General features: G+C 61.5%; 230 protein-coding genes and 5 tRNA genes (2 of these 235 cut by a window edge). 131 read left to right on the forward strand and 104 right to left on the reverse strand.

Features of this window, described 5'->3' with window-relative positions; genetic code table 11:
* The 3 genes in view from ACERJA_RS09100 to ACERJA_RS09110 are tightly spaced (at most 6 nt apart) and all read right to left on the reverse strand, a layout consistent with a single transcriptional unit that may run on beyond the window.
* Positions 1-302: the 5' portion of a Mut7-C RNAse domain-containing protein gene (locus tag ACERJA_RS09100; protein ID WP_373607887.1), read on the reverse strand. Its footprint begins 163 nt before the window's first position; 302 of the gene's 465 nt are visible here — the first part of the coding sequence; the start codon lies at positions 300-302; its stop codon lies beyond the left edge, outside the window.
* 6 nt (positions 303-308) lie between these two features.
* Positions 309-2,060 carry a DNA polymerase/3'-5' exonuclease PolX gene (gene polX, locus ACERJA_RS09105; protein ID WP_373607888.1) on the reverse strand — a complete coding sequence of 584 codons (1,752 nt, stop codon included), beginning with the start codon at positions 2,058-2,060 and terminating at the stop codon, positions 309-311.
* Complete coding sequence (locus ACERJA_RS09110; RefSeq protein ID WP_373607889.1) at positions 2,060-2,500, reverse strand: DUF5788 family protein; 441 nt, start codon at positions 2,498-2,500, stop codon at positions 2,060-2,062. The genes polX and ACERJA_RS09110 overlap by 1 nt, the downstream gene beginning before the upstream one ends.
* Before the next feature lie 128 nt (positions 2,501-2,628).
* On the opposite strand from ACERJA_RS09110, the gene ACERJA_RS09115 reads away from it, so the two are divergent.
* The 4 genes from ACERJA_RS09115 to ACERJA_RS09130 all read left to right on the forward strand — a co-directional run bounded on the left by ACERJA_RS09115 (position 2,629) and on the right by ACERJA_RS09130 (position 6,200).
* Positions 2,629-3,570 carry a rhomboid family intramembrane serine protease gene (locus ACERJA_RS09115; protein ID WP_373607890.1) on the forward strand — a complete coding sequence of 314 codons (942 nt, stop codon included), beginning with the start codon at positions 2,629-2,631 and terminating at the stop codon, positions 3,568-3,570.
* Positions 3,571-3,626: 56 nt separating this feature from the next.
* Complete coding sequence (locus ACERJA_RS09120) at positions 3,627-4,418, forward strand: endonuclease V (RefSeq protein WP_373607891.1); 792 nt, start codon at positions 3,627-3,629, stop codon at positions 4,416-4,418.
* Between the two features lie 227 nt (positions 4,419-4,645).
* A complete protein-coding gene (locus ACERJA_RS09125; RefSeq protein ID WP_373607892.1) occupies positions 4,646-5,572 on the forward strand; it encodes an SDR family oxidoreductase in 927 nt (308 codons plus the stop codon).
* Positions 5,573-5,657: 85 nt separating this feature from the next.
* The gene (locus tag ACERJA_RS09130) at positions 5,658-6,200 is read left to right on the forward strand and encodes a hypothetical protein (protein WP_373607893.1); all 543 of its coding nucleotides are present in this window, start codon (positions 5,658-5,660) and stop codon (positions 6,198-6,200) included.
* Positions 6,201-6,223: 23 nt separating this feature from the next.
* On the opposite strand, the gene ACERJA_RS09135 is transcribed toward ACERJA_RS09130, so the two are convergent.
* The gene (locus tag ACERJA_RS09135; protein ID WP_373607894.1) at positions 6,224-6,460 is read right to left on the reverse strand and encodes a DeoR family transcriptional regulator; all 237 of its coding nucleotides are present in this window, start codon (positions 6,458-6,460) and stop codon (positions 6,224-6,226) included.
* Positions 6,461-6,759: 299 nt separating this feature from the next.
* The gene (locus ACERJA_RS09140) at positions 6,760-8,559 is read right to left on the reverse strand and encodes a DASS family sodium-coupled anion symporter (RefSeq protein ID WP_373607895.1); all 1,800 of its coding nucleotides are present in this window, start codon (positions 8,557-8,559) and stop codon (positions 6,760-6,762) included.
* A 223-nt stretch (positions 8,560-8,782) separates the two neighbouring features.
* On the opposite strand from ACERJA_RS09140, the gene ACERJA_RS09145 reads away from it, so the two are divergent.
* From ACERJA_RS09145 to ACERJA_RS09155, 3 genes are all read left to right on the forward strand, one after another.
* Positions 8,783-9,157, forward strand: coding sequence for a 4-oxalocrotonate tautomerase family protein (locus tag ACERJA_RS09145; protein ID WP_373607896.1), 375 nt, complete (start codon positions 8,783-8,785; stop codon positions 9,155-9,157).
* A gap of 91 nt (positions 9,158-9,248) precedes the next feature.
* Entirely contained in the window at positions 9,249-10,445 is a 1,197-nt protein-coding gene (locus tag ACERJA_RS09150; RefSeq protein ID WP_373607897.1) for an MFS transporter, read from the forward strand.
* 97 nt (positions 10,446-10,542) lie between these two features.
* Positions 10,543-11,004 (forward strand): universal stress protein, encoded by a 462-nt coding sequence (locus tag ACERJA_RS09155; protein ID WP_373607898.1) that lies wholly within the window; start codon positions 10,543-10,545, stop codon positions 11,002-11,004.
* Between the two features lie 35 nt (positions 11,005-11,039).
* On the opposite strand, the gene ACERJA_RS09160 is transcribed toward ACERJA_RS09155, so the two are convergent.
* A complete protein-coding gene (locus ACERJA_RS09160) occupies positions 11,040-12,206 on the reverse strand; it encodes an ArsA family ATPase (protein WP_373607899.1) in 1,167 nt (388 codons plus the stop codon).
* A 243-nt stretch (positions 12,207-12,449) separates the two neighbouring features.
* Between ACERJA_RS09160 and ACERJA_RS09165 the strand changes: the two genes are divergently transcribed.
* Positions 12,450-12,707 (forward strand): hypothetical protein, encoded by a 258-nt coding sequence (locus ACERJA_RS09165; RefSeq protein ID WP_373607900.1) that lies wholly within the window; start codon positions 12,450-12,452, stop codon positions 12,705-12,707.
* A 12-nt stretch (positions 12,708-12,719) separates the two neighbouring features.
* On the opposite strand, the gene ACERJA_RS09170 is transcribed toward ACERJA_RS09165, so the two are convergent.
* The gene (locus ACERJA_RS09170; protein ID WP_373607901.1) at positions 12,720-13,820 is read right to left on the reverse strand and encodes a pyridoxal phosphate-dependent aminotransferase; all 1,101 of its coding nucleotides are present in this window, start codon (positions 13,818-13,820) and stop codon (positions 12,720-12,722) included.
* Between the two features lie 106 nt (positions 13,821-13,926).
* Here ACERJA_RS09170 and ACERJA_RS09175 point away from each other — a divergent pair, with 106 nt between their 5' ends.
* Complete coding sequence (locus ACERJA_RS09175; RefSeq protein ID WP_373608472.1) at positions 13,927-14,439, forward strand: CinA family protein; 513 nt, start codon at positions 13,927-13,929, stop codon at positions 14,437-14,439.
* A 103-nt stretch (positions 14,440-14,542) separates the two neighbouring features.
* Entirely contained in the window at positions 14,543-15,028 is a 486-nt protein-coding gene (locus ACERJA_RS09180; RefSeq protein WP_373607902.1) for a metal-dependent hydrolase, read from the forward strand.
* 94 nt (positions 15,029-15,122) lie between these two features.
* Here ACERJA_RS09180 and ACERJA_RS09185 read toward each other — a convergent pair whose 3' ends face one another.
* The gene (locus ACERJA_RS09185; RefSeq protein ID WP_373607903.1) at positions 15,123-16,112 is read right to left on the reverse strand and encodes a hypothetical protein; all 990 of its coding nucleotides are present in this window, start codon (positions 16,110-16,112) and stop codon (positions 15,123-15,125) included.
* A gap of 119 nt (positions 16,113-16,231) precedes the next feature.
* Here ACERJA_RS09185 and ACERJA_RS09190 point away from each other — a divergent pair, with 119 nt between their 5' ends.
* The 4 genes from ACERJA_RS09190 (at position 16,232) to ACERJA_RS09205 (ending at position 19,031) form a co-directional block, all read left to right on the forward strand.
* The gene (locus ACERJA_RS09190) at positions 16,232-16,516 is read left to right on the forward strand and encodes a DUF5789 family protein (RefSeq protein ID WP_006067476.1); all 285 of its coding nucleotides are present in this window, start codon (positions 16,232-16,234) and stop codon (positions 16,514-16,516) included.
* Positions 16,517-16,522: 6 nt separating this feature from the next.
* Positions 16,523-17,221 carry a type II CAAX prenyl endopeptidase Rce1 family protein gene (locus ACERJA_RS09195; RefSeq protein ID WP_373607904.1) on the forward strand — a complete coding sequence of 233 codons (699 nt, stop codon included), beginning with the start codon at positions 16,523-16,525 and terminating at the stop codon, positions 17,219-17,221.
* A 132-nt stretch (positions 17,222-17,353) separates the two neighbouring features.
* Positions 17,354-17,818: a DUF302 domain-containing protein gene (locus tag ACERJA_RS09200; protein ID WP_373607905.1), complete on the forward strand. Its 465-nt coding sequence runs from the start codon at positions 17,354-17,356 to the stop codon at positions 17,816-17,818.
* 97 nt (positions 17,819-17,915) lie between these two features.
* Entirely contained in the window at positions 17,916-19,031 is a 1,116-nt protein-coding gene (locus ACERJA_RS09205) for an AI-2E family transporter (protein ID WP_373607906.1), read from the forward strand.
* Between the two features lie 9 nt (positions 19,032-19,040).
* Here the strand turns inward: ACERJA_RS09205 and ACERJA_RS09210 are convergent, their stop codons facing one another.
* Complete coding sequence (locus ACERJA_RS09210) at positions 19,041-19,220, reverse strand: hypothetical protein (RefSeq protein ID WP_006067472.1); 180 nt, start codon at positions 19,218-19,220, stop codon at positions 19,041-19,043.
* A 54-nt stretch (positions 19,221-19,274) separates the two neighbouring features.
* Entirely contained in the window at positions 19,275-20,576 is a 1,302-nt protein-coding gene (gene nreA, locus ACERJA_RS09215; RefSeq protein ID WP_373607907.1) for a DNA repair protein NreA, read from the reverse strand.
* A gap of 211 nt (positions 20,577-20,787) precedes the next feature.
* Here nreA and ACERJA_RS09220 point away from each other — a divergent pair, with 211 nt between their 5' ends.
* From ACERJA_RS09220 to ACERJA_RS09230, 3 genes are all read left to right on the forward strand, one after another.
* On the forward strand, positions 20,788-20,967 hold the full coding sequence (locus tag ACERJA_RS09220) for an HVO_2753 family zinc finger protein (RefSeq protein WP_006067470.1): 180 nt from the start codon (positions 20,788-20,790) through the stop codon (positions 20,965-20,967).
* Positions 20,968-20,979: 12 nt separating this feature from the next.
* Positions 20,980-21,246, forward strand: coding sequence for an elongation factor 1-beta (locus ACERJA_RS09225; RefSeq protein WP_006067469.1), 267 nt, complete (start codon positions 20,980-20,982; stop codon positions 21,244-21,246).
* A 138-nt stretch (positions 21,247-21,384) separates the two neighbouring features.
* Positions 21,385-22,701, forward strand: a complete 1,317-nt coding sequence (locus tag ACERJA_RS09230; RefSeq protein ID WP_373607908.1) for an MFS transporter — start codon at positions 21,385-21,387, stop codon at positions 22,699-22,701.
* A gap of 190 nt (positions 22,702-22,891) precedes the next feature.
* Here the strand turns inward: ACERJA_RS09230 and ACERJA_RS09235 are convergent, their stop codons facing one another.
* The 3 genes from ACERJA_RS09235 to ACERJA_RS09245 form a co-directional block, all read right to left on the reverse strand.
* Positions 22,892-23,878 carry a Bug family tripartite tricarboxylate transporter substrate binding protein gene (locus ACERJA_RS09235; RefSeq protein ID WP_373607909.1) on the reverse strand — a complete coding sequence of 329 codons (987 nt, stop codon included), beginning with the start codon at positions 23,876-23,878 and terminating at the stop codon, positions 22,892-22,894.
* 283 nt (positions 23,879-24,161) lie between these two features.
* The gene (locus ACERJA_RS09240; RefSeq protein WP_006067466.1) at positions 24,162-24,836 is read right to left on the reverse strand and encodes an RNA ligase partner protein; all 675 of its coding nucleotides are present in this window, start codon (positions 24,834-24,836) and stop codon (positions 24,162-24,164) included.
* Positions 24,837-24,891: 55 nt separating this feature from the next.
* Entirely contained in the window at positions 24,892-25,338 is a 447-nt protein-coding gene (locus ACERJA_RS09245; RefSeq protein WP_006067465.1) for a hypothetical protein, read from the reverse strand.
* Between the two features lie 170 nt (positions 25,339-25,508).
* Between ACERJA_RS09245 and ACERJA_RS09250 the strand changes: the two genes are divergently transcribed.
* Positions 25,509-26,639 (forward strand): RNA ligase, encoded by a 1,131-nt coding sequence (locus tag ACERJA_RS09250; protein ID WP_373607910.1) that lies wholly within the window; start codon positions 25,509-25,511, stop codon positions 26,637-26,639.
* Positions 26,640-26,662: 23 nt separating this feature from the next.
* Here the strand turns inward: ACERJA_RS09250 and ACERJA_RS09255 are convergent, their stop codons facing one another.
* Positions 26,663-27,352: an MBL fold metallo-hydrolase gene (locus ACERJA_RS09255; RefSeq protein ID WP_373607911.1), complete on the reverse strand. Its 690-nt coding sequence runs from the start codon at positions 27,350-27,352 to the stop codon at positions 26,663-26,665.
* A 176-nt stretch (positions 27,353-27,528) separates the two neighbouring features.
* Between ACERJA_RS09255 and ACERJA_RS09260 the strand changes: the two genes are divergently transcribed.
* The 11 genes from ACERJA_RS09260 to ACERJA_RS09310 all read left to right on the forward strand — a co-directional run bounded on the left by ACERJA_RS09260 (position 27,529) and on the right by ACERJA_RS09310 (position 37,057).
* Complete coding sequence (locus tag ACERJA_RS09260; RefSeq protein WP_373607912.1) at positions 27,529-27,837, forward strand: 50S ribosomal protein L21e; 309 nt, start codon at positions 27,529-27,531, stop codon at positions 27,835-27,837.
* Positions 27,838-27,844: 7 nt separating this feature from the next.
* Entirely contained in the window at positions 27,845-28,201 is a 357-nt protein-coding gene (locus ACERJA_RS09265; protein WP_373607913.1) for an RNA polymerase Rpb4 family protein, read from the forward strand.
* Positions 28,202-28,246: 45 nt separating this feature from the next.
* Entirely contained in the window at positions 28,247-28,837 is a 591-nt protein-coding gene (locus tag ACERJA_RS09270) for a DUF655 domain-containing protein (protein WP_373607914.1), read from the forward strand.
* 58 nt (positions 28,838-28,895) lie between these two features.
* Positions 28,896-29,738, forward strand: coding sequence for a 16S ribosomal RNA methyltransferase A (locus ACERJA_RS09275; protein ID WP_373607915.1), 843 nt, complete (start codon positions 28,896-28,898; stop codon positions 29,736-29,738).
* Positions 29,739-29,916: 178 nt separating this feature from the next.
* Entirely contained in the window at positions 29,917-31,092 is a 1,176-nt protein-coding gene (locus ACERJA_RS09280; RefSeq protein WP_373607916.1) for a mechanosensitive ion channel family protein, read from the forward strand.
* Complete coding sequence (locus tag ACERJA_RS09285; protein WP_373607917.1) at positions 31,092-31,670, forward strand: HemK2/MTQ2 family protein methyltransferase; 579 nt, start codon at positions 31,092-31,094, stop codon at positions 31,668-31,670. Before ACERJA_RS09280 ends, ACERJA_RS09285 begins: the two co-directional genes overlap by 1 nt.
* Before the next feature lie 86 nt (positions 31,671-31,756).
* The gene (locus tag ACERJA_RS09290; RefSeq protein ID WP_373607918.1) at positions 31,757-32,968 is read left to right on the forward strand and encodes a PQQ-binding-like beta-propeller repeat protein; all 1,212 of its coding nucleotides are present in this window, start codon (positions 31,757-31,759) and stop codon (positions 32,966-32,968) included.
* A 132-nt stretch (positions 32,969-33,100) separates the two neighbouring features.
* On the forward strand, positions 33,101-34,099 hold the full coding sequence (locus ACERJA_RS09295; RefSeq protein ID WP_373607919.1) for a 5-methyltetrahydropteroyltriglutamate--homocysteine methyltransferase: 999 nt from the start codon (positions 33,101-33,103) through the stop codon (positions 34,097-34,099).
* Positions 34,096-35,172, forward strand: coding sequence for a methionine synthase (locus ACERJA_RS09300; RefSeq protein ID WP_373607920.1), 1,077 nt, complete (start codon positions 34,096-34,098; stop codon positions 35,170-35,172). The genes ACERJA_RS09295 and ACERJA_RS09300 overlap by 4 nt, the downstream gene beginning before the upstream one ends.
* A gap of 235 nt (positions 35,173-35,407) precedes the next feature.
* Positions 35,408-36,022, forward strand: coding sequence for a nitroreductase family protein (locus tag ACERJA_RS09305; RefSeq protein WP_373607921.1), 615 nt, complete (start codon positions 35,408-35,410; stop codon positions 36,020-36,022).
* Between the two features lie 87 nt (positions 36,023-36,109).
* Positions 36,110-37,057 carry a carbohydrate kinase gene (locus ACERJA_RS09310; protein ID WP_373607922.1) on the forward strand — a complete coding sequence of 316 codons (948 nt, stop codon included), beginning with the start codon at positions 36,110-36,112 and terminating at the stop codon, positions 37,055-37,057.
* Between the two features lie 6 nt (positions 37,058-37,063).
* Here ACERJA_RS09310 and ACERJA_RS09315 read toward each other — a convergent pair whose 3' ends face one another.
* On the reverse strand, positions 37,064-37,915 hold the full coding sequence (locus ACERJA_RS09315; RefSeq protein ID WP_373607923.1) for a hypothetical protein: 852 nt from the start codon (positions 37,913-37,915) through the stop codon (positions 37,064-37,066).
* A 197-nt stretch (positions 37,916-38,112) separates the two neighbouring features.
* On the opposite strand from ACERJA_RS09315, the gene ACERJA_RS09320 reads away from it, so the two are divergent.
* The 9 genes from ACERJA_RS09320 (at position 38,113) to ACERJA_RS09360 (ending at position 47,830) form a co-directional block, all read left to right on the forward strand.
* Positions 38,113-39,189 carry a TrmB family transcriptional regulator gene (locus ACERJA_RS09320; protein ID WP_373607924.1) on the forward strand — a complete coding sequence of 359 codons (1,077 nt, stop codon included), beginning with the start codon at positions 38,113-38,115 and terminating at the stop codon, positions 39,187-39,189.
* A 179-nt stretch (positions 39,190-39,368) separates the two neighbouring features.
* Positions 39,369-40,832, forward strand: coding sequence for an extracellular solute-binding protein (locus tag ACERJA_RS09325; protein WP_373607925.1), 1,464 nt, complete (start codon positions 39,369-39,371; stop codon positions 40,830-40,832).
* 2 nt (positions 40,833-40,834) lie between these two features.
* Positions 40,835-41,848, forward strand: coding sequence for a carbohydrate ABC transporter permease (locus ACERJA_RS09330; protein WP_373607926.1), 1,014 nt, complete (start codon positions 40,835-40,837; stop codon positions 41,846-41,848).
* Position 41,849: 1 nt separating this feature from the next.
* Entirely contained in the window at positions 41,850-42,848 is a 999-nt protein-coding gene (locus ACERJA_RS09335; RefSeq protein WP_373607927.1) for a carbohydrate ABC transporter permease, read from the forward strand.
* Between the two features lie 2 nt (positions 42,849-42,850).
* Complete coding sequence (locus ACERJA_RS09340; RefSeq protein ID WP_373607928.1) at positions 42,851-44,053, forward strand: ABC transporter ATP-binding protein; 1,203 nt, start codon at positions 42,851-42,853, stop codon at positions 44,051-44,053.
* Positions 44,046-44,249: a hypothetical protein gene (locus tag ACERJA_RS09345; RefSeq protein WP_006067445.1), complete on the forward strand. Its 204-nt coding sequence runs from the start codon at positions 44,046-44,048 to the stop codon at positions 44,247-44,249. The genes ACERJA_RS09340 and ACERJA_RS09345 overlap by 8 nt, the downstream gene beginning before the upstream one ends.
* A 60-nt stretch (positions 44,250-44,309) precedes the next feature.
* Positions 44,310-45,392, forward strand: coding sequence for a Gfo/Idh/MocA family protein (locus ACERJA_RS09350; RefSeq protein ID WP_373607929.1), 1,083 nt, complete (start codon positions 44,310-44,312; stop codon positions 45,390-45,392).
* 154 nt (positions 45,393-45,546) lie between these two features.
* Complete coding sequence (locus ACERJA_RS09355; protein WP_373607930.1) at positions 45,547-46,509, forward strand: sugar phosphate isomerase/epimerase family protein; 963 nt, start codon at positions 45,547-45,549, stop codon at positions 46,507-46,509.
* Positions 46,510-46,612: 103 nt separating this feature from the next.
* Complete coding sequence (locus tag ACERJA_RS09360) at positions 46,613-47,830, forward strand: Gfo/Idh/MocA family protein (RefSeq protein WP_373607931.1); 1,218 nt, start codon at positions 46,613-46,615, stop codon at positions 47,828-47,830.
* Here the strand turns inward: ACERJA_RS09360 and ACERJA_RS09365 are convergent.
* The gene (locus ACERJA_RS09365; RefSeq protein WP_006067440.1) at positions 47,823-48,071 is read right to left on the reverse strand and encodes a hypothetical protein; all 249 of its coding nucleotides are present in this window, start codon (positions 48,069-48,071) and stop codon (positions 47,823-47,825) included. The two genes, ACERJA_RS09360 and ACERJA_RS09365, sit on opposite strands and share 8 nt — an antisense overlap.
* Before the next feature lie 148 nt (positions 48,072-48,219).
* Between ACERJA_RS09365 and ACERJA_RS09370 the strand changes: the two genes are divergently transcribed.
* The 4 genes from ACERJA_RS09370 to ACERJA_RS09385 all read left to right on the forward strand — a co-directional run bounded on the left by ACERJA_RS09370 (position 48,220) and on the right by ACERJA_RS09385 (position 51,883).
* Complete coding sequence (locus ACERJA_RS09370; RefSeq protein ID WP_373607932.1) at positions 48,220-49,452, forward strand: HD domain-containing protein; 1,233 nt, start codon at positions 48,220-48,222, stop codon at positions 49,450-49,452.
* Positions 49,453-49,542: 90 nt separating this feature from the next.
* A complete protein-coding gene (locus tag ACERJA_RS09375) occupies positions 49,543-50,556 on the forward strand; it encodes an alcohol dehydrogenase catalytic domain-containing protein (protein ID WP_373607933.1) in 1,014 nt (337 codons plus the stop codon).
* Between the two features lie 238 nt (positions 50,557-50,794).
* On the forward strand, positions 50,795-51,565 hold the full coding sequence (locus ACERJA_RS09380; RefSeq protein WP_373607934.1) for an NAD-dependent epimerase/dehydratase family protein: 771 nt from the start codon (positions 50,795-50,797) through the stop codon (positions 51,563-51,565).
* 96 nt (positions 51,566-51,661) lie between these two features.
* Complete coding sequence (locus ACERJA_RS09385) at positions 51,662-51,883, forward strand: hypothetical protein (protein WP_373607935.1); 222 nt, start codon at positions 51,662-51,664, stop codon at positions 51,881-51,883.
* A 16-nt stretch (positions 51,884-51,899) separates the two neighbouring features.
* Here ACERJA_RS09385 and ACERJA_RS09390 read toward each other — a convergent pair whose 3' ends face one another.
* The 3 genes from ACERJA_RS09390 to ACERJA_RS09400 all read right to left on the reverse strand — a co-directional run bounded on the left by ACERJA_RS09390 (position 51,900) and on the right by ACERJA_RS09400 (position 54,210).
* On the reverse strand, positions 51,900-52,982 hold the full coding sequence (locus ACERJA_RS09390; RefSeq protein WP_373607936.1) for a glutathione S-transferase family protein: 1,083 nt from the start codon (positions 52,980-52,982) through the stop codon (positions 51,900-51,902).
* A gap of 109 nt (positions 52,983-53,091) precedes the next feature.
* Complete coding sequence (locus tag ACERJA_RS09395; RefSeq protein ID WP_373607937.1) at positions 53,092-53,496, reverse strand: hypothetical protein; 405 nt, start codon at positions 53,494-53,496, stop codon at positions 53,092-53,094.
* 57 nt (positions 53,497-53,553) lie between these two features.
* On the reverse strand, positions 53,554-54,210 hold the full coding sequence (locus tag ACERJA_RS09400) for a helix-turn-helix domain-containing protein (RefSeq protein WP_373607938.1): 657 nt from the start codon (positions 54,208-54,210) through the stop codon (positions 53,554-53,556).
* 189 nt (positions 54,211-54,399) lie between these two features.
* Here ACERJA_RS09400 and ACERJA_RS09405 point away from each other — a divergent pair, with 189 nt between their 5' ends.
* From ACERJA_RS09405 to ACERJA_RS09425, 5 genes are all read left to right on the forward strand, one after another.
* Positions 54,400-55,047 carry a helix-turn-helix domain-containing protein gene (locus ACERJA_RS09405; protein WP_373607939.1) on the forward strand — a complete coding sequence of 216 codons (648 nt, stop codon included), beginning with the start codon at positions 54,400-54,402 and terminating at the stop codon, positions 55,045-55,047.
* An 88-nt stretch (positions 55,048-55,135) separates the two neighbouring features.
* Positions 55,136-55,489, forward strand: a complete 354-nt coding sequence (locus ACERJA_RS09410) for a HalOD1 output domain-containing protein (RefSeq protein WP_373607940.1) — start codon at positions 55,136-55,138, stop codon at positions 55,487-55,489.
* Positions 55,486-55,671 carry a hypothetical protein gene (locus ACERJA_RS09415; RefSeq protein WP_373607941.1) on the forward strand — a complete coding sequence of 62 codons (186 nt, stop codon included), beginning with the start codon at positions 55,486-55,488 and terminating at the stop codon, positions 55,669-55,671. Before ACERJA_RS09410 ends, ACERJA_RS09415 begins: the two co-directional genes overlap by 4 nt.
* 117 nt (positions 55,672-55,788) lie before the next feature.
* Entirely contained in the window at positions 55,789-56,172 is a 384-nt protein-coding gene (locus ACERJA_RS09420) for a hypothetical protein (protein WP_373607942.1), read from the forward strand.
* A gap of 131 nt (positions 56,173-56,303) precedes the next feature.
* Positions 56,304-57,356, forward strand: a complete 1,053-nt coding sequence (locus ACERJA_RS09425) for a DNA methyltransferase (RefSeq protein ID WP_373607943.1) — start codon at positions 56,304-56,306, stop codon at positions 57,354-57,356.
* A 168-nt stretch (positions 57,357-57,524) separates the two neighbouring features.
* On the opposite strand, the gene ACERJA_RS09430 is transcribed toward ACERJA_RS09425, so the two are convergent.
* Together ACERJA_RS09430 and ACERJA_RS09435 are read right to left on the reverse strand one after the other, a co-directional pair.
* On the reverse strand, positions 57,525-58,187 hold the full coding sequence (locus tag ACERJA_RS09430; RefSeq protein ID WP_373607944.1) for a TrkA family potassium uptake protein: 663 nt from the start codon (positions 58,185-58,187) through the stop codon (positions 57,525-57,527).
* A gap of 199 nt (positions 58,188-58,386) precedes the next feature.
* Positions 58,387-59,754, reverse strand: a complete 1,368-nt coding sequence (locus ACERJA_RS09435) for a glycerate kinase (RefSeq protein ID WP_373608474.1) — start codon at positions 59,752-59,754, stop codon at positions 58,387-58,389.
* A gap of 228 nt (positions 59,755-59,982) precedes the next feature.
* Here ACERJA_RS09435 and ACERJA_RS09440 point away from each other — a divergent pair, with 228 nt between their 5' ends.
* Complete coding sequence (locus tag ACERJA_RS09440; RefSeq protein ID WP_373607945.1) at positions 59,983-61,464, forward strand: NCS2 family permease; 1,482 nt, start codon at positions 59,983-59,985, stop codon at positions 61,462-61,464.
* Positions 61,465-61,644: 180 nt separating this feature from the next.
* Positions 61,645-61,902 (forward strand): glutaredoxin family protein, encoded by a 258-nt coding sequence (locus ACERJA_RS09445; protein ID WP_373607946.1) that lies wholly within the window; start codon positions 61,645-61,647, stop codon positions 61,900-61,902.
* 23 nt (positions 61,903-61,925) lie between these two features.
* Here ACERJA_RS09445 and ACERJA_RS09450 read toward each other — a convergent pair whose 3' ends face one another.
* On the reverse strand, positions 61,926-62,894 hold the full coding sequence (locus ACERJA_RS09450) for a transcriptional regulator (protein WP_373607947.1): 969 nt from the start codon (positions 62,892-62,894) through the stop codon (positions 61,926-61,928).
* Between the two features lie 181 nt (positions 62,895-63,075).
* Between ACERJA_RS09450 and ACERJA_RS09455 the strand changes: the two genes are divergently transcribed.
* From ACERJA_RS09455 to ACERJA_RS09465, 3 genes are all read left to right on the forward strand, one after another.
* Positions 63,076-64,368 carry a DUF1743 domain-containing protein gene (locus tag ACERJA_RS09455; RefSeq protein ID WP_373607948.1) on the forward strand — a complete coding sequence of 431 codons (1,293 nt, stop codon included), beginning with the start codon at positions 63,076-63,078 and terminating at the stop codon, positions 64,366-64,368.
* An 85-nt stretch (positions 64,369-64,453) separates the two neighbouring features.
* Positions 64,454-65,662, forward strand: a complete 1,209-nt coding sequence (locus ACERJA_RS09460) for a PQQ-binding-like beta-propeller repeat protein (protein WP_373607949.1) — start codon at positions 64,454-64,456, stop codon at positions 65,660-65,662.
* Positions 65,659-66,066 carry a hypothetical protein gene (locus ACERJA_RS09465; RefSeq protein WP_373607950.1) on the forward strand — a complete coding sequence of 136 codons (408 nt, stop codon included), beginning with the start codon at positions 65,659-65,661 and terminating at the stop codon, positions 66,064-66,066. The genes ACERJA_RS09460 and ACERJA_RS09465 overlap by 4 nt, the downstream gene beginning before the upstream one ends.
* Before the next feature lie 30 nt (positions 66,067-66,096).
* Here ACERJA_RS09465 and ACERJA_RS09470 read toward each other — a convergent pair whose 3' ends face one another.
* The gene (locus tag ACERJA_RS09470; protein ID WP_373607951.1) at positions 66,097-66,300 is read right to left on the reverse strand and encodes a hypothetical protein; all 204 of its coding nucleotides are present in this window, start codon (positions 66,298-66,300) and stop codon (positions 66,097-66,099) included.
* 150 nt (positions 66,301-66,450) lie between these two features.
* Here ACERJA_RS09470 and ACERJA_RS09475 point away from each other — a divergent pair, with 150 nt between their 5' ends.
* The 3 genes from ACERJA_RS09475 to ACERJA_RS09485 all read left to right on the forward strand — a co-directional run bounded on the left by ACERJA_RS09475 (position 66,451) and on the right by ACERJA_RS09485 (position 70,220).
* Entirely contained in the window at positions 66,451-67,560 is a 1,110-nt protein-coding gene (locus tag ACERJA_RS09475) for an OBG GTPase family GTP-binding protein (RefSeq protein ID WP_373607952.1), read from the forward strand.
* Positions 67,561-67,664: 104 nt separating this feature from the next.
* Positions 67,665-69,380, forward strand: coding sequence for a Na+/H+ antiporter NhaC family protein (locus ACERJA_RS09480; RefSeq protein WP_006067417.1), 1,716 nt, complete (start codon positions 67,665-67,667; stop codon positions 69,378-69,380).
* 48 nt (positions 69,381-69,428) lie between these two features.
* Positions 69,429-70,220, forward strand: coding sequence for a VOC family protein (locus tag ACERJA_RS09485; protein WP_373607953.1), 792 nt, complete (start codon positions 69,429-69,431; stop codon positions 70,218-70,220).
* A 97-nt stretch (positions 70,221-70,317) separates the two neighbouring features.
* On the opposite strand, the gene ACERJA_RS09490 is transcribed toward ACERJA_RS09485, so the two are convergent.
* The gene (locus ACERJA_RS09490) at positions 70,318-71,376 is read right to left on the reverse strand and encodes a hypothetical protein (protein ID WP_373607954.1); all 1,059 of its coding nucleotides are present in this window, start codon (positions 71,374-71,376) and stop codon (positions 70,318-70,320) included.
* A gap of 508 nt (positions 71,377-71,884) precedes the next feature.
* Here ACERJA_RS09490 and ACERJA_RS09495 point away from each other — a divergent pair.
* Positions 71,885-74,200, forward strand: a complete 2,316-nt coding sequence (locus ACERJA_RS09495; protein WP_373607955.1) for a BGTF surface domain-containing protein — start codon at positions 71,885-71,887, stop codon at positions 74,198-74,200.
* A 267-nt stretch (positions 74,201-74,467) separates the two neighbouring features.
* Complete coding sequence (locus tag ACERJA_RS09500) at positions 74,468-76,039, forward strand: HTTM domain-containing protein (protein WP_373607956.1); 1,572 nt, start codon at positions 74,468-74,470, stop codon at positions 76,037-76,039.
* A gap of 119 nt (positions 76,040-76,158) precedes the next feature.
* On the opposite strand, the gene grxC is transcribed toward ACERJA_RS09500, so the two are convergent.
* A complete protein-coding gene (grxC, locus tag ACERJA_RS09505) occupies positions 76,159-77,472 on the reverse strand; it encodes a glutaredoxin 3 (RefSeq protein ID WP_373607957.1) in 1,314 nt (437 codons plus the stop codon).
* A gap of 222 nt (positions 77,473-77,694) precedes the next feature.
* Here grxC and ACERJA_RS09510 point away from each other — a divergent pair, with 222 nt between their 5' ends.
* The 4 genes from ACERJA_RS09510 (at position 77,695) to ACERJA_RS09525 (ending at position 80,071) form a co-directional block, all read left to right on the forward strand.
* Positions 77,695-77,979, forward strand: a complete 285-nt coding sequence (locus ACERJA_RS09510) for a DUF357 domain-containing protein (protein ID WP_006064233.1) — start codon at positions 77,695-77,697, stop codon at positions 77,977-77,979.
* Positions 77,980-78,295: 316 nt separating this feature from the next.
* Positions 78,296-79,273: a transcription initiation factor IIB family protein gene (locus tag ACERJA_RS09515; protein WP_373607958.1), complete on the forward strand. Its 978-nt coding sequence runs from the start codon at positions 78,296-78,298 to the stop codon at positions 79,271-79,273.
* A 116-nt stretch (positions 79,274-79,389) separates the two neighbouring features.
* Entirely contained in the window at positions 79,390-79,569 is a 180-nt protein-coding gene (locus tag ACERJA_RS09520; RefSeq protein WP_373607959.1) for a hypothetical protein, read from the forward strand.
* Between the two features lie 265 nt (positions 79,570-79,834).
* Positions 79,835-80,071 carry a UPF0058 family protein gene (locus ACERJA_RS09525; RefSeq protein WP_373608475.1) on the forward strand — a complete coding sequence of 79 codons (237 nt, stop codon included), beginning with the start codon at positions 79,835-79,837 and terminating at the stop codon, positions 80,069-80,071.
* 154 nt (positions 80,072-80,225) lie between these two features.
* Here ACERJA_RS09525 and ACERJA_RS09530 read toward each other — a convergent pair whose 3' ends face one another.
* Entirely contained in the window at positions 80,226-80,723 is a 498-nt protein-coding gene (locus ACERJA_RS09530; protein ID WP_373607961.1) for a DUF555 domain-containing protein, read from the reverse strand.
* Between the two features lie 149 nt (positions 80,724-80,872).
* Here ACERJA_RS09530 and ACERJA_RS09535 point away from each other — a divergent pair, with 149 nt between their 5' ends.
* The 3 genes from ACERJA_RS09535 to ACERJA_RS09545 all read left to right on the forward strand — a co-directional run bounded on the left by ACERJA_RS09535 (position 80,873) and on the right by ACERJA_RS09545 (position 82,513).
* Positions 80,873-81,772, forward strand: a complete 900-nt coding sequence (locus ACERJA_RS09535; protein ID WP_373607963.1) for a DNA-3-methyladenine glycosylase — start codon at positions 80,873-80,875, stop codon at positions 81,770-81,772.
* Between the two features lie 51 nt (positions 81,773-81,823).
* Positions 81,824-82,141, forward strand: coding sequence for a DUF3784 domain-containing protein (locus ACERJA_RS09540; RefSeq protein WP_373607964.1), 318 nt, complete (start codon positions 81,824-81,826; stop codon positions 82,139-82,141).
* 93 nt (positions 82,142-82,234) lie between these two features.
* Entirely contained in the window at positions 82,235-82,513 is a 279-nt protein-coding gene (locus tag ACERJA_RS09545; RefSeq protein WP_049889584.1) for an acylphosphatase, read from the forward strand.
* Positions 82,514-82,556: 43 nt separating this feature from the next.
* Here the strand turns inward: ACERJA_RS09545 and ACERJA_RS09550 are convergent, their stop codons facing one another.
* Positions 82,557-83,063 (reverse strand): hypothetical protein, encoded by a 507-nt coding sequence (locus ACERJA_RS09550; protein ID WP_373607965.1) that lies wholly within the window; start codon positions 83,061-83,063, stop codon positions 82,557-82,559.
* 258 nt (positions 83,064-83,321) lie between these two features.
* Here ACERJA_RS09550 and ACERJA_RS09555 point away from each other — a divergent pair, with 258 nt between their 5' ends.
* Positions 83,322-83,756, forward strand: coding sequence for a hypothetical protein (locus ACERJA_RS09555; RefSeq protein WP_373607966.1), 435 nt, complete (start codon positions 83,322-83,324; stop codon positions 83,754-83,756).
* A 120-nt stretch (positions 83,757-83,876) separates the two neighbouring features.
* On the opposite strand, the gene ACERJA_RS09560 is transcribed toward ACERJA_RS09555, so the two are convergent.
* Positions 83,877-84,233 carry a hypothetical protein gene (locus tag ACERJA_RS09560; RefSeq protein WP_006064242.1) on the reverse strand — a complete coding sequence of 119 codons (357 nt, stop codon included), beginning with the start codon at positions 84,231-84,233 and terminating at the stop codon, positions 83,877-83,879.
* A gap of 143 nt (positions 84,234-84,376) precedes the next feature.
* On the opposite strand from ACERJA_RS09560, the gene ACERJA_RS09565 reads away from it, so the two are divergent.
* Together ACERJA_RS09565 and moaC are read left to right on the forward strand one after the other, a co-directional pair.
* Entirely contained in the window at positions 84,377-85,804 is a 1,428-nt protein-coding gene (locus ACERJA_RS09565; RefSeq protein ID WP_373607967.1) for an NAD(P)H-hydrate dehydratase, read from the forward strand.
* Entirely contained in the window at positions 85,797-86,297 is a 501-nt protein-coding gene (moaC, locus tag ACERJA_RS09570) for a cyclic pyranopterin monophosphate synthase MoaC (protein WP_373607968.1), read from the forward strand. The genes ACERJA_RS09565 and moaC overlap by 8 nt, the downstream gene beginning before the upstream one ends.
* Positions 86,298-86,389: 92 nt before the next feature.
* Here moaC and ACERJA_RS09575 read toward each other — a convergent pair whose 3' ends face one another.
* From ACERJA_RS09575 to ACERJA_RS09595, 5 genes are all read right to left on the reverse strand, one after another.
* Positions 86,390-87,133: a beta-ketoacyl-ACP reductase gene (locus ACERJA_RS09575; protein ID WP_373607969.1), complete on the reverse strand. Its 744-nt coding sequence runs from the start codon at positions 87,131-87,133 to the stop codon at positions 86,390-86,392.
* Positions 87,134-87,302: 169 nt separating this feature from the next.
* Positions 87,303-88,781 carry a class III poly(R)-hydroxyalkanoic acid synthase subunit PhaC gene (gene phaC, locus ACERJA_RS09580; RefSeq protein ID WP_373607970.1) on the reverse strand — a complete coding sequence of 493 codons (1,479 nt, stop codon included), beginning with the start codon at positions 88,779-88,781 and terminating at the stop codon, positions 87,303-87,305.
* A complete protein-coding gene (locus ACERJA_RS09585; RefSeq protein ID WP_373607971.1) occupies positions 88,778-89,326 on the reverse strand; it encodes a poly(R)-hydroxyalkanoic acid synthase subunit in 549 nt (182 codons plus the stop codon). Before ACERJA_RS09585 ends, phaC begins: the two co-directional genes overlap by 4 nt.
* Before the next feature lie 51 nt (positions 89,327-89,377).
* Positions 89,378-89,863 carry a hypothetical protein gene (locus tag ACERJA_RS09590; RefSeq protein WP_373607972.1) on the reverse strand — a complete coding sequence of 162 codons (486 nt, stop codon included), beginning with the start codon at positions 89,861-89,863 and terminating at the stop codon, positions 89,378-89,380.
* Positions 89,864-89,867: 4 nt separating this feature from the next.
* Positions 89,868-90,179 (reverse strand): AbrB/MazE/SpoVT family DNA-binding domain-containing protein, encoded by a 312-nt coding sequence (locus ACERJA_RS09595; protein WP_006064249.1) that lies wholly within the window; start codon positions 90,177-90,179, stop codon positions 89,868-89,870.
* 270 nt (positions 90,180-90,449) lie between these two features.
* Between ACERJA_RS09595 and ACERJA_RS09600 the strand changes: the two genes are divergently transcribed.
* The 3 genes from ACERJA_RS09600 to cdd all read left to right on the forward strand — a co-directional run bounded on the left by ACERJA_RS09600 (position 90,450) and on the right by cdd (position 93,087).
* Positions 90,450-91,085, forward strand: a complete 636-nt coding sequence (locus ACERJA_RS09600; protein ID WP_373607973.1) for a MaoC family dehydratase — start codon at positions 90,450-90,452, stop codon at positions 91,083-91,085.
* A 119-nt stretch (positions 91,086-91,204) separates the two neighbouring features.
* The gene (locus tag ACERJA_RS09605) at positions 91,205-92,650 is read left to right on the forward strand and encodes a phosphomannomutase (protein WP_373607975.1); all 1,446 of its coding nucleotides are present in this window, start codon (positions 91,205-91,207) and stop codon (positions 92,648-92,650) included.
* A 44-nt stretch (positions 92,651-92,694) separates the two neighbouring features.
* On the forward strand, positions 92,695-93,087 hold the full coding sequence (gene cdd / locus ACERJA_RS09610) for a cytidine deaminase (RefSeq protein WP_373607977.1): 393 nt from the start codon (positions 92,695-92,697) through the stop codon (positions 93,085-93,087).
* A gap of 32 nt (positions 93,088-93,119) precedes the next feature.
* Here the strand turns inward: cdd and ACERJA_RS09615 are convergent, their stop codons facing one another.
* Positions 93,120-95,582, reverse strand: a complete 2,463-nt coding sequence (locus ACERJA_RS09615) for a heavy metal translocating P-type ATPase (protein ID WP_373607978.1) — start codon at positions 95,580-95,582, stop codon at positions 93,120-93,122.
* A gap of 170 nt (positions 95,583-95,752) precedes the next feature.
* Positions 95,753-95,956: a cytochrome-ba3 oxidase subunit gene (locus ACERJA_RS09620; RefSeq protein WP_373607979.1), complete on the reverse strand. Its 204-nt coding sequence runs from the start codon at positions 95,954-95,956 to the stop codon at positions 95,753-95,755.
* Between the two features lie 99 nt (positions 95,957-96,055).
* On the opposite strand from ACERJA_RS09620, the gene ACERJA_RS09625 reads away from it, so the two are divergent.
* The 5 genes from ACERJA_RS09625 to ACERJA_RS09645 all read left to right on the forward strand — a co-directional run bounded on the left by ACERJA_RS09625 (position 96,056) and on the right by ACERJA_RS09645 (position 100,046).
* Positions 96,056-96,250: a hypothetical protein gene (locus ACERJA_RS09625; RefSeq protein WP_006064255.1), complete on the forward strand. Its 195-nt coding sequence runs from the start codon at positions 96,056-96,058 to the stop codon at positions 96,248-96,250.
* Entirely contained in the window at positions 96,250-97,047 is a 798-nt protein-coding gene (locus tag ACERJA_RS09630; RefSeq protein WP_373607980.1) for a cytochrome c oxidase subunit II, read from the forward strand. The genes ACERJA_RS09625 and ACERJA_RS09630 overlap by 1 nt, the downstream gene beginning before the upstream one ends.
* The gene (locus tag ACERJA_RS09635) at positions 97,040-98,827 is read left to right on the forward strand and encodes a b(o/a)3-type cytochrome-c oxidase subunit 1 (protein WP_373607981.1); all 1,788 of its coding nucleotides are present in this window, start codon (positions 97,040-97,042) and stop codon (positions 98,825-98,827) included. Before ACERJA_RS09630 ends, ACERJA_RS09635 begins: the two co-directional genes overlap by 8 nt.
* On the forward strand, positions 98,827-99,048 hold the full coding sequence (locus ACERJA_RS09640) for a CbaC protein (protein WP_373607982.1): 222 nt from the start codon (positions 98,827-98,829) through the stop codon (positions 99,046-99,048). The genes ACERJA_RS09635 and ACERJA_RS09640 overlap by 1 nt, the downstream gene beginning before the upstream one ends.
* A 173-nt stretch (positions 99,049-99,221) precedes the next feature.
* The gene (locus ACERJA_RS09645; RefSeq protein WP_373607983.1) at positions 99,222-100,046 is read left to right on the forward strand and encodes a nucleoside phosphorylase; all 825 of its coding nucleotides are present in this window, start codon (positions 99,222-99,224) and stop codon (positions 100,044-100,046) included.
* Positions 100,047-100,176: 130 nt separating this feature from the next.
* Here ACERJA_RS09645 and ACERJA_RS09650 read toward each other — a convergent pair whose 3' ends face one another.
* The 3 genes from ACERJA_RS09650 to ACERJA_RS09660 all read right to left on the reverse strand — a co-directional run bounded on the left by ACERJA_RS09650 (position 100,177) and on the right by ACERJA_RS09660 (position 102,173).
* The gene (locus tag ACERJA_RS09650) at positions 100,177-100,941 is read right to left on the reverse strand and encodes a mechanosensitive ion channel family protein (protein WP_373607984.1); all 765 of its coding nucleotides are present in this window, start codon (positions 100,939-100,941) and stop codon (positions 100,177-100,179) included.
* A gap of 1 nt (position 100,942) precedes the next feature.
* Complete coding sequence (gene dacZ, locus ACERJA_RS09655; protein WP_373607985.1) at positions 100,943-101,755, reverse strand: diadenylate cyclase DacZ; 813 nt, start codon at positions 101,753-101,755, stop codon at positions 100,943-100,945.
* 333 nt (positions 101,756-102,088) lie between these two features.
* Positions 102,089-102,173, reverse strand: a tRNA-Leu gene (locus ACERJA_RS09660).
* A gap of 480 nt (positions 102,174-102,653) precedes the next feature.
* Here ACERJA_RS09660 and ACERJA_RS09665 point away from each other — a divergent pair.
* Entirely contained in the window at positions 102,654-102,962 is a 309-nt protein-coding gene (locus tag ACERJA_RS09665) for a transcription initiation factor IIB family protein (protein WP_373607986.1), read from the forward strand.
* A 164-nt stretch (positions 102,963-103,126) separates the two neighbouring features.
* On the opposite strand, the gene ACERJA_RS09670 is transcribed toward ACERJA_RS09665, so the two are convergent.
* Positions 103,127-103,624 carry a phosphopantetheine adenylyltransferase gene (locus ACERJA_RS09670; RefSeq protein WP_373607987.1) on the reverse strand — a complete coding sequence of 166 codons (498 nt, stop codon included), beginning with the start codon at positions 103,622-103,624 and terminating at the stop codon, positions 103,127-103,129.
* A gap of 149 nt (positions 103,625-103,773) precedes the next feature.
* Between ACERJA_RS09670 and ACERJA_RS09675 the strand changes: the two genes are divergently transcribed.
* Positions 103,774-106,029, forward strand: coding sequence for an NADP-dependent malic enzyme (locus ACERJA_RS09675; protein WP_373607988.1), 2,256 nt, complete (start codon positions 103,774-103,776; stop codon positions 106,027-106,029).
* A 5-nt stretch (positions 106,030-106,034) separates the two neighbouring features.
* Here the strand turns inward: ACERJA_RS09675 and ACERJA_RS09680 are convergent, their stop codons facing one another.
* Both ACERJA_RS09680 and ACERJA_RS09685 read right to left on the reverse strand, forming a co-directional pair.
* The gene (locus tag ACERJA_RS09680) at positions 106,035-107,534 is read right to left on the reverse strand and encodes a glycosyl hydrolase family 28-related protein (protein WP_373607989.1); all 1,500 of its coding nucleotides are present in this window, start codon (positions 107,532-107,534) and stop codon (positions 106,035-106,037) included.
* A gap of 2 nt (positions 107,535-107,536) precedes the next feature.
* Positions 107,537-107,683, reverse strand: a complete 147-nt coding sequence (locus tag ACERJA_RS09685; protein ID WP_373607990.1) for a hypothetical protein — start codon at positions 107,681-107,683, stop codon at positions 107,537-107,539.
* A gap of 135 nt (positions 107,684-107,818) precedes the next feature.
* Between ACERJA_RS09685 and ACERJA_RS09690 the strand changes: the two genes are divergently transcribed.
* Both ACERJA_RS09690 and ACERJA_RS09695 read left to right on the forward strand, forming a co-directional pair.
* A complete protein-coding gene (locus ACERJA_RS09690) occupies positions 107,819-109,174 on the forward strand; it encodes a PQQ-binding-like beta-propeller repeat protein (RefSeq protein WP_373607992.1) in 1,356 nt (451 codons plus the stop codon).
* An 88-nt stretch (positions 109,175-109,262) separates the two neighbouring features.
* Positions 109,263-109,634, forward strand: coding sequence for a 30S ribosomal protein S8e (locus ACERJA_RS09695; protein ID WP_373607993.1), 372 nt, complete (start codon positions 109,263-109,265; stop codon positions 109,632-109,634).
* Between the two features lie 121 nt (positions 109,635-109,755).
* Here the strand turns inward: ACERJA_RS09695 and ACERJA_RS09700 are convergent, their stop codons facing one another.
* Entirely contained in the window at positions 109,756-110,751 is a 996-nt protein-coding gene (locus ACERJA_RS09700; RefSeq protein WP_373607994.1) for a PhoU domain-containing protein, read from the reverse strand.
* 204 nt (positions 110,752-110,955) lie between these two features.
* Between ACERJA_RS09700 and ACERJA_RS09705 the strand changes: the two genes are divergently transcribed.
* The 6 genes from ACERJA_RS09705 (at position 110,956) to phoU (ending at position 117,492) form a co-directional block, all read left to right on the forward strand.
* A complete protein-coding gene (locus ACERJA_RS09705; RefSeq protein WP_373607995.1) occupies positions 110,956-111,990 on the forward strand; it encodes a PstS family phosphate ABC transporter substrate-binding protein in 1,035 nt (344 codons plus the stop codon).
* A complete protein-coding gene (gene pstC / locus ACERJA_RS09710; RefSeq protein WP_373607996.1) occupies positions 111,987-112,907 on the forward strand; it encodes a phosphate ABC transporter permease subunit PstC in 921 nt (306 codons plus the stop codon). The genes ACERJA_RS09705 and pstC overlap by 4 nt, the downstream gene beginning before the upstream one ends.
* Positions 112,904-113,806, forward strand: coding sequence for a phosphate ABC transporter permease PstA (gene pstA / locus ACERJA_RS09715; RefSeq protein WP_373607997.1), 903 nt, complete (start codon positions 112,904-112,906; stop codon positions 113,804-113,806). Before pstC ends, pstA begins: the two co-directional genes overlap by 4 nt.
* Positions 113,807-113,989: 183 nt before the next feature.
* Positions 113,990-115,654: an ATP-binding protein gene (locus ACERJA_RS09720; protein WP_373607999.1), complete on the forward strand. Its 1,665-nt coding sequence runs from the start codon at positions 113,990-113,992 to the stop codon at positions 115,652-115,654.
* 200 nt (positions 115,655-115,854) lie between these two features.
* Entirely contained in the window at positions 115,855-116,718 is an 864-nt protein-coding gene (gene pstB, locus ACERJA_RS09725) for a phosphate ABC transporter ATP-binding protein PstB (RefSeq protein ID WP_006064274.1), read from the forward strand.
* 102 nt (positions 116,719-116,820) lie between these two features.
* Positions 116,821-117,492, forward strand: coding sequence for a phosphate signaling complex protein PhoU (phoU, locus tag ACERJA_RS09730; protein ID WP_373608000.1), 672 nt, complete (start codon positions 116,821-116,823; stop codon positions 117,490-117,492).
* A gap of 75 nt (positions 117,493-117,567) precedes the next feature.
* Here the strand turns inward: phoU and ACERJA_RS09735 are convergent, their stop codons facing one another.
* Entirely contained in the window at positions 117,568-118,422 is an 855-nt protein-coding gene (locus tag ACERJA_RS09735; protein WP_006064276.1) for a polymer-forming cytoskeletal protein, read from the reverse strand.
* A gap of 125 nt (positions 118,423-118,547) precedes the next feature.
* On the opposite strand from ACERJA_RS09735, the gene ACERJA_RS09740 reads away from it, so the two are divergent.
* The 3 genes from ACERJA_RS09740 to ACERJA_RS09750 all read left to right on the forward strand — a co-directional run bounded on the left by ACERJA_RS09740 (position 118,548) and on the right by ACERJA_RS09750 (position 119,339).
* Complete coding sequence (locus ACERJA_RS09740) at positions 118,548-118,745, forward strand: DUF5800 family protein (RefSeq protein WP_373608002.1); 198 nt, start codon at positions 118,548-118,550, stop codon at positions 118,743-118,745.
* Between the two features lie 203 nt (positions 118,746-118,948).
* Positions 118,949-119,033: transfer RNA gene (locus ACERJA_RS09745), tRNA-Ser, on the forward strand.
* Between the two features lie 108 nt (positions 119,034-119,141).
* Entirely contained in the window at positions 119,142-119,339 is a 198-nt protein-coding gene (locus ACERJA_RS09750; RefSeq protein WP_373608004.1) for a hypothetical protein, read from the forward strand.
* A 39-nt stretch (positions 119,340-119,378) separates the two neighbouring features.
* Here the strand turns inward: ACERJA_RS09750 and ACERJA_RS09755 are convergent, their stop codons facing one another.
* The gene (locus ACERJA_RS09755) at positions 119,379-120,911 is read right to left on the reverse strand and encodes a (R)-citramalate synthase (protein WP_373608005.1); all 1,533 of its coding nucleotides are present in this window, start codon (positions 120,909-120,911) and stop codon (positions 119,379-119,381) included.
* Between the two features lie 324 nt (positions 120,912-121,235).
* Here ACERJA_RS09755 and hpt point away from each other — a divergent pair, with 324 nt between their 5' ends.
* Entirely contained in the window at positions 121,236-121,796 is a 561-nt protein-coding gene (gene hpt / locus ACERJA_RS09760; protein WP_373608006.1) for a hypoxanthine/guanine phosphoribosyltransferase, read from the forward strand.
* Between the two features lie 7 nt (positions 121,797-121,803).
* Here the strand turns inward: hpt and ACERJA_RS09765 are convergent, their stop codons facing one another.
* Positions 121,804-122,196 (reverse strand): DUF192 domain-containing protein, encoded by a 393-nt coding sequence (locus tag ACERJA_RS09765; protein ID WP_373608007.1) that lies wholly within the window; start codon positions 122,194-122,196, stop codon positions 121,804-121,806.
* Between the two features lie 216 nt (positions 122,197-122,412).
* Positions 122,413-123,105 (reverse strand): type II CAAX prenyl endopeptidase Rce1 family protein, encoded by a 693-nt coding sequence (locus tag ACERJA_RS09770; protein ID WP_373608008.1) that lies wholly within the window; start codon positions 123,103-123,105, stop codon positions 122,413-122,415.
* Between the two features lie 323 nt (positions 123,106-123,428).
* Between ACERJA_RS09770 and ACERJA_RS09775 the strand changes: the two genes are divergently transcribed.
* Positions 123,429-123,968 carry a hypothetical protein gene (locus ACERJA_RS09775; protein WP_373608009.1) on the forward strand — a complete coding sequence of 180 codons (540 nt, stop codon included), beginning with the start codon at positions 123,429-123,431 and terminating at the stop codon, positions 123,966-123,968.
* A gap of 27 nt (positions 123,969-123,995) precedes the next feature.
* Here the strand turns inward: ACERJA_RS09775 and ppc are convergent, their stop codons facing one another.
* Together ppc and ACERJA_RS09785 are read right to left on the reverse strand one after the other, a co-directional pair.
* Positions 123,996-126,686, reverse strand: coding sequence for a phosphoenolpyruvate carboxylase (ppc, locus tag ACERJA_RS09780; RefSeq protein ID WP_373608010.1), 2,691 nt, complete (start codon positions 126,684-126,686; stop codon positions 123,996-123,998).
* 501 nt (positions 126,687-127,187) lie between these two features.
* Entirely contained in the window at positions 127,188-127,475 is a 288-nt protein-coding gene (locus ACERJA_RS09785) for a transcriptional regulator (RefSeq protein ID WP_373608011.1), read from the reverse strand.
* 273 nt (positions 127,476-127,748) lie between these two features.
* Between ACERJA_RS09785 and ACERJA_RS09790 the strand changes: the two genes are divergently transcribed.
* Positions 127,749-129,257: an amidase gene (locus ACERJA_RS09790; RefSeq protein WP_373608012.1), complete on the forward strand. Its 1,509-nt coding sequence runs from the start codon at positions 127,749-127,751 to the stop codon at positions 129,255-129,257.
* Positions 129,258-129,322: 65 nt separating this feature from the next.
* Here the strand turns inward: ACERJA_RS09790 and ACERJA_RS09795 are convergent.
* Both ACERJA_RS09795 and ACERJA_RS09800 read right to left on the reverse strand, forming a co-directional pair.
* Positions 129,323-129,397: transfer RNA gene (locus ACERJA_RS09795), tRNA-Glu, on the reverse strand.
* 178 nt (positions 129,398-129,575) lie between these two features.
* A complete protein-coding gene (locus ACERJA_RS09800) occupies positions 129,576-130,826 on the reverse strand; it encodes a helix-turn-helix transcriptional regulator (protein WP_373608013.1) in 1,251 nt (416 codons plus the stop codon).
* A gap of 148 nt (positions 130,827-130,974) precedes the next feature.
* Between ACERJA_RS09800 and ACERJA_RS09805 the strand changes: the two genes are divergently transcribed.
* The gene (locus ACERJA_RS09805) at positions 130,975-131,553 is read left to right on the forward strand and encodes an MBL fold metallo-hydrolase (RefSeq protein WP_373608014.1); all 579 of its coding nucleotides are present in this window, start codon (positions 130,975-130,977) and stop codon (positions 131,551-131,553) included.
* 275 nt (positions 131,554-131,828) lie between these two features.
* On the opposite strand, the gene ACERJA_RS09810 is transcribed toward ACERJA_RS09805, so the two are convergent.
* From ACERJA_RS09810 to rpl7ae, 8 genes are all read right to left on the reverse strand, one after another.
* A complete protein-coding gene (locus tag ACERJA_RS09810; protein WP_373608016.1) occupies positions 131,829-132,665 on the reverse strand; it encodes an ATPase in 837 nt (278 codons plus the stop codon).
* Complete coding sequence (locus ACERJA_RS09815) at positions 132,662-132,928, reverse strand: DUF5827 family protein (RefSeq protein ID WP_373608017.1); 267 nt, start codon at positions 132,926-132,928, stop codon at positions 132,662-132,664. Before ACERJA_RS09815 ends, ACERJA_RS09810 begins: the two co-directional genes overlap by 4 nt.
* A gap of 194 nt (positions 132,929-133,122) precedes the next feature.
* Complete coding sequence (gene sod, locus ACERJA_RS09820; protein WP_006064293.1) at positions 133,123-133,725, reverse strand: superoxide dismutase; 603 nt, start codon at positions 133,723-133,725, stop codon at positions 133,123-133,125.
* A 179-nt stretch (positions 133,726-133,904) separates the two neighbouring features.
* Positions 133,905-134,315 (reverse strand): hypothetical protein, encoded by a 411-nt coding sequence (locus ACERJA_RS09825; RefSeq protein WP_373608018.1) that lies wholly within the window; start codon positions 134,313-134,315, stop codon positions 133,905-133,907.
* Between the two features lie 379 nt (positions 134,316-134,694).
* Complete coding sequence (ndk, locus tag ACERJA_RS09830; protein WP_373608019.1) at positions 134,695-135,159, reverse strand: nucleoside-diphosphate kinase; 465 nt, start codon at positions 135,157-135,159, stop codon at positions 134,695-134,697.
* Complete coding sequence (locus tag ACERJA_RS09835; protein WP_373608020.1) at positions 135,156-135,476, reverse strand: 50S ribosomal protein L24e; 321 nt, start codon at positions 135,474-135,476, stop codon at positions 135,156-135,158. The genes ndk and ACERJA_RS09835 overlap by 4 nt, the downstream gene beginning before the upstream one ends.
* Entirely contained in the window at positions 135,476-135,700 is a 225-nt protein-coding gene (locus tag ACERJA_RS09840) for a 30S ribosomal protein S28e (protein WP_006064297.1), read from the reverse strand. The genes ACERJA_RS09835 and ACERJA_RS09840 overlap by 1 nt, the downstream gene beginning before the upstream one ends.
* A gap of 11 nt (positions 135,701-135,711) precedes the next feature.
* Positions 135,712-136,074 carry a 50S ribosomal protein L7Ae gene (rpl7ae, locus tag ACERJA_RS09845; RefSeq protein ID WP_006064298.1) on the reverse strand — a complete coding sequence of 121 codons (363 nt, stop codon included), beginning with the start codon at positions 136,072-136,074 and terminating at the stop codon, positions 135,712-135,714.
* Positions 136,075-136,508: 434 nt separating this feature from the next.
* Between rpl7ae and tmcA the strand changes: the two genes are divergently transcribed.
* A complete protein-coding gene (gene tmcA, locus ACERJA_RS09850; RefSeq protein ID WP_373608022.1) occupies positions 136,509-138,791 on the forward strand; it encodes a tRNA(Met) cytidine acetyltransferase TmcA in 2,283 nt (760 codons plus the stop codon).
* A gap of 20 nt (positions 138,792-138,811) precedes the next feature.
* Here the strand turns inward: tmcA and ACERJA_RS09855 are convergent, their stop codons facing one another.
* Positions 138,812-139,531 carry an SDR family NAD(P)-dependent oxidoreductase gene (locus ACERJA_RS09855; protein ID WP_006064300.1) on the reverse strand — a complete coding sequence of 240 codons (720 nt, stop codon included), beginning with the start codon at positions 139,529-139,531 and terminating at the stop codon, positions 138,812-138,814.
* A 318-nt stretch (positions 139,532-139,849) separates the two neighbouring features.
* Here ACERJA_RS09855 and ACERJA_RS09860 point away from each other — a divergent pair, with 318 nt between their 5' ends.
* Positions 139,850-140,335: a DUF456 domain-containing protein gene (locus tag ACERJA_RS09860; RefSeq protein WP_006064301.1), complete on the forward strand. Its 486-nt coding sequence runs from the start codon at positions 139,850-139,852 to the stop codon at positions 140,333-140,335.
* A gap of 92 nt (positions 140,336-140,427) precedes the next feature.
* Positions 140,428-140,595, forward strand: a complete 168-nt coding sequence (locus ACERJA_RS09865; RefSeq protein WP_006064302.1) for a zinc ribbon domain-containing protein — start codon at positions 140,428-140,430, stop codon at positions 140,593-140,595.
* A 184-nt stretch (positions 140,596-140,779) separates the two neighbouring features.
* On the opposite strand, the gene ACERJA_RS09870 is transcribed toward ACERJA_RS09865, so the two are convergent.
* Positions 140,780-142,510: a glutamate--tRNA ligase gene (locus ACERJA_RS09870; protein ID WP_373608023.1), complete on the reverse strand. Its 1,731-nt coding sequence runs from the start codon at positions 142,508-142,510 to the stop codon at positions 140,780-140,782.
* 640 nt (positions 142,511-143,150) lie between these two features.
* On the opposite strand from ACERJA_RS09870, the gene ACERJA_RS09875 reads away from it, so the two are divergent.
* Positions 143,151-144,347 (forward strand): Cdc6/Cdc18 family protein, encoded by a 1,197-nt coding sequence (locus ACERJA_RS09875; protein ID WP_006064304.1) that lies wholly within the window; start codon positions 143,151-143,153, stop codon positions 144,345-144,347.
* Between the two features lie 139 nt (positions 144,348-144,486).
* On the opposite strand, the gene idsA3 is transcribed toward ACERJA_RS09875, so the two are convergent.
* Positions 144,487-145,536, reverse strand: a complete 1,050-nt coding sequence (gene idsA3 / locus ACERJA_RS09880; RefSeq protein WP_373608024.1) for a geranylfarnesyl diphosphate synthase — start codon at positions 145,534-145,536, stop codon at positions 144,487-144,489.
* A gap of 1 nt (position 145,537) precedes the next feature.
* Positions 145,538-146,890 (reverse strand): RNase J family beta-CASP ribonuclease, encoded by a 1,353-nt coding sequence (locus tag ACERJA_RS09885; protein WP_373608025.1) that lies wholly within the window; start codon positions 146,888-146,890, stop codon positions 145,538-145,540.
* Positions 146,891-147,334: 444 nt separating this feature from the next.
* Between ACERJA_RS09885 and ACERJA_RS09890 the strand changes: the two genes are divergently transcribed.
* Positions 147,335-149,653 (forward strand): amino acid permease, encoded by a 2,319-nt coding sequence (locus ACERJA_RS09890; protein ID WP_373608026.1) that lies wholly within the window; start codon positions 147,335-147,337, stop codon positions 149,651-149,653.
* Positions 149,654-149,746: 93 nt separating this feature from the next.
* Here ACERJA_RS09890 and ACERJA_RS09895 read toward each other — a convergent pair whose 3' ends face one another.
* Together ACERJA_RS09895 and mvk are read right to left on the reverse strand one after the other, a co-directional pair.
* Entirely contained in the window at positions 149,747-150,487 is a 741-nt protein-coding gene (locus ACERJA_RS09895; protein WP_373608027.1) for an isopentenyl phosphate kinase, read from the reverse strand.
* Positions 150,484-151,470: a mevalonate kinase gene (gene mvk / locus ACERJA_RS09900; RefSeq protein ID WP_373608029.1), complete on the reverse strand. Its 987-nt coding sequence runs from the start codon at positions 151,468-151,470 to the stop codon at positions 150,484-150,486. The genes ACERJA_RS09895 and mvk overlap by 4 nt, the downstream gene beginning before the upstream one ends.
* Positions 151,471-151,667: 197 nt before the next feature.
* Here mvk and ACERJA_RS09905 point away from each other — a divergent pair, with 197 nt between their 5' ends.
* Positions 151,668-152,798 (forward strand): PQQ-binding-like beta-propeller repeat protein, encoded by a 1,131-nt coding sequence (locus tag ACERJA_RS09905; RefSeq protein ID WP_373608030.1) that lies wholly within the window; start codon positions 151,668-151,670, stop codon positions 152,796-152,798.
* Positions 152,799-152,874: 76 nt separating this feature from the next.
* Here ACERJA_RS09905 and ACERJA_RS09910 read toward each other — a convergent pair whose 3' ends face one another.
* The 19 genes from ACERJA_RS09910 to moaA all read right to left on the reverse strand — a co-directional run bounded on the left by ACERJA_RS09910 (position 152,875) and on the right by moaA (position 166,425).
* On the reverse strand, positions 152,875-155,910 hold the full coding sequence (locus ACERJA_RS09910; protein WP_373608031.1) for a hypothetical protein: 3,036 nt from the start codon (positions 155,908-155,910) through the stop codon (positions 152,875-152,877).
* Positions 155,907-157,070 (reverse strand): hypothetical protein, encoded by a 1,164-nt coding sequence (locus tag ACERJA_RS09915; RefSeq protein WP_373608032.1) that lies wholly within the window; start codon positions 157,068-157,070, stop codon positions 155,907-155,909. The genes ACERJA_RS09910 and ACERJA_RS09915 overlap by 4 nt, the downstream gene beginning before the upstream one ends.
* Before the next feature lie 2 nt (positions 157,071-157,072).
* Positions 157,073-157,558, reverse strand: coding sequence for a hypothetical protein (locus tag ACERJA_RS09920; RefSeq protein WP_373608033.1), 486 nt, complete (start codon positions 157,556-157,558; stop codon positions 157,073-157,075).
* A gap of 7 nt (positions 157,559-157,565) precedes the next feature.
* Positions 157,566-158,501 carry a hypothetical protein gene (locus ACERJA_RS09925; RefSeq protein ID WP_373608034.1) on the reverse strand — a complete coding sequence of 312 codons (936 nt, stop codon included), beginning with the start codon at positions 158,499-158,501 and terminating at the stop codon, positions 157,566-157,568.
* Positions 158,502-158,723: 222 nt separating this feature from the next.
* Positions 158,724-158,849: a hypothetical protein gene (locus ACERJA_RS09930; RefSeq protein ID WP_006064315.1), complete on the reverse strand. Its 126-nt coding sequence runs from the start codon at positions 158,847-158,849 to the stop codon at positions 158,724-158,726.
* A gap of 120 nt (positions 158,850-158,969) precedes the next feature.
* Positions 158,970-159,773 carry a 30S ribosomal protein S2 gene (rpsB, locus tag ACERJA_RS09935; RefSeq protein WP_006064316.1) on the reverse strand — a complete coding sequence of 268 codons (804 nt, stop codon included), beginning with the start codon at positions 159,771-159,773 and terminating at the stop codon, positions 158,970-158,972.
* Positions 159,770-160,981, reverse strand: coding sequence for a phosphopyruvate hydratase (eno, locus tag ACERJA_RS09940; RefSeq protein ID WP_373608035.1), 1,212 nt, complete (start codon positions 160,979-160,981; stop codon positions 159,770-159,772). Before eno ends, rpsB begins: the two co-directional genes overlap by 4 nt.
* Positions 160,978-161,157 carry a DNA-directed RNA polymerase subunit K gene (locus ACERJA_RS09945; protein WP_006064318.1) on the reverse strand — a complete coding sequence of 60 codons (180 nt, stop codon included), beginning with the start codon at positions 161,155-161,157 and terminating at the stop codon, positions 160,978-160,980. The genes eno and ACERJA_RS09945 overlap by 4 nt, the downstream gene beginning before the upstream one ends.
* A gap of 1 nt (position 161,158) precedes the next feature.
* A complete protein-coding gene (locus ACERJA_RS09950; protein WP_008159500.1) occupies positions 161,159-161,353 on the reverse strand; it encodes a DNA-directed RNA polymerase subunit N in 195 nt (64 codons plus the stop codon).
* 12 nt (positions 161,354-161,365) lie between these two features.
* On the reverse strand, positions 161,366-161,764 hold the full coding sequence (locus ACERJA_RS09955) for a 30S ribosomal protein S9 (protein ID WP_373608036.1): 399 nt from the start codon (positions 161,762-161,764) through the stop codon (positions 161,366-161,368).
* Positions 161,758-162,207, reverse strand: coding sequence for a 50S ribosomal protein L13 (locus ACERJA_RS09960; protein ID WP_373608037.1), 450 nt, complete (start codon positions 162,205-162,207; stop codon positions 161,758-161,760). Before ACERJA_RS09960 ends, ACERJA_RS09955 begins: the two co-directional genes overlap by 7 nt.
* Positions 162,204-162,557 (reverse strand): 50S ribosomal protein L18e, encoded by a 354-nt coding sequence (locus tag ACERJA_RS09965; protein ID WP_006064322.1) that lies wholly within the window; start codon positions 162,555-162,557, stop codon positions 162,204-162,206. The genes ACERJA_RS09960 and ACERJA_RS09965 overlap by 4 nt, the downstream gene beginning before the upstream one ends.
* A 144-nt stretch (positions 162,558-162,701) precedes the next feature.
* A tRNA-Leu gene (locus tag ACERJA_RS09970) sits at positions 162,702-162,786 on the reverse strand.
* Between the two features lie 133 nt (positions 162,787-162,919).
* Positions 162,920-163,669, reverse strand: coding sequence for a DNA-directed RNA polymerase subunit D (locus tag ACERJA_RS09975; RefSeq protein ID WP_006064323.1), 750 nt, complete (start codon positions 163,667-163,669; stop codon positions 162,920-162,922).
* A gap of 4 nt (positions 163,670-163,673) precedes the next feature.
* On the reverse strand, positions 163,674-164,063 hold the full coding sequence (locus ACERJA_RS09980) for a 30S ribosomal protein S11 (protein ID WP_006064324.1): 390 nt from the start codon (positions 164,061-164,063) through the stop codon (positions 163,674-163,676).
* Between the two features lies 1 nt (position 164,064).
* On the reverse strand, positions 164,065-164,586 hold the full coding sequence (locus tag ACERJA_RS09985) for a 30S ribosomal protein S4 (protein WP_006064325.1): 522 nt from the start codon (positions 164,584-164,586) through the stop codon (positions 164,065-164,067).
* On the reverse strand, positions 164,586-165,107 hold the full coding sequence (locus tag ACERJA_RS09990) for a 30S ribosomal protein S13 (RefSeq protein ID WP_006064326.1): 522 nt from the start codon (positions 165,105-165,107) through the stop codon (positions 164,586-164,588). The genes ACERJA_RS09985 and ACERJA_RS09990 overlap by 1 nt, the downstream gene beginning before the upstream one ends.
* 73 nt (positions 165,108-165,180) lie before the next feature.
* A tRNA-Ser gene (locus tag ACERJA_RS09995) sits at positions 165,181-165,263 on the reverse strand.
* Positions 165,264-165,438: 175 nt separating this feature from the next.
* Positions 165,439-166,425, reverse strand: coding sequence for a GTP 3',8-cyclase MoaA (moaA, locus tag ACERJA_RS10000; protein ID WP_373608038.1), 987 nt, complete (start codon positions 166,423-166,425; stop codon positions 165,439-165,441).
* A gap of 166 nt (positions 166,426-166,591) precedes the next feature.
* Between moaA and ACERJA_RS10005 the strand changes: the two genes are divergently transcribed.
* From ACERJA_RS10005 to ACERJA_RS10020, 4 genes are all read left to right on the forward strand, one after another.
* The gene (locus ACERJA_RS10005) at positions 166,592-166,813 is read left to right on the forward strand and encodes a hypothetical protein (RefSeq protein WP_006064328.1); all 222 of its coding nucleotides are present in this window, start codon (positions 166,592-166,594) and stop codon (positions 166,811-166,813) included.
* 165 nt (positions 166,814-166,978) lie between these two features.
* Positions 166,979-167,587: a flavin reductase family protein gene (locus ACERJA_RS10010; RefSeq protein WP_373608039.1), complete on the forward strand. Its 609-nt coding sequence runs from the start codon at positions 166,979-166,981 to the stop codon at positions 167,585-167,587.
* Entirely contained in the window at positions 167,584-168,774 is a 1,191-nt protein-coding gene (locus ACERJA_RS10015) for a M20 family metallopeptidase (RefSeq protein WP_373608041.1), read from the forward strand. Before ACERJA_RS10010 ends, ACERJA_RS10015 begins: the two co-directional genes overlap by 4 nt.
* Before the next feature lie 22 nt (positions 168,775-168,796).
* Positions 168,797-169,804: a hypothetical protein gene (locus ACERJA_RS10020; protein WP_373608042.1), complete on the forward strand. Its 1,008-nt coding sequence runs from the start codon at positions 168,797-168,799 to the stop codon at positions 169,802-169,804.
* Here the strand turns inward: ACERJA_RS10020 and ACERJA_RS10025 are convergent.
* Complete coding sequence (locus ACERJA_RS10025; RefSeq protein WP_373608043.1) at positions 169,801-171,267, reverse strand: RtcB family protein; 1,467 nt, start codon at positions 171,265-171,267, stop codon at positions 169,801-169,803. The genes ACERJA_RS10020 and ACERJA_RS10025 overlap by 4 nt on opposite strands.
* Positions 171,268-171,445: 178 nt before the next feature.
* Between ACERJA_RS10025 and ACERJA_RS10030 the strand changes: the two genes are divergently transcribed.
* On the forward strand, positions 171,446-171,889 hold the full coding sequence (locus ACERJA_RS10030) for a hypothetical protein (RefSeq protein ID WP_373608044.1): 444 nt from the start codon (positions 171,446-171,448) through the stop codon (positions 171,887-171,889).
* A 17-nt stretch (positions 171,890-171,906) separates the two neighbouring features.
* Here ACERJA_RS10030 and ACERJA_RS10035 read toward each other — a convergent pair whose 3' ends face one another.
* Complete coding sequence (locus ACERJA_RS10035; RefSeq protein ID WP_006064334.1) at positions 171,907-172,356, reverse strand: archease; 450 nt, start codon at positions 172,354-172,356, stop codon at positions 171,907-171,909.
* A 122-nt stretch (positions 172,357-172,478) separates the two neighbouring features.
* On the opposite strand from ACERJA_RS10035, the gene ACERJA_RS10040 reads away from it, so the two are divergent.
* From ACERJA_RS10040 to ACERJA_RS10060, 5 genes are all read left to right on the forward strand, one after another.
* On the forward strand, positions 172,479-172,955 hold the full coding sequence (locus tag ACERJA_RS10040; protein WP_006064335.1) for an N-acetyltransferase: 477 nt from the start codon (positions 172,479-172,481) through the stop codon (positions 172,953-172,955).
* A 100-nt stretch (positions 172,956-173,055) separates the two neighbouring features.
* The gene (gene priS / locus ACERJA_RS10045; protein WP_373608046.1) at positions 173,056-174,231 is read left to right on the forward strand and encodes a DNA primase small subunit PriS; all 1,176 of its coding nucleotides are present in this window, start codon (positions 173,056-173,058) and stop codon (positions 174,229-174,231) included.
* Positions 174,228-175,088: a hypothetical protein gene (locus ACERJA_RS10050; RefSeq protein ID WP_006064337.1), complete on the forward strand. Its 861-nt coding sequence runs from the start codon at positions 174,228-174,230 to the stop codon at positions 175,086-175,088. The genes priS and ACERJA_RS10050 overlap by 4 nt, the downstream gene beginning before the upstream one ends.
* 63 nt (positions 175,089-175,151) lie before the next feature.
* On the forward strand, positions 175,152-175,619 hold the full coding sequence (locus tag ACERJA_RS10055) for a peroxiredoxin (protein WP_373608047.1): 468 nt from the start codon (positions 175,152-175,154) through the stop codon (positions 175,617-175,619).
* Positions 175,620-175,732: 113 nt separating this feature from the next.
* Complete coding sequence (locus tag ACERJA_RS10060; RefSeq protein WP_373608048.1) at positions 175,733-178,114, forward strand: hypothetical protein; 2,382 nt, start codon at positions 175,733-175,735, stop codon at positions 178,112-178,114.
* Between the two features lie 226 nt (positions 178,115-178,340).
* Here ACERJA_RS10060 and ACERJA_RS10065 read toward each other — a convergent pair whose 3' ends face one another.
* Complete coding sequence (locus ACERJA_RS10065) at positions 178,341-180,605, reverse strand: CDC48 family AAA ATPase (protein ID WP_373608049.1); 2,265 nt, start codon at positions 180,603-180,605, stop codon at positions 178,341-178,343.
* Entirely contained in the window at positions 180,602-180,898 is a 297-nt protein-coding gene (locus ACERJA_RS10070) for an Hsp20/alpha crystallin family protein (protein ID WP_006064341.1), read from the reverse strand. Before ACERJA_RS10070 ends, ACERJA_RS10065 begins: the two co-directional genes overlap by 4 nt.
* Before the next feature lie 187 nt (positions 180,899-181,085).
* Between ACERJA_RS10070 and ACERJA_RS10075 the strand changes: the two genes are divergently transcribed.
* Positions 181,086-181,868, forward strand: a complete 783-nt coding sequence (locus ACERJA_RS10075; RefSeq protein WP_006064342.1) for an alpha/beta fold hydrolase — start codon at positions 181,086-181,088, stop codon at positions 181,866-181,868.
* A 100-nt stretch (positions 181,869-181,968) separates the two neighbouring features.
* Here ACERJA_RS10075 and ACERJA_RS10080 read toward each other — a convergent pair whose 3' ends face one another.
* Together ACERJA_RS10080 and panB are read right to left on the reverse strand one after the other, a co-directional pair.
* Complete coding sequence (locus ACERJA_RS10080; protein ID WP_006064343.1) at positions 181,969-182,193, reverse strand: hypothetical protein; 225 nt, start codon at positions 182,191-182,193, stop codon at positions 181,969-181,971.
* A gap of 240 nt (positions 182,194-182,433) precedes the next feature.
* Positions 182,434-183,246 (reverse strand): 3-methyl-2-oxobutanoate hydroxymethyltransferase, encoded by an 813-nt coding sequence (gene panB, locus ACERJA_RS10085; RefSeq protein ID WP_373608052.1) that lies wholly within the window; start codon positions 183,244-183,246, stop codon positions 182,434-182,436.
* A gap of 142 nt (positions 183,247-183,388) precedes the next feature.
* Here panB and ACERJA_RS10090 point away from each other — a divergent pair, with 142 nt between their 5' ends.
* Positions 183,389-183,622, forward strand: coding sequence for a DUF5822 domain-containing protein (locus tag ACERJA_RS10090; RefSeq protein ID WP_006064345.1), 234 nt, complete (start codon positions 183,389-183,391; stop codon positions 183,620-183,622).
* A gap of 41 nt (positions 183,623-183,663) precedes the next feature.
* Here ACERJA_RS10090 and ACERJA_RS10095 read toward each other — a convergent pair whose 3' ends face one another.
* Positions 183,664-184,203, reverse strand: a complete 540-nt coding sequence (locus ACERJA_RS10095) for an HAD family hydrolase (RefSeq protein ID WP_373608053.1) — start codon at positions 184,201-184,203, stop codon at positions 183,664-183,666.
* 160 nt (positions 184,204-184,363) lie between these two features.
* On the opposite strand from ACERJA_RS10095, the gene ACERJA_RS10100 reads away from it, so the two are divergent.
* Positions 184,364-185,515, forward strand: coding sequence for a hypothetical protein (locus ACERJA_RS10100; RefSeq protein WP_373608055.1), 1,152 nt, complete (start codon positions 184,364-184,366; stop codon positions 185,513-185,515).
* A gap of 35 nt (positions 185,516-185,550) precedes the next feature.
* Here the strand turns inward: ACERJA_RS10100 and ACERJA_RS10105 are convergent, their stop codons facing one another.
* On the reverse strand, positions 185,551-186,840 hold the full coding sequence (locus ACERJA_RS10105) for an HAD family hydrolase (protein WP_373608056.1): 1,290 nt from the start codon (positions 186,838-186,840) through the stop codon (positions 185,551-185,553).
* A 306-nt stretch (positions 186,841-187,146) separates the two neighbouring features.
* Here ACERJA_RS10105 and gfcR point away from each other — a divergent pair, with 306 nt between their 5' ends.
* From gfcR to ACERJA_RS10120, 3 genes are all read left to right on the forward strand, one after another.
* Positions 187,147-187,806 (forward strand): transcriptional regulator GfcR, encoded by a 660-nt coding sequence (gene gfcR / locus ACERJA_RS10110; RefSeq protein WP_373608057.1) that lies wholly within the window; start codon positions 187,147-187,149, stop codon positions 187,804-187,806.
* Positions 187,807-187,874: 68 nt separating this feature from the next.
* Entirely contained in the window at positions 187,875-188,879 is a 1,005-nt protein-coding gene (locus ACERJA_RS10115) for an aldo/keto reductase (protein WP_373608059.1), read from the forward strand.
* Positions 188,880-189,118: 239 nt separating this feature from the next.
* Positions 189,119-190,747 (forward strand): TrkA family potassium uptake protein, encoded by a 1,629-nt coding sequence (locus ACERJA_RS10120; RefSeq protein ID WP_373608060.1) that lies wholly within the window; start codon positions 189,119-189,121, stop codon positions 190,745-190,747.
* A 23-nt stretch (positions 190,748-190,770) separates the two neighbouring features.
* Here ACERJA_RS10120 and ACERJA_RS10125 read toward each other — a convergent pair whose 3' ends face one another.
* From ACERJA_RS10125 to ACERJA_RS10155, 7 genes are all read right to left on the reverse strand, one after another.
* The gene (locus ACERJA_RS10125) at positions 190,771-191,415 is read right to left on the reverse strand and encodes a DsbA family protein (RefSeq protein WP_373608061.1); all 645 of its coding nucleotides are present in this window, start codon (positions 191,413-191,415) and stop codon (positions 190,771-190,773) included.
* 83 nt (positions 191,416-191,498) lie between these two features.
* Complete coding sequence (locus ACERJA_RS10130; RefSeq protein ID WP_373608062.1) at positions 191,499-192,953, reverse strand: heme o synthase; 1,455 nt, start codon at positions 192,951-192,953, stop codon at positions 191,499-191,501.
* 325 nt (positions 192,954-193,278) lie between these two features.
* On the reverse strand, positions 193,279-193,476 hold the full coding sequence (locus tag ACERJA_RS10135) for a hypothetical protein (protein ID WP_373608064.1): 198 nt from the start codon (positions 193,474-193,476) through the stop codon (positions 193,279-193,281).
* Positions 193,477-193,706: 230 nt separating this feature from the next.
* Positions 193,707-194,372: a MaoC family dehydratase gene (locus tag ACERJA_RS10140; RefSeq protein ID WP_373608065.1), complete on the reverse strand. Its 666-nt coding sequence runs from the start codon at positions 194,370-194,372 to the stop codon at positions 193,707-193,709.
* 149 nt (positions 194,373-194,521) lie between these two features.
* Positions 194,522-195,346 carry an alpha/beta fold hydrolase gene (locus ACERJA_RS10145; RefSeq protein ID WP_373608067.1) on the reverse strand — a complete coding sequence of 275 codons (825 nt, stop codon included), beginning with the start codon at positions 195,344-195,346 and terminating at the stop codon, positions 194,522-194,524.
* Positions 195,347-195,429: 83 nt separating this feature from the next.
* On the reverse strand, positions 195,430-197,055 hold the full coding sequence (locus tag ACERJA_RS10150; protein ID WP_373608068.1) for a uracil-xanthine permease family protein: 1,626 nt from the start codon (positions 197,053-197,055) through the stop codon (positions 195,430-195,432).
* Between the two features lie 98 nt (positions 197,056-197,153).
* On the reverse strand, positions 197,154-199,349 hold the full coding sequence (locus ACERJA_RS10155; RefSeq protein WP_373608069.1) for a VWA domain-containing protein: 2,196 nt from the start codon (positions 199,347-199,349) through the stop codon (positions 197,154-197,156).
* A 34-nt stretch (positions 199,350-199,383) separates the two neighbouring features.
* Here ACERJA_RS10155 and cobN point away from each other — a divergent pair, with 34 nt between their 5' ends.
* The 3 genes from cobN to ACERJA_RS10170 are packed head-to-tail and all read left to right on the forward strand — an operon-like array spanning position 199,384 to position 204,918.
* Entirely contained in the window at positions 199,384-203,271 is a 3,888-nt protein-coding gene (cobN, locus tag ACERJA_RS10160; RefSeq protein ID WP_373608071.1) for a cobaltochelatase subunit CobN, read from the forward strand.
* Complete coding sequence (locus tag ACERJA_RS10165; protein ID WP_373608072.1) at positions 203,264-204,028, forward strand: precorrin-8X methylmutase; 765 nt, start codon at positions 203,264-203,266, stop codon at positions 204,026-204,028. The genes cobN and ACERJA_RS10165 overlap by 8 nt, the downstream gene beginning before the upstream one ends.
* Positions 204,025-204,918 carry a cobalt-precorrin-7 (C(5))-methyltransferase gene (locus ACERJA_RS10170; protein ID WP_373608074.1) on the forward strand — a complete coding sequence of 298 codons (894 nt, stop codon included), beginning with the start codon at positions 204,025-204,027 and terminating at the stop codon, positions 204,916-204,918. Before ACERJA_RS10165 ends, ACERJA_RS10170 begins: the two co-directional genes overlap by 4 nt.
* 54 nt (positions 204,919-204,972) lie before the next feature.
* Here the strand turns inward: ACERJA_RS10170 and ACERJA_RS10175 are convergent, their stop codons facing one another.
* Complete coding sequence (locus ACERJA_RS10175; RefSeq protein ID WP_006064361.1) at positions 204,973-205,935, reverse strand: transcription initiation factor IIB family protein; 963 nt, start codon at positions 205,933-205,935, stop codon at positions 204,973-204,975.
* 162 nt (positions 205,936-206,097) lie between these two features.
* On the opposite strand from ACERJA_RS10175, the gene rnhA reads away from it, so the two are divergent.
* Together rnhA and ACERJA_RS10185 are read left to right on the forward strand one after the other, a co-directional pair.
* Positions 206,098-206,691 (forward strand): ribonuclease HI, encoded by a 594-nt coding sequence (gene rnhA / locus ACERJA_RS10180; RefSeq protein WP_373608075.1) that lies wholly within the window; start codon positions 206,098-206,100, stop codon positions 206,689-206,691.
* An 85-nt stretch (positions 206,692-206,776) separates the two neighbouring features.
* Entirely contained in the window at positions 206,777-207,421 is a 645-nt protein-coding gene (locus ACERJA_RS10185; RefSeq protein WP_373608076.1) for a rnhA operon protein, read from the forward strand.
* 80 nt (positions 207,422-207,501) lie between these two features.
* Here ACERJA_RS10185 and ACERJA_RS10190 read toward each other — a convergent pair whose 3' ends face one another.
* Positions 207,502-207,861 (reverse strand): PadR family transcriptional regulator, encoded by a 360-nt coding sequence (locus tag ACERJA_RS10190; RefSeq protein WP_373608077.1) that lies wholly within the window; start codon positions 207,859-207,861, stop codon positions 207,502-207,504.
* Positions 207,862-208,277: 416 nt separating this feature from the next.
* Here ACERJA_RS10190 and ACERJA_RS10195 point away from each other — a divergent pair, with 416 nt between their 5' ends.
* From ACERJA_RS10195 to ACERJA_RS10205, 3 genes are all read left to right on the forward strand, one after another.
* Positions 208,278-208,409: a hypothetical protein gene (locus ACERJA_RS10195; RefSeq protein WP_006064365.1), complete on the forward strand. Its 132-nt coding sequence runs from the start codon at positions 208,278-208,280 to the stop codon at positions 208,407-208,409.
* 196 nt (positions 208,410-208,605) lie between these two features.
* Positions 208,606-209,949, forward strand: coding sequence for an alkaline phosphatase family protein (locus ACERJA_RS10200; protein ID WP_373608079.1), 1,344 nt, complete (start codon positions 208,606-208,608; stop codon positions 209,947-209,949).
* 126 nt (positions 209,950-210,075) lie between these two features.
* Positions 210,076-210,489 (forward strand): DUF371 domain-containing protein, encoded by a 414-nt coding sequence (locus tag ACERJA_RS10205; protein WP_373608080.1) that lies wholly within the window; start codon positions 210,076-210,078, stop codon positions 210,487-210,489.
* A 39-nt stretch (positions 210,490-210,528) separates the two neighbouring features.
* Here ACERJA_RS10205 and ACERJA_RS10210 read toward each other — a convergent pair whose 3' ends face one another.
* On the reverse strand, positions 210,529-211,233 hold the full coding sequence (locus ACERJA_RS10210) for a DUF2270 domain-containing protein (RefSeq protein ID WP_373608081.1): 705 nt from the start codon (positions 211,231-211,233) through the stop codon (positions 210,529-210,531).
* A gap of 98 nt (positions 211,234-211,331) precedes the next feature.
* On the opposite strand from ACERJA_RS10210, the gene nth reads away from it, so the two are divergent.
* From nth to ACERJA_RS10245, 7 genes are all read left to right on the forward strand, one after another.
* The gene (gene nth, locus ACERJA_RS10215) at positions 211,332-212,144 is read left to right on the forward strand and encodes an endonuclease III (protein WP_373608082.1); all 813 of its coding nucleotides are present in this window, start codon (positions 211,332-211,334) and stop codon (positions 212,142-212,144) included.
* A gap of 87 nt (positions 212,145-212,231) precedes the next feature.
* Entirely contained in the window at positions 212,232-212,912 is a 681-nt protein-coding gene (bluB, locus tag ACERJA_RS10220; RefSeq protein WP_373608083.1) for a 5,6-dimethylbenzimidazole synthase, read from the forward strand.
* A gap of 164 nt (positions 212,913-213,076) precedes the next feature.
* Positions 213,077-214,207, forward strand: coding sequence for a PotD/PotF family extracellular solute-binding protein (locus tag ACERJA_RS10225; protein WP_373608084.1), 1,131 nt, complete (start codon positions 213,077-213,079; stop codon positions 214,205-214,207).
* Positions 214,208-214,242: 35 nt separating this feature from the next.
* Positions 214,243-215,394 carry an ABC transporter ATP-binding protein gene (locus ACERJA_RS10230; protein WP_373608085.1) on the forward strand — a complete coding sequence of 384 codons (1,152 nt, stop codon included), beginning with the start codon at positions 214,243-214,245 and terminating at the stop codon, positions 215,392-215,394.
* On the forward strand, positions 215,391-216,269 hold the full coding sequence (locus tag ACERJA_RS10235; RefSeq protein WP_373608086.1) for an ABC transporter permease: 879 nt from the start codon (positions 215,391-215,393) through the stop codon (positions 216,267-216,269). The genes ACERJA_RS10230 and ACERJA_RS10235 overlap by 4 nt, the downstream gene beginning before the upstream one ends.
* Positions 216,262-217,065 carry an ABC transporter permease gene (locus tag ACERJA_RS10240; protein ID WP_373608087.1) on the forward strand — a complete coding sequence of 268 codons (804 nt, stop codon included), beginning with the start codon at positions 216,262-216,264 and terminating at the stop codon, positions 217,063-217,065. Before ACERJA_RS10235 ends, ACERJA_RS10240 begins: the two co-directional genes overlap by 8 nt.
* A 226-nt stretch (positions 217,066-217,291) precedes the next feature.
* A complete protein-coding gene (locus tag ACERJA_RS10245) occupies positions 217,292-217,705 on the forward strand; it encodes an EamA family transporter (protein ID WP_373608089.1) in 414 nt (137 codons plus the stop codon).
* Between the two features lie 163 nt (positions 217,706-217,868).
* Here the strand turns inward: ACERJA_RS10245 and ACERJA_RS10250 are convergent, their stop codons facing one another.
* Positions 217,869-219,806 (reverse strand): beta-CASP ribonuclease aCPSF1, encoded by a 1,938-nt coding sequence (locus ACERJA_RS10250; RefSeq protein WP_373608091.1) that lies wholly within the window; start codon positions 219,804-219,806, stop codon positions 217,869-217,871.
* 336 nt (positions 219,807-220,142) lie between these two features.
* Between ACERJA_RS10250 and ACERJA_RS10255 the strand changes: the two genes are divergently transcribed.
* Positions 220,143-220,646 (forward strand): hypothetical protein, encoded by a 504-nt coding sequence (locus ACERJA_RS10255; RefSeq protein WP_373608092.1) that lies wholly within the window; start codon positions 220,143-220,145, stop codon positions 220,644-220,646.
* A gap of 54 nt (positions 220,647-220,700) precedes the next feature.
* Here the strand turns inward: ACERJA_RS10255 and ACERJA_RS10260 are convergent, their stop codons facing one another.
* On the reverse strand, positions 220,701-221,276 hold the full coding sequence (locus ACERJA_RS10260) for a hypothetical protein (RefSeq protein WP_373608093.1): 576 nt from the start codon (positions 221,274-221,276) through the stop codon (positions 220,701-220,703).
* Between the two features lie 121 nt (positions 221,277-221,397).
* On the opposite strand from ACERJA_RS10260, the gene nucS reads away from it, so the two are divergent.
* Positions 221,398-222,177, forward strand: a complete 780-nt coding sequence (gene nucS, locus ACERJA_RS10265) for an endonuclease NucS (protein ID WP_373608094.1) — start codon at positions 221,398-221,400, stop codon at positions 222,175-222,177.
* A 127-nt stretch (positions 222,178-222,304) separates the two neighbouring features.
* Here the strand turns inward: nucS and mutS are convergent, their stop codons facing one another.
* Positions 222,305-224,226, reverse strand: the 3' portion of a protein-coding gene (gene mutS / locus ACERJA_RS10270; protein ID WP_373608095.1) for a DNA mismatch repair protein MutS. It continues 778 nt past the right edge of the window; the window shows 1,922 of its 2,700 coding nt (coding positions 779-2,700); the start codon falls outside the window, past its right edge; the stop codon is at positions 222,305-222,307.

The following is a 224,226-nucleotide window of genomic DNA, read 5'->3' on the forward strand; positions in this document are numbered from 1 at the left end:
TCGAGTCGCCCGTTACACCGGCCACAGAACGCTGGCTCGGCCGCGAGCGTCAGTTCCACGCCCGCGGCCGCGAGCTCGGCGAGCTGGTCCTCGACATCGCGTGACTCGAGGAGGATCGACTCGTCGGCACGAGAGGCGAGTTGGACGTCTCGAGTGACCAGCGTTCGATTTTCGTCTCGGGCCACGTCGAGGAGGGCGTCGTCGGCCTCGAGGGCACGGTCGCCGGCGTAGACGGTGTCGTGGTTGCACATCCGCAGATACGAGACCACGCCGCCGCACATGACGTCGAGCAGGAGCTTCATCGGGAGTCAGTGCAAGAACGCGCGCAGTTCCTCGAGCCCCCACGTGTTGATCACGTCCGCTGGTTCGGCCCAGCCGCGCCGGGCGGTGTGGACGCCCCAGCGCATGTACTCGAGGGTCGACGGCTGGTGGGCGTCAGTGTTGACTGCGATCGGGGCCCCCTTCTCGAGGGCCGCCTGAACGGCGCTGCCCCAGAGGTCGAGCCGTCGCGGATTGGCGTTGATCTCGAGAGCGGTGTCGTTGGCAGCGGCAGCTTCTCCGAGGGCAGTCGCGTCGAACTCGAGGCCGGAGCGTTCGTTGAGCAATCGGCCGCTCGGGTGGCCCAACACGTCCACTGCGGGGTTTTCGATGGCGCGGACGAGTCGGTCGGTCGCCGTCTGGGCGTCCTGATCGAGGCCGCTGTGTGGCGAGGCGACGACGACATCTAACGCGTCGATCACGTCCTCGGAGAGCCCGATCTCGCCGTCGGCGTCGACGTTGGCCTCGATACCTGCGAAGACGGCAATCTCGCTGTCGGCGTCGACTTCACGGACGATCTCGACTTGCTCCAGAATCTCGGCGTTCGAGAGCCCCATCCCGCCGACGATGCCGGGGCCTTCGGCGTGGTCGGCGACGCCGTAGTACTCATAGCCCAACTCCGTGGCGGCTTCGACCATTGCCTCGAGTGAGGTGTTGCCGTCGGACCACTCAGTGTGGGTGTGGAGATCTCCCTGAATGTCCGCGCGTGTGAGCAGGTCCGGCAACGCGTCGTTCTCGGCGGCGGCGATCTCCCCGCGATCTTCGCGCAGTTCCGGCGGGATCCACGGCAGGCCGAGCGCCTCGTACATTCCTGCCTCCGTGTCGCCCGCGACACGGTCGCCGACACGCAGCCCGGCATCGGGGTCGTCGATCTCACTCACATCGAACGCGCCGTACTCGTTGAGCTTCATCCCGCGGTCGATCGCGTAGTTGCGAAGCCGGACGTTGTGGTCCTTGCTGCCCGTAAAGTACTGCAGCGCAGAGCCGAACTCTTCGGGGACGACGACCCGCAGGTCGACGCGAATCTCGCCGACGCGGACGCTCGCCTTCTCGGGACCAGATTCGATCTCGCCGTCGACCGACTCCCAGTCGACGAACGCCCCGACGACGTCCTCGCCCGCATCCGTCGCCGCGAGCACGTCCACGTCGCCGATCGTCTCGCGCCAGCGGCGGATCGAGCCCGCCACCTCACAACGTTCGACGGCCTCGAGCCCCTCGAGAAACGCCAGCACGTCGTCGGCGAGGGGGCGGCCCTCGCCCAGCAGGTAGCGCTGGCCGATCTGGCGGGCGAACTCGAGGTTGTCCCGGATGTTCTGTTCGGTCTTCGGGCCGAAGCCCTTGATCTCCTGAACCTCGCCGGCCTCGGCGGCTGCCTCGAGGTCGTCTAACGTTTCGACACCCAACTCGCGATACAGTTTGCCCGCGGTTTTGGGGCCGACGCCTTCGATGCGGGTGATATCGGCGATGTCGATCGGTAACTCGGCGCGTAGTTCCTCGAGTTCCTCGATCGTCCCGGTCTCGACGTACTCGACGATTTTGGCCGAGATGGCGTCGCCGACGCCATCGATCTCCTCGAGGACGTCCTCGTTGCCGCTTGCGACAGGATCGGCGATCGGGACGGGGTGGGCGCGGATATTCTCGGCTGCCCGGCGATAGGCACGGGGTTTGTACTCGACGTCGTCGGCCTCGAGCAGGTCGGCGAACTCCTCGAACCGGCCGGCGATCTCTGCGTTGGTCGCCATCAGCGGCCCCTCCGTGACGCGCCGTTGTCCTCGCGGCCGAGCGCTTGCTGCAGGAACGACATCCAGCGTTTTGTATCAGCGGCCTGCTTAGCCTGCTGCTCGCGCTCTAAGTCCGTCGGGCCGAGGCTCTCTAAGGCGTTGAGTGCCCGATCGATGCCGATGATGCTGCCGGCGAGCTCCTCGCCTTCTTCGCGGGTGATGTCACCCTCCTCGATCAGTTCGATACGGTCGTTTCGCTCGCGTCGCAAGTTCCGTTTGGCCTGCTCGACACGGTCGCGTTCCCCGGCTGGCACCGTCTCGCGGCGTTTGATCTCGAAAACGAACGTTCGGAGATCGATATCTTCGCCCTGGACGGTGATCGTCTCGGGAATGTCCGCGCCGACGGTCGCACTCTCGCGTTCGACCCGCTCGAGCAGCTGTTTGCGCTCGTATGCTTGCACAGTTCGATATCCGGGTTGGGCGGGCAAAAATGTACAGTCCGGCGACTCGAGGCCGTTGCCGCGAGCGCAGACTCACGAGACGGCCTGAACCCCAAATCCCTTAGCGGTGCCACACATACCCCCCGCCAATGGCCACGTGCGACGTCTGTGGGAAGGAAGAAAGCATGCCCTACAACTGTCGGCACTGCGGGGGGACCTACTGTTCGGAACACCGGCTCCCCGAAAACCACAGCTGTGCGGGGCTGCAGAACTGGAACGATCCGCAGGGGGTGTTCGACAGCGGGTTCGACGACGGCATCGAGAGCAGTGGCAGTACGGCTCGGTCCTCGAGCATCACTGACAAACTGCCGATCGATACGGGTCCAGGTGGGCCACTCGCGTACTTCCGCGGGAACGCGACGTACACGTTCCTTGCGTTGATGTGGATCACGTTTCTCCTCCAGTTACTCGTCCAGACGACGTTCGGTTTCGGGGTTCATCGGGCGCTGTTCGTCCTGACACCACAGAATCCGGAGTACGTCTGGACGTGGGTGACATCGATCTTCGCTCACGGTGGCTTTCTGCACATCGTCTTCAACAGCATCGTGATATTCTTCTTCGGCCCGCTCGTCGAGCGCTACGTCGGATCGAAGAAGTTTGCGATCCTGTTCATCGTCAGCGGTGCGCTCGCTGGACTCGGCCAGATCGCGATTCAGTTCTTGCAGGGTCCAATCACGCCGATGACCCCCGGCGTGCTCGGCGCGAGCGGTGCTGCACTCGCGATCATGGGTGTGATCACGATTCTCAACCCGAACCTGACGGTCTACCTCTACTTCATCCTCCCCGTGCCGATCTGGGTGCTCGCAGCAGGGACGGCGCTCATCAGCGTCCTCTTTATCGGCACCGGCGGTGGCGGCAACATCGCCCATATGGCCCACCTCATCGGGCTGGTGATCGGACTCGGCTACGGAGAGTACATCAAGCGCACGCAGAACGTCCGCGCGCCGAGTCAGTTCCAACTCGGCGGTGGCCCAGGTGGTCCCGGCGGTCCCGGCGGTCCTGGTGGCCCGGGCGGCCGTCGTCGCTTCTGAGCCCTCGTTTGGAACCCCGCAACTGATTTTCACCCGCTGCCAACCCTCGAGCAGCTATGGCCCCACCCCGGCCCGACCTCGCACCAGATCCTGGACTCGAGCGCGCGGAGATGGAAACTCTCCAGCGCGAAATCGCGGACGCCGCTGTCTTCGAGGACGAGTTCGCGTTCGATCCGTCGACGCTCGGCGATCCGCTCGCGGCGGCCTCGAGCCCCGACGAGACCCCGATCGTCGCCGGCGTCGATCAGTCGTTTCTCACGAACGCCGACGGCGAGCAGGACCGCGCGCTTTCCGCCGTCGTCGCCATGCAAGGCGGCGAGGTGCTCGAACGCGTCCACGCGGTGACGCCACTCGAGATCCCCTACATCCCGGGCCTGCTCGCGTTCCGCGAGGGTGGGCCGATCCTCGAGGCGCTCGAGGCGCTCTCGGTCGAGCCCGATCTGTTTCTCTTCGACGGCAGCGGGCGCATCCACTTCCGACAGGCCGGCATCGCGACCCACATCGGCGTCGTCCGCGACGTGCCAGCTATCGGCGTCGCCAAGCGCTTACTCTGTGGCTCGCCTCGGGGCGACCTCGAGAACCTCGAAGCAGGGACTCGAGTGTCAATCGAGGCCAACCAGCGCGTCGACGCGCCCGCAGGCACGCTGCTCGGCTACGCCGTCCAGACGCGCCAGTACGAGTCGCCGAACCGGTCCATCAACCCGCTGTACGTCAGCCCCGGCCATCGCGTCGGGCCGGACACCGCGGCCGACATCGTCCTCGCGCTTGCCGACTCGTACAAGCTCCCCGAACCCGTCCGACTGGCCGACAGCTACGCTGGCGAGGCCAAACGCGGCCTCGAGGAGTGACGAGCAGCTGCATTCGAGAGTGTCCTGTCGATCCACGCCCACTAGCTGAGTGACTAGCCACCGACGACAGCGACCCAACCAGCCGCCCGCGGGGGTGGGACTTTCGGGCTGGTCGTTCCACTGCTGACTCGAGAACGCGCCGGGAGACAACTTTCAGTATGGCTGGAACGTACGGTCGGCGCGACAAACCGTCGATACTTAGGTATCGTCTCTCGAACCAGTCATGTATGGCCACCGCTGAGGACGTCGAGGAAACCGACGACGGGCCGGCTGGCACCGTCGTCGAGGACGATCACGAAGCAGACCAGAGAGACGACCGCTACACCCGCAAGAAATGCGTGCTGATCACCGGCTGTTCGTCGGGCATCGGCCGGGCGACGGCAATGGCGTTTCTCGAGAACGACTGGCAGGTGTTCGCAACGGCGCGAAACACCGACCATATCGAGGCACTCGAGGAAGCGGGCTGTACGACGCTCGAACTCGACGTCACCAACCCCGATCAGGTCGCACGGGTCGTCGAACGAACCGTCGAACGCGGCGGCTCGATCGACTGTCTGGTCAACAACGCCGGCTACGCCCAGATGGGGCCGATGGAAGACGTCTCGACGGTCGATCTCCACCGACAGTTCGATGTCAACGTCTACGGCCCTCACCGACTCGTCCGGGCCGCGCTTCCGCACATGCGCGCCCAGGGTAAGGGCCGAATCATCAACGTCTCGAGCGTCATCGGTCGGATCTCGATCCCTGGCTCGGGCGCGTACGCGGGCTCGAAACACGCCCTCGAGGCGATGAGCGACTCACTGCGAGCGGAAGTCGAAGAGTTCGGCATCGACGTCACTATCATCGAACCCGGGCCAGTCGAGACGAACTTCACCGAGCGCGTCGACGAGGAACTGCCCGGCGAGAAGCGAACGCCAGCCTACGAGACGCTGTACGAACTGTACGACGAGATGCAGCTCATCGGCGGCGGGTCGGGCGGCCCCTTCGCCTCCTCGCCCGAGGACGTCGCGGATGCGATTCTCGAGGCGAGCACCGTCTCCGAACCGCCGGCACGGTACCCAGTCGGCGCGCTCGCACAGTACGCTGTCTACGCCCGGTTCTTGCCCGACACGCTGCGTGATGCGGGCTATCGGCTGCTGCAGAAACTCGTCTGAGTCGATCGCTGTGGATGGCTCGCGGGTGCTGTTCGTGAGCATCGACAGAACACTCATAGTCGATCGCTGACAATATACGTTCGAAATGTCCGATTCGACGTCCAGTGTCGTCGCGCTTGCCGATTCCGTCTCCGACCTCCTGTACGGGATCGCCGGCTGGTCGCTCGTCGTGCTCGGACTCATGCTCGCCGGGGCTGGCGGGCGCGTCCTGCTCGAGTTCGGGCTCACCACGTCGGCCACAGTCGGCGCGACCATCCTGTTCGGACTCGCGTTCGTCACGACGGCGTTCGGCCTCTTTGTCAACCCACGGTTTCGTCGGCGACTCGAGCGTCGCCACGCGCCGTCGCAGTTCGGGTGGGTCCAGAGCGTCGACCAGCGAGTGATCCGGCCCGAAGAACAGTGTCGCGAACGCTGTGTCGCCTGTGGCGCACGAATCGAGCAAGGGATGGTTCGGCGCTACCGCGAGGAGTACGCCGTTGCGGGCATTCCCATCTATACGAGATCCGTCGGCTACAATCACTACTGTCTCGAGTGTGCAACGGCCGAACTCCAGGGCGGCGAGCCGGCCGCTGAGACAGCCCGCGAGGACCAGACAGCCAAAAGCGAGTTTTCCATCGAGCGACAGTAACCTCGAACGCGTCGAAAAAGCAGTTAGTCCGCGAGTCGCGTCGGCAGTCGCTCCGTACTAGTCTCGACGAGTGTGTACATCCCGCCCGTACAGCGACGAATGCAGCCGTCTCGCTGCAGTGTCTGACAGTGGCGTTCGACAGTCATTGGATGGGTATCGAGCGCGGTCGCCAGTTCAACGGTCGTCGCCGGACCCGAGCCATCGAGGGCCTCGAGGATTGCGTCTGTCTGTTGCTGTGCTGGGGTGTCCGAGTCTGGCATTCCGTCTCATTTGTGCCATGCTCCAACAGGGGTATCAACCTCGACGCCGGTTCTCAGCCGACTGGAATTACGTTACCGTTGGTTATTCAAGATCGGCGACAGCAGACCAGCGCTGTTGCAGTGTGTCGGTGGCAGTCACAACACCGTTTTCAGTGCTGTTCCCGGCGCACTCGGTGGGAGTCGACACACCCAGCACTCGGCCTCGAAGCTGGCGCTCGAGTTGAGCGACAGCGCCGGCACGATTGCAGGAGTCTGCGATCGAACCGAAAATAGTGAGCCGCGGAGTCAGGACACAGTCGCTACGAGTCCCACTGCTCGACGAACTCGGCTGGGATCGCAGTGATGTCGATTCCCCAGGCAAGTGGCAGCCAGACGACTGCGACGAGCGTGATCAGGATGATCCCGATAACGTTGAGACCAGCCCCGACGCGGGCCATCTGTGGCAGCGAGATGTAGCCGCTGCCGAAGACGATCGCGTTCGGCGGCGTCGCAACCGGCAGCATGAACGCAAAGGAGGCTGCAGTTGCGCCGGCGATCATCAGCCCGTATGGGTGGACGCTGATCCCGACCGCGACGCCGGCGAGAATCGGCATCAACATCGCCGTCGTCGCCGTGTTCGAGGTCACTTCGGTCAGGAAGATCGTCATCATCACGACGGCCAGCAGGATGAGGACCATCGAGACGCCCTCGAGCAGTTGGAGCTGTTCGCCGACCCAGACTGCGAGGCCAGTTTCACCGAAGCCGGCGGCGATCGCGAGGCCGCCACCGAACAGGAGGATAACCCCCCACGGGATGTCGACCGCGTTCGACCAGTCGAGCAGGAAGGTGTGGTCACCGTCCTCGGTCTTCGTCGGCAGGGTGAACAGAACCAACGCGCCGCCGATGGCGACGATGGTGTCGGCGTCATCGGGTGGGGTGATTCCAAGCACTGGCTCGAGCAGGCTCGCTCCGATCCAGGCGGCGGCCATCCCAATGAAGACGACGAGCACCCGTCGTTCCGGCGAACTCATCGAGCCGAGTTTCTCGAGTTCGGCGTCGATCGTATCGGCCCCCATCGGCAGCTGGTCGAACTGTGGAGACATCGCAACGCGGGTGACGTAGATGTAGACGGCCACGAGGCCGACGATCGAGATCGGAACGCCGTAGAGCATCCACTCGGCGAAGCCGATCGTCGTATCGAAGAGTTCGCCCGCCTGGCCCGCAAAGAGGATGTTCGGCGGCGTGCCGATGAGTGTCGCGACGCCGCCGACGGAGGCGCCGTAGGCGATACAGAGCATGAGCGCGATCCCGAACGAGAAGTTCCCTTCGCTGGTGTCGATGTCGAGTCCAGTCTCGTCGACCAGGTCAGCGGTCTGGTAGATGACAGCCAGCGCGATAGGGACCATCATCATCACGGTCGCGCTGTTGGAGACCCACATCGAGAGGAACGCCGTGGCGACCATAAAGCCGAGAATGAGCCGCGAAGGCTTCGTGCCGACGGCCTTGATTGTCCGCAGTGCAATACGCTTGTGGAGTCCCCACCGCTGCATCGCCATGGCGAGGAAAAAGCCACCCATAAAGAGGAAGATCAGCGGGTGCCCGTACGACGGCGTCGTCTCTGCAACTGGGAGCGCCCCGGTCAACGGGAACAGGACGATCGGGAGCAGCGACGTCGCGGGGATCGGAATCGCTTCCGACATCCACCAGACGGCGACCCACGCGGTGACGGCCGCGACGGCCTGACCCGCGGGCTCGAGGCCGGCTGGTGTCGGCGCGAGGAAGATCAGCGCGAATAGGATCGGACCGAGAACGAAGCCGATCTTCTGGCGCAGTCCGTACGAGCCGTCGACGTCGAAGGGCGATTTGTCGTTGCCACCTTGCCCGTCGCCGCCGCTTCCAGCGTTGGCAGCCGACCCGGGCCCCTCACCGGTCGTCTGGCCACCGTCACTGAGCGCTTTCTCTGCGAGGCGCTTTTCCTCGTCCGAAACGCCGTCCATATCTTTGACCATGGCCGGCCCATCGAGCGTGAGATACGCCTTCGTCTGTGCGTTGAGCCGCCACAGATAGATCCAGATGTTCTGAATGAACTTTTGAAGTGTTTTGTGAGAGTCGTACACCATTTTTCGAGTCTGTTTCGAATAGGCACTATAAATTGTGTCGATTCCATCCAAGAATTATCACTATTGTTCCGGTAGATAACCAAGAGTCAAGTAAACACGTCTCTAGTTGTCTTTTGACAGGTCGGGAAGACCACAGAGCGAGCGGCTCGAGTGAGGAACGCGAGTCGTAGCTGCATCGACTGGCCGTCGGAACCCACAAAACAGCGGCTGTCGAACTCGAGGTATGCCGCTGTTACAGTTTGATACGACGGTGTCGCTGTCAGCCGACGAGAAAACGGCGATCGCAGAGCGGGTGACGGAGCTGTATACGACTGAGATGGCGACGACGGCGGGTCACGTCGCGGTGACGATTCGTGAACACGACTCGGCCGCTCTCCACCTCGGGCGGGCTGTCGAGGGGCCGCTGGTGTTTCTCGACGCCGAGATCCGACAGGGCCGGTCGTTCGACCGCAAGCGTGCGTTCGCGGTCGCGACCATGACGTATCTCGGCGAGACGTTCGATATCCCCGACAAGAACATGAAGGTCGTGTTCACCGAACACCCTGGTGAGGCGATGATGGGTGTCGACCGTGTCGGCGGTGAGTGGAACGGCGAGTAACGTCGTTTCGGTCGATCCACATTCCGGCTGTGGTGTACGGCATCGAGATCAGCACAGTGAAGCACGTCCTCGCGCAAGCACGCGACGTTCAATGGATCGGTCGTACTGGCGGACTGTCTCGCTTGTGACACTGTGGCAGGTCTCAGCAAGTATCTGTTACTACGCTGTCTTTGCCGCGACACCGTTTTTCCGCGATGAGTTCGGGCTCTCTCGGTTTTCGGTAGGGCTCGTCGTCACCGCACTCACGCTCGGGTATGCGATCTGGCTGTTGCCGGTCGGTGCGCTGGTCGATCGCTTCGGAGAGGGGCGAACACTCACACTCGGCCTCGTCGGGTTGGCGGCCGGCGTCACGCTGGTCGCTGGTGCGCCGACGTACGCAGCTTTGCTCGCAGCGGTGTTTTTCCTCGGATCACTGTACGCGACGGCGATGCCGGGAACGAACAAGGCGATCTACGATAACGTCACTGCGGGCCGGCAGAATCTTGCGATCGGGATCAAACAGGTCGGCGTCACCGCCGGTAGCGGGATCAGCGCCCTGCTCGTGACCGGGCTTGCCGGTGTCCTGTTCTGGCAAGCCGGCTTCGTGATCGCCGCAGGTGTTGGCGTCGTCGTCGCCGGCTGTTTTGCGCTGTGGTACCCACAGCAAAGAGACGGTGGCCGTGCGTCGTATCCGGACTTTCGAGGCCTCTCACGCAATCGGCCGTATCGGACGCTCGTCGCGGCAGGGTTTTTCCTCGGCGCAGCACTGTTTACGACGACCGGTTACACCGTCCTCTACGTCGAAGAGTCGGTCGGCGTTTCAGTCGCCTTCGGTGGCGTCGTCCTCGCGCTCGTCCAGCTCTTTGGCAGCGGTGGCCGTCTCCTCACGGGCTGGCTGAGCGACACTCTTCCCGGCGACCCACAACACCGGATCGGCGCGATCCTGATCGTCCAGGCACTGGCCAGTGCCGTGTTGTTCGTCGTCGTCGCGATGACCTCGAGTCCGTGGGGCGCTGCCGTCGCGTTCTCTGCACTCGGTTTCTTCGTCCTCGGCAACACCGGCGTCTACTACTCGTATATGGCGACGCTAGTCTCAGCCGACGAGATGGGCGGGGCGACCGCCGGCGGCCAACTCTCGCTCGTCGCCGGCTCGGTCGTCGCCCCACCCGCCTTTGGCTATCTCGCCGACACCGTCGGCTACCGCGGCTCGTGGTGGCTGCTTGCCGTCGGCTCGGTCGTCGCCGCCGGCCTCCTGCTGGCTGCGGTTCGACTCGAGTCGCCGGTCGATGAGCCGGCGATGCGTGAGTGATGCGTGGGTTCATGGGAGAACATGTGAATTGATGACAACTATCGGACACAGCAGCGAGAAAGAGCTATTTTAGGCCCCCGGGGTTGAACGCCAGTACATGTACCGTATCTTACTTCCGGTCGATACGAACGAGTCACGAGCGCGTGCCCAGGTCGACGCCGTCCTCGAGCTGCCTGCCGCTGGCGAAGCGGTTCTCGTCGATGTGGTTCACGTCCACGACGAGACGACGCCGGACGCCGAGTGGGCGGCTGGCGGGTTTTCCGAGACCTATACGGAAGAGATGGCAGCGAACGTCAAAGAGAGCAGTCGCATTCCAGCGTCGGTTGAGGCCGTTATCGACGTTCTCGAGTCGGCCGACATCGAGTACGTGGTCCACGAGGCCTCCGGCGAGCCAGCCGACACGATCCTCGAGATTGCAACAGAACAGGACAGCGACGTGATCGTGCTCGGAAACGGCAACCAGTCGCCAGTCGGGAAGATGCTCTTTGGTAGCGTCGCTCAGGACGTCGTTCTCGAAAGCGACCGGCCGGTGACCGTCGTTCCAGCCGAGTCAGAGTAGCGCTCTCTGTTCCTGACAAACGCGGTGTGAGTGTCTTACCGTAGGCAGGCCCCGACGACCTCGAGCATCTCCTCGCCACGAACTTCGTGGGCAAACAGCGGGACGCGTCGCACGTCGGTCCCGCGGAAGAGATCCTGCGCTTCTGTGAGTGCGGACTGCTGGACATCCCAGCGCCGCTGACAGAACTCACAGTCGTCCAGATTGGGCTGGAGGAACTCACCCTCGACGTCGTCAGTCACGTCGGAGAGCGGTTCCATCACGCGGTTGACGACGACGGTGCCAACCGGAATGTCGAACTCGTCGAGTTGCTGGCGCAGGCGCTTGGATTCGAAGACACTCATCTCCTCGGGCACCATGACGATTCGGAAGTCCGTCCGGGCGGAGTCACGCAGCGCTGCCCGAAGCCGTTCGATTCGTTCGCGCAGTTCCTCTAAATCCTCGAGATCACCCTCCTGTTCCGGCGGCTCTTGGCCGCCGAACATCCCTTTCATCCCCTCGAACATCCCGCTGAGTCGCTGTCGGAACGTGAGGATGCGCCCCATCATCGAGTCCATCAGTTCGGGCAGCTGGAGCAGTCTCAGGGTGTGGCCTGTGGGCGCGGTGTCGACGACCACGCGCTCGAATCGGGGATCATCGAGATACTCGAGCAACAGCTGCATTGCGGCGGCCTCGTCGGCACCAGGCATCGCACCGCCGAAGAGGGCGTCCATCGGCGACTCCTCGCCGCCGAGCAGCTCGCCAAGCCCACCCATCGGACCGCCAGCACCAGCAGCCCCTGGACCGCCCTCGCCGCCGAGGAAAGCCGCCTGCCCGTTTTCCATGGCGTGTTCCGGATCGATCTCGGCCCCATAGAGCGGGATATCGTCGCGAATGCGACCGGGTTCGGCCGGAACGGTCGTTTCGAACGTGTCCGACAGCGAGTGTGCCGGGTCCGTCGAGACGACGAGCGTGCTGGTCCCATCGCGGGCGCTCTCGAGGGCCGTCGCGGCGGCCATCGTCGTCTTCCCGACACCGCCTTTCCCGCCGTAAAGCACGTAATCGGGGCCGTCGAAGGGCTCGTCGGACGGCGCGACGTCGATCGTCTCTCGCTCATCCTCTGTGACGGAGTCGGTTGGCGTCACTTCGATGCTGTGTGCGCCGTCATCGTCCGCTGTCGCGTCCTCGGCCGCCTCGTCGACTGGCTCGACGTCGATTCCACTCATACCAGCCGCTTGGACTCCCGACACGAGTAGTCGTCGGTCTCGAGCGAGCCGATGATCGACATCCTAGAGGTGTGCTATCCCAAGACACTTTTGAATGTCACCTAGGATCACCCTAATACATACTAGGAGTTCTCGAAGAATCTTCACATCATATAATTGTACCACCCCTAACATTAATTAGGAGAACGTTGGCGTTTCACTCAGACCAACGACGGTGAGACATCATCGCCGTTTCACGACCCCATGACATCCCAACTCATCCAGAACGCCGCCGACGCAACGACCGACCGCACCGATACCGAACGATTCCCCTACGAAGGTGACCGCTCCGGCTACTCACTGCCGACAGCCACTGCGCGAGGCGTCCTCCGGCCGACCGACACGTCCGAAGCGATCGGTGCCGCTGGCTCGCTCGACTGCCCGGCCTGTGACAGCGAGACGACCAACGGCGCCGGCCTGTTTGCGTGTACCGACTGTTCGTGGGAGGGGACGCTCCGATAGCGTTGGAGCCCGTTAGTTGAAGTACGTCGCCAGCCGCGCAGCGGCTTCTTCGACGCGCGGCGTAACGAGCGCAAACCGGAGCCAGTCGCGGCGTGAATCGCCGAAGGCCTCACCCGGCATCCCAGCGACACCAGCCTCGTCGATCAGGCGCTCGACGTTCTCGAGCGTGCCGGGATAGCCGTCGAAGCGCGCCAGCACGTAAAACGAGCCCTGTGGCGTACTGTATTCTGCACCCGCCGCATCCAGCGCATCGGTGAACGTCTCGACGCGCTCGCGGAGCAACTCACGGTTCTGTTCGTAGTACGCCGGCCCCGTCTCACGAAGCGCCTGCAACACGGCGTACTGGCTGGGGCGACTGCCGGCGACGTTGACCAGCATATGCCGACTCTTGGCGTTCTCGACGAGGTCCGGTGGGAAGATCGCGTAGCCGACGCGAAAGCCCGTAATCGCCATCGATTTCGAGAACGCGTTGGTGACGATCCGATGATCCGAGTCGACAGCAAGCGCACTCGAGAACGTCCCTGAGAGGTCGTAGTGGTCGTACACCTCGTCGCTGACGAGAATCGCGTCGTACTCCTCGGCGATCTCGACCAGCGCTTCGATCGTCTCCTTGGGGTAGACCGCGCCTGTCGGGTTGTTCGGCGAGTTAACGACGATTGCTGCGGTCTCCTCGCTTGCGTCAGCGCGGACATCGGCGGGATCGAGGTGGCCCGTCTCGTCCGTCGGGACGAACCGCTGTCGCCCGCCGAGCATCGTCGTCTTCCCGGGGTAGTAGGGATAGACCGGGTCTGCCAGGACGATCTCGTCACCGCGGTCGCGCTCGAGTGCGCGGGCCATCGCCAGGTAGTTCGCCTCGCCGGCCCCGTTCGTGATGACGACCTGCTCGGTGTCGACACCTCGGCGGGCAGCGATCTCCTCGCGCAACTCGCGCAAGCCGTGACTCGGCGGGTACTGGAACTGGTCGGGCTCGAGGTCGGCGTACTCGTGGAGCCCGTCGCGGAGCGCTTGCGGTGGCTCCCAGTCTGGGTTTCCGCTGACCATGTCGATCACGTCGCGGTCCGCCCGGTCTGCATACTCCATCACGTGAAAGAACAGCGGCGTCTCGTAGTTCATATCGGAAGCACGGAGGGGATGGACCGTCGTTCTTTCCGTTTTCTACCGACGCCGACCGTCGACCCTCGCTTTGACGGTCCGGGAACGCGTCGGCTCGCATATGAGTATGACCGACGACATCGATCACGACCTCTCGACGGCGGTCGGCGACGCGCTTCGAGCGCGCGGAGAGACCGTCGCCGTCGCTGAGTCCTGTACTGGCGGCCTGATTGGCGCGGCGATTACGGCCGTCCCGGGCGCAAGCGACTACTTCGATTCGGCGCTGGCGACCTACGCCTACGACGCCAAACGCCGCCACCTCGGCGTCAGTCGTGAAGCACTCGACGAACACGGTGCCGTCTCCGAACCCGTCGCCCGCCAGATGGCCCAGGGTGTCCGAGACGTCACCAACGCCACCTGGGGCGTCGCAACAACGGGAATCGCCGGCCCGACTGGTGGGACCGAGGACAACCCAGTCGGGACCGTCTATATCGGCGTCGCCTACGCCGGCCCGTGGGGTAGCGAGTCGTCGTTTGCATCCGTCTCCCGCTACGTCTTCGACGGCGACCGCGACGCCGTCCGCACAAAGACCGTCGAGCAGGCACTCGAGGACCTGCTCGCAGCGATCGACGCACAGTAGACACGACGGAACGACCGCTACTGGTCAGCGCGACGACTGATTCGGCACGACGACACTCTCCGAAAGAAAACTATTCGAGGCTTGCACCGCCAGTGGCGGGTAGATGAACAAGAAGGGACACGTTCTCAACGCCGTGCTCTTGAGTCTCGGTCTGGGGTATCTGCTCGAGCCAGCCGGAGACCTCGAGACGTTTCGAACGATCATCGCGATCGGGGTGCCGGTCACACTCGGCGCGATGGTGCCGGACATCGACACCGCGTTCGGGAAACACCGCAAGACGTTGCACAACCTGCCGCTTTTGGCCGGCTTTCTCGCCTTTCCGTACGTCTTTGGCAACCTCGAGTACGTCTGGATCGGTGTGTTGACCCACTACGTGCTCGATATGGCGGGCAGCAGGCGCGGTATCGCGCTGTTTTACCCGCTCACGAAAAAAGAGTACGGGCTCCCGACAGGCGTCACCGTCAGCAGCAATCGCGCGGATCTGGTAACGGTGATCATCACCGCACTCGAGTTGCTTGTCGTCGCCCTGATCGTCTATGAGGTCCCCCAGTGGGGCTTCGAGATGGGGCGACAGGCAGCCGGATTCTAGATCGGCACACGACCCGCTGTGACGGCTCGAGGATGTTGGATCGAAAACGAAAATAGAACGTGATCGACGGCTCTGTGGTCGCTTTTCGACGGCGTTATCGGTTGTTCGGCGTCCACTCCTCGCAGGCGTCCATATCGTCCATCGCCGTCTCGTGGTGGGCACAGTAGGGAACCATCCCATCCGACGAGCGAACGTACTCGAACTGGCTGCAGTTGCCACAGTAGCGGTCCGTGGGTTCTGCCGGCTGTTCTGTCGGTGCGTCGACGATCTCCGCATCGTGGCCGTCGCCAGCATCGATCGGCGAGCTGATATCGGAGGCAGCCGTGCCGCCGTCGCTGGTCGCTACGCCGGTGGTCTGGGCTCGAGTGCGGCCAGTGTTGGTCCCCGTTCCAGCGTTGGACCCCGACGTCGGTGCTGACTCCACCGACGCGTCGTCGTATGAGAGCGTCGTGCCGTCGGCGTCGGTCGCGTTGGTCTGGGTTTCGACCTCGCCGTCGGGCGTCCCACCGAAGAAGCCGACACCGCCGAGACCGCTCGAGTCGCCGTCTGATTCGTCGGTCTTGACGACGGTCGTGTTGTGGCGCGTAACGTTCATCTCGAGCATACCGCCCGGATCGTTGCGTCGTTTGAACGTTGCGACGGCGGCGAACAGACACCAGATCGCGGTGATGAGTCCGAGCAGATAGATTACCGAGACCTCGAGCGTGAGCTGATCGCCACCGTATCGCCAGTGTTCGGGGTAGGCATGCCAGAACAGGGCGACGCCGAACAGACAGAGACTTGCGCTGATCGCGGCGGTGGCCTGCACGCGGCGGCTGGCGGGCAACACGACGAAGACGCCGACGAGGACGATGGGAACACTGAGCCCGGCGAGTACGCCAGCAGCACGAACGGTCGCGAACTGGGGTGCCATCCCCTCCGAGAGCGCGATTGCGTACTCGCCAAAGAGGTCAGTCGTCGCCACGAGCACGGCGACGACGGCCAGAATCGCACCGAGCAAGACGAGCGCCGTCCCCGTATACAGTCGCCTGGGGCTCGCCACCTCCCGTGCGCTTCCGTCGTAGGCCTCCGTCAGACTTGTCATGCACGGTGATTGTACCTCCCGTCACAAAACGGTACGTCAGACACATTTCGAAGGATAGAGAGGTATCGACGACCCCCGGAAACGAAAGCTTGAATCGACGCGCTCGCAAACGAAGGCGTATGAGCGACGAGGACGACGAAGAGCCGGCTGTGACGCTCGGAGACCAGACCCCAATCGAGGGCGCACCCCTCGCCCGCGTCACGTCGCGACTGACGTGGCCGAAAGAAAAGAGCGAAGTCGACCGTCTCGAGGGCGACAGCGTCATTCGAACGCCCGATGGACCACAGTCGCTGTCGAGCATTCTCGAGGCAGTCGACGAGACGTACTTCCAGCGCCACCAGGAGTTCGAAACCCACGTTCGGGACGTTATCGGCACTGGACCGATTCCGACCGCAGACGAGTAACGACCTGTGGCGACAGAAGGAGCACGCAGCGCCGGCGGCTGGGTTCGTGATCAGTTCGATCGCCTGTCGTGGTTTCAGAAGTCGCTACTCACCGGTGCCGTCCTGACGCTTGTGTGGATGCAGTACGTCCCGCCCGAACTCGAGCGACGGGCCGTGTTCGACGGACTGGTGTTGATCGGAGGGCCGCTCGCACTGGGGCTGACCCACGGCAACCATATCGGCTGGAACATCAACCGCGTCGCCGTTCGCAACACCGTCTTACTCTCCCTGTTCGTACTGCCGTTTTACCTCATCGGATCGACGCTGCCGACGATCCGTGCGTACTATCCAATCTGGCCGACCTCGAGCGCGCTCGCAACGTTTCTCCCACACGCAGTGCAGCTGTTTCTGCTCGCAGTGGCTGCGGAGACCTACTACCGCGGCCTGCTCTGTGTCGGCGTCAAAGAGATCGGTTTCAAGGCGGTGCTCATCAGCCCTGTCGTCTACATGTTTCATCACGCTGGCAAACCGCCGATCGAGTTCCTGCTGTCGGGACCGACGGATATCCTCTTCGGTGCCGTCGACTACCAGTCGAACTCGATTCTCCCCTCCGTGGTCGCCCACGGAGCCGGGCTCGTCTTGCTCGACTGGCTCGTATTACACGAGCCACTGTTCGATCCGCTGCCAGTGTTGGCTCGGCTCGAGTGGTTGCCGGTCCCGCTGTGATACGGATTGCTGTACCGATGTCTCGCCGATCGCCAGCACGGATCGGCGATCGGCGGTCAGTGACTCCAGGAAACCGTATGACTGGCTGCTGGGACGGCGAGGCTTTAGTATGGTCCTGGCGTTGTCTCGAGTATGACGCTTCCAATCGACCCTGCCACGATCGATCCGGACGAGTACGGCGAGAAACAGGTCGTCCTCGAGATGGACCACGAGGAGGCCATCGAGCACGTCCGCGAGGTCTGTACGGATGCCGGCTTCGGCATCCCCGTCGAGTTCTCCCCGTCGGAACTGCTAAACGAGAAAGTCGACGCCGACCGCGACCCCTACTACGTCCTCGGCGCCTGCAACCCCGCCATCGCAAACAAGGCGCTCGAGCAGTCGCTGCAGATCGGCGGGCTCTTCCCCTGCAACATGGTCATCTGGGAAGAAGCCCCTGGCCGCCAGCGCGTCTATCACGTCTCGATCATGCGAATCGCCCGCTTGCTCGGGATGGCCCCGGACAACGACGCCTGGGACGAGATCCTCGAGGAGACCGGCGAACTCACCGAGCAAGCCTTCGCGAAACTCGAGGCAACCGAGGCTGCACAAACGGACTGAGGCCGTTGGCTGGAGGCTCGAGCGACGACGCTGACGTCGGATCGATGTCAAGCGTCGAGATGTCAAGGTTTACGTACGATACGCCTCACCGTCTCGTATGGACGTCCGAACCGCGTTTTTCGCCCTCCTCCTCGTCGTTCTCGGCGTGATCGCGACCCTGATGATCGCCCCGCTGTTGCAGTACGTGATGGCTGCTGCCCTCCTTGCGTTCGTACTCTACCCCGCTTACGAGCGCTTACGGCCTCGGCTTGGGCCTCGCCCCACAGCGCTGTTGTTGACGGGATTTGCCATTGCCGCCGTGCTCGTTCCCTTGCTCGTCATCTCCGTCATTGTTCTGCAGACGCTGCTCTCCTTTCTGAATACCGCCGATGAGACGATCGCCGTCGAGACCGTTCGCGACATCGCTCGAGACGAGTTCGGCCTCGAGCCAGACCAGCTCGAGGCCCTCGAGACAGCCGTCCTCGCGGAGATCGAATCGTCGGTGTCGGGAGCCGTCGAACTCGCCGTGCTCGAAGTGATCGGGCTGGTCAACACCAGCGTCGAGATGGGGCTCGGACTGATCGTCTTCGTCTTCCTGTTGTACTATCTGCTCGTCGACGGCCGCACGTTCGTCGAGTGGCTCGGCGAGGTTGCCCCGATCGACCCGCATATCCGTGATGAACTGTTTGAAGAGGTGAGCGTCGTCACGTGGGCCGTCATCAACAGCCACGTCCTCGTTGCCGTCGCCGAAGGCGTACTCGGCGGGCTCGGGTTCTACCTGCTCGGGCTGCCGAACGTTGCCTTCTGGATGGTCATCATGACCATCGTCTCCTTCCTTCCGGCAATCGGCGTCTGGCTCGTCTGGGGGCCCGCTGTGGGGTATCTCGTGATCGCAAACGATCCGTTCAGTGCCGTGTTGCTCCTGCTGTATGGGATCGCCGTGCTCTCGGTGGTCGACAACTATCTGCGAGCGATCTTCGTCGACCGCGGCTCCGGGCTCCATCCAGCGGTTGTCATCGTCGGCGTTATCGGCGGGATCTACCTGCTCGGAATCATGGGACTGTTCCTCGGTCCCGTCTTGCTCGCGGTGTTCAAGGCCGGCCTCAACGTCTTCAATCGCGTCTCGCTCGAGGACGATGAGAGCGACCCCACGTCCGAGCCCCAATCGACGGCGGCATCGACCGTCACTCCTGCTCCCGAGCAACGACTCTCGGAGTCCGACGACGCAAACTGACTGCGTAAGCTACTTTTCCTCTCGTGTCGGGGCATCGTTCTCGAGCTCGTCGAGATACTGCTCGGCGTCGTGTTGCAGATAGCCCGTGACGACGGCGATGATGGCGATGACGAACAGTGGAACGCCGATGAGCAGGATAATCATCGCGATCGCGGTGAGGAATTCGGCGCTGACGAGCGCGAGAGACATACAGCCACAGATGGGTTCGGATGGCTTAGCAGCCGTGGTTCGACGCCCGGACTGTTACGTTGAGCCCGAAAAGGCGCTCAGATTCGACTGCAAGCCGGCTGCAAGCTCCGATTTGCGCTGGAGACGCGCATACGAGATCGGGAGCTGCGTCGCGACCTCGTTTACTGCGTCGTGGAACGTCTCTGCTTCACCATACTGGCCCTCGAACGCGTTGCGAACGCTTTCACGAACTTGCCAGACGCCGACGGGTGCCCAGTAGTCATCCGAGACTTCGCGTAGGACGAGACATTTGGCCTGCCGACCGATCGACTCGAGGTGCTCGAGCACACCCAACCGGGCCGCGTAGTAGGCCCCCGCAGTTTCCTCGACGTAGCTCGAGCGTCCTTCGTACCCCTCGCTTGCGCTCTGGAGCCAGACGTCGTCGTGGGGGTTTGGATTCCAGATGCTGCCGGGAGCTTTCATCTCGACGAGTTCGAACTCCCAGGTGCCGGGCGCGAGGATGACCCAGTAGCGGTTGCCCATATACTCGTTGGCCCAGACTTGTACCTCGTCGATACTTGGCGCGTTTCGGATGCGCCCGCGCAGAAACTGCCCGACCGTGTCGTCGACGGCGGTGATCGACCACCGGGTCGGGACGAGTCGGCGCTGTTTCGTCTCCCCGAGTGCGCCCGCCGAGAGGATCGAGTTGATCTCGTAGACGTCGAAGTCGCGGCGATAGAGGTAGGTCATCGCGCCCTGTGCCTGCCAGTCATCGTCTTCTAAGGTCTTTTTGACCGGTTTCGGAACGTAGGGGTTCTCCCGCAACTCGGCGTTTCGGGCGTTCGCACGGGGGCCACGAGGTGTCGCGACATCCGTTCCAGCCTCGAGACCGAGCTCCGGCGTTCCGTCCAGCCCGATCTCGAGATCGACCGGCTGACCGGCGATGGCGACCTCACGCTGGATACCGACGAAGCCATCCCAGCTGTCGTGTACCGATGGGGCCAGCCGGCTCGCAATAGACGGCGAGTCGACGTTTGCGTGCTTGCTCGAGTTCAACAGCCCTGTCCGCCGCTGGAGGACGTCGGTGATCCCGTGGCCCTGCTGGTACCAGCTCCCGTCGGTGACGTACTCCTCGGCGGCGTCCTCGTCGCCGACGGGGGAGAGCAGCCCGACGGGAATATCGGGGTAGTTCGACCGCCCGACGAAAATCGAGGGGGCCGTCGAGCCCACGAGGGTATCGCCACTGAGCGCGTCGTCGAACCGCTGTTCGAACGTCTCGATGTGGTCCGTGATCGCGTAGGATTTCTCCTTTGCGAGGCGCCGTCGCTCGGCTTCCTCGTCGGGCTCGAGATCCTCGATGTAGTCGTCGAGACGCATTCATTCACAGTAGTATCCCGCTCTGTTTGAATGTTACAGTCCGCCAGCAGAATGTCAGAGGCAGAGGTTCGGAAGCGTTACGCCACCGAACCTCATGCATCTCTTGCGCGCGAACCCTCATGTATATAGACGCGCGTTCTCTGTCTGTGAAAACACACCCCGAGTCCCACAAAAGACAACGGTTAAAAACGGCGGGCGGGAAAGGACGGGTATGAGTACGACGGACGATCGAAACACGCGATCCTGCGTCTCCTGTGGGATCAACATCGCCGGCACGAACGCTGCTGCGTTCAAGTGTCCAGACTGTGGCGCCCAGATTTACCGCTGTGCCAAATGCCGCAAGCAGAGCAACCTCTATGAGTGCAACGACTGTGGTTTCACCGGACCATAAGGTGGTTTGAGCATGGGAAAAGTAGCTGCCAAAATCAAGGTCATGCCGGACAGCCCCGAAATCGACCTGGACGCACTCCAGGAGCGCCTCGAGAGCGCACTCCCTGAGGGCGCCAAAATCAACGGTGTCGAGCGCGAAAACGTCGCGTTCGGCCTCATCGCACTCTACCCAACCGTGATCGTCCCTGACGGCTCGGGTGGGACGGAGACTGTCGAAGAGAACTTCGCAGACGTCGAAGGCGTCGAAAGCGTCGGCGTCGAGAACGTCGGCCGCATCTGAAGCCGGACCGTTTTTCATCCCGGAACTGCGTCGCTGGTGAGCCGTTGGCCTTGAGGTCGGTCGTGCGACCGGTGTCAGCCCATGCACGCCTTGCCAGTCTCACAACGCTTACCACGCCACTCGAGAAACGTGTCCAGCGTGAACGTGCTGTCGGATCCCACCAAACGACGGTGGCTCGCGTGGGGTGCGTTGGCGACAGTCTTCCTGCTCGTCAATCTACACCGCCTCTCGACGGCCGTTCTGTCGGAACGGCTAACCACCGATTTCGGGACGACGGCGGCACAGCTCGGCACGCTTCACGCCTCGTTTTTCCTTATTTACGCCGCGATCCAGATTCCGACGGGCGTGCTTGCCGACCGGGTTGGGCCGCGCTACGTCGGCTCGATTGGCGGCCTCGCGTTGAGTCTCGGGGCTGTGGGCTTCGCGATGAGCGACAGCTATCTTACGGCGTTCGTCTCACGGGCGCTCATCGGTCTCGGCAGCGGCGTCATCTTCGTCTCGATTCTTCGCTTCTGTGCGAACTGGTATCGCGCTGACGAGTTCGCGACGATGACTGGCTTGACCGGCAGCATCGCTGGCCTTGGCGCAATCCTCGCGACGACGCCACTGGCAGTCACCGTCGAGCAGGTCGGTTGGCGGCCGACGATCTTCGCGCTGGGGCTCGTCGGAATCGTCGCTGCCGGTGCTGTCTTCGTCCTCGCGCGCCAGTCGCCGGCCGCTGCTGGCCTCGAGCCAATTGCAGGCGTCCCGGAACAGCCCGCAGTCACGTTAGCGGAACTGGGCGGTCACCTCCGGGCGCTCGCACGCGATATCGATCAGTGGCTGCTGTCGATCGTCTTCTTTGCGGGAAACGGCGCAATGTTGACGCTCGTGGGGATGTGGGGGGTGCCGTATATTGTCGTCGTCTACGAACTCGACGTGACGACGGCCTCCTACTTCACCCTCCTCGCCTCGGTCGGGGTCCTGTTCGGCCCGACGGCGATCGGCTGGCTCTCCGACCGACTCGAGCGACGTCTGGTGCCGATGACGGCTGGAATCGGACTGTTCGCAGTTGCACTTGCGACGATTCCCGTCTTCGGCCGCCCACCGCTTGCGGTCATCGCCGTCGCCTATCTGGCCTGTGGCTTCCTCTTCGGCGCGGCGATGCTCTCGCTGTCGATCGTCAAAGAGCGATATCCCGCTGGCGCCAGCGGCGTCGCCATGGCAACGGTGAACACGGCAGGGTTCGTCGGCGGCACGGTCCTCCCGATGGTGATGGGGCTGGCACTCGATGCGTATCAGACGGGCGAGACCGTCGGCGGCACCGTCGCCTACACCCAGTTCGGGTATCGGATCGCCTTCGGTATTCTGGCGGGAACCGTCGCTATCGGATTCCTATCCTCGTGCTGGCTGCTCGTCCGGGATCGGAACGGCTCGGCGGCGGCGAGCGCCCGCTCGAGCGAGGTCGATCCCTAACTGAACTCCTGGCGGTCGAAACGAGGCCGGCAGGGGACTGTTCCCGGCATCGCCGGCCATCGACTGTTGTGCGTCAGTTTTGGCCCAGTCTCAACCCGCCCTGTGGAGAAATGAACGGGTCACGGACGCGTGCCGCGGCGAGCGTCCGACGAGCAGGTGTGGACGTTTCAGACTCGAACCGCAGCTCGCTTCACTCCGCGTCCGCTTCGATCCGTTGTTCGAACGCCTCGAAATCGATGTTTTCCTCGAGTGCGTCGACGGCTCCCTCGAGATCCGCGGCAGCGTCATCCACGCCACCGTACTCGACGACGTTCCCGGTCTCTGCTTCCCATTCGGCGGTCTCTTCGTGCGTGGCTGCGTATTCGATTGCGTCGGCGAGTTCTCGGCGCTCGTCTTCGGGCGTTCCCGGCGGCGCGACCTGTGTCAGCCGGAACTCGGTGATGTAGGACAGGCTCTCACCGTAGTCGGTGATCTGGTCGATCTCGGGGAACGCCTCGAGGTCGGTGTCCATCAGGTTCACGACCGCGCTGGCGTTACCCGTCGCTTCCACGTCGGCTGCGGACGTGTTCGTCGCGATTCCGGCAGGAGCCTCCCCGGAGATCACCGCTTCGTTGACCTCGCCACCCCCATCGTACGGGACGATGTTGTCCCACTCGAGGTCGTACTCATCTCTGAGCAGGTAGGAGACGATGTGGCTGTCGTGGCCGGCACCCTGGAACGCGAAGTTCTCAAGGTCGCCGTCTGCGTAGGCGTCCCGAAGCGCACCGAAGTCGTCGATCTCGTGTTCGTCGTTGACGATGATCGTGTACCCGAACACGCCCGAGTAGGCGATCGGTTCGAAACTGGTCGGCTCCCAGTTGTCGGTGTCCTCGAGCCGCCAGGCGAACTGCCAGCTTGGGGTGTTGACCGTTCCGAAGGTGAAGCCGTCGTCGTCCTGATCGTGAAGCCATTCGATCCCGACGAGGCTTCCTGCGCCCGGCCGGTTGTCGATCATGACGGATTCGTCGAGTGACTCCTCCATCAGCGGTCCCAGTTGGCGAGCGTAGGTGTCGGTCCCGCCGCCTTCGGACCAGGGGATCATCCAGGTTCGCTCTCCGTCACCGAGACAGCCGGCGAGGCCAGCAAGTGAGACTGCAGACGCTGCACCGACGCCGCTCAAAAATTGTCGTCTATCCATGACCGTTGCTACCCGCTGGACTGTTGATAAGGGTGGCCACCTGTGCAATAGTTACAGCTATTGAGTACGTGCATGAAAAATAAGTAGGGAAATTAGGTGACAAATGTGTGAAAATGTGTGTTTGGGTGGCACGAATTTTGTTATCTGTTCTCAAGAGAGAGTCTGTCTCATGTGCCCACCTGCCGACCCGTGAGGAGAGGGTCATACGGTCTGCTGTCTCTGTTTCCCGACACGACCACAGGCGGCACGCGGTCGCGCCGGAACTGACCGACGGCAGTCCGTCTCAGTCGATCGTTCGCTTCGAGTCGGGTTCGACCGCAGTGAGATACTGCTCGAGTAGGTCGGGGAACTCCCGGCCACGGATGTAGCGCAGGCCGAAGTCTTCCGTCCAGCCGATGATCCCCTTATCCTCGGTGACGACGCCGGCCTCGAGTTCCCGGGCGAGAATCAACAGGTCGAAATCCTCACGGGAGTCGAGGACGCCGGTTCGCATCGCTGACCGGTATTTGTCGCGCAGGTTCGAGATGACGGCGTCGACTTCGGTCATGTGGTCGTGTTCCTCGAGCACTTCGTCTTCGGTCTGTTCAGCCTTCCGGACGGCCTGTTCGGAGACGCGCAGTCCGCGGTCGACGCGATTGCTCATCTCGTCGACGAAGCTGTAGACGACGTTGGCGGGGATCGACACCGCATACCGATCGGGGTGTTTGCGGATTACCCACGTGTTCAACTTCGAGTACACCTCGTCGTCGACATCGCGGGCCTCGAGCATCGTCGTGAGTTCGTCGTGGATCGTCGGCGGCATATAACAGGAGATGCCGAGGTTGAGTCGCGCGTTGGCGATCAACTCGAGCAAGCGGCAGACAGCGTCCTGGAGTGATTCCTCGGGCCGACGAATGTCCTCGGTGAGAAAGAGCGAGGTATCAAGGACGAACCGCTGTTTGAACGCCTCGGTGGACATACCAGTGTGTTCGACTCGAGCGGACAAATAAGTGGAGTGTGCTGAGAGAGCCGTCTCAGTTGGTCGGCTGGCGCTCGGGATCGGCACCGAGACCGGCCTCGGAGATGATCTCCGCGCCAGTTGGCGAGAGGTCGACAGTAACGTCTTCGTGGACGGCCTTGCTGATCTCGTCGACGTTGCCCGCAAGCACCGTCAGGATGTCGTCCGGGTTCGCATACAGCAACATGTTTCCATCCTGGCCCTCCGCGACGAGTTGGGTATCGTTCAGGACGATCTGGTTGTTCTGGATCGTCGCGGCGACGACCGGCAGTGCCTCCGGTTTCCCCTGCTCGTCGTCACGGACACGCCGGATGTGGACGGCCTCGAGGTCGAGGACGTCTTTGTGCTCTTGGATCTTCTCGGCACAGTTGACCATGTCCTGAAGAAGGAGCGATTTCTGCTCGCCGCCGTGGCCGTCGTCGCCCTCGAGACAGTGCTGACAGACGCGAAGTTCGAGTCGCATACGGGAAGGCTTGTGACCGGACACCGATGAGAATTCCGCTTCGAACCCTTCTTCGGAGACCGTCGCCGATCGCCTCGGGTCGGCTGTAGCGGCCCAACAGGGGTCCTTCTGTTCATATATGTGCCATTTTGGAGCGTGTTTCTTCCCGCTTCGTGGTGTACTGATACTGTATGAGCGATACCGAGTACCACAGATTGCTCGGGATGGGGAAATCGGCGTTCGAGGAACTCGAGAACCACCTCGAGGAGCGGACCTACGAAGGACGCCAGTACCAACACGTCCCGGACTACCGTCGCGGAGTCGAGCGCGGCACCACTCTGATCGACGGCACGGTCGTCCGTGGCTTCCCGAAGGTGCCACGAACCCTCGTCCTTTCAGCAGGGATTCCAGAATGGTTCGATGACCATCCTGGCGAACGAATTGCGGTCGAAGAGAAATTAAACGGGTACAACGTCCGGGTCGTTCGCCTCGACGGCGAGCGCCTCGCGTTCTCTCGAAGCGGGATGGTCTGCCCGTTTACGACCCGAATCCTCGAGCGACTGGTCGATCTCGAGGCGTTGTTCGAGCAGTATCCGGAGGCGATGGTCTGTGGCGAGATGATCGGGCCCGAAAACCCCTACACGGCCCACGACTACCCAGAGGTCGACTCGCTCGCGTTCCGAGCGTTCGACTGGCGCGACCGTCTGTCGGGCGAGCCGTTGCCCGTCGAGATTCGTCGCGAGCGCTACGAGACGTTCGACGTTCCACAGACGCGACTGTTCGGCCAGTTCGAGGTCGACGAGGCAGCGACCGAGATTCGACGTATCATCGAGGAGTTAGACGCCGACGGCCGCGAGGGCGTCATCATGAAATCGCCGGACGGCACGGCACAGTTAAAATATACGACGTCGGCCGCGAATCAGGGCGATCTCGCCTACGCGTTCTCGCTCCCGTTCGATTACGGCCAGCCGTTCATGTTCCGGCGACTCATTCGGGAAGGGTTCCAGAGCATCGAGTGGGACGAATCCGACGCCGTCGCCCGCGAACGCGCCCACGAACTCGGCGAGGCGATCCTCCTCTCGATGCGCGAGACGATCGACACCGTCGCCGACGGCGACGCTGTCGGCGAGCGCCACACCGTCCGGGCCAGTCCGGAGACCGTCGACGTCTTACTCGAGCATCTCGACGGCCAGGGCCTGACGATCGAGATCGAGGCCGATCGGCGCGAGGATGGCGATCGCGTCTGTACGTTTCTGAAGCGAACCCAGTCGACCACCGACAAAACCAGAAACTACCTCGATGGACACATCGTCAAAGAGTGAGCTGGCGCGGCGGCCGGTGTCACTCAGTCGGTTCGTCGCTCGGCGATCTCTCGAATTGCATCACTCCCTCGATCGACGTAGCCGCCGTGATAGCAGACAACGTGGTCGATCTCGAGCGTCGCGAGCGTGCCGACTGACTCGAGTGCGCGGTCCATGTCGGGCGTAAATTCTTCTTTCGGGCCCGACAGCGGCTCGTCGCCGTCTGCGACGAGTGCGTCGCCGGCGACCAGCAGGTTCCCCGCCGGGAAATACAGCGAGCAGTGTCCGGGCGCGTGGCCAGGCGTCTCGATGAGTTCAATCGGGCCCGCAAAGGTTGGGATGCGGACGCCGTCGACCAGTTCCAGATCGACCGCTGCTGGTGGGTACCGGTCGCCGTCGCCTTTGATCGGGTCGCGCTCGCCTGTCACGAACGGGGCTTCCTCGCGGTGGGTCGCGACGACCGCGTCGACGGCCTCGAGCAGTTCACTGAGGCCGCCAGCGTGGTCGCCGTCGTGGTGTGTCAGGACGACGAGCCAGATGTCCGCAAGTTCGTAGCCGAGCGATCGGAGATGGGTTCGAATGCCGTCGACAGCGCCAGCCGGGCCGACGTCGATCAGGACGAGGCCGCGGTCGGTCTCAACGGCGGTGGGTGTGATCGTCAACGTCTGCCCGCCGTAGTCGACTGTCAATGGGAGCGTGTGCACGCCTGCGCCGCGCTCTTCGTCGGTTTCCATACTCGAGGCGAGGACCGCCGGGCTCAAAGGGCTGTTCGTCCGGATTGAGCCCGAATTTTCGATCGGAATCGGACGTCGTCCGGACTCGAGACAGCCGGTGGTCCGAGGCAATCACAAAACGGTGAGCGCAAGACGTGCATTTTATAACCATCACCAAGTAAGAGGGGCGTACGACTATGCCGAACTCTAATGGCCCTCGTCAGGGATCCCGTAGAAAACTCGCGAACGCTCCTCGAGACCGTGGTTCCTCGCCGCCACAGCGAGCGATCCAGGAGTACGAGGAGGGTGAAAAAGTCCACCTGAAGATCGACCCGAGCGTTCCAAATGGACGCTACCACCCACGTTTCGACGGTCTAACCGGCGAAGTCGTCGGGAAACAGGGCGACGCGTTCAAAGTCCAGATTAACGACCGTGGCAAAGAGAAGACGCTGATCGTCACTGCCGCGCACATGCGCGCTCAGAACCAGGAAAAGAGCCGGATCTGAGCCAGGAATGACGATCTTCAAAGAGATCGTCGACGAGGAGTTCCTGACGATCTCGGAGACAAAGGAGCTACTCGCCGACATCGAAGCCGAACGCGCGATCGACGAGGACCGCGAACTGCGGTACGAACTCGCACGAGCGATCGAACACGTCAACCGGTTTACCGTCCTCGAGCCCGAGGAAGCCCAGCAGCTCGTCGACGACTTACAGGAGATCGAGAAAGTCGACGAAGCGACGGCGTATAAGATTGCCAACCTCCTGCCGCGTAACCGACCCGAACTCCGATCGGTGTACGCACAGCAGCGGTACTCGCTGTCAGGGGAGGAACTCGACGAGATTCTCAACGTCATCGCGAAGTACGCCTGACGGCGGGCCGACTCTTTAAGTACGCCGTCGCCGTACCATACCCCAATGAGTGAAGCCGACAGCGATGGGACAGACGTTCGACGCGCAGTCGTGTTGGATTATCTCGCGCACGGGCTCTCCGACGATGGTCGCCCCCAGTACGAGAAGTCGCCGGCTGGCTACGCCCTCGGCGTCGACGACTTCCAGCTCTATCAGGTAGCCTTCGACGAAGACGAGCGGCTCACCATCGGGAGCGAAGTCATCGTCGAACCGCGTGAAAAACGCGACATCGTCACCGAGTCCCACCGCGTCGAGTACGATGACCTCTCCTCGGGTGCCCAGTCAGAACTCGAGTACGTCGTCGCCGACTTAGTCGAGGAAAACGAACAGCGGTTCGTCGACTTCTACAACAACGCCCAGCCGATCACGCTGCGTCTCCACCAGCTGAATCTGCTGCCGGGGATCGGGAAGAAACTCCGGAACGGCATCCTCGATGAGCGCAAGCGTAAACCGTTCGAGAGCTTCGACGAGCTCGCCGAACGCGTTTCCGGGCTGCACGATCCAGACGAGATCCTGGTCGAACGCATTCTCGAGGAGTTGCGCGACGACGACCTCAAATATCAGACGTTCGTCGGCCGGGCCGAACAGGAACAGTAACCAGTTTTCCTGCCGCCAAGACAGTGCGTTTACACCGATCCCCACCATAGCGGCGGCAATGAGAGATCCAGACGGACTCATCGCCCGGGCGGGCGTCCGTGGCGATCCGGACCGCGACCAGCACTTTCTCGTCGACGATCGCGTGCTGGACCGACTACCGACATACCTTCCCGAGCTCGATGCCGACACCACGCATCTGCTTGAGATCGGCGGCGGGACGGGTGTGCTGACGGATCGACTGCTCGAGATCGCCGACGAACTGACTGTCGTCGAGCGCGACCGCACGCTGGCCGCGTTCCTCCGCGAGGAGTTCGCCGACGAGATCGCTGCAGGGCGGTTGACCGTGATCGAGGGCGACGCGCTCGAGGTGGAGCTGCCACCGTTTACCGCGTCGGTCTCGAACCTCCCCTACGGCGTCTCGAGTGAGATCACGTTCCGCTTGCTGCCGGAACAGCGCCCACTCGTTTTGATGTTCCAACAGGAGTTCGCCGAACGGATGGTGGCTGAACCGGGCACCCCCGAGTACGGCCGGCTTTCGGTGTCGACCCAGCACTATGCGGACGCCGAACTCGTCGAATCGATCCCCAAGGAGGCGTTCTCACCACCGCCAGCCGTCCAGAGCGCGGTCGTCAGACTCGAGCCACGCGATCCTGACTACGAAGTCGACGACGAGGAGTTTTTCCTCCGATTCGTCAAGGCGTTGTTCACCCAGCGACGGAAGACGATCCGAAACGCGATTCGGAACACGGCACACATTTCGGGACTCGAGGAGCCCGATGCAGTCGTCGAGGCGGCTGGCGAAGACGTCCTTCAAAAGCGGGCCGGTGCGATGGCCCCCGCTGAGTTTGCGGCATTGGCCCAACTCGCTGCCAATGTGAGCGAGATCGGCGACGGGCAGTGAGACGGTCTGTTGTCCCTGTCCCGGAGCGACCGCGGGAACACAGTCGCGCCGGAACGGACGGACAGCAGCTCGTATGAGTCGGTCGAACGACCGCTTGTGAACTGTTCGCAGCGTCGCATCCGACCGACGGATACTCGTAGCTGCACGGCTCATTCGCTCGAGAGACGAACACCAACCGATGTCCGTGATACTGACTGCACTCGACCGATTGGCGGACGCGTTCGGGCCGAATCTCCGGATCGCGGTGACGATCGCAGCGGTCGGCGTGTTGTTGCTCGTGTTGCTCTCCTATCGGCAGTTGCAAGACTGGCTTAACGAGCGGACCAAGCCGCTGTACAGCGATATTCTGTCGACAGCGGTTCTCATCGGGGCCTGTGCTGGGACACTTGCCGTCGTGCTCGGCGTGTGGGATCTGACCGGCGAGATCTATACGATCTATTCGGAGGAACTCGGGCTCGGTGAAGGGATTATGGTCCAGGCGGTCGTGACGTTTATTCTCCTCATTGGGACGTTCATCATCACGCGGTTTGTCAAACGAGTGTTGGATGAGTTCCTCGGCTCTGCGTCGGCTGTCACGGCCCACCAGCGCGAAGTCACCCATCGGATCTCACAGGTCATCATCTGGTCGGTGGCGCTCGTCATCATCCTCGGTGTCTGGGTCGAAGATCTCGGTGGCCTGCTCGTCGGGGCCGGATTTCTCGGGATCGTCGTCGGTATGGCCGCACGTCAGACGCTTGGCACGGTGATCGCCGGCTTCGTGTTGATGTTCGATCGCCCGTTCGAGATCGGCGACTGGATTGAGGTCGAAGACCACGAGGGGATCGTCACCGACATTTCGATCGTCAACACGCGCGTGCAGTCGTTCGACGGCGAGTACATCATGGTTCCTAACGACCTCATCTCCTCGAGTATGGTGATGAACCGCTCGAAACGCGGCCGACTCCGGATCGAGATCGACGTCGGTGTCGACTACACGACCGACGTCGAGCGAGCCGCCGAAATCGCGAAAGCGGAAGTCACTGCTCTCGAAGAGTCGTTGAACGGCCCGTCGCCACAGGTCGTCACCAAGGAGTTCGCCGATTCGGCGGTCATCCTCGGAGTGCGCTTTTGGATCGACAACCCGAGCGCCAGACGGCAGGCACAGGCACGAACAACCGCGATTCACGCCATCAAGACGGCGTTCGACGACGAAGGGATCAAGATCCCCTACCCACAGCGTGAACTGTCCGGTCGGGCCGAAACCGGTGGTTTTCAGGTCGCTGATGACAGGACGCGAGCGACGGACGAGCACTCATCCGACACCCACGAGAAGAACCGAGAACCACACCACGAGATGACACCAGAAGACGACTAATGACACTCAGAGAGCAGCGAGAGATCGAGACGGACGTGTATCAGCCAGCGGAGGACTCACAGCTACTCGCCGAGGCAGCCTGTGCGCGACTGCCCGCTGACGAAGATCAAGTCGTCCTCGAGGTCGGCACGGGCTCGGGCTACGTCGCGGGTCGAATCGCCGAGGAGACGCCAGTGCGCGTGATCGCCTCGGATCTGAACCCGCACGCGGTTCGGGAAGCCCGCGGTGAGGGCGTCGAGACGGTGCGTGCCGATCTGGTCGCGCCGTTTGCCGACGGGGCGTTCGACGCGGTCGTGTTCAACCCGCCGTATCTCCCGACGGATCCCGAAAACGAGTGGGACGACTGGATGGAACACGCGCTGTCGGGCGGCGAGGACGGCCGGGCCGTCATCGATCCGTTCCTCGAGAACGTCGGTCGCGTGCTCGCTCCCGACGGCGTCGTCTACCTGCTCGTTAGCAGTCTGACGGGGGTCGACGAGGTCGTCGAACGGGCCGGTGAGGAAGGGTTTAGCGCCGTTGCCGTCGCCGACGAGTCGTTTCCCTTCGAGACGCTGACGGTGCTCAAATTGTTCCGGTGAGGAGCTATCTCTCACGGTCACCGATCAAGGTGGATACAGCTCACTTTCCAAAACAATTTGTAATCTGACTATAATGGGATGACATAATGCCCTCCGATAGACGAACGTTTCTCTCGGCCGTTGGTGCCGGAAGCGCCGCACTCGCCGGCTGCTCGAGACTGGGCGGTGCTCCGTCGCCCGATGACCCGCCGCCGGCCGGCGTCGACGACCTGCCCGATCCCGGGCGACACATCCTCGGCGCGAACGGGAGGTGGTCGAGTTTCGGCTGCAATGCCGCCAACACTCGTGAAGTCGCGGACGGCGAGGCGCCAGTCGAAGCGGTATCCGAACGCTGGCGCGTCGAGACCGCACAGACGACCTACCACGAACCCGTCGTCGCCGACGGGACCGTCTACCTGCTTGAGGCCCAGTCGCGTCTCCGCGCGCTGGACGCCGACAGCGGCGACGAACTGTGGACGCTCGAGGACGCGAGAGCGGTGCCGCTGGTTCGGGGCGGAGTCGTCTACGTCTCGTCGGCCGATACCGTCCAGGCACTCGAGGCAGACACCGGCGATCCCCTGTGGGAACGAGAGTTCGAGGTGCCGGGGCGAGTGACCGGCCCGGCGACCTACGCCGGGGATCGACTGATTTGTGGCGCGGGCGAAACCGTCGTCGCACTCGAGGCCGAGACCGGCGAGGAGGAGTGGCGACGCGACGTCTTCGGACAGGTGCTCGACCACGCCGCGTTCGTTATGGGCTACTGGGTCGTCGTCGCCACCGAGGCGGGGATGGTCTACCTGCTCAGTGAGGGTAGTGGGATGGGGGGACGGCGATGGCAACTCCCGGCCGTCCCGATGGCACCACCGAGCGCGGACACGGACACGATCTACGTCAGCTGTCGGGACGGGATGACGTACGCGCTGACCGACGAGGACGGCTATGCGGACGAGGCGTACTGGTCGGCCGACACCGGCTGGACGGAACGTGGTATCTGTGTCGCGGACGGTCGGGTTTTCGTCCGGGGCGCCGAAACGCTCCACGCGCTCGGTACCGACGACGGAACCCGCTACTGGAGTCACGATGTCGGCGGCTGGCAACACACAGCCCCGGCGTACGGCCGCGAGACCGTTTTCGTGGGCGGTGATCGACTCCGAGCGTTCGATCCGGCACCTCGAGACGATCCAAGCAACGGGCCGGCGCTCCGGTTCGAGCGGACGTTCGCTGGTCGCGTCGGTCCTGGTCCAGTCATCGACAACGGCGTGCTCTACGTCGTCGCCGAAGTCGAAGACGGCGAGTACGCGCTCGTCGCCCTCGAGTAGAAACCCCATCTGCCCCGTGTTCACAGGAATCGCGAATGCGTAGCCAAACGCGAAGAAACCTGCAAAAATTACTGTAATGCATTACTATGGATGGAAAATATTAAGCGTCGGTATAGCCTAGCCGCTCCCACGATGACTGAGTACGTTTCGACCACGCCGGGGCTCTTTCCGCTCCCGGACTGGGCGAAAGACGATCTCTCGGACCTGAAGGGACACCAGAAACACGACCTCATCAGCGGCGATGAGGGTGAGGAGATTTCCTCGGCGTACGAACAAGCACGCGAGGAAGTGATCGCGACCCAGCAAGACGCCGGTCTCGACCGCGTCGTCGAAGGACAACTGCGCTGGGACGACATGCTCGCCCACCCACTGGCCGTCCACGACAACGTCGACACACAGGGAATCGTCCGCTACTACGACAACAACAACTTCTATCGCGACCCCGTCGTTCAGGGCGAACTCGACTTCTCCGGCGACGTTGCACGCGAACTCGAGGCCGCGTCGGAGCTGACCGACGACCTGCAGGCGGTTCTCCCCGGCCCGTACTCGCTGGCTGATCTCGCCACCGACGAACAGTACGGCGACGAAGCCGAGTTCCTCGGCGCGATCGCCGACTTCCTCGCGGGCGAAGTCGACGCCTTCCCGGACGTCGAGACGCTGTTCTTGCTCGAGCCCTCGCTCGTCGAAAACGCACCCGAAGACGGCGCAGACGAACGCGCAAGCGAGGCGATCGATCAGGTCGCTTCCGCGACGGACGCCGACGTCGTCGTCCAGCCCTACTGGGGCGCACTCGAGGAGAAGGTGTACGCCCACCTGCTCGATGCGGATATCGACGCGGTCGGCTTCGACTTCGTCTCGAATCAGGACGACAACATCTACAACATTCAGGAGTACGGCGCACCTGACAACGTCTCGCTGGGCCTCGCCGACGGCCAGAACACGCTGGTCGAAGACCCCGAAGCGATCCGTGACCGGGTCGACTGGGTCGAAGAGCAGTTGCAGGTCACCGAGTTCGAAACCGTCTACCTGACGACGAACACGGAGACGTTCTACCTGCCATACGCCAAATACGAGGAGAAACTCGAGGTGCTTGCCGAAGCTGCGGATCTCGCAGAGGTGACTGTCGCATGAGCGTAAACGAGAACAAAGACCAGTTCCGACCGGAGGATCACGAGAACGACCACTTTCTGCTGACGACTGTCGTCGGCTCCTACCCGAAGCCCAAGTGGCTCAACCGTGCCAAAGAGCTGTATCAGGACCCTGACCACGGCTTCGATGAGGACGACTACCAGGAAGCAAAAGACGACGCTGCCCGCCTCATCACGAACGAACACGAGCGCGCAGGGCTCGACGCCGTCGTCGACGGCGAGATGCGCAGAAACGAGATGGTCGAGTTCTTCGCCCACCGCATCGAGGGCTACGAGTTCAACGGCCCCGTCAAGGTGTGGGGACACAACTACTTCGACAAGCCCTCCGTCGTGAGCGAGGTCGAGTACACCGACTCCTGGCTCGTCGACGAGTACGAGTTCACTGCTGAGGCAACCGACCGACCGGTGAAGGTCCCGATCACGGGCCCTTACACGCTCGCCAACTGGTCGTTCAACGAGGCCTACGAGGACGACGACGAACTCACGCTCGCACTGGCAGACCTCGTCAACGAGGAGATCGAAAAGCTCGTCGACGCCGGCGCACGCTACATCCAGATCGACGAACCTGCCCTCGCGACGACGCCCGACGACCACGCCATCGTCGGCGAAGCGCTCGAGCAGATCGTCGCCGACATTCCCGAGGAGGTCCGCATCGGACTCCACGTCTGTTACGGCGACTACTCCCGGATCTACCCCGAAATTCTGGAGTTCCCCGTCGACGAGTTCGACCTCGAGCTCGCAAACGGCGACTACGACCAGCTCGACGTCTTCAAAGACCCCGAGTTCACCGCGGATCTCGCACTCGGCGTCACCGACGTCCACGTCGCCGAGGTCGAATCTGTCGAACAGATCGAGGAGAACATCAAGAAAGGTCTCGAGGTCGTTCCCCCAGAACAGCTCGTTGTCTCGCCGGACTGTGGTGTGAAGCTCCTGCCCCGTGAGGTCGCCTACGGCAAGATGGCGAACATGGTCGAAGCAGCCCGCAACGTCGAGGCCCAACTCGACGAGGGAACCATCGACATCGAACGCGACACCGCCGCACCTGCAGACGACTAACGACTCACAACTCGCGACACAGCACAACGCTGGGTCGTCCGGACTCGTTTTCACTCCGTTTCTGGCTGCGTTCGTCCGCTTGACTCGAGCACGCACATGCTTGTGTTGACATGTAAGATTGTAGGTTGAGTCGTTGTTTCATGGCCACTGTCGACATGTTTCGACGACATCGATGTCACCTGGTAACCCATATGTCCAAGAATGTACATATGTGTGGTCGCCGTACGAGTGTCTGATGCAAGAGACAGTTCCGACCCGACGCGAACTCGACGAGGACGTCGCCGACCACCGCAGCCCCGACTACGATATCGATCCACTCTTTGTCAACCGCTGGTCGCCACGTGCGATGACGGGCGAACCGCTCAAGGAAGACGACTTTCTCCCACTGTTCGAAGCCGCACGCTGGGCTCCCTCGGCGTACAACAATCAGCACTGGCGGTTCGTCTATGCGACACGTGAGGACGACGAGTGGGAGACGTTCGTCGATCTCCTGAGCGAAGGGAACGCGTGGGCGGCCAACGCTGGCGTTCTCGCCGTCATCCTCTCGAAAACGACGTTCGATCACAACGGCGAGCCAGCGCCGGTCCACTCTTTCGACACCGGCGCGGCGTGGGAGAACCTCGCCCTCGAGGGTGCCCGTCGCGGCCTCGCAGTCCACGGGCTGGCAGGCTTCGATTACGAACGCGCCGCCGCAGAACTGAACGTCCCCGAGGAGTTCGCGGTCGAAGCGATGTTCGCCGTCGGCGAGCGCGCACCGCCGGAGACCTTGCCCGAGGAACTGCAAGAGCGCGAACAGCCGAGTGGCCGCAAGCCCATATCGGAGATCGTCTTCCAGGGTCGCTTCGAGTAACGCGCTCGCGTTTTGGTCGTCTTCGTTCCCGTTCGTCGCTCGTATGCATTCGGAACACATTATCCGAGGGACAGCGAACGAAGCGGCGTGTCCCACGACGTACTGATCGCCGGCGAAACGCTGATCGACTTCCTCCCGGCTGCTTCAGGCCCGATCGACGCGGTCGAGGAGTTCGAACGACGACCCGGCGGCGCACCTGCAAACGTCGCCGTGGCCCTCGCTCGACTCGAGCACACGCCAACGTTCTGGACCCGGGTCGGCGACGATCCCTTCGGTCGGTACCTTCGTGATGCGCTCTGCGATCATGGCCTCTCGGATCGATACGTCGAACTGGATCCCGATGCGAAGACCTCACTCGCCTTCGTCACTCACGACGAAACCGGCGACCGTGAGTTCTCATTCTATCGCGACGGCACCGCCGACACGCGCCTCGAGCCAGGACGGATCGACGACGACGTTCTCGCGGACCACGAGTGGGTCCACGTCGGCGGCGTCACGCTCTCGAGTGGCCGGTCTCGAGCAGCGACCCTCGAGTTGCTCGAGCGGGCCACTGAACGAGGCTGTACCGTCTCGTTCGACCCCAACGAGCGCCCGGAGCTGTGGGCGGACGACGACACCTACCGACGCGTCGTCCGCGACGCACTCGCGACTGTCGACGTGCTGAAAGCCACTGCGGGCGAACTCGAGCGACTCGGCTTCGAGGGCGACACCGCCGAAGCGATCGCTCGAGACGCGATGACGGCCGGCCCGTCGGTCGTCTTCGTCACGCGCGGCAGTGAGGGGGCGATTGCTGTCGCCGACGACGGGACGCCGTGGGCGGGCACAGCGTCCCACCCCGGCTACGAGCCCGACGTCGTCGACACGACCGGCGCGGGGGACGCCTTCGTCGCCGGCGCTATTGCTGGGTTGCGCGAGGATCGTGATCTGGCTGAGACGCTCGCCTTCGCCAACGCCGTCGGTGCCGCCGCGACGACGGCTGCTGGCGCGATGACGGCGCTGCCGACTCGAGCGGCTGTGACGTCGTTCGAAGACTGAACACGCTCAGCGTTCCGCGTCGTCGAACGTGAAAAACCGCTCGTCACAGGCGGGACAGATCAGCTTTTCCGACGGCGTCTGACCAGCTGGCGTCGTTTCACCACAGCAACTCGACTGCGTGACAGTCAACGGACCGTCACAGAGCGGACAGTGCTCGAGCAGCGAGCGCATCGGTCGGCCGGCGGCGCGACGAACCGGGGCGGCATCGACGTGGGACTCGAGGGCGCACACGGCGGCGAGTTCGGTGACGGCGACGCTCCGCCGAAGCGTGACGGGAGCGCCCCCCTCACGCTCGAGGACGAGCACCGGCCGTCCCCAGTTACGGCTCGCACGGGCCTCGACCGACGACTTGGTTTGACTGTCGGCAACCTGTGCGAGCGTGGCCAGTTCCGCTTCTCGAAGCGTTTGCATCTCGCGTCGCCAGTCGTCGCGAACGTCGTCTGCGAGCCGAATGTCGTCTCCCTCGGGGACGAGAACACCGGCCTCGAGGAGTGTCCTGAGAACGTCTTCGCCGGTTGGCTCGGCTGCACTGGTCGTCCCGTCGGCTGTGTCGGCTGTGGTACTCGAGTCCGACAGCGACCCGCTGGCGGCGGCTGGCTGCCCGTGATCGAACGGAGCGATTGGGAGCGCGGCGACGAGCGCCGGCGCGAATCGCGGCGTGTACGGCACGACGTAGCCACGAAGGGCGATCGCTGCCGTGCCGACGACGGCAACTGCTCTGGCGATGGTCCGTCGACCCAAGAGGGAGAGTGTGCCGACGAGAGCGGCCAGCAGGACGCTGTTGGTGATCGTACACGGCCAGCATCGGTTCTCGCCGGTGTACTCGCGCCGTCGAAGGCGATCGAAGAGATCGGTCATGGGCCATGCGTTCCGAGTGAACTGTCTTGAGTGTAGCGCCAGCAGTAGCTTTTTTTGTAACAGGTCTAAGGTTCAGCCAGTGATGAACACGCGTTCGATAGTGACCCGACCAGCAACGCTGAGTGACCGCCAGCGTCACTCGTCAGCCTGCCGACGGCCGAGCGGTCTCCAAGCGCCACTGCAGGTGAGAGTTTCCCATGGACAGTGACGAACTCACCGAGACACTCGAGGACGCGGGCCTCTCGCCGTATCAGGCCGATGCGTTCGTAACCCTGCTGGGACTGGGTTCTGCCTCGGCGACCGACATCGCACAGGCCAGTTCGGTTCCCGACCCGCGTATCTACGACGTCCTACGTGACCTCGAGGACGCCGGCTACATCGAAACCTACGAACAGGACAGCTTGCACGCTCGAGCGCACGATCCGGCGGACGTACTCGCGGATCTCCGCTCGCGCGCCAACCGATTCGAGACTGCAGCCGAGGAGATCGAAGATCGCTGGAGTCGACCGGATCTCGAGGATCACAAAGTCAGTATTGTCAAACGACTCGATACCGTCTTGGCGCAGGCCGACGAGCTGATTCGGGCGGCGACGAACCAGGTTCAGATCGGCCTGACACCGTCGCAGTTTCGTGATCTCTCGGATGCGCTCGAGACCGCGACCGAAAACGGCGTCGACGTGAAGGTCTGTCTGTTCCCACAGACGGGGGCCGAGCCGGAGCTCCCGTCGACCGACGAGCTTTCCCGGGCGTGTACGGAGGCCCGCTACCGAGACATTCCGTCGCCGTTTCTGGCGTTGATCGACCGGTCGTGGACGTGTTTCTCACCGCACGGCGGGTCGACAAACGAGTACGGCGTCATCGTCGATGATCGGACCCACGCGTACGTTTTCAACTGGTACTTCCAGACCTGTCTCTGGGAGGTCCACGAGACGATCTACTCGGCACGCGACGACGAGTTGCCGATCACCTACGTCGATCTCCGGCAGTGTCTCCGGGATGTCGTCCCACTGCTCGAGGACGGCCGGCAGGTCGATGCGACGGTCCACGGCTTCGAGACGGATACAGGCCACGAGGTGACCCTGCACGGGACGATCACGGACAGCACCTACGCTGGAGTCTCGACGAGCGACGAGCGTGAGACGCCGCTCACACAGCTGGCAGGCGAAGCCTCGCTGACGCTTGCGACCGACGACGGAACGTACACTGTCGGTGGCTGGGGTGCGATGATCGAGGATTTCGAGGCGAGACGGATCACGATCGAGTCGATCGACTGACTAAGTTTCGTTCCGATTGCTGTACCGAGACCGAATCAACGGTGAGCTATCGGTACAGACGTTGTGTATCCAATTCTGGAACAGCTCTTGCACTCGCTTTCCTCCGAGTAGTTTGGTTAACTACACCTGTTGTACCTCACCAGTAATTATAAATAGCAGAGACTGTCATATTCTTTCCTATGAGTGATAGATACTCACAGGGGAATGAGAAAATCAACTCGAGCGTCTCACGGCGGACGTTCGTCAAGGCAGCGGGCGCAGGCGGGGCCGCAGTCGGTCTCGCGGGCTGTATCTACGGCGACTCGGCGTCAGAAGACGCCGTCGTCTGGGGCTTCGACCCGAACGCCGAGGACGCAGTCGGTGACGAGATCATCGAACTTCTCGAGGAGAACGGAGCCGACGGGATCGACATCCAGTTGCAACCCGGGGACGAGGACACGGACGACCGACGGGACTCGTACACGAACCTGCTGCAGGCTGAGGAAACCCAACCGGACCTGTTCTTGATGGACAACGGCTGGGTAAACGTCTTCATCCAGCGTGGCCACATCGCTAACCTGAGCGAGGAACTCGACGACGAGGACCTCTCGCTTGTCGAAGACGAGTACTTCGAGTCCTTTACCGAGACGGCTCGCGATCCAGAGACGGGTGATCTCTACGGCGTTCCGATCTTCCCGGATTACCCGACGATGCAGTACCGCAAGGACTACGCCCGGGAGGCCGGCTACGACGACGACGACTTCGAGGAGTGGGCCACCGAGCCGATGACCTGGCAGGAGTGGGCCGGGATCACCGAAGAGATCGTCGAGGCCTCCGACGCGGAGTACGGGCTCGCGACCCAGTGGGACCAGTACGAGGGAACCGCTTGCTGTACGTGGAACGAGGTCATGTCCTCGTTCGGTGGCGCGTACTTCGGCGGCTTCGACAACCTCTTCGGCCCGGTCGGCGAGCGCGACGTGACCGTCAACGAACCCGAGTTCATCGAGGGGCTGCAGATGATGCGGACGTTCGTCGCCGAGGAGGCAGACGAACACACGCTCGAGGACGAGTACCCGCTCGGTCTCGCCACCTCGGATATCACCTCCTGGACGGAAGAAGACGCCCGTGAGGCCATCCTCGAGGGCGAGGCAGTCATGCAGCGCAACTGGCCGTACACGATCAGCGAAAACCTTGGGAGCGAAGATCACGATCTCACAGTCGACGACTACGGTGCGATGCCAATGCCCTACGCTGTGACCGAAGACGAGGCCGCCCAGCCCGGAACCGGTGGCTCGACGTCCGCACTCGGCGGCTGGCACATCGTCCTCAACCCTAACTCCCAGAACAAAGAGGAGGCGCTCGAGGTCCTCCGTGCGGCGATGACCGACGAGTTCAACCTCGGCATGTTCGATCTCTACGGCTGGATCCCACCGAAGCCGGCGCTGTTCGACACCGAGGACGCCGAAGCGGTCGAGCCGATGGGACACTACATGGACACGCTTCGAGTCGCCGGAGAGAACGCGATGCCTCGTCCCGTGACGACGGTCTGGCCGGACCAGTCCAGTCTCATCTCCGAGGAGGTCAACCTCGCCGTTGCCGGGGACAAAAGTCCTGAAGATGCAGCGGCGGATCTGCAGGACGGACTCGAAGACACGGAAGAGTAAGGATGAGCACAGAAGACCGGACGACTGGTCCCACCCGGCAATCGAATCGGTCGGGGCCGGTCGTCGCGATCACGCGCTGGATGGAGAACCTCGGCGAAACAGGGTTCGCCTACCTGCTGCTGACGCCGGTAATGCTCCTGTTGAGCGCAATCGCGCTGTATCCGCTCTTGCGGACGTTCGAGCTGTCGCTGTATCAGAACGTGCTCTCGGACCCGGAGTTCGTCGGCCTCGAGAACTACGTCCAGCTGTTCACCGGCGGTGCGAGCGCGCGGCTCCCCGGCTCGACGACGTTCTTACCCGGCGTGAGCACGAGCGGGAGCTTCCCGTTCGTCCACGTCGAGGGACTGCTCCGAAGCGCACTCGCGGTGACGCTGATTTTCACCGTCGTGAGTGTCTTCTTCGAAACGATCATCGGCTTCGGACAGGCGCTGGTCCTCGACCAGGACTTCCGTGGCCGACGCTGGGTCCGCGCCGCGATCATCATCCCGTGGGCGATTCCGATCGTCATTCAGGGAATGATCTTCTACCTGATGTTCCACCCGAGCGCCGGCTTCCTGACGGGACCACTTTCGAACTTGGGGATCATCGCGCCGACGAATACGCTCAACGATCCGTTCAGCTCGCTGTTGATCATCACGGTCGCGGACATCTGGAAGACGACGGCGTTCATGGCGTTGCTCATCCTCGCCGGGCTCCAGAGCATCGATCGGAGCCTCTACGACGTGGCGAAAGTCGCCGGCGCGACCAAATGGCAACAGTTCAAGCTGATCACGTTCCCGCTGGTGTTGCCCGCCCTCGGGATCGCAGTGTTGTTCCGAACCATCGACGCGATGCGGATCTACGGCCTTATCGACTCGGTCTCGGGCTGTACGACCGTTCCATCGCTGTCGTGTATGGTCGTCGCGACGTTCAACACGAACCGTGGCCTCGCGGCCGCCGTCGCGTTCGTCACGGCCGGCCTCATCGCGATCGCCGTGATGGGCGTCATCTACCAGCAGTACAAGGAGGGGCTCTGAGATGGGGACCGCATCCGACTCCGCTCAGACAGCCGACGACGAGATGGGACCACTCGAGCGGTGGACTCACGGCGTCGTCAACGATCAGGAAAAGCGCAACCGACTGTACAAAGCGCTGTTCTACGTTGCAGCGGCGTTTTTCCTCGTCACGACGCTGTTCCCGTTCTACTGGCTGTTAGTGTTGGCACTGACACCCAGCGTTCGACAGGCGGATTGGAACGTCTCCATCCCGCTGCTTGGCGAGGTCCCGTTCCCGACGCCACAGGGGTTCAACGTCCACGCGTTCGTCGAGGTGTTCCAGCAGGTGCCGTTCCACCTCTACGTGTTCAACAGCTTCGTGCTTGCGACAGCGACGACGATCATCGTCTTGCTCCTCGCGAGTCTCGCTGGCTACGTCTTCGGCCGCCTCGAGTTCCCTGGCCGCGGCCTGATGATGCTTGCCATTCTGGCGGTGTCGTACTTCCCGCCGGCGGCGTTCTTGATCCCGCTGTTCGATGCGTTCCTCGGGAACGCAGTTGTCGTTCCGTTCCTCGGGATTGAACTGTTCGAGCCGCCGCGGCTCGTCAACACGCCGGGCTCGATGATCATGCCCTTTAGCGCGTTGTTCCTCCCGCTGTCGATTTTCATCCTCACCACGTTCTACGCACAGATTCCGGACGGACTCGAGGATGCGGCACGCGTCGAGGGAACGACCAGACTGGGCGCGCTGTTTCGCGTGATCATGCCGCTTTCGGCACCCGGTGTCGCCACGGCAGCTGTGTTGACGTTCATCGCCGTCTACAACGAGTACTTCTTCAGCTCGATTATGGCGCTGAACAACCAGCCCGAGCAGTGGTCGCCACTGGTGGGCGGGATCTTGAGCTATCAGACCCAGTACACGACGGACTTCAATCTGATGGCAGCCGCCAGCATCGTCGGCGTGTTGCCCATGCTGGTCATCGTCGTGGTCGCACAGGAAAAGATCGTGAGCGGACTGACCGAGGGCGCACTTAAAGAGTAACCATGGCACGAGTACACTTAGACGACGTAACGAAACGCTACGAAGACATCATTGCCGTCAATGAGATGAACCTCGAGATTCGGGACGGCGAGTTCGTCTGTCTCGTCGGCCCCTCCGGCTGTGGCAAGTCGACGACGATGGAAACCATCGCCGGGCTGACGAAACCGACGGAGGGAACGGTGACGATCGGTGAGACAGACGTCACCAACCTGCCGCCGAAAGACCGTGGGGTCTCGATGGTCTTCCAGAACATCGCCTTGTTCCCCCACATGGACGTCTACGACAACATCTCCTTTGGCCTCCGACTGCGGAAGTACGACAAAGACGAGATCGATCGTCGTGTCCAGGAGGCCTCCGATGTCGTCCAGCTCGAGGGAATGTTAGATCGGGAGCCAAACGAGCTTTCGGGCGGGCAACAACAGCGCGTTGCGATCGCACGCGCGATCGTCCGCAAACCCGACGTCTTCCTGATGGACGAACCGCTCGCCAATCTGGACGCGAAGCTGCGCGTCCACATGCGCACCGAACTCCAGCGACTCCACAAACAGCTGGATACGACGATCATCTACGTCACCCACGACCAGGCCGAGGCGATGACGATGTCCGACCGGATCGCGGTCATCAACGCCGGCGAACTCCAGCAGATCGATCCGCCGCTGGTCTGTTACAACGAGCCGGCAAACCGGTTCGTCGCCGGCTTCATCGGTTCGCCGTCGATGAATTTCGTCGAAGGCGACCTGACTGGCGACGGGCTCACGACTGATCATTTCGATCTCGCGTTCGATCCAGCCGATCTCGACACGGCTGCCGATGACGTCACGATGGGCGTTCGCCCGGAAGACATCTACCTCGAGCGCGAGGCCGACTCGGAGACGAGCGTGTCCGAGACGATCGAAGCGCGAACGGACGTCCTCGAGCCGATGGGTGATGAGATCTTCATCTATCTCTCACTCGACGGCGCGAGCAGCGAGATGATGACCAGTGACGAGGCCTCGACCGCGTCGAACCAACTCCTGATGAGCGTCGATCCGGACACGGAGATCGAGGCAGACGAATCCGTGTCGGTCGTTCTCGATCGATCGAAGATTCACCTGTTCGAGACGGCTTCGGGCGAGGCGATCACGCACGGGATCGCTGACCTCTCGGACGGGACACCGACGGCGAGCGTGGCTCCGGAGGCCGAATCGGGAGGCCAACATGAGTGAGGTCGTCGCGCTCATCTACTACGGCGGGCTGACGGTCCTGTTTTTCTTCTGGATCTACGGGATCGTCTCGTTCGCACTCGACGTCAAAAACAAGATCATCCCCGTACTGCTGCAGTATCGACGCGCAAGAACCGAACGCAGCCGACAACAGGAACATGACAATGAGAGACAGGAACGAGAAGAGCAGTTGTACTGAGCGCAGCGATGACGCCCGGTCGCAGCGAGCCCCCGACGCGACCGAACCAGTGGAGGAGCGATGACATCGGAGCCGCCAGCTGTCCGAACCGGCATCGTCGGCCTCGGCAACATCGGACAGTATCACGCCGATCGACTCGAGGAACTCGGTGTTCCGATCGTCGGCGGGATGGACGTCTCGGCCGAGGCCCGCGACCGGTTCGCCGAGCGCTACGACGTCGATGTCTACGACGATCATCACGACCTCTACGACGTCGCCGACGCCGTCGTGATCACGACCCCGAACAAGTTCCACGAGGCCTACGCCGTCGACGCCTTCGAGCGCGATCTCCATACGCTCCTCGAGAAGCCACTGGCACACTCGGTCGAGAGCGCCGAACGGATCGCTGCGGCGGCTGAAACGACCGACGGCACGTGCATGATCGGCTTCAACAACCGGTTTCGAAACACGGTTCGACTCCTCAAAGAGCGGATCGAGGGCGGCGAACTCGGCGAGATTACCCACGTCGAGGCCAACTACGTCCGCCGGCGTGGCATCCCCGGCCGCGGCTCGTGGTTCACCCGGCGTGAGATCTCCGGCGGCGGCGCGCTCATCGACCTCGGCGTCCACGCCATCGACCTCGCGCTGTACTTGCTCGGCGAACCGACCGTTGAGGAGGTCTCGGGTGTCACCCGATCGGAGTTCGGCTCCCGTGAGGAGTATACGTATCTCGAGATGTGGGGCGACGACAGCGGCCCCGACGCGTTCGACGTTGACGACTCTGCCAGCGGCTTCATCCGCTGTGCGGACAACCGAACGATCTCACTCGAGGTCGCGTGGGCCACGAATCGGCCACCGACCCACGACTTCGTCGTCCGAGGAACGGAGGCCGCGGCCCGATTCGACCTACTCGAGAACGAACTCACGATCCATTCGGCGAGTTCCAACGGCGCGGATCACTTCGTCGACACGACGATCGAACCGAAAGAGAACGACCCGCACGCAGACGAACAGCGGGCGTTCTACGAGGCGATCGAGACAGGCCGTAAGACCGGTGGCGGCGTCGAGCAGGCGCTGACCGTACAGCAGATCGTCGACGCCATCTATCGCTCGAGCGAGGACGGTCACACGGTCGCGGTGAAAGAGCCCCCACGAGCTCACTAACCAGACGCCGGACACACGCACGTATTTGGCGTGGTCCGGACCAGCGTGTCCGCGCTGCGAGAGAACGACATCGGCCTGTAGAGGTATGTTTACAATTAAATTTCAATATCTAGTTCGATGAATTTATACCAACAAAGCTCTTCGATGTCCATGTATGGATATCGGTGTTCACACCCCACCACTGGCAGATGAATCGCTCGAGGGTGCCCTCGACTACCTTTCGAAGATCGGCGTCGACGCGATCGAACCCGGTGTCGGCGGCTACCCCGGCGACGCCCACCTCGTCCGTCGAGACTATCTCGACAACGAGGACGCCCAAGCCGACCTGCAGGATCTCCTCGAGGAGTACGACATGCGCGTCAGCGCACTCGCGACGCACAACAATCCGCTCCATCCGGACGACGAGCAAGCCGAAACTGCAGACACCGAACTGCGCGAAGCGATCCGTCTCGCCGACCAGCTCGGTGTCGACACCGTCACCTGCTTCTCGGGACTCCCGGCCGGCGGCCCCGACGACGAGGTGCCAAACTGGATCACCGCCCCGTGGCCGAGCGAACATGCCGACGCCCACGAGTACCAGTGGGACGTTGCGATCGAGTACTGGGCTGATCTCGCGGCGTTCGCCGACGACCACGGCGTCGACCTCGCACTCGAGATGCACCCGAACATGCTCGTCTACGAACCCCACGGGATGGCTCGCCTACGCGAGGCGACGAACGAACGCGTCGGTGCGAACTTCGACCCCTCACACCTGTACTGGCAGGGGATTTCGATCACCGACGCGATCCGATACCTCGGCGACGCGATCCACCACGTCCACGCCAAGGACACGCGGATCTACGAAGAACAGGCGCGTGAGAAAGGCGTCCTCGACACGACCGACTACGACGACGAGCCCAACCGGTCGTGGCTGTTCCGCTCGGTCGGCTACGGTCACGGCGAAGACCACTGGAAAGACGTCGTCTCGACGCTGCGGATGGTCGGCTACGACGGCGCCCTGAGCATCGAACACGAGGACTCGCTGACGAGTTCGCGGGAGGGACTCGAAAAGGCAGTCGACCTCCTCGAGCGAGCCGTCTTCCGCGAACAGCCCGGCGAGGCGTACTGGGCCGAGTAGCGTCTCGGCGCGCTTGACCGTTTCTCGAGCCGATTCGTCACGGATTGTGAGACTGTCTCCCGTGACGAAAAGCACTAACTACACCTATTGTGAATGAGTATGCATGACGCTCGAAGTCGGTGTACTCGGCTATCGGTTTATGGGGAAAGCCCACGCAAACGCCCTCTCGCGACTCTCGATGTTCTTCCCGGACGCGCCGGACGTCGAGCGCAGCGTACTCGTCGGTCGTGACGAGGATGCACTCTCGGACGCGGCGGAGCAGTTCGGATTCGAGTCGATCGCGACCGACTGGGAAGCCGTCGTCGACGATGTCGACGTCTTCTACAACCTCGGCCCGAACCACGTCCATGCCGAGCCCTCGATCGCCGCGCTCGAGGCCGGCACACCCGTGTTCTGTGAGAAACCTCTCGCACCGACGCTCGCCGAGGCCGAACGAATGGCCGACGCTGCCGCCGAGGCTGGCGTTCCCAACGGCACCGCGTTCAACTACCGCTTCGTCCCCGCGATCCAGCATGCCAAGGGGCTGCTCGAGGACGGCGAACTCGGCGAGGTTCGCCATGTCCGCGGGCGCTACCTCCAGGACTGGCTGGTCGATCCCGAGGCCCCGTGGTCGTGGCGAAACGACGCGGAGATGGCAGGGTCGGGTGCCCTGGGCGACCTCGGTGCGCATACGGTCGATCTGCTTCGATTCCTCGTCGGCGACGACGACCTCGCCGGCGAGATGGAACGCGTCAGCGGCCACCTCCAGACGTTCGTCGACGAGCGACCTGTAGAGAGCGAGACTCCAGCGGAGTCTCGAGGGAACGAAGACGGCGAAGCCGTCGAGCACGATGAGATGCGATCCGTGACCGTCGACGACGCCTACTCCGCGCAAGTCGAGTTCGAAAACGGCGCGATGGGGACTCTCGAGGCCTCCCGGTTTGCGACGGGGCATAAAAACGACCACACGATCGAGATTCACGGCTCGAAAGGCAGCCTGCGATTCTCCCTCGAGCGACTGAACGAACTCGAGGTACTGCGGGCCGACGAGAATCGCGGCTACGAGACGGTGCTGGTCACCGACGAGAGCGATCCGTACGTCGACCACTGGTGGCCGCCGGGACACGTCTTGGGCTGGGAACACACCTTCGTCCACGAGAACTACGAGTTCCTCAGCGCAGTGGCAAGCGAGTCGTCGGAGACGCCTCGAAACGAAGGCGGTGAAACCGCCGGAGCTGGTGATACGTTCGAACCCAGCTTCGCGGATGGTCTCGCTGCCCAGCGCGTGCTCGAGGCAATCGAAGCGAGCGACGAGAAACGTGAGTGGGTTTCGATCAGCTAGACTCGACGCGAATTACCGTATCGATCTCGTCGTATCGAACGCTGCTGTCAGTGGGTGAGTGGCCGTCGAGTTCCAGATACCCCGGTGTGATATCGGTCACCGTGCCGGTATGGTTCGGGTCGTCGCCGTCGGTCCGTTCGCGGTCCCAAATTTCGACGGTATCGCCCGTCGTCACGTGTTGACGGACGAGTTCCGCGGCGCGATTTTCGTCGGCGTCCGGCGGGATAGTGAGTTCGGTCATCGTCGGTCCGGAGAAGGGGCGCAAGCGGTGTAAGCACCGACTCGTCAGCGGCCGGGCGCTTTTAGGCCGTCGGACATAGTTGCCACTGAGCGTCACTGCACACCCTCTCGCACGACAGTTTTTCCGTGAGAGCGCCGAACCGGACAGTATGAAGACGATCAAGGACAGCGTCCACGACCACATCCGAATCGACGGTGTGGCTCGCGACCTCCTCGATACGCCCGAGATACAACGACTTCGTCGTATTCGCCAGCTTGGGACCGTCTCGATGGTCTACCCATCGGCCAACCACACCCGATTCGAACACAGTCTTGGTGTCTATCATCTCGCATGTGAGGCGCTCGAGTATCTCGACATCGATGGACGACAAGCCGAACGCGTCCATGCTGCTGCACTCTTACACGACGTCGGCCACGGCCCGTTCAGCCACAATCTCGAGTCGCTGACCCACCGTCGGACCGGCCGCTATCACGACGACGTCCACGAGCTGTTGACCGACGGCGCAGTTGGGGATGTCCTCCGAGACCACGATCTCGAGCCAGCCGCAATCGCCGACCTCGTCGCAGGCGAGGGCCGATTCGGACAGCTCGTCTCGGGTGAACTCGATGTCGACCGGATGGACTATCTCGTCCGAGACGCCCACCACACGGGCGTTCCCTACGGGACGATCGATCACGGCCGGTTGATCCGCGAGCTGACCTTCGTCGATGGCGAACTCGTGCTCGATGAGGGCAACGTCCAGAGCGCAGAGAGTCTGCTGGTCGCGCGAGCGTTGATGAATCCCACCGTCTACAGCCACAGCGTCGCCCGGATCAGTAAGGCGATGCTTCGCCGGGCGGCCGAACGACTGCTCGAGTCGTCACACACCGAGATCGATGCCGACCGACTCCAGCGGATGGACGATCACGATCTGATCGCCGCCCTGCGGAGATGTTCGGCGACGGGTGAGTTCTCGCGCCGGCTGGATCAGCGCGACCTATTCAAGCGAGCCGTGTGGGCTGAAATCGACGACGTCCCCGGCGGAATCATCGAGGCAGACCACGAGACGATCCGGGAGTTCGAACGCGAAATCGCCGCCGACGCGGATGTCGATCCGGAGTACGTGATTCTCGACGTCCCGGGTCGCCCCTCGATGAAAGAATCCACGACGCGGGTGATGGTCAACGGCGACGTTCGCCAGCTCGGGCAGCAGTCACCGCTGGTCGAGGCGCTTCGGGCGGCCCAGTACTCCCAGTGGCGACTCGGGATCTACTCGCCCGAATCGGATCGGGATCGAGTCGGCCGGGCTGCCGTCGACGTCCTTGGCCTCGATATCGATGGCGCGCTGGTCAGTGAGGTTCGAGACGGGCTGGACACGACGCTGGATCAGTTCGTCGACTAATCGCTACGATTGGAGCCACTGCGGTCGCTCGAGTACAAAGCCTGCTGCCGGCCCCTACGGTCTTTAGCATAGAGACCGTCTCCCAAACCGATGCGAGCTGCTGCCTTCACCGACCTGATCGGCCCGGACGGCGTAAGCGTGATCGACCAGCCGGACCCAGAGCCCGGCCCCGGCGAGGCCACTGTCGATGTCTCGGCCTGTGCGATCAACCGTCACGACCTGTGGATCCTCGAGGGGGACTCGGCGATGGTCGATGGCGACACACTGCCGTTCGTCACGGGGTTGGACGTGGCCGGCGTCGTCGAGGCAGTCGGCAACGACGTCAGTGGTGTCGAACCGGGCGACAGGGTCGTCCTCTGTCCGAACCAGACCTGTGGTACCTGTCGATTCTGCAGCGAGGGGCCGGAGAACACCTGCGAACGGTTTTCGCTGTACCACGGCGGCCTCGCCGAAACGGCGCGCGTTCAGGCAGATCGCCTCCTCGTATTACCCGACGACGTGAGCGCGACTGCCGCGGCCGCACTGCCGACGGCGTACATGACCGCCTTTCACATGCTCCGGCGGGCTGCCGTCGGCCCGGGCGACCTCGTCTTCGTCCCGGGCGCGACGGGTGGCGTCGGCGTTGCCACCGTCCAACTGGCGGCGATCCTCGGCGCTCGGACCATCGGAACGTCCTCGTCGGCCGAGAAACTCGATCGCGTGCGCAACCTCGGACTCGATCACTCGATTCACGCAACCGACCCCGAGGAGATTCGGGCGCAGGTCGCCGACATCGGCCACCCGGATGCGGTCATCAATCACCTCGGCGGCGAGTACACGCGGCTCGGCCAACAGGTCATGCGCCGCGGCGGGACGATGGTCGTCTGTGGCCGCACGGCCGGTACCGAGTCGACCATCGACGTGCCGGACCTCTTTCTCGGCCACAAGCGCGTCGTCGGCTCGACGATGGGAACCCAGGACGACCTGCGCAGACTCGTCGAATTGACGGCCGCAGGTACTCTCGAGCCGGCGATCGATCGGACGTTCGCGCTCGAGGAGACCGACGAGGCGTTTGCGACGATGCAAGACCGGGAGAGCGTCGGCAAACTCGTTGTCGAACCGTAGTCTCGCGTATCCGACCGGAAACGTGTGTCTGCCAGCCGACCGCTCCGTCGCCCGGTGGAAATCAACGGCGCATCCTCTGGGCGACCCCAAGCGACGGAAACACAGCGAGCCTCGGGATTTTAGGGGGCTTTCGATCTGTTATCGCACGCTCTTGAGACTGGTGTGTCTGTGCTGTATCCGCCGAGTAGCCGGAACGCGCTGGCCTGGCCTATTTTTGTCCGGCCGAGGTCATTCGTCTATGACGAACATCGCAATCACTGGCGCATCCGGACGGGTTGGTAACGAAGCCATCGAGGCACTCTCGGCCGACTCACTCACACTGTTTTCACACAGCGAAACCGAGGAGCTGGAGACGGAACCGATCGACATCGCGAACCGGGAGGTGTTCACCGACGCCCTTGAGGGACAGGACGTGTTGCTCCATCTCGCGGCCAACCCGGACCCGCGCGCCGAGTGGGATGCCCTCACTGGACCCAACATCGAGGGCGTCTACAACGCCTACGCGGCCGCCCTCGAGAACGACTTAGAGCGCGTCGTCTTCGCGAGTTCGAACCACGCGGTCAATATGGGCAACACCGTCTCGCCGATCCGGCCGGAGTCGACGGTCGGGAAGCCAAATATCGTTCGCCCGGACGAGACGATGGACCCGGACACCTACTATGGCGTTACCAAGGTCTTCGGCGAAGCGTTGGGCCACTATTACGCGACCCGGCACGGGCTCGACGTGGTCAACTTACGGATCGGGTGGTTGCTGTCTCGAGACGAACTCAGAGCGGAGTGTGCCGAACGCGATGCCGCCGGCGAGCGATACGCCCGCGCGATGTGGCTCAGTTCCGACGACTGTCAACGAGTGATCGATGCGGCCGTGACGACGACACTCGAGTCGAACCCGACGGTCGCCCACGGGATTTCGGATAACTCCGAGCGATTTCTCTCGCTGTCGGAGACGATGCTCGAGTTGGGATATCGGCCACAGGACGACTCGGCCGCCGTCCTCGAGGACCGTTGAGTGTCATCGTCACGGATCGTCTGCCAGCCTCCCGATTGTCCACGAGCTGATCACGGAACCGTAAGGTCGAATACCGGTAGCGTCCTACTGACGAACATGTCTACAAAAGTAGCCGACTCGACGGGCTACGGGCCGAACAGACAGATGTCGGTGTTCGGGTACATCATGGCTGGCGTCATGGTCATTATACTGCTGCCGCTGCTGCCGGTTCTCATCCCAGCATACGTGCTCTGGCGGGTGTTCGTCGCAGAGGAACCCGTCGAGCGAAGTTTCGAGACGTGGCGCAGGGATTCGGGTCGGTCACGGAACGGGTCGTAACGGTCGTTGTTTCAGGTTATTCCTCACTGCCAGCGCCGACCAGTGCTGACGGTGGGTCGCCCGGCAGTTCGTCGCGGCCGTGTGGCGCGTCGAACGCGAGGTCGGGACCGCGCGCGATGATTCCGTGTGGAGTCACCTCTGGATGGGTCGTGTAGTAGTGTTCTTTGATGTGGTCCATATGCACCGTCTCACCGATGCCGGTTTCACGGGTCGCTTCGCCCACGGGTCGCTCCTCAACGTTCGCGCCATTGAGGTGCTCCGTTCGGTTGGCGACGCCCGTCTGATAGAGATCACGAAGATACGGCCAGAGATGCTCGTACTCTCGGATGTACTGGACGTTGCACATGAAGTGCGTATGATAGACGTTATCGAACCTGACGAGCGTCGTGAACATCGCGATATCGGCTTCCGTCAGGCGGTCACCCGCGAGATAGCGCTGCGCTGCCAGTACGTCATCCCAGTGCTCGAGCGCCTCGAAGAGGTCGTCGATGGCCGCGTCGTAGGGTGCTTGCTCGGTCGCGAAGCCAGCCCGATAGACGCCGTTGTTGATCGGCTCGTAGATCGCGTCGAGAATCCGGTCGATTTCGTCCCGGTAGCCCTCGGGATAGAGATCCACGTCGTGTGTCGCATAATCGCCGAACTCGGTGTCGAACATCCGCATGATCTCTTTTGACTCGTTGTTGACGATGGTCTCTCGCTCGGTATCCCACAGCACTGGCACCGTCACACGACAGGTCGCGTTCGGATCTGCCTTGACGTACAGTTCGCGGAGGTACTCGACGTCGTGGACGTGATCGCGTGTACAGCCGTCCTTCCCGGGCGTGAACTGCCAGCCGTCGTCGCCACGGTAGGGGTCGACGACTGAGACCGAGATCGCGTCCTCGAGTCCCAGAAGGGCCCGTGCGATGATCGTCCGGTGAGCCCACGGGCAGGCGTAGGAAACGTAGAGGTGGTATCGGCCGGCTTCGGGCTGATACGTGGCGTCGGGATCGTCTCGAACCCAGTCACGAAATGGTGCCTCCTGGCGATCGAACGAGCCGTCGTCGCCGGCCGTCTCGTACGCGTCTGTCCGCCACTCGCCATCGACGAGCATGTTCATACTGCTCGTAGGGGCTGGCGGACACAAATGGCCTCGCTAACACTCGTGTTACCACCGAACGAGTCGTCGAAACGGGCCCGAACCGTCAGCCGAACTGACTGCTACGGACTCACTCACGTGTGACGTACGACTCGATCGTCGTGAGCAGCTCCTGACTCGGTTCACCGGTGGTGTTTCGGACCTGATTCGTTTCGGTATCGTGGACGATCATTCCGCACGCATCCAGTTTTGGGAGATGGATATGATGGAGTGCGGTGCGGACGCGTTGTCGATGTTCGTCGGCCGGCTGGTCTCCGTTTTGAACGTGCTCGGCAACCCGCTCTATAAGCGTCGAAACCGCCATTACTTCCGTATCCGTTTGATCCAGTATTCGAAGGATGGCCCGGCGGTGTTCGTGAGCGACGATCGAGAGGACCACATCGGGAGCGGTCGATCGCTCTCGCTCGGCAGCATTGGTCGTCGCAACGTCTTCAGCGTTCACTTGGTCTGCTCTCGACGTATGTTCCATACCCATACAATACTTCGCTGACCTGGTGTCTTTTTGGCATGGTCCACAATGGAACTGCGTATGTTACACTTCTGGCTCTGGTGGAAATAGTGTGTACGTGGTGAGCGCCACGATTGCACGGCGGAGTCGTTCTGTCACGGCCTGGTCGGAAATCCCGAGTTCGTCCGCGAGCTCTTTGGTTGTACAGCCTCTCGGAATATCGTAGTACCCATTCTGTACGGCGAGCGTAATCGCTTCACGCTGGCGATCGCTCAAGCCATACCACGGGCCGGCATCCGGTTTGGTCGGGTTATACACTCGAGTCACTTCCAACGTGACCTGTGCGTCTTCACAGTGTGTCGTGAACTCGCTGAGGGCGTCGTGATCGGGAAATCGCAGCTCGAACTCCCACTTCTCGGGTGTTCCGATGGCACTCAACAACTGTCCGTTATGCTCGCTGATACCATTGAAAACGTGATCCTGATTCGCGTCCCACTCGAGTGTAAAGAGCGTTCGGTCGTCGAATTCGTCCACCGGCGATGCGTTGCTGACAGTCGGATGCCGTTGGACGGATTCGACGAACGAGTTCCGTGTCGACTTATGAATCCAAAAGAGTGGAACGGTGGCTTCACCGATCGGGACGAGACTTTCGAGTTCGATAGATGTGATCCCCTCGACACGGAGAATCCGTCCGAGTTCGAAGTCAGCAGATGAGATCCGAAATTCTGCAATTACACTCATTACTTGCTCGTGCCAGCTTGATTGGCCATGGCCGTACAAAATGGGGTGGCCTGATACACCATGCTTATACCTAACGAGCAGGCAACTGCTCGCTTTCATGTGGTCTGGTGTCTTGTATCTTGGCTACCGTGACCGGGGCTTGATACACCACCCACGCGGGTTATCCGCCCTCGGGACGAATCAGTCGACATGGCTACCGTGATGGAGTTTACGAGTCCGGCGGACGAGTTCCCACTGGGAACGATCTTCGAAAACCTGCCGGGGGTGACGATCGAACTCGAGCGACTCATCCCACACGAGACGCTGATAATCCCGTATTTCTGGGTCCGCGGCGCGGAGGCCGAGGACATCGAAGCCGCGTTCGAAGCCCACACTGGCGTGGTCAGCATCGACCTTATCGACAGCGTCGAAAACGAGTATCTCATGCGTGCCGAGTGGGAAGAGCAGTACTTCGGCATCCTGAGCGCGCTTGCCCAGTCCAACATCGCCGTTCTCTCCGGGATCGGAACGAAAGACGGGTGGGACTTCGAGGTACGCGGTGAGAGTCGCGAGGCGATCAGCGGGTTTCGGACCAACTGCCAGAACCACGACATTCCGATCGAGATCACCGCCGTCCACGCGTTGCTTCCGATCCAGGGCGACAGCTACGAACTCACTGACACCCAGCGAGAGGCGTTGGTGTTGGCCTACGAACGTGGCTACTTCGATTCACCACGCGAGGTGTCACTCGAGGAGATCGCTGACGAGCTTGGAATTACCCAACAGTCGCTTTCGTCTCGCCTCAAACGCGGCCACCGACGGCTCATTGCCGGGACGCTCACCAGTCAGGAGGCCTGACCGAAACGTCGGGTTGGGTATTAATACCCTCTGTATAAACAGTAGTCCTGCTAAACCGAGTCAGGCCGCTAAACTGATGTAGAATAGCATGACAGCCAGTCTAGCCAGTGTCGAGTTGGAGTCGCTCGAGTACTCTCGAGAGTCAGAAACGTATCGTGCCCGGTACGATCAAGACACGACGTCTACAAGCATCGCCGTCATCGCAGCGATGACGAACATTCTGGATGTTGATCCGCTCGAACTGGACCGACTCTACTACACAATCAACACCGATGCCCTTGACAAACTCGGACGGTGTCGGGGGACGCCGAACGGAGCCGTCGACATCTCGTTTCCGTTCGAAGGATGCACAATAACCGTGTCCGGCGGCGGGGTGGTGGCAATCTCTCCACCGGACTACGAACGAACGGGCGTCCGAGACACAGGAGCCACGAACGAATGACCACCGAAGAGACAGCACTCTCGTCCGAAGCGGAGTTACATGCCGAACTGAAGGCACTCCTTCGTCGGGCCCACGCCAACGGGATCGATGTCGAAGGGGGGTGGGAATGTCGAAACGGTACCGAACACCCGGACTGGGACGTGATCGTTACCGAAGTAGAGAAAAACGGCGAGTCGGAGTGACCTGCACCGAAGACTCAGCTTCAGGGCGTACGGATACGCTCGGTACGTCTGTTTTTGATACGAACCCGAGTACGTAGCGACCATAGCGTTATCCCATTCACGCCCGTATCTTGCGTAATGGGCGATACCAAAAAGGGCCGAAACAAGCAAGCCCGCGACGCAGATGACCGCCAGCGAAAACGAGAGCTCACAGAGGCGCGCGACCGTGCCGACGAAGCTGAACCGCCAGATGACGAACAGGATGACGTGGACGAGGCCCAACAGGAGGACGATGAATCCCTTGATTCGACTCGAGAGTGTCACCGCCGAGGCTGCACTGAGTCGGCGACGTTTGTCGTCGTCGAACGATATCAGGAAGAGACTGGCCACGGCCCTGTCGAAGCAGAGGCACACCTGTGTCGAGACCATACCGCCGAAGAGAGCCCCGTAAATCTCGATGGCGTCTACGACGACTACGTCTTTAGTGTCGAGGCGCTTCCAGCGGCAGACAACGTGGTTTAGGGTCCCCTACGGGCCGATAGTGTCTCCACCAGCTCATTCGATCGTTCCGACGACATTCAAACGACAGTGCGTTGCTCGAGCGACCGAGCCGAGTGCCACGAATTTAAGCCCCCACAGTATCCACTCGACATATGGCAGACGACGGGGACAGACATCGACAGAGTCGCCTGATCACGGACGAAGATGGCGGGTTCGATGCCGAACGCGCTCGCGATGAGTCCCTGCCAGTCGAAGACGGCGAACTGATAGACACCGATGAACTTGCCGATCACCAGCGCTACGTTGAGGATCGAGGGATCTACGACGAACGCAATCGGGTCAACGATCTCACGGGCAGAGAGTGGAAGTATGCGACGAAATCCGTCCTCGCAGAGGGGTATCCACCGGCCGTCCAACACGACCTGCGTAGCGAACACGGCGGTCAGAAACCGCCACGGCTCTGTGCCGAACTGATCGGCCGGTTTAGCAAAGCTGGCGATACCGTTCTCGATCCGTTCGCCGGCGTCGGCGGCACCTTACTCGGCGCGAGTTTCTGCGAACACGAGGGCACCGGGCTCCGGGAGGCAATCGGCTTCGAGCGCAACGAGCGCTGGATCGAGCTCTACGAGACCGTCCTCACACGCGAAAACGACCACCGACGCGCCCGCGGCGAGGCGCCACTCGCCGAACAGGACCTGCGCCACGGCGACTGTGCGGACCTGATCGACGAGATAGCGGACGATTCGGTCGAGTTGCTGCTCACCGACGTCCCGTACTGGCATATGGACGAACTCGAGCAGACGCGAAACGAACGCGAAACACGCGAGAGCAAACTCGGGTCGTTCGATGGAGACGAAACAGCCGCCACCGAGTCAGCGGCGTCTAACGACACGGACAGCGGGACAACACAGACCAAAGCCGAGTGGCTGGCCGATATGGCCGAGAAGTTCGATCGGTTCACTGATGCCGTCGCGCCTGACGGCCATCTGGTCGTCTTTATCGGAGATATGTATCGCGACCAGTCCTACGAGTTTCTCTCAGCCGATCTCGCGCGTGCGATCGAGTCGACTGCACCAGTGACGCTCGCGGCGAATCTGATCTGGTACGACCCCACAAAAGACCTCCACGTCTACGGCTATCCCTTCTCGTTCGTCCCGTCGATGGTCCACCAGAACGTGCTCGTCTTCCGACTCGAGGACGAGTGAAAATAACAGTCTGACCTGCGTCATTCGGGTGTCTGACGCGGTTTTATTGGGACATGGCCCAACGGACTAACTGGCGCGCACTGGCGGAGACCTCCCCATCCCACTCTACTGACCCATCCGCGCGCCACCGATCTCCCCACTCCCACTTTCGCTCCCGCTTTTCACGTCTCAGGCGTTCGCAGGCAGTAGCTTCGCCCGAACGTCGTCCGCTCGAGCAGTTTCAGTGATTACTGCAACCTCGTCACCAGCTGCAAGCTCTGTTCCCGGAAGCGGGATCGTCAGCGACTCGCGTTCGCGACCGTGGGCGTAGATGCGTGCTCCCTCGGGGAGTTCGAGTTCGCTCATCCGTTTGCCGACGGCAGGCGAGCCGTCCTTGATTTCGAGGACGGTCAGTTGCAGGTTCGTTGCGAGATCGGCGACGACGTTGAAATCGCCGCCGAGCATGGCCGTCTTGGCACCTGCAGCCCCGAGCCGCTCGGGATAGATGATCTCGTCGACGTCTTCGGCGTATCGCTCGTAGATTTCCTCGCGATAGTCTTCGTCGATCCGTAAGACCGTGCGACAGCCGTGATGGGTGCCGACCATACAGGCCGCGAAGTTGGCGTTGAGATCGGGCGTGAAGGCACCGATCGCGTCGGCGGTGTCGATCTCTGCATCGACGAGCACCGCTTCGTCGGCGCCGTTGCCATGAATCGTCTCGAACCCATCCTCTCGAGCCCGTTTAACGCGATCGGGATCGTTGTCGACGACGACCGTCTCGTGGCCTTCTTCGGCGACGATGCGTGCCGTTCGCGATCCGACCCGTCCATAACCCACGATGACAAACCTCATGAGACAGCAATACACGCTCCGAAGTGAAATATACTGCGGGCACTCACTGCGTGTGTGACCTGCCAAGACCGTCTCGGAGACGAAACATGCCGACTGACAGCAGGCCGTCTGCTGGCTCGAGCCTCGAGCAGGCCGCTGTACCCTCCTGAAACGGGTCTGACACCCATCGCACAGCCGCCGTTGGGGTGTGTACTGATTTTTAGCGGCGACTGGCCTCGTCAGCAGCGCGCCCGTCGGCAGCGCTTGGCTCCGCAACGACGAGCACGCGCAGGTCGTTCAGATTCGTCCCAGTCGGCCCGGTTTTGACGAGTCCGTTTCGGTCGGCGAGATAGGGAAACACGTCGTTGGCTGCCAGTGCGTCTCGGGCTCGCTCGCTTGCATCGACAGTCCTGTCGTCGACGACACCACCCGCAGCGTCGCTCGGGCCGTCGATTCCGTCGGTGTCGACGGCAGCGACGGTAATTCCGGGCTCGAGATCCAGTGCCGCACTCGTTACGAACTCCTGATTCGGCCCACCCGTTCCGTCTCCGGTGACCGTCACCGTCGTCTCGCCGCCAGAGAGGAGCACGGCCGGCGGTGAAACGGGCACCTCCGTCGCCAGCACCTCCTCTGCGATTGCGACGTGAGTCGTCGCCGCTTCGCGGGCTTCGCCACGCACGCGAGCGGAGAGGATCAGCGGGTCGTATCCGCGTTCGGCGGCGACCTCGCGGGCCGCTTCGAGAACGGTCATCCCATCAGCAACGATGTGGTTTGAGACGCGCTCGAAGGCAGGATCGTCGGGTCCCGGCGTTTCCGGAACCGCGCCGGCGCGGCCGCGCTCGAGACGAGCAGCGACGGTCTCTGGAACGTCGAGGTCGTAGCGGTCGATGACCGAACGGGCGTCCTCGAACGTCGACTCGTCGGGCGCAACGGGGCCGCTTGCGATCACGCTCAGGTCGTTGCCGACGACGTCACTCAGAAGGATGCCGACGACTGTCGCCGGGGCAAGCCGACGGGCGAGCTGGCCGCCTTTCAGCGCTGAGCAGTGTTTGCGGACGGCGTTGATCTCGTGGATGTCGGCCCCGCTCTCGAGTAGCGCGTCAGTGGTTGCCTGTAGATCGGCAAGCGAGAGCTCCCCTGCAGGCGCGGCCATGAGTGCGCTGCCACCGCCGGTGATCGCCGCCAGGACGAGCGTCCGCTCGTCTGCAGTGTCAGCGGCTTCGAGGAGTCGACGTGTTCCCCCAACGCCACGCTCGCTCGGAACCGGGTGGTCGCCCTCACAGACGGTAACGTATTCAGTTTCTGTAGGATCGTCCGTGACGACGACGCCGCGATCGATTCGGTCACCAAGGACGTCCTCGAGTGCCACAGCGACGTGTGCAGCGGCGTTGCCGCCGCCGAGAACGATGATCTCGTCGTATGCGCTACAGTCATAGGTCGCGCCTGCCACGTGGAGCGTCTCCCCCTCGAGTGCGATCGCGTCGTGGATAACCCGTCGTGGATGACCGGCGTCGATCCCCGCCTCGAGACAGGCGAGGGCAACGTCGCGTGCGTCGGTCGTCGCCAGTTGGGCTCGATTCTCGATCATCATACCCGAGCATGTCCCTGAACCCGCTAAAATCAGTGGGTCGAAATCCGTGACGGAGTGACGACTGAGTGCCCAGCCGATCGGTGTGACGAATCGCCTCGAGACGTTCTCTTATGTCGGTTGACAAAATAGGGTTGGGAGAACACAATGCACAAACATGAACATCTTCTCGGCGACCTCGGACGGGAACTTTTAACTAATCGGTCTTACTATGCTCGAACGTCCAATATGGGGGCTTCCGATACAATCGCGGAGTACTTCGGGTTCAACGAATCCGAGACAGACTATCGAACAGAAACGCTTGCGGGGGTAACGACGTTCTTGGCGATGGCCTACATCATCGTCGTCAATCCGGCGATCCTCAGCAGTGCGATCCTCTGGAACCACGAAACCGGCGAGTTCCAGGGTGAGGCGACGATCAACGGGACCGTCTACGGCTCTGGCGAGATCATCCAGATGCTCGCCGTCGCGACGATCCTCGCCTCGGTCGTCGCGACCGTCGTGATGGCGTTGTACGCCAACCGACCGTTCGGGCTGGCGCCCGGCATGGGGTTGAACGCCTTCTTTGCGTTCACGGTCGTCGTTATTCTCGGCGTCCCGTGGCAGGTCGCGCTTGCCGCTGTCTTCGTCGAAGGGATCATCTTCATTGCCCTGACCGCTGTCGGCGCGCGACGGTACATCATCGAACTCTTCCCGGAACCAGTCAAGTTCGCCGTCGGGGCTGGTATCGGTGTCTTCTTGCTCTTTCTCGGACTGCAAGAGATGCAGGTCGTCGTGCCCTACGACGCAACGCTGGTAACGCTTGGAAACGTCCTCGAGAGCCCGGTCGCTGCGCTGTCGCTCGCCGGCCTGTTTCTGACGCTGTTGTTGTACGCCCGTGGCGTTCGTGGCTCGATCATCATCGGGATCGTGACGACAGCCGTCGCTGGCTGGGTGCTGACGCTTGCCGGTGTCGTTGCCCCCGACGTCTTGACGCCGGAGGGATCCTACGACGACGTCACGAACGAGGGGGTCATGTCGATGCTCACCTCGGTCCAGTACGATTTTACCCCGCTGTTCTGGGGCTTCGTCGACGGCCTCGGCATGATTACTGAGGATCCGTTCGTCTTCTTGCTGGTCGTGTTCACGTTCTTCTTCGTTGATTTCTTCGACACCGCCGGCACGCTCATCGGCGTCTCGCAGATCGGTGGCTTCCTCGACGAACACGGCGACCTGCCAGAGGTCGAAAAACCACTGATGGCCGACGCAGTCGGCACTACCGTCGGTGCGATGATCGGTACCTCGACCGTGACGACGTTCATCGAATCCTCGACCGGCCTCGAGGAAGGTGGTCGAACCGGCTTTACGGCGCTGGTCGTCGGTGGCCTGTTCGCACTCTCCTTGCTGATCGTTCCGCTGATGGCCGCGATTCCTCAGTATGCAACGTATCTGGCGCTGGTCGTCGTCGGGATCATCATGCTCCAGGGTGTCACCGACATCGACTGGAACGATCCCGCATGGTCGATCGCCGCCGGGTTGACGATCACGGTCATGCCGCTGACCACTTCGATCGCAAACGGACTCGCTGCCGGGATCATCAGCTATCCGTTAGTCAAAGCCGCGATGGGTGAGACGCGAGACGTCTCGCCGGGTCAGTGGGCGCTTGCGGTCGCGTTCATCGGCTACTTCATCGTCTACTTCTCGGTCGAATCCGGGTCAGTGACGTTCTGAAATCGTCGGCAGACGCACGCACATTTTCGAGATTTTCGCCACGATTGACTTCTAGACACCGTCTCAGACGGAGCTCTGTCAGTCAGGTCCGGCGCAACCGCCGAACGACTCGTGGGCGCGGTACGTAACCCGTCTCAGCCAACCGGTGGCCTCTTGCCGATCAGGCCACTTGCTCGAGATATGGCAGACATCACGCTGTACGATCTCCCTGGCTGTCCGTTCTGTAGGATGGTTCGTTCGAAACTCGACGAACTCGGCCTCGAGTACGACACGATCAACGTTCCTCGTTCACATGCCGCACGAACCGAAGTCCAACAGGTCAGTGGACAGACGGGCGTCCCCGTCATTACCGACGAAGCCCACGGTGTCGAAGGGATGCCTGAGAGCAGCGACATCATCGAATACTTAGAAGAGACGTACGGCGAAAACGGAGCGTAACCGCGAACGACGGTTCGCGAGAGTCAGGCTGCCTCTTCGTACTCCGCGCGTTCGCGGATGACTTTCCGTAACTCCGCGGCGTCGTGGAGATCCTCGAGTTCCTCGCGTTCGACCAGCGCGGTGCCGTCGACTGACTCCTGTTTTGCACGGTCGACGACGTACACCGATCGCGTGTGCGTGACCCGCCCGATCGAACTCATGATCCGAGCGCGCTTTTCGGCCGCTTTCGTGAACTTCGAGTGGCCGGTCAGCACGATGCCTTCGTCGTCGTCTTCGTCCTGGCTGACGGCTTTGAACGGCGAGCGAAGCGTCGGATGAACGCTGTAGCCGGCTCGCGTAAGGACAGCGACGACCTGCTCGTCGTCGGGGTCTGCGTCGGGGTCGTCCGGCGTCGCCTCAGTTTCATGGACCTCGTCGGCACCTTCCAGGACGTCGACGGGGCTCGTCAGCGGCGCATCGAAGAGGTCCTCGAGTTCCATTGCGACTTCGACGGAGGCGTTCATGCCGTCTTCGTACTTCGAGACGGTGCGTCTGGAGACACCAAGCTCGCTCGCGAGTTGACCGAGACTCCACTCTTTGTCCTGTCGTTCGTCGGCGAGCAGGTCGCCGTCGATGTTGACGTAGAGGCCACCGGGTGCGGCATAGATCAGCGGTGGGACGCCTTCGATGAACAGGTTGTACGCCGTGTCGGGGCTGAGGACGGGGACACCGTGTCGGAAGTAGACGACGTCTGGTTTGAGGTCTTCGTCACGACTTCGCAGGCCGATAACCATCGGCGTTGCATTGAGGTAGGTTCCAAGCCGGCGCATCTCGTGGCCGGTTGCCTCGTTGAACGCATCGATGTTGCCGAGTATCTTGACCAGCAGCAGGTCTTCACCGCGTCGAGCCGCGATGTCGAAACTCTTCGGCCGAATCGCACACCGGTCACTGACCACGAACCCCGCGTCCTCTAACATTGCGGTCACGTTGCCGACCAGTGCGGAGCGGGACATACGGGGGTGTAAGTGATTCCTCGTATAAGACGTTTTCCCCGCGGATCTGCTTGCTGTGTCGTGATTCGACACTGTACCGCCAGTATACTTATATACCAGGTCGTCTCCGTCGGAGCCATCATTCCGCAGCGCCGTCTGTCGTCCCGAAAGGGGTTACTCACCGCCGGCCCAACCACCGTCAATGACTGTCGTCGGGATCGACGATACGGATTCCCGCGAGCGCGGGATGTGTACGACCTACGTCGCCGCCCAGATCGCCGAGCGACTGCGCCGTGATGGGGCCGGAGTCGAGCGGCTTCTGCTCGTCCGGCTCAACCCCGCCGTCGAGTACAAAACGCGGGGCAACGCCGCGCTCGCGATCCACACCGACTGCGACCCCGGTCGAGCGTTCGAACTCGCTCGCGAGCGTCTCGAGGAACTCGCCGAAACGGCCGACGAGCGAACGAATCCGGGGCTCGTGGTGACGCCAGCCGAGCCCAACGAGCCGCCCGACGACGTGGCCGAGTTCGCGTGGCGAGCGATTCGCGAGCACCTCACGATCGACGACGCTGCCTCACTGATCGATCGCCACGGCTACCGATCGTGGCACGCGGATGACGGTCGCGGACGGATCGGCGCGCTGGCCGCCATCGGCAGCTGGCGCGCGCTCGCCGACTGGACGTACGAGTATATTTCCTACCGTGACTCCGGACGCTGGGGGACGCCGCGGACGATCGATCACGAGAGCGTCTTCGCCGCAGCCGACTGGGGTCGCCCCGAGGTCTGGGATACGGTCGACCGCGGCGAGGACGACACAGTCTGCGTTCCGCACACACCGGGGCCGATCCTCCACGGGATTCGTGGCGACGATCCCGACGCCGTTCGCGCCGTCGCCGACCGGATCGCAAGCGAGCCCGTCGCCTCGAGCCAGCTGTTCGTGACCAACCAGGGGACAGATGTCCACCTTCAGGGCGGCACGCTCGAGTCGGTCGAAGATGGCCACGCCTACCGCGTCGACGGACGGGTCGCGAGCGAGCCCGAAAACAGGCGCGGCGGCCATGTTTTCGTCGACCTCGAGGCCGAAAGCGGCGACGGGAACGCGAGCGGGCCAGCGCGCCTCGAATGTGCTGCTTTCGAGCCGACCAAACGGTTTCGCGACCGCGTGCGAGCGCTGCGGGTCGGCGACCGACTCACCGTCTGTGGCGAGGTCGCTCGCGGGACGCTCAAACTCGAGAAGTTCGCGGTTCGCGACCTCGTGACGACCGAGCGCGTGACGCCGACCTGTCCCGACTGCGAGCGGCGAATGAAAAGCGCCGGCCGGAACCAGGGGTATCGCTGCCGGGACTGTGGAACCAGTGCAGACGGGAAGGCGACACAGGACCTCGAGCGCGACCTCGAGACTGGTTGGTACGAGGTCCCCCCGTGTGCGCGTAGACATATTGCAAAGCCGTTGGTGCGTGGCGGGTTCGACGCGCCGACACATCCCGAGCGGTAGGGTCGCGAACGCGTTCTCGAGCCCACCAGCGAGGGTGCATGGAGATGACAGAACGACTATCTGTTTGGCACGGGATGGATCGACTATGCGCCCTCCACTGACTCGCCGTCGGCTCCTTGGCGTCGCGGGCGGCTCGTTGCTCGGCGGCTATCTGCTCGGCCCTCGAGCCGGCGGCTCGGACCACGTCGATCCGGCAGTCGACGGCGGCTGGCTGCATCCGCGGGCCGACTCGAGAAACGTCGCATCGACTGCTGATCCCGGCCCCGGCGACGATGGGCGGGTTGAGTGGGAACAGACGCTCGAGGCGCGCCGACGATACGAACACGCCGGGCTCGTGCTCGTCGACGACACACTGCTCGTGCCCACCCACCAATCGTTGCAGGCACTCGACGCCGAAACTGGTACCAAGCGCTGGCAGTACACATACCAGCGGCCGTCAGCAAGGCCCAGCGGGCAGACACAGCTCGATTCGGAGCCACAGGTTCGCGACGGCGTCGTCTATCTGGTGTTTCAGACGGCTGTCTGTGCGCTTGACCTCGAGACACGACGGCTCCGCTGGCGCTATGCTCTCAACAGCAGTGCCAACGGCTGCTGGCTGTTTGGCACCACGCTGTATGTCACTGCCCGCGTCGACAGCGAGTATCGACTCGTCGCGCTCGATGCCGAGACCGGTCTCGAGCGCTGGCGACGGACTGCACGCGACTCGGTGTTGGCTGCCGACAGCGGACTGGTCGTGGTGGCCGACTACGATGCAGGACGCGTGACTGGACTCGCCACCGAGACCGGAGCGGAACGCTGGGTGAGCGACACGGCAGTGTCCGCGTCGTCGCTCAGCCGTGGCGAGGTTGTGCTCGTTGACGATCACGTCTTCGTCATAACCGCGGACGGTGATCTGACAGCGCTCGAGGCAGCAACTGGTGACCGTCGCTGGACGATCTCCGGTAGGACAGCCGGGCACACGGCGATGGATTCACTCGCCGTTGATCCATCGGCTCGTGCAGTCTACTGGTCGCGAACGGACGAGGGAACGATTGCGCGGTTCGATATTGCGGGTGAATCGGTATGGGAGGCAGATCGGAATTCGCTCGAGTTCGGCGTCAGCGTCGGCAGCGAGACAGTCCACGCGTCGACGGCGAACGGACTGCTCGCCCTCGAGGCCGACACCGGGGACGAACAGTTCCGCGTTTCCCCAGTGAGTGTCGAGGACGGCTCGCCTGGGTGTACGCCGTTGATCGCCGGCAACCAGGTCTATCACTGTCTCGGGGAAACGATCTACGAGGTGGGATCGCGATGAGTCAGGCGTCGCGTGTCTCAGTCGGACGGACACTCGAGTTCGCGCTCGCTGCTGGCCCAGCAGTCGCCCCAGCACAACAGCTGCTCACAGCGGGTGCCGAACTGGCTGGTGTGACTCTCTCGTACTGGCTCGCGTTCTTGCTTGTGTTGCTAGTCGGCGTCGTCCTCGCGGCGATGTACGATGGCTCGAGTACGACGGTGTTCGGTGCGGCGATACTGGCGATGGTCCTGTACGTTGCCTTGCAGTGGGTCGTCGGTCTCTGGCAGGTGAACGTGATCTCGCCGCAGTTGATCGTGGCCGACGTGTTCGTCTATCTGGCTGCCGTCTCGAGTGCGATCGTGATCGTCGCCGGATCAAACGGGGACACGGATCCGCCAACACGGACCGTCAAAACAGACACATGAACGGACGAACACAGCAGTCAGGTGTGTGGCTCAGCGAATACAGATTCCACGGCGGGCGAGTGACTCGCTGGCTGCTTTGATTTCAACAGGGCTGCCGATGATCCGGCGCTGGTCTTCGCCTTCGGAGACGATCGATACCGTAAACGCCTCATCGAGTGGCGGCTCGAGTCCCTCGACAGTCTCTCGGTGAAGCACGATCTGGGTGCTATCGCGCAACTGTGCCGCATCTGGCATAGTTCAACATCATTTTTCATGTGGTTTATGCCTGTCGAATCTCTCGAGTGAACGACTGTCCTGTAATGCGAACAATGATAGCGATACACACGCGAATTCGGCGGGTCGCATGGAAAGTGTTTTTCGGCACGGGCGGTTGGATACAGTCAAATGGGGCTCGAGGAGGAGATCGACAAGATCGAAGAAGAAATCGCCAACACGCCCTACAACAAGTCGACAGAGGCCCATATCGGCCGGCTGAAGTCGAAGCTCGCGGAGAAAAAGGAGAAGCTCCAGAATCAGAGTTCGGCTGGTGGCGGAACCGGCTACTCCGTCGAGAAACACGGCGATGCGACTGTTGCACTGGTAGGATTTCCCAGCGTCGGCAAGTCGTCGCTGTTGAACTCGCTGACGAACGCCGAAAGCGAGACTGGGTCCTACGAGTTCACGACGCTTGACGTCAACCCGGGGATGCTCCAGCACCGCGGGGCAAACATCCAGATGCTCGACGTGCCAGGGCTGATCGAGGGCGCAGCGTCGGGGCGTGGTGACGGCCAGCAGGTGCTGGCGGTCGTCCGAAACGCTGACCTGATCGTCTTCGTACTCTCGGTGTTCGAGATCGAGCAGTACGACCGGCTGCAAGAGGAGCTGTACGACATCAACATCCGCGTCGACCGTGAGCCACCACGGGTAACGGTGCGACCGAAGATCAAAGACGGCATCAAGATCACCTCGAGCACCGAGCAGGACTTAGACGAGAAGACGATTTCGGACGTCCTCCGCGACCAGGGCTACGTCAACGCCGACCTCAACCTGCAAGAGAACGTCGACATCGACCGGCTGGTCGACGGCCTGATGGAAAACCGAGAGTATATCCCGTCGATCACGTGTGTCAACAAGGTCGATCTGATCGAACCCGACTACAAAGAACAGGTCGACGAGCAGCTCCGTGAACGTGATCTCGACCCCGAGGAAGTGACGTTTATCAGCGCCGAGGAGGAGAAAGGACTCGATGTCCTCAAAGACCGTATCTGGGAGAACCTCGGCCTCATCCGCGTCTACATGGAGAAACCCGGCCGCGGCGTCGACTGGGAAGAACCGCTTGTCGTCGAAGGCGGAACAACCGTCGGCGAAGCCATCGAAAAACTCGGCGGCGAGATGGAAGAGCGGTTCCGTTTTGCCCGTGTCACCGGCCCCAGCGCGACCCACGACGAACAACAGGTCGGGAAAGACCACGTCCTCGAGGACGAAGACGTGCTCAAGCTGATTTTGCGTCGCTAACGCGTCTCTGAGACGGCCAGCGCGCGTTTCGTACAGCGACCTGTGCGTGATCGCTCACGTCTTGAATGATCAGGATTATCCCGATGCTCGATGAGTAACCGGGTATGTCGGAATTTGGGGCACTGTCACTCGTTCCACCGTTGCTCGCGATCGTCCTCGCGATCGTGACGCGCCGGCCAATGCTCTCGCTGTTTCTCGGGATCTGGTCGGGTGGTATCATTGCGACTGGCGGTATTGGTATCGGACGAACGTTCGAGTGGATCACCGAGTCGATCGGGGACGTGTTTCACGCGAACATTCTGGTGTTTACCCTGCTTCTTGGCTCTGGCGTCGCCCTGATCTGGCGACTCGGCGGCGCGACCGCCGTCCGCAACTGGGCGACCGAACGGCTCGAGACCCAGCGCAACACCGGGCTGGCGACGTGGATACTGGGTATGGCGCTGTTCTTCGATGACTACGCCAACACGGCCATCGTCGGCTCCACGATGCGTGAGATCTCCGATCAGATGCGGATGTCCCGCGAGAAGCTGTCCTACATCGTCGACTCGACGGCTGCACCCGTGGCGACGATCGGGCTCTCGAGTTGGGTCGCGTTTCAGCTGTCGATGATCGACGAGGGGTACACGAGCCTCGTCGAGAGCGAGGCCCACGACGTGGCCGCGGCCGACACACCGGGTGTGTTCGAAACGTTCGTCAGCTCGATCCCGTTCAACACCTACTCGCTGCTCGCGATCGTGATGGTCGGACTCATCGTCATCTCGCGGCGCGATTACGGTGAAATGCTCACCGCCGAACACCGCTCCTGGCAGACTGGAAAGGTCAACCGCGACGAGGCACAGCCGCTGCAGGAAGTCGAAAAGGATCTCGGCGCACCGATCGATGACCGACCAATGCTGCGGACCTTCTTCGCACCGATCATCGTGTTGATCGCCGTGACGCTTTCGGGTGCGTTCTGGACTGGGTACCAAGACTGGCTCGCAGAACAGGCCGAGGAAGGCGCGACAACGTCGCTCGAGACTGCTATGGGCGACGACGGTGTCGTCCAAGTGCTCGTCGACGTCGTCGGCGCTGGCGACTTCGCGGCTGCGCTCGTCTGGGGATCGTTCGCGATGGTGGTGGCCGCCATCGCCATCGGGATCGGCTACGATCTCTTCGATATCGGGGACGGCATCGAAACCGTTCTCGAGGGATTCAACCTCATGCTGACCGCCGTGACGGTGTTGGTGCTGGCGTGGTCGATCAGTGCAGTTGCCGATGATCTCGGGACGGGGACCTACGTCGCCGGCGTCGCAGAAGGCGTCGTCTCGCCCGCCGTGCTTCCGATCGTCGTGCTGTTCGTTGCCGCGTTCGTCGCCTTCACCATGGGGTCGTCGTGGGCAACGATGGGGATCGTGACGCCGATCGCGATCACCGTCGCCTACGACCTCACGGGGACGTTCGAACTCATGCCAGTGATGGTCGGCGCGGTGTTCTCGGGTGCGATCTTCGGCGACCACACGTCACCGATCTCCGACACCTCCGTGCTCTCGTCGACGTTTACGGGAGCCGACCTCATCGATCACATCCGCACGCAGCTGTACTACGCCGGGACCGTCATGCTCGTGGTCCTCGTCTGCTACGTGCTGTATGGGTTCCTCGGCGTCTCGCCGCTTTTCTTCCTCCCGCTGGGCGTTGCCCTGCTGGTCGGGCTCGTCTACAGCTTCTCCGAACTCGACGCCCTCCGCAAAGGCGTCGATCCCAAGGCCTCGACAGTGACACGAGACACCGACAGCCAGCAGCCGGCGACAGATTCCAGTTCGTCCCCGGGCGAGTTCGAGTAAGCCGCCGTCTCCGCCACGTTTTTGCCGCTTGCAGGAGTGATTTCGCGTATGGACGGAACGCTCGATCACACCATGCTTCGCGTCGCAGACCTCGAGGAATCGCTCGACTGGTACCAGACCCACCTCGAGTACGAAGAGAAAGACCGCTACGAGGGTGACGGCTTCACCATCGTCTATCTCGGTCCCGAAGACATGCACGAAGACGGGGCGTTGCTCGAGTTGACCCACAACGAGGGCGAGGACGACCTCGCGGTCGGCGACGCCTGGGGACACGTTGCGGTTCGGGTCCCCGAAGGCGAACTCGAGGCCCACTACGAACAGCTGATGGACGAGGGCGTCGAGGACTACCGCGATCCCGAGAGCTGTGGCGGCCGCTATGCGTTCGTCACAGACCCCGACGGCCACGAGATCGAGATCGTCCAGCGCGACCAGGGTGCGCTGTGGTCGCTCGACCACACCATGATCCGCGTCGAAGACGCCGACGAGGCGCTTGGCTACTGGGTCCGGAAGTTCGAGTACGACGAAGTCGGCCGCTGGGAGTCGGACACCTTCGCGAACTACTTCGTCGAGCCCACGGACGCCGCCGACGAAGCGATGTCACTCGAGTTGACGTATAATTACGACGGGCGCACGTACGAACAGGGCGACGCCTGGGGCCACCTCTGCGTTCGCGTCGACGACCTGCAGGACGATTGGGAGCAGTTGCTCGAGCGTGAAGCACCCGACTACCGCGACCCGGAGAGCAACGACAACATGTACGCCTTCACGAAAGACCAGGACGGCCACGAGATCGAACTCATCGAGCGCGACCCCGAGGCCGACTCGTTGTTCCCGTTCTGAGCTGGCGCGTGTCGTCGGCTGTGCCAGCAGTTCGGTCGGCAGTTCGCGCCGACCTCCACTCAGTTTTGCTCCGTTCGCGCTGCGGCCGTTCGGTCAGTTATCCTTCGAGGACGGCAGTGCCGTCCCAGAACGCCGAGACGGACACTCGATCGTCATCGACGTCGAACGTGACGTCGTCGGCCGAGGTCCCCATGCGGTCCTCGAGTGTGGATTTGGTGTCGTCGTCAACCGACTGCTCGAACGTCATCGCAACCTCGGCGCTGACGTCGTCGTCGATCGTGAGCGAACTGACGAGTCCGGTCACATCCTCGAGTTCGTCTTCGGCAACCTCGTCCTCGCCGACCTCGTCGTCTGCCTCCTCGAGGTCACCACTCATGCCGAAGGCGATCTGGCCGTGGCCAGCGGTCTCGAGAAGCCAGCCGACGTTCTCGAGGGTGTCCGTCGCCCCGTCTGCATCACCGGCGTTGACAGCGAGTGGCTGTGTGACAGCGTCGACGGCATCGATGTCGCCGTCGGCGGTCGCGAACACGATCGCGTCCTCGCTGACGGCGATCGTCGGCGACATCCCGTCCTCGGTTGGCTCGTACAGCTCGAAGCCGTGGAGCTCGTCGGTTCGTTCGTAGACTGCCTGCATCGAAAACTGGTCGTCAGGCTCGTGAGTGAGCGTCTCGTCGATCTCCTCGGTGTCGATCTCGCCGGCCAGCACGTAGCTCTCGTTGACGACGAGCAGTTCGTCGATCGACGTCTCGAACTCGGTCTCCGCCGTGCCCTCGGCGTCGATCTCCACGACGCCGTCGAGTCCAGTGCCCAACAGCCCGAACCCTACGCCCATACCGACGATGAGCGAGCCGACCGCGGCCATCTCGAGCATGAGATCGTCTTCGCCGGTGAGTTCGCCGTCGCCCTCACCGAACGGCGCTTCGGTCTCGTCGAACGACGGCACGTCCTCGAGGGCGGCCTGGTCGAGGTAGGCGAACATGAGTTCGTCGTCGCTGGCAGCCAGCCATCGCTCGTAGCTCGGGTACGATGGGCTGTCGTCGTCGTCACTGCCGTTGGCGTCGTCGTCATCGTCACCAAGACAGCCAGCCAGGCCAGCGGTCGAAGCAGCGGCGGTCAGTCCAGTCAGCTGCAACAGTCTGCGTCGGTTCGCGTTCATACACACACGTGTCGTGATGATACTAAACTTGTTCTGGTTAGTGACTGTCACCGATCGATGGCTGTTCGTGACGGCCCCAGCGAGCATCAGTCGCCTTGAGTGACAGTCAGCTTGCGTTGGTTTCGACGCTGTTAGTAACACTCTAAGCGACTGTCTCGGTCGGCGTTATGCCCCGCAACGGCAAGGAGACGCGCTCTCGCTCGAGAATGCACTCATTTCGGCCGTTTTTGGCGCTGCTTTCACCCCATAACACTCCCTTGCGAACATATCTCATGATACGTTATCAATTCGAGCAAACAGCTTCGAACCCGACGTAGTCATGCGTTCTCGAGTCGATCTCTCGGAGAAATGAACTACTGGAATATCCAGAAAGCTTATTACGCGATGCTTTATACGTTTGGATACCCCTACCCGGTGCGAGTCAGTGCGGGTTCCCGCATTGATACCACGCTCGCACTCCGACCGAATCGTGCGACGACTAACACAACACGAAATACAAGACAACTTAATGACAAACGAAACTTCATATCGCGAAAAGGGACGCGCACTGTTCCTGGCCGCGCTTATGGTTATGTCGGTTGTTGCGATGTCCGCAGCGTTTGCGGGCGGCGCAGCGGCGGCAACTCAGGATAAGAATGACATCGACGGCCAGCTTTACTTCGCTGGCGAGACGTTCGAAGTCGATGGGTTCGACGATAATGAACAGGTCCAGCTTCGATCTGGAGACAATGACTCCAGCAGCTTCGAAGAGAACCTCCGTGCAAACGACACTGGCGTTGTTACTGTCGACACTGAGGACCTCGACGGAGAATACATCCTTCGTTCCTCGGACGGAACCAACTACGGTCCATTCGAAGTGACCGTCCAGAACGTTGAGTTCGAGTTCGAAAACGATGAGATCGCATCCGGTGACGAGACCACGCTTAACTTCGTGGACGACAACCGCGGTGCAGATGTCTCCGTCCTGATCGACGCTGACGACGACCTTGACGAAGAGGAGCTTGAAGGAATCTTCGCTGGCGCGTCTGCCTACGATGGTGACGACGACGTCGACCAGGTCCAAGTTGACGACGTCGCCGAAGATGACGAAATCGACGCTGACTTCGAGGACATCGACGCTGGTAACTACACGTTCACCGTGAACGTCTACGACACCACCGCCAGCGACGAAGCTCAGATCGAAGTCGGTGACGAGGTCGACGCTGACGCCCAGTTCGATCAGAGCACCTACGAACAGAACGTCGGTGACGTTGCCGAGTTCACTGTCGAACACGACTCGACTGACGACGTGTACGTCAACGTGACTGACGAAGACGAGTTCTACACCGCTACCCTCTACATCGACGACATCGAAGACGAGGATAACGTGACGGTTGAGTTCAACTCGTACAAAGCTGGTCACGGTGACGATGCCTTCGATGTTGACGAGGGCGACCTCACTGTTGTGGACCAGACCAACATCGATAGTGAATTCAACCTCGTTGCAGGCGACTACGAGCTTGAAGCATACGTTGAGGATCCCCAGGATGGCGCTGACGAAGTCGACGCCGCAGTCCTGCTCCTGAACGACCGCTCGACCGGCGACATGAACACGTGGGTCGCACCTGGCGACCTCGACCTCGATGACGTCGACCTCGACGCGATCGAGGAATCCGCCACCGAGCGAGACTACGTCGCAGAAGGCGACCACCTGATCACCCAGGTCGAAGCGTCCGGTATCTACGGCTACGCGTTCGACGACGGTAACTGGGACGACGGTGAAGGTCTCGAATTCAACTTCAACGACACCGAACAGCCACGCTACGGTGATGCAGACAGCTTCACCCTCGGCGAACTTGACGATGAAGACTACACCATCGTCGTTGACGAAGACGCAAACACGTTCTTCGTTGTCGTTGATATCGACGAAGTCGATGTGGATGACGTCGGACTCAACGGTGACGAGACGTGGGACGCTGAATTCGTTGTGAACGAGGACAACCCGTACGTTGATGAGGACGACGAAGAAGTCGCTGACGCACAGTTCGATGTCGAAGAGCGTGACCTCGAACTTGTCGGCGAGTACGACGACGACGACCGTTTCCTCGTTGAGAACAGCGCAAACGCTGAGCTCACCGCAGAAACGAACGTTGCACCCGGCACGGAAGGCGACTTCCGACTGCGTGCAACCTCCGAAATCTACACGGACGACGCTGAAGTCGACGCTGACGGAATGATCTCCAGCACCTTCGACCTCAGCAGCCACGAAGCCGGTGACGAACTCCGCACCGTCCGCGCATCCGTCGCAGACACGGACCCTGCAGAGACTGAGGGCGTCTTCATCGACGCTGAAGAGGAGCCTGAAGAAGATGCAGAAGGTCTCGAGTGGGACGTTGACGTCGACCCAGCAGAGCCTGTTGAAGGCGACGACGTTGACGTGACGGTCTCCGCCGAGAACGTCGGCGAGGAGATGGAGAACGCCTCCTACGAGTTCTACTTCGCTGGTGACCTCCTGCTCGACGGCGACGTCGAACTCGAGGGTGAAGAGTCCGAATCGTGGACCGACACTGTCGAAGACGCTGAAGCCGGCGACTACGAGTGGGAGCTCAAGGTCGACGGTGACGTCGAACTCGAAGATACGCTGACCGTCGCTGAAGAGGACGAGCCAACTGACGACGACGCTGACGCTGACGCCGGCGACGCTGACGCCGACGCCGACGCTGACGCTGACGACGACGGCGAAGCTGACGACGGCGAAGACGACGGTACGCCCGGCTTCGGCGTTGCTGTCGCTGTTGTCGCACTCCTCGCAGCCGCAATGCTGGCACTCCGCCGCCAGAACTAAGCTGTAACCAACTACCGGATTTCATCCGGCTCTTGCCGCATTTCGACTTTTTTGGGACCCTACCGCACCCAGACCACGTCACTCGAGTAGCGACAGCGCTCGAGGCCTGTGCGTCTCTCGCCGGCTGCACAGTCGCCAGCACAACGGCGTGGCGCTCCCGGTGGCCACAGCGTCCCACCACCGAGCGAACGCTGAAAGCGGCATTTGACCGAACACCAAGCTTATGCCAATCTGCTCGAGAGTCGCGATAGACAACAATTCACGAGCATGTCACAAGACGCATTCAGTCTCGCCACGCTCCGAAACCGGCTCGACAGCAGTCTCGACTGGGTCGGGCGTGCAACGCGACGCCGATTCGCGATCGATCCCCGTGCGCTGGCGGCGTTTCGAATCTCACTTGGGGTACTACTTCTCGTCGACCTCTTGCGACGAGCACGGATGCTCGAGGCGTTCTACACCGACGCTGGCGTGTTGCCACGGGAGGCCCTCTTTGCCGACTACTCGTCGGTCTACTCCTTGCACGCCCTGTCCGGCGAGCCGTGGGTTCAGGGACTCCTGTTTCTCATCGCCGGCGGGTTCGCCCTCGCATTGGTCTGTGGCTATCACACACGCGTTGCAGCGCTCGTCTCGTGGCTCCTGTTGATCTCGCTGCATATCCGCAATCCAATGCTCCTCAACGCTGGCGACATCCTGTTACGGATGTTGTTGTTCTGGGGACTGTTCCTGCCACTCGGCGCTCGGTGGTCGATCGACGCCCGCCGACTCGAGTCGACTCGAGACCGATCACAGTCGACGCTGGCCACCGTTGGGACGATGGCCGTGCTGTTGCAGATACTGTTGATGTACGTGGTCAACGCCATCCACAAAACCCGGAGTGAGATGTGGATGAACGGCGAGGCGGTGCTTCATATCTTCGAAGCCGATCATCTGACGATTCTGCTCGGAAACACACTCGCAGGAAACTCGCTGCTGTTAGAGGGGTTCACCTACGCCTGGATGGTGCTCATCCTTCTCTCACCGCTGCTGATTCTGCTCACTGGCATCCCTCGAGCCGTGTTCACGACGTGTTTCGTTGGGATGCATCTGGGAATGCTCGTCACACTGCGGATCGACCTGTTTCCCGTGATCGTTGTGGCGGGTCTGCTGCTGTTCTACCCGCCTGTCGTCTGGGACTGGGTCACGACACTGGCAACGCGTCTCGGGTTCGCTGCACCGCTTCGCCGTGGGCTCGATAGACTCGAGACAGCACTCCCCGGGACAGGGATTAGCGACGTGCGCTCTGAGACCGAGGAGACATCCGTGCGTTCGGCAATCCTCTCGCGTGGGCGTGTGCTCTTTGGGACGGTGGTCCCCTGGCTCATCCTCGTGTTAGTCGTGCTCTCGGGTGCCGAAGCCGTCGATTATACAGAAGTTCCGGACGCTGGTAACGAGGTTCTGGATACGATCCAGTCCAGCCAGAGCTGGCAGATGTTCGCACCGAATCCAACCTCGACTGCCCAGTGGCTCGTCGTCCCTGGAGAGTTGGCAGATGGCTCGACGGTCGACGCACTGCACGAATCCGAGGTCGACTGGGATCGACCACCAAACGTCGATGAGACCTACGAGACCTCTCGAGAACGAAAATACATCTCGAACATGCGCTATGCCGGCAACGAGAACCATCGCTCGTATTTCGCCAACTACCTCTGTGAACGCTGGAACAGCGAACACGAGACTGAACTCGAGAGCGTCACTGTCTACGGCATGTCGGACCGGTCGGGGCCGTACGACGACGATCCAGACGTTGTGGAGTTTACGCTGCTCGAGTACGACTGCTCGGGCGAGTTCATCCAGAACTAGGCTGTCGGATTAACCGTCGAATGTTATCCGTTGGAACACCGACCCTGCCGTCTACTTCTGGTCCAAAGTAACCGTCTACTCACAGACAGCCGGAGTCGATCGTCGGTAAGAGCGCGCCCTCAGTCGTCTGCTGCAGCCGTCTCAGCCTCACCCGTCGCTTCTGCGCGCTCGAGATTCTCGAGATACTCATCAGCGTCTAAGGCAGCCTTCGAGCCCATACCGGCCGCGGTGACCGCCTGCTGGTAGTGGAAGTCGACGACGTCGCCAGCGCCGAAGATGCCGGGGACGTGGGTTTCGGTCTGGCCGCCACCGTCGCCGCCTGTGGTCTCGAGGTAGCCCTCGTCGTCGGTCACGACGCCGGTGCCCTCGAGGTAGTCGGTGTTGGGGGTGTGACCGATCGCGAAGAAGACGGCACCGACGTCGAACTCGAACGCCTCGGTCTCGGGGTCATCGAGGCGGTCGGTCGGGTGGCCCTTGTCGTTGCGGACGAGAGTGACGTGGTCGATGCCCTCCTCACGGGTGCCGTGGAGTTCGGTGACCTCCGTGTTTTTCATGATCTCGATCTCGCCGTCCTCGACCTTCTCGTGGACGCGGTCGATCCAGTAGTCCTCCGCGCGGAACTCCTCGCGGCGGTGGGCGATGTAGACGGTATCGGCGAACTTGGTGAGGAAGGTTGCTTCTTCCATGGCGGCGTCGCCACCGCCGACGACGAGCATGTCCTCGTCGCGGAAAAAGGCGCCGTCACAGGTCGCACACGTCGAGAGGCCGTAGCCCATGAGTTCGTCCTCGCCAGGGATGCCAAGCGTGCGGGCGCTCGCGCCGGAGGCGGCGATGAATGCGTCCGTGGTGTAGACGTCGCCGTTGGTCAGTTCGACGCGGAACGGCTTGCTCGAGGCATCGACGGTTTCGATAATACCGTTTTTGAGCTCGGCACCAAACTGCGTGGCCTGTGCTTTCATGTTGTTTACGAGTTCGGGGCCGCTGATCCCCTCGGGAAAGCCAGGATAGTTCGCGACGTCGGTCGTCAGGGTGAGCTGGCCGCCGGGCTCGTCGCCTTCGATGACCAGCGGCTCGTTGTTCGATCGGCCGGCGTAGATCGCGGCGGTGAGGCCGGCGATCCCGGTGCCGGCGATGATGAGGGTTCGGTGTTCGACGATATCGTCGCTCTCGAGGCCGAGCTTGTCGTCCAACTCGCCCGTCTCGTTGAGGGCGCTGGTGTCGTCCCAGCCGCCGATGAGTTCGTCGTCGATGAATACTTGGGGAGCTGTCTTGCGGCCGTTGGCGCGGTCGATCATCTCCTCGAAGCGCTCCTCGTCGCCCGTGACGTTGTAGGTCTCGTATTCGATGCCTTTCGCGTCGAAGAGGTCCGTGGCCTTGACACAGTACGGACAGTTCTCCTTGGTATAAATCTCGACTCGAGGCTGGTCGCTCATGCCCAACAGTTGGGAAACTGGGCCTAAACGCCTTGCGTTCTCAGCAATCGCCTGTTCGAACTATAGTAGCCACTGACCGTCAGTGCGTACCCGATCGCACGACAGCTGTGCGGTCGGTGTGCAAACCGTTTCAGTTGTTACGATATTATGCCAAACGGAGACGTTCGGAGTCCACTCGCCGGACGACGACGCACTTACAGTGTCGACGGCCGACCATCGACTATGGCTGCGGATCTCGAGGAGAAGACGGACCGGTACGGTGAACTGCTCGCAGAGGCACTCGAGGCGGCATCAGTCGCTCCACCCACGGGGACCCCGATGGCCGAGGCAGCAGACGAGTGTTACGAGATGGCGTCGTCGTATCTCGAGGATGGAACCCACTTCCGCGAGGAAGGCGACCTCGTCAACGCACTGGCGTCGTTCTCGTACGGTCATGCATGGCTCGATGCGGGGGCACGCGTGGGGCTGTTCGATGTGCCAACGGAGGGACATCTGTTTACCGTCTGAACGCCTCCACCTGGCAATACTGTGCCATTAAAATCGTGTTTTGAATGCTGAATAGATCGCTCGAGGTGGTGAAATGACAGCAAATGTGTCTTTGGACTCATCGCGATCGGGTATGACACTGGCCGCCAGACGCTGTCGGACTAATCCACATAATTAATACATATATAACCGAAACATATATACCTGTTTCCCCGAGTAGTTTATAAAGTAGGCGAAACCTTTATAAGCCTTCCGGCCTTACTCTATGTTAGCCGAGGCGACCGGGTTTCTTCTGGTTACCCCACCCGGGAGCCCCGAGTAACCAACTCGATACACTATGACAGACACTCGAATCAGAACCTATACGAACGAAAAGGAACAGGAAAAAGAAGAAACGACCGAGCGGTCGGGTGAGCAAGAGCACTGCCCAGAGTGTGGTGGCCGTCTCATCACCGACGAAGAGCACGCCGAAACAGTCTGTACGGACTGTGGACTCGTCGTCGAGGAAGACGAGGTCGACCGTGGTCCCGAATGGCGTGCCTTCGACGCCAGCGAAAAAGACGAGAAGTCCCGCGTCGGTGCCCCCACGACGAACATGATGCACGACCAGGGGCTGTCGACGAACATCGGCTGGCAGAACAAGGACGCATACGGACGCGCCCTCTCGAGCCGCCAGCGCCAGAAGATGCAGCGCCTGCGCACGTGGAACGAGCGGTTCCGCACCCGCGACTCGAAAGAACGCAACCTCAAGCAGGCCCTCGGCGAGATCGACCGCATGGCCAGTGCGCTCGGCCTTCCAGAGAACGTACGCGAGACCGCCAGCGTCATCTACCGACGCGCCCTCGAGGAGGATCTCCTCCCAGGCCGATCGATCGAAGGCGTCGCGACGGCCTCGCTGTACGCTGCCGCCCGTCAGGCCGGCACACCACGCAGCTTAGACGAAATCTCGGCCGTCAGCCGTGTCGAGAAGATGGAGCTGACCCGAACCTACCGGTACATCATTCGGGAACTCGGTCTCGAGGTCAAACCTGCTGACCCCGAACACTACGTCCCACGGTTCGTCAGCGACCTCGATCTCTCGGATGAGACCGAGCGCATGGCTCGCGAACTGCTCGAGTCGGCCCGTCAGGAAGGCGTCCACAGCGGTAAGTCGCCGGTCGGCCTCGCCGCCGCCGCGGTGTACGCTGCCGCCTTGCTGACCAACGAGAAGGTCACCCAGAACGACGTCAGCGATGTCGCCAGCATCTCCGAAGTTACCATCCGAAACCGGTACAAGGAACTGCTCGAGGCCTCCGATACAGCAACTCCCGCATAAGGACGAGCTGTCGGGTGTGTGTCATCGGGTCGAGCCGTTTATTTTGGGTTGGGGCCGACCGATCGGCGAGCGAACGTGCGACAACACTTTTGAGTAATGGTGTGTAATAGCGTGCCATGGACCAAACGTCCGTGAAACTGTTGTGCCCCGAATGTGCGAAAAGCTGGCAGAGTCCACCTGGTGAACTTGATGCGCCTGCGACGATGTTCCATTGTCCCAACTGTCACGCCTCTCGGCGACTGTCCGAGTTTATGCGAACGGACCGTGATCTGCAGACGCTGAAGCAACTCGGCTGACCGCAGTGCAACGGAAGCTATTCGTGGCTTTCAGTCAACAATACTTGTGGATTAATTGCTCAAACACGATGTTGGAAAGATGAAGGAAATAATATATTGTAGTAGTAACACCATCTTATACTCGCTCCCTTCCGCCAGTATTCGGATAGTAGGCCTGGCTTTCAATCACATATCCTTTATGACACACAGGATATCGTATTAGAGGTGCATGCTAACGAGACTCAAGATAATAATATAACCCTGCAGTGGGTAGGCTTGCATGGTTATGAAGAAACAGGAGCTCATTCACCTTCACGGCCTTCTCGCGGAGGTATCGAACCAGTGTGCAGCGTGGGATGACTGTCAGATCAATCTTGAGGAGTACGAATCGCTTGGTATTCGACCGACATCGATTCATAAATCAAAAACTGATCATAAAGCAGCTGTCTTTGCGCTCGCCGGTGGAATTACAATGAATATGCGTGAAGACGAACAAGAAGCAGTTGCCGCTACCGCAGACTGAGAAATTCGTCGCCTCCTTCGATCATTACAACTCCGTACTGACAAGTCTCGTCCTGGGTGACCGTTTCAGTCGCGACACGTCAGCCGATTGCAAAAGCAGAACTGAATTAATCGGGTATTCCACCAGGAAACAGTCGGTCGCTCACTTGTTACAGTCAGTCTCGTTCGACTAAATCCTCGAATTCGGGAAGAATATCGTCGTCATCGGTCTGGTCAGCATCGGTTTCAGATGGCTCATCCGCAACCGATGGAGACTCGTCTTGGTCGGTGTCTTCGTCTCCATCGGAATCGGTTTCTGACGCCTCTTCGTCGTCTTCGTCCTCGAGTTCGTCAATCTGTAACACCTCGAGCGGGATGTTCTCGAGGCGCTGGCCGATCTCCTTGCGGGCGATCCGTGAGGCGTGTTCCTCGCGCTCGACGTTGAAGACGGTCATCTCCAACTCGAGTGCAACGAGTGCTTCGTCGGCGGCGATAAACGCAGGTGGCAACTCCTCGCCCGCTGGCGACGTGCGCTCACCCATATTGATCTCGACGTAGTTCAAATCAGGGTTCAGCATTTCGCCCGTCTTCGAGATGGCGATGCGAATCGCCTCGTCTTCCGTCTCGACATCGAACACCGGCACGGCAGCCTCGACGACAACCCTGCAGTCCATACCATGGTATTGTCTCGCCACCAGTATGAAAGTTCGCCCCAACAAATGAATCGGCCGCCGACAGGGAGTCTGCGTGGTTACGATGCCGGCATCTATCGCTGTCGTCAGGTTCGAAAGGCAAAAGCATACGCCCCCGAAGGCACGGACAGATGGAGACAGGGACGATCACCCTCGACGGACTCTCCGGCGGCCTCGATCTGTACCGCACGCTCGAGAGCGGCCAGAGCTACTGCTGGCGACGGAGCGATGGTGAGATGTACGGCGGCTCGCCTGCACCTGACGCGTGGTATCACACCGTCGTCAGGGGGCCAGAAACGGACTCGGACGCCGTAATCCGTGTCCGCGTTCGCGATGGGCACCTCAAGTGGGAGTCGACGGTCGACGCCGAACCGCTCGTCCGCCGGCTGTTACGATTGGACGACGACCTCGAGTCGATCGTCGCGGCCGCGCCGGACGATCCACTCCTGGATGAAGCTTACGCGGCCCACCGCGGGATGCGACTGGTCGAAGATCCATCCTTTGCCTGTCTGATCTCGTTTATCTGTTCGGCCCAGATGCGTGTGGGCCGAATCCATGGCATGGTCTCGACGCTAGCCCGCGAGTACGGCGACCCGATCGAGTTCGACGGCGACGTCTACCACGCGTTCCCAACGCCACCCCAGCTCGCAGCAGCGACCGAAGCAGAACTGCGCGATCTCGGCCTCGGCTATCGAGCACCCTACGTCGTCCGCACGGCGAAGATGGTCGCCGACGGCGAGGCCCACCCCGAGGAGGCACGCGACCTCGAGTACGAACAGGCTCGCGAGTATCTGACCCGGTTCGTCGGCGTCGGCGACAAGGTGGCCGACTGCGTCCTCCTCTTCTCGCTTGGCTTCGACGAGGCCGTGCCGCTGGACACGTGGCTCAAGTCGGCGATTGAAGAGTACTATCCCGACTGTGATCGCGGCACCTACACGGCGACCTCGAGAGCGATTCGGGACCGATTGGGGGGCGAGTATGCGGGCTACGCACAGACGTACATCTTTCATCACCTGCGGACCGGGGAATGACCCCAATTCGAGACGACGAACTTTTTGTTAGCTAGTTGATTATAGTGGCGTATGAGCCCCGAGTCGCCGCTCTTCCTTGGTGTCGCTGCGGGGTTCGTTGGGCTCCTGGGCGTCCTCATCAAATACGCCGGTGCAGTGCGGTTAATCGCAGGCTACGACCCGGACCGAGTCACCGACGAAGCGGGACTTGCAGAGTTCATCGGGACGAACACGCTCTACGTGGCTGCGCTTCTCATGTCCGTCGCAGTCGTCGAGTACACCGATCCGTTCGACGGAACAGCGGTCGTCTGGATCGTGTTCACCATCAGCGTCATCGGGCTCGCTGCTCGCATGATCGTTGGCAGTCGTCGCTACGAAACGTCGGAGTGAGCGCATGGGTCAGTGGCTGGCAACTCGAGCGATGCCGCGGTGGGACCTCGACAGGGAGCCGGATTTTTGACGCTCGCACTCGAGAGTCCAGTCATGACGGATCGAACCCGCGCACACGTCTTCGTCTCCGGAACCGTCCAGGGCGTCTACTACCGTGCAAACACGCGTGAAACAGCCCGCGAGAAGGGTATCGACGGCTGGGTGAGAAACCTCGAGGATGGCCGCGTCGAAGCGGTTTTCGAAGGGCCTGAAGCCGCCGTCGAGTCGATGGTCGAATGGTGTCACACGGGCAGTCCCGCAGCCGACGTCGCAGACGTCGATGTCGAGTACGACACACCACAGGGTGAGGACGGCTTCGAAATTCGGTACTGAACCGCCTTGTGTGGGGTCGCCATCACTCCCATCCCAAGTCGGCCTATTCGTCCGACTCGAGTGCTTGTAGCGCTGCCTCGAGCCACGCCGGCTCGTCGGTGTACTTCCATTCAGCCCACTCTGCCTTCTCACCGGCGTAGTACGCACGGTACGCGCCGACGGGGTCGCCCGGCCGTTTGTACTCGTTGGGCATCGCCTGTGGCCGCGGCGTCGGCTCCGTGGTCGGAAACGCGATCTCGGTGGGGTCGATGCGCTCGATTACTTGCCAGCTGGCGTGGTCGTCGTCTTTGTCATACCGCTCGACGAACTCGGCGTTGAGCGCCCCAGCGTGGTCGCGCAAGCGAAGCCAGTTGGCTTTCGATTCCGCGGTCCACTTCGTGACCGGGTGGCCGACGTGGGTCGATCCATAGAGGAAGTCAGCCTCATATCCGTTCTCTCGAGCTGCCGTACAGAGCATCTGTGCCGCCTCGAGCAGCAGTTTGTTTACGTGCTGGTCGCAGTGATACCGTGCGGCGAGGCGTGGATCCTCGTCGAGCCAGAAGACGTTCACATCGAACGGAGGTGCCCAAAGAACGAGACGCTACCGGTCAACGGCGGGTCTCAGAAAACGAGATCGAATGGCTCCACGCCGGCGAAACCAGGCAGTGCGATCACGAGCGAGCACGTGATGAACAGAACGACAGTGTACACCCGATCACCGACAGCCCTGCGTCAGAACGAACGCACAACCGTCGTTAGCAGTCGGTCTGATCGCGCCGACTGAACGGCAAAGCGGAGGGTTCATTTTTACGAACGCAGAACTGTCTGTATGGTCTCGCGACGACAGGTGCTCACAGCAGCCGGAGCTGGAATCGGGATCGGTGTCGCGGGCGTCGGGGTAAACGAGTCACTTCACCGCGGAAAGGTCTGGGAGAAGTGGATTCGTGGACGACGCGACGGCGAGAACGACGACCTCCACGTCGTCATCGCAGATACCACCACCCAGTCGCCCTACGTCACCGAACGGTTCGAAGACGCCGATGTGTTCACCCGCTCACAGGAGAGAGCGCCCGTCGTTACCGAAGAGACAAAAGCGACGCTTCAGGACCACTACGACGGCCTCGAGTACGGCGTTATCGTCAGCACGACCGGCGAAAGACAGGTTCGCGAGGGCGGAACGGTCTCTCGCGAGGCATTCAACGACGTCCAGATCTTCGACGAGGCGACCGCGGTCGCGGCCAGGGGACGGTTCCGGTTACTCTAGTCCCCACACGCTTCTCGCAGCCGCGGGTGTTCAATCAAGCCAGAAACCGTTCACAGTGAACCGGGGGCCGGCGATACGAGCGCATGTCGCTCGAGAGGGCCGTCGTCGGTGAGGAAAGCGTTATGATTCGGCGGCGGTGCTCCGATAGCCGGCAGTGAACTCGTATGCGACGAGAACGATCAGTAGCGCTGCGACGAGGCCCGCAATGAGCAGCCGTTCGCCCGGGTCTGCGCTGGAAAACCCGAGCATCGCGATTACGAGTGACAGGACAGCAGCGATCCGAACGCGCTGTCGGCCGGGAACGTCGTCGTCGGTGACGGCGAGATACAGTTGCGGCACGACGATTCCGATTCCAGCTAGAACGACGAACGTCACCACGGCACTCTGTGCACCGATGCCCGTAAGCCCGATGCCGACCACGGCGAGCCAGACGGCCAAAAGTGAGCCGATGAGGACGCGGTTTTCGCGGGAGACCATATGACAGACTATCCTGTTAGCTCCATCACCTCTTTGGAACTGTTCACGATCCAACGTCCACGGGCCGGTCCGGCGGTCGACTCTCTCGAGAGAAGAGATACACTCCCACACGCTTAACGCGCCCGCGGGCAAATCCATAGGATATGATTACAGGCAAACGGATGGCCGCCGTCGACGAGAACGCGGCCGCCTTGGGCGTCCCACAAAAGCAGTTGATGGAGTCGAGCGGGCACGCCGTCGCTCACGAAGTGAAAGACCTCACAGAGCCGGGCGCTCGAGTCGCGATCGTCGCCGGCCGGGGGAACAACGGCGGGGACGCGTTCGTCACGGCGAGATTTCTCGATGCGTACGACGTTACCACCCTGTTGCTCGGCCGTGCGGAAGCCATCGGCACGCGGATTTCGAAAGAGAACTGGAACGCACTCGAGTGCGCCGACTACGACACCCGCGAAGTAACCGACTCGAGTGCGTTCGACCTCCCCGAAGCCGACGTGATCGTCGACGCGATGCTTGGGACGGGAATCAGCGGCGACCTTCGAGAGCCGGCAGCGACTGCAGCCGAAGCGATCAACGCCGCCGACGCGACCGTCGTTTCGGTCGATGTCCCCTCTGGCTTCGACGCCGACGAGGGTGACCACGCCGACAACGGTGTCGAGGCCGACCACGTCGTCACCTTCCATGATGAAAAACCGGGACTGGCCGATCTCGAGGCCACCGTGGCGGTCGCGGATATCGGGATTCCAGCAGCCGCAGAGTGCCTCGTTGGACCGGGCGACGTCGCCCTCGCACGCCCTGATAGCCGGACGGGACGCGCGTTCGTCATCGGTGGCGGCCCCTACACTGGTGCACCGGCACTCGCCGCACAGGCCGCGCTCCGAACCGGGATGGAGCTCTCGTTCGTCGCCGCACCCGAATCCGTCGCCGGCGAAATTCAGGGGTACAGTGAGGATCTCATCGTCCAGCCCTACGAGCACGATATCCTCACGCCGGCACAGGTCGACGACCTCGTCGACACCGCAGAACGCTATGACGACGTCGTCGTGCTCGGCCCGGGGCTGGGCACCGCCGACGAGACGCTCGAGGCAGCCCGTCAGTTCCTCGAGTCCTACACCGGCCCGGCGGTCGTCGACGCAGATGCTCTCGAGGTCGTGCCCGGCCTCGAGACCGACGCAACGCTGGTCTGTACACCCAACCGACGCGAACTTGCGCGAATGGGCGGGCCGGATGTGGACGCACTGGCCCCAGTCGCAGACGAGATCGAAGCCTTCGCGGCATCGCTCGGTCACGTCGTCCTCGCAAAAGGTGTCGACGATGTCGTAACCGACGGCAACCGAACCCACATTAGCCGCTCCGGAACGCCCGGAATGGCGGTCGGCGGCACCGGCGACACGCTCGCTGGCGTCACCGCGGCGCTGTTAGAGCACGCCGACCCACTCGAGGCCGCGGCGGCGGCCGCACAGGTCAACGGCCTCGCGGGCGAACGCCTCGCCAACCGAGATGGCAACGGTCTGCTCGCCTCCGAATTATGTGCGCAACTCCCAGCAGTGCTGTGGGGTGAGAGCAATGAGTGACGAGACGACGGGCCACGCCGATGAGCTGACACACACCACTGACGAGGGCGATGTTCAGATGGTTGACGTCGGCGACAAACCCGATAGCAAGCGTCGCGCGGTCGCAGCCGGCGAGATTCGTCTCCAGCCGTCGACGATCGAGGCGATCCGTGAGGATGGCGTCGGCAAAGGCGACGTCCTCGCGACGGCCCGTATCGGCGCGATTCAGGCCGTCAAACACACCTGGGAGACGATTCCGATGTGTCATCAGATTCCGATCACGAACGTCGACACCGAGTTCGACCTCGGCGAGGACCGCATCGAACTCGAGGTTGCGGTCGGGACAACCGGGAAGACGGGCTGTGAGATGGAGGCCTTAGAGGGCGTCACGACCGGGCTCAACGTCGTCTGGGATATGGTCAAAGCCGTCGAGAAAGACGACGAAGGGCAGTATCCCGACACCGGCATCGAGAACGTGCGGGTGCTCACGAAGGAGAAACACCGAACGGAGTAGTCACAGACCGTTTCGGAGGGCGTTCTGTGCGGAGATGGAGAGTTGAGGACGTGATTTGCGGGGCGAACTGTCCGGCAGCGTAGCGATGAGCGCTAGAGGTCCATCCCGCCGTTGACGTCGATCACTTCGCCGGTGACGTAGGAGGACTCCTCGCTGGCGAGGAAGCGAACGACGGCAGCGATGTCTTCGACTTCCGCGAGTCGCTCGAGCGGGATCCCCGAGATGATTCGCTCGAGGACCGAATCCGGAACGCTCTCGAGCATGTCGGTCGCGGTAAAGCCGGGTGCAACGCAGTTGGCCGTCGACCCGCCCTTGGCGAGTTCAAGCGCGATCGTTCGGGTGAACCCGAACATCCCACTCTTGGCGGTGGCGTAGTTGGCCTGCCCGAAGTTGCCCTGCTTTCCAACGACGCTCGAGATGTTGACGAGCCGGCCCTCGTGTGCGTTCCAGATGTCGTCGAAAAACACCTGCGTGCAGTTGAACATCCCACCGAGATTGACGTCCATGACTCGATCCCACTCCTCACGGCTCATGTCCGTGAACTGTTCGTCGGCCGTGATGCCGGCGTTGTTGACCAGCACGTCTGCCGGGCCGAACGCCTCGTGGCAGACTTCGTGCATGTGCTCGACCTCTGCCCGGTCGGAGACGTCTGCACGCGCCGCAACCGCCTCACCACCGGCCGACTCGATCGCTTCGACGGCCTCGTGAGCAGAGCCCTCCGATGAGCGGTAGTTGATCACGACATTTGCACCCTTTTCACCGAGATGTTGTGCGATTCCCCGCCCGATACCGCGTGCCGAGCCTGTGATGACGCAGGTGCGTCCTTCCATCGACATGATGCATACCTATTGTAGCTCCGATGGTAAATAATAACCTGTTAGATATTGGAACCGAACTGGTTCGGCCCCACAGGAGTTATCACTGACAGAGACAGTTGCTGGACAGCAGTGTCAGGGGGACACGGCAGAAACCGAGTGAAGAACGAGTCGTGGTCCGGTGACGACGTCAGCGGTTCCGTGCCTGACCGATCCAGTCCTCGATTCGACTCGGCGAGATACCCGTCTCGCTGGCGAGGTCTGCGACGTCGGCTTCGGCAAGCTGGTCGAACGTCTCGATACCAGCGTCGGCCAGACTGTCCGCGTACGCCTGTCCAACACCGTTGAGGTCTGTGAGATCGTCCGCGTCGGCGTCGGCAACGGACTGGTCGTCGGCGGTCGTCTCAGTCGGCTCTGTGGGCTCAGACCCGACGTCTTCGTTGTGTTCGGGCTCGACGCCCGTCCCGCCATCGGTGACGTCCTCGAGACTGGATTGGCCGCCAGCATCAGCAGCGACCGCTGTGTCCGTGTCCGTGGTCGTTTCGGCCGAAACCTCGGCCACGGCCTCGGTTTCGGTTTCGGTCCCGTTCGAGCGTGCTTCGAACCACTCACAGACGTCCGGCCACAGCTCGTCGTGGCTGCGTGAGGAGACGGACATGCCGATGTGGCCCGTTGCGAACTCGAGGACCTCGGTATCGTCGGACGAGACGAACTCGTTGAACGGTTTGGAGGCCTCTGGCGGGATGAGGTGGTCGTACTCTGCGACAATCTGAAGCAGCGGCATGTCGATGTTCTCGAGGTCGACGTGTTTGCCGTCCAGATAGAGCTCGTTGTTGATCAGCTTGTTCTCCTGATAGATGTCGCGGATGAACTCCTCGTAGACGACGCCAGCGACGTCGATCCCCTCGTCGAGCCACCGCTCCATGCGAGCGAAGTTCTCGACGAAGTCCTCGTCGTCCATGTTCTCGTAGAACCGGACGTACTTCGTCACGTTGTTTGCGACGGGGTCCATCAGCGCGAATCCGACGTCCAAGAACTCGGCCGGAACGTTGCCGAACGTATCCGTCACTGTCTCGGGATCGTAGAACTCTTCGCTACCCCAGAGTTCGAGCACCCCACCGTCACCGGCAAAGCAAAGTCCAGCGGCCATCAAAGCCAGGTTCTGGACTTTCTCGGGGTGCAACGACGCGTACATGGCCGACATGGTGCCGCCCATACAGTAGCCGAGAATGTTGACTTTCTCTTCACCGGAGCGTTCGCTGACGACATCGACACAGTTGTCGATGTAGCGGTTGACGTAGTCGTCGAGCGACAGCTGTCGATCCAGCTTCGACGGCTCGCCCCAGTCGATCAGGTAGACGTCGAAGCCGGCCTCGAGCAGCGTCTGGACGACCGAGCGGTCGGGCTGAAGATCGAGGATGTACGGCTTGTTGATCAGCGCGTAGACGATGAGGATCGGAACGTCGTGTTGCTCCTCCGTCATCGGCTCGTAGTGGAGGAGCTTCAGCTTGTTCTCCTCGTAGACGACCTCGCTCGGCGTCTGTCCGACCTCGGCGTTCTCGAGCGTTTCGGTTCGCTCGGGGGCAACCTGGCTCTTTTCGGCCAGATCGGCGGTCGCCTCCCAGGCCTCTCGTTGCATATCCAAGACGGTTGCGTACGGGTTTTTCATTGTTCGTCGTCCAGGTGCTCGAGGACGCGATCGAGTTTCTTCTCGACGGCGTGTTGCCGACGCTCGAGTTCGACGAGGCGGTCACCAACCTCGACGACACCGTCCTCGGTTGCAAAGCCGAGCGACCGCAAGGTTTCCTGGGACGCCTCGTCGGCCTCCTGTTGCAGTTCGAGCACGTCGCCGACGGTTTCGCCGGTCATTTTGGCGAAGGCGGTCGTCGACATGACGTCTTTGAACGCCTCGTTGGCCGTGTTTAGCCAGATGTCACGGAACTCATCGACGTCGACGTCCTCGCCCTCGAGAGTGTCGTTCATCCGCTCGACCATCTGCTGTGAGGCGTTCATCCACGTCTCGTAGGCACGGGCGTACCCCTCGACACCATCGGAGAGTTCGTTGTCCTCGCTGACCTCGCCGACGGTCTCCGACCAGCTCTCGACGAACTCGGCCTGGGCTTCCATGTTGTCCTCGAGTGCGTCGAGAAACTGTTCATTCCACTGTTCGACAAACGCGTTCCAGTTTTGCATCTGGGGCTGTGAATCTGTCATTGGTATAAAATTGGGAATCGACTGTCAAAAGCCTACGGCCTCTTTCAACGTCTACGCAGAGACGTCGAACTCGTCGGTGGCGTCTTCGACGTTCTCGGCGACGGCGGAGACGTTCTCTTCGACCTGACCGTGGGCCTCGAGGACGGCGTCGAACGAGCTGTCGACCATCTCGGAGTAGTTCGCGGCGAACTCGTCGTAGGCAGCTTCGGACTCATCGAGCATCTCGAGCATGGACTCCATCGACTGGGTCTGGGCTTCGGAAGCGGAGTCGAAACCGTCGTCGACGAGTTCACGCATCTCGTCGAAGTCGGCGGCGTCCTCGGGCATCGAGGCCTCAAGGGCGTCGAAGTAGGCGTGGATGGCACCTTTGGTCATCTCGGTGTTGGACTCGAAGAGGGTGCTCGAGGACTCCATCGCATCGCTGAAGGCGCTGATCGACGCCTTCTGGGCCTCGAGAGCGTCGTGGGTAAGGTTCTGGGACTGTTCAACTGCGGTGCGCTGTGCGTCGAAAACGGCGGTGAATGGGTTCTGTGTCATGGTATTAGTCTCGGTTTCGTTTGACGGGTACGACGATCGTCTGGACGATATCTCCCTCTTCGATGTCGAGGGCTTCCCGCTCTGGACCGGGAATACTGATCCGACCACCGCTCTGGACACGGGCTTTGAACGTTGCCGTTCCCATGTTCATCGGGCCAAGCGCTGACCCGGTGTCAAACGGGTTCGAGCTTCCGGCTTGCATCATCTTCTGCAACAGCTCCTGCTGGGATTCGGCAACCTGCTCGCCTGCCTCCTGCATCTGTTCGGTGAACATCGCAGGTGGGAACCAGGGCGTTCGGTCGGAGTCGTCCGTCATCACCTGTAACAACGAACCCGATGCATATAAACCTTCCCACCAAAACCCATCTGATGCCATTGAGTGGTTCAATTTGTATTTTGACTCCGCTAGATGTTTCTATCTGTATTTTCGCACTCACATACATGTGGTATCGTATAACAATCGCTATTTTCGACAAAACAGCCCTAAGAGCGCCTCTAGTACTAAATTACTCGGCAATATATAGAGTAAATTCGTCTTGGGTAAGCCAAAGAAGTCATAACCATCACACACCTACAGACAGACTAGATGTCCCACCAGAACACCGCGAAAGACAATTTCGCTGCGATGACTGACGCGTGGGCGACGATGACACAGACGGTCCTCCAGAGTGCAACCGCGGCAAACCGTGCAGCGATGTCTGCAATGTTGGCCCCGGGGCTTTCGAACGGATCAGGAAGCGAGACTGTCGCTGCATCGATCCCGTCGATCGATCACTCTCATCTCGACTGGCAGTTCGACCGAACCGTCGACGATACCGAGAATATCAGCGTTGGCGACACTGTCACGTTCGAGAAGGTTCTCAGTGAAGACGACGTCCGTGCGTTCGCTCACATCAGCGGCGACACGAACCGACTGCATCTCGACGAGGAGTTCGCAAGCGACACCCGATTTGGCGAGCGGATCGTCCACGGCACGCTCGTCTCCGGACTCATCAGCGCCGCGCTGGCTCGACTCCCCGGACTCACGATCTATCTCTCCCAGGATCTCGAGTTCAGTGGCCCCGTCGGGATCGGCGACCGCGTCTCCGCCCGCGTCGAAGTCGTCGAAGACCTCGGGAACAGACAGTACCGACTCGAGACGGTCATCCGGAACGAAGACGACGATGCGACCGTCATCAACGGCGAGGCTGTCGTGCTGATCGACGATCTGCCTGACGAGTAATCGCGGTCTCAACGGCACCCCAACGTCGTCAGTCGGCTTGCCACCACACAGCTGCCGGTCCGATCCCCGCCCGGAGCGTGTGCAATGTTGCTAAGTAGCTCCTCGCGGAACGCCTCCCTATGACCTTATTCGGGACTGCAGGAATCCGTGGTCCAGTCGAGGAGGTGACGCCGGCGCTGGCACTCTCAGTCGGCCAGGCCGTCGGAAATCCTAGCAAAACGGTTGTCGTCGGCCGCGATGGTCGAGAGACCGGCCCCGCACTCGCTGCGGCCATCGAAGCCGGCCTCGAAAGTGCCGGTGCCGACGTCCGTCGACTCGGTGAGGTACCGACGCCAGCACTCGCGTTCGCCTCGCGTGGACGAACAGGCGTGATGCTCACCGCGAGTCACAACCCGCCCACGGACAACGGGATCAAGCTCTTTGCTGATGGCGTCGAGTACGACCGAACTGCCGAACGGGCCATCGAAGACCAGCTCGACGGTGCCAAGCACACGACCGACCTCGCTTCGTGGGACGAGTGGGGCCAGTCGTCGACCCACGACATTCTCGAGCAGTATCGCGACAGTGTCGTCTCATACGTTCTCGAGCAGTTCGACGGCACGGACACGGCACAGCCTGCGTCTACTGGCCCCCTCTCTGGGCTCTCCATCGCTGTCGACTGCGGCAACGGGATGGGATCAGTTGCGACACCACACGTCCTCGATCGACTCGGTGCCGAGGTCGTCGCAGTCAACGCGAACGTCGATGGCCACTTCGTCGCCCGCGAGAGCAAACCGACACCGGAGACCTTGTCGGCGTTTACTGCCTTTCTCGAGGAGGGAACGGAGACACAACGCGGCACGGAACGAACACGCGGTGAACCCGCAAGCGGATTCGATCTTGGGCTGGCCCACGACGGGGATGCCGACCGACTCGTCGTACTCGATTCGGATGGAGAGGTCATCCACGAAGACACGATTCTCGCCGTCGTCGCAGCCCACTACACCGACGCGGCAGATGTCGACGATCCAGTCGTCATCACCACACCCAACGCCTCCGCCCGCATCGACGAACAGGTCCGTGACGCTGGCGGCCGCGTCGAACGGGTCCGACTCGGGGCGCTTCACGAAGGTATCGCCCGAGAACGGAGCCGTGGGAACGACGACACAGAGATCGTCTTCGCTGCCGAGCCGTGGAAACACATTCACACGGCGTTCGGTGGCTGGATCGACGCCGTCGTCAGCGCTGCTGTCGTCGCCGCGTTAGTCGCCGACGCCGGCGGGACAGACGCCCTCCGGGAACCTGTCTCCGAGCGCCCCTACCGAAAGGTGAGCGTCGACTGTCCCGACGACGCCAAGGCCGAGACGATGGCCACCCTCGAGACCGCACTCCCCGAGGCGTTTTCCGATGCCACAGTCAACACCGACTACGGCGTTCGCCTCGAGTTCGACGACGCTTCGTGGGTACTCGTCCGACCGAGCGGCACCGAACCGTACGTGCGTCTGTACGCCGAGAGTGACACCGTCGACGAACTCGTCGAGACGACACGCGGCGTCATCGAGTCCGCAGTGTCCGAGTCGACGTAGCGTGCAGTAGGCAGTTTCTTGCACTCGCTCGAATCAGTACACCCATGCACGATCTGATCGATGCTGCCCGTGGCGTCCAGTCAGCTGCTCACGTTCCGTACTCGGAGTACGCCGTCGGCGCTGCGCTCGAGACCGAAGCTGGCGAGGTCTTCGTCGGCTGTAATCTCGAGAACGCCAACTACAGTAACAGCCTTCACGCCGAGGAAGTCGCGATCGCCGAGGCGGTCAAAAACGGCCACCGCGAGTTCGCCCGTATCGCCGTCAGCTCCGGTCGCCGGGACGGTGTCACCCCCTGTGGGATGTGTCGCCAGACGTTAGCCGAGTTTTGTGACGACGAACTCCTCGTCATCTGTGACGAAGGCGATGACGAACCGCCAACGAAGTACACGCTCGGCGAACTGTTGCCGAATACGATCTCCGAAGAAACACTCGAGTAGCGCCGTTCGTCCGGGCTGCGGTTCATGCCCGATCACAGCGACCGCGAGGAGTTGAGGACAACGAGCAGACTGCTTGTCGCCATCGCCACCGCTGCGAGCAACGGGTTCAGCAGGCCGACGATCGCGAGCGGAATCGCGATCGCGTTGTACATGAACGCCCAGCCGAGATTCTGACGGATCCGCCAGTAGGTTCCAGCGGCGATATCGAAGATCTCGACGACTGCCTCGAGGTCGTCGCCGACGATGACAGCGTCGGCGGCGTCAGTTGCAAGCTGTGTCCCACTTCCCATCGCGATACCGACATCTGCGGCGGCCAGCGCCGGCGCGTCGTTGCTCCCATCGCCGACCATCGCAACCGTCCCGCGAGCGCGAAGTCGCCGAACAGTCTCGGCTTTTGCCTCCGGCGGAACCCCAGCGAAAACGTCGTCGACACCGTCGACGGCTCGGAACCGGTCGGCTGATGCGCCCTCGTCGCCGGTGAGAACGACGACTTCCCGGCCATCAGCGAGCGTCTCGACAGCGGCTTCCCAGTCTTCTCGCGGCGAGTCGCCGACGACGACCACGCCGTGGGCCCGATCGTTCCAGCCGACGACGACCGGAACGTCGCCAGCTGCTCGCACGTGATCGATCCGGTCCCCGAGTGCTGCGGGAATCGAGAGCCCGTGTTCACGAAGCAGGTCGGGGTGGCCGACGAACACTCGTTCGCCGTCGATGACGCCGCTTACGCCGCGAGAGTAGCGCTCGAAGCCATCGGCGTCAACAGTTTCCTCGAGATCGTGGTCTTCGGACGCTGCTTCGGTGATGGCCTGTCCGATCGGGTGTTCCGAGAGCGCCTCAACGGCACCGGCACGCCGCAAGATCGTTTCGGGGCTGGCATCTGTGGCCATCGAGTCCGCACCCGTGGCGATGTGAACACCCTCGACGGACATCCGGCCTTCAGTGAGTGTGCCAGTCTTGTCGAGGACGACAATATCGATAGCCGGCGCATCCTCGAAAATCGTCTCCGCGGCGACGACGATCCCCCGTCGTGCGGCCGTCTGCACACCGGAGGCGATTGCAAGCGGTGTCGCGAGGCCGAGCGCACAGGGGCAGGAGACGATGATAACGGTGAGGCCGACGAGAAACGCCGTCGAGAGCGGCGACCCTGTCGCGAGCAAAAGTGCAGTGACAGTTGCTGCGAGAACGACGACAAGCGGCACGAAAATCGTGGCGAGCTTGTCCGCGAGTCGCTGGACGCCGGGCCGTGCACTCTGGATCGACCAGAGCAAGGAGACGAGCCGGTCGTGAGTGCTTTCGGCGTCGTCACCGACTTCGACGACCAGTGGAGCGTCGGTGACGACGGTCCCTCCTCGAACCGGATCGCCCGCCTGCTTTTCGACGGGCAGTGATTCACCAGTGACCAGCGACTCGTCGACGGCAGCTTGTCCGTCGACGACAGCACCGTCGAGTGGCACGCGCTCACCAGGCCTGACGAGCAGGTGTTCGCCGGGATCGACAGCTGAAAGCGGGACCATCTCACCGTCGTCTGCACGCCGGGCTTCGTCGACCTGTGACTCGGTTAGATCCGAGAGCAGGCCAGCAGCTCGGCGTTTGATCAGCCCCTCGTAGTACGTCCCTGCCGTAACGACGAGGATAATCGCGACTGTGACGTCGAAGTACAGATCTGTCCGGCCGAGACCCATCGCTAGCGTACTGTATGCATACGAACCCACCGCAGCGAGCGTGACGAGCAGGTCCATGTTCGGCATTCCGGCTCGAAGGCTCACGTACGCACCGCGTAAGATTGGATAGCCGGTGTAAAACAGGACGAACGACGTCATCAGCCAGATGTTCGCGACGACGTAATACCCATCGTAGCTGCCGAACTCCGCCAGCGGCTCGTAGCCGAAGTACGTCGGATACAGAAACAGCGCATACCAGATCATCACCATCATTCCGAACATCCCGCCGCCGATCAGGAACTTTACCAGCGCCGCGTCTCGAGGCTCGTCGCTGCGTCCCTCACCACGATCGCGAGCGTCGTAGCCATAGCCGGAGACGAGCTCTGGAAGCGTCTCCGCCTCGAGCGACTCGGGATCGTACACCAGCCGGAGCGTATCCGTTGCGTAACTCGCTTCTGCACCGTTGATGCCGTCGGTGGCAGTCGCACGCGTCTCGAGAAACGCCTCACAGGTCGCACAGTGCATTCCGTCGACGGCGAGAAACGCATCTTCGCCGTCAAACTCGTCTAAGTCGGGGCCGTCATCGTCGAGTCGGTCCCGGACGGCGTCGGCGTCGGTATCGTCGACCGTCTCGAGCGTTCGGTGGACCTCGAGACAGCCCTGACAGCAGAAGACGCCGTCGACATCGTCTGCGGTGATGGGGTCGGCCGGTGTCGGAAACGAACAGAGCGTACACTCGCCGCTGTCAGCCGCCTGTTGAGTGTCTGTGCCTGGCTCGCTGGAGGGAGGTTCGACGGCCGCATCGGTTTCAGAGTGTGGTGGGAATCGGCTCATGAGCTAAATTTGAGATTGCAGACTCACGATAGCTGGTAAGACCGTGTTAGCAGATGTGAAAGAGTAATCCTGTCTATCAGCAGGGCGGTTAGCAAGCGGACGACTCGACAATACGTGTGGACTTCGGGGAGTCAGCTGGACACGCGAACGAGTCACGTGAGGCCAGACACTTACGACGCGTCGCTCGACCCGTGAGCGTGCGAGTCGCTGACGGGCCCGAACGCGATATAGAGGCTGGTGATGATAATCAAGACGTTGAGTGCAGAGATGGCGCCAGCGGGCAGTGAACTCCCGAACGCATACCAGGTGACTGGCAAGAGCGCCAGTAAGCCGACCACGAGTCCGACTCGTGGAGAGAGCTCTTCGAGTTCCATACTGGACAGGTGGGAGTCGGATTCTATAATAACACTCACCGTTCCTACGGAGTGAGAATGAATCAAGCTGTTAAGCAAGGACTATCCTAACACGGGCGTATGGGTCAGGCGACAGAAGAGCCAGAGCAACTACAAGAGATCGGCCACGATGAGTACGATCCAGTCGGGACACTCGCACTGATCGGACTGTACTTCGTCATTCTTGTGTTGCTATGGTTTTTCGTATACTTCGTTGAATTCCTTGGCAACGATCCGACAGTTATCGGTACGATGTTGATTGGGGGGATAGCCTGATGAACATTCACTCATACGAGAAACTGTGGTTGATCGCCGCACTGCTGTTGATCGTTGGGTTCATCGCAACGATCACGTACGGCTCAGTTGGACTCGGCATCGCGATGGTCGACGACAGTCAGGATACTGTCAACCCCGGCTCTCTCGATGAAGACTTCGGCGAACCACGTGTCGAGCACGTGGGTGAAAACGAGTATGAGGCATACGTCATCGCGCAGACGTTCATGTACCAGCCGGATCCAATCGAGGTGCCCGAAAATAGCGAAGTCACGTTCCATGTGACCAGTCGGGACGTCATTCACAGCTTTAGCCTCGTTGGGACCAACGTCAATACGATGGTGATACCCGGCGAGGTGTCGTCGATGACCGCAGAGTTCGACGAACCCGAAGAGTACGGCGTCGTCTGTAACGAGTACTGTGGCGATTTCCACCACACGATGGAGGGAATGGTACACGTCGTTCCTGAAGACGAGTTCGACATGACCGAGCTCTCGGTCGAGGCAGACGACGAGGTCGAACTCGGTGACGAGGCGACGTTCAACGTTACAGTCGAGAACGGCATGCTCGACGATCTCGAGACGACCGTCACGTTCGAGATCGACAACGAGACGGTCGAAGAGGAGATCACCGTCGCGGGCGGTGGCGCCGAGGAGACGACGTTCACCGTCGACTCGTCGGATCTCGGCGAGGGTGACCACGACTGGACGATTACGGTTGACGACTACGATGACAGCGGAACGCTGACCGTTGTCGACGAACTCGAAGACGAGAACGACGGAGGCAACAACGATGAGTAACGCATATATTGATCAGTTTCCTGCGGAAGCGAAAGTAGTCAAGGCGCTGTTCTACAGCTCCTTTGTCGCACTCGCACTCGGTGGCGTGTTCGGGATCATCCAGACGCTTCACCGAACGGACATCTACCGGTTTATTGACTCGGCGGACTACTACTCCGTCCTCACTGCACACGGTGTGTTCATGGTAATCACGTTCACGATCTTCTTCCTCGTGGGCGTGTTCACCTGGGGTGTGACGACCAGTCTCGACAGGGAAGTCGAGGATATCCGATTCACCTGGGCGTGGGTCGGACTGATGTCGCTCGGGACTGTGATGGCCGCCGTGCCAATTCTCGCTGGCTTGACTGATTCGATCGATATGAGCGCAGCGGTGCTGTTTACGTTCTATGCACCGCTACAGGGCCATCCCCTGTTCTATCTCGGGCTCGTGTTGTTCGTCGTCGGGACCTGGGTCGCCGGGGCTGACTGGTTCCGATCCTGGTGGGCGTGGAAGAAGGAAAACCCTGACGAGCGAATTCCGCTCCCGACGTTCATGGTGTTGACGACGATGATCATGTGGTATATCGCCACGATGGGCGTTGCCACGTCGATCCTCGTCTTCTTGCTGCCGTGGTCGCTCGGCTGGATCGATAGCATCAACCCGCTGCTCACCAGAACGCTGTTCTGGTTCTTCGGCCACCCAGTCGTCTACTTCTGGCTGATGCCAGCGTACATGATGTGGTACGTCATGCTGCCGAAGTTCTCCGGTGGAAAACTGTTCAGTGACCCACTGGCCCGCGTCGGGTTCGTCCTGTTCCTGTTGCTGTCGACGCCAGTTGGGATCCACCACCAGTATCTCGACCCCGGCATCGCAGAAGGATTCAAGTTCATCGCGATGACGAACACGATGTTCCTCCTGCTGCCGAGCTTTCTGACCGCCTTTACGGTCGTTGCCAGCATGGAACACGGTGCCCGCCAGCGCGGCGGCACGGGCTACTTCGGCTGGCTCAAAGCCCTTCCGTGGCGTGACCCAGTCTTCGCCGGGATGGCGCTTGCTGGCTTGCTGTTCGCTGCCGCTGGCTTCTCGGGGATGGTCAACGCCGGGATGAACATCAACTATCTCGTCCACAACTCCCTGTGGGTCGTCGGTCACTTCCACCTCACCGTCGGCACTGCCGTTGCACTGACATTCATGGCCGTCTCCTACTGGTTCATCCCACAGGTGACGGGCAAGGAACTCTGGAACCGCTCCGTTGCGCTGGTCCAGGTCGTCCTCTGGTTCATCGGGATGACGTTCATGACGAACTCGATGCACCGCGCTGGATTGATCGGGATGCCACGCCGGACTGCCGAACCACAGTACGACGGCTTCGAGTTCGAAACGGCCGTCGGCTCTGTCAGTGAGCTTGACGCCCAGATCGCGCTGGGCGGGGTGTTGCTCACTCTCTCGCTGGTGTTGTTTTTCGCCAACATCATCGGCACGGCATTCGGCAGTCGCAGCGACAACCTTCCAGACAACGGGTACGCCGAGGCACTGTCCGGCTCCGATGACGCACCGCGCGTGCTCGACAACCTCAAACTCTGGACCGCGATCGCGGTCGTGCTCGTGATCATCGCGTACTCGCTCCCACTGATGAGCATCGTTGACCGTGGCGGGCTCTACGGCCCCGACATCACCCCGCTGCCGGTTAGCCTCGAGTCAGTGACGTTCCTCGCGTTCGCTGTCGAACACGCCGCAACTGCCACACTCGAGTCGGCCGGAACCGCAGCACAGAGCGCGCTTTCGGGGGTGATGAACTAATGCGCATCTCGAAAGCAGGACTGTTGGTCGTGCTGGCGTTTCTCGCACCGATTCTCGTCGAGTTGCGGACGGTGCTCGCCTGGTTCGATATCCATCTGAGCGTCCTCGAGACGGTTGCACTCGGTGGTATCCTCGTCGCTGCAATCCTCGTGTGGGCGTTCTTACCTGAAGACGGCGACGAGACGACGTCCGAGCGGGACGTCTCGAACTCGGAGCTGTAACCCGAGCGGTACACACGGTTCGATCGTTTTTTTCGTCCCTCGAACGAGACTGACCTGAGCTCCGGATACTGGCTCGTCTGTCTCCGCTGAGACGATCCCAGTTTCGCGAGTCATCCTGGCAATCGGATCGTCCCGTATTTATATACGGTGCCGGCTCGAATCGCCGCTACTCGATGACCGGCGACAGCGAAAACCCGAACACAGACGTACAGTACCATCTCGAGGTCGGTCCAGATGACGTTGCCGAGACCGTGTTGCTCCCCGGCAACCCCGACCGACTCGAGAAAATCGTCGCTCACTGGGACGATCACGAAATCAAAGCCCACCACCGCGAGTACCGGACTGCGACGGGGTCCTACGAGGGGACGCCGATCTCCGTGACATCGACTGGGATCGGCAGTCCGTCGGCTGCCATCGCCGTCGAGGAACTCGCTCGCGTCGACTGCGAGACGTTCATTCGCGTTGGTTCCTGTGGCGCAATCCAGCCCGAGATGGCCGTCGGCGATCTCGTGATTACGACTGGTGCGGTTCGCCAGGAGGGGACCAGCGACGAGTACGTCCGTGAAGACTACCCCGCCACAGCCGATCACGAGGTCGTCAGCGCGTTGATCGCCGCAGCTGACCGACTCGGCTACGACTACCACACGGGGATCACGATGAGTGCGGATTCCTTCTATGCGGGGCAGGGTCGGCCAGGGTTCGACGGCTTTGAGGCCGCCGGATCGGCCGACCTCGTCGACCAGCTCAAAGCCGCGAACGTAAAGAACATCGAGATGGAGGCGAGTGCGATACTGACGCTTGCAAACATCTACGGACTCCGTGCGGGTGCCGTCTGTACCGTCTACGCCAACCGTGACACCGGCGAGTTCCGAACCGAAGGCGAATCACGCGCCGCCGAAACCGCGACGCTTGCGACACACCTCCTCGCGAAGATGGACGCGATCAAGCGTGAGACTGGCGCGGACCGCTGGCATGCCGGCCTTTCGCTTGAGGACTGATACGGACTGCTGTTCTGAGGTCTCGGCACGACCCAAGACGGGTCGTGGCTGCGCCGGCACTGACGGACAACGGTCCGTCTGTTCTCTTTGCTACCCAGCGCACGACACTCGTTCGGTCGAGGGACTCTCGCTAGTCCCGAATCCGGACAACCCCATCCTCGAACACCTTCCGGTTCGGCACGATATACTCCTCGGAGTCGTCCTCGATTTTCGTCACGAACAGGTCGACCTCTTGGACGATTCCCGTCTGGTTGCCGACCCGAATCCGATCCCCGATCCCGTAGGGCTGGTCGAGCAACAAATAAATCCCGGCCGCACTCGAGACCAAAAAATCCTTGAACGCGACAGTGCCGACGATGACGAGGCCAACGGTGTACACCGTAAGCAAAATCAGCAGTGCCAGCACGTGGACGCCAATCTGGCCTAACGCGATGATGAAGGTCACATACAGCACGGAGTATTTGACCAGCTTCGGAAGCAGGGAAACCTCGGGGAGTTTGACCCCGCGGAGATACTCGCCAACGACCAGTTCTGCCTTGTCAGCGATAATGAAGCCGAGAATCAACACGAGGACGGCGATAAACACCTGCGGAATAAACTCCGTCACTCGCAGCCAGAACGCGTCGGTATCCAACAGCTGTGCAATGTGAATCGCCGTCAGAACGGCGATCCCATAAATAAACCACGAGCTCAAGCGGGCGACGATCTTGACCGTGGAGGTACCAATCGACTGGGCGGTCCGCTCGAACGGCGTCCCTTCGACGGCCTCGGGCACCCCAGATGCAGAGAGGAGCTCTTCGTTGAGCCGTCCGACCAGATAGCCGACGACGATCCCGAGTGCCAACACCGCCGCAGCGATGACGGCTGGTTCGTCGATGAGGGTCTGCCAGTCCATATCAGTACGCCTCCGGATCGACCTCCAGGATGAGCTCGCCGGCCTTGAACGCTCGAACGAGCCCATCGCTTTCGGAGAGCACGATCGTAATCGCGTTCGTGTCCCGTGTGATCGCACCACCGGCCATATGCCGCGCTCCCAGTCCCTTCGGGATGTCGACCCCCTCCGCGGATGGCTCGAGGTAGCGGTACGCCGAGACGATCTTGCCCGCATCCGAAATAATGAAGGCGCCGTCGAGTCGTGAAAACTCCTTGAGCATGACGTTCACGATCGGATCGCCGACGTGAACGTGAGACTTCTCGAAGGGGTTGTACGACAGTGGACGGGACTTGTTCATCACCTTTCCTGCATCGCCGACGACGAACAGCGCACCGACCGGCTTCCCTTTCTGACCTTTCTTCCCGAGTTCGACCGCCAGCTCGAGGACGGCTTTGACTACTTCCGGCTCTGCACGCGATTTGACAAATAGATCGTAGATTCCGGTGCGCGTTTCGGCATCCGCTCGAACACGCGAGACGGTGTCGATCCCGTCGCTGAACACGCTCGTCGCACAGGCGAGTTCGTCGCCGTCTTCGATCAAATCCTGTTCGATGGCACCCTCGAGTCCGAACTTGATCCGGTCTCTGATGTCGTCGAACGCGAGCGGCAGCTCGACGAACGTCTCTGCACCCACGGTGTTTTCCGTTCCGATGACGATCAGGTCGAGGTCCTCAATACTCGCACAGCGCTCGTAGTATGAGCCACTTGGTGAGAAAAGGATCACAGCATCGACACTCTGAAAGAGCTCCCCGAATACGTCGTCTAACCCGGCCATTAATCATACAAGCTTCGCCCCGTGAATAAGCGTTTTGGAGCGTCTGACACGCGTCTGCTGTCCGCAGATCGGCTTCGAAACGGTGTGGTCGAGTGGAGTCGGTTCGGCCACTGCTCTCGCCCACATGTCACGACATCAATTCTCTCGTGGGTGTGTCCGTCGCTCGAGACATGGCCAGTGGCGTCTTCTCGTTCGACCGCTGTCAGTCGCGTAACTGCTCGGAAAAGTATGCGCGGGACCGGATTCGAACCGGATGAAACCTCGCTCCGCTCGGTTTCCAGGGTTCGACTCCTCATCGCGATGCTTCTCCTCGCGGAATTGCTCGGAGAAGCATGCGCGGGACCGGATTCGAACCGGCGGATCCCTATGGAACAGCGTCCTAAGCGCTGCGCCGTTGGCCTGGCTTGGCTACCCGCGCTCATCTCCTGATTTTCACGAATCGAGTAAGTACCTGTCGGTCCGCGTCAGCGCTGCTTCACTGGCTCCTCAGGAGACCAGTCAGGGGGCACAATAAACGTAACGTGCTCAGACGCGCGAAGCTGGTGGAGTTCCGCTGCGTGTTCGGCCAGCGAGCGATCCCGGTACGGCATCTCGAGGCCGCAGCCGGTACAGACGAGTTTGCAAGTGGGCTCTTTCATGGACAGACGCAGCCGTAAACCGAAACGGGTGACGGGCGTCGGTTCGACTGTTGGTGGCTCTCTGCTTTAGTAGTCGTATCCTAGTGAAACTGACAGTGAACGGCCAATTTTGCGATTCGTTCGTATCGATACGTTGCCCCGCCGTAGTACCGTATTGGACAACGCAGTCGTCGAAACTAGCAGCGCCATATCTATTAACTGATACCAATAGAAGACGGTCAACCCTGTACTTTATTCGCACGGAGACGATAGTCTGGTGTATGCACAGCGCTCGAGATCGTATCGAGTACGAACAGTGGCTCGAGGAACTCGAGACCGTCGCCGAACGGCTCGAGTTGTCGACCGACGCGCGGTCGTGTGCGATGGACCTATTTCTCGCTGACGTTCCCGAGGACGACCGCTCGAAACAGGCGGTCCTCGCCGCGAGTGTGTATGCTGGGTCGCTCGTCGCTGGCGACGGTCGGACTCAAGGGACAGTCGCTGACGCTGCGGATGTCTCGCGGCTTTCGATTCAGTCACGCTGGAAGGACTTGCTTGAACAAGCCGGACTCGAGCCGCCACGGTGGTAGCGGTGACTGTTTCGGTGGGTTTCTCTACGAAGTGGTATGATATACCATGGTAACTGCGTGATACGGGGGCGAAATCGGATGTAACAGTCCGGTTTCTGTCCGGTAGACCGAGTAATACGCTGCCGACGAAGCGGAATAGAACGTTTGCTGACGGCTCCCAACTGTCACCGCGCGTCGTCTGGGTTATCTGCTGTCTCGCTTTCTTTGAGGACGGTTCCGTGCTCATCGATTTCACCGCGAACGATTCGAGTGCTCGAGATGATGTCGCCGTCGTCGGCGAGCATATGCGGAACCACGACGACATCGAGTGGATCGTGACCCCGTTCACGCCTGATCTCGTTGATCCGCTTCCCACCGTTGCGAGTTTCGGGTGAGACGACCAGGTAGTCGAACTGCGGTTCGGTTGCGATACCCGTTGGCTCATCGAGCCGGCGAATTTCGAACTCGCGGTCCTGTTCGGCGGCGAGTGGCTCGAGTTCCGTCTCGAGCCGCTGCTTTCGTTCGCTGAACGATCTCACGCGCCGTTCGACGTGCCGTGTCTTCGGTGCGAGATTGTCACTCGTCAGTCCCACGGTCACATCGCCGAGTTCGAACGCCCGTTCGAACAGCCGGCGATGGCCATCGTGGACGGGGTCGAACGTCCCACCAAGCGCGACGTCCATACCCCACCACACTGTCGCGGTGCGTATAAAACGGTCGAATCGATGAATCGTCTCTTTGGACAGTCACGTATGCTATGTGGGCTGACTTTCGACATATGACGAAAGTCCCCTTCGCATTGTTTTTAGTAGTCCCCTGCAGTGTCACCGGTATGGGACTAGATGAGGATTCACTGGAGTACCATCGGACCGATCCCCCCGGAAAGATCGAGATTTCGACCACGAAACCGACGAATACGCAGCGTGATCTCTCGCTTGCGTACTCGCCCGGCGTCGCCGCGCCGTGTTTAGAGATCGACGAGGACGAGACCGACGCCTACACCTACACGGCCAAGGGCAACCTGGTCGGCGTCGTCTCGAACGGCTCTGCCGTGCTCGGTCTCGGTGATATCGGTGCACAGGCGTCGAAACCCGTTATGGAAGGGAAGGGCGTCCTGTTCAAGCGCTTTGCCGACATCGACGTTTTCGACATCGAACTCGACGAAGCCGACCCTGACAAGCTCGTCGAAGCCGTCAAAATGATGGAGCCAACCTTTGGCGGCATCAACCTCGAGGACATCAAAGCCCCCGAGTGTTTCACCGTCGAGGAACGCCTGCGCGAGGAGATCGACATTCCGGTCTTCCACGACGACCAACACGGGACCGCCATCATCTCGGGTGCTGCACTGCTCAACGCCGCAGATATCGCCGGCAAAGAGCTCGAAGACCTCGAGATCACGTTCTCCGGTGCCGGCGCAAGTGCGATCGCGACGGCCCGCTTCTACGTCTCGCTTGGCTGCAAAAAGGAGAACATCACCATGTGTGACTCCTCGGGGATCATCACCGAGCAGCGAGCGGCGGAAGGCGAACTCAACAAGTACAAACGGCAGTTCGCTCGCGACGTTCCTGAGGGCGACCTCGCGGACGCAATGGAGGGGGCGGACGTCTTCGTTGGCCTCTCGATCGGTGGCATCGTCTCACAGGAGATGGTCCAGTCGATGGGTGACAATCCGATCGTCTTCGCGATGGCCAACCCCGATCCGGAGATTGGCTACGAGGATGCCAAAGCGGCCCGTGATGACGACGTCATTATGGCGACTGGGCGCTCGGACTACCCCAACCAGGTCAACAACGTCCTCGGATTCCCCTTCATCTTCCGTGGCGCACTCGACGTGCGCGCGACTGAAATCAACGAGGAGATGAAAGTCGCTTGTGCCGAGGCGCTGGCCGACCTCGCGCGTCAGGACGTTCCCGACGCAGTTGTCAAGGCCTACGGCGACGACCCGATCCAGTACGGCCCGAACTACATTATCCCAAAACCGGTCGACCCCCGCGTGCTCTTCCGCGTTGCACCATCGATCGCCGAAGCCGCGATGGAGTCGGGTGCCGCCCGGACGGAACTCGACCCCGAGGCCTACGAAGAGGAACTCGAGGCCCGGCTGGGCAAGTCCCGCGAGATGATGCGCGTCGTCCTCAACAAAGCAAAGAGCGACCCCAAAACGGTCGCGCTTGCGGAGGGTGAAAACGAGAAGATGATCCGGGCAGCCTACCAGATCCAAGAGCAGGGTATTGCCCTGCCGATCCTTATCGGCGACGGCGACGAGATTCGACAGACGTCGGCAAATCTCGGCCTCGACTTCGATCCACAGATCGCAGATCCATCCGTCGGCGATTACGAGGGCTACGCTGATCGCTTGCATGAACTGCGCGCACGAAAAGGCGTCACGCGGACCGAGGCAGGCGAACTCATCGAACGCGACTCGAACTACTTCGGGAGCGTGATGGTCGAACAAGGCGACGCTGATGCGCTTTTGACTGGGCTCTCACATCACTACCCCTCGGCGCTGCGCCCACCGCTGCAGGTGATCGGCACCGACAAGGACGTCGACTACGCCGCGGGTGTCTACATGCTCACGTTCAAAAACCGCGTGCTCTTCGTGGCCGACGCGACGGTCAACCAGGATCCCGATGAGGAAGTTCTCGCCGAGGTCACCAAACAGACCGGCAAACTCGCACGCCGATTCAACGTCGAGCCGCGCGCTGCCCTGCTGTCGTACTCGAACTTCGGCAGCGTTGACAATGAGGGGACGCGCAAGCCACGCCGGGCCGCAAGCATGCTACAGGACGATCCCGAGGTCGACTTCCCCGTCGACGGTGAGATGCAGGCCGACACCGCCGTCGTCGAGGACATCCTTGAGGGAACGTACGGCTTCTCCGAACTCGATGAGCCGGCGAACGTGCTCGTCTTCCCGAACCTCGAGTCGGGCAACATCGGCTACAAGTTGCTCCAGCGTCTCGGCGGCGCAGACGCCATCGGCCCGATGCTCGTTGGGATGGACGAGCCGGTCCACGTCCTCCAGCGGGGCGACGAGGTCAAAGACATCGTCAATCTGGCTGGTGTGGCGGTCGTCGACGCTCAAAAAGAGTAACCCGATTACGACGAGGCCCACTCCCGTAGCGCCCCGTCGACGACGACCTCGCGTCCCACGTCTTCGAACGAGACGCCACCGTAGGCGACGCTACAGCCGGGTCCCGAGTAGATGCCGGCATCGCCACAGTCCGCTGCGCGAGCGGTCGTCAGCGTCGCGTCGACGTTCTCCCGGAACCGGAACGCCTGACTGTCCGCTCCCGTAGCGGTGACAGTACTCAGCTTCAGGTCATCCATATCGTCGAAAAGGATCGAGTTCGTGAACTCGCCGTCGACGATGGTGTTTGCGATCTCGGCGCCGTCGAACCCGCCCGCATAAATTCCCGATCCGGCGGCCAGCCCTCTATTGTCGGTTCTGATCGTGACGTTGCTGATCGTCAGCTCTCGCCGGCCGCTTTTGATCTGACCGAGCGAGATGCCTCTCGCGTTCTCGATACACGAGACGGAGTCGATCGTCAGATCGGCGATCTCGTCGCCGGTATCGGCCCTGATCGCCGCGTACAGGCAGCCGGTGATGTAGCCATCGCTGATCGTGATCGACTCGTTCCCGTTCCGATGTATGTGGACGCCGTAGTCGGGGCCGTTCTCCGGATCGATTTCGAAGTTTTTGAGGGTACAGTTCCGCGTCGGGGTCCCGTCACTCCTAGACAGCAACTCGTCGGTTCCGTTCCAGACGCTGTTCGACGCGATCTCCGACGTCTGATTGTCGAACTGGATCGGTGCGTCCGACCCGCCTTCGCCGCCTCGAGTCGCCCAGTAGCCGTCGACAACGACGTTTTTAGACGACACAACGTCGATATGGTGATAGTAGATGCGGTCGCCGTAGATGTTTTCGAGCCGGACGTTCTCGGCGTGGGCGGGCATGATCCCGTTTGACGCTGGCGAATCAATGCGGACGTTGCAGACTCCCCAGTTCGATGCGCCACCGTATTCGACCGTGTCGTAGCCCCTGTTAGAAAGGAGTGCTTGTCCTTCCCCGCCGTCGGGGCGCGTTCCTTCGAAGACCGTTGCACGACCCGCACCCAGCAAGATTGTGTCGTCGCCGATCAGCGGCGTCCGCTCGAGGAGATACCGGCCGGGCGGAACGTAGACGATCCCGCCGCCGGCCGATTCGACCTCCGCGAAGAGATCGTGGATGTTTTGGCCGACCTCGGTCTCGCCATCACCCTTGATTCCGTGGGCTTCGACGTTCCAGACGGGGGTCTTCGCGGTGCGCGCGTGGACGAGTTGCGCCGCGTCGAAGTGGCTCGTTCCTGGGACCGGCTGGTCCGAACACCCTTGCCCGCCGAAATAGACCCAGTCCTCGCTCGAGACATCCCAGCGCCAGGTAATCCCCTGATCGGTCGCGTGGTACAGTTCGTCGTCGTACTCGCCCGATGCCGGCCGGTCGGCGATCGGTCCCCGAACGATCGCGTGCTCGTCGACGGCTTCGACCGTGTCGGTGTGGTCCCACGCTTCGCCGTCCTCGAACGTGCCCAGTCCGAGTCGCGGTGTTCGGTCGCCCACGCTTACTCGCCTCCGGATCCGTATCTACGACCGTAGGCGGTTCCGTAGCCCGACGCCGACGCATCGCTTTCCGTACAGCCTGCCAACAGGAGAGAGGTGCTCGAGACCGCAACGAGAACGTCCCGTCGGCGGGGACCTGGATGTGTCATATCCACAGACTGTAGTGCCATCGTATAAACATGTTGTCTCGAGCGCAGTAGCGAGTACCATCGTCATCGCAGTCGTGACGACTGTGAAAACAGTGGGTTTTTGCGAGTCTTGCTCGAGGCGCCGTCTAGAACCCAATGCGATTTCCAAACCGAGACGCGGTATCCGGGCGCGGATCAGACCGGCCCGCTCGACTCTCCCGACGGCGATTGCTCGGTGTGAGCGGCGCGGCCGCGGCGGCCGGACTCGCTGGCTGTGTCGACCTCCCGACGACGCTTGGCGGTCGCGTCGACGAGTCGGCTGCGGTGTCGCTGTTCCACGGCGGACTGCGCCGTCTCGGCTACTACCCTGACGAGACCGTTCCGGAGTCAGTGACCGTCAACTGGACGTTCCCGATCAACTACGTCGGCCATACGGCTGCCAAGGCCAGCCCCGTCCCAACCCCCGATGGAGAAACGATCATTTTTGCAGGCGATAACGGCCGGGTCCACGCGTACGCGCCCAGCGGCGAAAAGCGCTGGTCGACTCTCACCGGTGCGACGGAACTCGGCTTCCACGGCTCGGCGGCTATCGTCGGTGACACCGCCTATATCGGCGGCTACGACGGCGACCTCTACGCGCTGGCCGTCGACAGCGGCGAAATCGTCTGGCGAACGCGGTCAGACGAGCTAGACGGCGCGCTCGCGATTGGTTCGAGTCCGGCCTACCACGACGGAACGCTCTACGTCGTTTCCGAGTACGGCTCGCCCTCCTCGGGCGCACTCTGGGCGATCGACCCCGACACTGGCGAACCGACTTGGAGCGACGACCGCATGTGGGGCCAGCCCCACCCCTCACCGACGATCGATCTCGAGGCGGGCCGGATCCTCGCCGGTTCGAACGACGGCGTCGTCTACTGCTGGGAGTACCCCTCGCTCGAATTCGCCTGGGCGTTTCAGGCCGACGCGGACGGCGAGGAACGCGAGGGGGGCGCGTTTCGTGCAGGTGCCGAAATCAAGGGGACCACCGCGGCTTACGACGGCTACGGCTACGTCGGGAGCTGGGACGACAGCTTCTACTGCATCGATCTCGAGGACGGCAGCGAGGAGTGGGCGTTCGAGACGGATCGCTCGATCATGTCGAATCCGGCGGTCGATGTCGACGAGGAAATCGTCTACATGGGCAACGACGACGGGTACGTCTTCGCCCTCGAGGCCGCTTCCGGCGAGGAACTATGGTCGGCGGATGTCGGCGGGCGCGTTATCGGTGCGCTGACGGTCACTGCAGAGACGGTGCTGGCTGGCTCGTACGACAGCCACCTCTACGCGCTGGACAAGGCAACTGGCGACCGGCGGTGGCGGGTCGAGAACCGGGGACGGGTTACCAGTGCGCCAGTGCCCGTCGACGGTCGGCTCTACTACGCTGAACGCGGCGTCTTTTCGAACTACTACAGCAGCGCGGAGACGAGACTAGTGGAGCCTGGCCACGCCTCCTGTCTGGTTAGCAACGAGTAACGGGGGCCAGTACTGCCGGACAGCACGTCCACTCGCCGGAAAAGCGCATAGCAGTGCATTCAAGTATACGCCAGCAATTTGATCGAGTATGCAAAATCAGGGACGCTCTACGCGAAAGCGAACCGGTGGCCGACTGAAGAACGTACGCAAACGCCGTAAAGACGAACTCGGTCGCCTGCCGACGGAGACGCAGGTCGGCGAGCCACGATTCCGCACTGTCGACGTCCGCGGCAACGGAACGAAGACGCGCGCGCTCGCGACGAACGTCGTAAGCGTCAACAAAGGCGACGAGACGGTCTCGGCCGAGATTGAAGACGTCGTCGAGAACGACGCGAACCCGAACTACGTCCGCCGAAACATCATCACGAAAGGCGCCCTCATCGAGACGACTGAAGGACAGGCACGTGTTACGTCCCGTCCCGGTCAGACCGGACAGGTCAACGCCGTTCTCCTCGAGTAAGACCACAGCTCTCACCTGAGCTCCTGGCGTTTTCAGTCCCGTGAGCAGCTGCTGTCGGCCGCGTGACTGGTCAGATAATGCCACGTTCTCGCGTTCGAGACGAATCAGAAACCAATGACCGTCAGGGCCGTGGGGCAGCCTTCTGGAGTGCCGTCTCGGCGATGTTACCGCCGTAGTCAGCGCTCCGAGAGAGCGAGTCGACGATCAAGCCAAGCGATTGGGCCTGGACGGGTTCTAACTCCCGGAGCATGTCATCGATCGTCCGCGTATGGTCGTCGATCTCGAGGACAGCCTCGCGAGCGGCATGCCCCAGTCGGTTCGCCTCCTCAGTGTCGTCAGCGACCAGCGCGTCCATCGATTTCTCGAGAACATCTGAGGCATCCGCGTGGAGACTGACGATCGCATCGGCGACAGCCTCGGGGATCTCGTCGAGTTTGAGGGCGAGATTGCTGATCTTGGCGGCGTGGTCGGCGACGCGCTCGAGTTGGCGCGCACTCGAGTGGTAGTCGAAACAGTCCTCCCGTGGAACGCCAAGCTCTTCGGCAGCACGCGGTGAGCGCAGCGTCGCCCGGAAAATTCGCGAGACGACCAGCCAGAGTCGGTCGACATCGTCGTCACGTTCGATGACGTCCTCGGCGATGTCGTCGTCGTTTTCGATGAGTGCCGTGACTGCGTCCTCGAGCATCGATCGTGCGATCAGGCGCATCCGTGAGACGGCGTTGACGATCGACAGCTCCGAAGAGTCGAGCAGATCCTGGATAACGACGCTGTCAGTCGTCTCCGAGAGCACTTCGACGCCGACGAGACTCTGTGTTGCACTCCGAATCGCGCTGCGCTGGTCGGTCGTGATACGGCTTGCCTCGAGGCGGATAATGTCGAAGCCGCTGACGTACATCGTCATCACGGCTCGAGTGAGTCGTTCGCCTGCGAGGTCGGTGATGTCGAGTGTCCCCTCTTGTCGGTCGGACTCTCGCTGTGGTGTCAGTAGCAGCGAGTCGTTTTCGGGATAGAACTCGACGACCGTCCCGGCGCTGACGCCGTTGTCGGTTGCCCAGGGTTTTGGGAGCGAAACAGTATACGTTGAGCCACCCGTTACCTGGACCTTTCGCGTCTCCATACGATCGCATTCTGGCGTATACTGATAAATCCATCTGCCTCTATAGACCGCCGGAGATGTCGTTGTAAACTCGTGTCTCCGTGGTGATAGGGTGTGCTCCAGAGAGTGCAGCGATCTGTCTGCCAGTGTCACTGGGTATCGAACATAGAGATATATAGATAACATAGCAGGGTATTTAGATAGATTCGCCTATAGAGTGCACTGATGGGAAACGAGCCGATATCCGGTTCAGACGGCGCGGTTTCTCGCCGTCGGTTTCTGCTCGGCACTGCCAGTGCCGGACTGACGGGACTTGCTGGCTGTCTCGTCAGGGGCGAGGACAGCGGGCTCGAGGGGGAGATTCGGATGGATGGCAGCAACACGGTGTTGCCCCACGGGGCCGTGGTCTCTGAAGAGTTCCAGTGGCGAAACAACCGCGTCATCGTTCCGGTTCGCGGATCGGGAACGGGTGCGGGATTCCAGCGCTTCTGTAACGGGGATACCCACGCACAGAACGCGAGTCGCCCGATACTCGAGGACGAACAGACGCTCTGTGAATCGAACGGGATCGACTATCTCGAACTCGAGACGGCACTCGACGGACTGGCCGTCTTTGCCAACCCGGACAACGACTGGTGTGACTGTCTCACCGTCGACGAACTCCAACAGATCTGGGAGTCGGGGTCGGATGTCGAGACGTGGAGTGACGTCCGCGATGAGTGGCCCGACGAGGAGTTCGACCTCTACGGCCGTGATCCGGCCTCGGGAACGTTCGACTACTTCACCGAGGAGATCAGCGGTGAGATCGGCGATATCAGATCTGATTACTCCGCGAGTGCGGACACGAACGTGATCGTCCGCGGCGTTCGCGGGAGCCAGTATTCGCTTGGCTTCGGTGGTGCTGGCTACTACTATGAGAACGAGGACGATCTCAAGCTCATCGCCGTCGACAACGGCGACGGCTGTGTCAAACCGGACCGAGAGACGATCGAAAGCGGCGAGTACCAGCCGCTGACCCGACCGTTGTACACCTACTTCCGGACGGATGCGTTCGAGCGCGAGGAGGTTCGTGCGTTCGCTCGCTTCTACTTCGAGCAGATCGACGGTGAGGCGACGGAGGCAGATATTGTCGAATCCGGAGAGACACTGAGCTGGACCGAGTGGGCTGCCCGCCGAGTGGGATACTACGCGATTCCAGACGAACAGGTCGAGACCGGCCGGCAGAAACTCGAGGATGCGATCGAAGAGGCGACAGCATGAGCCAGGCCGATACAACGATTACTACAGGCGGGAGTAGTATCGACGACCGAAAAAACGATTTTATCAAATACGTCTTCTTCTCCTGTGCGTTCGTCACGGTGTTGACGACGCTGGGGATTATCCTCGTGCTCGTTCAGGGCTCGATCGAGTTCTTCCAGCACGTCTCGATCGTCGAGTATCTCACCGGAACGAACTGGTCACCGGTGATTCGGCCCTACAGCTACGGCGTGTTGCCGCTGGTCTGGGGGACGTTGATCATTACGGTTGGCTCGGCGCTCATCGCCATCCCCGTCGGGACGGCCACAGCGATCTATCTCAGTGAGTACGCAGAGCCACGGGTCCGCAAGGTCATCAAGCCAACACTCGAGATCCTTGCGGGTATCCCGACGATCGTCTACGGCTTCTTCGCCCTGTCGTTTATCACACCGGTGATCCAGCTCGTGTTCCCCCAGACGGGGACGTTCAATGCCGCTGCGGGGGCGATCGTCGTCGGGATCATGATCATCCCGATGGTCTCGAGTCTGAGCGAAGACGCGATGTCGTCGGTGCCGGACGAGTTGCGGAACGCGGCCTACGGCCTCGGCGCGACGAAGTTCGAAGTGTCGACGAACGTCGTCGTTCCGGCGTCGCTGTCGGGCGTGGTTGCATCCTACATTCTCGCGCTGTCGCGAGCCATCGGGGAGACGATGGCTGTCACACTCGCCGTCGGGATGACTCCCCAGATTACGGCAAACCCGCTCGATTCGATCCAGACGATGACTGCGTACATGGTCCAGATCGGGATCAGTGACGTTTCGGTCGACTCGATCGGCTACCAGAGCCTGTTCGCTGTCGGCTTGACGCTGTTTATACTGACACTGGCGATGAACATGATCAGTCTATGGGTTAAATCGCGCTACCGGGAGGAGTACCAATGAGCACGACCAATCCGTTCGCCGAGGGCACGGACGACATCGAACGGAAGCGACAGATCGGCCGTGTATTCGTCGGCATCTGTTTCGCTTCCACGCTCGTCGGCATCGTCGCACTCGTCGCCCTGCTCGCCGACGTCATCTACGAGTCGTGGGGGTGGGTCACCTGGGAGTTCCTGACGTACCCGCCGTCACAGGTCGTCGAGAACTTCATGGCCGATGGCCGTGGGGCTGGGATCTATCCCGCGATCATCGGCTCGATCTTCCTCATCGCGTTGACCGCCGTCTTCACCATCTTCCTCGGCGTTGGTGCGGCAGTCTACCTCGAGGAGTATGCGGCTGACAGTCAGCTGAAATCGTTCATCGAGGCGAATATCGCGAACCTCGCCGGTGTCCCATCGATCGTGTACGGACTGCTTGGGCTGGCGATCTTCGTCCGGGGGATGCAGCTGGGCTCGAGCCTTATCGCCGGTGCGCTGACGTTGACGCTGCTGATCCTCCCGATCGTCATCGTCTCGACACAGGAGTCGTTGCGGTCCGTTCCGGACTCACAACGGCAGGCTGCCTACGGGGTCGGTGCGACCCAGTGGCAGGTTATTCGTGACGTCGTCCTGCCGCGGGCGCTGCCAGGGATCATGACGGGAACGATCCTCTCGCTGTCGCGTGCGATCGGCGAAACGGCACCGATCCTGATGGTCGGTGCGGCAACGTCGCTGTTCGTCTCTCCTGACAGCCTCACGGCGCCGTTCAGCGCCATGCCGATGATGATCTTCGAGTGGGCGACGCTGCCCGAACCCGAGTTCCAACACGTCGCCGCCGCCGGGATCGTCGTGCTGCTGACGATCCTGTTGTTGATGAACGCGGTTGCGATCTTGATCCGGAACAAGTACGACCCCAGAAGCTGAACGCGGCCGGTCGACGAAATCAACCGCTTTGTTGTCCGCTACTGTGACTTTTTCACCGACAGCCGTCCGATAGAATAATACCCGTGTTATCTGTACACCGTATACAGGCGTGCTCGAAAGAGACTCGCATATCGGTTCGCAATCGTCTTTCTCCTCGTCGTTCTCGTGGCCGGTGGCGTCCTCGTGGCCACGTTCGACGCACACCGAGCCGATGTCGAGGAAAACACCGAGACGTCGATCGAAGATCGGGCGACGCTCTCTGCGTCGACCCTCGATGATCGTCTCACCGAGCAACAGCGGACGATCACGGTCGCTGCGACCAACCCCGACCTCGCGGCACACGATACGGCGGACCAAGACCGGGCCCTCGAGTCGATCGTCACATCCTCGGCGTTCGATGGCGCAACCGTCGTCAACGAGACGGGAACGGTCCAATCGTTCACGACGACGAGAGAGTCTGATGAAACCGAGCCGGTCGTCGGAACAGACCTCAGCGATCAGGCGTACGTCAGCGTTGCACTCGGCGGCGAGCCACACATCAGCGACCCGTTTCGTGCTGAGACGGGGAATGCGATCGTCGTCGTCAGTGCGCCACTCGTCGATGACGGCGAGGTCGTCGGCTCGGTCAACGGAGCCTACTATCTCGATGAAACCGGGCTGTTCGACTCGCTGTCCGGAGCCGACAACCGAGATGCGATCACCGTCGAAGCGGACACCTGGACGCTGTATACGACCGCAGATCGGTTCGACGACACCGTCTCTCACAGTGTCTCACTCGAGGTCGTCGACTGGACGGTGACTGCCCACCGCGATCAGGCGGCCGTCGATGCTCGAATCAACCGTCTCGCGATCTTTCAGGCCGTGTCGGCGGCTGCCTTGCTCGGCTCGATCATGGTCTTTGGCGGGTGGGTGTACCGATCGAAGATCCGCCGTATCAGCCTCCTCGCAGACCGTGTCCAGTCACTCGAGCAACGGGAGTACGACGCTGGGCCATCGATTGGTGGGGTCGCAGAGTGGAAGCGTATCGACGAGGCGCTTTCCGGCCTCGCGAACACGTTGGCGCGCCGAGAGACGATGTTGCTCGTCCTGAATCGCATTCTGCGCCACAACCTTCGAAACACGCTCAACGTCGTTGCCGGTCGGGCCGCCGATCTCGAGGCCCGGCACGAGGGGACCGACCAGGCGTCTGCCCGCGAAATCCGGCTGGCAACGGAGGAACTGCTCGAGTTGGCCGACAGAGCCCGAATAACCGAGGACTTGCTCGATCCGGTCGGTGACGAGACACACCGAACGGATCTTGCAGCGGTGGCTCGTGATCGCGTGTCGCGGGTGACTGCTGCCCTCGAGGACCGTGACACCGAGCCACTGCCGGAGATAACGGTTACGGCTCCAGACCGAGCGGTTGCAGCCTGCGGACCGGAGGTTGAGATCGCGATCGACGAGTTGCTCTCGAACGCCATCACCCACGCCGGGCCAGAGCCGACCGTCGCCGTCACTGTCGAGACGACGGCCGACACTGTCCGGGTCTGGATCGAGGACAGTGGGCCAGGAATCCCAGACGACGAAGCCGCTGTCATCACGGGTGAGCTGGCAATCTCACAGGTCTGTCACACTGGCGGGATCGGGTTATGGCTGGTCGACTGGATCGCCAGCCGATACGACGGTCGACTGGTGCTCGAGCCAACCGACTCGGACAGCCTGGGTGTCGGCGAGGCCGAGCGAGAGTTCAAGGGCAGTGATTTCGAGGGATCGACCGTCGTTCTCGAGTTCCCTCGAGCGACGGACCCGGTGTCGAACGTGGAGACAGGTTCCGATTCCGGCGACGACTGTGCCGGTCGCGACGAGTGAACGGCAGAGCCTCCATAGTTCTATATAGCAGTATTGAGCAGACAACAGCCCAATAGAGCAGTCATAGCACTGTATTTATTTGCTGAGTCGCCTGCGTACCGTAAGGGCGCTCGCGTATGAGTCCGGAACACGGTGCCAGCTGGTTCGGCATCCGTTCCGCAACAAGTAACTGCGTGAGTCCCAAGATTCAACTACCTCATATGACCACGAACGGTGGCGGCTCACGAACCGTATCGACGCCCGAATCATCCGGCTCCCGTTCGGACGCTGCGATGACCGACAACGCTCCACTCGGCTCGCCACGGGTCGACGATGCCGTCATCGAATCGCGTGGTCTCGACGTGTTCTACGGTGATGATCAGGCACTTCACGGAATCGACATGGACATCCCCGAGCGAAAGGTGACCGCACTCATCGGCCCATCGGGCTGTGGGAAATCAACGTTCCTGCGCTCGATCAACCGGATGAACGACCTCATCGACATCGCGCGTGTCGAGGGTGACCTTCGTTTCCACGGCAAGAACGTCTACGACGATGATGTCGACCCCGTCGCCTTGCGACGGAAGATCGGCATGGTGTTCCAGAAACCGAACCCGTTCCCGAAATCGATTCGCGACAACGTCGCCTACGGGCTCCGCGTACAGGGCAAAGACGACGGCGATGTCGATGCGAAAGTTCGGACCGCACTCGAGCGAGCAGCGCTGCTGGACGAAGTCGAAGACCAACTCGATTCGTCCGGACTGGATCTCTCCGGTGGCCAACAACAGCGACTCTGTATCGCTCGCGCGATCGCACCCGACCCGGAAGTCATCCTGATGGACGAGCCAGCGTCGGCGCTCGATCCCGTTGCAACCTCGAAGATCGAGGACTTAGTCGAGGAGCTCTCCGAGGAGTATACAGTCGTTATCGTCACCCACAACATGCAACAGGCGGCCCGCATCTCGGACAAAACTGCGGTCTTCCTCACTGGCGGTCATCTTGTCGAGTTCGACGACACGAACAAGATCTTCGAGAACCCCGAGAGCGACCGCGTTGAAGACTACATCACCGGCAAGTTCGGATAACGGCAAGCTGGTCGTCATCTCGGCGTCGATCACACCCGCGGCTGGTCGTTACGTTCTTATTTGAACATAAGTCTAATCACTGTCGAGCGAGCTTTCTGCAGTATGGCTCGGAAATCGTACCAGGAGAAACTCGCGGAGCTCCGCGAGGACATCCTCTATATGAGTGAAGTCGTTATGGAACGACTTCGAATGGGGCTCGATGCCCTCGAACAGAAAGACGACACGCTCGCTCGCGAAGTGATCGAAGGCGACGGTGAGATCAACCGGATGTACCTCGATCTGGAGCAAGACTGTATCGAGCTGCTGGCGCTCCAGCAACCCGTGGCAAGCGACCTCCGGTTTATCGCTGCCTCGTTTAAGATCATCACCGACCTCGAGCGGATCGCCGACCTCGCGGTCAATCTCGGCGAGTACACCTTAGACGCCCAGGAAGACCTCTTCCCCGACGTCGACGTTCAGGAGATGGGCGATTTGACGCTTGCGATGATCGAAGACGCAATGATCGCATACGATACCGAAGACACCGACGCGTGCAGAGAGCTCGCCAACCGTGACGACGACCTCGATCACTTTGCCGAGCGGGCAAGCGAGATCGTCGTCCGTGACCTGATCGAGCGCGAACTCCAGTCTCCCGATGAAGTCGAACTGTTGTTACAAGACGTCTCTCGGCTTCTCTTGACGATCCGTGACTTAGAGCGTGTCGGCGATCACGCGGTCAACATCGCCGCGCGAACGCTGTATATGGTCGAAAACGATGACGAGCTGATCTACTAATTCGACGCGTTCGGTTTTTCCATCGGCCACTGACACGGCGTGAAGTGAAACTCCACGACACCAGTCGTGGCGTACTCACTCAGGGTCCCGTTCGCTCGTTCCCATCGTGATCTCGCCGTCAGCACGGATCGTCCCATCGATCTCGGCGTCTGGGCCGACCTCGAGGTCGGCACACGAGACGTCGCCGAGAATGCGGGCGTCACCGTCGATGGTAACGTTTCCATCGCGGGTAGTCAGATCGCCATGAATGCGGGTTCCGTCACCGACAGTGACGTCGCCGCGGGCTCTGAGACTGCCGAAAATAGTTGTATCCGATCCCACATCGATCGTTTCGGCACGAACGTTGCCGTGGAGCCGACAGTCCTGTCCGATCGTGGCGGGCGTCGAAACTCGCCAGGCGTCGTCATTGACCGTCGCGTTTCTGGGGATGACGAGCGGTTCGACGTCGGCCGCTTCGTCTTCATCGACGAGTTCGTCGACGAGCTGTTGGGCAGTATCGTCCTCTCCGATGAGGAGGAGGTGTTTGAGATAGACAAAGAGGAAGACGATGGTCGGCATCGGGTTTCGAATAACGATCCAGCCGTTTGCCTCGAACCCTTCGTCGATTTCGACATCGTCGCCGATATCCAGATCGCCCGCGACTTTCATCTCACCGGCGACGTGGACGCGCTCGCCGATGTAGGCGTCCTGTCCGACCAGAACGTTCTCGGCGACATCACACCACATGTCGAGTCGGCAATCGCCTTCGGCTTCGATCGCACCGCCGAACTCGACGCTTTCGCCAGCGAGGACGTTACGACCGCGCACACCGAACCCGATCGCTGATCGAGCGCCGACGAGGACGTCACCGTCGGTAACGAGATCGACTTCCTTGGCTTGCGTGCCGTCGGGAACGACCAGCTCGTCGAGCGGATCCCTGCTGAAGGCCACATTCCGGACTACAGGAGGTATCAACTAATAAACCTCGCGCGTCGTCTGCCATGTGTCAGACACACGTCGGACGAGTTTCGCTTCAGGTCGCCTCGCTTTTAGTTGCCCATCGCATACATCACTCCATGACAACTCTCGCGTTCGACGACGACGGCGTCGATGTCGTCTACGAAGGCACCGAATTCCGTCTCGAGAAGGCTCTCATCGAGGAGGCAACGGAGAAATCGTACTACGACGTCACTGATCACGAAGTCCTGCAAATGGTCGCCGACCAGCCGAACCTGCAGGGCGAACCGCGCCGAGTCGGAGATATTCTCGACTGATCCGAATCGGGATCCCGTTTTACCGGTAATCGCTGGCCCGTTCGAGCGATCACCGGTAACGTATCATACCAGGCCAGATGAGTGGCCACGACACCGACGGCGGTATCGACCCGCCTCTTGAATCCGGTTTCGGTCGTGAACCGGTCACAATCACGGAGAAGAATCGAAACGGGTAAAAACATCACCCGGGTATGTACTGATGAGCCGAGATAGCCTAGCCCGGCCAAGGCGGTAGATTCGAAATCTACTGTCCTCACGGACTCGGGAGTTCAAATCTCCCTCTCGGCGTTTTCCAACATCTATTCGATGAGCGATGCAGACCGTCGCGGGTTCTCCAGTTGCCACCGTCTCGAATCGACTCGTCGGCTTGATAACGACTGAGGGAAACTCCCACGTATGGACACTCGTCAACGACTGATCGTCGGGAGTCTCTGGATCGGGGTCGCAGCGCTGATGGCGATCACCCTCGAGCCAGGCGTTCCCGACTCGGCCAACGCGTTCGCCCGACTGTTCGTCGTCATCGTTGCACTGTTTCTGGCTGGCATCTATCTGTTCGACCCGTGGGGGGTTCTCAGTCGACAGCCGTTTCACTAACAGCAGACAGGAATCCGAAGAGAGTGGTCTCGGGCAGTGTTAGTCGTCTGCCGGTGTCAGCGGCTGTTCGTCGGATGCAAGGAGCCGATCGAGCGCGTCAACCATCGCTTCGACGCTTGCGCGTGTGATGTCGGCTTCACTGCGGGCGACGGTCACCGACCGGTCGTTGCGAACCATCGTCACCTCGACGGTGACGACAGCGTCGGTGCCGCCCGTGACGGCATCGACGTGGTAGGACTCGAGTTCGGCATCGGCCATCGAGCCAAGCGCCTCGCGAACAGCGGAGACAGCGGCGTCGACAGGGCCAGACCCGGTGCCGCTGGCGACGCGTTCTTCGCCACCAACTGAGAGGCGGATGCTCGCGGTCGGAACGGCACCACCGCTCGTGGCGGTGAGATCCAGCAGTTCGACAACGCGATCGCGGTCGTCACCGGTGACGTCTTCAGCGATTGCGAGCAGATCGGCGTCGGTGACCCGGCGGCCGCGGTCGCCGAGTTCCGTCACGCGGGTCGCGATCGTTGCGATTTCGTCGCTGTTGGCCTCGACGCCGTGTTCCTCGAGCGTCGCTTTGACGCCAGCTCGGCCCGTGTGCTTGCCGAGGGCGAGTCGGCGCTCGCGGCCGACCGTTTCGGGCGCGTAGGGCTCGTACATCTTGTCGTCTTTGAGCGTTCCGTCGGTGTGGATGCCGCTCTCGTGGGTGAAGGCGTTCTCACCGATGACGGCCTTGTTCGGCGGTAGCTGAACGCCGGTCGCTCGAGAGACGGTCTGGGCGAGGCCGTATAGCTCCGTGAGTTCGAGTGTCTCGACGTCGTAGACGTGCGACAGCGCGATCGCGACCTCTTCGAGGGCGACGTTGCCGGCCCGCTCGCCGAGCCCGTTGACGGTACAGTGAACGAGGTCGGCCCCGGCGGCAATCGCCGAGAGCGCGTTCGCAACACCCAGTCCAAGATCGTCGTGCGTGTGGGCGCTAACTGGACCGAGTTCGGCGAGTCTCGAGACCGCTTCGGCGGTGCGTTCGGGGCCGGTGTGACCGACGGTGTCGGCGAAACAGACTCGGTCGGCACCAGCATTGAGCGAGGTCCCCATCAGCTCCTCGAGATAGTCGAGGTCGGCTCGAGAGCCGTCCTCACCGATGACCTCGACCCAGAGATCGTGGGCCGTGGCGTACTCGACGAGTTCGGCGGTTTTCTCGAGGTTGTCCTCGCGGGAGGTGCCGACTTTGTCCTCAACGTGGCGGTCGCTCGAAGGGACGACGAGATGGATGCCGTCGACGTCACAGTCGAGTGCGAGATCGATATCGGTCTGGATCCCGCGACAGAAGCTGGTGACGCGAGCATCGAGATCGAGGTCGGTGACCCGCGAGATCGCCTGCCGTTCGCCCGCCCCGGTACAGGCGCTGCCGGCCTCGATGACGGAGACGCCGGCTCGCTCTAGGGCGTTGGCGATCTCGACTTTTTCGTCGGGTGAAAGCGAGACACCAGGTGCTTGTTCGCCGTCGCGAAGCGTCGTATCGAGAAGGCGGACTGTACGATCAGATGGAATCGTCTGTTCGGCGGAGTGAGTTACAGGCAAGAGTGATACACTACGATTAGTTTCGTCGCGGAATTTCACGCCCAGCCGGGTTGCCCCGACTTCCTCTATCCTCGGACTCCGGCGTTGAGAACGAATCTCGTGCCATGGTATCAGATCCTAATGGATTATGCTGACTTAAATCCGCCGGTCCTGAAGCGAGCTTCGACAGCGGAGAGACAACGCCTGTGACCACATCGATCAGCACCCACTGAAACGGTCATCTCGCCCCGTGACACCCGACTCGAGGCTCCCGTCGTAAACGGCGTGACAACTGTCTGGCAGACCGGAGAGACGATATCCCTCCCCGGTGTATGGTACCAGTGTATGGACTCCACTCTGGAGCCGCTTGCGCGATCGCTTCGACAGGCCCCCGTCGTCGACCGGGATGGCTACGAATACTTCGTCCACGGCGTCACTGACGGGATTCCCCCGGTCGAGCCGGCAGTGTTGTCTGCGGTCGCCGATGGGATCAGCGAGCGTGTCGACCTCAAGTCCGTCGACAAGATCGTTGCGCCGGAAGCGATGGGGATTCACCACGGGACGGCGCTGTCGATCGCGACTGACGTGCCACTGGTCGTCGTTCGCAAGCGCTCCTATGGCTTCCCAGAGGAGGTCGCGGTCCATCAGGAGACCAGCTACGGCGAGAGCGAGCTCTATCTCAACGGTGTCGACGCCGGTGATCGTGTCCTGCTGGTCGACGACGTCCTCTCCTCGGGGGGCACGATCGAGGCCGTCTGTGACGCTCTCGAGGCCGTCGAAGCCGAACTCGTCGATATCGTGGTCGTCCTCCGACGGGTCGACGTCGACCACGCGGACGTCTCTCGGGACGTGACGAGCCTCCTCGACGTTCGCGTTCGGGATGGACAGGTCGAGATCCTCGAGTGAGAACGAATCAGGACGACTCGAGGACGAGTCGGTCGCCCGGTTCGAGGTCGCTTCCAGCGCCGGCGGGCAGTTCTACGAGCAGGTCACACCGCTCGCGTTCGAAACTCCGCCACGGCCGCAACCGCTCGACGCGCTGGACGACGTCGTCGACGACCCAGACCGCATCGATGGGGACAAAGACGAACAGCATGTGGACATCGCGGGTTTTGGCGGTGTCGAACCGAAACGCGAGCGCGTAGTCGTCGGGGAGCGAGCGCCGAAACATCAGTCCGCGCGTCTGGCTCAGGATCGACTCCGCGAGGTCGACGTCCGTCGCGACGACGTCACGCTGGGCAGTGCTGTCGCCATCCGTCTGCGGATCCGTCTCGCTGTCGGGTGTCGAATACTGGACCAGCCGCACATCCTCGAGTCGGAGGGCCGATCTCAAAAACCTTCTCGACAGGCTCGAGCGTCTCTGCCAAAATCCGTTACAGGTGATTAACGCCCTCAGAAGTATGCACAGGGCGAGCAGTTATCGGAACGGCTGTCGATCGCTTTGGCCGATAGTAGCCACCGACCGTCAGTGTGCACCCGAGCGCACGACAGCTGTGCGATCGGTGTGCACCAGTTTCAGTTGTTACGATAATTCTCTCGAACCGAGGGTGCCGCGAGTCAAGACAACCACGCCAATCGCCACGAGACACTGCACAGCGACAATCATCGTATACGGGTGTGCCAGTGCAGTATTCGGCGTACTCTCTGGTAGCCATAGGAGAGTCGCGTTGAACCCTGCATGAAACACCGCCACGACCAGCACGCTCTGCCCGGTAGTATGATACAGCAGGGTGTGGAGGATGCTGAGAGCAACGATCCCCACGACGAACACTACATAAGGGAGTTCAGCTGGATTCAGTGCACTGAACATGAAAAGTGGTGCATGCCACAGCGCCCATACCACACCGACGATCACGCTTGCGCCAAGGGCGCCGTAGCTCGTCTGCAACGCCGGCAACATCAGTCCACGCCAACCGATTTCTTCGTTTCCGCCGAACAAAACCACCGAAGCAGCCAACACTACCGGGTAGACAGCAACTGCGGGGGAGTCCGTCCGTGACTCTATTGGGACCCCAATTAACGACGCTCCAAGGAGTCCAGCGATGAATATCCCGACTGGGAGAACGAGAGTCAGGAGCCACCACCTGATGCCGACGCTCCATCTCGTCAGTTGGCGTTTTACTGTGGCAAATGTCCCTTCGTAATACCGCCAGACAGCGAGGGCAGCCAGTGCTGGTCCGAATGCACCTCCGATCGTAAACAGCCCTCGGAGCATGCTGCTTTCGACCAGATGCGCTGCTGCACCCCAAAGCGGCCAAGATATGATAAATGTGAGAACAACGAACGTCATCGATTGCGCTCGTGTTGGGACAGTTGCTTCCAGCGACGGACTGTTCATTCTGTACGGTATCCTCAATCGGTTTTGATGATTTATAACCTTCCCAAATCACGTCACAAAGGGCTCGACACAAAGAACTCAACGACCGAAATAGCATCTCCGGCTCGGTCACAACCCCCATTGACGTAGGTAGACTCTAACCATCCATACAGCACCCGTGAGGTTCAATTGGCGCCCTCACCAATGAGAGGCAACCGCACATGGAGAAAACGCCACAGGGAACCTCGGTCGGCGTCGACGACCCCTACGAGTTCGCTGGCCTCTGTGACCATCTCACCGGCGAGGGCCAGTGTCGGTACGCCCTCGAGCACTACAGCCACGATCCCGAGTTCGCCCGCGAACGCGCCAGCGAGGAGTACGCCTGTCCCGTCGTCGACCCCGAAACCGACGAGACGTGGGCGGACTGTCCGCATTTTCGCTCGCGCAACCGTGAGCGTGAGTGTGTCCGCTGTGGCCTCGAGGAAAAGCGGATGGCCCACGACAACGAGCGCCCGCTACTCGAGGAACACCACCTCTCTTATGCCCGCGACGGGACACAACTGAGCCACGAGATCACGGTCTATCTCTGTCGGTGGTGTCACGCGAAGGTCCACACCTCGTGGGCGCGGATCACTGACGATGCAGCCCGCGATCCGGAGGCGATCGCCGCCCTCGAGGAGCGGCGAGGTCGCGAACGCGAACAACTGGGGTTCGAGTCGGCCGCGGAGCGATACGACACTGGCGACGAACAGCGTCGCTGACCGCTCGCGACGAGCGACGACGGCGGACTATCCCGTGTTCTTCATGCCGGCGGCGACTCCTTTGACCGTCAGCCGAAGCGTTCGTTCCTCGATATCCGTGCGGTGGGTCTGATTGAGCAGGTAGACCTGCAACAGGTTCAACGGATCGACGTATGGGTTGCGCCGTGCCAGATTCTCACCGAGCCAGTCACGCGTATGCAGTTGGTCTCGCTGGCCGATGGTGGTGATCAACTCGGTCGCCTGCTGGTACTCCTCGCTCACCCGTGGGAAGAACTGGGCTCGAAGGTCTGCATCCGCCAGATCCGCGTACCGCTCGGCGATCTCGAGTTCAGTTCGGGACAGCGAGAGGGCGGCGTTGTCGAGTGTCGTCCGGAAAAACGGCCACTCGTCGTACATTTCTCGCAACGTCTCCATCGAGCCGCCACCGTCCAAGTAGGTTTCAATACCAGTCGCGAGGGCGTACCAGCCCGGCAGGATACACCGCGACTGGGTCCACGAGAACACCCACGGGATCGCCCGCAGATCCTCGACGGTTCGCTCGCCGCTTCTCGAGGCGGGGCGAGAGCCCAGATCGAGATCTTCGATGACGGTGATCGGCGTCGCCTGCTCGAAGTACTGGACGAAGCCATCGCTCTCTAAGAGATCGCGATACTCCTGTCGTGCGGCGTCGGCCATGGTCTCCATGGCGTCGACCCACTCCTCATGAACCTCCTCTTCGGGCTGGTCTTTCGCGTGCAGGCGCGCCCGAAGCTGGGCGTTCAGCATCTGCTCGATGTTTCGCTCGGCGATGCGTGGATTGGCGTACTTCTCGGCGATCGCTTCGCCCTGTTCGGTGAATTTGACCTGCCCCGTGACGGTGCTGTTCGGCAACGCCAGCAGCGCTTCGTTCATCGGGCCACCACCGCGAGAGATCGACCCGCCACGGCCGTGGAACAGCCGCATCGTCACGTCGTAATCGGCACAGATCTCGCCCAGTCGGCGCTGGTTTTTGTACAGTGACCAGTTTGCTGCAAGGAACCCGTTCTCCTTGTTCGAGTCCGAGTACCCCAGCATGATCTCCTGGGTGCGCCCGCGGGCCTCGAGGGCCTGTTTGTAAGCCGCATTCTCGAACAGCGTCCCCATGATCCGACGAGCGCCCGAGAGGGCGTACTCGGTCTCGAGCAGCGGGACGACGTCGATGCCGCAGTGTTCGGGCAGAGAGACGACACCAGCCTGATCGGCGAGGAACAGCACCTCGAGGACGTGACTTGGCTCCTCGGTCATCGAGATACAGTAGGTGTCGATCGCTTCGACACCGTACTCCGACTGCCAGTCGCCGAGGTTATCGAACAGTTCGAGCACTCGAGCCGACTCCTCGGTGAGGTCCTCGGTGTCAGCACAGTCGATAACACGGTCGTCCTGAAGGATCGCGTCGGTGAGTAACTCGGTCCGCTCGTCCTCCGAGAGGGCGTGATAGTCGATTCCCTCGCGTTCGAGGGCAGCGGCGATGGCATCGGTGTGGTTTTGCTGGTGTTCGCGCAGGTCCAGACTCGCAAGCGAGAAGCCGAACGTGGCAACCTGCCGTCGAATCGGGTCGACGTGGGCTTCGACGACGCTTTCGGCCCCGTTGTTTCGCAGACTCTTTGCGATCGCCTCGAGGTCAGCGAGCAGCCCGTCGACGTCCTCGTAGCCGCCGGGGCGGACGTCACCGACACGCTCGAGCCGTTCACGCATGAGCTTGAGTTTCTGGCGGTAGGGCTCGTCTGGATACCGCTCTTCGGCGGTCCGAGCGCTGCCGGGGAGCCGTTCTTGATCGGCCTCGAGCGTGCGCTCGAACGTGCCGCCAGTCTCGATCCGACTGCCGTCCTGGCTCAACACGCCAGACAGGCGTTTGAGCTGGTCGCGGTACTTCTCGAGGACGACCTCACGCTGCTGTTCGAGCGTGTTCGCCGTCACGTCGGGGGTCACATAGGGGTTGCCGTCCCGGTCGCTTCCAGCCCACGATCGGAACTCGAAGAGTTTCGGGATCTCGAGGGAATCCTCGATTTCGTCGTCGATCGCGTCAGCGAGTTCGTCGTACACTTCGCCGACGACATCGAACAGCGTGTTCTCGAGGTACCACTGGACGTTTCGGGCCTCGTCTTCGGGTTCGGGCTGGCGATTCCGAACCTGTGGCGTCTGCCAGAGACTCGTCACTTCGGCGTCGATATCCCGCCAGACCTGTCCTTCCTCCTTGTCCGTCAGCAGCCGTTCGTCTAAGGTCTCGAGTTGGGTCGATATCGTTCGCAGCTTCGATTTGACCGTCTTGCGCCGGGCTTCCGTCGGATGTGCGGTAAACGTTGGTTCGATCAGGACGTCGTCCAGCACCTGCTCGACGGTGTCGACGTTGCTCTCCGCTAACTCCGCGGCTGCCGTCTCGAGGCTATCCTCGAGCGTGCCTTCCTGCGATCCGGTCCGGATCGTGCGCACCCGCTCGCGCTCTTCGGCGAGGTTGATCAGTTCGAAGTAGGTTGTAAACGCACGGGCGACGATCCGCTGTCGATGCGGCGACAGCTCTTCCAGTTCTGCGATGAGCGGCTGGCGAGAATCGAGCTCGCCCGAACGGTAGTTGATCGCGTCCCGCCGGCACGACTCGACCGTCCTGAAGCCCCGTCGAGAGGTCTGCTCCTCGAGGACATCTCCGAGCAATGCACCCAGCTCACGGACGTCCTGTCGAACGTCCCTGTTATGCAATGGCATTTCCCGGCGATACGTGTTCAACATTAAAAACCCCCGTGTCGATCAGTCACACAGTACTACATTTTCGTTCATGATAATTACTGGCAGTAGAGTAAAAATTTCGATGCTCGACTTCGGGTCGTTTATGATAGAATTTGCATACTTCGAACACACTGTCTTATGAGTCGCTTTTGCCGGATAACCCATGACGTCGGTGCTCGCCTTCGATTAGTGTCCCACTGATGCGGGAGGCTGTTTCTCGGCAGCGCCATTCACTTTCACCATTATTAATGAACATCTCGGAAACAGCGGCCGTCGACTTCGCTTTGCACGTGGCCGACAAGCACCGTGAATGTGCTCGCGCGCGCTGGTCGTGTTGCGGTCACTGTCACTCCCGTCCCGTTCTCGGCCAGTCCATGAACTCGTGTTCAGTCCAACCGCAGGACATCACACAGTCAGCCAGAGCGATAGATCGCGTTTCGACCGCCCGGACGAGCAAAAGCAGTCCGTACGCTATCGCCTTCAGGGAGCCTCGACGGGCTCGGCCTCGACGGCCTCGCCGATCATCGACCAACCCTTTTCGTCGGGACCCTTTCGACCGACAAGAATCGCATCGTTATCTGCACTCGAGACGAAGCGATACGCGGCTCCGTCGTCGTCGTCTCGAGTGCCTTCTGCCTGAAACTCCTGTTGGAAGAACTCAGCGCCTGAGACGCGAAACACTGCTTCAGTCCCATCATCGAGTGTTAGTCTCACCGGATCAGGGGAGATGTTGTGAATCCGCTTTCCGATTGGGTTGAGATCGGCCATATCCGTTCGGAGACGCGCCCAGCAGTAAATGCTTCCGACGGCCGACAGGGGAGACGAGCGAGCACGAGTTGGCTGCGCTCGTTGTGCCCGGAGGCGACGCTGTGACAGCCTCTCCCAAAGGGTCGGAGTCGGAGAGCACTTCGACGACATCACAGCCCCTCGAGTGCGCACGCGTTCGAGCATCATCGCGAGCACACGTCGTATCCGTCGTCAGTCAGCCACACTGATGTGTGGGGAACGATTGATACCCGTTCCTCGCGACTGTGCATGGGAATGACACACGATAGCGTCCCACTCGAGGAAGCAACGATCAGCCAGTTTCACCGCGCGTTCGAGGCTGGCACGCTCACAAGCGAGGCACTCGTCGACCGCTATCTCGAGCGCATCGACGCCTACGACCGCAATGGTCCCGAACTCAACTCGATCATCACGGTGAACGAGGATGCATCGAAGCGGGCGGCCGAACTCGATCGAACGTTTGCCGATTCGGGAACGTTCGTCGGCCCACTCCATGGGATTCCAGTCCTCGTCAAGGATCACCTCGAGACGACCGACATGGCGACAACGTATGGCTCGGCGGCGTTCGACGGCTACATCCCCGAAACCGAATCCGAGGTCACACGCCGACTGCGTGATACGGGAGCGATCGTGCTGGCCAAAACGAACATGCCGGACTGGGCCACCTCGTGGTTCGGGTTCTCCTCGGTTGCCGGGCGGACGAAAAACCCGTACGAACTGTCTCGTGATCCGGGTGGCTCGAGCAGCGGTACGGGGGCAGCGGTGGCGGCAAATCTAGGAGCCGTCGGCATCGGAACGGACTGTGGCGGATCGATTCGCGTCCCCGCGTCGTTTACCAATCTCGTCGGGTTTCGCGTCACACCCGGTCTGATCAGTCGCACCGGTGTCAGCCCGCTGGTTTCACAGCAAGATACGGCTGGGCCGATGACCCGAACCGTCCGCGAGACAGCGACACTGCTTGACGTCCTCGTCGGCTACGACGCTCGCGACGACCTCACCGGCAACACAGAGTTGACCGCCGTTCACGGCTCGTACACCAACCATCTCCTCGCCGACGGATTCGATGGGGCTCGAGTCGGTGTGCTCCGGGACGGCTTTGGTGACGACGAAAATCCCGCCGCCGCGCCGGTCAACGACGTCATCGAACGGGCACTGACAACGATGCGGAATCTCGGTGCGACCCTCGTCGATCCGGTTGCGATTCCGGACCTGGAGACGTCTCTCGAGGAGACGATGTTGTACATCCTCCAGTCGAAACGCGATCTCAACGCGTTCCTCGAGGAGCGCGAGACACCTGTCGACTCCGTCGATGAACTGTACGAGAGTGGCCAGTACCACGACATTCTGGATCTGTTTATTGGCTTCGCCGAAGACGGGCCCGCGGATCTAACGGATAATCTGGCGTACTGGAAATGTCGAAACGCGCAGTATGAGTTCCAGCAGATCATTCTGAACGTGTTCGCGAGCCACGACCTCGATGCGATCGTCTACCCGGACGTGCAGGTCGTACCGCCAACGGAAGCCGAGATCCGGGATGGTGAGTATGAAACGATGACGTTTGCGACGAATACGATCATCGCTTCGCAGTCGTTGTGTAGTGCCGTCTCGATCCCAGCGGGATTTACCGACGACGGGCTGCCAGTCGGGCTCGAACTACTCGGACGGCCGTTCGATGAACCAACCCTACTCGAGCTCGGCTACTCGTTCGAACAGGCGACGGACCATCGCCAGCCGCCGGAGACAACGCCGCCGTTGTCGAACTGAGCGGATCCGTTCTCGATCACGAAGACACGCTCACTGCTGTGGTTAAATTGACGACGGGAAAAGGATGCTCCGACAGGGATTCGAACCCTGGTCATTGCCGTGAGAGGGCAATATGATTGGCCGGACTACACTATCGGAGCGGGCTTCGTCTGCATTCAATCGTTGTGCGTTTCGATGTTTAAGGGTTCCGTTTCAACCCGACAGTGTCGCCGTGTCTCACTGGTATTGAGGCCAACAGTAACAACTGAAACGGTTTGCACACCGATCGCACAGCTGTCGCGGATCGGGTGTGCACTGACGGTCAGTGGCGACTGTCGCTCACTCGTCGAACGGGGACTTCGTCGCCTCAGGTTCGTATCCCTCGAGGCTGATGATGTTTTCGCGGCCGACACGGAGTTTGCTGATCGTATCCTCTTCTTCCATATCCGAGAGGAGCATACTGACTTTGGATTTCGACCAGCCAGTTTCATCGACGATGTTGACCTGTTTCATCCGACCGCCGTTCTCGCGGATGAGCCTGACGACTCGATCTTCGTCAGTGAGGAGTTCCTCATCAGCGAGTGGAGCGGCGTCCGTCGACGGCTCCGTCTGCTGGTCGTCTTCGGCTGGCGCTGTCGTTGCAGCTGTCTCGTCGGGACCAGCAGGCTGCCCAGCACTCGCTCCGGTATCGGTTTCGCGCTCGGCTGACTGCCGTCGATACCAGAGACCACCGCCGGCGATTCCCAGCCCGATAATAGCCACAATAGCGAGATACCACGACATGTTATCGCTGCTGAGAGAGTCGCTCTCGGCTGTGGCACCGTCCTGGACGAGGACAGCCCAGGGCTGGCTATCGAGGAACTGCTGTTCGCCACTCCAGCGAACCGAATCAGCATCCTCGAGGTCGGAACGTGGATACTGGGCACTCTCTGCGGGTTCGACACGGTCGAATGTGAGATCGTCGGCGGCCTCGATCTCGATCGCCTGATCGGGGCCGATATACAGATTTTGGAAGACGTCACCGACTTCGACGACGCCGTCTTCGACGTCGGCAAACTCAGACCAAGTAAACGACATTTCGACGATTCCGCGCGTTCCAAACTGGTCTTCGACTGTCGCGGAGCGCTCGAAGTTTGTCGCGTCCATCTCCCGGTCAGTCAGCTCTCCACCGGAGTCGACCATGGCGTCTGCCTGCTCGGTGAACCCCTCATAGAGCTCAGTCTCCTCGGACTCGAACGCTGCAGCGAACTCCTCGAACGACTCGCGGTCGTCTTCTTCCGTCTCGTTGCCGGTTCCAAAGCGCTGTTCATATTGGAACGTCCACGTCGCACTCCCGTTTTCGTGGACAGTGATCTTGAACGTCGTCCGGTCAAAATCCTGCGAATCGCCAGTCAGCGAATGTGTCGTCTCTGGAGATGGCTGCAGTTGCATGGCGCTATCCATCTCCGTCTGGGTCTCCAGGACGGCTTGGTGGGGTTGAGACGAGGCAACCGTCTCATCTCCGGTCCCGGCAGCCGTCATCGGGCCGAGAGCGACGATGGAAACGACAACGACGAGAGCGATGAAAGCGACAGAGACCGGCCGGTTCATTCGTCTACTACTACGTGCCAGAGCTAAAAATGCTTGTGAATATGGGAATTGAAACGGAAACGACACAGCAACCGATCTCGAGCAGCAGCGCACATTTTCGTGGCGCCGTGTCGATACGCACAAATCGATCGATGGCATATCGTGAGCCATGATCGCTAATCTCGCACAGGGTGTGCAGGCCTTCACAAGTAACGTCTATCTCGTCACGGGCGACCGAACCGTCCTCATCGATACGGGGGCGAACTTCGACGTCGTCGAACCCATCCGTGAGCGAGTCGACGAACTCGATGCCGTCGTCCTCACACATACCCACCGCGATCACGTTGGCAACCTCGAGGCAGTCAAAGCTGCCTTCGACGTCGACGTGTGGGGGTACGACACGTCGATCGACGGCGTCGACCACGCGATTGCCGACCAGGAGACGGTCCAACTCGGCGATCACGAGTACGTCGCGCTCCACACGCCGGGGCACAAAAACGACCATCTCTGTTTTTATTCGGTCGACGCCGGCGTGCTCTTTGCGGGCGATTTGATCTTCCAGAACGGGAGTTTCGGACGGACGGATCTCGAGGAGGGTGACCGGCCGACGCTCATCGAGAGCATCGACCGCGTGCTCGACGTGATCGACGAAGACCTCACAGAGATGCATACGGGCCACGGGCCGAGTGTCTCGAATCAGCCCTACGGCCATGTCGAACTGTCGTCACAGATGGCTCGGCAGGCCTGAAGACGGACCGCGCCGGTGTCGATTGCTGACTCGAGATCGACGACACCGGCACTTGATCACTCGGACGTGACCACGTTGGGCGTCGGCCGGCTCGAGACCGACAGCGACCGCCTCGCTCCGACACGGCCTCGAGTCGGAGGACGACTGCGTTCCACTGGGTAGTCGTAACCACTGCAATCGACGAACACGAGTTCTCAGCTCGATACCTGTCGGTTTGGCGGCGATAGCTCGACACCGAACACCGAGAACAGAGCGCCAGGAGTCGCCGTTGGGTCTCATCGGCGCGTGCCGGCTGCATCCAACAACGCGTCGTAGGCGTCGCTGTACGCAGTCGCGATCCGTGCTGGCTCCGCCCGATCGGCGCTGCCAAGCGCCGGCAGGCGAACGCGCTCGAGTGGCTCGAGATACTCGAGCACGTCGGGGACACGTTTCTCGAGCGTCCCATCTTTCGGACTCGAACTGGTGATTTCGGCGGCCCGACAGTAGCGGTCGCCCGGATAGATGCTCGCACGACCGGGCTCGACGGCCGCGACGGCGCTGATCGCTGCAGGGTCGAGCGACTGCAGCGGCCGGGCGATGTCGCTGTAGGATTCGACGACAGCAACGGCCGACGATTCGATTTCAGCAGCCAGTTCCTCGAAGGCGGGGACGTATCGCTGTTCGGCAAGCTCGTTGCACTCGCCGACGGTTTCGACCGGGATCGCGTCCTCGAGCGGGAGCGCGTCGGCGACGACGTCCGGAATGTCGGCGGTCGCGTTGCGGACGAACGTCGACGCGGTGTCGTCCGGCCGACCAATGCGATCGACAAGGAACTCTCGATCCGACTTGCCGAGCAGTCCAGTCCCGCCATCGGGGGTTGGCCGCCACAGTCGGTGCACAGGATTGAGCGCTTCGGGGGGTCGGCCACAGTCTTCCGCCGTTGCGAGTCGGGCGGCGTCTTTGCCGTAGAGCCGCCCCTCGGAAAGCGCTCGCTGGCAGTCGTCGTGGTCGAACCAGAAGTCGTTCCCGGCACGGGGTTTGTAGCCAACCGCACCGGTTCGCTCGAGCAGGCCAACCGAGAACGTGGTCTTGCCGGCGTCGACACGATCGGCACCGACCACGAGGAGAATCATTCTTTCAGGCCATAGTAGCCGGGCTCGTCATCGTTGCGTGGTTCGGCGACCACGAGGTCGTCGGCGTTGGTCATCACCCACGGAATCGCCCAGTCGAGCAGGATATCCTCGGTTTCGCGGTCGATATCCGTGTCTGGCTCGAGCCCCTGCAGCAGGCGGGCGATCTCGTAGACAGTGTACATCTGATCGTCCTCGAGCAGTTCCTCGGGTGTATAGAAGTCACACGGCGGCAGGCTGTCGAACTCGGATTTGGATACGGGCATGCTCATCGCTACCGCTCTCAGCCGCCTAAATCGTTCGTTTCCCTACGACTGGTCCGCTCGATTACGACGGCTTCGATACCATCTCGTTCAATGGTGTGCCGGTCGGTGCGACTGACTGCGCTGTGGCTGCCAGGATCGTATCGTTGCAAAAAAACGTCAGTGTTGACTTGCTCGTCGCGCCTGCTGCGTTCAGCTTACTCGAAGTGGTCGAGACACTTCTCGTACTCTTCTGCGGCCTTCTCCCAGTCGACGACGTCGAAGAAGGCGTCGATGAAGTCGCCACGGTCTGGACCGTAGTCGTAGTAGTAGGAGTGTTCCCAGACGTCCAGTGCGAGGATGGGGTGCGAGCCCCAGAGTGCGCCCTGGTCGTGCTTGTCGACTGGGACGTTTCGCAGCTGCTTGGCAACCGGGTCGTACACGAGCAGTGCCCAGCCACCGGCAGCGCCGGCAGCGGCTTCGAACTCGCCTTTCCAACCCTCGTAGGAACCAAAGTCCTCCTCGATGCGGTCGGCGAGGTCTCCCTCGGGCTCGCCGCCACCGTTTGGCGACATGTTCTCCCAGAACAGCGTGTGGAGATAGTGTCCACAGCCGTTGTGAGTGACACTACCCAGCGCACCGGGCGTCGAGCCGAACTCACCGGACTCGCGGTTCTCCGCGAGGGTTTCCTCGGCAGCGTTGAGGCCGTTTACATAGCCCTGATGGTGCGTGTCATGATGCCAGGTCACGACCTGCTCGGAGATCGATGGTTCTAGTGCGTCGTAATCGTACGGAAGTGGTGGAAGTTCGTGGTCAGTCATTGAGTTTCACCTATCTGTTAGCTCGGTAGCTGGCGAGTTAAGTTTTAAGGAGAGCAATGCTATCATTCAGCATAATTTATCACCGCCACGTCGCGTGATTCGTCGCCGACAGCCGATAGACACCCCATCAGAGAGTGTCTACTCAGCATCTTCACGCCGACTGATAACAGCCCGTTGTCTTACTGCTGTTCTTTATGCTGGGCGTGTTCGAGCCACTCCTCGAGGGACGGCTGGCTCCAGTACCGGACCGTCTCACTGCGGTGATCGTGCTCGAGGATGCCCGCGTCCTCGAGTTTCGGCAAGTGCGTATGCTGCAGTTCCGTCTGGATCTGCCGCTGGCGTTGCTTGCGATCGGTTTCGGTAGTCGTCTCGGCGTCGGCACTCGACGTCGACTCTGACTCAGCCAGACGCTCCTGAAGAGTAACGACGCCGTCCAGAACTTCTTCGAACGTCGCGACACCGTCTGGCTGGTCGTGCAGATAGTAGAGTGTATATCGTCGATGACGATTCGAGAGCAGGTCGAAAATCAGGTCCAGCGACGGCGTTACCTGGGCTGTCGCTGCTGTTGACTCTCTCTCCGGATCATGCATCCACGGACCACCTACCGTCTGTTACCATTCGAAACCACCACTCGGATTTACTACAGCCGTCACATTAGATGTTACGTCTGTTTAGTCACGAACATGTGTGATATCTTAATATTTTTGAACACTCCAATGACACAGCCACCCCTCTGAAACAACTGCAGGACAACCGATAGAATGTTACACCAGTTCCAATCGAGAGCACACACGCAGGTGGCGGGCAGAACACGGCTCGAGAACGAGCCGTCGCTCAGTAGACGTGACTCGAGCCGATCAAACGCAGACACAGAAGAGTCAATCGTAGTGCTTTTGGCTGCTACAGTATCCGGTAGTCGATCAGTACTATCGAACCGAGAACAATGAGTTCGTCACCGAGACGAACTTGTCACTCGTACAGCCACTGAGCGTCGTGCTGATCGTAGTCGATCAGCTCGTCGTCGTCGAAGTGGATCGAAATCTCGCGCTCGTTTGCGCCCTCGTCCTCGTGGTCGGCGGCGTGAACGACGTTCCGACCGAGATCGAGTGCGTAGTCACCACGGATCGTGCCGGGTTCGGCCTCGAGTGGGTCCGTCTCGCCGATCATCTGTCGGACCTGTCGCGTCGCGTCCTGTCCTTCCCAGACCATCGGGACGACTGGACCGGACGTGATGAAGTCGATGAGATCATCGAAAAACGGCTTGTCGGTGTGTTCCGCGTAGTGTTCCTGGGCACGCTCTTCGGGCATGTTGATGACCTTGATGCCCACGAGTTTGAGCCCACGGTCCTCGAGTCGGGAGACGACCTCGCCGACGAGCCCACGCGCGAAGGCATCGGGCTTGACCATCACGAACGTGCGCTCGTGATCGCTCATTCCTCGTCCTCCTCGGACTCGTCGTCGACCTCGTCGGCCTCACCAGCGTCGTCGGCTTCGTCGGCCTCATCAGCGTCGTCAGCTTCGTCGGCCTCATCAGCTTCGTCAGCTTCGTCAGCTGCTGGCTCTGCAGGACCTTTGTCACGACGGCCGTCTTCGGTCCACTCCAGGTCGCGTGGTTCGCGACCGAGCTTGTAGTTTTTCTCCGCTTTCGAGTCGACAAAGTGGAGGATACTCCCGTCGTTCTGGACATACATGATGCCCGTTCCGGGTTCAATATCCTCGCCCGTGTAATCACAGGTTCGTTTCTCGACCATTATTGACCTCCGATGGAGTCTGCCTCACGGGCGGTCTCACGAAGCTGGAGCACGTCTCCTTCGCGAACCGGCCCGAGGCAGTTTCGGGTGATGATTCGTCCCTGGTTCTCGCCCTCCTTGATCCGGCACTTGACCTGCATGGCTTCACCGTGCATGCCGGTCTTGCCGACGATCTCAATGACCTCGGCGGGCGTAGAGCCGCTTTCTTCCTCTTCAGCACTCATCTCTGATCACCTCAGTCGAGGTCCTCGACCTTGCCGGCGATATCTTCGACGTCGTCTCCGGCTTCGCCGGTGTCGACGATCGCGGCGGCAGCCGAGCCAACCTCGAGGCCGGCAGCGTGGCCGACGTCGTCCTGTGTTTCGATGAAAATGACAGGAATGCCCTTCTCCTCTGCGAGGTCAGGGATGTGCATGACGATCTCTTCGGGGGAGACGTCTTCTGCGACGTAAACAAGGTCGGCGTTGCCGCGCTCGATTGCCTTCGTCGTTTCGTTGGTTCCTTTCTTTACTCGTCCGGTGTCTCGTGCGACCTCGAGGGCCTCAAGGGCGTCCTCTGCGAGGTCGGCTGGGATGTCGGTGGTTACGTAGACTGACATTGGTTGTTCACCTCTCCTACACGTGGGCTCGCGCTCCCCTGCCGTCCGGAGCACTGGGTACTCCGTGCCGGATCAGATTCCGGCGGAAGTCCTGTAAGGCTAGGAGCATCATCAACCCCGCGTAGGGTGTACTACGCTGTAGCGCTGCCCTCCTTAAAAGCGTGTTCAAACAGCCGGGGCTATGCGATAGGCACACACAGAACCTGCTCGGTCGAAACATCGCCAAACGTGTCTGTGTATCGAGTCCCCACGTCGTGGACGGGACCAGTACGATGGCCACGGCAAGGAACGACTGAGACGGAAGGCTGTATCGGTGCGACCGCAGGACGGGTCGTGGTCTCACCGGAACTGACGGACAGCAGCCCGTACGAGTACCGCAGCTCCGACAGGTAGTGTTCCGTTGCCTATTACTCTCGAGCCCCCAAAACGAGAGCATGGACGGAGACGTCGTCGAACTCGCCGAGTCGCTGTTCGAGGAGGCGACACAGACGAACGAGCGACGGCTGCTTGTGCTAGCAGGCGAGCGTGAACACGGATACGACGCCCTCGAGTCGGTTCTCGATACGCTGCCGGTTCCGATCACAGCCACCACACTCGTTGGCCCCGACGATCGGCTACGATGTGAGCAGCTCCCGCAGTCGAACGCGAGCGAACTTCTCGGGACGACACGGGACGCGGTCGCCCTCGACGCCCACGGCGGACTCCAGCCGAACGCACTCGGGAAAGTCGTCGGAACGGTCGACGGCGGTGGCCTGCTGATCGTGCTGGCCCCGCAGCTTTCGGCGTGGCCCGACCGCCACGACGAGTTCGACGACTCCCTTGCTGTCCCCCCATTTTCACCCGCGGACGTCACTGGCCGGTTCAGACGACGACTTGTCGAGACACTGCACGTCCATCGTGGGATTGCAATCGTGAATCTCGAGACCCGACAGATCGTCGAGAACGGGCTGACGAACCCGGCCCCGCGGCTGTGCAGCACGCAGGAGACAGCGCTCGAAGCGCCGGCAGATGCCCGGTTCCCGGCTGCCACCTACGAGGCCTGCCTTACGCGCGATCAGGTCGAGGCCGTCGCAGCGTTCGAGTCGCTACTCGCGGGCGGTGATGACACAGACGGCAACAGCCAGCCTCGAGCCGTCGTCCTTGAGGCCGACCGCGGCCGAGGGAAATCTAGCGCCGCCGGACTGGCTGCAGGTGCATTCGTTGCCGACGGCATGGACGTCCTCGTGACGGCACCACGGTCGCGAAACGCCGCGGAGCTGTTCGACCGCGCCGCGGAGCTCTGTGACACACTCGAGAACTGTACCGCCAGCGTCGATGCCCGTCGACTCGAGACGAACGCCGGCGGACGGATTCGTTTTCTCGAGCCCGCCGTCGCCGTCGACCGTCTCGAGACTGCAGACATCGTCATCGTCGACGAGGCCGCGGCGCTCCCTGTCTCGGTTCTCGAGTCGCTGCTTTCGGCCGATCGCATCGCCTTCGCAACGACGATTCACGGCTACGAGGGTGCAGGGCGTGGCTTCTCGGTTCGGTTTCGGGACCGACTTGACGAGAGCGACCACGACGTCGTCGATCGAACGCTCGGCGAGCCAATCCGCTACGCGGCGGGCGACCCCGTCGAAGTATGGGCGTTTCGGGCGCTGTTGCTCGATGCGCGACCGCCAGTCGAGTCGCTGGTCGAAGACGCGACACCCGAGACCGTCACGTATCGTCGCCTCGAGCCCGACGCCTTGCTGGCCGACGAGCACCTGCTTCGCGAGGCGTTCGGGCTGCTCGTGCTCGCACACTACCAGACCGAGCCAAACGACCTCGCACGGCTCCTCGATGCGCCGAATCTCGAGGCGCGTGCACTGTGTTACGATGGGCACGTCGTCAGCGTTGCCCTGCTGGCTCGCGAGGGAGATCTTCCAGCGCCGACGCGAGCAATGATGTACGAGGGGGGCCGGGTGCGCGGCAACATGCTTCCGGACATCCTCACGAGTCAGCTCCGCGATGAGTCCGCAGGTGAGCCGGCTGGTCTCCGTGTCGTCCGCATTGCAACACATTACGCGGTGCGCTCACGCGGCCTCGGTTCGCGGCTGCTCGAGTGTGTTCGAGAGGAGTTCAACTCCCCGGTCGACTGGCTCGGCACTGGCTTCGGTACAACGCCTGGCCTCCTCGAGTTCTGGCGGGAAAACGGCTACCGAACCGTCCACGTCTCGACGACGCGCAACGACGCCAGCGGCGAGTACTCCGCGCTCATGCTCGCGCCGACGAGTGAGGCAGGCCGAGCACTGCACGACCGCCACGCTGACTGGTTCGCCCGCCGCTTTCGCGCACTCTGTACGGACGCCCTCGACGACCTCGAGCCAGATGTCGCCCGCGCGGTGTTCCGGAGCGTCGACACCGACGTCGACGACTGCGAGTTGACTGACCACGAGTGGCGACTCGTCGCCGGCGCAGCCTACGGTCCCGGTCTGTTCGATATCGATCCGGGGCCGTTTCGCCGACTCGTCGTCCGCTACTTCCTCGAGATGCCGGATACAATCGAGTTGACGGCCCGTGAGGAGCGACTGCTCGTTATGCGTGCCTTGCAGGCTCGCGAGTGGGAACGGGTGGTGGATCGTCTCGAGTACCATTCGACGAGCCAGTGTATGCGCGCGCTCGGGGATGCCGTCTGCCCGCTGGTCGACTACTACGGGTCGGCGGTTGCGCTCGAGGTTCGTGACCGGTTTCAGTAGGCTGTTCAGCGGAGTGTTACTCAGGTGAAAAGGCGCTGCATGAGACGTTCGGGAAGCGCGTTCAGGACCCAGGCAACGAGTCGCCATCGACGAGTCACGTAGACGTGATCGCGCTCGCGGTCGATCGCGCGCCGGATCTGTCTCGCCGCCGTCTCGGGCGAGCACATCCAAAACTCGCCCATCGCCATCTCAGTGTCGACGAACCCGGGTTCGACCGTCGTGATTGTCACGTCGCTCTCACGGCCGGCCTGCCGATAGCGCAGCCCCTCGAGATACGTCGAGACGAACGCTTTCGATGCGTTGTAGGCGGGTGCGCTGCCGTTGCCGAAGACGGCTGCGACCGAGGAGAGCCCAACGAGATGGCCCGCCCCACGGTCGTCGAAGTGAGCCATCGCGGCCGTCGCGAGCGCTGTGAAGCCACGGACGTTGACGTCGACCGTCTCGCGTTCGGGTTCCCACTCGAGGTCGCGGTTCAGGTGGCCGACGCCGGCGCTGATCACGACGAGGTCGACCGACGGCATCGCGTCGACGAGTTCGTCGAAGCCCTCACGAGCGTCGGTGACGTCGGTAACGTCCATCGTCGCGACGTACGCGTTCGTGGGGAGCACTGCGCCGATTTCGACCAAGCGCTCCGTCCGGCGGGCTGTGAGGCCGACCTCATAGCCTTCAGCTGCCAGTTCCTGCGCCAGTGCCTCGCCGATTCCCGAGGATGCGCCGACGACGATCGCACCGTCTGTCATAGCTATCCGTTTCGGTGACAGATGATATAGTAGCCACTGACCGCCACCATACACTCAATCGAACGACGAGAACGTGGGTTGGAGCGAACGACGTAAGCGAGATCCACTGCCAACGCGATCGATGTGTCACACGCTCCAGTTGGTACGATATACGATAGGTGCGATCTACGATACTGGTTTCGGCTCGACAGCCCCTGCAATTCCGTCTGGTCGGGACTGGGGTCATATCTCAGCCGAACCAGCATCCGGCCTTGCATCGACCGAGACGGCGGTGATGCTGGCACCACGGTTTTGGTGTCAGCACACCTCTGTAGAGTAATGGTCGACGCAATCGTCGTCGTCGCCATCGCGCTGTTGGTCGGTGGCGTCGTCGGGACAGTCATTCCGTTGGTTCCTGGCGGCCTCTTTTCGCTCGCCGGACTCGGACTCTACTGGTGGCACTCCGAGTTCACCGAGCCCGGAATCATCGCGGTCGCCGTCCTCGCTCTGCTCGGCGTGCTGACGCTCGTCGTCGAGTTCTTCGGTGGCTCGATCGCTGCGAAAGCTGGCGGCGCGTCCTGGGGAACGACTGCCGCTGCCGCGGCCGTTGGAATCGTCCTGATGCTCATCGCCGGCCCGATCGGGCTGCTCGTGGGGCTTTTCGGCACCGTCTTCACCCTCGAGTTCGCTCGGAACGGCGAGTTCGAGGCCAGCACGCGGTCTGCGTTCTACGCGACCGTTGGCACGCTCGCTTCGACGGCGACACAAGTCCTGTTGACGGGCACGATTCTGGTTGGCTTTCTCGTGGCTGTCTTCCTGCTCTAAGGACACGAGTGCTGTCGCTGTAGCTGCTTTGGACGTGGGCAACTCGCTCACTGACGGCGGTACTTATCCGTGTGCAGGACGATGTCATACCTATGAGCATGTTCGAACGGCTCGGCAAGAAAGTCGAGCGGTTGAAACAGGAAGCCGAAGCCGGCCGGGCGGACAGCGTCGAGTATCGGTGCCGTGCGTGTGGCGAAAGGTTCCACCGCGAGCAAGAGACGTGTCCCGACTGTGGGAGTCGCGAGATTGAACGAGTCTAGGAGTACAGTAGCCACGGAAGTCACTGCACACCACATCGTACGACCGCTGTGCGATGTGTGTGCACCGTTTCAGTTTCGTATAACGTACCTGTCCGAAGACGCGACAATCGACTCACCCTCTCAGAACCAGAACCGATTGTCTCAACCCTGATTCAGAGCGTCAACGCCAACACTTCCTCCGAGTTCAGGGATGCGTGTAGTAGGCAACCGTCCGTTCGTCACCGTCGGCGCTCTCGTGGCGGTCGATTCTCGCGAAGCCAACGCGTTCGAACTGGACCAGTTCGTCAGCCTCGAGCTCAGCGACGCCGGGTTCGGCCCGGCCGCGTACGTCGCCATCCATCGTCCGCAGTCGGACAGGGACGCTCTCTGCTGCTGGCACCCAGTGGATGACGTCGACATCTCCCTCACGGACCACGTCAATGTCGTCGCCGGTGTATGCAAGCGAGTCGCCGGTGTACTCGAAGCAGCCGAGGCCTTTCAGCCAGATGCGATTTTCGGCCGTTGGAATATCATCGGCCTCGAGCAAGACGGCGTCGCCGGATGGGATCGCTCGGACGCCACGGTCTTCGTGGTTGGGATGCAGTGGGGGGTTGGCTTCCGCTGGTGGGCTCCCGGCGAGCGGAATCTCGGTCCCCTCGCGGACGAAGAATCGGCGATCAGTTTCCTCGTCGATCAGATCGCGGTTGTTCGAGTAGATCGAACTCATCGCGAGATCGACATCACTGGTCGAGGTCCCCAACTCGACCATCGAATCGACGATTGCCTCGCCGCGGATACCACGTCGCCGGAGACTTTTGAGTGTCGGCGCGCGTGGGTCGTCCCAGCCGTCGAGTTCGCCGTCCTCGATCAGCGCTGAGATCGTGGACGTGCTCACCTTCACGTCGTAGTCGTCGAGTTGGACGTGGCCCCAGTGGATGACTTCGGGGTACTCCCAGTCGAAGTAGTCGTAGACGAACTGCTGGCGTTTCGCGGAGTCTTGCAGGTCAATCCCGCGAATGATGTGGGTCATTCCGAGCAGGTGGTCGTCGACGCCCGACTGGAAATCCAGCATCGGCCAGCAGCGATACTCGCTGGCTTCCTCACGGGGGTGTGGCGTGTCGATCATCCGGAACGCAACCCAGTCACGCAGTGCTGGGTTTTTGTGCTCGATGTCGGTCTTTACGCGGAGGACCATCTCGCCACTGCTGTACTCGCCATCGATCATGTCCTCGAACTCCTCGAGGACGGTCTCGACGTCTTTGTCGCGGTGTGGACACGGCTCGCCAGCGTTTTTCAGCTCCGAGAACTCCTCGCCACTACAGGAGCACGTGTAGGCCCCGCCCATCTCGATCAGTTCGCGGGCGTGCTCGTAGTAGGTCTCGAGTCGGTCGCTGGCCCGATAGATCTCGTCAGGTTCGAAGCCGAGATAGTCGAGATCCTCGAGGATTGCGTCGTACGCCTCCATATCCGGTCGTTTCGTTTCGGGATCGGTGTCGTCGAAGCGGACACAGAACCAGCCGTCGTAGCGCTCGCGATAGGTGCCGATGACGGCGGGCATCCGTGCGTGGCCGACGTGCCACGGCCCGTTCGGGTTCGGCGCACATCGCATGCGGATCTCGTCGTACTCGTCTGCGTTCGGCAGCTCCGGCAGATCGTGTTCGTCTTCTTCGTCTTCGGCTTCGATCTCGGCGAGTTCCTCGGGGGCGAGGTCTTCGAGTCGGGCCCGTTTTTCCTCGTATGTGAAGTCGTTGACCCGGCCGATGACGCCGCCAGCGACTCCCGGAATCTCGTCGCCGTGCTCGCGGAACTCGGGGTTGTCGCCCATCAGCGGCCCCATGATCGCGCCGACGTCGGCATCGCTCTCGTGTTTGACGGCGTTCAACAGCGCGTGCTTCTCTGCCTCGCGCTCGACGCGCTCTCGTAACTCGTCGTTCATTACCGAGACGTATTCGGCCCCGAACCAAAACCTCCGCGATGTTTGCCCGAGTAGGTGACACTCGAGAGCCGAACTGCAGACAGTTGTGGTGATGTTTGGCTCAGCTCCGCTGGTGTTCGGTCCGGAAGAGGCGGTCGGCTATCCAGATGCGCCCAGACACACCCCGGAGTGCCGATGTAAATCCTCCGAGAGTGAGCCCACCAGCGATTCTAGCGGTGAAATAGGAATATTCATCGATTTCCTTCATACAGCAATACCAAAGCGTATAAATAACCGACCTTCGATATCGGTCATACGAGAGTCACAGCAGTTGAGTTGTGACGTCGGTCACAACGTGTCCAGCCGAAACACGTGTGCCTTCTCGCCCGTTGTTCCGTCCGGTGCCACGTCGCTGAATCGGTCTTTCCAGCGGTTCCCGTGGACACGCTCGGAACAGTTACATCGGCACTCCGGGGTGGGTGTGTTCCATCCTACCGCGCTACACTGGCACTCCGGTCCAGTTACACTGGCACTGGGGAGTGGCTAAAATGCAGTTAGTGGGTCTGAAACGCTATTCTAATAGAATTACATCGGCACTTCGGTGTGTTTACATCGGCACTGAGGAGTTAGCGTTAAGTAGTCGCTCGGACATTGCCGACGTATGTCCGGCTCAGAGTCGTTTTTCGACAACCAAAACTACATCTTTGCCAACAAGGATCTGCTCCGCATCTCCCATCTCGTCGAAGGCGATCGAATTATCGGCCGACAGGACGAACTCAACAGTCTCGCACAGGCACTCAAAGACGCCGTTCAGGGACAGACGCCGAATCACGTCCTGATCTACGGCAAGACGGGAACGGGCAAATCGCTCTGCTCGAAGTATATTACGAAGGACCTTCGCTCGAGTGCCGCAAAAAACGACGTCTCGATCGGTGTCGCCTACATCGACTGTCTCCAACACGCGACGGAGACGCAGGCAGTGCGGACGATCGCCCGCGAACTCAACGACGAGGCTGAGACGGGAGTCACGATTCCCGCTTCCGGGCTGAGTACAGGGGAGTACTACCGTCGGCTCTGGAACGTCCTCGACGGACGGTTCGACGTTGGCATCATCATTTTAGACGAGGTTGACAAGATCGGCGACGACAACATTCTGATGCAGCTCTCTCGAGCCGTCGAATCCGGGAAACTCGAGGAGAGCACGCTCGGAATTATTGGGATCAGCAACAAGATCCGGTACAAAGAGGAACTCAACGAGCGCGTCAAATCCAGTCTGAGCGAACGGGATTACGTCTTCCCACCGTATGACGCGAACCAACTCAGGGCGATTCTCGAGTCGCGCAAGGATGCGTTCCAAGATGGCGTCCTCGAGGATTCGGTCATCCCGCGCGTGGCAGCGCTGGCCGCGAAAGAACACGGCGACGCACGAAAAGCGATCGACATTCTCCGCTACGCCGGGGAGATCGCCGACGAGAACGGCGCCGAAACCGTCACTGAAGAACACGTCAACCAGGCCCATACTCGAGAGGAACAGAATCGGCTGGCAGAACTCATCTCGAAACAGCCGCCACACTCGAAACTGCTTCTCCAGGCGCTTGCGTTCCAGACCCAACAGGCCCCGGACGACGACCCGGCGATTCCGACGGCGGACATCTACTCAACCTACGAGGTCCTCTGCGAACAGGAAGGCTCTGACCCGCTTCGAATCCGACGCGTCCGTGAGTTGCTCAGCGAACTGGCGTTTCTCTCGATTATCGAACAGACCCGGAAAGGACGTGGCCACGGGAAGGGTGCACACACGATTCACGAACTCGTCGACAACCCAGAACTCGTGCTCAAAGCCTGCAAGTCGATCTAGCGACGACTGTCGCAGTTCTCATCCGACAGTCCGTGGCGAATATTCTCAAACAGAGCGGCACACAGTCTCTCACCCCAACGTGGAGTCTGACAGTACAAAAGAGCTCACTCGAGTCGCGTGACCGCGAGTCGAACCGGGGTTAGTAGCCGCGTTCGATCAGGTAGTCTGCGATCTCACAGAGCAGGTCACGGGCCTCGTTGTCCGGAAGAACCTCGAGTCGCGCTTTCCCTTGTTCGACTAGCTCCTGAGCAGTCTCGTTCGCGTAGCTGATCGAGCCGGCGGCCTCGAGTTTGGCGACGGCGTCGTCGATTTCGGCTTCGGTGACGGCGTCGACGTCGTTCGTGTCGATGAGTCCCTCGATATCGACACCCTGGCTGCGGGCGTGGACGGTGATCAGCGTCTGTTTGTTCTCGACGAGGTCGCTGCCGCGCTGTTTACCGAGTTTCTCGCTTGGGACGGTCAGATCGAGCACGTCGTCTTGGATCTGGAACGCCCGGCCGATATCGAGTCCGTAGCCGTATAGCGCGTCGATCGTTTCGTCGTCAGCACCGAGTAAGATCGCGGGCAGACACGCCGAGGCAGCGTACAGCACGGCGGTCTTCTGCTCGACCATCTCGAGGTACTCCTCGGGGGAGACTTCTGCGCGGTTTTCGAAGGTGACGTCGAGCGATTGGCCCTCACAGATCTTCGTACACGTCGTCGCGAGGACCTCGAGCGCTTCGACTGCACGCTCGGGTTTTGCGCCCGTCTCGAGCATGATCTCGAACGCTTTCGAGTAGAGCGTGTCGCCGGCGAGAATCGCGGTCTCGAGGTCGTACTCCTTGTGGACGGCGGGGACGCCACGTCGAAGGTCGTCGTCGTCCATGATGTCGTCGTGGATGAGCGTAAACGACTGGATGACTTCGACGCTGACGGCGGCGTCCATGATGTCGATCGTCTCGCCATCGAGGGTTGGGAACTCGCGGTAGTCGACAGTGAGTGGGTCGACATTCGCGAGCGCTTCTGCCGTTGTGAGTAAGACGGTGGGTCGGAGCCGCTTGCCGCCAGCATCGAGCAGGTACCGCGACGCTTCGTAGAGTCGCTCTGGCCGCTGGATCGGCAGCTCCTCTGGGATGGCCTCGTTGACCAACTCGCGGCGCTTGCGGACCGCCTCGAGCACCGCCTTTTCTCGTGCCTCTGGGGTTGTCATATCAGTCGACAAGCTGGATGAGGTTCCCGTTGCGCGTGACGTGGATGTCACGTCCGACCTGATAGCCCTCGCTCTCACAGAGGTTCACGTAGCCGGAGAACCCTTTGAGATCCTGGTGAGCAGGGATGATGTGCTGGGGCTGGAGCGCATCAAGCATCTCGTAGTGACCTTCCTGATTCAGGTGGCCCGAGACGTGGATATCGTCGTAGATCCGGGCACCCTGCATACCGAGCAGTTTCTCAGCCTGATAGCGCTGACCCTCGTTGGTCGGCTCCGGGATGACGCGAGCGGAGAAGACGACCTTGTCGCCGTCGTCCAGCTCGTAAGGCGTCTCGCCGCGAGCCATTCGGGTCAACATTGCGCGTGGTTCGCCCTGGTGGCCGGTGACGACGGGCAGGTAGTCCTCTTTGCCCTCGTTCATGATCCGTTTGAACGTCCGGTCGACGGATTTGCGGTGGCCGAACATCCCGAGGTCCTCCGGGAAGTCAACGAAGTCGAGTCGCTCTGCAGTGCCCGAGTACTTCTCCATCGAGCGACCGAGCAAGACTGGCTGTCGACCGATATCCTTGGCGAACTCGACGAGGCTCGTCACACGTGCGATGTGACTCGAGAACGTCGTGGCGACGATCCCGCCGTCGTAATCTTCCATGCTGTAGAGCACGTCCCGAAGGTGTTCGCGGGCGACGTTCTCCGAGGGCGTTCGGCCCTTCTTGTTCGCGTTGGTACAGTCCTCGATGTAACACAGTACACCCTCTCCTTCGCGGCCGATCTCACGGAACCGCTTCATGTCGATCGGGTCGCCGATGACCGGCGTGTGGTCCATCCGTTTGTCCAGTCCGTAGACGACTGCGCCCTCTGGCGTGTGGAGAACTGGGTTGATCGCGTCGATGATCGAGTGGGTCACGTTGACGAACTCGAGTTCGACCTTGCCGGAGTCGCCGATCGACATCGTCTCGCCGGCGTCCATCTTGATCAGGTCGTTCTCGACGCCGAACTTCTGTTCGCCCTCGATCTGCTGTTTGACCAGTTCGATCGTAAACGGCGTCGCGACGACCGGCGCGTTGTATCGGTGAGCGAGTTTGCTGATCGCCCCGATGTGGTCTAAGTGCCCGTGAGTTGGGACGATTGCCTGGACGTCGCCTTCCAAGTCGGACATGATCCGGTCGTCGGGGATCGCGCCCATGTCGATCAGGTCTAAGCTGTGCATCCGTTCGGTTTCGACGTTGTCGTGGATCAGAACCTGCGAGAGGTTCAGGCCCATGTCAAAGATGACGACGTCGTCACCGGCGCGGACGGCAGTCATCTGCCGTCCAACTTCTTCGTAGCCGCCGATTGTTGCAATTTCGATTTCCATGGTTCGTTGTACTGAAAGCCGCGTGGTGGACTCTCATCGAAACGGTCCGCGGACTCCCGGTTTTGCGGCCCCGGCGTCTTACAGCACGTCGGCCATCCCGCTATGCGAACGTGGAGGCTGTTCCTCCAACTGACTCACGATAGTCGCGAATCTCGAACGCACTTGCCCGCGGGTTTCGCTAATTCGTCCATACACGCCCGGGTGTTAAAAACGCAGTGGGTTGGTCGCCTTCGCCCGCATACGTCCCGCTTTGGCGGCGAGTGTGAAACGCAGCGCACGCGGCCCGCTGGAGCCACGACAGGCGATATCACTCGAGGAATAAAATCAACCACATGAGTACTATATTCCGTATCATTATCCCATATTTTTGTTAACTGTGTTCTATGAAGACATACGAATTATCAATAAGAATCTTTTGTAACGTCCGCACAGAACAGCTACTCGATGGCGAAGGATCTCGAGCGTGATCTCGGGTTGTTTGCCGTAATCGCGATCAGTATGGGGGCGATGATCGGCAGCGGGATCTTCATCTTACCAGGCGTTGCGATGGCCGAAGCAGGGCCAGCTGTGATCCTTGCGTTCGTGATCGCAGCGATTCTCGTCGTGCCAGCAGCACTCAGTATCGCCGAACTCGGCACGGCAATGCCCGAGGCCGGCGGTGACTACGTCTTCATCGAACGAGGGCTGGGACCGTCGTTCGGGACGATCGCCGGCCTCGGCACGTGGCTCATGCTCATGCTGAAAGGATCGCTTGCGCTCTACGGTGGCATGTTCTACGTCAACTTCATCTACCAGCTCCCAACGTGGGAAATCGCGATTCCGGCACTCGAGGCGGGCCTGACGATCCCCGGCGTGCGCGCACTCGGAATCACATTTGCAATCGTGCTGATCGCGGTCAATCTGGTCGGCGTCAAACAGACTGGCGGACTCCAGTTGATTATGGTGATGGTCATGCTTGCGATCCTCTCGGCGTTCGTCGTCGGCTCGATCGTCCAGGTCGAAGGTGCGAACTACGATCCGTTCTGGCCGGACGATGGGATAGACGGTGTTCTCAGCGCGACTGCACTCGTGCTTGTCTCGTATGCCGGGGTCACGAAGGTCGCTGCTGTTGCCGAAGAGATCGAAAACCCCGGCCGAAACCTCCCGCTAGGACTGTTCATCTCACTTATCGCGACGGCCTTTCTGTACGCGTTACTCGTGTTCGTCCTGGTCGGCGTGGTCGAAGGACCTGAACTGACTGGGACAGAAGAGCCAATGGCTGTCGCGACGGAACTCCTCTTCGGAGCGGCAACGATCCCTGTTCCGATTGTTGGGACCCTTCCTGCTGGATCGTTCGCCGTCGCGGCGATCGTGCTTGCTGCCCTCCTCGCACTCGTCAGCACGGCTAACGCAGGGATTCTGACGGCCTCCCGGTATCCACTCGCACTCAGTCGCGACAAGCTCTTTCTCGAGGTGTTCGAGTATATCCACCCGCGCTTTTCGACGCCGTTCGTCGCCATTCTCACCACTGGTGCGATCATCATCTTTATTGTCGCCACACAGGAAGTCGACGAAATCGCCAAGATGGCCGGTGCGTTTCAGATCCTCGTCTACATCCTCGTCTGTGGGGCGCTGATCGCCTTTCGCGAGCACAACCTCGAGTGGTACGATCCGGAGTTCCAGACGCCAGGCTATCCCTGGATACAGCTGTTCGGCATCCTCTCGGGAATCTTCATCATCACACAGATGGACGCCCAAGAGATCATCGGCTCGGTCGGAATCGTCGTCTTCGGCTTCCTCTGGTTCCGATGGTACGCCAAAGACAGGATCGAACGCGAAGGTGCCGCCAAAGGTCTCGCCCGCCGTGAAGCCGGGAAACAGTTCGTTCGCGACACCGAAGAACAACTCGAGCGCGAGGACCGCTTCGAGATGTTGATCCCGCTTCGCCGGGACGTGACTCGCGAGCAAGAAGACGCGTTGATCCAGTTAGCCGCACCGATCGTGCGCCGTCGAGGCGGGCGAATCCGTGTTGTCCGGTTCGATGAAGTTCCCGACCAAGTGCCACTCGATACCGCCGCCAAAACGCTCTCCGAAACCGATCTCGAGTTCGAACAGCGGACTGACGAACTTGTTCAGGATCTCGAGGTTCCTGTCGAGGTCGGAGAGATCGTCAGCCACGATACGCGCCATGCGGTCGTCAACTTTGCCGAGCGAATCGGCGCCGATCTCGTCCTCGCCAGACAAGAGGCGACCAGTCGCCTGGGGACTCTCTTCGGCCGGGATACCGACTGGATCATGGAACACGCTCCCTGTGATGTCGCCTTCGTCCAGCATGCTCAGCGAGTTTCCGTCGACGAGATCGCCGTCGTTACTGACCGCAGCCCGTTTAACGACCCGCTCAAGGTCGAACTCGCGGATGCGATGGCAGACGTCCTCGGGGCCCGCATTCGGTTCCTCTTTGCCGTCTCCGAGAACGCACCCGACGAACTGCTTGAGACCATCGCGGACTACCATGCGGAACTCGACGCGCTCTGTACCGTCCCCGTCGAGTCGTCGATCGTTCGTTCGGACGATGCGGTTGACGGTCTCTCTGAGGCGCTCGAGCCGTCCGATATCGTCATCCTGAGCACCGTCACACATCGGCGGCTGCCCGATCTGCTCATCGAACAGCGCTCAGATCGTCTCGCCGCAGCCATCGAGCAACCGGCGTTGCTCGTTCACTCCAAAGAGACCCGCCGCGGGTCGTTCCTCCGGCCGATCCTCGAGCGCGTACTGTTCGACTGACGTACAGCGATCGTCGCCACCGCCCGTCACTGCAAACCCGTTCACAGGATGGCTGTGCGCTGGGCGAGAAAATCGGTTCAGTCGTTCGGAAAACTACTCGATCGTCGTCCCCGGGTTCGCTCCCTCGAGAAACGACGCTAGCCCCTCGAGCCCGAAGATCGACGCTTCGGCGTCGAGTGCAAGCAATGCCTGGACCTTCGCTGCCATCCCGCCGGTGACGTCAGTCGTATCACTGGCTCCAAGCACCGATGCGACGTCCTCATAAGCCGAAATCCGATCGATAACCGCATCATCCGCATTCAACACCCCGGGGACTGTCGAACAGAGTCCGATTCGATCTGCGGCGAGATCACGAGCCAGTTCAGCAACCAGCTCGTCGCCGCTGACAATGGTCGCGCCTGCGCCAGCGTGAGCGATCACGTCGCCGTGGAGCACGGGGACGAACCCCTCCGACAGCATCGTCTCGATCTGGGCAGCCGGCAACTCGAGGGTGCCATCATCGTCGCGGTGAGCGGTCGAGAACGGATGAACCGGCACCGCCTGCACGCCGCGCTCGAGCAGTCGGCTGAGGACGAACTGATTTAACGTCTTCATCGCGCCGTGAATCTCGAGAACCGCCGCAGCGTCGTGTGTTCCGTCAGTCGTGCTCACGCCGTGTTCGCTGGCGTTGTGGTGGCCGAAACTGCCGCCGCCGTGAACGATCACGAGGTCATCGTCGTTAGCCGCCAGCGCGTTCTCAATGGCGTCGGCGGCCTGCTCGAGTGCATCGCCGTCGAGCGTTTCAGGTCGCTCTTTGTCCGTAATGACGCTCCCGCCAAGTTTCAGAACGATCATTCGAGCCGTTCGACCCCCGTTTCAGAAAGCTCAGCACGGAACGCGTCCGCACAGCCTGGCGTGTACGATAGCGCAGTCTCGGTCTCGTCGGTCGGATCAAGCGCGACGATACAGCCGCCGCCGCCGGCACCTGTTAGCTTCGCGCCCGCTGCACCGGCGTCGCGAGCCGCCCAGACCATCGAATCGAGCGAGCGAGAGGAGACTCCGAGCGCCGAGAGCAGTCCGTGATTGAAATTCATTAGCCGGCCGAGTTCCTCGAGATCGCCCGCAGCGAGTGCTTTCTCACCGTTTCTGACGATATCGCCGATCGCATCGACCGTGTCCGCCGCAAACTCATACTCCTCGCGGAGACTCCGTACGCCAGCCACGAGTTCCCCGGTATCTCCGGCACCGCCGTCGAAACCGATAACGAGGGGCAGATCGGGAGCCTCAAGCGACCGACAGCTATCCCCCTCAACTCGAACAGCACCACCAGTGGCCGAACAGAACGTATCGGCCCGAGACGCCTGTCCGCCCTGTACCTCGTACTCGGTCTGGTAGGCTCGCTCAGCGAGTTCGTCAACCTCGAGTGTCGTCCCGAGCTCGCGAGTCCCGGCGTCGATTGCGGCGACCGCGACCGCCGCAGACGAGCCAAGCCCTGCACCAAGCGGGATATCACTCTCGATTGTCACGTCGAAACCGACGTCTTTCTCGCCCGTCACGTCCCGCACTTGTTCGATCGCACCGTCGACGTACCCCATCGCTGCGGTCAGCAGCGACTCCGAGACGTCCACGTCGGGCGGCCCGTCTGCCGTCCCGCCGTACTCCACCGTAAACCCATCTAGACTGAGGTCTTCGGCATGAATGCGCAGTTTGCTATCCGTCCGTCGTTCCACACCGACCCGTGCTCGTACCTCGATGGCACACGGAACAGCGGGCTCGCCGTAGACTACTGCGTGCTCCCCAAATAAGTACACCTTGCCGGGAGCGCTCGAGACTGCCATATCCAGCCGTTCGCACGAGGACGGTTAATAACTATCTTCTCGAGTGAGCAGTGACACGCATTCGTAGAGTTCTATTCCCGACAAAAATTCAGACACCAATGGTTATTTATTTGGCCACTTTGAACGAAACGATAATGGTTACTCAGCTGTCACGCCGACGGTGGCTCGAAACGTGTGCAACTGTTGCAGGGACAACAGTGATTGCTGGCTGTTCTGGAAGCGATGAAAGTGAGGGTAGAGAAGACGGGCATGGAGACAGCGACGGTGACGAATCCTCGAGCAGTGACTGGCCGATGTATGGTGTTGATCTGCAGAACACGGGACATCACCCGGATGCAAGAGGTCCGGATGGTAATGAAGTTACAGAACGGCCGTTGCTGGATTTGAATGGGATTAGTTTTGATCCTGTTTGTATTGTTGATGGAATCGCATACGGCCACACTACTGCAGGCAAAATATATGCACTAAATCTCGAAACGGAAGAACGGCTCTGGGAGACAGAACGGACAGGTTATCCAATTGTATTTGATGGAATGGTCTACGGTCCAACAACAGATATGCGTGTTCACGGCTACGACACTAAGACCGGAAACCGTTGGGAGTCGGAAAAACTTGAATCTGTAGGAGGGCTTGGGCGTCCATTGCCAACTCAAAATGGGATTTTTGTTACCACGTCTGAAGAAGTCTGGCGGATTAATCCAAACACTGGCGAGTATACACAGGTTATCGAAATACCACCCTATATTGGCGGGTCCAACGATTGGCCAGCATTCCTTGATGATACGCTGTACACTGTCCGCGGGTCAGAACTCCATGCGCTGAACGTTGAAACGTCTGAAATCGATTGGACGTTTGAACCAGAAAATAAGGGAAGCATGATAGATAGCAATCCAGCGATTGGTGACGGAGCAGTTTATTTGGCGAGTCGAGATCAGAATCTACATGCAATTGACATTGAGTCTGGAGAAGAAATTTGGAGAGTTGATACTGACACTAGAGTTGAAGCGAGTCCATCTATTATGGACAATCTTGTCTACCTCAGCGAACCAAATCACATAATCGCTGTTGATGCCGAGAGTGGTGAGATAGAATGGGAGCAAAAGAGTCTAACTGGGACTCCTGTAGATGTTATAGTAGCAGATAATACATGTTATGCAGCATCTAGATTTGGCATTTGGGCGTACGATGCACGATCGGGTAAGCTTGATTGGAAATATGAAATTCCAAATGAGAGCGATATTGGTTTTATTGCACCACCAGTAGTTTATGATGGATCGATTTATGTCTCATCAAACGATGAAACTCTACGTGTAATTGAAAACGTTTGAATCAATACAGGATTTAATACGTATATATCATATTTTGACCGCAGATAAATTAACCAAATGACATAAAAAATTGACACTACGTGCATTCCTCCTTCTCTGGTTCGGGGTCTTCGTCTCTAAAATCCGGGCCCGTTGCCTCCCAGAGAGGTGAACACTTTTTATCGGGTGCACCCCCAGCGTGTTGATTATCACCTACTCCTGGTGCACCTTGCGGTAAGAACTGCGGTGCGGGCACCACGACAAGAATCGACTGGCCATTCTCGTAACTAATCGGATCAGTCGAACCTAGTTTGAGGTCGGTGCCATCGGGCGTCTCGAGTGTGACGTCTTTATCCTCGCGGACATATGTCGTCGAGCCAACCTTCGACGGATCGTCACTGGTCGCTTCTACCTCAAAGCGAGCATATTCGCCCTCGAGTTCGATCTCCCATGCATCGACTTGCAGGTAGAACAGCGGTGGCCACGGAATCAATGGGAAGCCCGGTAGCCCGACCTCGTTTTCGTACCTAGAACCCATCGGTGCGAAATCCATCTCGTCATCGATCTCGAGCGGGCCATCGCCCGCTGCCCGGACTGCTGGAACTTCGGTCTGGTTGACGGCTACCTGTGATGAGTGATACGTCGGCGAACCGTCAACAGTAACGTGAACATCGTTCAGCACGTCCGGTGTATCTATTTCGGCTTCCCCGTCGTCCTGAAGCAGTTCTTCACCTGAACCAAGCATTTCGTCGAGCAGGTCCATTGGACCGTTGATAATCTCGTTGACGGAATCTAAGAAGCCGCCGAGAAGACTATCGATGAGATTCCCGCCACCAGTCGTTACCCTCTCGTGTTCACTGGCGAACTCGTCGACGTACTTGTACATATTATCGAAGTACACCTGTCGAGCTTCCATTCTGGCGAGATCTGGAGCGTTTTTGAAGTTATCACGGTCACTCACGTGCTTTGTTTCCGTTTCCGCGATACTCTCGTTCATCTCCCGTATCGGGCTCTCATCGGCAGTCAGCATCTCCATGACTTCCGCTTCAACTGGGTCAATCTCGGTTACCGTCTCGTTGTGGATCTCAAGGAGATCGTCCCAAACGATGTGGGTGTGAAGCATTCCTTCGTTGCGCGGTGAAAGTTGAATGTCCTCCTCGAAGTTGCTGTCGTAGTTGAGCGCGTCCCTGAAGTCGTTTGTCGACTCAATATCACCCACTCTCCCATTCAGCCATCGCTCAAACTCCGCGTCAGAACTGAAGTCTTTACCGAAGAACGCCCTTGTTACTTCGTCAGCCGCGTCTTCCCAGTTGGTTGGCTCTCCGAGGTATGGATCTGGTGAGCCGCCCTGATCAAGCACGTTATCAACACTGTTTGGATCGATATCTAGACCGGGAGCGAACTCACCATCGAGTTCGAACGAGGCTGTGAAATCTGTGTACCGCTGGTCGTGTTCCCAGACGTCGACTGAAGAGTTGGTTGTCGTATTATTCCACGCACGATAGGTCTCGTATTTCATCTCGACTTCGACATTGACCGAGACGAGCGATCGCTCGAGACTCGAATCACTGCCGTCGTCAGTAACCTTCTCGAGACTCCCATCTACAGCAGTGTCGGTCGTAACGTACACGCGGTCGACTTCTGTATGATTGCCGGCATCGTATTCCTCTGGTAAAGGAGGGAGCGGATGCCCGAGACCATTCATCGATGGAGAACTTCTAACGGTTCCGACCTTTCCATTCACAGTATAGACGTCGTCGATGACGGAATCAGTATTATCGATCTCTTGAACAGCAGTCTCTCTAAGGTTATCAAGGCTGTTTTGTATATCACCAATATTTTCTAATGCATTTGGACTGTTGTCCGCATCATCAATATTATCTGACCTACCACTGTGTCCATAATAATCCTCGAGATACGCCTCATTGAACCGTTCTGTCTCGTTGAGCCCCGCTCGCATCTCGTCCTCGAGGTCGCCCTGTCCAAGTCCGGCTTCCATCTCGTACATTGCCATATCGGCGAATGGATGGCCCTGAATCGTGCCGTTCTTGTCGACGTTCTCGAGCATTCCTGCCACAATCTCTTCGACGGTCGGCATATCCGGTAGTTCACCGTCCGGGGAGACGGCCCCTGCTGCACAGAGATCATCGACGGAACTGACGTTCTCGTCGGGGTGGAGATCGTCGGCGAGGGCGTCGAAATCGTACGTCTCACCGAGATCGAGTGCGCTATCGGATAGATCGTACGACAGACACAGTAACGGACCCGCCATCACGCGATTGCCATAGTCATCTTGCGTTCCAAAGACCTCTTGTTGGGCCGTCAGCCGCGCGTCGTTGGCCATGACCTCTGTGTGGTCGTTCGGCGTGACGTTCTCGAAGGCACGATCACCTGGATCACTCATCAACCGATCGTAGTAGGCTTTCCCCCAGACGAGCGGCCACAACCGCTTTGTGAGGTCGTAGCCGTACCCCTTGCGATCATCGATGCTCTCGAGCATGCCCTTGTTCAGGTGCGTCTCGTACTCCTCGACACGCTCGTGGAGTTCCATCATCGTCGTCCCCACCGACACGGTGATGTCGCGCGACACCGTCGTCTCGAGGTTGCCATCCGCGTCCCTGACAGTGAACTCGATGTCGTCGATCGTCACGTCCATGACTCCGTCGTCTTCTTCGAGTGTGACGGACTCGAGTGCCGACTCGAGGTCGTCGTCGTTGCTCCAGTCGTCGACGTCGGGCAGCGACACTTCGACGGTCCGACCCTGTCCGACGGTCTGTTCACGACCGTCGAGTGCTGCGGTGGCTTCGGCAAGAATGGTCAGTCGCGTCTGGTCTTCGAACGCGGAGTCGTCGTCGAGAACGCCATCCATATCGGCATCGACGGTGGTCACTGGCGACTGAACGACGGTGTCGGTTGCACGGACGGTTGCGTGACGGAGTTCACTGATCGCGTACGCTTCACCGCGGTCGACCGCTACTTCCGTACTGCGGTCGATCTCCGGTTCGCTTCTCGTCTGAAGTGTCGCAGCGATCATGATGGAACTCACGAGGAGCAAGACGCCGATAATTGCGAACGGAATCCGTGCTCTGTCGTCGTCTGCGATCGAAATCGTGTGTGGTCGGGTGCGTCTCATTCGTCCCAGGTCTGGATGGTGATGGTCACGTCTTCGGTTGCCAGTGCATCGACGACGGTCTCGACTTTCCGTTCATCGCGCTCGGTCCCGTCGTAGCGTTCGTCGATCGTTTCGAACTCCTCGGCAAACGCTCGAGGGATGTCCGCCGCGATCCAGGCGGCGAGTGCGTCTGCGTCGGTCACGTCGTAGCCGCCTTCCTGTCCGACGAGGAGTTTTCGATTCGCTTCTTCGGCCCGGGCTTCGGACCGAGCCAGTGGTCGGTGTGTCTCCGCACTCCGGAACGAGAAGTCCCCGATGGTGTCGGCCATCGATTTGTAGTGGTAGACTGTGAGCGCTCGCTCGAGTCCCTGATCCTCGAGTGCGTACTGGGCCGATTCGGGCGGAAAGAGCCCGTCGACGATTTCGTCGCCGATTACAGTCCCGGCTGCTGCGTATGACTTGTTGTCTGCCCCTTTCAGTCTCGGAACGTCCGACGAATCGTCGACCGCTGGGTGAACGTCGGCCACGTCGTCGATCCAGTCGTCCCACCAGTCGTCTGCTGCCAGCCAGTTCGATTCGAGTTCGTCCTCGTCGATTTCCGAAAAGCCACTCGAGACGGTTGTTGTTGTACTGGAGACGTCTGCGGTGGCGGGTGGCCGTTCGCCGGCCGTCGCGGTTCCGTTGAGACTGGCATTCGCATACGGCTCCCACGTAGCGACGATGTAGAAATTCCGTTCGGCACCGAGCAGGGTGTGTCGAATCGCCCAGTCAATGGCTGCCTCGTACTCCTCGCCGTACGCCAGTACGGGCTCGCCATTGAGTTGATGGTTCGACACCGCGGCGTCGGCCAAGAGCCCGAGCGGCGGGCCGTGGTCGGTTCGTGTGTACGTCTGCTCGTTTGTGATAACTGGTTCGGAGAACGCGTCTTCGTCCGTGACAGCCTCGAGGCTGTACGTAATGGAGACTGTTGATGTACCGAGGACCGCTGTGGTCTGGGTCGCTGACAGACTGTCGACATCGCCATGGGGATGACCTGCTGGAGTTGCGTCCGATCCTGTCGAACTGGTCGATGTGTTGGCAAGGGTGTAGCCGACGATCATCACACTTGCAGTGATGAGGAGCAACGCCAGAGCGACGTCGGCCACGGTGCTGACACCCCGTTCGGCGTCGAATCGGGCCACGATCACCAGACCTCCACGTGAAGCGTTCCACCACGGATGTCGGCTTCCGTGACTTCGACTGAAATCGAACGGGTAGCGACCCCCGTCTCATCGGGCGCTCCGGCTGCGTCGGGTGGGCCGTAATCAGGGTGTGTCGATGACAGCTGTCTGTCTCGGAGGTTGTCGCCATCGGAATCGAAGTGTGCCGACGCAAAGACGGTCGGCTCACCATCCTCGTAGGCTCTCACTGCAACGTAGCTGTTCTTTCCGTTCGGGAGTGACGCCTGGTCAATGGCTTCACGCATGTTCCGGTCCATGGCAGCGTCGTACTCGTAGGCAGGAAAGACACCCCGCTCGTCGTCTTCGAGGTCGTCCCAGATGCGATCGATCGTCGTCTCTTCTGTAGTGCGATCGCTCATCCCCGGGAGCACACCGCCGAGATACACGGTGTACAGTCCAACGGCGGTGATGAGCGCCATCACGGCGAAGAGGGCTGCGATCGGTTCCATCTGTGCTCTAGACGACGACCAGCGTGACATGATAGCTCTCGGTTGCCTCCTTGTATTCGACAAACGGCTCATCATCATCGAACCCTACGGATCGTGGTATCAGGTTCGTACACGTCGGCTCAGAACTGAATCCGACCGTTCGCTCGCACGTCTCACCGTCGTCGAACGATATCGTCACGTCGACGGGAGCTGCAGCCGGCCGACTGAGGTGTGATGACTCGATGTCTTCCTCGAGTTTACCCTCGCCGTCGGAAAAGACGCGGTCGGTATCGGCGTCGCTGATGGATGTGTTGTCTGGACCGACGTACGTCCCATCGATAGAGAGTTCGACACTGTTCCCAGCGATGCCGTCATACGATGCCTGAACGGTCCCGATACCCGTGTATCCGATGCCGCCGACTGACAGCTCCGAGACAGTTGTCTCGAGGCTAACGGTTTCGACGAGCGGGGCGAGACGATCACGTTCTGGGTCGACGCTGAGTTGCCGAGCGACGAGCTCACCGCTTGCGGTCAGCGGTGTGCCGCTGTTTGCTTCGTATTGGGATCGGACCTCCGAAAGGAACGTTTCGACTGCGTGTGTGTCTCCGTCAGCCAGTTCGTCTTCGTACTCGTCTTCGAACGCCGCTCCGCGGGTTATGTTTTCCAGCCGTTCAGAATCGTTGAGTGGAACCACGACGCCGTACGCCATGCTGGCATGGGTAGTGCCGTGCTCGTTTTCCATCTCGACCGTTGTTCCGTCGATGGCGATCGTCTCGGCATCGTACGTCCACGTGGCGCTGGTTTCGGTGGTGCTACCCGCGACTGGTTCGATCGTATTTGCCGCTTGGTTGGCATCCGGTGGCGGTCCCGATGGCAGGCTGAGTACGACACCCGCGACCGCCACACTGACGAGAGAGACTGCCAGAAACACGTACCATGCATCGAGAGGGGCCTCCCAGTCCATGCCCCGGTTGGCTCCGTTTTCATATTTAAATGTACGCAGGCGTGACTGTTGAACTTCGTCTCAGTCAGTTGGTTTCGTGTTCGATCACAGAAGCCGTCCTCCGACTTTCTCGAGGAGGAACTGTCGTAGCCATTGCAAATCACTGCACACCGCATCGCACGGTGGCTGTGCGATTCGTGTGTCCATCGGTTCAGTTGTTACGCTGGTTGCGAAGGGGTCGGCTCAGAAGAGGCCGACGAGAATGCGATACGGAATCCCGACCGCGAAGATCGCGATGAGTGCCGCCGTCGCGGCGATTACCGGGAGCGGCATCTTCTCCTCTTCGAATTTGAACAGTGAATCGATCATAGTCGTCGTTGTCCCGGTGTGTACGTAACTCCTTTGCCATCGCTACCGTCGCTACTGCGTTTCAGTTGTTACGCATCCGGAACCGCGCAGATCGAGAAAAACGAACAGCGTTAAAACGGGTTAGACCATGCTCTCGAAGTCCTCGAGCGAGTACGATGGCTCGGCACCGCGGCGGTCGAGGACTTCGTTGGCGAGCAGCCAGTAGACGACCGAAAGGGCCTTGCGACCCTTGTTGTTCGTCGGGACGACCAGATCGACGTTGCTGACCTGGTTGTTCGAGTCACACATTGCGATAACGGGAATCCCGACCGTGATGGCCTCTTTGACGGCCTGGGCGTCGCCGATCGGGTCCGTGACGACGAGTACGTCGGGTTCGATGTAGCCGTCGTATTTGGGGTTGGTCAGCGTTCCGGGGATGAAGCGGCCGGTGCGGGCACGAGCGCCCACGGCTTCGGCGAACTTCTCTGCTGGGAAGCGACCGTACTGTCGGCTCGAGGTGACCAGGATCTGCTCTGGGTCGTAGTTCGAAAGGAAGTCCGCGGCCGTACGGATACGGCCGTCGGTCTTGCCGACGTCAAGGACGTAGAGCCCGTCGGTTCGGACACGGTGGATAAACCGCTCCATGTCGTCGGTCTTCTGCTGGGTCCCGATGTGGACACCGGCGCCGAGATAGTCCTCGACGGGGATGAGGAGGTCGGCCTCCTCGTCGGCCATTACGTCGTCATCGAGGGTTGGACCGGCGTCTTCGTCGGCTGGTTCTGCATCGGCGTCGGCCTCGGTGGCGTCGGCGTCGGCGGGCTGTTCGTCAACTGGCTCGACGTCGTCCTCGGGATCGGCGGCGGGGCCAGGCCCTTCGGCTGGCTCCTCGTCGATCTCGTCTTCGGCTGCGTCGAGCCCTTCCTGGGTTGCGTCGTTTTCTGTCATGTCGCGTCGTCTGCGATTCTGATGAGCTCGTTGAGCTTGGCGGTTCGCTCGCCACCGACGGCACCCGTCTTGATGAAGGGTGCGTCGGTTGCGACGGCGAGGTGTGCAATCGTCGTGTCCTCGGTCTCGCCCGACCGGTGGGAGATCACGGAGTCGTAGCCGTTCTGTGTCGCGAGTTCGATCGCGTCGAAGGCATCGGTCAGCGTCCCGATCTGGTTCGGTTTAATCAGGATGCTGTTTGCCGCACCGCGTTCGATCCCGTCAACGAGACGCTCGGTGTTCGTGACGAACAGATCGTCACCACAGATCAGCGTCTGGTCGCCGACCTCGTCGGTGAGCTCGGCAAACGCGTCGTAATCGTTCTCGTCGAGCGGGTCCTCGACGTAGACGAGATCGTACTCGCGAACCAGATCCGCGATGTAGGCGATCTGCTCGTCGGTGTCGCGGCTGACGCCTTCGGACTCGTACTCGTAGGTTTCGGAGTCGTCGTCGTACATCTCAGCGGCTGCGACGTCGAGTCCGAAGCCAATGTTGAAGCCGACGTCGTCTTCGACCATCGAAACCGCTTCGTCGACGATCTCAAACGCCTCGCTGTCGTCGATCGAGGGCGCCCACGCGCCTTCGTCACCCTTTCCACACGGGACGTCGCGTTCCTCGAGGAGGTCAGCGACGGTGCTGTGGACGGCTGCGTTGGCGAAGACGGCGTCTTCGACGCTTGGAGCGCCGACGGGTGCGACCAAAAACTCCTGAATGTCGGTTGCGTCGGCTGCGTGTTCGCCACCACCGACGACGTTGCCCAGTGGCACTGGGAAGTTCTCGCCACGGAACGCACCGCCTAAGTGCTGGAACAGCGGTGCGCCGAGCACGTCGGCACCGGCTTTTGCAGCGGCCATCGAGATGGCGACGGCGCTGTTGGCACCGATCTCGGAGAAGTCATCGGTTCCATCTGCCGCGTGGAGAATCGAGTCGACTTCTCGCTGGTTGCCTGCGTAGGCGTCGCCGACGAGTCGCCCCACGGCATGTTCTCGAGCCGCGGCGATCGCCTCGGATGGTGGTCGCTCGACGGCTTCATACTCGCCCGTGCTGGCACCGCTTGGTGCTGCAGCACGGCCGAAGCCACCGCTTTCGGTAACGACATCTGCCTCGACGGTGGGGTTGCCACGCGAATCGAGGATGCGTCGGAGTCGAATGTCTGTGATCAGTGTCATTGCTTCCCTCGTTTGACGGTAAAGGGTAACACGCCAGCGTCGTACTCCTCAGCGGCGACGAGGATCGGTTCGGACTGATCCGTCTCGATCAACACCGGCGCGCCGTAAGAGATCTGCAGTGCTCGTGCACCGAGGATGCGGGCTTTCTCGTAGCGGTTGTAACGTTCCTGTTGCATGTTACTGGTATGGAGAGACGACGTCGACGAGGTCGGTGTGACTGACGAGCATGCGCCGACAGCAGTAGCGGTCGACACCGAGTTCGTCGAGGACTTCTTCTGGGTCCTCGTCGCCCTCTTGTGCGCGCTCGTCGAACTCCTCCCAGTGTTCGCCGACGACAGTCCCACAGCTGAAACACCGGACCGGTACCATCATGATTGAATCACCTTAGCGGTAGGACTTCTGGTAGCGAGCCCGAGCGCCCGGGCCGCCCCACTTCTTCGGTTCGGACTGGCGAACGTCGTTGACCAGCAGCGAGCGGTCGAACTCCATGAACGCATCACGGAGTTCGGCGTCGTTCGAGTGCTGAACGATTCCGCGGGCGATGGCCGTGCGGACGGCGTCTGCCTGGCCGCTGATACCGCCACCTTCGACACGAACGTCGATGTCCATGTCGCCGCGGAGGTCCTCACCGGCGATGCGGAACGGTTCGAGCATCTTGAGGCGGGACATTTCCGGTTCGACCAGTTCGACTGGCTTGGAGTTGATTCGAACGCGACCCTCACCCTCGCGAACGGTCGCTCGAGCGACGGCGGTCTTTTTCTTTCCACTCGTGTTCGTTACCATGTGACGTTAGCACCGAGTTGTTCGGAGACTTCGCCCAGGTGGACGAAGCGGATGTTCGAAAGTCGGTCCAGCGACGTTCCCTCGAGGATCTCGGCCTCGCGGTCATCGTCGTCTTCGTATGGGTTGCCCAGGTAGACGCGGACGTTCGAGAACGCCTCACGGCCACGCGGCTTCTTGTAGGGCACCATCCCACGGACCGAGCGCTTGAAGAGCGTGTCCGGTCGGCGTGGGTAGTATGGCCCGCTGTCGGAGCCAAGCTGGACGCGCGTGCGGTAGGTGTCGAAGATGTCCTCTTTGTCGCCGGTGATCACGGCGTCTTCGGCGTTGACGATGGCGACGCGCTCGCCGTCGAGGGCGAGCTGGGACACTTCGCTGGCGACGCGACCAAGGATACAGTCACGGGCGTCGACGACGACGTCCGCGTCGAACTCTGCGATACTCATCGAATCACCCGCACGTTGGATCCCTGTGGGTTCTCTTCGAGCACTTGCTCGAGCGGTACTGTGTCACCGACGGCGTCGATTTTCGTCTCTGCAGACGACGAGAAATCGACAGCCGCGACGGTGACGTTTTTCTGTAATGCGCCGGAGCCCAGCACTTTACCGGGAACGACGACAGTCTCTTCTTCGCGTGCGTATCGCTCGATACGGCCAAGGTTCACCTCTGCGTGGGTGCGCCGGGGCTTCTCGAGTCGGTCCGCAACGTCTCGCCAGACATCGGCGTCCGTCTCGCGGGACGTCGACTTGAGCTCGGCGATAAGATCGTTGAGCCTCGGATTAGTCTTGCTACTCATTGATTTCCTCCAAAGTCGGTCGTATCGGAGAGACGAGGAAGCGTCTCACCGATCGTGGAATCGGTTGTGTGTCGAACGAGTCGGGTCGCTGTTCGGTCAGTCGTGATCGAACAGCCACCGTGTGTTCGACGAGAGAGAAGTGGATGCAGGGAGCAGGATTTGAACCTGCGGACTCCTACGAGACAGCGCCCTGAACGCTGCGCCGTTGGCCTGACTTGGCTATCCCTGCTTGCACTTCTTTCTATCCGTTGCCCCGTAAAACCCCTTTCGATTCCAGGTCGCGAGCGCGTACCGGTCTCGTCGCTCACGGCGCCGGTGAACGCGGACTCGCGGTGTCGGGATTGGGGGCGTTGGTTCATTGTCTACAGCTGTACTGCGTCTTCGAGGTCGGTTGCACGCGCCGCAATCGAGTCTGCAGCTCGTGTAACCAGTTCATCGACCGGGAACGAGCCGTCCGTCTCGATGTTGAAGACGAACGCGTTCGGTACGTCCTCGACTTCGACTTGCTTTCCAGGATAGCGGTTCGACAGATCGTTATCGAACTCGCTGGTCTGGATCAGTTCGCCGTCTGCTTCGATGACGCCACGAATAATTCGGGACTCCTGCTCTTCGAACTCTGGCAGGTCGTCGACGACCGTCACACGCTGAAGGTGTCGGTAGCCTGCAGAGACAGCGCCCTGATGTTTCGCGTGGTTTTTGCCGCGGTTGAAGACGGCGTCAGCCTCGGCCTCGAGGCGCTGGTTGTCCTTGAGGTCGATGATCGGAATGTTCTCGTCTGCGGGTTGCACGAGATCGTCGCTCGAGACGAGATCGCCCGAGTAGGCGGTGGCTGGTCCTTCGACGTCGATCGAGAGCGTGACGGTGTCGTCCTCGGCGAACTCGGCTTCAGGTGGGGTCGTCAGTGGGACGAGCCCGAGTCGGAGTGCGAGTTGCTCGTCGAACATGACCGACGAGTTCTCGATGAACCGGACGGTATCGATGGCCAACGTGGGAACGTCCGCGAGCATCGCGCGACGAAGCCCGTTGGCAAACGCGGGTGTGACACCGCGAACGAGGAACCGTGCGTACCGGTCCTCGTGTTCGACGAACTCGACGTCGTAGTCTTCAGTCATGGATCTAGTAGCCGCCCTTGCCTTTCGGTGCGCGCGATCCGTCGTGTGGGATCGGCGTGACGTCCTCGATGCGCCCGATTTCGATGCCCGAGCGGGCGAGTGCGCGGATCGTTGCCTGTGCGCCTGGCCCGGGAGACTTCTGGAGGTTGCCACCGGGGCCACGGACGCGAACGTGCAGGCCCGTGATGCCAGCCGCTTTGACCTCTTCGGCGATCGACTCGGCCATCTGCATGGCCGCGTACGGCGACGCCTCGTCGCGGTTCTGTTTGACCGCCGTCCCACCGGAGGACTTTGCGATCGTCTCCGCGCCCGTGAGGTCGGTCACGGTCATGACGGTGTTGTTGAACGATGCGTGTACGTGGGCTACGCCCCATTTCTCGTCGTCCTGACTCATGTTATTGGCCCTCCGCTCGTTCTGGGTGGAGTTCGTCTGCGAGTGAGCTGTTCTCGTCGAATGCGACGAGATCCTCCTCATCGACGTCGACGACGTACGATGGGATGCAGTGGCGCTGTTCGCCGACCACGATGTGCCCGTGAAGAATGAACTGTCGGGCCTGCTGTGGCGTGTTGGCCAGCCCTTTGCGGTAGGCAACCGTCTGGAGACGGCGCTCGAGAACGTCTTCGATCTCGAGGCTCAGCACATCGCCGAGTTCGTCGGTCTCGTCAAGCACACCAACGCGCTTGAGTCGTCCGAGGAACTCCTCGGAGCGGCGGATGACGGCTTCGTCGTCCTGGGCCTGGCCGAGCAGTTCTCGAGCCTCGCGCCGGTAGGAGCGAAGCTCGGACTGTGCTCGCCAGAGCTCTTCTTTGTTCGACAGCCCGTAGCGGTCGAGCAGGGAGTGCTCGGAGGCGATCCGTTCACCCTGATATGGGTGATTCGGCGTCTCGTACTTTTTAGTGTCTGTTCCGAGTGGCATTATTCGTCATCCTCCTCGGCAGCAGCTTCTTCTGCCTGCTCTTCGCGGATCTCTTCGACGTTGACTCCGATGGTGCCCTCCGTACGACCGGTGGACTTGGTTCGCTGACCGCGAACCTTCTGGCCGCGCTTGTGGCGCGTTCCCTTGTAGGAGTCGATCATCTTCATCCGGTTGATGTCGTGCTGGCGGGTGAGTTGGAGATCGTTACCGATCTCGTGGGTTGTCTCCCCGGAATAAAAGTCCGACTGGCGGTTGTTGAGCCAGTCAGGAACGTTCCCAGCATAGTTCTCTACGATGTCGACGACGTTTTCGATGACGTCGTCGTCGAGACGACCGAACGTCGCTGTCCGGTCAACGTCCGCTTCGTCGGCAATGAGTCGGGCGGTTCGTCGACCGATCCCGTTCATCTCCGAGAGCGAGCGCTCGACAGACTTCGTCCCATCAAGGTCGGTCTGACCGATGCGGACGAAGTACTGAAGGTCTTCGTCGTCTTGTTGTTCTTGAGGTTCTTCCTCGCTCATGTGTCGTGTATCTCTGTCTGTCTGCGCGCGTTGCAAATTCGGCTGACGGAAATGCCAGCCAAGGTGTAACCGACGTTGTGGCGGGGATTCGAACCCCGGAGGCTTGACGCCACATGGTTAGCAACCATGCGCCTTGGGCCGCTTGGCTACCACAACACCGTGTCTTTATCATCGCCCTCACGGACTCGGGGACTACTCCCCTACACGTATTGCACCCCAACCTACCGCCGACGGGTACTTAAGCGCAACGAAAGGTGGCCACAACGTCATCCCCTCACATTCGCGGGGCGGACAGACGATCCGAGGTCCGGAATCTACCCAATGTGTCGGATCAGATTCCGGCGTACTCTCCGATGTACTTGTCGTTGAGTTCCCACTCGCCGTCGGCGTTCTGAATCATGTACTCACCGTAGTAGGGAACTCGATTGGCAACGACCTCGCGGAACGCCTCACGGATTTCGGGTTTGGACATCTCACCCATCGATTTGAGATCATCGTTGCGGTTGAGACAGCCTTTCAGGTATCCCTCGTGAGTCACGCGGACGCGATGGCAGTTCGCACAGAACGTCGGGTTCTCGACAGGGTCAACGATTTCGACCATCCCCCGCCCGTCGCCGTCGTTGCTGACCCAGTACCGTTTCCGGTCGTGCATCTCGCGGTGTTCGATCTCGTCAGCCTGCTCGGCCAGCCAGCCGTGCACTCGTTCGATATCGACGTTCCACTCCGGCTTGCCAGTTAGTTCAGGCATGTACTCGATCAACTGGAGTTGGAGCCCCTCGTTTTCGGCGACGTGGTCAACCATCTGTGGGACGTACCCGGCCGTGTGTTCGAAAACAACCATGTTGAGTTTGACCGGATCCAGTCCCGCCTCGAGCGCCGCCTCGACGCCCTCGATGACTTTCTCGTACGCGCCGCTTTTCGTGATTTCGGCAAAATCCGTCGGATCGAGGGCGTCTTGCGAGACGTTGACTCGCTCTAAGCCCGCATCCACGAGCGCTTCGGCACGTCCCGGGAGGAACGTCCCGTTCGTGGTCAGCGAGACCTCCATCTGATCGGGGGTTCGCTCGATGATCTCCGTTAAGTCATCGCGAAGCATCGGCTCACCGCCGGTGAACTTGACCGCGTCGACGTCGAACTCCGCGGCGACCTCGAGAAACCGAACGACGTCGTCGGTCGACATCTCGTCGTCCTGTGGATCCATCGGGCCGCGTGTGTCCCCTAACCCCTCATTGTGACAGTAGACGCAATCGAAGTTACACCGGTCGGTAAGTGAAACCCGAACCCCGGTTACCTCGCGTCCAAATTCGTCGGCGAGCATGCCACCAGATAGCAGACGGATCCGCTTAAACATCCCGGGCTGTTCGTGATTTCGTAACTGGTTTTGGTTTCGTGAATGGGGCTTCTTGCCGATCTGTTCTGTTTCAGCGAGTCACACTCGAGCAGCGGCGGAAGAACTACCCGGTGGACACTCGAACGAGGGGTGTATGGACGAGGATATGCTCGCAGACCAGCGTCGCCTCGTAGAACTCATCGAGGACGAGGGCTGGGACGTCACCGACCTCGAGATTTCGGCTTACGACAGCCCGTGGGCCGACGAGGACACCCCCGAGGCGACAGTAACGATCACGGCGCGAAAACCCTACGAGAGCGAGACGGCAGCGGATGATGACGACAGCGACGACGAGAACCCGTTCCGACTGAAGTAGCTGTGCAAATCGGTGTTGGTAGGCGGGGTCTCGAGCGAAACAGGAGGGCGACGGATGCATCCGACTCGAGCGGCCACGCGTCGAATCTTCTCGGCTGCCGATAGTTATGTGAGCTTACAAAACCAGTATGGTTCGTGAGCGTCTATATCACACACGGACAGCTCCATGACCCTCTCCAATGATCCCGACCTCATCACGCTGCAGCCGGATCAGCCGTTCTTCGAGACGCTGTATACAGCCGCTCCGTTGGTGATCGTCGGCACACGTGAAGAAGACGGTTCGGAAAACCTGGCGCCAAAACATATGGCAACCCCGCTGGGGTGGTCGGACTATTTCGGGTTCGTCTGTACGCCCGATCACGGGACGTATCGAAACGTCGAGCGGACGGAGGCGTTCACCGTCAGCTACCCCCGGCCCGAGAGCATACTCGATGCCAGCCTGGCCGCGGCGCCCCGGGATACCGAGGGGGAGAAACCCTCGCTCACGGACGTCGAAACGGTCGACGCAGACGTCGTCGATGCGCCCGCCGTAGCTGGGGCCTACGGTGTACTGGAGTGTGAACTCGAGCGCATCGTCGATGGGTTCGATGGAGCCGGCCTCGTCGCCGGCACCGTCGTCGAAAAACACGTTCACACCGATGCCTACCGCAGCGACGACATCGAGCCGGAGACACTACTCGAGCAGGCCCCAGTGTTGGCACATCTCTATCCCGACCGGTTCGCCAAGGTGAGCGAAACCCAGGCGTTTCCGTTCCCAGAGGGGTTCGAGCGATGACGCCCTCCGAAGCGGAATCCGCCGCTGAACGCCGGATTCAGGAGTGGGTCTCCGCTCATCGAGCGGACATTGCCGAGTATCTCCTCGAGTTGGTCGAACTGGAGACGCCCACCGAGAACCCCGAAACGTTCGACAACTTCTTCGATCGACTGGCGGACGACTTCCACGAACTCGGCCTGGAAACGGAGCGCGTTCCAGGCGAGGAAACCGGCGGACGGCTTGAGGCGTGGTCAGCCGGTCGCGATGACGCAGACGAGATCCAGCTCGTGATCGGACACGCAGACACTGTCTGGCCGCTCGGAACCGTCGACGAGAACCCGCCCGAGAGACGGGATGGCATCCTCGAGGGACCGGGCTCGCTCGATATGAAAGGCGGACTGACACAGGCCGTGTTCGCGCTTCGTGCCCTCGACGCGGCCTCACTCGAGCCGTCACTGCCGGTTCATATCCTCGTCTCCAGCGACGAAGAGATCGGGAGTCCCGAATCCAAGCCCCGAATCATCGACCTCGCCAAACAAGCGAACCGGGTGTTCGTACTCGAGCCAGCAAGCGGCCCGGAGGGAAAAATCAAGATCGCACGGAAAGCAGTCGGGCATTTCACGGTCACGATCGAGGGAAAAGCCGCCCACGCCGGCCTCGAGCCAGAAGAAGGAGCCAGTGCGACGGAGGAACTCGGCACCGTCATCCATCAACTCCACGAGCTCACCGATATCGAGTCGGGAATCACCGTCAACGTCGGTCAGGTGGAAGCGGGGCTGCGGTCGAACGTCGTCGCACCAGAGGCACGAGCCGAAGTCGACGTTCGCGCACCCACCGATGAGACGGCAGCTGCCGTCACCGAGCAGATCCACTCGCTTGAAGCGACGACGCCGGGGACGGAGCTGACGATCGACGGCGGCTTTGGGCGGCCGCCGATGGAACAGACACCGGGCAATCGCCTGCTTTGGGACCGTGTCCAGACGATTGGGCAGCGTCTCGGCCTCTCGCTCGAGGGGACGCGCTCGGGTGGTGCAAGCGACGGAAACGACGCCAGTCAGCACGCCCCCACAATCGACGGGTTCGGTGCCGTCGGCGACGGTGCCCATCAGACGTACGAACACGTGCAACTCGATGCACTCGTTGACCGGGTGGCACTTCTGGCCGCCTGCGTACACGACGAACCGCTTCCAACCGATCCACAGCAATGATCCAACTCACAGCACCATGGCTATGAACGCAGACGTCCACACCTCCGTGACACGAATCGCCGACCTCGAGCAGCGGTCGTACGAGATCCAGTCCCGTCCGAAGACAGCGTGGGAGACTGGGGAGTACGTGTTCGGTCGGGTCACCAAACGGCCAGCTCCCGGCGTCAGGATCGAGAATCCGCGCGGGAGACGTGTCGAACTGATGGAGGGTGAGACGGTCGTCGGCGCGCTTGGAACTCGTCGAGCGACCCGTGAGTTGGTCGGCGGCTGGCGGGATGTCGGCGACGATGGGCTGTTAGATATCCTGACCGGGGGTGGCGTTCTCGGTCGAGTTACCTCTGCCTCACCGTTCACTCAGACACCGGTCGAACTCGAGTACGAAGGCCACGTCGTCATCGACGATGCTGTCGCTCGAATGTCCGACTACGGCCTGACGGCACCATCGACGACGCCCGCAGTGCCGGTCGTCCTCGTCCTCGGAACGAGTATGTCGGCTGGAAAGACCATGACTGGACGGGTGATCACCCGTGTGCTCGTCGAAAACGGATACGATGTCGCTGCCTGCAAGCTGACAGGGGCGGGGACCTACGAAGACGTGTTGTCGATGGAAGTGGCGGGTGCAGACCCCATCTACGACTTCGTCGACGCGGGGCTGCCGACGACAGTCGTCCCCGAAGCAACCTTCCGGGACGCCGTTCGCCCTGTCCTCGGCCGTCTGCAGGAGTCAGACGTCATCGTCGCCGAGGTCGGTGCCAGCCCGCTCGAGCCGTACAACGGAGCCGCCGTGGTCGACATGCTCGAGGATCACGTCGCGTTCACCGTCCTCTGTGCGTCCGACCCCTACGCAGTCGTCGGCATCGAGGAGGCGTTCGGACACTCGCCTGATCTCGTGGCAGGGATCACGACGAACACGACCGCTGGCATCAATCTCGTCGAGCAACTCATCGACTGTTCGGCGCTCAACATCCAAAACGAGGCCGCCAAAGACCCACTCGAGGAGATGCTGCTCGAGGCGCTGGCCGACGCTTAGCCTTTGATGTTACAGACAGGGAACGTCCGGGCGACCTTGTCGCCGATGCCGAGTTCATCGGAGATCCGGACTACTTCGTCGACGTCCTTGTAGACGCCTGGTGCTTCTTCGGCGACCGTCGCGCCGGACTGGGCTTTGACGAAGATCTGGTCCTGGGCCTCGAGTTCGTCCTGGACGTCGCCGCCCCAGTACTCGCTTTTCGCCTGGGTTCGGCTCATCAGTCGTCCCGCGCCGTGGGCGGTCGAGCCGAAGGTCAGTTCCATCGAGTTCTCGCCACCGCGGAGGATATAGCTGCCCGCACCCATGCTTCCGGGGATGATGATCGGCTGGCCGACGTCGCGGTAGGCTTTCGGCACTTCGGGGTGGCCGGCGGGGAACGCTCGCGTTGCCCCTTTGCGGTGGACGTAGAGTTCGCGTTCTTCTCCACCGACGTCGTGGACCTCTTTTTTCGCGATGTTGTGAGCCACGTCGTACAGGAGGTCCATCTCCAGCTCCTCCCACGAGCGGTCGAAGACGCGTTCGAAGACCTCGCGCGTGCGATGCATGATCAGCTGTCGGTTGACCCACGCGAAGTTGATCGCCGCGTTCATCGCTCCATAGTAGTCTTCGGCCAGCTGTGAGCCCGCGGGCGCGGCCGCGAGTTCCTTGTCTGGCAGCTGATTCAACAGCCCCTGATGCTGTTTTTCGATCTTCCGCAGGTAGTCGTTACACGTCTGATGACCCAGCCCGCGGGAGCCACAGTGAATCAAGACGACGATCTGGTCTTCCTCGAGCCCGTAGGTCGACCCCACTTCGTCGTGGAAGACGTCGGTCACGCGCTGGACTTCAAGGAAGTGATTCCCCGAGCCAAGCGAGCCAATCTGGTTTTTCCCGCGGTCTTTCGCTTTCTGGCTGATCTTCGAGGGATCGGCCTCAGCCCGGTGGCCTTCGTCCTCACAGTGGCGCAGGTCGTCCTCGACGGCGTGGCCGTTCTCGAGGGCCCAGTCGACGCCGCGGGCGAGAATTTCGTCGACGGTGTCGACGCCGGACTCGACGATGCCGCCACCGCCAAGCCCCGAGGGGACGTTCGCGAACAGCGAGTCGACGAGTTCCTCCTCGCGGCCCTGGAGGTCGTCGTACGTGAGATTCGTCTTCATCATTCTCACTCCGCAGTTGATGTCATAGCCGACCGCACCCGGCGAAATACAGCCGTTTTCGGCGTCGAGTGCGCCGACGCCGCCGACCGGGAAGCCATACCCCTGGTGGCCGTCGGGCATACAGATCGCGTGTTTCGTGATTCCCGGCAGATGCGTCGTGTTCTTGAGCTGCTGGAGTGTCTTGTCCTCTTTGATCTCCTCGAGGAGCGCTTCGCTCGCCAGCACTCGAGCGGGGGTGCGCATGTCGCCCTCTTGTGGGATTTCCCAGACGTACTCACGCACTTTCTCGAGCGTGATGCCGTCAGCGTCGAACGTCGTGTTGCTCATACGAACGACTCCACCCCGAACGCCCAAAGATGTTCGTCTCTGTCGGCACCATCGCAAGTCACACTCGCTGCCGATCGAGACTCCCGCCAAGCAATCGGAACCCCCAGGAACGGGACTCTCGACACCGATCGTCTCCGGTCACCGGAACGGCTTTGTCCGCACTGATTGTGTTGGATCTATGAACAGACGAGGGCTGCTTGCGAGCGTCGCGGGAAGCAGTCTTGGCCTCACCGCCGGCTGTCTCGGTCGGCTTCCAGTCGTCGGCTCGAGCGTGGACACGACGTTCGAACTCGTCGAGACGGAATTCGACGCTACGGCCCGGCCGGACGTGCATGTCGACGACGGCACTGTCACGGCCCGCGGAACGGTTGAATACGGCTCGAGCGAATGTGGGACAGTCGAGTTGGCACACGCCGCCTACGAGGGGTCACAGGAGCGGCTGGATCTGCTCGTCGTCGCTGCGGACGACTCGAGCGCACCCACCGGCTGCTCCGACGATCTCGCCCAGACCGGCTATCGCGTCGAGGCGACCGTCGACGACCTGCTCCGTCGCGTTTCCGTGACCGAACACCACGTCTTCGGCGACACGTACTCGACGACTCTCAGCGGACTCGATCAGTGAGCCGACGAGACACCGTCTCAGACGTCGAAGACGACGTACGCCTCCCATCCGTCGTCGACACGCTCGAGTCGCATCTCGGAGTAGGTGACGGCTTTCACTTCACGGGCGTCGATGTCGGCAAGTGGGACGCCGCGGGCGCTGGCCTCGAGCGTCCAGCTCTCTGCGTCGTCGGCGTCGTCGCTGTGGGTGATCGCCTCGACACGGTGGTCGACCGGGAGCTCGACACGAACATCTCGCAGATAGATCAGTTCGTCCAGATAATCAAACAGCAGCGCCTCACGATTCTCCGCGGTCACCGACAGCGAAAACCGGTCGCCGGTCTCGTCGGGAATCTCGTCACACGAGGCGGCTCCAAGCCCGTCGGCGACTGCAGCGAAGACGCCCTCGAGTGAGTCGCCGGCTGCTTCGACGGCGATATCGGCCGTGTGTTCGCGGAGTTCGAACCGCTGGCCTCGTTTGCGTGTCATAACAAGTACTGGGTGTCCGTTCGACTGTGAGCATCCTATGTTCGTCGGTTTTTGCTCCGTTTGACAGGCCGGATCGACGGCTGCCGGTGGAATTATATTGGCTACGATACTACGCAGTACTAGTGAGCGTCAACATCGACAGTCGGGTCGTCGCGCCGGGGAGCGACGACCTCGTCGAAGAAGCCTGGCACCTCAAAGAGGAGATCAATCGTCGGGAAGGCGTGCTCAAACAGCGACGCGACTTTTTTACTGACGCGTATCGTCGATCCAAGGTCCACTGTTATATTCGAGCGGGTGAACTGGTAGGGTTCGCTGCGGTCCGTCGTGATGGTTATATACTCTTTCTGGCTGTGTCGCCCGATCTTCGGGGAGAAGGAATCGGCAAACGACTCGTCGCCCGCGTTGCCGAAGACCACGACACGATCACGTGTCACGCTCGGACGACCAACGAAAACGCCCTCCAGTTTTACGAGCATCTCGGCTTCGAGATCAAACGACGTATCGACGACTACTACGAAGACAACGGCGACGCCTACTATCTGAAACTCGGCTCCGACGTCGGGATCGCCGACAAAATTTCGGACCTGATGCGCCGGTAGGCCTCGCCGCTGACGCTTGTTATTCCCCAACACACGAGCGACTTCTGGCCGCCGCAGTTCGGCACACCTATAATGCCGTGCCGACGAGAAATCGAGGTGCATGGAGGAGCGAACGAGGGCCTATCTTCGGGGACGATTTCGTGATCATTACCGGCGGACAGAGATCACGCCGCCTCCGGCGGCCAACGAACGCGAGTGGGGGTTTATTCCCTGGACAGAAGGTCCGGAGACGACGATGGTCCGACACCGTTCGCTGCTCGAGTTAGGCGATATTTCGGAGTTTCTCGTCCGGAAACGGCCACAACACATCTACTTCTCGGCGGGACGGTTTCGCGATCCCGGCGCGAGTTCGATGCATGAAAAAGACTGGCAGTCCGCGGATCTCGTCTTCGATCTCGACGCCGACCATCTGCCGAGTGTCACCCTCGGCGAGGACTCCTACGGCGAGATGCTCGCCAAGTGTAAGGACGCGCTTTGTCGCCTCCTCGAGTTCCTCGAGGAGGATTTCGGCTTCGAGGACCTCGAGATCGTCTTCTCGGGCGGCCGAGGGTATCACGTCCACGTCCGCGACGAGAACGTCTTGCATCTCGAACGGGAACACCGCCGAGAGATCGTCGACTACGTTCGTGGGATCGGACTGGAGTTCGAGTCGTTGATCGAAACCGAAACCGTCGCCGGCCTGGGCCGGAAGACGCCGACCGAGCGCCGAACGCTCAGAACGGAAGGCGGCTGGGGTGCACGCACGCATACCCACCTGATGGCATTTCTCGACGAACTCCTCGCACTCGACGACGAGGACGCGCTCGAGCGCCTCCAGGAGTTCGACGGCATCGGCGAGGGGAAGGCGACGGCGACACTCAACGCCGCTCGGAACAACCGCGAGCAACTCGAGGCGGGCAACGTCACTGTCCATACAGCGATCGCCCAGTTGGCAGAACGGTTCGCGATGCGGGCGGTCGAGCGAGACAACGCGCCGATCGACGAACCCGTTACCACCGACACGAATCGGCTTATCCGGCTACCGGGCAGTCTTCACGGCGGGAGTGGTCTCAAAACGGTGCGCCTCGAGCGCGACGAGATCGCCGACTTCGATCCACTCGATGACGCCGTGCCGGAGACGTTCCGTGGCCACGAGATTACGGTCGACGTCACCGACGGCGGCGAGGTCGAACTCGGTGGGGATAGCTTTACGGTCTCGGAGGGAGACCAGTCATTACCAGAGTACGTTGCCGTGTTCCTGATGGCACGCGGCAGGGCTGAAAAGGAGAAAGAATGAACCTAGACGAGTTGCGGTCGGTCCAGAGCAAGGAGCGAAAGAAAGACAGTCTCCAGAATCTTCGCCCCTCGTTCTACCAGGAGGTCGGCGAGTACATCGCCGAGTTAGAGGACGAACGTGAGCGCGTCGCCGACCAGGTCGATGACCCGTTTTCTTCACCCGAGATCGGTCGTCTCACTGACGAGATCGAGACCGCCAAAGACGTCGTCGAGGCGATTTACGAGCGCCGAATGGGGAAACTCGTCAAACAGGCCAGCCTCGCCGCGGCCGGGATGGCCGCAAACGACGAGGGACTGACCGCCGAAGAGGCCGACCTTTTCGACGACCTCGTCGACCGTATCGGCTCGAACAAATCCCGCGTGCTCGACGTCCTCGAGGGTGTCGACACTGGGACACACGTCGAACCCGACGCACCCGACATTGGCGACGAGACGGCGCCATCGGCCGACAGCGAGCCCGCCGACACACCGCCGGCCCCACCACAGGAACCCCCACAGGGTGACATCCCTGCCGACGAATCCGACAGTTTGGACGTCGAGGCAGGTCTCGAGTCGGGTGGCTCGAGTGGTGTCACGCCTGCCGATGTCATGGGCGGCGATGGGCCGTCGATCGACGACGCGCCCGCCGAACCGCCTTCGACGCCACCAGACGAGGCTGTCGCTGATGCTGGTTCGACTGATGAGACGAACGGCGGTGACGACGTCGATCGCGTCACTGTCAGAATCACGCAGGATATCGGCTCGATCCTCGGCGTCGACGACCGCGAGTACACCCTCTCGACCGACGATGTCGTCACCCTGCCCGCCCAAAACGCTACCCCACTTGTCGAACGAGAGGCAGCCGAACCGCTCGAGTAGCCAGTTGCTGATTCGATCGGCCGAAATCACAATACATACAATAGCAGTCGCTAACACACGGCCATGCTCGATGTAGGCGACGAGGCGCCCGAGTTCGAACTGCCAAACCAACACGGCGAGGCTGTCCGCCGGTCTGCGTTCGAGGGACAGCGGCTCGTTCTGTACTTCTATCCGCGTGCGAACACGGACGGCTGTACCACCGAAGCCTGTGCGTTCAACGACGCCCTTTCGCAGTTCGCCGACCGTGACGCCCACATCGTCGGGATCAGCGACGACCCCGTCGAGGATCTCGAGCCCTTCGCCGCCGAGTACGACCTCGAGTTCAATCTGCTTTCCGACGAACTCGGCGAGGTCGCGACGCTGTATGAGTCCTACGGCGAGAAGCAGCTGTTCGGGAACACCTTCGACGGCGTCTTCCGCAACACGTACGTCGTCGGCCCCGATGGCCTGATTGAGGCCGTCTACGAGGGTGTCACGCCGGAGGGCCACGCCGAAGCGGTGCTCGAAGACCTCCCAGCAGTTACCGCGTAATCGGTTCGATCGCAGTGACCTTCGTTTTTTGTTTGGACGGTAAACCGGTCGCTCGAGCGTAACCGAGGTGCCTACAGTCCTGGAAGAACGACACTCTGCTACGGAGATAATACATGGGCGGGCAATCACCACCCGAGGGTCCGGATTCGCCGTCGAAGGAAAACCGGGCCAACGCTCAGCCGACAGTCGGGCGCCGATCCGCACTACAGGCACTGGGTGTGGCGGCGACCGCGGGACTCCTCGGCAGCGTGTACGTGTTGGCACGAAACGGAGAGACGACGACTGGCGTCTCGGACGACTTCGAGTGGGAGATCGTCGACGACGGGTTGCCCGATGCCTACGACGTCCACGGGATGGACGCACACGACGGGACACTCTATCTGACGGTTCGTGGGTCGGGAACAGACGGGCTGTTCAAACTGGACGGCGACAACTGGGTCCACATCGCTGACCGGCCGGTCGCTTACGGAATCGACGACGTCGTAGTCGCCGACGGCCGAGTGTTCGTTGTCTCACACTGGCACCTGTTCGAACTCGTCGACGGCGAGTGGGAGTGTCTCAGCTGTCGCCGTGAGGACGATGAGTGGGTTAAGGGAATCGCGTACGGCGACGGACAACTCATCGCACGCGGCGGCGATGACACGGATCCCGAGTTCTACCGCTTTGACGTCTCTGACGGGGAGTGGGAAAACCTCGAGTTCCCATTCGACGATCTCGACGGCAAACCGCACGTCTCCCTGCTGGTCGACGACGATGGCCGAATCTGGTATCAATCGAACTACAGTGGTATCTTCGTTTACGAGGGGGGCTTCTGGTCGACAGCACACGAGGACAGCGGTGCCCTGGGACTCGGCGCGGATGGAACGGTGTACCTGGCCAAAGAACGCGCTCCGACGACCCAGATCGCCCAGTTCTACGAGTACCAGGGTGACGGCGAGTGGTCGCTTCGCCACGAGAGTTCCGGCTACGGTCCATCGTGCGTCCCCGGCGATAGTGGCGCCCGCGCGATCTGTATTAGCGGTCGCTTCGGAGCGCTCGCCATCGAGAACCACCGGCTCTGGACCCTCCCGCCGTTGGACGCCGATATTGACGTCGAAAACACCGCGCTACGAATCCGGGAGACTGTCGTAGTCGATGGGACGGTCTACGCCGTCCAGGACTTCGACGACTATCACACGGACACGGACATCGACCAGCGAATTCTCCGCTACGAACTGAACCTCGACGATCGCCCGTTCTACACGACGAACATCGAACTCGAGGCCGGGACGTACCTCGACGACGAGGCGATCGATCCGCAATCCGTCCACCTCGGGGCGGACGGGCGAATACTCGTCGCAACGAACGACGAGGACGAAACGGTCGGCTCGTTGATGTACGTGTCCGCTGACGCCACCGCGATAGAAGGAACGCTCGAGTTCGACGAGCCGGTTCATGCGGTCGATTACGACCGGACCGCAAATCGGGCAGTCGTCGGAGGAGACGAGCACGTCTTCGTCGTCGATCTCGACGACCCAGAAACGATCGCGCACCGAGACCCCATCGACGGAGCTGCTGATGCCGTTTCGGTCGATGCACGAGGGCGCTACGCTGTCGCTGAGAACAACACCTACACGGTGTACGACCGGGACGGTGAGACGCTCACGACCGAGTCTGTCGAACGGAGTTATCTCACCGACATCGAACTCGACGACGACGATGACACGATCTATCAGGTCGGTTTTGATAACAAGTCGCTGCCGGGCGGCAACCCGGTTCAGGTTGCCTACGCTACTGCTTACTCGTTCGACGGCGAGTTTCGGTGGCAGCGCTTTGGCTTCGACGGGGGAAACCTCGAGGACAACATCGCCGACACGCGTCTCTACGGGATCGAGTACGTCGACGGCGAGCTGTTCGTCCTCGGTGAGTCGGCCGGTTCGAAGACGATCTTCCGGTACGACGGCGAGCGCTATGCGGGCGACGAAATCGTCGAACGAGTCGATCACTACAACAACCTCTGGGACACCGCTTCGGCACACATCGCGTATCACGCGCGCCTCGACGCCGAAAGCGGCGACGTCGAGTCGGCACAGCTGACGATGGCCAGACAGGACGACGGCGAATCGAACACCTTCAGTGTCAGCGATGTCTCGGCGGCCGACGGACGCGTCTTTGTTGCTGGGTCGACCTGCGCGTCGATGGCCGCCCGCGACGCCCAGTCAGTCAACGGCGAGCCGGTCGGGGAGTACCGCGGCTGCGACCCCGCACTGTTGGTCACGACCGACGACATCAGCCAGCGTCTTAGCTGGTCGTCGTTCAATCGCGAGGAGGCGCCGGGGGAAGTCGTTTCAGTCGACGCCGATGCCGACCGAACCGTCGTGCTGGCACGGATCGACGGCGGTGAGTCGTTCATTACCGACGGCGCGATCGTCGACCGCAACGAGGCTGGCGAGGCTGCATACCTCGCGGTCGTCGATAACGAGGCCACCTACGAAACCGGGATCGATACGACATGAGCATCGCCAACTAACGAGGGCAACGACACGGCCCTCGAGTGCGCTGGCCCCCATCCCGCTGGGAGCGACGTGACCGTCACAGTGACCGTTTCAGTCGAGGACGCGGCCTGCTGAGTCAGCGTGGCACGACGAACGTACTCACTAGCACAGCCGCTGGCTGCATCGAATCCGTGAAAAAACACCCGCCACTGTCGCTGGCACCGCGTTGGGTCAGCAACGTGGCTGCTTACTGGAAGGTGCGACCGAGCTGGTCTTTTTCCGTGGTCGGTTCTGCCTGCTGGAACTGCTCTTCGAGCTCCTCGTACTGCTCGCGCGTCTCGGGGGTCACGCTCGGTCCGACTTCCTCGAGTGCGTGTTCGAAGTGGTCCGTGCTGATGCGGACGTTGCCGACGGAGTCACCGATATCTTCGCGCTCGACCGAGTTGATGAACTCGCGGCTGGCAGCCATCGAGGCCTCGCGGGTGACGGCTTCGATGTCGGCACCGACGTAGCCCTCCGTCTTGCCTGCGAGCCGCTCGAGGTCGACCGTATCGGCCAGCGGTTTGTTTCGGGTGTGGACCTCGAAGATCTTCTTGCGGCCGTCCTCGTCGGGGACGGGGACGTGGACGTGGCGGTCCAGTCGGCCGGGACGGAGCAGGGCCGAGTCGATCAGATCCGGTCGGTTCGTGGTGGCGATGACGACGACATCCTCGAGTTCCTCGAGGCCGTCGAGTTCGGTCAGCAGCTGGGAGACGACGCGTTCGCCGACGCCGGAGTCGCCCTGTCGCTGGCCACGTTCGCCGGCGATCGAGTCGATCTCGTCGAAGAAGATCACGGTCGGTGCGTTCGACCGCGCCTTCTCGAAGATCTCACGGACGCCTTTTTCGGACTCGCCGACGTACTTGTTCAGCAGTTCGGGGCCTTTGATCGAGATGAAGTTCGATTCGGCCTCGTTGGCGACGGCCTTGGCGAGCAGCGTCTTTCCGGTCCCCGGTGGACCGTACATCATGACGCCTTTGGCGGCGTTCATGTCCATGGCCTCGAACACCTCGGGGTAGTCGAGTGGCCACTGGATGGTCTCGCGCAGCCGTTCTTTGGTGTCGCCGAGCCCGCCGACGTCGTTCCAGGTGACGTCGGGAACTTCGACGAAGACTTCCCGCATCGCCGAGGGCTGGATGCCCTTGAGCGCTTCCTTGAAGTCCTGCTTGTTGACCTGCAGTCGGTCGAGGACGTCGGCGTCGATCTCCTCGGACTCGAGGTCGAGTTCCGGGCGGATGCGACGCAAGGCGTTCATCGCGCTCTCTCGAGCGAGCGACTCGAGGTCTGCGCCGACGAAGCCGTGGGTGTTGGACGCGTAGTGTTCCAGATCGACCGAGTCCGTCAGGGGCATCCCGCGGGTGTGGACCTGCAGGATCTCCTTGCGGCCTTCCTTGTCCGGGACGCCGATTTCGATCTCGCGATCGAACCGACCACCACGCCGGAGCGCGGGGTCGATGTCGTCGACACGGTTGGTCGCCGCGATGACGGTTACACGACCCCGTTCCTCGAGGCCGTCCATCAGGCTGAGCAGCTGGGCGACGACACGGCGTTCGACGTCACCGCCGGCTTCTTCGCGCTTTGCGGCGATCGAGTCGAGTTCGTCGATGAAGACGATCGAGGGGGCGTTCTCTTCAGCCTCCTCGAACACCTCGCGGAGTTTCTCCTCGCTTTCGCCGTAGTACTTCGACATGATCTCCGGGCCGGAGATCGTCTCGAAGTGGGCGTCGATCTCGTTGGCGACCGCTTTCGCCATGAGGGTCTTCCCGGTACCCGGTGGGCCGTGCAGGAGGACGCCCTTTGGTGGTTCGATACCAAGCTGTTGGAACAGCTCGGGGTGGCGCATCGGCAGCTCGATCATCTCGCGGACCTGATCGAGCTCGTCGTCTAAGCCACCGATATCCTCGTAGGTGACGTCCGGGACGCCTTCCGGGGACGCACCCGAGCCGGCGCTGACCTGTTCGGCCGGCGTCTCGGAGATCTCGATGTTCGTCGAGTCCGTGATGACGACCGTGCCCGAGGGCGAACTGTTCGCGATCTTCAGTGGCACCGACTGGCCGGAGCTGGCCATCGGACCGAACGAGAGCGAGAACGGTACCGTCTGGCCTTCGGTGACGGCCTGCCCGCTGAGTTTGTCGCGCACGAGCGGCCCGATATCGCCGCGAATGCGGAGATTCTGTGGGAGCGCGACCGTGACCGATTTCGCGGGGTTGACGTCCGCAGCTTCGATCTCGACACGGTCGTCGATCCCGACGTCAGCCTCCTGTCGGAGGCGGCCGTCGATCCGGACGATCCCGCGACCTTCGTCTTCGGGATAGCCGGGCCAGACGCGGGCGACCGACTGGTTGTCACCTTTCCCCTTGATGACGATGTAATCGCCGTTCTCGAGGTCGAGCTCGCGCATCGAGACGCGGTCGATCGCGGCCAGTCCACGCCCTGCGTCCTTCTGTTTCAGTGGTTTGACGGTAAGTTTCATAGATCGCCCTCCATCTCGACAGTCAGGACGCCGTTTTTCATAAACGTGTGTGCGTCATCCACGCCATCGGGAAGATTAATCTCGTATTGGCCGTCTTCGGGGAACGAGCCGCCTGAACGGTCAGCGGAACGTCGTTCCGCGCGATCGACGACGACGATAACCGTATCGTCGACAAGGTCGACGGTGGCATCCGTCTCGGCGACCCCGAAGTCAACGGCCAGCACCGAGCACTCGTCGTACTCATACTGGCGGGCAACCTGCCCTGCTTCTGTAGTGAATTGTTCGAGAGTCATGTTTCGACTAACCCAAAGTAAGCACCCATAGTATATATCTCTTTCGCTGGTTGATGCGATGACGGCTCTGCATTCGACAAAAGAACACTGTTCGCGGTTCACACCAAACTGGGTGGCTCTAAGAGCGTGACTCGACGGATCGCCGACAACTCGAGAGTTTAAGCCCGTTCCGCTCGTTCGACACGTTATGGAGGTTGTGACACATCATGGCCGAGACACGGCCTACGAGGTTGCTGATCGCGGCGGGGATGGTGCGCCGGTCTGCTTCGTCCACGGAAGCGGTGGCTCACGCAACATCTGGCGGGCACAGCACCGTCTGGCTGATCAAAACCCGGTCGTCACGCTCGATTTGAGCGGCCACGGCGACTCCGACGATGTCGATGCTCGACCTGGCTATACACGCCTTTCTGCGTACGCTGATGACGTGCTTGCCGTCGTCGACGAGACGGACAGTCAGGTACTGGTCGGCAACTCACTTGGCGGTGCTGTCGTCATGCACATTCTGATCGAACGCGAGTTCGAGCCCGACGCAGCGGTGCTCACCGGCACTGGCGCACGACTCGGCGTCCTCGAGGATCTGCTCGACTGGCTCGAGAACGACTTCGAGCGTGCCGTCGAGTTCCTGCATGGACCGGACCGACTCTTTCACGACCCCGTGCCGGAGCTGCGCGAGGAGTCGATGCAACAGCTTCACGAGACGGGCCAAGACGTCACCCGCCGCGATTTCCTGACCTGCCACGAGTTCGACGTTCGAAACGATCTCTCGAAGATCGACAGCCCCGTCCTCGCTGCTTACGGTGAACACGACAAGCTCACTCCACCGAGATACCACGAATTCCTCACAGACGAGATCGACAACGCCTGGCTCGCCGAACTCGAGGGGGCGGCCCATCTCGCGATGCTCGAGCAGCCGACGGCGTTCAACGCCGCTGTCAGTGAGTTTCTGGATATCGTCTTCGAACGGGAGTAGCTGCGCGCATCCGGGCGACGAACGCAGGAGCGTCCAGAAAAGCGAAGCAGCACGGTCGGGCCGGATGCCACCAGAACTGCGCGTTTCGAATACTGAGTACCTACCGGGCGTCCTCGAGCGAGACGAACGATTCGCCTGTCGCCGTGATCCACTGGTCGGCGACCTCGTCTTCGGCGACGTGTTGTGGAAACATCGTACAGACGGCAATTTCGTCGTCGTGTTCGACGGTCACGTGCTGGAGCGCTGCCGAGTGGTCCGCGTCGGCGCTGTGAGCACCGTCTGTTTCTGTTGCTGGCTCGATCATGGTGTCTGGCTGTTCGGACATTGTCTCGATCACCGCGTCGGTAGTGGTGTATCCTCGATCAAGACATATAAATTGTTCCGATAAAGATATAAAATACCTATTTCGTCATAATATGCCCTTATTATGTGTCTTGGATACTGTCTGAATCAGTTTCCAGTTCTCTCCTGGTGAGTTCGGGGGACAGCACGTTTCGGCTACCATCGCCGTTTAGTAACGCACCTCGAGGGGCACGGACACGCCTCGAAGCACTCGCCCAGATCATCAGTAGAGTTCGTCCAGGTCGCTCTCTTCGTGGCTGTGTTCGGCCGCGGGGAACGATTCGGATTCGACGGCCGAAATGTAGTCGTCGATCGCCGACTTCATCTCCTCGCGGACGTTTCCGAACTGTTTGGAAAACGAAGGAGACCATTCGCTCAGGCCAACGGCATCGTTGACCACGAGCACCTGTCCGTCGCAGTCCGGTCCGGCACCGATCCCGATCGTTGGAATCTCGAGCGCCGCCGTGATCTCGGCCGCCAGATTCGATGGGACGTGTTCTAACACCAGTGAGAACGCGCCCGCCTCCTCGTGGGCGAGTGCGAGCTCAAGGATTCGCTCGGCTGCTTCCTGATCAGTCCCCTGTCGCGGATAGCCGCCATACTGGTTGACGTGCTGTGGCGTCAGCCCCAGATGAGCCATCACCGGAATGCCAAGCTGAGCCATCTTCTCGGTGAGCTCGATAGTGTGAGGGCCGCTCTCGAGTTTGACTGCCTGTGCACCCTCCTCTTTGAGCATCCGGCCGGCGTTCTCTAAGCTGTCTTTCTCGTCGACACCGAACGAGAGAAACGGCATATCGGCGACGATGAGTGCGTCGTCGGTGGCTCGCGAGACCGCGCCGACGTGGTGGGCAATGCCGTCGACAGTGACGGGAACCGTTGTTTCGTGGCCAAGCGAGACGTTGCCGACGCTATCGCCGACGAGAATAATATCGACGCCAGCATCGTCGACGATGGCTGCTGTCGGCGCATCGTAGGCCGTCAACATCGTGATCGGTTCGTCACCTGCTTGCTCTCTGAGATCCCGGACGGTAGGCATACACACACCTTCGTCCCCGATGATTAAACGCCACCGTTCTCGACTCGTCCCGCGAGTCGAGACGAGATCCCAGTGTGGCGAGCCGACGGGAGCAAAACCGGCATCCGCGATAGTTAAGAGGGCTGGGACGTCACTGTCAGCCGTGCCTGAACCCGTCGAAACAACTACGCCCGAGGGTGTCGACTACGGCTGGGTGATGCAGGTCACCTTCGTCGTGACGATTCTCGTCGGCGCACCGATCGTCGCCATACTCTCGCTGAACGCTGACCTGCCAAGCTGGGGTGCTCGAGCCGAGTTTGCGATCCGCGTTGGCGCGCCAATCTGGTTTCTCACGGCTCTTGTCGTCTTCACGTACGCAAAACGCAAGCAGACGTAACGAACCACCCGCATCTGCCACCGTCGGATACTCGACCAAACTCAGACGCCAGATGGCCCGTCACCGACGTATTCGAACGCCATCCCTGCCCGTTCTGCTGTCAGTTCGTCCCGCGCAGAGTCACCGATGAACAGCGCCGTCTCGGGATCGACCCCGAGTTCACGGACCGCCTCGAGGAGCGGCTCCGGATGCGGTTTCTGTGTCGCGACCGTATCTCGGCCAACGACAACATCGACCGCGTCGGTGAGGTCGTGCTGTTCGAGAGCGATTCGACAGGCTGCCTCGCAGTTGAGCGAACAGACACCAACCGGCACCGAGCGCTCGAGCAACTCGTCGACGTGGGCCAGCCGTGGCGCGCTCGCGGCCCCATCGCGTTCGTGGGCGGCGATCGTCGCCTCGACCTCGTCGGCCACGCCAACGTCGGCTGCGGCCTCGAGTAAGTCCCACAGCTCTGTACTCGGGAGGTCGATGTCTGCGCGCTCGTACACTGTGCGGACGTCTTCAGCGACGGCATCCCAGTCGACGTCGAGGTCGACGAGCGTCCCATCGAGATCGTAGACAACGGCGTCGTAGTCGGTCACACGCGTCGATACGTCCGGTGGGTGAATAGTGACTTCGGTCCCGGAGATTCGATAGGCAACACTCGAGAGGGAGGCTGCTCGATCCACGATCCTTGTGAACTGCGCTGTAAACGACAACAAACCAAATATATTATTTATCTATACTGTCTTGACTGGTTCGATGGGTGACAATATTTCAAGACGGAACTTCATCCGGAACGGCAGCACAACGGCACTCGCAGTCGGTACCGCGGGACTTGCGGGCTGTACGAGCAGCCTTCCGGTCGTTGGCGATGACGCATCGGCGATGGCCGCCGATGAGTGGCTCGTCGACCTCTCGTTTACGCAACTGTTCCAGGAAGATGAACTGAACGAGAACTACGCAGAGGCCACACTCGAGGAGTACGACCAGACCGACCGAGAGTTCAGTAGTGTCGTTCCACAGGCGATCTTCGACAATGAAGAAGAACTGGTCGTCTACTGGCCACTCGAGCAGGGCTTGGACCTGCGGGCGAAGGTGGGCGTTCCAGAAACCGACCTCGATTGGCAGCTCTCACAGCACGTCGAGTGGGAGTACGAGTACTCCCATCTGCACGAAACCCGGTACGATAGCCAGACCATCGAGGAAACACAGACCGCCTCGGTCGACATCGGAACGCTTTCGGGATCGTTCGACCCCGAAACTGTCGACGAAACCCTCGAGCGCTGGGTCGACGATCAGCACTCGGGCGACGAGGATCTCTCCAAAGCGGGCGAACACGAAGGGTTCGAGCTGTACGAAGTCGGAAACCTGGCGTTTGCTGTCGGCGACAGTCACGTCATCGAAGCCGATGCCGACACCTATCTCGACCCGGTTGCCGCCGTCAAAGCGGCTCTCGATGCCCGATGGAGTTCGGATGGGGTCTGGGCCGAGACGGACGACGGCGAGGCACTGCTGGCAGCGTTCGATTCGGGCCACTTCGCCACCGGGGAAATCCACGACCCTCGAACTGTCGACTCGAGACTCGAAGCACAGTACGGGGACCTCGAGGAGATCCCCGAGTCACAACGCGACGAACTCGAAGAACGGATCGAAGACAGCCTCGACGACTGGGAAACTGGACTCACGGGAACAGCGACTGCCTACGAGTTCGACGGCGAAACGAGCGACCTCCACGAGGTGTTCCTCTATGAACACGAGGGAGACGCAGACCCCGAGGCGCTTCGCGATCACGTCGATTCGAACCGAAACATCGGCGACCGATGGGGGACGATGAGTGATTACTCAGTCAGTGACGAGGGCCGCACGCTCGTCCTGACCGGAACCGTTCGGACGCGGGCACTCCTCCAGTAGCCCACGCCCACCGCGGATGGGGCCCAGCGATCGTCTCACTCGAGTCGCGCCAGCCGGTTCAGCGCGTACACCGTCCGGAGGATGTCCACGCTTTTTCCCCGATCGAAGACGAGTTCATCCGTCTCGAGGACGTGCTCTAAGGTGTCTTGGGAGGCGTGTTCGGGCGCGGCTGAGATTCCTGCATCGTTCTCGTCGACCCACTCCATTACGCGCAGGTCGCTTTTGGAGTCACCCATCACGAGTGAGAACGGATCGTCGACACCCAGGACATCGAGCGCTCGTTCAACCCCGACGACCTTGTTCAACTCGAGGCTCCCGATCTCGGCCGCGTCGGCCTCGTAGTAGGCGACGTCGATGCGGCTCAAGACGTCCGTGAGGCGGTCGGGAACCTCGCTGACCTCGAGATCGGGGTACGCGCCTTCGCCCTCGAGGACGGCCCTGATCTCTGGGTCCTGGTCGGCGTAGAAGGCACGTGTCCAGTCGCTGATCGTCTCGTCGTTGAGCTCTCGGCTGCCGTTGCCATCGTCGTCGTCGGTATCGTCGGCCGCTTCGAGTGCGGTGCCGACAGCGTCTGCGAGCAGATCGATCAGATAGACCAGCGCGGTGTCGATGGTTTCACGGGCTTTCGTCGAGCCGGTCTCGTAGTTGGGCTTCATCGTGACGTTGAACTCGTTGCCCTGCAGGTGACAGCCACGGCGGAGTTCCTCGGGCGCTTCGGGAAGCACCCGCGAGCGGACGTCGTCGAAGACGTCTCTGATCTCTGCATCGAGTTCCTCGTAGAGCAACTGTTTCGTCTGTGCGCCGTGGCCGGGCGTGAACACACCTGTTCCGGCCTCGTAAACGATCGAGAGATCGCCCGAGTGGACGATTTCGCTGCCCAGTCCCTGAATCGCGAACCCTTTGACGTTCTCTAAGGTCTGGCCCGTACAGATGACGATCGGCACGCCGGCTTCGTGAAACTCCGTCAGCACGTGGAGCGTGTCGCGTGGGATCTCGTTGTCGGTCCCGCCGGCCGACCGCAGCGTCTCGTCGACGTCCAAAACGAGGACGTTCACCGCGCGGCCGTACTTGGCCTCGAGATCCAGCGCCGTAAAGGCCTGATCTCTGTCGGCCCGCGAGGCGATCTCGGCGAACGTCTCGCCAGCGGCAAACGACGAGCGGATCTCGTCTTTGCGCTCCTCGAGTTCCTCGTTCGCGCTCTGCCAGTGTTCCAGTGCAACACGGGAGTCGATCGCCGGAAAGACGTTGACGAACGCCTGGTACTCCTGTAACGTCTCTGTCTCGTACTCGTCGTACAGTTGGTAGATGAGATCATACCGTTCCATGTCAGCTACAGGCAGGGGCAGGGAGATAATCGTTTTCAGTGCTTGCGAGGGCGTTCCAGTCGCTACTGGCCCAACGCATTAAAAGGTTAACTGTGCATAGAGTGAATATATTTAGAACCCTGTGGGAAGCTGTCGAAGAACTGCCCGCATAGCCAGTCCCCTCGATCTGGCGGGCCGAGAGCGGCTTCGGCGGTGAGTTTCGACGTCCGAGTCGGTCCATCGATCAGGTTACTCGAGTGCGACGACTGATGAGCGATTCGCCGACGACGACACGACTATAAAAGCAGCGATCGAATTCACGCCTATATGAAAAACGTCGACGACTTAATCGAGAGCGCAGCAGAGCTCGCAGCCCGCGGGCTCTCCAAAGGTGAAATCGCAGACGAACTGAACGTCTCACGGGAGACGGCAAGCTGGCTCGTTGAGCGCAGCGGCGCGACGGCGGAGCCTCCGAACACGTCTGCCCAGAGCGGAGCAGCAAGTCCTGGAAGCAGCCCACAGGACATCCACGTCGACTGGTCCGCGATCGGCCGGGATAGCAAGCGAATGGGCGCAATCGCGGAGGCGATGGCCGACATGCTCGCCAAGCATGGCGAGGGCGTCGATCTCACGATCGGCATCGAGAAAGCTGGCGGCCCGATCGCGACGCTCGTCGCCCGCGCACTCGAGACTGATCTGGGGACGTACACGCCCGCGAAACACCAGTGGGAAGAAGGCGACATCGAAGAGCTCGGTGGCACGTTTAGCCGGAACTTCGCGGGTATCCGCGACCGCGAGTGTTACATCGTCGACGACACTATCACCAGCGGCACCACGATGCGTGAAACCATCGAGGCCATTCGTGCCGAGGGCGGTGAGCCGCTTGCGTGTGTCGTGCTCGCGGATAAACAGGGACTCGACGAACTTGATGGCGTCCCGGTCTACTCACTGTTGCAGGTCATCAGCGTCGGCAAAGAAGACAACTAATCCGACCGAACCTGCTCTTTCTCGCCGCTTTCCGGTCCGTTTTCACCCTCCAAATCGACAGCCCGCATATGGAGTACACCACGCTTGGCAACACGGGAACGACCGTCTCGAAACTCTGTTTTGGCACGTGGCGGTTCGGTCGCGAGACCAGCGGTGTCGTCGAAACCGACCGTGAGGAGGCCTATGAACTGCTCGATGCAGCCTGGGATCACGGTATCAATTTCATCGACACGGCGAACGTCTACGGCGATCCAAACGGCACGAGCGAACAGTGGATCGGCGACTGGCTCGCCGACCGCGGCCACCACCGTGAGGACCTCGTCATCGCCTCGAAAGTCTACTTCCCATTCGACGGCCGGGGCGAACCCGGCCCGAACGACTCCGGGCTCGGACGGAAACACATCCGTGCTCAGATCGAGGGCACCCTCGAGCGACTCGGCACCGACTACCTCGATCTCTACTACATCCACCGCTGGGACGAGGAGACGCCGATCGAAGAGACGCTCTCGGTCCTTTCGGAACTCGTTCGCGAGGGGAAAGTCCACTATCTTGGTGCCTCGAGTATGGCCGCCTGGCAGCTCACGAAGGCGCTGTGGACCAGCGATGTCGAGGGCCTCGAGCGGTTCGACGTCACCCAACCGATGGTCAACGCCGCCCACTACGACGCGGTCGGTGACTACCTCGACGTCTGTGCGGACCAGGAGCTCGCGGTCTGTCCGTACTCGCCGCTTGGCGGTGGCCTGTTGACTGGCAAGTACGATCGGACCGAGGATGGCGCGATCGAAGCGCCGGACGGTTCGCGAGCCAGCCTCGACGATATGTTCGAGGAGTACTACGCGACCGAGCAGGCCTGGGACGTCCTCGAGGCCGTTGAGGACGTCGCCGACGAACTCGAGGCGACGCCGGCACAGGTTTCCCTGCGATGGCTGATCGACCAAGATCGGTTTACTTGCGTCCCGATCGTCGGTGCGCGAACGTCCGACCAACTCGCTGAGAACGTCGGCGCGGTCGACCTCGAACTGGACGACGAGCAGTTCGCGCGGATCGAGTCGGCCAGAACGGACGACGAGTGAGACCGTACCCTATAGGAACAACTGAAACGAGTGACACACGCATCGCACAGCAGTCGTGCGATGTGGTGTGGAGTGACATCCAGTGGCTACTATATCCTTGCCGGAGATTGCCGGTCGGACGCCACGGCAGACGGTGTTCGAACCGTCGAACGAGCGTGTCGCAGTCGACATGGTAGACGGACGGGCGATCCATCGGCGGACCGTCAGCTTTCAGACGGCCTCTGTCGTATCTGTGTGCAATGAATACCTGGTGGCGACGGATCGGGCTCTCACTGGTCGCCGTTTTCGGCGTCGTGGTGCTCTACAGTCTTCTCTATCAGTGGGCGATGATGGCGTTCGAGGGCGAACATCGGACACTGTTCCAGTCGGCACAGACTGTTATCGAGATCCTGACTACCGCCGGGTTCGGTGGCGACGCTGCCGACTGGACAACCGCCCCGATGACCGCCATCGTGATCGGAATGAACCTCACCGGCGTGCTGCTCGTTTTTCTCGCCTTGCCGTTGGTCGTCGTGCCGCTCTTTCAGCAAGCGCTTGCGAGACAGCCAGCGGAGTCAACCGAGCTGACCGACCACGTTATCATCTGTTCGCATACTGAACGCGAAGACGTCCTCAGAAACGAACTCGAGGCCGCGGACGTCCCGTACGTCTTCATCGAGGACGATCCGGAGACGGTACTGGAACTCACCGACGATGGCATCGAGACGATGCTTGGCAATCCAGAGCAAGAACAGACGCTCCGGGCAGCAAACATCGACGACGCTCGCGCCATCGTGATCGACGTCTCCGACGAGGCCAATCCCGAAGTGATCCTCACCGCACGAGAGCTCCGAGACGATATCAAAATTGTCAGCGTCGCCGAAGACGAGGAGGTGGCGACCTATCATCGGTATGCTGGTGCGGATGCCATCGTTCGGCCGCGACAGGTTCTCGGGCACAGTCTCGCACAGAAAGCGGCGCTGTCAGTCACTGAAGAGCTCAAGGAGACGATCGAACTCGGCGAGCAACTCGAGATCACCGAGTTGCTCGTCGAGGACAGAAGCGATATCGCCGGACAGACGATCGCCGAATCTGGCATCCGCGAACGAATGGGTATCAACGTGATTGGTCTCTGGATGGATGGAGAGTTCGAGCCCGTTCCGGATCCCGAGACCGTCGTCGAGGAGAACACGATCTTGCTCGTCGCCGGTCAGTACGACGCGCTGACGGAACTGACCTCGAGAACGGTCTCACCCTCGGCAACGCGATCACAGCGCGTGATCGTCGGTGGCTACGGCGAGGTCGGACGCACTGTCAGCGAGGGACTCGCCGACGCAGCGGTTCCACAGACGGTCGTCGACAAGGAGGCATCCGACGGTGTCGATGTCGTCGGTGACATCACCGACGAGGCAACGCTCAGCGCCATCGACTGTACGGATGCGCGATCGATCGTTCTCGCACTCGATGACGACACGACAGCGATCTACGCGACGCTCGTCCTCGAGGCGGTCGCACCGGATATCGAGGTCCTCGTGCGAGCAAACGAGACGGAAGCCGTTCGCAAACTCTACCGAGCGGGTGCCGAATACGTCCTTTCCCTGTCGACGGTGGCAGGCCGAATGCTCTCGTCGGTGTTGCTCGAGGACGAAGAAATTCTGGCCCCGGAAACACAGTTCGAGATCATTCGGACGATGGCACCCGAGTTCGTCGGACGGAGCCTCGAAGAACTCGATATCCGCGCACAGCTTGGCTGTACCGTCGTCGCAGTCGAACGGAACGGCGACTTGATCACGAATCCCGGCGCTTCGTTCGTCGTGCAGGAACACGACGAGCTCATCGTCGCTGGCAGCGACGAAAGCGTGAACCGTTTTATATCCAGCAACCGGTAAGCCGTCGCTTCACTCGACAGTCCCTAGCGTGCGTCTTCGACGCTCGAGACGATCTCGTCGATCTCGAAGGGGTCCTCGATCTGCTCGCCGTCGACGATGACAGTCGGTGTGCCCTCGACGCCGTTCTCGTCGCCACGGTTCCAGTCAGCGACGAGCGTTGGATAGTATGTCCCATCTGAGAGGGCGTCAGCGACTGCGTCGCGGTCGACGTCGGTCTCGCTCGCGGCGAGGTCGGCGAGTGCGTCATCGCTCCAGTCGTCGGCCGCGATCACTGCCTGCTTATACGCGAAGAACTCGCCGGCGGGCTCATCTTCGGTCATCGTCTCGGCTTGCACCGCTCGAGCGGCGGTCGCCATCGCGGTCGACTGGTCGTCGGCTGAGACCGGAAAGTCATAGTGGCGGTAGGTCGCCTCCCCAGTCTCGAGGAGTCGCGCCTCGAGATCAGGGAAGACGTCGGCCTGAAAGTCGTGACAGACGGGACAGCCAAGATCCTCGTAGACGTCGATAGTGACTGGTCCGCTGGCGATCGTCGGGACCGGAAGCTGGTCGGCATCGGGCTCGACATCTTCGAGTTCATCTGGAAGTGAGGCCTCGAACAGCGACGTACAGCCGGCGATCGACAGGGTCGCCCCCGTGCCAGCCAGTGTGAGAAACGAACGGCGGTGCATTCGTCTGGAGCTATGGCTGCACCACGGTTAGAAAGTGCGGTTCGACGGCGACGGGGAAGGCGTCACGGCGGAGAAGAGATCGATCAGAACAACGAGACCGAGAGGACGAGCGCATCGACGAGGATCGCGACTAACACGGCACCGAGGAACGCGTTAGAGGCGTGGAACGAGCGAAACGCCGCGTCCTCGGTCTGTTCGAAGTGAAGCACGATCGCCGCCCAGAGGAAGATCCCGCCGAAGATCGAAACGGTTGCGGCATAGAGCACGCCGAGGTCGGCGATCCAGGCGAGTGCAACGGTGCCAACGAGCGTCGCCGCAATGTAGTAGAGGATGTGCTTTCGGGTCGTCGTCTCACCGCGGACAACGGGCATCATCGGGAAACCACCGCGAGCGTAGTCGTCTTTGTACGCCAGCGCGAGATTATAGAAGTGGGCCGGTGTCCAGAGGAAGATCACGCCCGCAAGCGCGAGTGCGGGGAGTCCGATCTCGTTTGTCACGGCAGCCCAACCGATGAGCGCCGGCAGTGCGCCCGCAAGGCCACCGATGACCGTGTTCTGGACCGTGTTTGGCTTGAGCAACAGCGTGTAGACGACGCTGTAGAAGATGATCGCGGCGAGGCCCAGCGCGGCCGCGAGCAGGTTGATCGTCAGGAAGACGCCGAGCGAGGCGACCGTCAACAGCCCACCGAACGCCAGCGCGTTCCGAACTGGAATCAGCTCGTTCGCCAACGGTCGATCAGCTGTGCGCGACATCTTCTGGTCGACGTCGCGCTCGAGGACGTGGTTGTAGGTCCCCGAGGCACCGATCGCGAGGACACCGCCGCCGAGCGTGGCGACGATGACCTGGGGTGTCAGCTCTGGACCGGCAGCCAGCGCCATCCCTGCAGCGGCAACGAGACAGAGCAGCCACATCAGCCGCGGCTTCATCATCTTGAAGTACGCAAACGCGGTGAGCCGTGCTCGAGCGAGGCCGCCGCTGGGAAGCGGGTGACTGGCGACGGCCGTCCCATCGCCGGCCGCCGTGTCGGGCTCGTACGGCTCGGGGTCGTCGATCGTATCGTTCTCGCTCCCAGTTGCGAGCTCGAGGTCCCACGCGAGTGCGAGGACGATCAGCGTAAAGATCACGAGTCCAAGCCCGAGGTGGAGTCCGGGCGCGATTGCGGCGGGCCCGGCGATCGCGGTGACACCACCGACGCCGACCTGGACGACGTAGAGGACGGTGCCGGCGAGGATCGTTCCGCGGACGCGTCTCGAGACGTCACCGATGACGGCGGTGATGGCTGTCACGGCGACGAGGATGCCAACGAGGACAGCCGCGAGACGGTGGCCCCAGGCGATCGCGAGCTCGGTTTGACTCAGTGGATCGGTCGGCGCGTGACAGGTTGGCCACGTTGAACACGCCGACGCGGCGTCCGTCAGCGACGTCGTTGCACCGATGATTAACAGAAGATACACACCGAGTGCAGTCGCTGCGAGCAGTGCAGAGAACCGTTGTCGAGTGCCGATCGGGCGGGGGAACGGCGAGGATGCGGTTGCCACAGCTATTCTCGTATGGATCGTACGACTCCGTGTACTTATGATTCCCGTTTCAGTGCTCTTCCGCAGCCCGCAGTGCTAGAATACCGACGGAAGACCGGACACAGCACCGAAATCTGCTGGCTCTCGGGGCAATGGTTGGATTCTCGAACAGGAGGATGTCCACGAGCGACTGCCAAACGGCAGTCAGTCGTGTATCGGGGACCAGAATCGCTCCCTCTGGATTCCCCGTAATCGAGAGAGACTGGTGTGGCATAACATAGTTGTCCCTACATAGTTGGGGATGTCGACGCCGAACGGGACGCTCGGACGGTCGTCCAGCAGTGATTTAGTTCGGAGAGTGCGCCGCTGGTGGGCCAGCATCGTCTGGGATGGAGACTCGGTGAAAATCGCCGTCACCGCAGGAACACTCGTCCGAGACGCCAATGGGCCTGATCGTCCCGTCCGGTTTCTGCTCGGAGACGTAGACGGAGTCACAGGCACGGCAGACGGCAACGATCTTTGACTGCGATTTTGAGCGACTCATTACTGTGACGATGAGACGTGCGGACATCACCATTTGCCCAAGGTGATTTGGTGGTCACGACGCCACAGGATTGCCGTTGACGACTGTGATGGACTGCTGTACCGACTTTACGGCGCGACCGCAGTGGCGGCGTGTATCGTGTCGGCGATGACTGTGTCATGTGGTGTGGATATCGACGGCAGGCACACGCTTCGCGTCGGTCAGAGTTCGGCGACGCCACCGGAACGCGATCAGTTGGCAGGTTGCTCCTTGATCACAACGATCGCCTCTCCGTCGATCGCCGTTATTTCGTCGTCGGTCTCGACTGTCGTCTGGAGCCGATAGCGTGTCTCGCCAAGTTTCTCAATGATTTCGCAGTTGGCGGTGACAGTCGTGCCGATTTCGACCGGCGCACGGAACTCGAGGTCCTGTGAGAGATAGATCGTGAGCCCGGGGAAACGGGCCAGCGCAGCGCTGATCGTTCCGGCGACGAGTGTGCCATGGGCTATTCGACCGCCGAACTGCGTCTGTTCGGCGAACGATTCGGTCAGATGGAGTCGATTGGTGTCACCGGAGATGTGGGCGAACGCGGAGACGTCGGTGTCATCGATCGTCTTGGTGAACCGGACGTACTCACCGACATCGAGGTCGTCGTAGCTGTCGACCGATCGCTCCATCAGCCACGCCTCGTTACCGAAGGCAAGTTCGGTGACTGGTGCCTCTGCGTTCTCGGGTCTGTGTCGTGTCGTGATCGTGTTGGTCTCGCTCTCGCTCGAGGGCGAGATCCCCATTGCTGCGAGGAACGCGTTGTTGGCCTCGAGATAGCTGTTAACGACGTGTTTCGAAACACTGGACCAGTGCTCGTTTGACGGTACCGTGCTGTCGGTGGCGTCGGACTCCGGACAATTGCTGCTCATAAGTGTGAAGGATTCGTGGCTGGCGTTCCGATTACCATGTGGTCCCGACACATGATAGCCTTTTGCATGCGATCGACTTCCACTCGCTGCCAAATCGTGTTGGCTTTCGGAACGTTACTGTTCATAATCCGTACGTGTTGGGACGGACATTACCGCGCTGCCGGGTCGAGAAACGACTCGGTCGCAGCGTTGAATGCCTCCGGCCGGTCCTGATTGACGAGATGGCCCGAGTTCGAGAGTTCGAGTCGCTCGCCGTCGGCGACCTCCGAGACGAGTTGCCGTCCCTGTTGTTTGACCAGCGGGACCTCCTGTTCACCGTGGATCACGAGCGTCGGCGTTTCGACGTGGGAGAGATCAGACGGTTCGTACCGGTAGAGTGCGCTGAACACCTTCCGAAACTCGTGTCGAGAGATCTCGCCAACGGCATCCAGTGCCGTCGAGCGCACCGACGGATCCACGGACAGCCACTGTTCACCGGTTGTCGCCTGAATCGACACCAGCAACGACCGAAACATTGCCTCTGGCCCCGTCATCGACAGCGTCGTCGTCAGTGCCGGCAGCGGAGAGATGAACGGTTTCATCCCTGCTGGCAGGGATACTGGCGGCATCGAGCGAACCGCACCGCCGAGGATCGCGCCCGCTGCGTGATCTGGATGGCGAGTCAGATACTCCTGAGCGACCATCGAGCCAAGCGAGAGCCCACAGAGAATCGGGTCTTCGACGTCGAGTTCCGAGAACAGCGCCTCGAGGTCGTCGGTAAACAGTTCGATCGAGTACTGGCTGGAGTCAGTCGCACCAGTCTTGCCGTGGCCACGGACGTCGAGGGTGACCACCTGATACTCGTCGGCGAAGCGCTCGACCTGTGGCGCCCAGCTCTGTCCGTTCATCCAGCCGCCGTGAATGAACACGAGCGGCTGGCCGTCGCCGTGTGTCTCATACCAGAGTGAGCCGTCCTCGAGTGGAAGTGTTGCCATTACTACCGTTTATCGGGCGCTGGACGTATAGCTCGACGGGTTGCATACACTGTGAGAAAACGGCCAGAACGGGTGGTTCGACCTCAGTTGCGTCTATCGGTATCGGCGTCCGAGCCGGCCCAGCGCTCCCAGAACGTCTCGAACTCGGCGTCGTCTTCCGTGAGTCGGTCCCACTCGGCCAGCCCGCGTTCCTCGCGGCTGCCCGGAATCGTGTTGTCGAGAACGAGCGCTGCGAGCCCGCCGACAGCCATCCCCGTCGAGCCGATGATGAAGACGGTGTCAACGAACGCCTGCATCGCGGCTTCGAGCGACGCCGCGACGACGGTGCCGGCGACCGCGTCCGCTTCGAGCAGCGGCGCGAGTGTGGCCTCGAGGGCGACCGCATCGCGGAACTCGAGTGTCGAGCCGAAGTTGGCCATGTACTCGGGGATGGCCAGCCCGACGAACAGCGCAAAGCCGATGACGAAGACGTTTCTCGAGGAGTCGAGATCGACGTGTTTGAGATTGGAGATGCCGACGGCGACGATCTGGGCGAACATCGCGATGAAAAGGCCACCGACGATCGGATCCGGAATCGTCGCGATCAGTTGGCCGAAGTAGCCGATGAAGCCGACGACGAGCATGACGGCCGCGCCGATCTGGACGACGTAGCGGGAGGCGACGCCAGTGAGCCCGATCGCACCGACGTTTTCCGAATACGACGTCGAGCCACCGGTTCCCATAATGCCGGAGAAGACGTTCATCACCCCCTCCATCCCGATGCCGTGGTTGATCCGTTTCTCACTCGGTGCGCCAGAGCCCGTCATATTCGCCACGGCGTAGTAGTCGCCGATACTTTCGACGATCGAGGCGAGCACACCGGCGAACATCCCGATGATGAACGCGGTCGTGATCTCAGGGGTGCCCCACTGGAACGGGTAGATCGGCAAGAGGAGCGACGTGTCGGTGACTTCTCCGAGTGGCACGTGACCCGGATGCTCGCTTCCAAGAACGTCCGTGATCGACAGAGATGCGGCGGCGACCCAAGCGATGGCGATCGCCAGAATAACCGGGTACAGACGGAACGCCTTGTGTTTGAGATCGAGATACTGCGAGAACAGGACGATGAGCACGAGCGTCAGTCCGAGCAGCCACCAGCTCTGGTCGACTGTCGTAATCTGTGGTGCGTCGAACAGCGCCAGCCCGATCAGTGCGATCGTCGGGGCGATGACGACGGGCGAGAGAAACCGCTGGAGTTTGCCAACGAGCCCGAAATACCCCATCGCGACCTGAACGGCCGCGGCGACGATGATCGCACCCTGTAGCTGGAGGAGTGCGGCCTGCCAGTCTGTGCCGGCACCGCCGACACCGCCAGCGGTGACGACGGCGATGATTGCCAGCGCGGGTGCAAGCATCGAAAACGGCGCGCCTTGCACGATCGGGTAGCGGTTCCCGAACGTCGTCTGGGCCAGCGTCGCGATCCCCGAGACGACGAAAAACGTGCCGATAAACTGGGCAGTCACGTCGGCCGGCATCTCCATCGCACTCGCCAGAATCAGCGGCACCGCGATGTTCGCACCGACCATCGTCAGATAATGCTGGATGCCAAGCACCGTCGACTCACCCAGCGGCGGTCGGTCATCGATTCCGTACTCGATCTGGTCGCTGACGTCGCGATCAACCTCGTCGCCAGCGCCCCTGTCTACGTCTTTGTCCCCCTCATCAGTCATAGACTCGTCGGATAACGTGCGAGGGGGGTCAAAGACGTATTGATCCACACCGGCGCTGGCACGCCGTAACGCGGTTCGGCGTCACTCGACCGCCGACGTTACGACTCGTCCGTGGCAGCCTGGTTCGCCGCCGTCCGAACCGTCTCGACCGACAGCGCCTCGAGATCGACCAGTTCGCCGTCCGTTTCGTCCGCGACCAGTCTCGAGAGGCCAGCCCGACTGTCGTCGCCGGCGTCGACGACGATCACCGTCGCCTCGTCGGCCGCGAGCCCGCGTGCAGCCCGCCGTGTCGCCGCCGTCGGGCTCCCGTCGGCGACGTTCGCCCGTCCGTCCGTCACGAGCACGACGACCGAGGCATCCGTCTCCGCGCGCTCGAGCACCCGTCTCGAGGTCTCGAGCCCGGCGGGGAGCGGCGTGCGATCCCCTGACGGCAGCTCTTTGAGGTGGCGTGCGGCGAGCGAGACGCTGTCGGTCGGGGGCAACAGCACGTCGGCGTCGTCACCTGCGAAGGCGACGAACGCGACCTGATCGCGCTGCTGGTAGCTGTCCCGAAGCAGTTCGAGGACGACGCCTTTGGCGGTCTCCATCGCGGGTCGCATCGAGGCGCTGGCGTCGACGGCGAAGACGATGGTCACCGACGTCTCACCGGCCCGAACCGACTGTCGGAGATCCGCTTTCTCGACGCGCGAACTCCCACGGGCAGCCGCCGATCGGACCGACGCCGCCGCGTCGATGGCACCGTCGCCCGAGGCGGGTTCAGTCCGGACGCGTGCCCCACGGTTGTCGACGCTTGGCGTCGTACTCGCGCGAGAGCCACCGGCAGCCGTCGAGTCGCGGCTCTCGACGGCCGGCGACTCGAGGTCGGGTGCTCGAGCCTCGCCGACGTCGGCGATTTCGGCGCGCTGCTGGCCGGGAACCAGCGGCTGGGCCTCGTCTTCCCTGTCGCCGTCCTCCCCCTCCTGCTCACCCGAGTCGTCAGTCTCGTCGCCATCGCCATCCCCGTCAGGACCAGTGTCGGCGGGTGACGGCTCGCCACCGGCTGTGTCGCCGCTGTCGTCGGGGCGCTCGTCGTCACCAGCGCCGTCGGGCCCGTCGCTCGAATCATCACCACCATCGCGTCCGTCTTCAGGCCCCGAATCGGCGTCGTCGTGGTCGTCGTTACGATCCTCGCCGCTGGACTCGTTTCCCGTCTCACCGTCCCCGTCGGCCGCCGAATCGCTCTCGTCGTCGGCGTCGTCAGCCTCGTTCTCATCCCCGTCCGACGCCTCCTCGTCAAAGCGGTCCTCGAGGATGTCCTCGAGCTCCGGCTCGTCTTCGAACGGCGTGCTCCGCAGGCGGTGGGGCAGCGCGTAGCGGGCGGCTTCGTAGACGTCCGACTCGATGACTGTCGTCCGCCCCTCGAGTGCGGCGATCGTCTTCGCAGCTCGGGCCGTTGCGACGTCGCCACGGTGGCCGTCGACGCCGGCCTCGAGACAGAGCCCGGCGATCTCCGTTTTGAACTCGGCCGGGAGCGTCACGCTCGAGAGCCGATCGCGGGCTGTGGCAAGCTCTTCGCGGCGCGTTTCGACTGCGTCGGCGTACGCCATCGGATCGTCGTCGCCGCCGTCTCCGAGTGCTCGGTCGATAATCTCCACGCGGTCCTCGAGGTCTCGACAACCTTCGACGGTCGCCTGGAGGGCGAAGCGATCACGGAGCTGCGGACGGAGGTCGCCTTCCTCGGGGTTCATCGTCCCGATGAGGGTGAACTCGGCCGGGTGTGAGCGGCTGATTCCATCGCGTTCGACGGTGTTGACGCCGCTCGCAGCAGCGTCGAGGATGACGTCCACGAGGTGGTCGTCGAGTAAGTTCACCTCGTCGACGTAGAGGATGCCGCGATTCGCGCGGGCCAGCAGGCCGGGGTCGAAGTCGGCCTCGCCGGCCAATGCGTCCTCGACCGAGAGCGTGCCGACGACGCGGTCTCGAGTCGCCCCAAGCGGCAGGGTCACGAGTGGGACTGGTCGCGTCTCGACCGGCAGTTCTGCGGGATCGCGCTCACGACAGTCTGCACACTGCCGGCTCGGGTCGTCGGGCGAACAGCCGTAGGGGCAGTCAGCAACCGCTTGCTGTTCGGGGAGCAGATCGACCAGTCCCCTGACGGCAGTCGATTTCGCGGTCCCCTTCTCGCCACTAATAAGTGCGCCGTCGAGCCCGTCGTTGGCCGCGACGGCGAGCAGCACGCGTTTGAGCTCGTTTTGCCCGACGATCGCCGGAAAAGGAAGTGACGACAACTTTTTGTCCCCAGCGTCTGCAACCATACTTGAGCTAACACAACAGAGGTTTAAAAACGCGATGACACGGATTGGGATCTACACCGCGACGGAGAACGAACTCGGCTCGATTGGACGGGCCGCCGAGCGCCTCGAGGACGTCGAACTGGTCGTTCGATCGGAAAGCGACCTGGATGACGAGGCCGACATCGAGGAGTTCGTTGAGGAATTGACCGACGCCACGGCAGCGATTTTCTGGCTGCACGGCGCCGAAGACAGCATGCCGGGCTACGAGTACGCGACGGCGACCCTCGAGGATGCGGGGGTTCCCCTGATCGTCAAGGCGACCGGCGACGCCTACGCCATCGAGGACACGACGGTCAGTGCAACCCATCGCGACCTCGCCTACGAGTACCTCGAAAAAGGCGGGACGATCAACACGGCGAACCTGTGTCGCTTCCTCGTCGCCGAGTACGAGGGCCGCGACGTCGACTACGACGAGCCGGCGACACTCCCAACGGAGGGTGTCTACCACCCCGACCATCCGGGCATCGAGTACGAGGGCCTGCTCGAGACCCACGACCCCGACAAGCCGACGGTCGCGGTCTGGTTCTACGAATCCCACTGGACCCACGAGAACACCCGCTACGTCGACGCCCAAGTTCGGGCGCTCGAGGAGCAGGGTGCGAACGCGCTCCCGATCTTCTGTAATCCGGCGACGGATACGGACGAACAGGAAGACGCCGAGTGGGTGACCGACACGTGGCTGATAGACGACGCGGGCGAGCCGATCGTCGACGCCGTGCTCTCTTCGTTTATGTTCTCGCTCTCGATGGACGAGCGCGGCCGCAGCGCCAGCGATGAGGGCTCGAGTGCTGAGGACGTTTTCCTCGACCGGCTCGGGGTGCCGGTCTTGCAGACGGTCACCACGATGCGATCCCGGTCGCGCTACGAATCCAGCGACACCGGCGTGATGGGCTTCGAACTCGCCCTCTCCGTGGCACTGCCGGAGTTCGACGGCAACGTCATCACGCATCCGATTTCGGGCAAAGAGCGCACCGACGACGAGGCCGGCATCGGCAGCGCGCCGAAACACCACTACCCGATCGATGATCGTGTCGACCACGCGACCCGGCTGGCAGTCAACTGGGCACAACTACGACACACGCCGAACGAGGACAAGCAGATCGCTGTCGTCCTCCACAACTACCCGCCGAGCGACGACGGAATCGGGACCGCCTTCGGACTCGACTCGCCCGAGTCGACCGTGAACCTGCTCGCGGAACTCGAGGCTCGAGGGTACGAGTTAGGCGGCGATATGCCCGAGGACGGCCAGACACTCGTCGAGAAACTGACCGCCCAACTCACCCTCGAGGACCGTTGGGTCGCGCCCGAGGACGTTCGCGACCTGTCGGTCGACGTGGTTTCCGCAGACACCTACGAGCAGTGGTTCTCGGATGCCGACGAGCGATTTCAGGAGAATATTCTCGAGGAGTGGGGTGACGTTCCGGACCGGCCGTTCGCGATTCCGGGCGTCGAGTTCGGCAACGTGCTCGTCACCGTTCAGCCCCCACGTGGGTTCGGCATGGACCCTTCGAAAGTGTACCACGACTCGGACCTGCAGCCACCCCACGACTACTACGCCTTCTACGGCTGGCTCCGAAACGAGTTCGAGGCCGACGGGGTCGTCCATCTGGGAACCCACGGCAGCCTCGAGTGGCTCCCCGGCAAGACTGTCGGGCTCAACGGCGCAAGCGCGCCGGATCAGCTGATCGACGACATTCCGAACGTCTACCCCTACATCGTCAACAACCCCGGCGAGGGGACCCAGGCCAAGCGGCGCTCGTATGCCGCCATCGTCGACTATCTGACGCCAGTCATGCGAAACGCCGGCACGTACGACGAGCTATCCGAACTCGAGGAACTCGCCAACCAGTACCGAGAGGCCGGGATGGAAGACGCCCGCGCCGACGACGGCGAGCACCTCGAAGATCTCATGCGCGAGAAAGTCGAGGAGTTGGATCTCGCGGTCGAGTTGGGTATCACAGGCACCATCGACGAGAAAGCCGACGTTCGCGGCCCCGACGAGGCCGGCTCGACGCTCGCTGAAGGCGACGTCGAAGGCGACGACCTCGCGATCGACGACCTCGTCGAACGGATTCACGAGTATCTCACCGACGTGAAGACGACCCAGATCCGACTCGGGCTCCATACGATGTCCGAGCCGCCGGAAGGTGAGCGGCTGACCGAGTATCTCGTCGCGCTGACCCGCCTCGAGAACCCCGGCGCGCCGAGCCTGCGCGAGAGCGTGGCGGGCGCACTCGGCGTCGACTACGAGACGATGCTCGACTCGCCGGGCACGTACGATGACGCGCTTGGCATGACCTACGCCGAGGCCGCCGACGTCGTCTACGAGACCAGCGTCGACCTGATCGAGACGCTCGCGGCGAACGAGTTCGACGTCCCCGTCTCGGAACTCGAGGGCGGCCCCGACGACGAGGTCAACATCAACCTCCTGATCGTCGACCTCGAGACGATCGGCGACGCGCGGGCGAAGCCAGGAGCTCACGACGACCTCCGGAAGGCCCTCGCGTACATCTGTGAGGAGGCCCAGCCCCGCGTGCAGGGTGCCGAAGACGAGATCCCGAGAACTGCGGACGCACTCTCGGGCGAGTACGTCCCGCCAGGCGGGTCGGGCGCGCCGACTCGTGGCGGCGTCGACTTGCTGCCGACTGCGCGGAACTTCTACACGCTCGATCCGCGCAAGGTGCCGGCGAAGGCTGCCTGGCAGGTCGGAAGTGAGGTCGCCGAAGGCGTCCTCGAGCGCCACTACAGCGAAAACGACGGGTACCCCGAGGAGATCGGGGTCGTGGCGTGGGGGACCCCCACAGTACGCACCCGCGGCGAGACAATCGCGCAGGTGCTCGCGATGATGGGTGTCGAACCCCAGTGGACTGACGCCGGTCGCATCGACGACGTCGAGCCGATCTCACTCGAGGAACTCGACCGACCCAGGATCGACGTTACCACGCGCGTCTCCGGGCTGTTCCGGGATGCGTTCCCTGCCGCGGCGGGTGTTATCCACGACGCCGTCGACGCGGTGGTCGACCTCGACGAACCGCACGAGATGAACTACGTCAAAAAGCACGTCGAGGAAGAGCAAGCCGACCTCGAGGACGACGGGCTGGACGAGAAAGCGGCCCGAAAAGCGGCGAAACACCGCGTCTTCACGACGAAACCCGGTGGCTACGGAGCCGGCACGAACAAGGCCGTCGACGAGGGCAACTGGGACGACCGCTCGGATCTCGCGAGCGTCTACGTCCAGTGGGGCGGCTACGCCATGGGCTCGCGTGGCCGCGTCTCCGACGCTCACGACGCCTTCGAACGGCGACTCTCGAGTGTTGACGCGACGGTCAAACTCGAGGACACGATGGAACAGGACGAGTTCGACTCCTCGGACTGGTATGCGTTCCACGGCGGCTTCATTTCTGCCGTGTCGGAGATCTCGGGCGAAGAGCCGGCGTCGTACGTCGGCGACTCCTCTGATCCGGACAACGTCTCGGTCTACACGAACGAGGAGAAAGTTCGCAAGGCGATGCGCGCTCGGGTGCTCAATCCCGACTGGCTCGAGTCAATGGAGGAACACGGCTACAAGGGCGCGGGAGATCTCTCGACGACTGTCGACGTGACGCTGGGCTGGGACGCCACGACCGGCGTCGTCAGCGACACGCTCTGGGAGGAGGTCGCCGGAAAGTTCGCATTCGACGAGGATCGTCAAGAGTGGATGCGCGAGGTGAACCCGTGGGCGCTCGAGTCCATCACGGACACCTTACTCGAAGCCATCGAGCGCGACCTCTGGGACGCCGACGACGAGACGGTCGACCGACTGCGCGATCTGAACCTCGAGGTCGAGGGAGATCTCGAGGCACGAACGACCAACCCGGCGATGGAGGTGACAAATGATGACTGAGCAAGACATCGAGGACGAGTACGCCGATCTGGGCGCGACGACCCAGAACGCGATGGATATCGCGGAGACGAGTATGGATATCGTGCGGCAGTTTGTGCCGGACAAGACGCTGGCCGACCGAATTCGACAGAAGTCGGTCCACTCGATGGGCGATATCGAGTTCCAGCATCTGATCGAGTGTACCGGCAGCGACGACGTGGGCGACGACGAGGACGCACCGGTTCGAGCCGGTGCGCGGGCTGTCCTCGAGGAGGCGACCATCGTCACCGATATTACGATGTCGAAAGCCGGGATCACCGGCCGCGGCCACAACTGCGAGAAGCGCAAGGCGATCGGCAACGGGGCCGAACTGGCGAAGGAGACGGGCATGACCCGAACCGCCGCTTCGGTGCTCGAACTCGACAAACAGGGCGTCTACGACGGTGCGATAGCTGTGATCGGCAACGCTCCGACGGCCGCGTTCGCGCTCGCAGACTGCATCGAGAACGGCACGCGCCCCGCCGCAATCGTCGCGACCCCCGTCGGCTTCGTCAAAGCCGAGGAGAGCCGCCAGCGCATCCGTGAGGTCAGCGAGGCCTACGACGTGCCGGCGATCACCAACGTCGGTCGCCGCGGCGGCAGCGGCCTGGCAGCCGCGCTGACGAACGAGCTGATCCACGTCGCAAAAGACGCCCGGACCGAGGATCTCGAGTTAGCGCTCGACGCCGAGACGCGAGCGGCACAAGACGGAGACCACGCGACCGAGGGCGAGCAATGAGCGACGAGTACGATCTCGAGTCGGGGCCGGACCCGGCGACGTTCGCCGCGGCAGCGCCGGAGCCAGATCTCGATGAAGCGACTGACAACCCAGTCTACGCCGTCGGCGTCGGGCCGGGCAACCCCGAGTATCTCACCCCCCGCGGCAGGCGAGCGATCAGCGAGGCCGACGTCGTCGTCGGCTTCACCACGGTCGTCGAGTTCGTCGAAGAGCAGACGGATGCTGACCTGCTGACCTGTGGCTACAAAGACGAAGCCGAGGCGCTCGAGGCGTTCGGCGAACGTGTCGCTGACGGCGAGTCGGGGACGGCCGTCGCGATGGGCGACCCCAACCACTCCGGCTATCAGTTCGTCGGGAAAGTCCAAGACGCCGTGGAACGCGCTTCCACGAGCCCTAACTCGCAAGCTCGCCAGGACGCCGTGGAACGCGCTTCCACGAGCCCTGACTCGCAGGCTCGTCAGGACGCCGCGGAACGTGAAGATCCAGAGACGCCGGTACGCGTCATCCCCGGCATCTCCTCGATCCAGATGGCCGCAAGTCGTGCCCGAACGCCGATGGAGGACACCGAGTTCGTCACACTGCACAAAAGTGGCGACCTCGAGGCCGATATGGACCGGCTCGCTGCCGCCGTCACCGAGGACGAACGCCACCTGCTCGTGCTCCCACGGCCGTACGACCGGATGCCCGGCGATCTCGCCCAGTTCCTGCTCGAGGAGGGAGCCGAACCGGACCTCGAGGCACTGGTCTTGGAGAAGCTGACCCACGAGGACGAGCAAATTCATCGCTTTACGCTGGCCGAGCTATCCGAACACGCTGGTGGCAGCGGCGAGGCCGATACGCCGTTTTCGGACCTGATCGTGCTGGCGGTTCGACAGCCGGTGTCGGGATAGCACGGCGCGTACACGCTCCCTGTTATAAAAAGGCGAAGCTGGTGAGTGGACGAGTTAGCCGTGAATTCCCATCGCTTCGATCTGTTCCTGATATCGATTCCGGATCGTCACCTCGGTCACCTGGGCTACATCGGCGACCTCGCGTTGGGTCTTCTTCTCGTTGCAAAGCAACGAAGCGGCGTAGATTGCGGCGGCAGCGTAGCCGGTGGGTGACTTGCCCGAGAGCAGTCCTTCTTCGGCCGTTTTCTCGATGATTTCGTTGGCCTTCGTCTGGACTTCTTCGGAGAGTTCGAGTTCAGAACAGAAGCGGGGAACGTACTTTTTCGGGTCGACGGGACGCATCTCAAGGCCGAGTTCCTGTGAGATGTACCGATACGTACGACCGATCTCCTTGCGTTCGACGCGGGAGACTTCCGAGATTTCTTCTAAGCTGCGCGGGATCCCTTCTTTCCGACAGGCGGCGTACAGCGCGGATGTCGCGACGCCTTCGATCGATCGACCGCGGATGAGGTCTTCTTTGAGCGCGCGGCGATAGATCACTGACGCGACCTCCCGTACCGATCGCGGGACGCCAAGCGCCGAGGCCATCCGGTCGATCTCGCTGAGTGCGAACTGGAGGTTCCGTTCGCCTGCGTCTTTGGTTCGGATGCGTTCTTGCCACTTGCGCAACCGATGCATCTGGCTGCGCTTTTTCGAGGAGATCGAGCGGCCGTAGGCGTCTTTGTCTTTCCAGTCGATCGTCGTCGTCAGCCCCTTGTCGTGCATCGTCTGTGTCGTCGGCGCACCGACGCGGGACTTTTGTTGCCGCTCCTGGTGGTTGAACGCCCGCCACTCAGGACCGGGATCTATCTTTTCTTCCTCCACGACGAGCCCACAGTCTTCACAGATGAGCTCACCCCGGTCGGAGTCTTTTACGAGATTTTCCGATTCACACTCAGGGCATGCACGAACCCCTTCCTGATCCTCGGTCTCGTCCGTCTCACGCGTTCGCTCCCGCTGGCGGGTGGACCGTGTCATCGCACTTTTATAGTAGTATCACCAACGTATATAAACTCTTGGGTCGGGTTTTCATCCGCTGTCGCTAATCGCCCGAAATCAGGCCACACAGCGCTTTAAGGTCAAGGTTTACAATTCGGAACCGGAAAGACTTTATCTGATTCTGGCCGACAACAGCCACGAATGCCGGTTATCGAGTGCGACGTCGAGGCCGCTCGAGAACGACTCGAGGATGCAGGAGTAACTGTCGAATCAGGAAACACCGACCACGAGCGCTGGCGAGCAAGCCGTGAGGGCGCGACAGCGGTCGCTTACGACGACAAAATCGTCATCCAGGGTGAGAACCCACAGGATATCGAGGCACTGCTGCGCGAGGACGGTGGCCGCGCGCACGTCTACTTCGATGGTGCGTGCCGAGGCAACCCGGGCCCTGCAGCCACCGGCTGGGTGATCGTTACTGGCGACGGCATCGTCGCCGAGGGTGGCGAGCGGATCGGCACGACAACGAACAATCAGGCCGAGTACGCGGCACTGATCTCGGCACTCGAGACGGCCCGCGATTACGGCTACGACGAAGTCCACGTTCGCGGTGACTCTGAGCTGATCGTCAAGCAGGTCCGTGGCGAGTACGATACGAACAACCCGGAACTGCGCGAACAGCGTGTCACCGTCCACGAGCTGCTCTCTGCGTTCGATGAGTGGACACTCGAGCACGTCCCCCGTGAGATCAACGCTCGTGCCGACCGTCTGGCGAACGAGGTACTCGATCAGGGATGAGCGTTCTCACGGCGCTGCCCAGACGCGGCGACGGCTCGGCGGTGAGACCAGCAAGGGAAAAGTCCTCGGACGCGTACGGATCAGTATGACCGATTCGAACGAGTCCCCAAGGAGCGCCGATGGGGCTGAGAACCCACACACCGATGCAGTCGACGCCGACCACGAGGAGCTCCCTGCCGATGTCGTCGACGAAGCCGAACGACTCACTCGCCTCACGCGGACGACTCCCGATGAAAGCGAAGCACAGGCCCACGCACAGCGACGGGCCGAACTCCTCGAGGACCACGATTTTACCGCTCGTATCCGCGACGATGATGGTGATGACGTGCTCGTGCTCCACCCCGAGGAGTGGCACGACGAGGCGGAAGGCGTCATCAGGACCGATCGTATCGACGACCTCTCGCGTGCAGTCGAGATCCCACTGGAAGGATCTGGCGACCCCGACGACTGGGACGTCGTCGACGCGCACAACCGGGAGCTTGTCGAGCAGGTGCGAGCGAGCCACGGCGACGTCCATGGCGACAACGCGACCGCACTGGCTGATTTCGTCGGCAACCATTATGCAAAACGGATCGAAGAGTTGACTGACCCAGAGCTGTCGGAGTTTCGGACGGAGTACTTCGTGCGAAACAGCTGGCCATCGGACGAGCAACGAGCCGTGATCGACGAGTCGATCAGACTCGTCTACGAGACTGCCGAAGAGCCGATGCCTGGCACACAGGTCCGGTAAATCGCCTCGGGGTCACGCACCGAGGTGTTCTTCGATACCGCCCGATAAAAATCGCTTCTGGTGGAGTTGGGGAGTCGCGTTCAGTAGCTGTTCTCGACGATCTCGTTGATCTCGTCGGCGCGGTCGTCGCCCGTGACGACCTTCGAGAGCGTCCACTTGATGCCGTCGAGGACGGCCTCGTAGCCGTCGTCGGTCAGCGAGTACTGGTTGGTTCGCTTGTCGAGTTCGCTTTTTTCGACCAGACCGAGGTCGACGAGTTCGTCGAGGTTCGGGTAGAGACGTCCGTGGTTTACTTCCGTTCCGTAGTAGTCCTCGAGTTCACGTTTGATCGCCAGGCCGTACATCGGCTCTTTAGCGAGGATGACGAGGATGTTGTTCTGGAACGCTGTAAGCTCGCGTGCAATACTCTGTTCGTCGCTGATTGATTGTGCCTCTGACATACTTTTGCAAATGTCATCAGACTATTTAAGACTTGCCAACTATTCGCCACTCTCGACCAATTTATTTTCGATGTATTGGCTACGCTGTTGCCGGATATTGGTGGATTGTAACCGAACGGCGTCTCGTCGTAATCTGATGACCGTCGTCCCGAACATGACACTTGATTACGAAAGTACTTTTTGATCGACTGTGGACTGCAGAGCGACGGTCGGCCGCTGTGATGACCTCGAGACCGGCCCTACTGAACCGGAAGCAATCGATGCCAGTGTCGATCGGCCTGATGACGGTTTCCACGCCGGGGCTCCACTGTTGTTTTCGTCACGACCCGATTCACGGCAGTTATACGCTCGCGTCTGGCTCATGCATTATGAGCATGAGTAATTTTATCTGGTCGGACGGGGTATATTGACTTGTTATGGCAGCAACCAACCCGTCCCCACGAACGTCCCAGGCAGACGACACCGACGACGCCGGTGTCGGTATGGCCCACCTGACGGTCGTCCCCACGAACTTCGATGCCACTGTGGACGACGACAGCGACGAGTAGCCCTCTCACACTCGAAGGCGGCAGATATCGCTGTTGTCTCGCTCGAGGCCGCAACGCCAGCAGTCATCCCGAGTCACGGCTTCCGTGTCACGTCGATGCTGTTTGATCGATATCGTGGTCATGACTCCGTCGTAGACATTCTCAATAAAGTGTCCCGAAACGAACCTTCTTGTATACGGTTGAACTACGTCCGTCCATGGGTTTGTTCGATCGACTGCGGGGTGACGGCGCCCCCAGAGTCGCATTTATCGGGGTCGACGGCGTGCCGTACAGTCTTCTATCGGAAAACGAGGACCTGTTTCCGAACTTCGCAGCGCTCGCCGACGAAGGAACGGCAGGCGAGATCTCGAGTATCGTGCCGCCCGAATCAAGCGCCTGCTGGCCATCGCTGACGACCGGGATGAACCCCGGTGAAACCGGCGTCTACGGCTTCCAGGACCGGGAGGTCGGCACCTACGACACCTACGTCCCGATGGGGCGTGAAGTGCAGGCCGACCGTGTCTGGGACCGTATCCAAGAGGCTGGCCGACAGGCGACCATCATGAACGTCCCTGTTACCTTCCCACCACAGCGAAACGTTCAGCGGATGGTCTCAGGCTTTCTCTCGCCTGGACTCGACAAGGCAGCCTACCCCGACGACGTCCGTGACCACCTCGAGTCGCTGGACTACCGGATCGACGTTAATCCGAAACTCGGCCATCAGGAGGACAAAGCCGAGTTCATCGAGGACGCTCATGCGACCGTCGATGCCCGCTTCGAGGCGTTCAAACACTACATCGAGGAAGACGACTGGGACCTGTTTTTCGGCGTGTTCATGACGACCGACCGGGTCAACCACTTCCTGTTCAAAGACTACGAGCGCGACGGCGACTACAAAGACGAGTTCCTCGAGTTCTACCAAAAGATCGACGACTACATCGGTCGGCTGCGTGAGCTGCTGCCGGAGGACGTCACCATGATCGTGGCCTCCGACCACGGCTTTACCAGTCTCGATTACGAGGTCCATTTCAACGCATGGCTTCAGGAGGAAGGCTGGCTCTCGTTCAACACTGACAGCCCGGAAGAGTTGGGCGACATCGCCGACGACGCCACGGCCTACTCGTTCATCCCCGGTCGGTTCTACCTCAATCTCGAGGGCCGCGAACCGCGTGGCTCGGTCCCCGAGGAGGAGTACGACGAGGTTCGCGATCAGCTCAAAGCCGACCTCGAGGCACTCGAGGGGCCAAACGGGAACGAGGTCGTCGACCGAGTCGTCGAAAAGGAAGCCGCGTTCCGCGGCGACCACGACGATATCGCGCCGGATCTGGTCGTCATCCCGAACAACGGCTTCGACCTCAAATCCGGGTTCAAAGCCGACTCCGACATCTTCACCACTGGTCCCCGAAACGGGATGCACAGCTTCGACAACACGTCGCTGTACGTCGACGACGCCGACGTGACGATCGATGACGCCGACCTGTTCGACATCACGCCAACCATTCTCGAGCTGATGGATATCGAGTACAGCCGCGGGGATTTCGACGGCGCAAGCCTGGTCTGACCGCCATACTCGTCGCAGTTGCCCACCGAGACGACGGGACGTGATCCGGCCACCCCACCTCAGGTGACCCGTTCTCTACTGCGGCCGATTCGAGGCTGTTTTCCGCCCGGCAACGAACCGCCGAGCATGGAAGAACTCATTCACGCTCGCGGCCACGAGCACGTCACCGCTGAGCACTCGAGCACGTTCGAAATCACCACTGACGACTTTCTCACCCCCGCGGGAGACTGCATTCTCGCGATCGAGGCCGACCGCGCACCCGCCGACTTCGATCCCGACTTCATCGAGGCCTGCCAAGACGTCGAGGCGACGATTACGGTCACGATCGAGGCTGGCGGCCATGTGGACTCGGTATCCGGGCGAGGTGATCCAGACCTCGAGTGCACCAACGAGCGCAGTCTCGTCGGGCGAACCAGCGAGTACGTCGACGATCGGACCATCATGAACGACGCGTCGTTCGCGGCCGAGGGATTCGATCGCGACCTCATCGCCGCGTTAGCCGACGGGGCCGAGGCGACGGTGACGATCTCCGTGGAGTGAGCGCGATCTCGGACGATACGTCCGTGCTGTCACTGGTCGTTACCGGTGACTGCCCACGGCCTGTTCGTGCAGTTCGTCTTCTGCCTGCCACGTGCGGGGTCGGAACGCAATCCCGACGGCGACGAGATAGAGCGCGACGACGATGCCAGTCACCACCAGTCCCGGCAGCGGGCCGATCGATGCGCTGTCCGGCCACGGCTGAGTCGTGAACGCGACGACGTGGATTCCCCAGGCCCCGAGCATGACCGTGAACAGAAACAGGTAGATCCGTCGCAGTCGGTGGGCGACCGACTCCTCGAGAGAGATCTTAATGACTGGTCTGCGGTAGTCTTGGCCGAGCTTTTGACGCCAGTCTGGCTCCTCGAGCCCACCGGAGGCGTCGAGACCGTATGCGAAGACGTTCCGCTGGAACATCCGGACTCGCCCTCGCCAGAGGTCGTAGCCACGATAGCGGTGGGCTTCGATGAACAGGAACGCGACGAGCGCTGTCGTCCCGAGCAAGACGATGTAGTGGGGGTTGGTCTGACTCGAGAACGCCCACGTGATGATCGCACTCATAACGATCACCGCCCAGTTCGTCGTCTGATCGAGCCGTTCCCGCCAGACCTGCATCCGGTGGACCTCGCCGCGATAGAGGTGTGCCAGCGACGAACTCGGCCCCATCTGCTCCTCGAGCAGTCCGCCTCCGACTTCGCGGTGTTCGGCGTCGGTTGGATCGATGTCTTTCGTGGATCGCTTCGCCATCGTCTCCTAGATGCGACCTGCGTGCGAAAGAACGTAGTGATCCTGTCGGCTGGTCGACCACAACCGTTAGTTCACCGGAACCATGAGCCTCCGTACGGATGGTCACAGACACTCGTGCCGAAGCCGTCGTGAATCGCCTTGCCCATCGCTACGGCGATCGCGGGTTTCCCGAACACAACATCGACGGCGGACAGAACGCGGTCACGATCGATGACGATGAGTCGATATTCTGGGACCGGACCGGTGACAGGCAGGATGCGTTCGACTGTCTCGTTCGGACCATTCTGAGCCAGAATACGAGCGACAAGGCGAGCCAGCCGGCCCACGACGCGCTGCTAGCGACGTACGATGGCGACGACATCGATCTCGCCGAATCCCTTGCAAGCGCCGACCAGTCGATGCTTGCCGAAACGATCAGTGGTGCTGGCTTGTACAACCAGAAGTCCGAGACCATCATCGATACCGCAGCATGGGTCCTCGAGGAGTTCGGCTCCGCCGCCGCGTTCGATCGCTACGTCAAAGACGAGTCGCCATCGGCCGTCCGCGAGACACTACTCTCCGTTCGCGGTGTTGGTCCCAAGACGGCCGACTGCGTGTTGCTGTTCTCGGGTGGCCGATCGGGTGTCTTCCCCGTCGACACGCATGTCCACCGGATCTATCGGCGCATGGGTATCGCCCCACCCGACGCCGACCACGAGGCCGTTCGCGAACTCCTCGAGCAAGACGTCTCCGCAGCCAAATGCGGCTTCGGCCACACGGCGTCGATCCAGTTCGGCCGTGAGTACTGTACGGCCCGCAGACCCGCCTGTCTCGAGGACCCTGACGCCTGCCCGATGGGCGACATCTGCGATCAGGTCGGCGTCTATCCCGAAACGGGCGAAGTCGTCGATCCGGCCGACGTCGGCGAGTGAACACGGCGCGATGTCGGTCTTGAGTTATCGATCGTCGTCCGAACCCGATCACCGTCTTTATGCAACTCTGATTTATCCACTGAAACGATGGTTTCATTCACCGACGACGAGCGAGACGCAGTCTACAAGACCATCTACGCCCGTCGGGACATCCGCCGGTTTCGAGACGATCCGATCCCTGAGGCGGTCCTCGAGCGACTCATTCAGGCGGCCCACCACGCCCCGAGTGTCGGCTTTTCACAGCCCTGGGATCTGGTCGTCGTTCGCGACGACGAGACGAAAGCCGAGATCGCCGAGATCGCCGACCGTGCGATCGCGGCCGCTCGAGAGGGCTACAAAGAGCCGACGAGATCGGAGTTCGCCGCATTGAAACTTGAGGGGATCCGCGAGTCGCCGATCAACATCTGCGTGACCTGTGATCCGACGCGGGGGGCACCCCACGTGCTCGGTCGAAGTTCGATGAAACGAACCGACGTTTACTCGACGTGTCTGGCGGTCCAGAACCTCTGGCTGGCTGCGCGTGCAGAAGGCGTCGGCGTCGGCTGGGTGAGCGTGCTCTACCCCTCCGAACTGCAGGCGGTACTCGAGATTCCGCCCCACGTCAAACCGGTTGCATATCTCTGTCTGGGCTATCCCGAGGACGGCTTCCCCGAAGAGCCCGTTCTCCAGCAGGAAGGATGGCGTGAGCGCATAGACGTCGACGCGCTCGTCCACGAGGACCACTGGGAGGGCGATCAGTCGACCGGCGCGACAGACGGCGCGAGATGACGGCTGACGGGTCGCCGTCCGGATCGCGTCGAACCGCGCACCCATCAAGCGATCTGGTGTGCAGTGACGTGCAGTGGCTACTATAGGCAACGGCGACCGGACTCTGGCGTTCGGCGAGGTCCACAACGGTTTTATGTCAGCACCCGGGTAGAACCGGGGCACCAATGGCTGCAGACCCTGATGGGGTTGCAGAGACGAGCGAGACAGTTTCCGAACCAGTCGATCGTTCGCCGACGACATCACGTCGACGGCTGCTTTCGGCGACGGCGGTCGGCTCGGCCACCGCGCTCGCGGGCTGTGCCGAACTGCTCGGCAGCGAGTCGGGCCTGCGTGTGATGGTCTGGAGCGGCAACTACGCCGACCGATTCGAGGAGGGCCTCGTCTCCCAGTGGGAGGCGGAGCACGACACCGACATCCATATCGAGCGCGGCTGGGACGGCGTCTTAGAACAGATCCGAAACGCACCCGAGGACGACCCACCGTTCGACGTCACCGTCGCGGAGGGAAATTTCTACTACTACGGGCGACAGGATGACCTCTTCGAGCCGATCGACCGGGATAACATCTCCAACGAGGACGAGATTATGGACTTCTTCACAGAGATTCGCGACCCCGAGTACGGGATGCCCGTCGACGGCGCGCCCTGTACGATCATCCACCGCGAGGACGCCGATGTCGACCCCGAGACGTGGGCCGACCTCTCCGGCGACGCCGTCGCCGACAGCGAGGGCGTCGGGATCGACACCGGCTTCTGGTGGTACCCGATGTACGCCGCGGCGCTCGGGATGGGCGAGGAAGGCGACGCAGAAGCGATGTACGACGACGACAACCACGAGGAGATCCTCGAGGCCGTCGAAGACTGGGGCGTCGACGAGTGGGCCAGTTCCGGCGAAGACATCTGGCAGGCGTTCGACAACGGCGTCATCGACGTCGCCCAGTGGTACTACGACCAGACGGCATACGATATCGACGACGAGGAGGGACTGACCCACACCATGCCCGAGCAGACGACGGGCTGGATCAACAACTGGTGTGTTGTCCGCGGCACCGACAGACAAGACGAGGCCGAGGAGTTCATCGATTTCCTGCTCGACGCCGAGGTCCAATCGGCGTGGGCCAAAGACCATCCGATGATGTTCAGCAACGAGAACATCGAGTACCCCGCAGAACTCGAGGCGGACCTCCCGACGACCAACGAGGAAGCGAAGAACATCGCGTTCCCCGACTGGAGCTTCCTCTCGGACCACGCCGGTGAACTCTCCGAGGCGTTCGACAGTATGCAACACTCGTCATAACCGAACCACTTCCATACCACGCTATTTCAACTGTTATGTCCACCATCACCTTGCAGGGACTCGAGAAGCGATACGGTGAGACCACCGCAGTCGAAGACGTCTCGGTCGAGATCGACGACGGCGAACTGCTCTGCCTGCTCGGACCGAGCGGCAGCGGCAAATCCACCACGCTGCGGATGCTCGCCGGTCTCGAGACGCCCACCGAGGGCGCGATTCGACTCGACGGCGAGGACGTTACCGACCAGCCCGCCTACGACCGGAACACCTCGACGGTGTTTCAGGACTGGGCGCTGTTCCCACATAAGACCGTCCTCGAAAACGTCGCCTTCGGACTCAAGATGCGCGGCATTTCGACCGACGAACGCCAAGAACGCGCCGAGTCCATGCTCGAGCGAGTCCAGATGGCCGGCTACGGCGACGAGGATCCGACGACACTCAGCGGCGGCCAGAAACAGCGCGTCGCGCTCGCGCGGTCACTCGCCGTCAACCCGGATGTCTTACTGCTTGACGAGCCGCTGTCGAACCTCGACAAGCGGCTTCGGGAAGACATGCAGATCGAACTCCGCGAGATCCACGACGACCTCGAGGAGACGTTCGTCCACGTCACCCACGACCAGGACGAGGCGTTCACGCTCGCCGACCGCATCGGCATCATGAACGAGGGCGAACTGATTCAGGTTGGCGATCCCGACGAGGTCTACGAGAACCCCAAGAACCGCTTCATCGAGGGCTTCCTCGGCGACACCAACTTCGTCGACGCGACGGTCGCGCGAACGAACAGGGAGGCGGTCTACGTCGAGACGGAACTCGACGCCGAGTTGATCCTTCCAAGCGACGGCGACCACGCCCTCGAGTCTGGCGACGAGCTGACGCTTTCGCTGCGACCGGAGATCCTCTCGATCGATGGAGAGGAACCGGACGCCGCGACGACCGCCACCACCGGCCAGCGGGCGGTCACCGACGGCAGCACGACCAACGCCGTCGCGGGCACGGTCGCGAACGTCATCTACCGCGGCTCGACCGTTCGCTACTCCGTATCAATCGACGGCACGTCGGTGTTCGCCGAGCGAACGGACGCGAGTTCGGGGTCGCTGTCGGCCGGCGACGACGTGACCCTCGAGTGGAACGGTGAAGACGTCCTCGCGTTCCGCGCGGACGGGAGCCGCGTCTCGCTTCGTGAGCCATGACGGAGACATCGTCCACCCCGCTGTCGACGCTCTCGAACCCGATCAGCGCCGCTCGGTCCCGACTGGCCGCCCAGTCGGGGTCGCGTCGGGCGCTGTTGCTCATGGCACCGCTGATCGCGTTCGAACTCCTGATCTTCGTGATCCCGTTTGCGATTCTGTTGCGGATCAGCTTCGCCGCTCCCTCGAGCGACGGCGTCTACCACGAGGGAACGTGGTCGCTTGAAGCCTACCAGCAGGTCTTCGCCAGCGACCTGATCTGGAGCGTCCTCGGCTACTCGTTTTTCCTCGGCGTCGTCGTGACGGTGCTGTCCGTCGCGATCGGGCTGTTCTACGCGTACGCGATCTGGCGCTCGAGCGGGGTCGTCAAGTCGCTCCTGCTGTTCTCGGTCGTGCTCCCGTTGCTGACGACGCTCGTCATCCGGACCTACGCCTTCGATCCGCTGTTGCAACCCGCCGGCCTGCTGTACAGCACTGCTGGCGTCGTTATCGCACAGCTGTACATCGTCCTTCCGTACGCCGTGCTCGCGATCTACAGCGTCATGGCGACGACCGACTGGCACGTCGTCGAGGCCGCCCGCGACCTCGGAGCGAGCCGGCCGCGGTCGGTGCTCGAGGTCGTTGTGCCGCAAGTGATGCCGGGAATCATCGTCGCGGCGGTGGTCTCGTTCGCCTGGAGTGTCGGGGCATACGCGGCACCGGAACTCCTCTCGAACAACATCACGTTCGCCATCTACGTCGAGAGCCTGATGCTCGGCGATATGAGCTATCCCACTGCAGCCGCACTGTCGGCCGTTATGCTCGGTCTGATGTCGGTCTGTATCGCCGTAATCTTCGGCGTCCTCAACCGATTCGGAGGTGAGTTCGAACTTGCATAGAGAAACCGTCGAAACCGTCGCGTTCCGCGCCGGCTATCTGGCGCTGTTCGCGCTCATGGTCGTGCCGTTGTTAGTTGTCATCGCAACCTCGTTCTCGGACGGGGCTCGAATCGCGTTCCCGCCCGAGAACCTCTCGGTGACCTGGTACGTCGAGTTCTTCGACAGCATCCGCTGGCTCGAGGCGTTCACGAGCAGCATCGTCGTCGGCGTCGGTACCGCCGCGCTCGCGACGTTGCTCGGCGTGCTCGGCGCGTTCGGCCAGGAGTTCGACGACAGTTCGCTCGGCAGCGTCGTGGCGCCGCTGGTACTCATCCCCCTACTGATTCCGCCGGTCATCCTCGGCATCACGCTGTTGATGTACTTCAACGAGGGCGGATTGCGGGGCTCCTACGCGAGTATCATCCTCGCACACACCCTCTGGGCGACGCCGCTGGTCTACTTCGTAATGCGATCAGTGTTCAGCCGCTTCGACTGGCAACAGCTAGACGCCGCCCACGACCTCGGCGCGGGTCCCGTCCAGTCGTTCGTTCACGTCGTGCTTCCGAACGTGAAACACGGCGTCTTCGTCGGCGCGCTGCTCGCCTTCATCATCAGCCTCCAGGAGTTCGTGATGGCGCTGTTCCTCTCGACGGCTAGCACAGAGACGATTCCCGTCCTGGCCTGGACCGAACTCCGACAGGCGATGGACCCGATGGTGAGCGTCGTCTCGACGTTCCTCATTCTCATCTCGCTCGGCGCGCTCGCACTCGCCGTGCTCGCGACGAACCTCGAGTGGGTCTCGAAGCAACTGTCCTGACCGGCGCTCTCGGTCACGGACGTCCTGCCGCTGTCGGTCAGCGCTGCGTGGGGCGGACTGCTGTGTCAGTACTGGGACACCCGCAGACGGCTCGCGGATGTGGAGCTTTCGCTACACTAGACCGCACGAGGCGGTACCGAACTCACCTCGCCACGACGACGTCAAAAGAGCGTTCTGGTATCTGCCGGAGTGATCGGACTTTAGTTCGCGTCGCCAAACATCGCCCATGGTCAACGTCGGAATCGGACTGGCGGTTGGAGCGCTACTGTTGTTCGGCGGCTGGGTCGTGACAGCGGGTCTCGCGACGCGGTCGGTTTCGGCCGTGAACGCGGTTTTTCTGTCCTACGTTGCGAGTCTCGGGATCATCGGGATCTACGTGTTGCTGGCTCGGCGACCGATCACCGGGACCCAGACGGATCTCGTCTTCGCGTTGCTTTCCGGAGTGTTCCTCGCGATCGGGACGGTGAGCTTCTACGGCGCGCTCACGCGGGGCGACATGGCGATCGTGTCGGCGATCGCGGCTCTCTACTTTATTGTTCCCGTGGTCGTCGACGTCGTGTACTTCGAGACGAATCTCGGTGCGACGACTCTCCTCGGTCTGGGACTCGCCGTCGTCGCTGTCGTCCTCATCACCGTCTGAACCGGAGCGTGTTCGCTCACCACGGCGCTCAGACACCGTCCTGCCCCGTTGTACCGAAAGTCCCGCTCGTCTTCGTTCAGCCCGGCACGATCGGCGAGCGTTGGAGCGGACAGCAGGCAAAACACGGCCGCAAGCGGTGTGTCCGCGCGGATTCTATCGAGCGTTAGAGAAACCGGAACGTCTCGAGGTTCTTCGGCGCGAACGTCCGCATGTTGTAGTCGTGATACAGCGCACTCGAGAGATCTTGTGTCGAGCGTTCGTCACCGTGGACACAGAGCACCTTCTCGGGGCGTGGGTTCATCGTCTTGACGAAGTTCTCGAGGCCGGCTCGGTCGGCGTGGCCCGAGAAGCCGTCGACGGTTTCGACGTCCATGTTCAGCGAGAGGGTCCCACGTCCACCGCCGTTGTTGCCCATGGCACCGACTTCGCTTGTTGGGATCTCGTCCCAGCCGCTCTGGATGCGTCGACCGAGGGTTCCCTGAGCCTGGTAGCCGACGAAGACGAGCGTCGAGTCCGGATCGGGGCCGATGTGGCCAAGCCAGGACATGATCGGGCCGCCGGTGACCATACCCGACGTCGAGAGGATGATACAGGGGCCGCCGTCGGCGACGTCCTGGCGCTCTTCCTCGCCGGCGTCGATGTGGTTGAACTCCTCGGCGAGGAACGGGTTCTCGTCGTCGTGGAAGATCCGATCTCGGAGGTCGTCACGCAGATACTCGGGGTAGGTCGTGTGGATCGCTGTCGCCTCCCAGATCATCCCGTCGAGATGGACCGGCATCGACGGAATGTCGCCGTTGCGCATCGCCTCTTCGATGACGAGCATGATCTCCTGTGATCGACCGACGGCGAACGCCGGGATCACGACCTTGCCGCCCTTTTCATGGGTCTTGTTGATGACTTCCTTGAGTTTCTCCTCGGAATCCTGCTGGTCGGTCTGGTAGTCGTTGCGACCGCCGTAGGTCGACTCGAGGACGAGCGTCTCGACGCGGGGGAAGTCGTTGACGGCACCGTTGAACAGGCGGGTGTCGTCGTAGTGAATGTCGCCGGAGAACGCAACGTTGTAGAGGCCGTCGCCGATGTGGAAGTGCGAGACGGCCGAGCCGAGAATGTGGCCCGCGTTGTGGAAGGTGAGTTTGACGTCGGGGGCGATGTCCGTGACATCGCCGTACTCGAGGGGAATGGTGTGTTTGATCGCTTCGCGAACCTGCTCGCTTTCGTACGGTGGCGCACGGCCTTCTTTGGCCGCGACGTCGAGGTAGTCGAGCGTGAGCAGCCCCATCAGATCCCGCGTTGGCTCGGTACAGTAAATCGGGCCGTCGTAGCCGTATTTGAACAGGAGTGGGATGAGCGCGGAGTGGTCGAGGTGGGCGTGGGTGAGGACGACGGCGTCGATGGTCTGGGGTCCTGCGCCAAGCGCCTCGGGTGCGTGGAGATATGGGACCTCACCCTCTGCGCCGGGCTTGTCGCCACAGTCGACGAGAATCCGTGTTTCGGGTGTCGAAAGAATAAACGACGCGCGGCCGACCTCGCGGCAACAGCCAAGCGTCGTGATACGGACGTACTCGTCGTCGGACATCTCCTCGCGGTGGATCTGCCGGCCGACTTTCTCCAAAATGTCCCGTCGTTCGTCACGTTCCTGTTTGAGGAAACTGCGGACGTTCGAGACCGTCGAAGACTCGATCGGCGGCGTTCGGACGACTTCGGGCGTCCAGCCGACGTTTTTCGTAATATCACGGAGTGTCGAGCCATGGCGGCCGATGACCATCCCGGGCTTTTCGGCCTCGATAACGACCTCGCCAGTGTCGGCGTGGAAATCGAGGTCCGTGACGCCTGCTTCTTCGGGGATGACACCCATGATCTCCTCGCGGGCCTCGTTGGGCCGTGAGAGAACGGACGGATCAGGTCGGATGGTAATCCGTTTCCGAAGCTTACTCGCGAGTTTCCGAACGAGGTCACCCTGCTGGGCGAACTTCTTCGGATCGCGCGTGTAGACCACCAGTTCGGGGCCTTCATATTTCACCGAGGAGACCGAGATATCGTTCGGTAACTCGCTCGTGATCTCTGCTTTCAAATCGTCAAGTTGCTGCTCTACAGTACTCATAATCGCCGATTGTGGCTTGCGTGAACTCGCCGCCAGGAGCCGGTGTCCGGTCGGTCCGACGCGACTAGGAACTGCGACTCGAGAACAGCCAAGCGACGATCGCTGTCTGCTAATCTCGATGTCAGAGATCCATGCTGTCGTTGTGTGACAACAGTGATCATATACCGTCCAGTATCCCAAATCATCGCGTTATACCGTGTGTACGAACACGCTCCCAGGTCGGTTATCCTGGTTCGTGCGGGAAGATTCCAGGGAGAACCCGCTTATTCGACGCTACTGCTTGCGCGGTATAAAAAGCTTCGCAAACATCAGGATGATCCGTCACAAACAGGGGGTATGGAGCTCACACCGGAGCGTGTCGTGACGGAGCGAAACTGGGTCGCAGACCGTGCTGAAACCGTCGTCCCGGTCATCAATCACGTCCGCGATGATCTCGGAGCAATCTTCGAGACCGATGTCGATCACGTGACCGAAACACAGTATCTCGAGGCAGTCGACGCCGTCTTCGCCGACGGTGATCTGGCGGTCAACGTCGCCGCGATGGTCGCGATCCTCCGAGACCTCGATGTCGAGGGCGACTATCCCGGCTTCATCGTCGATGAGATCCTCGGCCGCGAGCTCGCAGCGACGATCGCCGGCACCCAGCCGCTGCGGACACTCGGCGAGGCGACCTTTCATTACGCAGACCTGCAGGTCCACGGCGACGAAGATGAGAACGCGGGTGTGGACGATCTCGAGGCGGCACTCGCAGCCGGCTTTCAGGAACGGCTCCCAGGCTGGAACTGGACTGAACGCGAGAGTCCGTTCAGCGTCGGCGACCGATCAGCGAACGCCGAGTAAGCGCCGGCTCGAGCCGATGGCTTGGCGAAAGTCAAGAAGTTCGCTGCGGGAACGTTACTCGTCGTCTTCGCCGTCGCTTTCGTCGTCAGTGTCCTCCTCGGCGTCGCCATCGTCTTCGACCGCTCCGTCTTCTTCCTCGAGTTCTTCCTCGAGTTCCTCTTCGAGGTCGTCCTCGTCCAGCTCGGGCTGTTCTTGTTGCTGTTGTTGCTGTGCCTGCTGTTCGAGGATCAGGTCGTAGGCATCGCTGCCGTACAGCACGGTGATGGGGCCGCTTCGGAGGGCACCGAGGATCGCCTCGTCCGGGCCGTCGATCAGATACAGCCCAGCACCCTCAGTCGTGGACTCGTCGATCTGGATGTCTTCGGCGTCCGCATAGCTTTCGAACTCCTCGATCGGTTCTTCTTGCAGCTCCTGAGCGCGCTGTTGGAACTCCGCCTCGTCGATCTCGCCCGCCTCGAGGTCGTCGTAGAGTGCTTCGACGTCCTCTTGGTCCGGTTCGACGATGGCGGTCAGCCGCTCGTCGGCCTCGTCATCGCTCAAGAGTCCGAGATCGGTACAGCCAGCAAGTGATGCGGCAGCGCCGGTGCCGGTGAGTTGGAGAAATCGACGGCGGTTGTGTCCGTTCGTCATTGCGTCGAACGCATGGACGAACAGTCATAAGGGTTTTTGATATACGCTAACTCAGCGGTCGTCTCCCACTCGCTCCGCTGGTCCGGACCGCTTTTAGTTCCGCGACAGCTACCCCGTTGCAGTGACTTCCGGCACACCGACATCGTCAGCACGGGCCGTAACGCTCGAGCAACCCACACTCGGGGCGGCCTGTGAGGCCATCGCCGACGCGCTCGAGCGCGAGGCGTTGGTGACCGTCTTCGGCCGCTGTACCGTCGACTACGAGGGCCGTGCCTCGAGCACGCTCGAGGCGGGCGATCGCCATGTGATGCTCAAACCCGACGGGGCGGCGCTGGTCCACACTGACGAAGGCCAACAGCCAGTCAACTGGCAGCCGCCGGGCTGTACACACGACGTGTTCTGTGACCGCACCGCCGACGACGTCGACGCAAACGGTGCGGAAACGCTCGTCCTCGAGAGCAGGCGACCGACGCCCGATGAGCGACTGTGCGTTCGCTTCCAGGACGTGTTGCAGGTCTCAGCGTTTTCGGGAACCGACGAGAACGAGCTCACGCTGTCGGGAACTGAAGAGGATCTCCGACAGCGAATCCTCGAGGAGCCGACGCTACTCGAGGCGGGCTTCAGGCCGCTTGCGACCGAACGCGAGACGGCCGCCGGTGCCGTCGACATCTACGGTGAGGACGCGGCCGGCCGAACCGTCGTCGTCGAACTCAAACGCCGCCGCGTCGGCCCAGATGCGGTTGGCCAACTCCGGCGGTACGTCGACGCCTTAGAACGCGATCTCCACGCCGACGCCGACGTCCGCGGGATTCTGGTCGCGCCCTCCGTGACGGATCGCGCCGACCGCTTGCTGGTCGATCACGGCCTCGAGTTCGTTTCCCTCGAGCCGACGAGCGAGTAGGACGGCGCTGGCTGCGCTGGGCGCAGTGACGTGATGTATCCGGTCTGTTGGTAGCTTTCCCTCGCGAGCAACAGAGACGTTCCAATCAGCGCGACCCTGTCATTCCCTTGTCTGTCCGGTCACCGCTTCACTCCTCGAGCAGCCGCTGCAGTCGGTCGAGTTCCGTCAGCGCCTCGACCGGCGTGAGATGGGCAAGCTCGAGGTCGCGGAGTTCAGAAGCGACAGCGGGCGGGACCGCGCCGCCATCGGCTGTCGCCTGCGACGGTGCACTCGAGTCGGTGTCCGTGGCTGTCGGTTCAACAGTGTCGTCCGATGTCTCTGCGGCTGCTGAGACGAGTTCCCGCGACCGTTCGACGACGGCTTCGGGCACGCCCGCAGCGGTTGCGACCTCGACGCCATACGACCCCGTCGCCGCGCCGGGGACGATTTCGTGGTGGAAGACGACCTCGCCGTCGTCCTGCTCGACTTCGAAGTGGAGCGTGAACGCGGCCTCGAGATCGGCCGTAAGCTCGGTCAGCGGGTGGTGGTGGGTCGCAAACAGCGTTGTCGCGCCGACCGCGTCGTGGATGTGCTCGGTGATGGCTTGTGCGATGGCGAGGCCGTCGGCGGTCGACGTGCCGCGGCCGACCTCGTCTAACAGGACCAGCGAGCGCTCGTCGGCTTCGCGCAGGATCGTCGCGAGTTCGTCCATCTCGACCATGAACGTCGAGCGCCCGCCCGCGATGTCATCGCTGGCCCCGACGCGGGTGAAGATTCGGTCAACGGGCGTCAGCCTCGCAGCTTTCGCAGGAACGAAGCTCCCGACCTGCGCCAGCAGGACGATCTGGGCGACCTGACGCATGTACGTCGATTTGCCAGACATATTCGGCCCCGTGATCACCGCGAGCCGCTGATCATCGGTCAGGTGTGCGTCGTTGGGGACGAACGACGCTTGTGTACGCTCGACGACGGGGTGGCGACCGCCCTCGATGTCGATCTCGAGGTCGTGCTGGTCGTCTTCGATGATATCGGGGCGGCAGTAGTCGTACTGTGCGGCGACGGTCGCAAGCGAGACGAGTGCGTCGAGCGTGGCGAGCGCGTCGGCGAGTCTCTGCACGCGCTCGACCTCCTCACCGATCGTTTTCCGAACGTCACAGAAGAGTTCGTACTCACGGCCGTCGGCCCGTTCTTCGGCGCCGACGATCTGGTCCTCGCGGTCTTTGAGCTCCGGTGTGACGAATCGCTCGGAGTTTTTCAGCGTCTGACGGCGCTCGTAGTTCGCTGGGACGGCATCGAGGTTCGGGTTCGTCACCTCGATGTAGTAGCCGTGCACCGAGTTGTAGCCGACTTTCAGCGAGTCGATGCCGGTTCGTTCGCGCTCGCCGTCTTCTAAGTCATCGATCCACTGTTTGCCCTCGCGGGCGGTCGTCCGAAGCTCGTCGAGCGCGTCGTCGTACCCCTCTGCGATGATGTCGCCCTCGGTGATTTCGATCGGCGGCTCGGTGACGATTGCGTCGTCGATCAACTTGCGCACGTCGACGAGCGGGTCGAGATCTGCGTGCAGTTCCTGCAGTCGGTCACAGTCGGCGTCGGCGAGTTGCTCCCGGATGTCGGGTACGACGGCCAGCGTCTCTCGAAGCGACCGGAGGTCTCTCGCGTTCGCTCGCTCGCGGGAGATTCTACCGATCAGTCGCTCTACGTCGTAGACGTTCCGAAGCAGTTCGTAAAGCGTCTCCCGACGCTGGACGGCAGCGGTCAACTCCTCGACGGCATCCAGCCGTGTCTCGATCCGGCGGGGCTCGAGCAGCGGCCGGCGAAGCCAGTCTCTGAGCTTCCGGCCGCCAAGTGCACACGCCGTCTCATCCAGCACGCCAACGAGCGTCGCCTCGTCGTCGCCGTGGACGCCACGAGGCTCGAACAGCTCGAGGCTGCGCAGCGCGACAGCATCCAGCAGGAGGTACTCGCGAGGGTCGTAGCGAGTGAGGTGCGTGATGTACTCGAGTCGCTTTTGATCCGGTTCATCGGCGTCCGTCTCGGGTTCGTCGTGCTCTGTCTCGACTGGCGTCTCGC

Origin of the sequence: Natronorubrum sp. A-ect3 (assembly GCF_041821125.1) — an archaeon.
Taxonomy (GTDB): Archaea; Halobacteriota; Halobacteria; order Halobacteriales; family Natrialbaceae; genus Natronorubrum; species Natronorubrum bangense.

Bases quoted from the DNA above. Each gene is read 5' to 3' on its own strand.
- polX (WP_373607888.1), bottom strand. From the start codon at position 2,060: ATGGCGACCAACGCAGAGATCGCCGGCCGGTTCGAGGAGTTCGCCGAC.
- ACERJA_RS09115 (WP_373607890.1), top strand. From the start codon at position 2,629: ATGGCCACGTGCGACGTCTGTGGGAAGGAAGAAAGCATGCCCTACAAC.
- ACERJA_RS09120 (WP_373607891.1), top strand. From the start codon at position 3,627: ATGGCCCCACCCCGGCCCGACCTCGCACCAGATCCTGGACTCGAGCGC.
- ACERJA_RS09125 (WP_373607892.1), top strand. From the start codon at position 4,646: ATGGCCACCGCTGAGGACGTCGAGGAAACCGACGACGGGCCGGCTGGC.
- ACERJA_RS09130 (WP_373607893.1), top strand. From the start codon at position 5,658: ATGTCCGATTCGACGTCCAGTGTCGTCGCGCTTGCCGATTCCGTCTCC.
- ACERJA_RS09135 (WP_373607894.1), bottom strand. From the start codon at position 6,460: ATGCCAGACTCGGACACCCCAGCACAGCAACAGACAGACGCAATCCTC.
- ACERJA_RS09140 (WP_373607895.1), bottom strand. From the start codon at position 8,559: ATGGTGTACGACTCTCACAAAACACTTCAAAAGTTCATTCAGAACATC.
- ACERJA_RS09145 (WP_373607896.1), top strand. From the start codon at position 8,783: ATGCCGCTGTTACAGTTTGATACGACGGTGTCGCTGTCAGCCGACGAG.
- ACERJA_RS09150 (WP_373607897.1), top strand. From the start codon at position 9,249: ATGGATCGGTCGTACTGGCGGACTGTCTCGCTTGTGACACTGTGGCAG.
- ACERJA_RS09155 (WP_373607898.1), top strand. From the start codon at position 10,543: ATGTACCGTATCTTACTTCCGGTCGATACGAACGAGTCACGAGCGCGT.
- ACERJA_RS09160 (WP_373607899.1), bottom strand. From the start codon at position 12,206: ATGAGTGGAATCGACGTCGAGCCAGTCGACGAGGCGGCCGAGGACGCG.
- ACERJA_RS09165 (WP_373607900.1), top strand. From the start codon at position 12,450: ATGACATCCCAACTCATCCAGAACGCCGCCGACGCAACGACCGACCGC.
- ACERJA_RS09170 (WP_373607901.1), bottom strand. From the start codon at position 13,820: ATGAACTACGAGACGCCGCTGTTCTTTCACGTGATGGAGTATGCAGAC.
- ACERJA_RS09175 (WP_373608472.1), top strand. From the start codon at position 13,927: ATGACCGACGACATCGATCACGACCTCTCGACGGCGGTCGGCGACGCG.
- ACERJA_RS09180 (WP_373607902.1), top strand. From the start codon at position 14,543: ATGAACAAGAAGGGACACGTTCTCAACGCCGTGCTCTTGAGTCTCGGT.
- ACERJA_RS09185 (WP_373607903.1), bottom strand. From the start codon at position 16,112: ATGACAAGTCTGACGGAGGCCTACGACGGAAGCGCACGGGAGGTGGCG.
- ACERJA_RS09190 (WP_006067476.1), top strand. From the start codon at position 16,232: ATGAGCGACGAGGACGACGAAGAGCCGGCTGTGACGCTCGGAGACCAG.
- ACERJA_RS09200 (WP_373607905.1), top strand. From the start codon at position 17,354: ATGACGCTTCCAATCGACCCTGCCACGATCGATCCGGACGAGTACGGC.
- ACERJA_RS09205 (WP_373607906.1), top strand. From the start codon at position 17,916: ATGGACGTCCGAACCGCGTTTTTCGCCCTCCTCCTCGTCGTTCTCGGC.
- ACERJA_RS09210 (WP_006067472.1), bottom strand. From the start codon at position 19,220: ATGTCTCTCGCGCTCGTCAGCGCCGAATTCCTCACCGCGATCGCGATG.
- nreA (WP_373607907.1), bottom strand. From the start codon at position 20,576: ATGCGTCTCGACGACTACATCGAGGATCTCGAGCCCGACGAGGAAGCC.
- ACERJA_RS09220 (WP_006067470.1), top strand. From the start codon at position 20,788: ATGAGTACGACGGACGATCGAAACACGCGATCCTGCGTCTCCTGTGGG.
- ACERJA_RS09225 (WP_006067469.1), top strand. From the start codon at position 20,980: ATGGGAAAAGTAGCTGCCAAAATCAAGGTCATGCCGGACAGCCCCGAA.
- ACERJA_RS09235 (WP_373607909.1), bottom strand. From the start codon at position 23,878: ATGGATAGACGACAATTTTTGAGCGGCGTCGGTGCAGCGTCTGCAGTC.
- ACERJA_RS09240 (WP_006067466.1), bottom strand. From the start codon at position 24,836: ATGTCCACCGAGGCGTTCAAACAGCGGTTCGTCCTTGATACCTCGCTC.
- ACERJA_RS09245 (WP_006067465.1), bottom strand. From the start codon at position 25,338: ATGCGACTCGAACTTCGCGTCTGTCAGCACTGTCTCGAGGGCGACGAC.
- ACERJA_RS09250 (WP_373607910.1), top strand. From the start codon at position 25,509: ATGAGCGATACCGAGTACCACAGATTGCTCGGGATGGGGAAATCGGCG.
- ACERJA_RS09255 (WP_373607911.1), bottom strand. From the start codon at position 27,352: ATGGAAACCGACGAAGAGCGCGGCGCAGGCGTGCACACGCTCCCATTG.
- ACERJA_RS09260 (WP_373607912.1), top strand. From the start codon at position 27,529: ATGCCGAACTCTAATGGCCCTCGTCAGGGATCCCGTAGAAAACTCGCG.
- ACERJA_RS09265 (WP_373607913.1), top strand. From the start codon at position 27,845: ATGACGATCTTCAAAGAGATCGTCGACGAGGAGTTCCTGACGATCTCG.
- ACERJA_RS09270 (WP_373607914.1), top strand. From the start codon at position 28,247: ATGAGTGAAGCCGACAGCGATGGGACAGACGTTCGACGCGCAGTCGTG.
- ACERJA_RS09275 (WP_373607915.1), top strand. From the start codon at position 28,896: ATGAGAGATCCAGACGGACTCATCGCCCGGGCGGGCGTCCGTGGCGAT.
- ACERJA_RS09280 (WP_373607916.1), top strand. From the start codon at position 29,917: ATGTCCGTGATACTGACTGCACTCGACCGATTGGCGGACGCGTTCGGG.
- ACERJA_RS09285 (WP_373607917.1), top strand. From the start codon at position 31,092: ATGACACTCAGAGAGCAGCGAGAGATCGAGACGGACGTGTATCAGCCA.
- ACERJA_RS09290 (WP_373607918.1), top strand. From the start codon at position 31,757: ATGCCCTCCGATAGACGAACGTTTCTCTCGGCCGTTGGTGCCGGAAGC.
- ACERJA_RS09295 (WP_373607919.1), top strand. From the start codon at position 33,101: ATGACTGAGTACGTTTCGACCACGCCGGGGCTCTTTCCGCTCCCGGAC.
- ACERJA_RS09300 (WP_373607920.1), top strand. From the start codon at position 34,096: ATGAGCGTAAACGAGAACAAAGACCAGTTCCGACCGGAGGATCACGAG.
- ACERJA_RS09305 (WP_373607921.1), top strand. From the start codon at position 35,408: ATGCAAGAGACAGTTCCGACCCGACGCGAACTCGACGAGGACGTCGCC.
- ACERJA_RS09315 (WP_373607923.1), bottom strand. From the start codon at position 37,915: ATGACCGATCTCTTCGATCGCCTTCGACGGCGCGAGTACACCGGCGAG.
- ACERJA_RS09320 (WP_373607924.1), top strand. From the start codon at position 38,113: ATGGACAGTGACGAACTCACCGAGACACTCGAGGACGCGGGCCTCTCG.
- ACERJA_RS09325 (WP_373607925.1), top strand. From the start codon at position 39,369: ATGAGTGATAGATACTCACAGGGGAATGAGAAAATCAACTCGAGCGTC.
- ACERJA_RS09330 (WP_373607926.1), top strand. From the start codon at position 40,835: ATGAGCACAGAAGACCGGACGACTGGTCCCACCCGGCAATCGAATCGG.
- ACERJA_RS09335 (WP_373607927.1), top strand. From the start codon at position 41,850: ATGGGGACCGCATCCGACTCCGCTCAGACAGCCGACGACGAGATGGGA.
- ACERJA_RS09340 (WP_373607928.1), top strand. From the start codon at position 42,851: ATGGCACGAGTACACTTAGACGACGTAACGAAACGCTACGAAGACATC.
- ACERJA_RS09345 (WP_006067445.1), top strand. From the start codon at position 44,046: ATGAGTGAGGTCGTCGCGCTCATCTACTACGGCGGGCTGACGGTCCTG.
- ACERJA_RS09350 (WP_373607929.1), top strand. From the start codon at position 44,310: ATGACATCGGAGCCGCCAGCTGTCCGAACCGGCATCGTCGGCCTCGGC.
- ACERJA_RS09355 (WP_373607930.1), top strand. From the start codon at position 45,547: ATGGATATCGGTGTTCACACCCCACCACTGGCAGATGAATCGCTCGAG.
- ACERJA_RS09360 (WP_373607931.1), top strand. From the start codon at position 46,613: ATGACGCTCGAAGTCGGTGTACTCGGCTATCGGTTTATGGGGAAAGCC.
- ACERJA_RS09365 (WP_006067440.1), bottom strand. From the start codon at position 48,071: ATGACCGAACTCACTATCCCGCCGGACGCCGACGAAAATCGCGCCGCG.
- ACERJA_RS09370 (WP_373607932.1), top strand. From the start codon at position 48,220: ATGAAGACGATCAAGGACAGCGTCCACGACCACATCCGAATCGACGGT.
- ACERJA_RS09375 (WP_373607933.1), top strand. From the start codon at position 49,543: ATGCGAGCTGCTGCCTTCACCGACCTGATCGGCCCGGACGGCGTAAGC.
- ACERJA_RS09380 (WP_373607934.1), top strand. From the start codon at position 50,795: ATGACGAACATCGCAATCACTGGCGCATCCGGACGGGTTGGTAACGAA.
- ACERJA_RS09385 (WP_373607935.1), top strand. From the start codon at position 51,662: ATGTCTACAAAAGTAGCCGACTCGACGGGCTACGGGCCGAACAGACAG.
- ACERJA_RS09390 (WP_373607936.1), bottom strand. From the start codon at position 52,982: ATGAACATGCTCGTCGATGGCGAGTGGCGGACAGACGCGTACGAGACG.
- ACERJA_RS09395 (WP_373607937.1), bottom strand. From the start codon at position 53,496: ATGGGTATGGAACATACGTCGAGAGCAGACCAAGTGAACGCTGAAGAC.
- ACERJA_RS09400 (WP_373607938.1), bottom strand. From the start codon at position 54,210: ATGAGTGTAATTGCAGAATTTCGGATCTCATCTGCTGACTTCGAACTC.
- ACERJA_RS09405 (WP_373607939.1), top strand. From the start codon at position 54,400: ATGGCTACCGTGATGGAGTTTACGAGTCCGGCGGACGAGTTCCCACTG.
- ACERJA_RS09410 (WP_373607940.1), top strand. From the start codon at position 55,136: ATGACAGCCAGTCTAGCCAGTGTCGAGTTGGAGTCGCTCGAGTACTCT.
- ACERJA_RS09415 (WP_373607941.1), top strand. From the start codon at position 55,486: ATGACCACCGAAGAGACAGCACTCTCGTCCGAAGCGGAGTTACATGCC.
- ACERJA_RS09420 (WP_373607942.1), top strand. From the start codon at position 55,789: ATGGGCGATACCAAAAAGGGCCGAAACAAGCAAGCCCGCGACGCAGAT.
- ACERJA_RS09425 (WP_373607943.1), top strand. From the start codon at position 56,304: ATGGCAGACGACGGGGACAGACATCGACAGAGTCGCCTGATCACGGAC.
- ACERJA_RS09430 (WP_373607944.1), bottom strand. From the start codon at position 58,187: ATGAGGTTTGTCATCGTGGGTTATGGACGGGTCGGATCGCGAACGGCA.
- ACERJA_RS09435 (WP_373608474.1), bottom strand. From the start codon at position 59,754: ATGATCGAGAATCGAGCCCAACTGGCGACGACCGACGCACGCGACGTT.
- ACERJA_RS09440 (WP_373607945.1), top strand. From the start codon at position 59,983: ATGGGGGCTTCCGATACAATCGCGGAGTACTTCGGGTTCAACGAATCC.
- ACERJA_RS09445 (WP_373607946.1), top strand. From the start codon at position 61,645: ATGGCAGACATCACGCTGTACGATCTCCCTGGCTGTCCGTTCTGTAGG.
- ACERJA_RS09450 (WP_373607947.1), bottom strand. From the start codon at position 62,894: ATGTCCCGCTCCGCACTGGTCGGCAACGTGACCGCAATGTTAGAGGAC.
- ACERJA_RS09455 (WP_373607948.1), top strand. From the start codon at position 63,076: ATGACTGTCGTCGGGATCGACGATACGGATTCCCGCGAGCGCGGGATG.
- ACERJA_RS09460 (WP_373607949.1), top strand. From the start codon at position 64,454: ATGCGCCCTCCACTGACTCGCCGTCGGCTCCTTGGCGTCGCGGGCGGC.
- ACERJA_RS09465 (WP_373607950.1), top strand. From the start codon at position 65,659: ATGAGTCAGGCGTCGCGTGTCTCAGTCGGACGGACACTCGAGTTCGCG.
- ACERJA_RS09470 (WP_373607951.1), bottom strand. From the start codon at position 66,300: ATGCCAGATGCGGCACAGTTGCGCGATAGCACCCAGATCGTGCTTCAC.
- ACERJA_RS09475 (WP_373607952.1), top strand. From the start codon at position 66,451: ATGGGGCTCGAGGAGGAGATCGACAAGATCGAAGAAGAAATCGCCAAC.
- ACERJA_RS09480 (WP_006067417.1), top strand. From the start codon at position 67,665: ATGTCGGAATTTGGGGCACTGTCACTCGTTCCACCGTTGCTCGCGATC.
- ACERJA_RS09485 (WP_373607953.1), top strand. From the start codon at position 69,429: ATGGACGGAACGCTCGATCACACCATGCTTCGCGTCGCAGACCTCGAG.
- ACERJA_RS09490 (WP_373607954.1), bottom strand. From the start codon at position 71,376: ATGAACGCGAACCGACGCAGACTGTTGCAGCTGACTGGACTGACCGCC.
- ACERJA_RS09495 (WP_373607955.1), top strand. From the start codon at position 71,885: ATGACAAACGAAACTTCATATCGCGAAAAGGGACGCGCACTGTTCCTG.
- ACERJA_RS09500 (WP_373607956.1), top strand. From the start codon at position 74,468: ATGTCACAAGACGCATTCAGTCTCGCCACGCTCCGAAACCGGCTCGAC.
- grxC (WP_373607957.1), bottom strand. From the start codon at position 77,472: ATGAGCGACCAGCCTCGAGTCGAGATTTATACCAAGGAGAACTGTCCG.
- ACERJA_RS09510 (WP_006064233.1), top strand. From the start codon at position 77,695: ATGGCTGCGGATCTCGAGGAGAAGACGGACCGGTACGGTGAACTGCTC.
- ACERJA_RS09515 (WP_373607958.1), top strand. From the start codon at position 78,296: ATGACAGACACTCGAATCAGAACCTATACGAACGAAAAGGAACAGGAA.
- ACERJA_RS09520 (WP_373607959.1), top strand. From the start codon at position 79,390: ATGGACCAAACGTCCGTGAAACTGTTGTGCCCCGAATGTGCGAAAAGC.
- ACERJA_RS09525 (WP_373608475.1), top strand. From the start codon at position 79,835: ATGAAGAAACAGGAGCTCATTCACCTTCACGGCCTTCTCGCGGAGGTA.
- ACERJA_RS09530 (WP_373607961.1), bottom strand. From the start codon at position 80,723: ATGGACTGCAGGGTTGTCGTCGAGGCTGCCGTGCCGGTGTTCGATGTC.
- ACERJA_RS09535 (WP_373607963.1), top strand. From the start codon at position 80,873: ATGGAGACAGGGACGATCACCCTCGACGGACTCTCCGGCGGCCTCGAT.
- ACERJA_RS09540 (WP_373607964.1), top strand. From the start codon at position 81,824: ATGAGCCCCGAGTCGCCGCTCTTCCTTGGTGTCGCTGCGGGGTTCGTT.
- ACERJA_RS09545 (WP_049889584.1), top strand. From the start codon at position 82,235: ATGACGGATCGAACCCGCGCACACGTCTTCGTCTCCGGAACCGTCCAG.
- ACERJA_RS09555 (WP_373607966.1), top strand. From the start codon at position 83,322: ATGGTCTCGCGACGACAGGTGCTCACAGCAGCCGGAGCTGGAATCGGG.
- ACERJA_RS09560 (WP_006064242.1), bottom strand. From the start codon at position 84,233: ATGGTCTCCCGCGAAAACCGCGTCCTCATCGGCTCACTTTTGGCCGTC.
- ACERJA_RS09565 (WP_373607967.1), top strand. From the start codon at position 84,377: ATGATTACAGGCAAACGGATGGCCGCCGTCGACGAGAACGCGGCCGCC.
- moaC (WP_373607968.1), top strand. From the start codon at position 85,797: ATGAGTGACGAGACGACGGGCCACGCCGATGAGCTGACACACACCACT.
- ACERJA_RS09575 (WP_373607969.1), bottom strand. From the start codon at position 87,133: ATGTCGATGGAAGGACGCACCTGCGTCATCACAGGCTCGGCACGCGGT.
- phaC (WP_373607970.1), bottom strand. From the start codon at position 88,781: ATGAAAAACCCGTACGCAACCGTCTTGGATATGCAACGAGAGGCCTGG.
- ACERJA_RS09585 (WP_373607971.1), bottom strand. From the start codon at position 89,326: ATGACAGATTCACAGCCCCAGATGCAAAACTGGAACGCGTTTGTCGAA.
- ACERJA_RS09590 (WP_373607972.1), bottom strand. From the start codon at position 89,863: ATGACACAGAACCCATTCACCGCCGTTTTCGACGCACAGCGCACCGCA.
- ACERJA_RS09595 (WP_006064249.1), bottom strand. From the start codon at position 90,179: ATGACGGACGACTCCGACCGAACGCCCTGGTTCCCACCTGCGATGTTC.
- ACERJA_RS09600 (WP_373607973.1), top strand. From the start codon at position 90,450: ATGTCCCACCAGAACACCGCGAAAGACAATTTCGCTGCGATGACTGAC.
- ACERJA_RS09605 (WP_373607975.1), top strand. From the start codon at position 91,205: ATGACCTTATTCGGGACTGCAGGAATCCGTGGTCCAGTCGAGGAGGTG.
- cdd (WP_373607977.1), top strand. From the start codon at position 92,695: ATGCACGATCTGATCGATGCTGCCCGTGGCGTCCAGTCAGCTGCTCAC.
- ACERJA_RS09615 (WP_373607978.1), bottom strand. From the start codon at position 95,582: ATGAGCCGATTCCCACCACACTCTGAAACCGATGCGGCCGTCGAACCT.
- ACERJA_RS09620 (WP_373607979.1), bottom strand. From the start codon at position 95,956: ATGGAACTCGAAGAGCTCTCTCCACGAGTCGGACTCGTGGTCGGCTTA.
- ACERJA_RS09625 (WP_006064255.1), top strand. From the start codon at position 96,056: ATGGGTCAGGCGACAGAAGAGCCAGAGCAACTACAAGAGATCGGCCAC.
- ACERJA_RS09630 (WP_373607980.1), top strand. From the start codon at position 96,250: ATGAACATTCACTCATACGAGAAACTGTGGTTGATCGCCGCACTGCTG.
- ACERJA_RS09635 (WP_373607981.1), top strand. From the start codon at position 97,040: ATGAGTAACGCATATATTGATCAGTTTCCTGCGGAAGCGAAAGTAGTC.
- ACERJA_RS09640 (WP_373607982.1), top strand. From the start codon at position 98,827: ATGCGCATCTCGAAAGCAGGACTGTTGGTCGTGCTGGCGTTTCTCGCA.
- ACERJA_RS09645 (WP_373607983.1), top strand. From the start codon at position 99,222: ATGACCGGCGACAGCGAAAACCCGAACACAGACGTACAGTACCATCTC.
- ACERJA_RS09650 (WP_373607984.1), bottom strand. From the start codon at position 100,941: ATGGACTGGCAGACCCTCATCGACGAACCAGCCGTCATCGCTGCGGCG.
- dacZ (WP_373607985.1), bottom strand. From the start codon at position 101,755: ATGGCCGGGTTAGACGACGTATTCGGGGAGCTCTTTCAGAGTGTCGAT.
- ACERJA_RS09665 (WP_373607986.1), top strand. From the start codon at position 102,654: ATGCACAGCGCTCGAGATCGTATCGAGTACGAACAGTGGCTCGAGGAA.
- ACERJA_RS09670 (WP_373607987.1), bottom strand. From the start codon at position 103,624: ATGGACGTCGCGCTTGGTGGGACGTTCGACCCCGTCCACGATGGCCAT.
- ACERJA_RS09675 (WP_373607988.1), top strand. From the start codon at position 103,774: ATGGGACTAGATGAGGATTCACTGGAGTACCATCGGACCGATCCCCCC.
- ACERJA_RS09685 (WP_373607990.1), bottom strand. From the start codon at position 107,683: ATGACACATCCAGGTCCCCGCCGACGGGACGTTCTCGTTGCGGTCTCG.
- ACERJA_RS09690 (WP_373607992.1), top strand. From the start codon at position 107,819: ATGCGATTTCCAAACCGAGACGCGGTATCCGGGCGCGGATCAGACCGG.
- ACERJA_RS09695 (WP_373607993.1), top strand. From the start codon at position 109,263: ATGCAAAATCAGGGACGCTCTACGCGAAAGCGAACCGGTGGCCGACTG.
- ACERJA_RS09700 (WP_373607994.1), bottom strand. From the start codon at position 110,751: ATGGAGACGCGAAAGGTCCAGGTAACGGGTGGCTCAACGTATACTGTT.
- ACERJA_RS09705 (WP_373607995.1), top strand. From the start codon at position 110,956: ATGGGAAACGAGCCGATATCCGGTTCAGACGGCGCGGTTTCTCGCCGT.
- pstC (WP_373607996.1), top strand. From the start codon at position 111,987: ATGAGCCAGGCCGATACAACGATTACTACAGGCGGGAGTAGTATCGAC.
- pstA (WP_373607997.1), top strand. From the start codon at position 112,904: ATGAGCACGACCAATCCGTTCGCCGAGGGCACGGACGACATCGAACGG.
- pstB (WP_006064274.1), top strand. From the start codon at position 115,855: ATGACCACGAACGGTGGCGGCTCACGAACCGTATCGACGCCCGAATCA.
- phoU (WP_373608000.1), top strand. From the start codon at position 116,821: ATGGCTCGGAAATCGTACCAGGAGAAACTCGCGGAGCTCCGCGAGGAC.
- ACERJA_RS09740 (WP_373608002.1), top strand. From the start codon at position 118,548: ATGACAACTCTCGCGTTCGACGACGACGGCGTCGATGTCGTCTACGAA.
- ACERJA_RS09750 (WP_373608004.1), top strand. From the start codon at position 119,142: ATGGACACTCGTCAACGACTGATCGTCGGGAGTCTCTGGATCGGGGTC.
- hpt (WP_373608006.1), top strand. From the start codon at position 121,236: ATGGACTCCACTCTGGAGCCGCTTGCGCGATCGCTTCGACAGGCCCCC.
- ACERJA_RS09770 (WP_373608008.1), bottom strand. From the start codon at position 123,105: ATGCTCCGAGGGCTGTTTACGATCGGAGGTGCATTCGGACCAGCACTG.
- ACERJA_RS09775 (WP_373608009.1), top strand. From the start codon at position 123,429: ATGGAGAAAACGCCACAGGGAACCTCGGTCGGCGTCGACGACCCCTAC.
- ppc (WP_373608010.1), bottom strand. From the start codon at position 126,686: ATGCCATTGCATAACAGGGACGTTCGACAGGACGTCCGTGAGCTGGGT.
- ACERJA_RS09785 (WP_373608011.1), bottom strand. From the start codon at position 127,475: ATGGCCGATCTCAACCCAATCGGAAAGCGGATTCACAACATCTCCCCT.
- ACERJA_RS09790 (WP_373608012.1), top strand. From the start codon at position 127,749: ATGACACACGATAGCGTCCCACTCGAGGAAGCAACGATCAGCCAGTTT.
- ACERJA_RS09800 (WP_373608013.1), bottom strand. From the start codon at position 130,826: ATGAACCGGCCGGTCTCTGTCGCTTTCATCGCTCTCGTCGTTGTCGTT.
- ACERJA_RS09805 (WP_373608014.1), top strand. From the start codon at position 130,975: ATGATCGCTAATCTCGCACAGGGTGTGCAGGCCTTCACAAGTAACGTC.
- ACERJA_RS09810 (WP_373608016.1), bottom strand. From the start codon at position 132,665: ATGATTCTCCTCGTGGTCGGTGCCGATCGTGTCGACGCCGGCAAGACC.
- ACERJA_RS09815 (WP_373608017.1), bottom strand. From the start codon at position 132,928: ATGCCCGTATCCAAATCCGAGTTCGACAGCCTGCCGCCGTGTGACTTC.
- sod (WP_006064293.1), bottom strand. From the start codon at position 133,725: ATGACTGACCACGAACTTCCACCACTTCCGTACGATTACGACGCACTA.
- ACERJA_RS09825 (WP_373608018.1), bottom strand. From the start codon at position 134,315: ATGCATGATCCGGAGAGAGAGTCAACAGCAGCGACAGCCCAGGTAACG.
- ndk (WP_373608019.1), bottom strand. From the start codon at position 135,159: ATGAGCGATCACGAGCGCACGTTCGTGATGGTCAAGCCCGATGCCTTC.
- ACERJA_RS09835 (WP_373608020.1), bottom strand. From the start codon at position 135,476: ATGGTCGAGAAACGAACCTGTGATTACACGGGCGAGGATATTGAACCC.
- ACERJA_RS09840 (WP_006064297.1), bottom strand. From the start codon at position 135,700: ATGAGTGCTGAAGAGGAAGAAAGCGGCTCTACGCCCGCCGAGGTCATT.
- rpl7ae (WP_006064298.1), bottom strand. From the start codon at position 136,074: ATGTCAGTCTACGTAACCACCGACATCCCAGCCGACCTCGCAGAGGAC.
- tmcA (WP_373608022.1), top strand. From the start codon at position 136,509: ATGGACGGAGACGTCGTCGAACTCGCCGAGTCGCTGTTCGAGGAGGCG.
- ACERJA_RS09855 (WP_006064300.1), bottom strand. From the start codon at position 139,531: ATGACAGACGGTGCGATCGTCGTCGGCGCATCCTCGGGAATCGGCGAG.
- ACERJA_RS09860 (WP_006064301.1), top strand. From the start codon at position 139,850: ATGGTCGACGCAATCGTCGTCGTCGCCATCGCGCTGTTGGTCGGTGGC.
- ACERJA_RS09865 (WP_006064302.1), top strand. From the start codon at position 140,428: ATGAGCATGTTCGAACGGCTCGGCAAGAAAGTCGAGCGGTTGAAACAG.
- ACERJA_RS09870 (WP_373608023.1), bottom strand. From the start codon at position 142,510: ATGAACGACGAGTTACGAGAGCGCGTCGAGCGCGAGGCAGAGAAGCAC.
- ACERJA_RS09875 (WP_006064304.1), top strand. From the start codon at position 143,151: ATGTCCGGCTCAGAGTCGTTTTTCGACAACCAAAACTACATCTTTGCC.
- idsA3 (WP_373608024.1), bottom strand. From the start codon at position 145,536: ATGACAACCCCAGAGGCACGAGAAAAGGCGGTGCTCGAGGCGGTCCGC.
- ACERJA_RS09885 (WP_373608025.1), bottom strand. From the start codon at position 146,890: ATGGAAATCGAAATTGCAACAATCGGCGGCTACGAAGAAGTTGGACGG.
- ACERJA_RS09890 (WP_373608026.1), top strand. From the start codon at position 147,335: ATGGCGAAGGATCTCGAGCGTGATCTCGGGTTGTTTGCCGTAATCGCG.
- ACERJA_RS09895 (WP_373608027.1), bottom strand. From the start codon at position 150,487: ATGATCGTTCTGAAACTTGGCGGGAGCGTCATTACGGACAAAGAGCGA.
- mvk (WP_373608029.1), bottom strand. From the start codon at position 151,470: ATGGCAGTCTCGAGCGCTCCCGGCAAGGTGTACTTATTTGGGGAGCAC.
- ACERJA_RS09910 (WP_373608031.1), bottom strand. From the start codon at position 155,910: ATGAGACGCACCCGACCACACACGATTTCGATCGCAGACGACGACAGA.
- ACERJA_RS09920 (WP_373608033.1), bottom strand. From the start codon at position 157,558: ATGGAACCGATCGCAGCCCTCTTCGCCGTGATGGCGCTCATCACCGCC.
- ACERJA_RS09925 (WP_373608034.1), bottom strand. From the start codon at position 158,501: ATGGACTGGGAGGCCCCTCTCGATGCATGGTACGTGTTTCTGGCAGTC.
- ACERJA_RS09930 (WP_006064315.1), bottom strand. From the start codon at position 158,849: ATGATCGATTCACTGTTCAAATTCGAAGAGGAGAAGATGCCGCTCCCG.
- rpsB (WP_006064316.1), bottom strand. From the start codon at position 159,773: ATGACAGAAAACGACGCAACCCAGGAAGGGCTCGACGCAGCCGAAGAC.
- eno (WP_373608035.1), bottom strand. From the start codon at position 160,981: ATGACACTGATCACAGACATTCGACTCCGACGCATCCTCGATTCGCGT.
- ACERJA_RS09945 (WP_006064318.1), bottom strand. From the start codon at position 161,157: ATGCAACAGGAACGTTACAACCGCTACGAGAAAGCCCGCATCCTCGGT.
- ACERJA_RS09950 (WP_008159500.1), bottom strand. From the start codon at position 161,353: ATGATGGTACCGGTCCGGTGTTTCAGCTGTGGGACTGTCGTCGGCGAA.
- ACERJA_RS09955 (WP_373608036.1), bottom strand. From the start codon at position 161,764: ATGGTAACGAACACGAGTGGAAAGAAAAAGACCGCCGTCGCTCGAGCG.
- ACERJA_RS09960 (WP_373608037.1), bottom strand. From the start codon at position 162,207: ATGAGTATCGCAGAGTTCGACGCGGACGTCGTCGTCGACGCCCGTGAC.
- ACERJA_RS09965 (WP_006064322.1), bottom strand. From the start codon at position 162,557: ATGAGTAGCAAGACTAATCCGAGGCTCAACGATCTTATCGCCGAGCTC.
- ACERJA_RS09975 (WP_006064323.1), bottom strand. From the start codon at position 163,669: ATGACTGAAGACTACGACGTCGAGTTCGTCGAACACGAGGACCGGTAC.
- ACERJA_RS09980 (WP_006064324.1), bottom strand. From the start codon at position 164,063: ATGAGTCAGGACGACGAGAAATGGGGCGTAGCCCACGTACACGCATCG.
- ACERJA_RS09985 (WP_006064325.1), bottom strand. From the start codon at position 164,586: ATGCCACTCGGAACAGACACTAAAAAGTACGAGACGCCGAATCACCCA.
- ACERJA_RS09990 (WP_006064326.1), bottom strand. From the start codon at position 165,107: ATGAGCGAGGAAGAACCTCAAGAACAACAAGACGACGAAGACCTTCAG.
- moaA (WP_373608038.1), bottom strand. From the start codon at position 166,425: ATGCTCGCCGACGAATTTGGACGCGAGGTAACCGGGGTTCGGGTTTCA.
- ACERJA_RS10005 (WP_006064328.1), top strand. From the start codon at position 166,592: ATGGACGAGGATATGCTCGCAGACCAGCGTCGCCTCGTAGAACTCATC.
- ACERJA_RS10010 (WP_373608039.1), top strand. From the start codon at position 166,979: ATGACCCTCTCCAATGATCCCGACCTCATCACGCTGCAGCCGGATCAG.
- ACERJA_RS10015 (WP_373608041.1), top strand. From the start codon at position 167,584: ATGACGCCCTCCGAAGCGGAATCCGCCGCTGAACGCCGGATTCAGGAG.
- ACERJA_RS10020 (WP_373608042.1), top strand. From the start codon at position 168,797: ATGAACGCAGACGTCCACACCTCCGTGACACGAATCGCCGACCTCGAG.
- ACERJA_RS10025 (WP_373608043.1), bottom strand. From the start codon at position 171,267: ATGAGCAACACGACGTTCGACGCTGACGGCATCACGCTCGAGAAAGTG.
- ACERJA_RS10030 (WP_373608044.1), top strand. From the start codon at position 171,446: ATGAACAGACGAGGGCTGCTTGCGAGCGTCGCGGGAAGCAGTCTTGGC.
- ACERJA_RS10035 (WP_006064334.1), bottom strand. From the start codon at position 172,356: ATGACACGCAAACGAGGCCAGCGGTTCGAACTCCGCGAACACACGGCC.
- priS (WP_373608046.1), top strand. From the start codon at position 173,056: ATGGAGGAGCGAACGAGGGCCTATCTTCGGGGACGATTTCGTGATCAT.
- ACERJA_RS10050 (WP_006064337.1), top strand. From the start codon at position 174,228: ATGAACCTAGACGAGTTGCGGTCGGTCCAGAGCAAGGAGCGAAAGAAA.
- ACERJA_RS10055 (WP_373608047.1), top strand. From the start codon at position 175,152: ATGCTCGATGTAGGCGACGAGGCGCCCGAGTTCGAACTGCCAAACCAA.
- ACERJA_RS10060 (WP_373608048.1), top strand. From the start codon at position 175,733: ATGGGCGGGCAATCACCACCCGAGGGTCCGGATTCGCCGTCGAAGGAA.
- ACERJA_RS10065 (WP_373608049.1), bottom strand. From the start codon at position 180,605: ATGAAACTTACCGTCAAACCACTGAAACAGAAGGACGCAGGGCGTGGA.
- ACERJA_RS10070 (WP_006064341.1), bottom strand. From the start codon at position 180,898: ATGACTCTCGAACAATTCACTACAGAAGCAGGGCAGGTTGCCCGCCAG.
- ACERJA_RS10075 (WP_006064342.1), top strand. From the start codon at position 181,086: ATGGAGGTTGTGACACATCATGGCCGAGACACGGCCTACGAGGTTGCT.
- ACERJA_RS10080 (WP_006064343.1), bottom strand. From the start codon at position 182,193: ATGTCCGAACAGCCAGACACCATGATCGAGCCAGCAACAGAAACAGAC.
- panB (WP_373608052.1), bottom strand. From the start codon at position 183,246: ATGCCTACCGTCCGGGATCTCAGAGAGCAAGCAGGTGACGAACCGATC.
- ACERJA_RS10100 (WP_373608055.1), top strand. From the start codon at position 184,364: ATGGGTGACAATATTTCAAGACGGAACTTCATCCGGAACGGCAGCACA.
- ACERJA_RS10105 (WP_373608056.1), bottom strand. From the start codon at position 186,840: ATGGAACGGTATGATCTCATCTACCAACTGTACGACGAGTACGAGACA.
- gfcR (WP_373608057.1), top strand. From the start codon at position 187,147: ATGAAAAACGTCGACGACTTAATCGAGAGCGCAGCAGAGCTCGCAGCC.
- ACERJA_RS10115 (WP_373608059.1), top strand. From the start codon at position 187,875: ATGGAGTACACCACGCTTGGCAACACGGGAACGACCGTCTCGAAACTC.
- ACERJA_RS10120 (WP_373608060.1), top strand. From the start codon at position 189,119: ATGAATACCTGGTGGCGACGGATCGGGCTCTCACTGGTCGCCGTTTTC.
- ACERJA_RS10125 (WP_373608061.1), bottom strand. From the start codon at position 191,415: ATGCACCGCCGTTCGTTTCTCACACTGGCTGGCACGGGGGCGACCCTG.
- ACERJA_RS10135 (WP_373608064.1), bottom strand. From the start codon at position 193,476: ATGAGTCGCTCAAAATCGCAGTCAAAGATCGTTGCCGTCTGCCGTGCC.
- ACERJA_RS10140 (WP_373608065.1), bottom strand. From the start codon at position 194,372: ATGAGCAGCAATTGTCCGGAGTCCGACGCCACCGACAGCACGGTACCG.
- ACERJA_RS10145 (WP_373608067.1), bottom strand. From the start codon at position 195,346: ATGGCAACACTTCCACTCGAGGACGGCTCACTCTGGTATGAGACACAC.
- ACERJA_RS10150 (WP_373608068.1), bottom strand. From the start codon at position 197,055: ATGACTGATGAGGGGGACAAAGACGTAGACAGGGGCGCTGGCGACGAG.
- ACERJA_RS10155 (WP_373608069.1), bottom strand. From the start codon at position 199,349: ATGGTTGCAGACGCTGGGGACAAAAAGTTGTCGTCACTTCCTTTTCCG.
- cobN (WP_373608071.1), top strand. From the start codon at position 199,384: ATGACACGGATTGGGATCTACACCGCGACGGAGAACGAACTCGGCTCG.
- ACERJA_RS10165 (WP_373608072.1), top strand. From the start codon at position 203,264: ATGACTGAGCAAGACATCGAGGACGAGTACGCCGATCTGGGCGCGACG.
- ACERJA_RS10170 (WP_373608074.1), top strand. From the start codon at position 204,025: ATGAGCGACGAGTACGATCTCGAGTCGGGGCCGGACCCGGCGACGTTC.
- ACERJA_RS10175 (WP_006064361.1), bottom strand. From the start codon at position 205,935: ATGACACGGTCCACCCGCCAGCGGGAGCGAACGCGTGAGACGGACGAG.
- rnhA (WP_373608075.1), top strand. From the start codon at position 206,098: ATGCCGGTTATCGAGTGCGACGTCGAGGCCGCTCGAGAACGACTCGAG.
- ACERJA_RS10185 (WP_373608076.1), top strand. From the start codon at position 206,777: ATGACCGATTCGAACGAGTCCCCAAGGAGCGCCGATGGGGCTGAGAAC.
- ACERJA_RS10190 (WP_373608077.1), bottom strand. From the start codon at position 207,861: ATGTCAGAGGCACAATCAATCAGCGACGAACAGAGTATTGCACGCGAG.
- ACERJA_RS10195 (WP_006064365.1), top strand. From the start codon at position 208,278: ATGGCAGCAACCAACCCGTCCCCACGAACGTCCCAGGCAGACGACACC.
- ACERJA_RS10200 (WP_373608079.1), top strand. From the start codon at position 208,606: ATGGGTTTGTTCGATCGACTGCGGGGTGACGGCGCCCCCAGAGTCGCA.
- ACERJA_RS10205 (WP_373608080.1), top strand. From the start codon at position 210,076: ATGGAAGAACTCATTCACGCTCGCGGCCACGAGCACGTCACCGCTGAG.
- ACERJA_RS10210 (WP_373608081.1), bottom strand. From the start codon at position 211,233: ATGGCGAAGCGATCCACGAAAGACATCGATCCAACCGACGCCGAACAC.
- nth (WP_373608082.1), top strand. From the start codon at position 211,332: ATGGTCACAGACACTCGTGCCGAAGCCGTCGTGAATCGCCTTGCCCAT.
- bluB (WP_373608083.1), top strand. From the start codon at position 212,232: ATGGTTTCATTCACCGACGACGAGCGAGACGCAGTCTACAAGACCATC.
- ACERJA_RS10225 (WP_373608084.1), top strand. From the start codon at position 213,077: ATGGCTGCAGACCCTGATGGGGTTGCAGAGACGAGCGAGACAGTTTCC.
- ACERJA_RS10230 (WP_373608085.1), top strand. From the start codon at position 214,243: ATGTCCACCATCACCTTGCAGGGACTCGAGAAGCGATACGGTGAGACC.
- ACERJA_RS10235 (WP_373608086.1), top strand. From the start codon at position 215,391: ATGACGGAGACATCGTCCACCCCGCTGTCGACGCTCTCGAACCCGATC.
- ACERJA_RS10245 (WP_373608089.1), top strand. From the start codon at position 217,292: ATGGTCAACGTCGGAATCGGACTGGCGGTTGGAGCGCTACTGTTGTTC.
- ACERJA_RS10250 (WP_373608091.1), bottom strand. From the start codon at position 219,806: ATGAGTACTGTAGAGCAGCAACTTGACGATTTGAAAGCAGAGATCACG.
- ACERJA_RS10255 (WP_373608092.1), top strand. From the start codon at position 220,143: ATGGAGCTCACACCGGAGCGTGTCGTGACGGAGCGAAACTGGGTCGCA.
- ACERJA_RS10260 (WP_373608093.1), bottom strand. From the start codon at position 221,276: ATGACGAACGGACACAACCGCCGTCGATTTCTCCAACTCACCGGCACC.